Genomic DNA, 230,686 nt, shown 5'->3' on the forward strand with positions numbered 1-230,686 from the left:
GCAGAACCCTCTGAATTCGATCCACAGAGTGTCACGATGAAAATTTCTTGGTGCGCCTTGTCGGTAAGGCGTTTGCCGGATCGTCGGGCCAGGGATGTTTGGGATAGCGCCCTTTCATCTCTTTCTGCACTTCAGGATAGGCTCCGCGCCAGAACGCAGCGAGATCACGGGTGATCTGCAACGGACGCTGCGCCGGTGACAACAACTCCAGCACCAGCGGAATGCGGCCTTCGGCCACCGCGGGATTTTGCGCTTCCCCAAACATCTCCTGCATACGCACTGCCAACGCCGGAGGCTTTTCAGCATCGTAACGAATAGGCAGGCGACTTCCGGTCGGCACAGTGTAATGAGTTGGCAGCACAGTATCCAGCCGCTGACGTTGTGACCATGTCAGCAAATGTAATAATGCGCTGACAAGATTGACGGCCTGCAGGCTCCTGAGATCGCGCACGGAACCCATCTCGGGTAACAGCCAACGCTCCAGCGAGTCGAGCAGGCTCTCATCGTCCAATGGCGGCCACGCCTCTTCCGGCAGCCACTCGGCGGCACAATGCAAACGCAAACGCAGCTGTTCCGCTTCGGGGGTCCAGCCGAGTACCGAGAGCCCTTTTTCGCGGATCCAGCGCAACATCGCCGGATGTAAAATCTCCGGTTCCGGTCGCGCCTGCGGCTGTGCTTTTAGGACCAGCGCACCCACGAGTTCCCGTTTCCAGGCGCGCAATGTCCCTTTCTCTTCATCCCATTCCACATCAATGCGCTGCGACACCAGTTCAGGACATTGCTGGCGTAACGCACTTATCTCTACCGGCAGCGCCAGTAACATGCGGGCTTCGGCGGCACTGGCGCCCTGTAACAGGGTCGGCGCGATTAACCACTCATAGCGGCTCAGGCCATCCTGTTCATCCAGCATGGCGCCAATACCGTTAGCCAGCTGATAGCGTGCGCTTTCGCCTCGCCGCTGCGCCAGACGATCGGCAAAGCCTGTCACCAATAATGCGGGGAAAAGATCGGGATTGACGCGGCCATCGCTGGCATTCAACCGTTGCTGCCACTGACGCGCGCGCCTTTGCCAATGCGGCTGTGGTCGATTAAGGGCGTCGCGCAAATCTGCACTACCGTTGCGCGGTGGATCTTCCAGTATCGCCACCAGCAGAGCGGCACTGGCGATGGCATCCTGACTTTGTGCCGCACACAGAATCGCCGTCAAACGTGGATCGCTGCCAAGCGTCGCCATTTTACGGCCGCGCGCGTTAAGCCTGCCGTTTTCTAATGCGCCTAAGCGCGTTAGCAAAGCCTGTGCCGCTCGCAAGCTGCGTGGCGGTGGCGCGTCCAGCCAGCAGAGCTGTGACGCATCCTGGCAACCCCATTGCAGCAAATCGATCTGCAGCGCAGCCAAATCGCTATTGAGGATTTCGGGTTCACTTTGCGCCGCTGCACGCATCGCCTGCTCCTGCGGCAGCAAATGAAGGCAAATACCGGGTTCAAGACGCCCGGCTCGCCCGGCTCGCTGGGTCATGGAAGCCTGGCTGATGCGTTGCGTTTGCAGGCGCGTTACGCCGCTACGCACATCAAACTGTGCCGAACGCTCCAGCCCGCTATCCACCACTAAGCGGATACCTTCAATAGTAAGACTGGTTTCGGCAATGTTTGTGGCGAGCACCACTTTGCGGCGACCGGCAGGCGCAGGCAGAATCGCTCGGCGCTGCGCATCCAATGACAACGCACCATATAAAGGAGAGAGATCCACGTCTTCATCGACGCGGGATTCCAGCTCGCGCTTCACGCGCTCAATTTCTGCCACGCCCGGCAGGAACAGCAGCAGCGAGCCCGACTCCTCACGCAGCAACTGCGCCACTTCTCGCGCCACCGCTTCGTCAAAACGTTGCTGCGGGTTGAGTGAGGCATAACGGCGTATCACCGGAAAGCTGCGTCCTTCAGAAACAATAAAAGGCGCAGCAGGCAGCAGCTGACGCAACCGATCGTTATCCAGCGTTGCGGACATCAGCAGAATTTTCAGGTCATCGCGTAGCCCTTGTTGCACATCCAGCAGCAGCGCCAGCGCCAAATCAGCCTGTAGGCTGCGCTCATGAAACTCATCGAGGATCACCAGCGACACACCTTCGAGCATCGGATCGCGCTGCAACATGCGCGTCAGAATGCCTTCGGTCACCACTTCCAGTCGCGTATGGGGGCCGCAGCAGTTTTCACCGCGCATGCGATATCCCACGGTGCCACCGGGCTGTTCCCCCAACTGATCCGCCAGGCGCTGCGCCACATTACGCGCCGCCAGACGACGCGGCTCAAGCATAATGATGCGCCCCGGCAGCACCGACTGCTGTAGCAGTTGCAGCGGCAGCCAGGTCGATTTTCCCGCGCCGGTGGGTGCCGCCAGTAAAACTTGTGATGACTGAGACAATGCATCGAGCAATGCAGGCAGCACCTCACTTACCGGTAATTCACTCACACTTAACTCCCACTCTGCCTGTGCTAACATGGCGCGCATTGTAGCACTCAACGGCCACGTCACCATGTCGATACAACGTCTGTTTTTTGCCCTCGAACTGCCCGCGCCACTCCAGCAACAGCTGGTACAGTGGCGCGCAGATCACTTTGCAGAAGGGGCAGGAAAACCGGTGGCCGCCGCCAATCTGCATCTGACGCTGGCGTTTCTGGGGGATGTCAGTGCCGAGACCTCGCAGCAGTTACAGCAGTTAGCTTCGCGCATTGTTCAGCCCGGTTTTAGCCTGGATTTGGATGATGCGGGACACTGGCCGCGCCCCGGTGTCGTGTGGCTTGGCTGCCAACGTGCGCCACGCGGCTTGTTGCAGTTAGCGAGCCTGCTGCGTGCTCAGGCGGCTCGCCATGGCTGCGCCCAGAGTGCGCAGCCTTTTCACCCGCATATCACTTTGTTGCGCCACGCCACGCAAAAAGTGGCCTTACCCCCGCGCGGCTTTCACTGGCAGTACGATGTCAGTGACTTTGCGCTGTTCTCATCGACCTTTAGCCAGGGACGCACCCGCTATCGGCGGCTGGCGCGCTGGCCATTGCCCTCTTCGTCAGGAGCCTGAATGCAGTTTGATCCACCGCTAAAACCCGCTCGTCTTATCGCGCGCTATAAGCGCTTTCTTGCCGATGTCGTGACGCCAGAGGGGGAGACACTGACCATTCACTGCGCCAATACCGGCGCAATGACCGGCTGCGCCACGCCGGGTGATACCGTGTGGTATTCCACTTCAGACAGCACCACGCGCAAGTATCCGCATAGCTGGGAACTGACCGAGACACAACAAGGCCACTGGATCTGCGTGAACACCCTCAGAGCCAATCAACTGGTGCGTGAAGCCTTAACCCTTGACGCCATTCCAGAATTGTCCGCTTACAGCCACTGCCAACCTGAAGTGAAATACGGTACGGAAAAAAGCCGAATTGACTTCCTGCTGCAAGCGGAGGGCAGATCAAACTGCTATATTGAAGTCAAGTCCGTCACCCTTTTACAGCAGGGTAAAGGCTTTTTTCCGGATGCGGTGACGGCTCGAGGACAGAAGCATCTGCGCGAACTCAGTGCTATCGCGGCAGAGGGTCATCGAGCTGTTTTGTTGTTCGCCGTTCTGCATACGGGGATTGAGGACGTCTCCCCGGCGCGCCATATCGACGCACACTACGCAGAACTACTGGGACAGGCTCAACGCTGTGGAGTGGAAGTGTTGGCGTATCAGGCTCAGATTTCACCTGCTCAAATGTTACTCACTCAGCCCGTCGCCGTGACGATTAACGCAGAGTTGTAATATTTATAGCAATTTGCTGTGATAGGAATGTTCTGGGCGGTGCGCTAAATACGCTGTTCCTCACAGGCTTGTCAAGGTGCGAATATGAATAATTGCCAACCTTGACTGCTTCTGCTATTTATAGCGGCCTGTTTTTTCCCTGATGGGAATCGATATACCCCTTAATAATTCGCGTTGCAGGCAGTCGGTGGTCAATTTAGCCAATGCACATGCAACCTGAAGTATGACGGGAAGGGCGTGTTATCCAGGAGAAACAACATGCAAGAAGGGCAAAACCGTAAAACATCGTCCCTGAGTATCCTCGCCATCGCTGGTGTGGAGCCGTATCAGGTGAAACCGGGCGAAGAGTATATGAACGACGCCCAACTGAGCCATTTCCGCAAGATTCTGGAAGCCTGGCGCAACCAACTTCGGGATGAAGTAGACCGCACTGTGTCGCATATGCAGGACGAAGCTGCGAACTTCCCGGATCCGGTAGACCGTGCCGCACAGGAAGAAGAGTTCAGCCTGGAATTACGTAACCGCGATCGTGAGCGTAAACTGATCAAAAAGATCGAAAAAACGCTGAAGAAAGTGGATGACGACGATTTCGGCTACTGTGATTCTTGTGGTGTAGAAATTGGTATTCGTCGCCTTGAAGCGCGTCCGACCGCCGATCTCTGCATCGACTGCAAAACGCTGGCTGAAATCCGCGAGAAGCAGATGGCAGGCTAATGGCCGTGAGCAGAATGTCGCCGCACTGCCGGGAAAACCACTGTTTTCCCGACGTGCGGTGCACCTCAAAATGAACTCTTCAACCTCTTCCTGCGTCGGGCGTTTCGCTCCCTCTCCTTCTGGTGATCTGCATTTTGGTTCGCTGATAGCCGCCTTAGGCAGCTACCTGAGCGCGCGTGCGCAACAAGGCCGCTGGCTGGTGCGTATTGAAGATATCGATCCGCCGCGAGAAGTGGCTGGCGCAGCGACACGCATCCTGAAACAGCTGGAGCATTATGGCCTGCAGTGGGATGGCGACGTGTTGTGGCAGTCGCAGCGTCATGATGCCTACCGGGAAGCGCTGAGCTGGCTGCAACAGCACCGTCAAAGCTACTTTTGTACCTGCACGCGCAGCCGTATTCAGCAGCTTGGGGGGTTCTACGACGGTCACTGTCGGGAATTACATCTCCCTGCAGAGAACGCCGCGCTGCGCCTGCGTCAGCATGCGCCGGTTTATGGCTTTGACGATCGCCTGCGCGGTCATTTAGCGGCCGAGCGCTCGCTGGCAGAAGAAGATTTTATTATCCATCGCCGGGATGGTTTGTTTGCTTACAACCTGGCGGTGGTAGTAGATGACCATTTTCAGGGTGTGACGGAAATCGTACGCGGGGCAGATTTGATTGAACCCACGGTGCGTCAAATCGCGCTCTACCAGCAGTTCGGCTGGCCGGTGCCTGCGTATCTGCACCTGCCGCTGGCCATCAATGACGATGGCAATAAGCTCTCTAAACAGAATCATGCGCCCGCTCTACCTGATGGGGATGCGCGCCCATTGCTGATATGCGCGTTGCACTTGCTGGGGCAATCGGTTTTGGAGAGTTGGCAAGATGCCACAGTGGAGCAACTGCTCGATAACGCGGTGGCACAGTGGAGTATCCAACTGATCCCACAACAGAACGCGCGAATCACGGATGAGGCGACATCGCCATTCCTAAATGGTTCGCAACAGGCTATGATTAGCCGCTGATTTATTAACACCCTTTTATCACTGTCGAGGTGTCCCATTTTTACCCGAGTCGCAAATTTTTGCCGGAGAGTCCTCAAGCGTGACGAGGAGGCGCCTGAAGAGGTGGAAACTGAAAGTCTGATGACCGTCATTCCCCGTGAAAGCCATAACATCTCACGCAAAGATATCAGCGAAAACGCCCTTAAAGTGCTGTATCGCCTGAATAAAGCCGGTTTCGAAGCTTACCTGGTAGGCGGCGGCGTGCGCGATTTGCTGCTGGGTAAGAAGCCAAAAGACTTTGATATCACCACCAACGCCACGCCTGAGCAGATGCGCAAATTGTTCCGCAACTGCCGTCTCGTCGGTCGTCGTTTCCGTCTGGCACATGTGATGTTCGGTCCTGAAGTGATCGAAGTCGCGACTTTCCGTGGCCATCACCAGGAAGAAGCTGAAGACGATCGCAACAACTCCCAGCGCGGCCAGAACGGCATGCTGCTGCGTGATAACATTTTTGGCAGCATCGAAGATGATGCCCAGCGCCGCGATCTCACCATCAACAGCCTGTATTACAGCGTGGCGGATTTCTCCGTACGTGATTACGTCGGCGGTTTGCAGGATCTGGAAGACGGCGTGATCCGTTTGATTGGCGATCCGGAAACACGTTATCGCGAAGATCCGGTACGTATGCTGCGCGTGGTGCGTTTTGCCGCCAAGCTGGAGATGCGCATTGCCGCGGAAACTGCCGAGCCGATTCCGCGCCTGGCCACGCTGCTGAATGACATTCCGCCTGCGCGTCTGTTTGAAGAATCCCTTAAATTGCTGCAAGCCGGTTACGGATTCCGTACCTATCAGATGATGCGTGAGTACCATCTGTTCCAGCCGCTGTTCCCTACCCTGACACGTGGCTTCACCGCCGAAAGCGACAGTCTGATGGAGAAAATGCTGGCTCAGGTGCTGAAGAACACCGACAACCGCATTCAGAACGATATGCGCGTCAATCCGGCCTTCCTGTTTGCCGCGATGTTCTGGTATCCGCAGCTGGAATCGGCCCAACGCATTGCGCAGGAAAGCGGACTGACCTATTACGACGCCTTTGCGCTGTCGATGAACGAAACGCTGGATGAAGCCTGCCGTGCGCTGGCGATTCCTAAGCGTATCACCACCCTGATTCGCGATATCTGGCAGCTGCAGTTGCGCATGTCGCGTCGTCATGGCAAACGCGCATGGAAGCTGATGGAGCATCCTAAATTCCGTGCCGCTTATGATCTGCTGGCGCTGCGAGCCGATGTGGAAAACAACCGCGAACTGCAAAGCCTGACCCATTGGTGGGGCGAGTTCCAGGCTGCGGCGCCGGTCGAGCAGAAAACCATGATGAACACGCTGGGCGATGATCCGGTGGCACCGCGTCGCAAACCGCGTCGTCCGCGCCGTCGTCCAACCGGCCCGCGCCGCGATACCAATAGCGCATCATGATTCGTGTTTACCTCGCCTTAGGCAGTAATCTGGCCGACCCGCTGCATCAGATTGATGCAGCGCTGGCCGCGATTGATGCGATACCGCACACCTCGCGCGTCGCCACCTCTTCACTGTACCGCACGCCACCGTACGGCCCGCCAGACCAGCCTGATTACCTGAATGCGGTGGTCGCGCTGGACACCACGCTGGAAGCTGAAGCGCTGCTCGATCATACGCAACGTATCGAGCTGGAGCATGGGCGTGTGCGCAAAGCGGAGCGCTGGGGACCGCGCACCCTCGATATCGACATCATGCTGTTTGGTCAGCAGACGATTCACACCCCACGTCTCACCGTGCCACACTACGACATGCACAACCGTGCGTTTATGCTGGTACCGCTGCTGGAAATCGCGCCTGGCCTGCGCTTGCCCAACGGTCAGCCACTGACCGGCATCCTCGCCACGCTGGATCGCAGCACCATCCGCTTGTGGTCTGAGTAGGCGGCAATAATCGCACTACGGTCGTATCGCCTTTTCAATCAATCCAGTACACTGCGCGCATCAGAAAACTCTGGAGTGTGCGATGAAACCGACAACCATCTCCCATTTACGCCAGCTCAAAGCCAGTGGCCGCAAATTTGCCACCCTGACGGCCTACGACTTTAGCTTTGCCCGCCTGTTTGCCGATGAAGGCATTCAGGTGATGCTGATTGGCGACTCCCTTGGCATGACCGTGCAAGGCCATGAATCCACATTACCTGTCACCGTGGCGGATATCGCTTATCACACCGCGGCCGTGCGCCGAGGCGCGCCGAATGCGTTGGTGATGGCCGACCTGCCGTTCATGAGTTACGCCACACCGCAGCAAACCTTCGATAACGCCGCTCAACTGATGCGTGCCGGTGCCAACATGGTGAAGCTGGAAGGCGGTGAATGGCTGGCAGACACCGTGCGTATGCTTACCGAGCGCGCCGTGCCGGTCTGTGGTCATCTAGGCCTGACGCCACAGTCAGTGAACATCTTTGGTGGCTACAAGGTGCAGGGCCGTGATGAAGCGGGCGCGGAGCGTTTGCTGGCCGATGCACTGGCGCTGGAAGCCGCCGGAGCACAATTGATGGTGCTGGAGTGTGTGCCGGTGGCGCTGGCAGAGCGTATCACCAAAGCGTTGAGCATTCCGGTCATCGGTATTGGTGCGGGTAACGTCACCGATGGACAGATTCTGGTGATGCACGATGCCTTTGGCATTACCGGCGGTCATATTCCTAAATTTGCCAAAAATTTCCTCGCGGAAACCGGCGACATTCGCGCGGCAATTCGCCAGTATATTGCCGACGTTGAGGCGGGCATCTACCCAGCCGCCGAACACAGTTTCCAGTAAATCAGGAGATTTGCAGTGCTGATTATTGAATCGCTGCCGATGCTGCGACGAGAAATTCGTCGCTGGCGGCAGGAAGGCAAACGTATCGCGCTGGTGCCCACCATGGGCAACCTGCATGACGGCCACCTGACGTTGGTGGATGAAGCGCGCGAGCGGGCCGATATCGTGGTGGTCTCGATCTTCGTCAACCCGATGCAGTTTGAACGCGCCGATGACCTGGCGCGTTATCCCCGCACCTTGCAGGACGATTGCGAGAAGCTCAATCGTCATAGTGTCGATTTGGTGTTTGCCCCTGCGCCAGCGGATGTATATCCCAAAGGGCTGGATAGCCAGACCTTCGTTGAAGTTCCGGGGTTATCGTCTCTGCTGGAAGGTGCCAGTCGTCCCGGTCACTTCCGCGGTGTGTCCACTATTGTGAGCAAACTGTTTAATCTGGTGCAGCCCGATATTGCCTGTTTTGGTGAGAAAGATTTCCAGCAGTTAGCCATTATTCGCAAGATGGTGGCCGACATGGGCTTCGATATCGAGATTGTCGGCGTGCCAACCGTACGCGCGCAAGATGGTTTGGCGTTGAGCTCACGTAACGGTTATCTCACCAGCGAAGAGCGCGCGATCGCTGCGGGTCTGAGCCAGGTGATGAACAGCATGGCCGAGCGTCTGAACAACGGCGAACGCCATGTTGAAGAGATTATCGAAACGGCCGAGGCCGCATTGCGTGAGAAAGGCTTCCGCCCTGATGGCCTGGCCATTTGCGATGCCGACAATTTGCAGCCGCTGACGGTGGATAGCCAGCGCGCCGTGATTCTGATGGCCGCCTGGTTGGGGAATGCGCGCCTGATCGATAATCAGCAAGTGGATCTGACGGAGTAACCTCCGTCGTTTAATCGCAGCTTAATAAGGTTATCCCGTTATGATTCGTACCGTACTTCAGGGCAAACTGCACCGCGTGAAAGTCACGCAGGCAGATTTGCACTACGAAGGTTCCTGCGCCATCGACCAGGATTTTCTTGATGCATCCGGCATTCTGCAATACGAAGCCATCGACATTTATAACGTCACCAACGGTCAGCGTTTCTCCACCTACGCGATTGCCGCTGAGCGTGGCTCGAAGATCATCTCCGTCAATGGTGCCGCCGCCCGTTGTGCCTGTGAAGGTGACATCATGATCATCTGCTCTTATGTGCAGGTGGAAGATGAAGTCGCCCGTAGCTGGCAGCCCAAAGTCGCTTATTTCGAAGGCGACAACGAGATGAAACGCATCGCTAAAGCGTTGCCGGTTCAGGTGGCTTGATTCAACAGGGGCGGCCATTCGGCCGCCCCCGTAAAACTTAAGTCCGCAATCCGCGACCGCGCTGAATCAACGCATACACCAGTACGTAAAACACCACGATAAAGGCAATCAGCACTGACAGGGTAAACACCAGCGGCACATCATTGATGCCGAGGAAACCGTAGCGGAATCCACTGATCATATATACCACTGGGTTCAGTTTCGACACCGCCTGCCAGAACGGCGGCAGTAGCGTCAGCGAATAGAACACGCCCCCCAAATAGGTTAACGGCGTCAGCACGAAGGTGGGGATCAAGCTGATATCGTCAAAGGTACGCGCAAACACCGCATTCAGCAGGCCAGCCAGCGAGAACAGAATCGCAGTCAGCAGCAGCGTCAGGGCCACCATTGACCACGAGTGCACGTGGAACGGCACAAAGAACAGCGAAATCGCCGTCACCAGAATACCGACGCACACGCCACGCGCCACGCCGCCGCCAACATAACCGGCGATGATAATGTGCGTGGGCACCGGCGCCACCAGCAGCTCTTCGATATTGCGCTGGAATTTGGCGCTGAAGAACGAAGAGGCCACGTTGGCGTAAGCATTGGTGATCACCGCCATCATGATCAGGCCCGGCACGATGAACTGCATATAGCTGAAGCCATGCATATCGCCGATGCGTGAACCAATCAGGTTACCGAAGATGATGAAATAGAGCGTCATGGTGATCACCGGTGGCACCAGCGTCTGAATCCAGATGCGGGCAAAACGGTTGATCTCCTTGGCCCAAATACTCTTGAGCGCCACCCAGTATAAATGTGTCATGCTTTCACTCCTTTACCCTGGGTCAGGCTGACGAACAGCTCTTCAAGGCGGTTCGCTTTGTTACGCATACTCAGCACCTGCACGCCCTGCGCACTCAGCTGGCTGAACACGCTGTTGAGCCCCTGCTCACGCATCACTTCCACTTCCAGCGTAGAGGTATCCACCAGGCGATACTGGAAGCCTTCCAGCTGCGGCAGCGGGCTGCGCGGCGCCAGATCGAGGATGAAGGTTTCCGATTGCAGCTTTGACAGCAGGCCTTTCATCGAGGTGTTTTCCACCAGCTCACCGCTCTGAATAATGCCGATATTGCGGCACAGCATTTCTGCTTCTTCCAGGTAGTGCGTAGTGAGAATAATGGTGGTGCCTTTGATGTTGAGATCTTTCAGGAAGGTCCACATTGAACGACGCAGTTCGATATCGACGCCTGCAGTCGGTTCATCCAGAATCAGCAGTTTTGGCTCGTGCATCAGCGCACGCGCGATCATCAAACGGCGTTTCATCCCGCCCGACAGCATGCGTGCACGCTCGTTGCGTTTGCCCCACAGATCGAGTTGGTTAAGGTATTTTTCCGCGCGCTTGTTAGCTTCAGCCCGCTCCACGCCGTAGTAACCCGCCTGATTGACCACAATCTGCATCACGGTTTCAAAAGGGTTAAAGTTGAACTCCTGCGGAACCAGGCCCAGCTGGCGTTTCGCATTGACCACGTCTTTTTCCAGGTCATAGCCAAACACCCGCACGCTGCCGCCGGATTTATTCACCAGCGAACTGATGATGCCGATAGTGGTCGATTTACCCGCGCCGTTTGGCCCGAGCAGTGCGTAAAAATCGCCTGCCTCAACGTTGAGATCAAGCTTCTTCAGCGCCTGAACGCCGCCGGGATAGGTTTTGGTGAGCCCGGAAAGTTCCAGTGCATAAGTCATTGCGAATCCATACCCTGTTGTAGTGACATCAAAGCCCTATGAAATGATAGTGCGCTCACGCCGAGCATGCGGGGTTATTCAGAGATAACGAGTGAAAAATCAAAGATGAAGCGCTGAGCGATAACCCGCGACACTTTACCACTCTGCATGCGGTAGGGGAACGCAAGCGCAGCCCGTCAGTCATTGACTCGCGGGCTGCGCATCTTATCGCAGGCTGGCGGGATTAGCCTTGGAAGATTGTGCGGTTATTCACCGGTCGGGATAACTTTGCCAATATACGGCAGATGACGATAGCGCTGCGCGTAGTCGATACCAAAGCCGACCACGAACTCATCGGGAATGGTGAAGCCAACGTATTCCACGGTGACGTCCACTTCACGTCGCTCTGGCTTATCCAGCAAGGTACAGATGGCCAGTGATTTTGGCTCGCGCAGGCGCAGGATTTCGCGCACTTTGCTCAGCGTGTTGCCAGAATCGATGATGTCTTCCACGATCAGCACGTCTTTGCCGCGAATGTCCTCATCCAGATCTTTCAGGATTTTCACGTCGCGGGTCGATGACATACCGCTGCCGTAGCTGGAGGCGGTCATAAAGTCGACTTCATGCGGGACATCGATGGCACGGCAGAGATCGGCCATAAACATAAAGGAGCCACGCAGCAGACCCACCAACACCATTTCGCTGCCGCTGCTACGGTAGTGTTCGCTAATCTGCTTGCCCAGTTCGGCAATACGGGTTGCAATCTCCTGCTCAGAGATCATCACGTCGACGGTGTGTTTCATTGCATTCGCCTGGTTAAGGTTTTCAGAAAGCCACGAAGTCTATCATAGTCGAACCAACCTCTAACGCCGCGCACAGAACGCAAACGATACCGTGGCAAAATTTATTGCGCTGGCCTTAACTACAGAAAACCCACCCGCACTCTCACCGGTCATCTCTGGAGATCCTATGGCCGCTTCATCCAGTAAAAAAACACAGATTGGCACCCACGATCTGCATCCGGAAACGCAGATGCTTAATTACGGTTACGATCCGCGGCTATCGGAGGGCGCAGTCAAACCTCCTGTATTCCTGACTTCGACCTTTGTGTTCAACAGCGCCGAAGAGGGACAGGACTTTTTTGATTTCGTTGCCGGACGTAAGCAGCCGCCGGAGGGCAAGAGCGGTGGGCTGGTATACTCACGCTTTAACCATCCCAACAGCGAGATTGTGGAAGATCGGCTGGCCATCTATGAACAGGCAGAAAGTGCCGCGCTGTTCTCCTCCGGAATGTCGGCCATTGCCACCACGCTGCTGGCGTTTGCGCGGCCGGGTGAAGTGATTTTGCATTCTCAGCCGCTGTACGGCGGCACTGAAACGTTGCTAAGCAAAACGCTGCACGATTTAGAGATTAAAGCCGTCGGCTTCAGCGATGGCACCGATGAAGACAAAGTGTATGAAGCAGCCAAACTGGCGTGGCAGCGCGGTCGTGTGGCGCTGATTCTGATTGAGACGCCGGCCAACCCGACCAACAGCCTGGTGGATATTCAGCTGATGAAGCAGGTAGCAGATGTCATCACCCAGCAGCAAGGTTCGCGCCCGATTCTCGCCTGCGATAACACCTTGCTCGGCCCGCTGTTTCAACGTCCTTTGCAGCACGGTGCAGACTTGTCGCTCTACTCGCTCACCAAATATGTCGGCGGCCATTCGGATCTGATTGCCGGTGCGGTGCTGGGCAGCAAAGCGCTGGTGAGCAAGGTGCGATCGCTGCGCAGTGCCATCGGCACCCAACTTGATCCGCACTCCAGCTGGATGATTGGACGATCGCTGGAAACGCTGTCGTTGAGGATGGAGAAAGCCGCCAGCAATGCAGAAAAAGTCGCTGCGTTCTTACGCGATAACCCGCAGGTGGAAAAATTGCACTGGCTGCCCTATCTCGATGCGGACACCTCTGCGGGTGAAACCTTCCAGCGACAATGCAGCGGCGCAGGTTCCACGTTCTCTTTTGATATCAAAGGCGGCCAGCCGGCAGCATTTCGTTTTCTCAATGCCCTTGCGTTGTTTAAATTGGCCGTGAGCCTGGGCGGTACCGAATCACTCGCCAGCCATCCGGGCAGCACCACCCATTCCGGCGTGCCGCAGGAAGTACGCCAGCGTATTGGCATTACCGATGCCACGGTACGTTTGTCGATTGGTATCGAACATGCTGATGATTTGATTGAGGATATCCGGCTGGCACTGGAAGCGGCTCAGGCCTAATCACTTGCCTGGCACGCTCAGTGCGTGAAGGGCGGCGTTGACCAGGCATCGAGCAGCTGGATAAGGCTGCCCGATGTCCACGCTCGTGTGCTGCCGTAAACCAGGCCACTTGTGCCCTGCCCCTGTAACAGGAAATCAGGCCATTGGCGCCCTGATACTGCTGCTGAGCAGTAAATGTCCCGCTTATGCCCGGGCATTGCTAAACAACCCGCAGCGAAGACGTTAAGGCTTCGCTGCGGTGTGGCAGTCACTTAGCCGACGGTGAAGCCCAGCATCATGCCCGTATCTTCATGCTCCAGCAGATGGCAATGCGCCATGTAGGCGTTATGGGCATTGGCAACGTAGTTAAAGCGCACCAGCACCTCACTGCGCCAGCCGTTGACGCTGACCATGTCTTTCCAGCCTGCACGATGCGGCGCTGGCGGCTTGCCGTTTTCTGACAGGATGCGGAACTGGGTGCCATGAATGTGGAACGGATGCAGCATGGCATCGCCCTCACCGGAAATAGTCCATTTTTCCACTTTGCCGAGTTCGGCGTTAAACATCGGTTTGGTCATATTAAACGCCTGGCCGTTGATTTTATTACCGTTGTGGAAATCGTAAGCCACTGTTTTTGCGTGATCCATCGGCATACTGCCATGGTCCATCGTCATGGCACCGCTGCTCATGTCCATGTTGCCATGATCCATCTGCATCGCCCCACCCTTCGAGTCCATGTTGCCGTGATCCATCTGCATCGCCCCACCCTTCGAGTCCATGTTGCCGTGGTTCATTTTCATCCCGGCCATGGCTTGATGACCGTAACGATCCATCAGCGCCTGCATGCCTTGTTGATCCAGTTGCGGATCCATCATCAGTTGTAGCCAGCGGCTTTGCACGCCTTCAGTTGTTGGCACGGGCGGCAGATCCACCAGCTTATCCGGCATCGTGCCACTCGCCATCACGCGCAGCGGCAGAATTTGCACCAGCGGCAAGGGTTGATCAAACGGGGCCAGCGTCATGCCCATTTGTGTCACCGGCAATGTCACCATGTCGAAGGTTTTGCCGTCTGAGGTATCGATCATCACTTCGAAACGCTCGCCCGGCAGCAGCGGCAGGCTATCCACTTTCACCGGCTCGGCCAGCAAACCGCCATCGCTGGCAATCACGTACATTGGGCGCTTATCACTGGTGGCGATATCCAGCGAGCGAGCATTGCAGCCGTTCAACAAACGCAAGCGCAGCCAGCCGCGTGGCACCGCCTGCTGCGGATACTGCACGCCGTTGGTTAACATCATGTCACCAAACCAGCCCACCGCCGCGCGCATGATGTCGAGTTGGTAATCGATTTTTGCGCCGTCTTTGGTCAGCTGTTTATCCTGGAAAATCAGCGGCACGTCATCTTCGCCCCACTGCATCGGCAGACGCAATTTACCGGAATCTTCGTCCTCTAACAGCACCAGTCCCGCCAGCCCCTGCGCCACCTGATAGCCGGTTTTGCCATGCTGATGCGGATGGAACCAACAGGTGGAAGCCGGTTGATCGGGCGTAAAGGTCACCTGACGTGAGGCACCGGGCGCAATCAGTGCTTGCGGTCCACCATCAACATCGCCAGGAATTTCCAGCCCGTGCCAGTGCAATGTCGTTGCTTCCGCCAGCCGATTATGAATATTCACCGTAACGGCTTTCTCGCGCGGCAACCGCAGCGCCGGGCCGAGCAGACTGCCGTTATAGCCCCACGTCGGGACGGATTTGCCGTTCCATTGGCTGGTGCCACTCATCGCGGTGAGCGTGTACGCTCCGCGTGCATCGGGCTGCAAAATAGAGGGGATCGGTAACAGCGGGCGCGTCGCCGCCATTAACGAACGGCTCCACAAAGGCAGCGCACCTGCCGCGCTGAGTGCGGCGGTCAACTTTAGAAAATGACGACGTTGCATATTCTTATCCTTGTCGTGAATAAGGGCACAGCGTAAACCTTTACCCTGCGGGAGGGTCAAGCCCCTTAACAGAATGCGCCGATAAAAACCGTGGGAATGCCCCATTTGGGCAAATTTAGCGGAATCCCTGCAATAACTGTGCTAACGTCAATAAATTGTCCCTTGTTGAGAATGATTATGACGAAAAGCATCAAGATCCTGCTGCTGGCGGGACTCCTTGGCTTCTCCTCCACCAGTTTTGCCCTGAGCGAATCCGAAGCTGAAGATCTGGCCGATCTGACCGCGGTGTTTGTTTACCTGAAGAACGATTGTGGCTATCAGGATCTGCCCGATGCGCAAATTCGCAAAGCGCTGGTGTTTTTTGCCCAGCAGAACCGCTGGGATCTGAGCAATTACAGCAACTACAACATGAAGTCGCTCGGCGAAGAGAGTTACAAAGATTTGAGCGGTATCGCCATTACCAATGACAAGAAGTGTAAGTCGCTGGCGCGTGACTCGCTGAGTCTGCTCGCTTACGTCAAATAGCCCGCCATCCCGCTCTGCTGCTGAAGATTTGACCGTGCAACCACGGTCATATTTCGCTATGCTTTTCCCCTAATTTCATGGCGATGACATTCGAGGAGAGCCCCATCATGGCCCAGAATGAAATGTGGTATGAGACGCTTCATGCCGGATTTGGACAGTATTTCACGGTAGATAAACTGCTATATCGCGACAAAACGGCGCATCAGGATCTGGTGATCTTTGAAAATGCCGCCTTTGGTCGTGTCATGGCGCTGGACGGTGTGGTGCAAACTACCGAGCGCGATGAGTTCATCTACCACGAAATGATGACCCACGTGCCAATCCTGGCGCACAGCAAGGCGAAGCGCGTGCTGATCATTGGCGGTGGCGATGGCGCCATGCTGCGCGAGGTCTCACGTCACCAAACGATTGAACAGATCACCATGGTTGAGATCGATGCCGGCGTGGTAAGTTTTTGCAAGACGTATCTGCCCAATCACAGCGCCGGTGCCTATGACGATCCACGGCTGAATTTGGTGATTGATGATGGTGTGAATTTCGTCACCCAGACGCAAGAGAAGTTCGACGTCATTATTTCCGATTGCACCGATCCCATCGGTCCCGGTGAAAGTCTGTTCACCTCTGAATTCTATGCCGGCTGCAAACAGGCGCTAAATCCCGGCGGAATCTTTGTGGCACAGAACGGCGTCTGTTTCCTGCAGCAGGACGAAGCGATCAACAGCCATCGTAAACTTGGCCATTACTTCTCCGACGTCAGCTTTTATCAGGCGGCGATCCCCACCTATTACGGCGGCATTATGACGTTTGCCTGGGCAAGCGACAACGAGACGCTACGCCAGTGGGATGCAGTCACCCTGCAATCACGCTTTGACGACGCGGGCCTACGCTGCCGCTACTACAATCCCGCGATTCATGTCGGTAGCTTTGCCTTACCGCAATATCTGCTGAATGCCTTGTCGTGTGAGGAGTGACGAAATTGCAAAAGCTGAAACTACACGGCTTCAATAATCTGACGAAGAGCCTGAGTTTTTGTATTTACGATATTTGCTACGCCAACAGCGAAGCGGAGCGTGATGGCTACATCGCCTATATTGATGAGCAGTATAATGCGAATCGCCTCACCGAAATCCTGACTGAGACCTGCTCAATCATTGGTGCCAACGTGCTGAACATCGCGCGACAGGATTATGAACCGCAAGGTGCCAGCGTCACGATTCTCGTCAGCGAAGAGCCGATCAATCCGCAGGATATCGACAAATCTGAGCATCCGGGTCCGCTGCCCAATTCGGTGGTGGCGCATCTGGATAAGAGCCATATTTGCGTGCACACCTATCCAGAAAGCCATCCTGAGGGGGGATTGTGCACCTTCCGCGCTGATATCGAAGTCTCCACCTGTGGGGTGATTTCGCCGCTTAAGGCGCTGAATTACTTGATTCACCAACTGGAATCGGACATCGTTACCATTGATTATCGCGTGCGTGGTTTTACCCGCGATGTGAATGGCTTAAAGCACTTTATCGATCACGAGATCAATTCGATTCAGAACTTTATGTCCGAGGATATGAAGTCGATGTACGACATGGTGGATGTGAACGTCTATCAGGAAAATATCTTTCACACCAAGATGTTACTGAAGGAATTTGACCTGAAATACTACCTGTTCAATACCAGGCCTGAAGAACTCAACCCGCAGGAGCACAAGCGCATCACCAATCTGCTGTGGAAAGAGATGCGTGAAATCTACTACGGCCGCAATATTCCGGCGACGGGATTGAAGCTATCGTAGTGGGCTGCGATTAACGGGTGCGCATCAATGGGCACCTACGCAAGCAAATGTCGGTGCAGGGCTAGCATTGGGTTAACCCTGTTGCTGAAGGGTCGCCTTTGATGGCGACCTTGTTACATCAGGCTGTCAGCTGCAAACCAATGCCACGCTCACGCAACGCGCGACAAACTGCGTCGTCGAGACGCGCATCCGTCACCACATCGGTCAAACTATCAATCGGTGCGGCGCAGTATAGCGACCAGGAACCGTACTTACTGCTGTCAGCCAGCAGGATGCGGCGGCGCGCATTCGCCAGCAGATCCATCTTCAGACCGGCTTTATCTTCCGTCGGCGTCGTAATCCCGCGTTCGATACTCCACGAGTTACAGCTAACGAACGCGATATCCGGATTAATGCTGCGCAGCAGGCGTCGGCCATGCTCTCCAATACAAGACTGACTGGAGTCATCAATACGGCCACCAATAATGGTGGTTTCAATCTGCTTGAATTCAGACAGGAACAGCGCGATATGCAGGTCGGCGGTGATCACTCGCAGTTGCAGATGCGTGAGCTGGCGCGCCAGTTCCAGCATGGTGGTACCGGCATCCAGCACCACGGAGTCGCCCGACTGTACATAGCTGGCGGCAAACTGCGCGATGGCCTGCTTCTCTGCCAGATTACGCTGCATTTTTTCCAGCGTGGTTGGCTGCGCAGGAATAAAACGATTGAGCGTCACTCCGCCATGGCTGCGGCTAATGACGCCTTCCTTGTCGAGCTTGATCAGATCGCGGCGGATCGTCGCCGGTGAAGCCGAGATCGCACTCACCAGCTGTTCTACAGTGACCAGATTATGACTTTTCAGATAGTCCATAATCTGGTCGAGACGGCTTTGTCCCTTCATATTTCCCTATGCTAGCTGCATCGCGAGTTTAATGGAGATCGCCATGCTCGCAGAGTTCGCTTTACCTGTCCAGGCGATATCAAACGCCGTGCCGTGGTCCGCGGAAGTACGGATAAACGGCAGGCCAGCGGTGATATTGACGCCATCATAAAAGCCTAACAATTTCAGTGGGATGTGCCCCTGATCGTGATACATCGCCACCACCATATCGTACTGACCTTGCTGGCACTGCAGGAACACGGTATCCGGCGGGCACGGGCCATAAACATCAATGCCCTGCTCTTTCATCACTTTGATTGCCGGTGCTACGGTGGTGATCTCTTCGTCACCAAACAGGCCATTTTCGCCCGCATGCGGGTTCACCCCGGCTACGGCAATGCGTGGCTTGTCGAAACCGACGCGGCGCAGGAAGGTATCCGCCATGCCGATCACCGTCTGGATACGGTCCCCATTCAGGGTGTCGAGGAACTTACGCAGCGCGATATGCGTCGTGACGTGAATCACCTTCAGATGATCGGTGTACAGCACCATGGCGTAGTTTTTGGTGTTAGTCAGTTGCGCCAGCAGTTCGGTGTGTCCCGGATAAATGTGCCCTGCTGAGTGCAGTGCTTCTTTATTGAGTGGAGCTGTCGCGATTGCGTGCACTTCCCCGGCCAGTGCCAGTTCGGTGGCGCGTTTAACACAGCGCCAGGCCAAATCACCGGCTTCTTTCTGCACCACACCCGGTTTTAATGCCTCTGGATTGGCCAGCGGTTCATCGATCACGTTGATGATGCCCGGTGCGAAATGCGCGTCTTTGACGTTATCCAGTACGCGTAATTCTGCCTGCGGCGTAATGTTCAATCCCATCACCCGACGCAGCGTGCTGGCACAGCCGACCACCACTGCCGGGATACCCGCCAGGTCACCTTCCGCTAACGCTTTAATGATGATCTCCGGGCTGATGCCCGCCGGATCGCCCATGGTCACCGCAATAATTTTATTCACTCGACTTCTCCTCAATGAAACGGATGGCTTCTATCAGGGTGTTTTCGTCACCAAAGCCACCCGCTTTGGTCATCACCGGCAGGTGTAATTCGCTATTTAGCAGAACCCCGTGCGGCACACAGCCCGCCACCAGGCCCTGAATCTGAAAACCACTGGCGCCGAGCGCTTGTGCGACGGCAATTGCCACGTCGCCGCCCGAAAGATACAACCCGGCAGGCAAGGCCTGGCGGCAAACGTTGTGGGTCAATTGGGCGAGGAAGTGGCAGATGCGTTCTCCCAGCTCCTGGCGTGACACCTGATGTTGCTGACACAGCTGTTCAATCTCATGGCGTTGCTCTGCATGCTGTGTGGTGCGCACTACGCAGTGTGCGCCGTCGCGTAAAGCCTGTTGCATCGCCTGCTGCCACTCGACAGCCTGCGGCCACGCGGGCTGAGCAAACAGCTGACGAATATCAATATCGATAATGCGAATGTCACGTTGGGTCGCGAGGCGGGCGATTTGCTGCTGCGCGATGGCGCTCATCGAACCCACCACGGCCAGCACCGGCCTGGCCGGACGCGTCGCCAGATATTCGCCCAATGCATCACCTAATCCGGAAGCGCCTGCGAGTAAGGGTCGTGCGGGTAAACTCGCCGCCGCCGCCACAATCAGCGCAATATCAGCATCCTGCTCGGCATCCAGCACCACTAAGCCCTGCCTACTGGCAAGCACCTGTGCCAGCTTGCCACTGCGCACCGTCGCCAGGTCCAGAGTTTCACCGGTCAGATCGCTTTGCATGTGCAGGCGGGTTAACACATGGCTACTGGTCACCGGGGTTTTCGGGTCGCTGGCAAATTCGGTGTCCGTCAGACGCTGCTGGTTGATCCAGACTTCACCTTCACGCGTGGTACGGCCCAATTTCGGCACAGCGGGCACCACCAGCGCTAAGGTTTTTCCGCTGGCGTGCAATGCGGCCTCAATCTCTGCGCCCGGATTGCCGCGCAGCGTGGAATCAATCTTTTTAAACAGCCAGCCATCCTGGGCAATCGCCTGATGCTGCTGTAATGCTAGCGTTGTACGATGCGCTGCTTCTGCTGCACTGACTGCACGGCTGTCGGTGCTGATGACCAGCACATCGGCGCTGCTGGCATCGTGGGCTGTACTGCTATCAAACAGCACATGCACCTTTGCGCCTGCTCGCGCCAGTCCGCTACCGGCGTCGTTGGCACCAGTAAAATCATCCGCGATCACTAAGACGGGTGTTTTCCATGGCTGTGAAGTCATTCTCTTTCCTCTGCCGGCAGTTCGCCGTGTTGAGATTGATTATATTCAATCATGATTGATTATATGTGAGCAAGATCAAATTATTTGAAATCAATTTGTCCTATAAATTTAGGCACTGTAGTGACAGAACCCGCACTGAATGAGCAAAGTTAATCATTTAGTACGAAAAAACCGCGATAAGGGTATGAAATGAATATCAACAGCACCGTGATCAGTGGCTTCCAGGCGCTTAATGACCTCAGCTATTTACTGCAGAGTAAAGACAAAGCGCTTCTGGTCACCGACAAGAATATCGAAGGCATTCCAGCGGTTCAGTCGCTGATCGCGCAGCTGAAACATCAGATCAGCAGTTTGAGCATCGTCAACAGCGTGCCGCCGGAGCCAAGCCAGCACGATGTCGCCGCCATTGTTGCCGCACTACCTTCTACCGACGTCGATCTGGTGATCGGCGTGGGCGGCGGCAGCGTGCTGGATGTCGCCAAACTGCTGTCGATTCTGTGCGTTGATGGCGCGCCGACATTGGATGCCCTGCTGACCGGAGAGAAACCGCTGACCCGCACCACGTCACTGTTGATCCCGACCACCGCCGGTACCGGCTCCGAAGCCACGCCAAACGCAATCCTGGCGATCCCAGAGAAAGAGACCAAAGTTGGCATCATCACTCCGGTGATGCTGCCCGATTATGTCGCACTGGTGCCTGAACTGACCACCAGCATGCCGCCACATATCGCCTCTTCGACCGGTATTGATGCACTCTGTCATCTGATCGAGTGCTTTACCGCCACCGTGTCCAATCCGGTGAGTGATAACTATGCGCTGATCGGCATGAAAAAGCTGTTTGCCAGCCTGGAGACCACCATTGCCGAACCGGGCAATCTGGAAGCGCGCCTGAATATGTTGTGGGCTTCTTATTACGGTGGCGCATCGATTGCCCATGCCGGTACCCATCTGGTGCATGCGATGTCCTATCCGCTGGGCGGCAAATATCATCTGCCGCACGGCGTGGCGAACGCCATTCTGCTGGCACCGTGCATGCGCTTTGTGCGCCCCGCCGCCGTGAGCAAATTCGCGCAGGCCTACGATCTGCTGCCGGACGCCGATGCCTCACTGGATGAAGAAGCCAAATCGCATGCGCTGGTGGAGTACTTTGCCGCGCTGGTGAAACGTCTCAAACTGCCTGCCAGTCTGGAGGAACTGGGTATCGGCCCGGATCACCTGCCATATCTGGTTGAAGCCGCGCTCGACGTGCAGCGACTGATGAAGAATGTACCGATGAAAGTGAGCGCCGATGACGTACGAAACGTCTACCTGACACTCTTTCCGGCTTTGAATCACTAAGGATTAATGAGGGCATCATGAGTAAGAAAATTCAGGGCGTATTAACCGCCATCGTCACCACCTTTGACAGTGAAGGTGCGTTTAATCCCGCGGCTCAGCGTCTGCAGGTGCAACGTCAGCTCAGCGCAGGCAACGGCATCTTCTGCGGTGGCACCAACGGTGAGTTCTTTGTGCTCAACGAGCAGGAGAAATTAGCGGTTACCGAAACCTGCGTCGATGAAGTGAATGGCGCTGCGCCCGTTGTGGCGCACATCGGTGAGATTTCTACCCGTGAAACCATCCGCCTCGGCAAACAAGTCGCCAAACTGGGCGTGGATGCGGTTTCGGTGATCACTCCGTATTTCGTGCCGCTGAAGCAGGAAGAGTTGATTGCCCACTACCGCGCGGTAGCAGATGCGATTGAAGTACCGCTGTATCTGTACAACATCCCTGCACGCACCGGCAACACCTTACAGCCGGAAACCGTGCGTGCGCTAGCTTCACATCCCAACATTATCGGCATCAAAGACAGTGCGGGCAGCTATGAGAGCCTGAGCGGTTTCCTGAAGGCCGCTGAAGGCGTGGAAAACTTCAACGTGCTGACCGGCCCTGACTCGCTGATCCATCGCGGTTTTGTTGAAGGCTGCACCGCCTGTATTTCGGGTCTTGCCAACGTGGCACCGAAAGAGATCAACGCTATCTGGGCACGTTTCCACGCGGGCGATATTGAAGGTTCACGTCAGGCACAAGAGAACATCACCGGCCTGCGTACCGATCTGTATAGCGTCGGTTTCCCACCGGCCACCGTGAAGAAAGCTGTTTCACTGCTGGGTTCAGATGTGGGTAACAGCCGTTATGCGGTGAGCTTCTCTGCCGAAGAAGAGCAGAAGATCCGCCAGATCGTGAATCAGTACCTGCAGTAAAGACCGATTGGGCAGCGGTTGCTGCCCGTTCCAACACCAGGATTGGGAAACGCTATGAAAGTTATCTGTACTTCACCGTCTTTCGCCAAATACGACGCTGCGCCTATTGATGCGCTGGAACAGCAGGGTTTTGAGCTGATCACCCTGCCCGCCGATGCACCGCTTAGCGCGCTGGAGCCGCATCTGGCCGAGACCGTGGCGATGATCGTTGCCTTTACCGATGTGAATGAAGCACTGCTGGCAAAAGCACCTCAGCTGAAGCTCGTGTGTAAGCATGGCGTGGGCGTCGACAACATCAATCTGGATGCCACCCGCGCACGCGGCATTTACGTCACCAATGTGCCGGATGCCAATAAACATGCCGTGGCTGACTTCGCGTTCGCGTTGATTCTGAATAGCGCACGCCAGATTACCCAGGCTGCAATTGAAACCCGTGCCGGTAACTGGCCGCGCATCTTTGCCACCGATGTGTATGGCAAAACGCTGGGCATTATCGGCCTCGGGAATATCGGTAAACAGGTTGCGCTGCGTGCCAAAGGCTTCAACATGCGCGTGATTGCTTTCGACTTTTATCCGGATGAAAAATTTGCCGCCGAGCATGGCATCGAATTCGTCAGCCTCGATCAGCTGACCGAAAGCAGCGATTTCATCACCTTGCACAAGCCGCTCACCGATAAAACCCAGAATCTGTTCGATGCTGCGCGCATCAAGCGCATGAAGAAGAGTGCATTCCTGATCAATGCCTCACGAGGTGGCATCGTCAATGAGCAAGATCTGTATCAGGCACTGCTGGACAACGTCATCGCTGGCGCGGCCGCCGATGTGTTTGAGCAGGAACCGCTGGCGGAACATCCGCTGTTCACCCTCAGCAACTTTATCCCGACTTCGCATATCGCGGGTTACACCGACGGTGCCATCAGTGCCATTGGTGAACGTTGCGTCGCGCAGATTGTGCAGTGCATCAAACAGGGCGAGCGCCCGACAAATGTTATGAACGGGCTGGATTAATTTTCTCGAAACCCTACTTAATCCCAATTTTAATCCCCAGTCATTGGTGCTGACGCCAGCGACAAGGTCATCTGTCCCCCGAATGTGGGGTGGATGATTGCAGTCAACGCCGCGACAGCGCGAAAGACACCGGGAAGGTGAAAAAATATTATGAACAACACCTCTCGCTCTACCCGCATTCGCTGGTGGATTGCTGGCCTGATGTGGCTGGCGATCGCCATTAACTATATTGACCGTACCGTACTCTCTGCGGCTGCCCCGCATTTGATCAAAGAGCTCGACATTAATCCCGAGATGATGGGCTTTATCATGGCAGCGTTCTTCTGGTCATACGCGCTGTTGCAGATCCCGGCAGGCTGGTTTGCCGATCGCTTCGGTCAGAAAAAAGGTCTCGGTATTGCGGTGGCCTGGTGGTCAATTGCTACCATGGCGATGGGCCTGGCAACCGGCTTTAAATCTCTACTGGCGCTGCGTTTAGCGCTGGGTGTCGGTGAGGCCGCAGCCTATCCGAGCAACGCCGGGATAACCGCGCGCTGGTTCCCGGATCGCGAACGTGCCACCGTTTCAGGCCTGTTCGACAGCGCCTCGAAGTTTGGTGGTGCCGTGGCCATGCCGTTGATCGTATTTATGATCGCCATGTTCGACTGGCGCATCACCTTCCTGGTGATTGGTTCACTCGGTGTGTTCTGGGTGATTGCGTGGTACTTCATCTATGCGGAAAACCCGGAAGATCACAAATCGATCAGTCAGGATGAAGTGCGCTTTATCCGTAATGGCCAGGCGCAGAAACACGGCGACAAAAGCGTACGTCCGATGAAGTGGTACAAACTGCTGCGCTACCGCAATATCTGGGCAATGTGCATTGGCTTCTTCACCATCAACTACACCTCTTACTTCTTTATCACCTGGCTACCGACCTACCTGGTAAAAGATAAAGGCATGGATTTCCTTAAGATGGGGATGGTGGCTGCGCTGCCGCTGATTTGCGGCATGGTGATTGAAGTGCTGGCCGGTTGGGCATCGGATCGCATGGTGCACAAAAAAGTGCTGTCACTGACCGCCACGCGCAAGCTGTTCCTGACTATTGGTCTGATGATGGCACTGTGTATCGGCTTCGCCCCGTTCACTGACTCGGTATTTATGACCGTGCTGTTGCTGTGTATCGCCAAATCGGGCACCACCGTTGCGGCTTCTCAGGTGTGGGCACTGCCTGGCGATGTGGCACCGCAGAACAGCGTGTCGATCGTGGCAGGCCTGCAAAACACCGTATCCAACATGGGCGGTGCGGTGGGGCCGATTATTACTGGTGCCATCGTTGGGGCGACAGGCCACTTCACCTGGGCACTGGTGTTCTCTGCTGTATTAGTGGTTATCGGTATTCTTAACTACCTGTTCCTGATGGGCAAAGTCGAACCCATCGTGGATGAGGAACAGGCGCATCATCCACACTCCGTGGTAAGCGGCGCGTAAGTGCCAAACTCGCCGCATCGTCCTGATGCGGCGTTTCCCCTACAGAAAATAAAAAACAATTGGAGGCGACATGTCGCTGAATTCCAATGGATCACCTGCTGCAATTCAGGCAAGTAAAGCGAAAGGGAAATTTCGTTTCGTCATTCTCACGGTGCTGTCAGTCGGCATCGCCATCAACTATATCGATCGCGCCGCCATGAGTGTCGCCATGCCGTTTATGAGCCAGGAGCTGCACTTCTCGCCCACCGACAGCGGCTTATTACTCTCGGCATTTTTCTGGAGCTATGTGCTGTTCCAGCTACCCGGCGGCTGGCTGGTGGATAAACTCGGCCCGCGCATCACTTTTGCTGTCAGCAGCCTGGGCTGGGGTTTAGCCACCGCCGCCTGTGGCCTGGCCAGCTCCATCGCTGCTCTGGTGGGCTTCCGCTTTGTTTTAGGTGCCGTGGAAGCGCCCAGCTATCCCGCCAGTTCGTCGACGGTCACGCGCTGGTTCCCGCGTCAGGAGCGCAGCTTTGCCGCTGCCACCTTCAACAACGGCAGTAAGATCGGTGGCACGCTGGCGATCCCGATCATCTCTTTCCTGATCGCGCTGGTCGGCTGGCGTATGACATTTGTCATCTCCGGCGTGGTGGCGGTGGTGTGGGCACTGGCATGGTACTTGTGGTATCGCGATCCGCGCGATCACAAAAGCGTCTCGCTTGAGGAAGTGGAATTCATCGAGGCCAACCAGGATCCGCAAACCGGCGAGCCGATGAGTGTGCGACAGTTGCTGGGCCAACGTGCCGTACAGGCAATGATGGCCGGCTTCTTCTGCATTAACTTTGTTTCCTACTTTTTCTTTACCTGGTTCCCAACCTATCTGGTGGAAACCTTCCATCTCTCACTGATGAAATTCGGCCTGCTCGGCATGCTGCCAGGGCTGGCAGCGATTGTTGGCGGTTGGTGCGGTGGGTTGCTGTCCGATTCACTGGTGCGTCGCGGCTACTCGCTGAGCGTGGCGCGCAAAATTCCGCTGGTGGGCGGCATGTTGGGTAGTGCCACCATCGGTCTGGCGGCATTTTCCCCAACTGTTGGCCTGGCGTTGGCGGCACTCTGCTTTGCCAACTTCGCCGCCACGTTTGCCTCTGCCGCGCTGTGGGCACTGCCGTCTGATGTCGCACCCAACCGCGCGAACGTCGCCACCATCGGCGGTATCCAGAACATGGCGGCCAATCTGGCCGGGATTATTTCACCTATCCTGATCGGGGTGATCATGCAATACACCCACTCCTTTGTGATCCCACTGGAGATCGCCGGGGTGATCGGTGTCGTCGGAGCGCTGATTTACGCCTTCTGGCTGCCGCGTGTGCAGCCGATGGGCACCGAATCTGCCGCAGCACTGGAAGGCAACTTAAGGAGAGAAGTATGAATACTCGCTGGAAGCAACGCCCGGCGCACGCGACCTGGGGTGATTTTGGTCCCGACGATCAACTCGGTCGATTGAATCTCCTGACCGCGCAAAAGGTGCTGGAAGGCGTAGCCGAAGTGAAAACCGGGCAAACGTTCTGCCTGAGTTTACCGCTCGACTTACCGGGCGGCACGGCGATGAACCCGCGCCGTCCGCCGCCGCAGCTCAATGCCACACGACGCGGCGAGCATGCCAATATGACCTATCCGTTATCGCGCGATAATCCACTGCTCACCGACGTGATTTGCGATGATACCGTGACGCTGGCGCTGCAATACTCAACGCAATGGGACAGCCTGGCGCATATGGGCCAGTGGTTTGATGTCAATGGCAACGGCGAGCCCGAGATGGTGTTCTACAACGGCTACAAAGCCAATGTCGATATCGTTGGGGAAACGGATTATCGCGGCGGCTGTGGCTGCGACCACGGCAGCCATTTGGGCGCGAAGAAACTCGGCATCGAAAATGTGGCGCAGCACGGCATGCAAGGCCGCGCGGTGATGATTGATATTAAACGTCACTTTGGCACCGAGCGGTTTGCCTTTGGTTATCAGCATCTGCAGCAGATTTTACAGGCGGATGGTATCGAGGTGCGCCAGGGCGATATGGTGTGTTTCCGCACCGGCATGGATGAAGCGATTCTGGCGATGCAGGGCGAGCCGGATATGACGTTTTTAAACAGCCACTTTGCGGGTCTGGATGGCAGTGATGAGCAGCTGCGCAACTGGATCGTCGAGAGCGGCGTGGTGGCGCTGATCGCCGATAACCCAGCGGTAGAGATTTTACCGGCACGCCCAATGAACGATGATTTTTATCCGTCGCATCCGCTGCACGATCTCTGTCTGTTCCGGCTGGGAGTGTATCTCGGCGAACTGATGTTACTCAGTCCGCTGGCGGATTGGCTGGCGCAGCAACAGCGCCATGCGTTTCTGCTCACCGCCCCACCACTGCGGCTACCTGGCGCGGTGGGTTCACCGGCGACACCGATTGCCACGGTTTGATGTGCCAACGGTAGCTATGGGCCGTACGAGTTTGAGGCGGCAATGTGGCCGTAGGGAGCGCAATAAATTGTGCCGCTACGGCCCGTGCGTGTTTGAGGCAGCACTATGGCCTTGGGGAGCGCAATACATTGCGCCGCTACGGCCCGTGCGCGGCTGAAGCAGCACTGAGGGTGCAGGAGGCCGAAAAAATTACGCTGTCTGGCGTGCAAGACGATCGCGACAACGCATGCGCATTCGTGCGGGTTATTTCCCCGCCAGAAATTGACGATACGCCGCGATCACTGCGAGGAAATCTTCCACGCCGCAAAATGACAGACTCTCTTCGTCGTAATAGGTCATGCCCTCTTCCATGCCATCATCTTCCAGCGCCAGCTGGTTGGCTCGGATCATCACCTCTTCTTCATCCAGCCAGATGGTGTATTCATGCCCGACACGCTGCCACTGATTGATAGTGCCTTTCACTGCCCGCGCGGCCGCTTCCACTTCATCCAGCAGGGCCAGATTATCGCTGACCTCTTCATTGAACCAATGCCCCACCGCTTCGTGGTCCATCGACATACGTACTTTGACCTGCCCGGTCAAATCACGCAGAAATTCATACTCCATGGGTTTGCCTCGTGTAGCTAATGGCGCGACGTGCAGCACCGGTTAGGTGCATTTTGTGCGTAGCGCGCTGAATAAAGTGGGATCGCGCTCGCATTATGCCTGGACATGCCCTAGGAAAACAGCGCATAAAAAAAGGGACGATTCGCATCGTCCCCTCTTCATCCTTCGCGCCGATTAAACAGCGGTCTGGAAGATGACGCCGTCGGCTTTCTCAGTGTACTGACCCAGCTGGTCAAAGTTGAGGTAGCGGTAAGTATCTGCCGCGGTCTTATCAACCTGAACCATGAACTGCTGGTACTCGTCTGGGGTTGGCAGTTTACCCAACAGTGAGGCGACTGCTGCCAGCTCCGCCGATGCCAGGAACACATTCGCGCCGGTACCCAAGCGGTTCGGGAAGTTACGGGTCGAAGTGGAAACCACCGTCGCACCGTCTTTCACACGTGCCTGGTTACCCATGCAGAGTGAGCAGCCTGGGATCTCGATACGCGCCCCGCTCTTACCGAAGACGCTGTAGTAGCCCTCTTCCGTCAGCTGTGCGGCATCCATCTTAGTAGGCGGTGCCACCCACAGACGGGTTGGCAGCTGGCCTTTGTGCGCATCCAGCAGTTTACCCGCTGCACGGAAGTGACCGATGTTGGTCATACAAGAACCGATGAACACTTCATCGATCTTCTCGCCCTGCACATCAGACAACCAGCGCGCATCGTCCGGATCGTTTGGTGCACACAGGATTGGCTCTTTGATTTCGGCCAGATCGATATCGATCACTGCCGCATATTCTGCATCCGCATCGCCTTCCAGCAGTTGCGGATCCGCCAGCCATTTCTGCATGCCTTCTACACGGCGCTCCAGCGTACGACGATCGCCGTAACCTTCGGAGATCATCCACTTCAGCAGCACGATGTTTGAGTTCAGATACTCAATGATCGGCTCTTTATCCAGCTTGATGGTACAGCCCGCTGCAGAACGCTCAGCTGACGCATCGGTCAGTTCAAATGCCTGCTCCACTTTCAGTTTCGGCAGACCTTCGATTTCCAGCACGCGGCCAGAGAAGATGTTTTTCTTCCCTTTCTTCTCAACAGTCAGCAGACCCGCTTTGATAGCGTACAGTGGGATGGCGTGAACCAGATCGCGCAGGGTGATACCCGGCTGCATTTCGCCTTTAAAACGCACCAGTACCGACTCAGGCATATCCAGTGGCATCACGCCGGTCGCAGCAGCAAATGCCACCAGACCAGAACCCGCCGGGAAGGAGATCCCGATTGGGAAACGGGTGTGTGAATCGCCACCGGTGCCGACGGTATCGGGCAGCAGCATACGGTTCAGCCAGCTGTGGATAACGCCATCGCCCGGACGCAGTGAAACACCGCCACGGTTCATGATGAAGTCAGGCAGCGTGTGGTGGGTGGTTACGTCAACCGGTTTTGGATAGGCTGCGGTATGACAGAACGACTGCATGACTAAATCGGATGAGAAGCCGAGGCACGCCAGGTCTTTCAGTTCATCACGGGTCATTGGACCGGTGGTGTCCTGAGAACCTACAGAGGTCATTTTAGGTTCACAGTAGGCACCCGGACGGATACCTTCAACGCCACAGGCACGGCCAACCATTTTCTGCGCCAGTGAATAACCACGGGTGCTCTCTGCAACGTCTTTGGCTTTCACAAACACATCGCTGTGCGGCAGACCCAGAGACTCACGTGCTTTGGTGGTCAGGCCACGACCAATGATCAGTGGAATACGGCCACCGGCACGCACTTCATCCAGCAGCACTTCGGTTTTCAGCTCGAAGGTCGCCAGCAGTTCGTCGGTTTCATGATTGCGCACTTCACCCTTGTACGGGTAAACGTCAATCACATCGCCCATGTTCAGACGATCAACATCCACTTCGATCGGCAGTGCGCCCGCATCTTCCATGGTGTTGAAGAAGATCGGTGCAATTTTACCGCCGAGGCACAGACCGCCGCCTTTTTTGTTTGGCACGTACGGAATGTCATCGCCCATGAACCACAACACCGAGTTGGTGGCGGATTTACGGGAAGAACCGGTACCGACAACATCACCGACGTAGGTCAGTGGGAAGCCTTTTTTCTGCAATTCTTCGATCTGTTTGATCGGCCCAATGTTACCGGCATCGTCGGGTTCGATACCATCACGTGGGTTTTTCAACATCGCCAGTGCGTGCAGTGGAATATCCGGGCGAGACCATGCATCCGGTGCCGGAGAGAGGTCATCGGTGTTGGTTTCGCCGGTCACTTTGAACACGGTGGTGGTGATTTTTTCTGCCAGCTTAGGACGCTTCAGGAACCATTCCGAATCCGCCCAAGACTGGATAATCTTTTTCGCGTGTGGGTTACCCGCTTTTGCTTTCTCTTCGACATCGTAGAAGTTATCGAACATCAGCAGCGTATGAGACAGGGCTTCAGCGGCGATAGGGGCCAGTGCTTCATCTTCAAGCGCTTCAATCAACGCATGGATGTTATAGCCGCCCTGCATGGTGCCCAGCAGTTCAACTGCTTTTTCGCGAGTAACCAGAGGAGAGAGGGCTTCGCCCTTAGTGACAGCTGCCAGGAAACCAGCTTTTACATAAGCCGCTTCATCAACACCTGGGGGTACACGGTTGACCAATAGATCGGTCAGGAATTCTTCTTCACCCGCTGGCGGGTTTTTTAGCAGTTCAACCAGCGCGGCCATTTGGGAAGCATCTAACGGCTTAGGTACGATTCCCTGGGCAGCACGCTCGGCAACGTGCTTACGGTATTCTTCTAGCACGACGTTCTCCTCGCTCTCATTGTATAGCTTTCCGGTGCACCTCTTGATGCTGTCAAACAGTAGGGCGAGGTGCCCGGTTCCGCGTCGGCCAGCATAGCAGCATTTCGGCTGATTGTTAATCTGTTTACAAAAAAGCAACATCCGCGCGTTATTTAGCAGATTTATCTGGATTTTGAGCGGGGTCACACAAAATGGCAGGCCACCTGAGCCTGCCATTTTGTGATTGAAGGGCTAAAAATTAGCGATCGACCAGGGTGAATTCGCTTTCGTTGTAGCGCTCACCCTGAATATTTTGTGGATTGAATAGCGTATCCAGGGCCTTGATATCGGCTGAATGAAGTGTGAGAGCGGCCGCAGCACAGTTCTGTTCCAGATTGGCGATTTTACTGGCACCAGGGATCGGCACGATATCCTCACCTTTCGCCAGCACCCACGCCAGCGCCAGTTGTGCTGCTGTCGCATCATAACCTGCAGCCATCTCTGAAAGCTGATTCACTAACTTCTGGTTATGCGCCTGTGCGTCCTGTTGGAAACGTGGCAGATAGCGACGAAAATCATCTTCCGCCAGCGTGGTCGCCGCCGGGAATTTACCGGTGAGGAAGCCGCGGCCTAACGGACTGTAAGGGACAAATCCGATATTCAGCTCACGGCAGGTGGCGAGAATTTCTTGCTCCGGATCGCGCGTCCACAGTGAGTATTCGCTCTGCAGGGCCGAAATCGGATGCACCGCCTGCGCGCGGCGTAAAGTGGCCGATGAGACTTCGGATAAACCGAGATACTTCACCTTCCCTTCACGCACCAGATCCGCCATCACGCCTACCACATCCTCAATCGGCACGGCTGGATCGAGACGATGCTGATACAGCAATTCAATGGCTTCGACACCCAAGCGCTGAAGTGAGCCTTCCACGGCGCGGCGGATATGCGCCGGTTCGCTATTGGCACCGGTAATGCGCTCCCAGCCCTCCCCATGATCGGTAATGCGGAAACCAAACTTGGTCGCCACTTTGATATCGCTACGGCCTTTGATCGCTTTCGCCAGTAACATCTCATTGGTGAAAGGACCATACACTTCAGCGGTATCGAGGAAATTGACGCCGAGTTCAAATGCACGCGCCAGCGTATTCAACGCTTGCTTTTCATCATTCTGACCATAGGCAAAGTTCATGCCCATGCAGCCCAATCCTAACGCTGAAACCTGTAATCCCTGACTGCCTAATTGACGCTGTTGCATTGATTTATCCTCTTCGCTTACGGTGTTAATGTTATAAACCTCAGCAATCGCAGCAACAATTGCGCGATTTTCGTTGATTTAGTGAGTGGAATTCAGCAATGAACAACTACCGTGCATCAATGCAGGAACTGGAGATGTTTGCCGCTATCGCGCAGCATCTGAGTTTTCGCAAAGCCGCTGAGGAGCGAAATGTCACGCCCTCGAGCCTGAGCCACGCCATGCGCAACTTTGAGGAGAGGCTGGGAGTGCGTCTGCTGCACCGCACCACGCGTAAAGTGGCGCTGACCGAAGCCGGCGAGCGATTCTTGCTGCGTATCCAGCCTGCGCTGGCCGATCTTTCACAGGCGGTGGATGAACTGAATGACTGGCGTCGCGATCCTCGTGGCGTGTTGCGCATCAGCATGCCGCGTTCGGCGGAGGCGCTGTTTTTCCAATCCGTCATTTTACCGTTCGTGCAACGCTTCCCGGAGATTACGCTGGAGATCGACAGCAATGACGCGTTGGTAGATATCGTTGAGAGTGGTTTTGATGCAGGCGTACGCTATGGCGATGTGCTGGCGCAGGATATGATCGCAGTGCCCTTTGGCAAGCCGATGCGCGCACTGGCGGTGGCCAGCCCGGCTTTTCTTGCTCAACATGGCGTTCCGCAGTTCCCGGCGGAGTTATTGCAGTTTCCCTGTATTGAGCGGCGCTTTCCGAGTGGACGTCGCTATCGTTGGGAATTTTGGCAAGACGGGCGCAAGCAGGAAGTGGCGGTAAAAGGCTCACTGGTGCTGGACAATAATGAGCGCATTCTGCAAGCGGCATGTGCCGGATTAGGTATCGCCTTTTTACATCAGGACGCGGTCAACGCTGCTTTGGCGGAGGGAGAATTAGTTGAAATACTTACTGAGTATACGCAGATTGAAGAAGGATTCTGGCTCTATTACCCCAGCAGGAAATACCTTTCCGCACCGCTCAGGCATTTTATTGATTGGATTAAAGATATCAATAATTAATGACACAAACACTTAACACCTTTAATTAAAGACTAACGATAAAACTGGGAAATTTAATTAAAATTAAAGATAAATTAGACGTGAAATAAGAAACAAAACGCGTAGACTGCCTGCGGGCGCTTGAGGCAATCTGCCTCAAGCATTATCAATTGAGGTGGGTTGTGGAAGGAGAAACTCATGCGGTCAATTTTCATCAACCGCACGAGCAGGCAACTACCCGAAACACCTAAGCAATGTTAGGGTAGTTGCTTGCTCGTGCTAATGCAAGGAGTAAGTGATTATGAAGTTATCATTCAGCAAGCTGATTATCGGCGGGCTCATGCTATTAGTATTGTGCCTGGTGAATCGCAATACACTCTGTGAATTACGATTCAAGGTATTCACTGCTGAATTATCTGCGGTAATGGCTTACGAAGTCAGGCCGTAACGCTTCAATAGCAGGGGTTCGCCCCTGCTATTTCCGGCAGGGCTTATGCGTTAGCTCCAGCGCCTTATTTATCGATTCAATTTAATAGAACCCGTAATAAAAAACGGCTCCATTAAGGAGCCGTTTCTTTATTTAGCACGAAAAATTATTTCTTTTTCGCTTTCGCGTTTGGCAGGTCAGTGATACTACCTTCAAACACTTCTGCCGCCAGACCAACTGACTCATGCAAGGTTGGGTGCGCGTGAATGGTCAGTGCGATGTCTTCTGCATCACAGCCCATTTCGATCGCCAGACCGATTTCACCCAGCAGCTCGCCGCCGTTGGTGCCGACAATCGCGCCACCGATCACACGGTGAGTTTCTTTGTCGAAGATCAGTTTGGTCATACCGTCTGCACAATCAGAAGCGATTGCACGGCCAGAAGCAGCCCACGGGAAGGTGGAGACTTCGTAGCTGATGCCTTTCTCTTTCGCTTCTTTCTCGGTCAGACCTACCCAGGCAACTTCTGGCTCGGTATAGGCGATAGAAGGGATCACTTTCGGGTCGAAGTAGTGTTTCAGACCAGAAATCACTTCTGCCGCGACGTGGCCTTCGTGCACACCTTTGTGCGCCAGCATTGGCTGACCGACGATGTCGCCGATAGCAAAGATGTGTGGCACGTTGGTACGCAGCTGTTTGTCGACGCGGATGAACCCACGATCGTCCACTTCCACGCCCGCTTTACCCGCATCCAGGCCTTTACCGTTTGGCACACGGCCAATCGCCACCAGCACTGCGTCATAACGCTGCGCTTCAGCCGGGGCTTTTTTGCCTTCCATTGACACGTAGATACCATCGTCTTTCGCTTCAACAGCAGTGACTTTGGTTTCCAGCATCAGGTTGAATTTCTTGCTGATACGTTTGGTGAAGACCTTCACCACGTCTTTATCGGCAGCAGGGATAACCTGGTCGAACATCTCAACCACATCGATCTCTGAACCCAGCGCGTTATACACGGTGGCCATTTCCAGACCGATGATGCCGCCGCCCATAACCAGCAGACGCTTAGGCACTTCTTTCAGTTCCAGCGCATCTGTTGAATCCCACACGCGTGGATCGTTGTGTGGGATGAATGGCAGCTCAATCGGGCGCGAGCCTGCAGCGATAATCGCGTTGTCGAAGTTGATGGTGGTTGCGCCACCCTCACCTTCCACCACCAGGGTGTTAGCACCGGTGAATTTACCCAGACCGGTTACCACTTTCACTTTACGGCCTTTCGCCATACCGGCCAGACCGCCAGTCAGTTGGGTGATAACTTTTTCTTTCCAGGTACGGATCTTGTTGATGTCAGTTTGCGGCTGGCCAAACACGATACCGTGCTCTTCCAGTGCTTTGGCTTCTTCGATCACTTTCGCAACATGAAGCAGCGCTTTTGACGGGATACAGCCTACGTTCAGACAAACACCACCGAGGGTGCTGTAACGCTCAACGATTACGGTTTCCAGACCTAAATCAGCGCAACGGAAGGCTGCAGAGTAACCTGCAGGACCTGCCCCAAGTACCACGACTTGAGTTTTAATCTCTGTACTCATCATGACCTCTTATTAGATTGCCGGCGGCCAGACGTAGAGCCTATCCCAGGCTCTGCATGCCCTAAATCCACCGGGACATTTCACCGCAAGAGTTTACAGAATTGTTAATAAACTGCCAACCGCGGCAACTCCGAATGCTTACAACAAGGCCGGCATTTGCCGGCCTTGATTAACTTCACATCACCAGACGGCGAATGTCGGACAGTGTGTTGTTGATGATGGTGATAAAGCGCGCACCATCAGCACCGTCGATCACGCGGTGGTCGAAGGAGAGAGAGATTGGCATCATCAGACGCGGTTCAAACTCTTTGCCGTTCCACACCGGTTCCATCGCAGACTTAGACACACCGAGGATCGCCACTTCTGGCGCATTCACGATAGGTGCGAAGTGCGTGGTGCCCAGGCCACCAAGGCTGGAGATGGTGAAACAACCGCCCTGCATATCGCCAGCGGTCAGCTTGCCATCACGCGCTTTCTTAGAAATCGCCATCAGCTCACGCGACAGTTCAGTGATGCCTTTCTTGTTCACATCTTTGAACACTGGAACCACCAGACCGTTTGGCGTATCAACCGCCACACCGATGTTGATGTATTTCTTCAGCGTCAGGCGTTGTGCATCTTCAGACAGTGAACTGTTGAAACGCGGCATCTGCTCCAGCGCAGCGGCAACGGCTTTCATGATGAACACCACAGGGGTAAACTTCACATCCAGCTTACGTTTTTCCGCTTCGGCGTTCTGCTGTTTACGGAACGCTTCCAGATCGGTGATATCAGTCTTGTCAAAGTGCGTAACGTGCGGGATAACCACCCAGTTACGGCTCAGGTTCGCACCCGAGATCTTCTGGATACGCCCCAGTTCCACTTCTTCCACTTCACCAAACTTGCTGAAGTCCACTTTCGGCCAAGGCAGCAGACCCGGCAGGCTTCCGCCACTTGCCGCGGCAGCCGGAGCCGCTTCTGCGCGTTTCACTGCATCTTTCACGTAAGACTGTACGTCTTCTTTCAGGATGCGACCTTTACGGCCGGTGCCTTTGACTTTCGCCAGATTGACACCGAACTCGCGCGCCAGGCGACGAATCACCGGGGTAGCGTGGACGTAAGCGTCGTTTTCAGCAAACTCACCTTTCACGTCAGCTTTCGCCGCAGGTGCTGCAGCAGGTTTCGCTGCCGCTGGAGCCGGAGCCGCTTCCTGTTTCGCCGCAGGTGCCGCAGCAGCAGGCGCAGCGCCTTCTACTTCGAACACCATGATCAGTGAACCGGTGCTGACTTTATCGCCGGTAGACACTTTCAGCTCTTTAACCGTACCGGCGAATGGCGCAGGCACTTCCATTGACGCTTTGTCGCCTTCAACCACAATCAGTGACTGCTCAGCGGTGACTTTGTCGCCCACTTTGACCAGCACTTCAGTGACTTCAACTTCATCGCCGCCGATGTCTGGCACGTTGACGTCTTTCGCGCCACCCGCAGCAGCAGGGGCTGCAGCCGGAGCCGCTTCTTGTTTCGCCGCTGGGGCCGCAGCCGGTGCAGCACCTTCTGCTTCGAAGATCATGATCAGCGAGCCAGTATTCACTTTATCGCCAGTCGCGATTTTGATCTCTTTCACCACGCCCGCGAACGGTGCTGGCACTTCCATTGAAGCTTTGTCGCCTTCAACAGTAAGCAGAGATTGTTCAGCTTCAACTTTATCGCCCACTTTCACCAGAATCTCAGTGACTTCAACTTCATCACCGCCGATGTCTGGCACGTTGACCTCTTTGCTGACGGCCGCAGCCGCCGGAGCAGGAGCCGCTTCCGCTTTTTTCTCTTCTGCCGCTGGTGCAGCAGCCGCTGCGCCTTCTGCTTCAAAGATCATGATCAGCGAACCGGTATTCACTTTGTCACCGGTAGAGATTTTAATCTCTTTCACTACGCCAGCCTGTGGCGAAGGCACTTCCATCGAGGCTTTATCGCCTTCCACGGTGATCAGCGACTGTTCAACTTCAACGGTGTCGCCAACCTTGACCAAAATCTCGGTGACTTCAACTTCGTCTGACCCGATATCCGGTACGTTAATTTCGATAGCCATTACTCTCTTACCTCTTAAGCCAGACGCGGGTTAACTTTATCGGCATCGATGCTGAATTTGGTGATCGCTTCTGCCACCACTTTCTTATCGATTTCGCCGCGTTTAGCCAGCTCACCCAGCGCTGCAACCACAACATACGATGCATCCACTTCGAAGTGGTGACGCAGGTTTTCGCGGCTGTCTGAACGACCAAAGCCATCGGTACCCAGTACGCGATAATCGCTTGAAGGAACGTAGCTGCGAACCTGTTCTGCGAACAGCTTCATGTAGTCGGTTGAGGCAACAGCTGGCGCTTCGTTCATCACCTGAGCGATGTACGGTACGCGTGGGGCTTCGGTTGGGTGCAGCATGTTCCAGCGCTCACAATCCTGGCCATCACGAGCCAGTTCGGTGAACGAGGTGACGCTGTAAACATCAGAACCGATGCCATAGTCTTTCGCCAGGATCTGTGCCGCTTCACGCACGTGACGCAGGATAGAACCTGAACCCAGCAACTGCACTTTGCCTTTGCTACCGTCTACGGTTTCCAGCTTGTAGATACCCTTACGGATACCCTCTTCCGCACCCTGCGGCATCGCAGGCATGTGGTAGTTTTCGTTCAGCGTGGTGATGTAGTAGTAGATGTTTTCCTGCGCTTCGCCGTACATGCGTACCAGGCCATCTTGCATGATGACCGCCACTTCGTACGCGTAAGACGGATCGTAAGAGATACAGTTCGGAATAGTCAGCGACTGAATGTGGCTGTGACCATCTTCATGCTGCAGACCTTCACCGTTCAGCGTCGTACGACCTGAGGTACCGCCGACCAGGAAGCCGCGCGCCTGTTGGTCGCCCGCCAGCCACATCAGATCGCCGATACGCTGGAAACCGAACATCGAGTAATAGATGTAGAACGGAATCATCGGCAGGTTATTGGTGCTGTAAGAGGTCGCCGCCGCCAGCCAGGATGAACCTGCGCCCAGCTCGTTGATCCCTTCCTGCAGAATCTGGCCTTTCTCGTCTTCTTTATAGTAAGCAACCTGCTCACGGTCCTGCGGGGTGTACTGCTGGCCGTTCGGGCTGTAAATACCGATCTGACGGAACAGACCTTCCATACCGAAGGTACGCGCTTCATCCGCAAGGATTGGCACCAGACGATCTTTGATCGACTTGTTCTTCAGCATCACGTTAAGGGCACGTACAAACGCGATGGTGGTCGAGATCTCTTTGTTCTGCTCTTCCAGCAACGGTTTGAACTCTTCCAGCGTTGGCATCTCCAGCTTCTCGCTGAACTCTGCCTGACGGGTTGGCAGGTAGCCACCCAGCTTCTCACGCTGACCGTGCAGGTAGTTATATTCGTCAGAACCTTTCTCGAAGGTCACGTACGGCAGGCTTTCGATCTGATCGTCAGCCACTGGCACGTTGAAGCGATCACGGATGTAGCGAACGCCATCCATGTTCATCTTCTTCACCTGGTGCGCGATGTTTTTACCTTCCGCCGTGTCACCCATACCATAACCTTTGATGGTATGTGCCAGGATCAGGGTCGGCTGACCTTTGGTGTCCTGCGCTTTTTTCAGTGCTGCGTAGATTTTCTTCGGATCGTGACCACCACGGTTCAGGGCGAAGATCTCTTCGTCTGACCAGTCTTTCACCAGTGCAGCGGTCTCCGGGTATTTACCGAAGAAGTGCTCACGCACGTAGGCGCCATCACGGGATTTGAAGGTCTGGTAGTCACCATCAACGGTTTCGTTCATCAGCTGGATCAGTTTGCCGCTGGTGTCCTGCTTCAGCAGTTCATCCCAACGTGCGCCCCAGATCACTTTAATCACGTTCCAGCCAGCACCGGCAAAGATGCCTTCCAGCTCGTTGATGATTTTGCCATTACCGGTAACCGGGCCATCGAGGCGCTGCAGGTTACAGTTAATGATGAACACCAGGTTGTCCAGCTTCTCACGGGTGGCGATGGTGATCGCACCTTTAGATTCTGGCTCATCCATCTCGCCATCACCGAGGAAGGCGTAAACGGTCTGGTTAGACGTGTCTTTCAGGCCACGGTGTTCCAGATATTTCAGGAACTTCGCCTGATAGATCGCGTTCAATGGACCGAGGCCCATAGAAACGGTTGGGAACTGCCAGAAATCAGGCATCAGTTTCGGGTGCGGGTAAGAAGACAGACCTTTACCGTGCACTTCCTGACGGAAGTTATTCATCTGCTCTTCAGTCAGACGGCCTTCAAGGAAAGCACGTGAGTAGATGCCTGGAGAAATATGACCCTGGAAGTAAACCAGATCGCCGCCGTCTTTATCACTGCGCGCACGGAAGAAGTGGTTGAAGCACACTTCATAAATGGTGGCAGAAGACTGGAAAGATGAGAGGTGACCACCCAGCTCCAGATCTTTCTTCGATGCACGCAGGACCGACATAATGGCGTTCCAGCGAATTGCGGAACGGATACGACGTTCAAGAGAGGTGTTGCCCGGATAGTCCGGTTCATCTTCAACAGCAATAGAGTTGATGTAGTTACTGATAGCCGACGCACCGCCAGCCACTTTCACGCCACCTTTGCGTGCTGCGTTCAATACCTGATCAAGCAGATACTGCGCGCGCTCAACACCTTCTTCACGGATGACCGATTCGATCGCCTGTAGCCAGTCACGAGTTTCGATCGGATCCACGTCATTCTGTAAACGTTCTGACATGGGGTGTGTTCCTTATCTGTGTCTAATACGTTGAATTATCAGGAGCCTGTCTGCTTGTGCTTTGCTTCTGGTTCACAGCACAAGTAAGACAGGCCCGTCGTTTATGTCCGCACGTTCGTTGCCGTGCGTTATTCCTTACGTTGCTGTAAACGACGCAGGGAGCGTTCACGACGGCTCTGCTCCCGACTTCTATCCAGCAAGATTTCCTCAATAAACGCCAGGTGACGATGGGATGCCTCGCGTGCTTGTTCTGGCTCACGAGCCACAATCGCCTCAAAGATACTGGCGCGGTGACCGCTCACTTTCGCCAGCATTTCCCGGCGAGCGTAAAGCAATTCGAAATTCTGACGGACGTTTTGTTCCAGCATAGGGCCCATGGAACGCAGCAAGTGTAAAAGCACCACATTATGGGCGGCTTCTGTGACAGCGATCTGATACTTCATCACTGCATCTGCTTCGGCATCCAGATCGCCGCTGTCCTGCGCCTGTTGGATGTGAACATGGCAGTCGCGAATACGCTGCAAGTCTTCATCCGTGCCACGTAGCGCCGCATAATAGGCAGCAACACCTTCCAGCGCGTGACGGGTTTCCAGCAGGTCAAACTGGGATTCTGGATGTTCGGCAAGCAGGCTGACTAAAGGATCGCTCATGCTTTGCCAGAGATTTGTTTGCACGAAGGTACCACCGCCCTGACGGCGTAGCAGCAGGCCTTTGGCTTCCAGGCTCTGAATCGCTTCGCGCAGGGATGGACGTGAGACATCAAACTGTTTCGCCAGTTCGCGCTCGGGGAGAAGCTTTTCACCTGGCTGGAGCGTCCCTTCCATAATGAGAGACTCCAACTGTTGCTCGATCGCATCGGAGAGCTTGGGTTGGCGAATTTTACTGTAAGCCATCTTCCCTTCTTATTGTGAAAACGTCCGGAGTAAATTGGTAATACCAATTGAAAAATGGTGCCCGTAAAGTAACAAAGTATTCACCTTGTGTCTATATGGCAGGCATCACACTTCCGGGGTATATCGCTGTTACAGCGCGCTAACTTACCGTGATAAAGGCATATATTTGCTCCGTAAGTGAATTGTTAACAGATTTCACTTTTACCAAACCTTACACTGAGTTAGCCCTAAGCCTTACAGGCAACCATAAGGGAAAGCTATTCGTGTTTATTGATTTTTCATGTCAGAAATAGCGCGAGCGACACCCAGTGGATAGTGCTGCTTTTTCAGCCATCTCTCAGCACAAAAAGCAAAAGCAGGTGCAAAGCGGCGCGCTTATCACTATTCTGGTCGCCATGGTAGTTTCAGCATGCACACAGCACGCCAAATACCGTAAAGAAAAGAATACATTGCGTAAAACAGCCTTACAGTGCGCGCACTGCAGGTGCACAATAACAACATCACGAGGTTTGTATGGAACAACAGCATGGCGAATCGCTGCACCGCGGCCTGAAAAATCGCCATATTCAGCTGATTGCGCTGGGCGGTGCCGTGGGTACTGGCCTGTTTCTGGGCAGCGCATCAGTGATTAAATCGGCCGGTCCGGCCGTGATTCTCGGTTATGCGATTGCAGGATTTATTGCCTTTCTGATTATGCGCCAGTTAGGTGAAATGGTCGTGGAAGAGCCGGTTGCCGGCAGCTTCAGCCACTTCGCCTATAAGTACTGGGGCAACTTTGCCGGTTTCGCCTCTGGCTGGAACTACTGGGTGCTGTATGTCCTGGTTGCCATGGCTGAACTGAGTGCCGTCGGTAAATACATCCAATTCTGGTATCCCGAATTCCCGACCTGGGCCAGTGCGGCGATCTTCTTCGTCGTCATCAACGCCATTAACCTGACCAACGTAAAAGTGTTTGGGGAAATGGAATTCTGGTTCGCGATCATCAAAGTCGTCGCGGTTATCGGCATGATCCTGTTCGGCGGCTGGCTGCTGTTCAGCGGCAACGCCGGTCCGCAGGCCAGCGTCACTAACCTGTGGAGCCAGGGTGGATTCCTGCCACACGGTATGACCGGCCTGGTCATGATGATGGCGATCATTATGTTCTCGTTTGGTGGTCTTGAGCTGGTGGGTATCACGGCGGCTGAGGCTGACAATCCGCAAGAGAGCATCCCGAAAGCCACTAACCAGGTACTGTGGCGTATCCTGATTTTCTATATTGGTTCACTGGCAGTGTTACTGTCATTGCTGCCATGGACGCGCGTCACCGAAGAGACCAGCCCGTTTGTGTTGATCTTCCACGAATTGGGTGATGCCTTCGTCGCCAACGCGTTGAATGTGGTGATCCTGACGGCGGCGCTGTCGGTCTACAACAGCTGCGTGTATTGCAACAGCCGTATGCTGTTCGGCTTAGCGCAGCAGGGTAATGCACCTAAAGCGCTGCTCAATGTTGATAAACGCGGCGTGCCAGTGGCAACCATTTTGGTCTCTGCAGTAGCCACAGCGCTGTGCGTCCTGATCAACTACCTGATGCCGGGCGAAGCCTTTGGCCTGCTGATGTCACTGGTGGTCTCTGCGCTGGTGATCAACTGGGCGATGATCAGCCTCGCGCACATGAAATTCCGTAAGAAGAAAGACCAGCAGGGTGTGACCACGCGCTTTAAAGCCGTGCTCTATCCGTTTGGTAACTGGCTCTGCCTCGCGTTCATGGCGGCCGTACTGGTCATCATGGCGATGACGCCGGGTATGGCGATTTCTGTGTGGCTGATTCCTGTCTGGATCATTATCCTGGCAGTGGGTTACACCATCAAAAATAAAGTGCAAAAAGCCTAATGTATGCTCTTGCCCGGCGCGTCAGCGCCGGGCAACATTCCTGATCTGCCTCACACTTTTCTGCGCCCACCTGTTTTGTCCATCTACGTGACCAATTGTTCCCCAGCAGGTTACTGATTTAACGCTGATAATTTCGTCTCACCTTTTCGCGGGAGACGAACAATGAAAGGCGCAGCGCTCTCATTCAGAGAGAAACTGGGATATGGCATGGGCGATGCCGGATGTAATATGATCGGCGGTGCGATCATGCTTTTCCTTAACTATTTCTACACCGATGTGTTTGGCCTCGCACCCGCGCTGGTCGGTACACTGCTATTTTCTGTTCGCGTGCTGGATGCCGTCACCGATCCCATTATGGGCGCCATCGCCGATCGTACCCAAAGCCGCTGGGGGCGTTTTCGCCCGTGGCTACTGTGGGTTTCCGTCCCCTATGTGCTGTTCAGCGTGCTGATGTTCACCACGCCAGACTGGAGCTATGACAACAAAGTTATCTGGGCCTTTGTCACCTACTTCCTGATGTCGCTCACCTACACCGCCATCAATATTCCTTACTGCTCGTTGGGCGGTGTGATCACCAACGATCCCGGTGAACGCGTCTCCTGCCAATCTTACCGCTTTGTGATGGTGGGCGTGGCGACACTGATCCTGTCGCTCTCTCTGCTGCCGATGGCCGAGTGGTTTGGCGGTGACAACAAAGCACGCGGATACCAAATGGCGATGAGCGTGCTGGCACTGATTGGCCTGGCGATGTTCCTGTTCTGTTTTGCCACGGTTCGCGAACGTATCCGTCCAGCCGCGCCCAGTAATGATGATTTGAAGAAAGATCTGCGTGACGTCTGGAAGAACGATCAATGGGTGCGCATTCTCCTGCTCACCTTCTGCAATGTTTGTCCTGGCTTTATCCGCATGGCCGCCACCATGTATTACGTTACCTGGGTAATGGGGCAATCCACGCATTTTGCCACGCTGTTTATTAGCCTGGGTGTGATTGGCATGATGTTCGGCAGTACGCTGGCAAAAATCCTCACCGACCGCTGGTGCAAGCTGAAGGTGTTTTTCTGGACCAATATCGCGCTGGCACTCTTCTCATGCGGTTTCTATTGGATTGATCCTCATGCGACTGTGGCGGTTGTCGTCGCCTACTTCCTGCTGAATATCCTGCATCAAATCCCGTCACCGCTGCATTGGTCGCTGATGGCGGATGTCGATGATTATGGTGAATGGAAAACGGGGAAACGCATCACCGGCATGAGCTTCTCCGGTAACCTGTTCTTCCTCAAAGTGGGTCTGGCGGTGGCCGGTGCGATGGTTGGTTTCCTGCTGTCTATTTATGGCTATGACGCGGGTGCAAAGCAGCAGGCTCCCAACGCCATCAACGGCATCATGCTGCTGTTTACTGTGATTCCCGGTGTTGGCTATCTGATCACCGCCGGTGTAGTGCGCTTGCTGAAGGTGGATCGCAAACTCATGCGCATCATTCAGGATGATCTTGCGCTACGCCGTGCCAATGCACGTGAATTATCCCCTGCCTCCCTGACTGTCACCCCGCAACCTGGAGAGATCAAATGAGCTGGCCAAATCCCTTTATTACCCAACGCGCCGATCCATTTATCCTGCGTCATGGCGAAGGCTACTACTTCGTGGCATCGGTGCCAGAGTATAACCGACTCGAAATTCGTCACGCCGACACGCTGAACGGCCTGATTGAGGCGGAAGCGGTGACGGTGTGGCGTAAACCCGAAACCGGACCATTCAGTGCGTTGATTTGGGCACCTGAACTGCATCACATCAATGGACAATGGGTGATTTACTTTGCTGCTGCCCCAACGCGCGACATCAAAGATGGCCTGTTTCAGCATCGCATGTATGCGCTGGTGTGTGATGACAGCGATCCGCTTTCCGGCCACTGGCAACCTGTTCGCCGAGTGTTTACCCCAATCGACTCTTTCTCGCTTGATGCGACGCATTTCGTGCATCAGGGCAAAAACTGGTATCTGTGGGCACAGAAGGATCCCGCTATTCCGGGTAATTCCAATCTCTATCTCGCGGAATTGCTTAATCCCTGGACGCTGAAAAGCGCACCGGTGATGCTCAGCCGGCCGGAGTATGAGTGGGAGTGCGCAGGCTTTAGCGTCAATGAGGGCCCAGCAGTTATTCATCACGGCGATCGGCTGTTTGTCACCTATTCCGCCAGCGCAACTGATGAGAATTACTGCCTGGGAATGCTCAGCATCGACATAATGGCCGATCCGCTCGACAGCACTGCCTGGCAGAAATCTGCGCGTCCAGTCTTCACCACCAGCTGGGAAAATCAGCAGTATGGGCCGGGGCATAACAGCTTTACGCGGGACGAAAACGGCAGGGACGTGCTGGTGTATCACGCGCGGAATTACACGGAAATTGAAGGCGACCCGTTATGGGATCCGAACCGCCATACACGACTGAAGTACATTGAATGGCGCGAAGACGGCACACCAGATTTCGGTGTACCGCCTGCCGATCACACCAGCGTGCCGTAAATGGTCAGCAACGCGACCACAACCACCAGCACTAACGATATCCGCTTCGCCAGCGCCACGGCCACCCGTGGCGTTTCCACTTTATCCATATGCGGATCGCGCGCCAGCGAGAATTGCGCCAGACTGGTCAGCACCTGATATTGCGAACGATGCCGATCGCTTAGCGAGGCAAACCACGCAGGCAATGCCCGCTCACCGTGGCCTAACAGCGCATAAGCCACACCTGCCAGTCGCACCGGGATCCAGTCCAGCACGTGCAGTATGCTGTCTACACCTGACTGCGCGCGCTCCAGTGGAGAATGGTGTTTTGCCAGCCAACTTTGCCAGGCACGCAAGAAGGCATAACCCACCAGCAGCACCGGTCCGTAAGGGCCACCGACCACAAACCAGAACAGTGGCGCGAGGTAAAAGCGGAAGTTAATCCAAATCAGCGCATTTTGTAGCTCACGTAAAAACTCACGCTCACTGCACTCAACGGGTACACCATGAATCAGTGTCAGTTCCGCTGCCATGGCCTGATGCGCCGCTTCATCATCGTGGCTGGCGGCTTTCAGGTAGCGATGATAGTGCAGACGCACAGAACCTGCGCCGATACACAGCAAGCCCACCACAATCCAGAATGCCAGTTGTGCCACGCCAAACAGAATGCCTTTCAGACTCCACACCAACAGCCAGACGATCAGCATCGCGATGAGGGTCATCACCAACGTGCGCAGCAGTGAAAATCGCTGGCGTCCGCGAAACAGCGGCTCCAGACGATGATCCAGTTGCCAATGCTCACCCAATTTAAACAGGCGTTCCCAACCTAACACTAATAACAAGCTAAACAACGTCATACCTGCTCCTGCTGTTTCAGGGATTCTCCTGCCTGATAGACTCTTTATAGCGTATCCAGTCAAATGCGGGGCCTGGATCGGTTTTGCGCTGTGGCGCGATATCGCTGTGTCCGGTAATGCGTTCCAGCGTCAGCGGATAGTGCTTAAGCAATAAGGCCGTGACCTTTTTTAAGGTCTTATACTGCGCGTCGGTATACGGCAACGTATCTGTGCCTTCCAGCTCAATGCCCATCGAGAAATCATTACAGTTTTCTCGCCCGGCAAATTGCGACACACCGGCATGCCATGCACGCTGATCAAACGAAACATACTGCACCAACTCACCATCACGACGAATCAGGCAGTGCGCCGCCACGCGCAGCTGCGCGATATCGGCAAAATAGGGGTGAGCATCCGGCGGCAAGGTCCCGGTAAACAGTTGATCAATCCATGGGCCACCAAATTCACCCGGCGGCAAACTGATATTATGAATAATCAGCAACGAGGGAATTTCATTTTCCGGTCGTTGGTTAAAGTGCGGCGAGGGCACTTTGCGCGCGCTGGTAATCCAGCCATCTTCCAGTTTCATGTTCTAAATCCCAGGCAAAATCAGGCTGAGAATAACATGTTTCCCCTTTTCGGCTTGTGACTTAATGCGAATGGCGAACAGTGTTAAGGATACTAAACATTTCAGCTATCACGACTGGCAATAGGTTATAAATCAGGCTAAGGTGAGCGCAGTTAAATCCGATTAATGGAGTGGCATAAGCATGGCATCGCGTCGTTACGATCCCGATCATCGTCGTCAGGAACTGATTAAGCGTATTGAGCAGGACATCCCCGAAGCCGTTGCGCGCGCACTTCGGGAGGATTTAGGTGGTGAGGTGGATGCTGACCGTGACATCACCGCCCTGCTCTTACCGGAAGATAAACAGGCCGAAGCACAGATCATCACGCGTGAAGCCGGTGTTTTTTGTGGTAAACGCTGGGTGCAGGAAGTGTTTATCCAGCTTGGCAATAAAGTCACGATTGTCTGGCATGTTGAAGAGGGTCAAAATGTCGCAGCTGACCAGTTGCTATTCGAGTTAAAAGGTCCGGCCCGGCTGCTGTTAACCGCTGAACGAACTGCATTAAATTTCGTCCAAACCCTTTCCGGCGTGGCCACGGAAGTGAGTCGTTATGTCGACTTGCTCTACGGCAGCGAAACGCAATTGCTGGATACGCGCAAAACCTTGCCTGGCCTACGCACAGCGCTGAAATATGCCGTATTGTGTGGCGGCGGCAGTAACCATCGGCTGGGTCTTTCCGATGCCTTCCTGATCAAAGAAAACCATATTATTGCCAGCGGTTCGGTACGCAAAGCCGTTGAGAAAGCGCTGTGGCTGGCTCCCGATGTGCCGGTTGAAGTAGAGGTAGAGAGCATGCAGGAACTGCAGGATGCGATTGATGCCGGTGCCGACATTATCATGCTAGATAACTTTAGCTTCGAGATGATGCATGAAGCCGTCCTTCTCACCGACAAACGTGCCCTGCTGGAAGTCTCTGGTAACGTCACGGAAGCAACACTGCCGCAGATAGCTAAAACGGGCGTCGACTTCGTTTCGGTGGGCGCTTTGACCAAGCATGTGCGCGCCATGGATCTCTCCATGCGTTTTCGCGAACACTAATTTCTCTCCTCTTACCGCCGCATGTCCGCGGCGGTTTGTGAGTTATCTTCCTGTTTACTGATACTTCTTCTGCAAACGCGGCGATTCATTACATTCTGCCTTCCAGCGTTAAACCGTCTCACTATCGCTTTCAAACGCCGTTTTCTACCTTAGCCGCTCCACAACAAGGAGCTGAATAATGGATAGACAACAAGGTTTTACCCTCATCGAATTGATGATAGTGATTGGCATTGTGGCCATTCTTAGTGCTATTGGCCTGCCCAGCTACCAAAATTATCTACAACGCGCCGCGCTGACTGACATGCTGCAAACCATGGTGCCTTATAAAACCGCCGTGGAACTCTGCGCAATTGAACGTGGCGGCCCCACTCAATGCCAGGCGGGTACGGGCGGGATTCCTGCTGCCAAAGGCTCGCGCTATGTGGCCTCGCTCAGCGTCGTGAATGGCGCCATCACCTTAACGGGTCAGGAGAGTCTTACCGGGTTGAGTGTAGAAATGACACCTATCTGGAACACCACGGAAGGCACGCTGGACTGGCAACGCAGTTGCACCAGCACCAATGCCAGTCTGCGCGACAGCTGTCTTGAACAGTTCCGCTTCACCGATAAGGACACTCACTGATGGCAAAGCCCAATACCCCGATCCAGACCTTATGCGCACGTTACCAGGCGGTGATGCTTCAGCATGACGCCACATCACTGCGCGTCGCAGTAGCCGAGACGCCCGATCCGCTGCTGCTGGAAGCCCTGCAATTCGCCAGTCAGTGCAAAGTGGAAGTCGAGTGCTGGCCAGCGGCACGACTGGAGCAACTCCTGCACAACCCTGATGACTCGGCGACGTTGCACGAACCGGCCGCTACCGAAACAGCGATTAATGCCGTTGAACAGATTTTGCGCCAGGCAATCCAACGCCGTGCTTCTGACGTGCATTTTGAACCTCAGCAGCAGGGGTTACGCGTCCGATTACGTATTGATGGCGTCTTGCACAAACTGTCACATTTGCCAGATGCACCTACGGCTGCGGTGCTTGCCAGACTGAAAATCCTCGGCGGGCTGGATATCGCCGAGCGTCGCTTGCCACAAGATGGGCAATTCACACTGAACCTTGACGATCAACAGGCCGCATTTCGCCTTTCTACTTTACCCATTAGTCACGGTGAGAAAGCCGTGGTGAGACTGCTGCAAAGTGAAAACAGCGCGATCGCATTGGATAAACTCGGCATGCCGGTTACCCAACTCCGGTTACTGAAGCACGCGCTGGCTAAACCTCAGGGACTGATACTGGTCACCGGGCCTACCGGCAGCGGTAAAACCTTCACTCTCTACAGCGGATTAAGCGCTCTGAATGTGCCGGATAAAAATGTCTGCAGTGTAGAGGATCCCGTTGAAATTCCATTAGAGGGCATTAACCAGACGCAAATCCAACCGCGTAGCGGGCTCGATTTTAACCGTGTACTGCGGGCTCTGCTGCGACAGGATCCGGATGTGATTATGGTGGGCGAAATCCGCGATGCCGAAACGGCCAGCATTGCCGTTAAAGCGGCGCAGACCGGACATCTGGTGCTATCAACATTGCACACCAATTCGACGGCGGAAACGCTCACGCGTCTGCGACAGATGGATATTCCAGGTTACCTGCTCGGCCCGGCATTACAGTTAGTCATCGCGCAGCGTCTGGTACGACGGCTCTGCGAGCACTGCCGCCAGCCAGCACAAGCCCTGGCACATCTGCCACACAGCATTTGGCCTGGCACCTTACAAACCTGGCGTGCCCCAGGCTGTGACCACTGCTTCTCGGGCTATTACGGACGCCTGGCGTTATTTGAGGTGCTGCCGATGAGTAGCAAGTTACAGAACGCGATTTCAGCCGATATGCCGCTGGAGCACATCATCTCACTGGCCAATGAAGGCGGGATGAAAACCCTGCTCGCCGCCGGGTTGGAGGCGGTGAGTCGCGGTGACACCTCCTTTGAAGAAGTTCAGCGGGTTGTGGGATTGGAGGATGGCTAATCTCTACCATTATCGCTGGCAGGCGTTGGACACGCTGGGCGCGTTACGGCAAGGAACCTCATTAGTTGCCAGTCAGGAAGTGCTCCTGCAGCAACTCTCAGATCGCGGTATGCTGCCGGTTAGCTGGCAGCGTGGGCAATGCTGGCGCACGCGTGACTGGAAGTGGCAGCACAAAATTGACCTTGTTCGCCAGTTGGCGACCTTGCTCAAGGCAGGATTGCCGCTGGCGGAGAGTCTGACGTTGCTGGCTGAGGGGCACCCGCATGCTGGCTGGCGCGAACTGCTTAATGAATTGCAACGTCGGGTAATGGCCGGAGAGGCATTTTCATCTGCACTTCGCGCCTGGCCGCAGATCTTCCCCGCGCTGTTTCCGGCATTAATGGAAGTGGGTGAACTCACCGGTCAGCTTGATGAATGCTGTCGCCAGCTGGCGTTACAGCAAAGCAAGCAACAGCACTTGAGACAGAAAGTGGTTAAAGCTCTGCGCTATCCATTGTTTATCTTGCTGGTGGCGCTGGCGGTGAGTGCGGGCATGTTGCTGTTTGTGCTGCCCGAATTTGTCTCCGTGTATGCCAGTTTTGATGCCCCCCTTCCCGCCTTTACCGCCGCCGTGATGAGTCTGTCAGCATTTTTACAACAGGCAGCGCTCCCCCTGGCGATAACGATAATGTGCTTATTGTTCGGCGCAAGGTGGGTTTACCGTGGTTCTGTGCACTGGCAAATACGTGTTCATCGCTGGCTATTGCGTCTGCCGTTGCTTTCAACACTCTGGCGCGGTGGTCAGCTCAGCCAGATTTACGCCATCCTGCAATTAACGCAGCAGGCTGGACTCACGTTATTACAAAGTCTGCAAGCCGTTGAGGTCACGCTGGGATCGCCACTGTGGCGTGAAGCGATTATCGCGTTACAGCGGCATATCGCTGGCGGCTTACCACTGCATCAGGCGATGCAGCATCATCTGCTTTTCACCGCGCTCTGTGCACAACTAATCCGTGTCGGTGAGGAAGCGGGGGCGCTGGATGTCATGCTGGCACGATTAGCGGAGTGGCATGAAGCACAAACGCTGATGCGGGCTGATGCACTGGCGGCTTCGCTCGAACCCTTGATGATGATCGTGATCGGTGGAATTGTCGGGACGTTAGTGATTGCTATGTATCTGCCGGTATTTGGCTTAGGGGATGCGATTCGTTGACAGATACGCGCGGTGCGCATCTGTCTGCAACCTTCAACCTTCAACCTTCAACCTTCAACCTTCAACCTTCAACCTTCAACCTTCAACCACCGATAATCGACCATCAGCCATCAGCCATCAGCCATCAGCCATCAGCCATCAGCCATCAGCCATCAGCGCGTGAATACCCGATTTTCCTGTTCCGCCACACGAATAAACGTGGTGCGCTTTGTCAGTTCTTTAAGGCGTGCTGCACCCACGTAGGTGCAGGCCGAACGCAGTCCGCCGAGGATATCCTTCACGGTGTCCTCCACCGGGCCACGCAGCGGCAGGCGAACGGTTTTCCCTTCTGCTGCACGATACTGGGCGACCCCACCGACATGGCGTTTCATCGCGGATTCTGAGCTCATACCATAGAACAACATAAACTGCTCGCCCTGCTCTTCGACAACGTTCCCCTCGCACTCATCGTGCGCCGCCAGCATGCCGCCGAGCATGACAAAATCTGCCCCACCACCGAAAGCTTTCGCGATATCCCCCGGCACTGAACAACCGCCATCGCTGACAATCTGGCCGCCAAGGCCGTGCGCCGCATCGGCACACTCAATCACCGCAGACAGTTGCGGGTAACCGACGCCGGTTTTTACACGCGTGGTGCAGACAGAACCGGGGCCAATGCCGACTTTGACGATATCCGCGCCAGAGAGAATCAACTCCTCGACCATCTCACCGGTGACCACATTACCCGCACAGATGGTTTTGCCTGGGAAACTTTCACGCACTCGCTGCAGGAACTCAACAAAGTGCTCGGAGTAACCGTTGGCAACATCAATGCAGATGAAATTGAGCTGTGGCGATAGGGCGAGAATCGCGGTGAGTTTACTGAAATCGGCTTCGGAGGTTCCGGATGACACCATCACATGCCCGAGCACTGCGGCCGGTACGCGCTGGATAAATGCCTGCCAGTCTTCCACGCTGTAGTGTTTATGCACTGCCGTCAGAACATTGAAGCCCGCCAGCGCTTCGGCCATGGTGAATGTGCCCACGGTGTCCATATTGGCGGCAATCACCGGAACGCCGGTCCAGTTCAGACCTGAATGCTTGAAAGTGTAGGTGCGTTCGAGTTCAACCTCAGAACGGCTTTTCAGGGTGGAGCGTTTGGGGCGAATCAAAACATCTTTAAAGCCCAGTTTTAAATCTTCTTCAATACGCATAGCTGAGTGTCCTGGTTAGTGACGACGAACCGCAGTTCGGGTAGCGCTCACGGCTCCAGTGTCGTTATCATACGCGCCATTCGTTCCGCGACAAGACTGCGAATTTCACTTTATTTAAGCTACAATCCCTTAAATTTAGCTGAGAAAATTGATTGTGATCATGCTCTCATCTTATTGCGGCTGATGGTCGCCCAATGAAGACAATTTTGAGAGAACGCTATGCCTTTTACCGTTGCGCTCACCGGAGGAATTGGCAGTGGTAAAAGCACCATTGCCAACGCTTTCACCGCGCTAGGCGTTGATATTATTGATGCTGATGTGATTGCGCGAGAAGTGGTTGAACCTGGTTCACCCGCCCTGCAGGCGATCGTTAAACGCCATGGTGAGTCTATATTGACCGCCGAAGGAGCGTTGTATCGGGCACGGCTGCGCGAGATTATTTTTCAGCAGCCGAAAGAAAAAAACTGGCTAAATCAGCTGCTTCATCCTCTTATTAATGCCCGTACACAGCAGCTAAAATTATTGGCAACGTCACCCTATGTGTTATGGGTGGTGCCGCTATTGGTTGAAAACGGGTTACAGCATCAGGCTGACCGGGTTCTGGTGGTTGATGTGGATGAAGCTACGCAGTTGCGGCGTACTCAGCAGCGTGATGGCATCACACTTAGCCAGGCAAAAAATATTCTTGCCGCACAGGCCAGCCGCGAGCAGCGTCTGGCCTCTGCGGATGACATCATCGATAACAGTGGTACGCCCGAGCAGGCGTTGCCGCGCGTTGCTGAACTTCACCAGCGTTATTTACGCCTGGCAGCAACCGGACAGGATTAACATCATGAGTACAGTCGTTCTGTTTGAACACCCGCTGAATGAGAAGATGCGCACCTGGCTGCGCGTGGAGTCATTACTTAACCAACTGCATGAAACGGTGCCCGTGGTGAATTCCGTCTCTGCATTAGGGGTATTTCGCATCATTGGTGATCTGTTAGATATCTTTGAGCGCGGTGATATGCGTACCGAGTTATTGAAAGAGCTGGAGCGCCAGCAGCAGAAACTTCGCGCCTGGCTTGATGTGCCAGGTGTGGACGAGCACACCGTCAGTAGCCTGCGTGACCGATTGAAACAGCAATCCAGCGAGCTGAATGCGGCACCGCGTATGGGCCAGCAATTGCGCGAAGATCGGTTGATTGGATTGGTACGCCAGCGATTGAGCATTCCTGGTGGCTGCTGCAGTTTTGATTTGCCGAGCCTGCATATCTGGCTGCACCAGCAGCAGTCACAGCGTGATTTGCAGGTTAACGGCTGGCTGGCGTCACTGGTTCCTCTGCGCAATAGTCTGACCATGATCCTTGATCTGGTGCGTCAGTCAGGCGTATTTCGCCATCAAACCAGCCTGAACGGTTTTTATCAGGATAATGCCGAAGGTTCGGATTTGTTGCGCCTCCAGCTCACCCTCGAAGATGCGCTGTACCCGCAGGTTTCAGGCCATAAAAGCCGTTATGCCATTCGATTCCTGCCACTGGACAGCGAGCGTGGTGAAGTGCCAGCCCGATTGAATTTTGAATTAGCGTGTTGTTGAGGTTGTTATGCAGGAAGAGTTGATTACCGTACCTTGTCCCAACTGCGGTAAAGATGTGATGTGGGATGAGCTGAGTCCTTGGCGCCCGTTTTGCAGCAAGCGCTGCCAGCTGATTGATTTGGGCGAATGGGCCGCCGAAGAGAAGCGCATTCCCAGCGATAGCGATCTGACCGACAGCGATGACTGGAGCGAAGAACAGCATTAATAAGAGATAAGGGGCTTACGCCCCTTTGCTTAAATTTCGTCAGCGACCAGGCGAGCGATAAGTTCGTGGTTGGCAGGAGGAAACTCTTCCGCGACTAAATCACGCTGTTCCACCCAACGCTGTGGCTGCCCTTCACGGCCGTACGGCTCACCGTTCCAACCTTCCACCAGGAAGAAGTGCAATGTGACGCGCAGATCGTCATAGCTATGATCGGCCAAACCAATCGCCTTCGCGGCTGTCACCTCAATGCCGGTCTCTTCCATCAATTCGCGTTTTAACGCTTGTTCAGCGGTTTCATCCTGTTCAATTTTTCCGCCAGGAAACTCCCATTTATTCGCCATGTAGGAGCTCGCCGCACGCTGGGCAAGGAAGATCTGACGGCTGGCATTGCGAATGATGCCCACTGCGACTTGCAGGTGTTTCATAAGCTGAATTCCGCTTTTAATTAATGAGCGCTGATAGTAATGCAGTCGCCAGGCAATGTTAACTCTGTGGCGACGGCCAAAAGAAAAAGGAGCCCGAAGGCTCCTCGTTTATCAGGCCAGGCGGCCATGACACTGTTTGTATTTCTTACCGGAACCGCATGGGCACAAATCGTTGCGTCCTACTTTGCGCTCCCCACCCTGCGCAGCCAGCGCGGCGGCCGCAGCGGTTTCGTCATCAACATGGCTCAGCTGTTGTTGCTGTGCCAGACGCTCAGCCTCTTCACGGCGTTGCTGTTCCATCGCTTCGACCTCCTCCGGCATGCGCACCTGTACTTTGCTCAGGGTGCTGATCACCTCATACTTCAGTGACTCCAGCATCGCCGCGAACATTGAGAAGGACTCGCGCTTGTATTCCTGCTTCGGATCTTTCTGTGCATAACCGCGCAGATGGATGCCCTGACGCAGATAATCCATCGCCGCCAGATGCTCTTTCCACAGTGAATCCAGCGTTTGCAGCATCACGCCTTTTTCGAAGTTACGCATCATTTCAGCGCCAACCACTTCTTCTTTCGACGCATAGTTTTCATGCGCACGGCTCATGATACGTTCACGCAGCGTTTCTTCGTGCAGGTCCGGCTCTTTATCCAGCCATTCTGCAATCGGCAGATCCAGATCAAAATCGTTACGCAGGCGTTCTTCCAGACCAGGAACATCCCACATTTCTTCCAGCGACTGCGGCGGAATGTAGGTGTCGATGGTGGCTTTGAACACATCTTCACGGATGCTGTTGATGGTTTCAGACACATCAGACACGTCCAGCAGTTCATTACGCTGGCTGTAGATGGCGCGGCGCTGATCGTTGGCCACATCATCGTATTCCAGCAGCTGCTTACGGATGTCGAAGTTACGGCTTTCCACTTTACGCTGTGCATTGGCAATGGCTTTGGTGACCCATGGATGCTCAATCGCTTCGCCTGGTTTCATGCCCAGTTTACGCATCATGTGAGACACACGATCCGAGGCGAAGATACGCATCAATGCATCTTCCATCGACAGATAGAAGCGGGATGAACCGGCATCACCCTGACGACCCGCACGGCCGCGCAACTGGTTATCGATACGACGCGATTCGTGGCGTTCAGTACCAATGATGTGCAGACCGCCCGAAGCCAGAACTGCATCATGGCGCAGTTTCCAGGCTTCTTTGATGGCCTGAATCTGCGCTTCTGAAGGTTCATCCAGCGCTGCCACTTCGGCCTGCCAGCTGCCACCCAACACGATATCGGTACCACGACCTGCCATGTTGGTTGCGATGGTGACTGCAGCTGGTTGACCCGCCTGTGCCACGATATCCGCTTCGCTGGCGTGGAACTTGGCGTTCAGCACGCTGTGTTTGATACCCGCGCGCGTCAGTTCGTTAGAAACCACCTCTGATTTCTCAATCGAAATGGTACCGACCAGCACCGGCTGGCCTTTCGCAGTGCAAGTACGAATGTCTTCGATGATCGCGTCGATCTTCTCTTTCTCGGTCATATAGACCAGGTCAGCCATATCTTTACGCACCATCGGACGGTTAGTTGGCACCACGATGGTATCGAGTTTATAGATCGAGCTGAATTCAAACGCTTCGGTATCAGCAGTACCGGTCATACCGGCCAGTTTTTCGTAAATACGGAAGTAGTTCTGGAAGGTGATGGAAGCCAGCGTTTGGTTCTCGTTCTGGATTTCCACGCCTTCTTTGGCTTCAACAGCCTGATGCAAGCCATCAGACCAGCGACGACCCTGCATGGTACGGCCAGTGTGCTCATCAACGATGATCACTTCGCCATCTTTTACGATGTAATCGACATCGCGAGTAAACAGCGCATGCGCACGCAGTGCAGCCGTCACGTGGTGCATCAGCATGATGTTGGTTGGCGAGTAAAGTGACTCACCTTCTTCCATAATGCCCTGGCTCACCAGCAGCTCTTCAACTTTTACCAGACCACGCTCGCTCATGTGTGCCTGACGCGCTTTCTCATCGACCCAGAAGTCACCTTCACCCTGGAAGGTTTCTGAGTCTTCCTTCTCCTGGCGCACCAGGTGAGGAATGATTTTATTCACTTTGGTATACAGCTCAGAGCTATCTTCAGCAGGACCGGAGATGATTAACGGCGTACGCGCTTCATCGATCAGGATGGAGTCAACCTCATCCACCAACGCGTAGTGCAGTTTACGCTGTACACGCTCTTCCGGGCTGAATGCCATGTTGTCGCGCAGGTAGTCGAAGCCGTATTCGTTGTTAGTACCGTAGGTGATATCCGCCGCATAGGCAGCGCGTTTCGCCACCGCGGGCATGTTTGGCAGGTTGATACCGATAGACAGACCCAGGAACTCGAACAGTGCACGGTTGTTTTCGGCATCGCGCTGAGCCAGGTAATCGTTCACCGTGACCACGTGCACCCCTTTACCGCTCAATGCGTTCAGGTAAGCCGGCAGTGTTGCCGTCAGGGTTTTACCTTCACCGGTACGCATCTCGGCGATGCAACGCTCATTCAGCACCATGCCGCCAATCAGCTGTACATCGAAGTGGCGCATACCAAACACACGTTTACTGGCTTCACGCACCGTGGCAAAGGCTTCAGGAATCAGGCTTTCAAGGCTTTCACCTTTCTTCAGGCGTTCACGGAACAGGTCGGTCTTGGCTTTCAGTTCGTCATCCGAGAGCTTGACGAAATCCGGCTCCATCTTATTGATGACATCGACGATTTTGCGCATACGACGCAGGGTACGATCGTTACTGCTGCCAAAGACTTTGGTTAACAATTTGATTAACATGATAAATTTTTCTCAATTCAGCCGCATTCATGCGGACTGGAAAATCTAAAACAGGATGTGGAAAATCGTTACTGTTAAGCAATGGCAGGCCCGGCGCGGATGCCATGAATAGCAGCCTGCCAGTCAGCAGAAGTGTGAATTTGAGGTTCGCGATGACGCAGCGTTTCCTGCGGCTCTAATGCAATAGCGGGTTGAGCTGGCGATGTGAGTAGCGCCTGCAGCGAATCGATTAACGCCAGCTTTTGTGCCGCCAGCGGGACTGTATGACTCTCTTCCGCTTCTGCTGGTGGCGTCATGCTAAATGAGAGGTGGCGAATGACCGTGCGAATGGCATGCTGATGCCAGTAATCGACATTGAAATTTGGTCGACGCGCACTTTCCTGCAGACGGATTAAATGATCGAAATGAACAACATTGCCGACAAACAGGCTGCTGATGGGCGAGTCTGTCGCCGTGGACTCCGCACTTTGCGCACAGGCAGGCAAGCCCAAACTGGCCGCCACCATCCCTAACAAGAGATGAGGCCAGAAGTAGCGTCTGCCTAATTGTCGCCAGCGTGAGAAAATCCCGATCACAACCTATCCACAGTTAAATAAAGTAATGAAGCCGTTGCGGTTATCCGCGAACCTGCTCATATGAGCGCCAGATAATAGCACTTATGTGGGGCCAGGACACCAGTGATTAAAGGGCTTACGGGGGATTTCACGTTTATTTGTACAGGCTTTCGCCAGTGATAGCAGAGAATTGAGAGCGGTCTTGCAGGAATAAAAAACAGGCAATAAAAAACGGCAGCTTCCACTGACCGGAGAGGGTGTCAGGAAAACTGCCGTTTTTATGACTGACTTACGCCAGAACTAAATTTGGTGCTTTGAATGCCAGTGGCAGTTCAGCTTCGTCTTTACGCCAGAACTAAATTTGGTGCTTTGAATGCCAGTGGCAGTTCAGCTTCGTCTTCGAAGGTCGCCCATTCCCAGGCTTCCTGCTTCGCCAGCACCGCTTGCAGCAATTTGTTGTTTAACGCATGGCCTGATTTAAACGCAGAGAATGCGCCAATCACGTTGTGGCCACACATAAACAGATCGCCGATCGCGTCCAGCATTTTGTGACGAACGAACTCATCTTCAAAGCGCAGACCGTCTTCGTTGAGTACGCGGAAATCATCAAGACCAATCGCACAATCTAAGCTACCGCCCAGGCACAGGCCTTTAGACTGCAGATATTCGATTTCACGCATAAAACCAAAGGTGCGCGCACGACTGATTTGGCGAACGAACGCCTCAGCCGAGAAGTTTAACTGGTAACGCTGCGAGCTTGAGTCAATTGCCGGATGTTTGAAGTCGATAGTAAAGTCGAGTGAGAAACCGTTGTAAGGTTTGATCTCGGCCCACTTATCGCCATCTTCAACACGCACCGTCTGCTTAACGCGTACGAATTTCTTCGCACTGTTCAGCTCTTCGACGCCTGCATCCATCAGCAAGTAGACAAAAGGCGCGGCACTGCCATCCATAATTGGGATTTCGGGCGCATCGACTTCAACAATAATGTTGTCGATACCCAAGCCTGCCAATGCAGCATTCAGGTGTTCAACCGTCGATATACGCACGCCTTCATCATTCACCAGGCAGGTACTCAGCATGGTGTCGCGCACGTATTTTGCATCAGCCGGGAAATCAACCGGTGGATTCAAGTCAGTGCGACGATAGATGACCCCGGTATTAGCCGACGCAGGGCGTAAGGTCAGCGTGACTTTCTTGCCGGTATGTAAACCGACACCTGTCGCCTGAACAATACGTTTTAATGTCCTTTGTTTGATCATCGCATTATCTCGCAATATTACCCATCCGACCGCCAGTATAAATTACCAGCGGGCGAATACTTTAGCACAAAGAGCGGGGAATCCCAATTCTCAGGATATTCTTAGTCTGCCTGCTTACGCAGGAAGGCTGGAATATCAAGATAATCTGGCTCTTTATTGGACGATGCTGGCTGGTCGTTGACCACTTTCGCTGCCGGCTTCTGCTCCTGCGGCAACGGCGCCATGCCGTGCTGCTGGTAGCGATGATCCATCACTGGCTGCGAAGCCGATTTGTTGGTTACCAGCGTAATTTCTGGACGCTTGTCCATGCCAATACCGGTAGCAACGACGGTCACGCGCAGTTCGTCGTTCATCTCTGGGTCCAGAGAAGTACCGATGACCACGGTCGCGTTGTCAGAAGCGAAGGCGCGGATAGTGTTACCCACGGTTTCGAACTCATCCAGACGCAGGTCAAAGCCCGCCGTGATGTTGACCAGCACGCCGCGCGCACCAGACAGATCGATATCTTCCAGCAGTGGGCTGGAGATCGCCATTTCGGCTGCTTCTTCGGCACGGTCTTCACCGCACGCTACGCCGGAGCCCATCATGGCGTAACCCATTTCTGACATCACGGTACGCACGTCCGCGAAGTCAACGTTCATCAAGCCTGGGCGAGTAATCAGCTCGGCGATACCCTGCACCGCACCTTTCAGTACGTCGTTGGCTGCACCAAAGGCATCCAGCAGAGAGATACCGCGACCCAGCACTTTTAACAGCTTGTCGTTCGGGATGGTGATCAGTGAATCAACATGCTTAGACAGCTCAGCGATACCCTGTTCAGCAAAAGCCATACGCTTTTTGCCTTCGAAGTTGAAGGGCTTGGTCACCACCGCAACAGTCAGGATACCCAAATCTTTTGCTACTTCTGCCACGACTGGCGCTGCACCGGTACCGGTACCGCCGCCCATGCCTGCAGCGATAAACACCATGTCTGCCCCTTCCAGCGCAGAACGCAGTGCTTCACGATCTTCCTCAGCTGAGGTACGACCCACTTCCGGGTTTGCACCCGCACCGAGACCCTTGGTGATACCGGTCCCGATCTGGATCGTCTGGCCAACCGCTGTCTTACGCAACGCTTGCGCGTCGGTGTTTACAGCGAAGAATTCTACACCTTCGATACGCTCGCGTACCATGTGCTCTACGGCGTTGCCACCGCCGCCGCCGACGCCGATGACTTTAATCACCGCGTCATTGGTTAATTCCATAGGTTCAAACATGATTTCTCTCCGTTATGTGCCTGTCGCCTGGAGATCATAAACATTGCCTGCATGATCTCCTTTTTCAAAAATTAAAACTCTTTCTTCAGCCAGCTATTGATACGTTTAAACCAGTTGCCCACTGAAGCACGTTTTTCCGTTTCTGCATCACCGTTCATGTGTGACTCTTTGCCGTAATGCAGCAGACCGACTGCAGTTGAGTAATACGGCTCCTGCGCATAATCCGTCAGGCCGGTGATGTTAAGTGGCTGACCAATACGCACCTGCGTATGAAATACACGCTGGGCGCAAGCGGCCAAACCTTCAATCTGTGCTGCGCCACCGGTCAGCACGATGCCTGCTGCCAGGTGGTGTTTCACGCCCTGCTGGCGCAGTTGCTCCTGCAGTTGCAGAATCTCGTCATTCACCAGATTCAGCAATTCGGTGTAACGCGGCTCAATCACTTCTGCCAGCGTTTGGCGTTGCAGACTGCGCGGTGGACGTCCACCGACGCTCGGCACTTCGACGTTTTCATCTTTGCCAACAATCGAACCCAACGCACAACCATGGCGTACTTTGATCGCTTCCGCATCGGTTGGCGGTGTGCCGAAGGCATAGGCGATATCACTGGTCACCACATTCCCTGCATAAGGGATCACTTTGGTGTGACGCAGTGCGCCGCCGGTGTAAACCGCGATATCCATTGTACCGCCACCGATGTCAACAACACAGACGCCCAGCTCACGTTCATCTTCAGTCAGAACCGAGAAACTGGATGCCAGTCCGGCAAAAATCAGTTGGTCAACTTTCAGGCCGCAACGTTCAACGGCTTTAACAATATTTTTCGCCATATCATTGTGGCAGGTGATCAAGTGCACTTTCGCCTGCATACGCACGCCGGAAAGTCCCACCGGATTCTTGATGCCTTCCTGATAATCAATGGCATATTCCTGAGGAATAACATGCAGGATACGATGTTCATCGCGTACGCGTACGGATTTCGCCGTATGTACCACGTTCTCTACATCATCCTGAGTCACTTCCTCTTCCGAAATCGGAACCATCCCGATTTCGTTCTGACAACTGATATGTTTGCCCGATAAAGCAAGGTAAACCGACGAAATCTGGCAATCAGCCATCAGTTCAGCCTGGTCGATGGCGCGTTGAACGCATTTCACCACCGACTCAAGGTCATTTACGCCGCCTTTATCCATACCACGAGACGGGCAGCTGCCCACCCCAATAATGTTGACCATACCATCAGGCAGAATTTCCCCAACCAGGGCGGCAACCTTTGCGGTGCCGATTTCAAGTCCTACTACCAGTTTTCTGTCCGTTGCCTTGATCATTGTGGTTTAGCCTGTGCCTGGTTTTGTTGCTGATTACTGTCCTGTGGCTCCAGCGGGGCCGCTGCCCAGCCTACTGCGGCACCGGAGTCGTAGCGCAAATCGACATAGGTAATGCGCTTGTTCTGACTCTGGCCCTGCTGCAGCAGCTCCGGATAGAGCTCAATAAAACGGTTCAGACGCTTCATGGTGTCGCTGCGTCCCAGTTCGATGCGCACATCGTCGCTGGTCACTAACTGCCATGAGCGCCGCGCCGTCATCGACGCGACCTTCAGGGTAAACTTGCCGGCTTTGAGCACATCACTCATGGTGTGATAGCCCGCCAACACCTCTGTTTCACTGCCTTCCGGGCCATATAACATCGGCAATGTTTCTTTACCGATATGACTGGCCGGGACGCTGAAGGAGACGCCATCGGCGTCTACCATGTGTGAGTCATTCCAGCGTGCCACCGGAACATACTCCACCAGGTTAATCTTCAGCTCATCAGGCCACTGCTTACGCACACTGACCTGTTTAATCCAGGGTAAACGCTCAATCTGTTGCTGGATGATGTCCACGTTTTGCGACATAAACGTGCCAGGTGCACCGAGCGACAAAATGGCCTGGCGAATGTCATCATGCGTGGTGTAATGCGTTTCCCCGGTCACCACCAGCTTCGACAGCGGTAAACGCGACGCATCATTCATCCACTTCAGCACCACCAGCCCACCGGCAGCCATGATGCCCAACACAATCAGCAGGAATACGACGCCAAACAGTCGGGCACCGTTGCTACGCCCGGTGCGCGCACGCTCCTGGGGTTCGCGATTTCGTACACGTATCGCCGCCTGAGACATATCAGTCAGCCAGTTCCAGAATACGCGCCACCAGCTGCGGGAAACTGTATCCTGCCTGCTTCGCGGCCATCGGCACCAGACTGTGGCTGGTCATGCCCGGTGAGGTATTCACTTCCAGCAACTGGAATTTCCCCTCGCCATCTGTCATTACATCGACGCGTCCCCAGCCGCTGCAACCCAGTGCACGCCAGGCTGCCCATACCAGCGTCTTCAATTCTGCTTCCTGCTCTGCACTCAAACCACTTGGACAGAAGTATTCAGTATCGTCAGAAATGTATTTAGCTTCATAGTCATAGAACACGCTGGCGGTTTTAATTCTGATTGAAGGCAGAATTTCATCACCCAGGATGCCAACGGTATATTCCGCACCACTCAGGAATGCCTCAACTAGCACGTCATTATCGTGGCGAAACGCTTCATCCAGCGCTGTAGGCAAGGCTTCTAACGTGTTCACACGGCTGATGCCGACACTAGAACCCTCACAGCTTGGCTTCACAAACAGCGGCAGCCCGAGCGCATCAATGGCAGCCTGCGTTTGTGCATCTAAACCCTGCTCCTGCTGCTGACGCGTTAACCAGACGAATTTGCCTGAAGGCAGTCCCCTGCCCTGCCACAGCAATTTGCTGCGCAGTTTATCCATGGTGATCGCCGAAGCCATCACGCCGCTGCCGGTATAGGGCAACTGGAGGAACTCCAGCACCGCCTGCAGCGTGCCATCTTCACCGCCGCGACCGTGCAGAGCGATAAAGGTTTTATCAAAGCCCTGCGCTTTGAGGTCCAGCACTGACACATCACGGGTATCCACGCCGTGTGCATCAATGCCCATCTCACGCAGACCAGCTAACACCGCACTGCCCGACATCAGCGACACTTCACGCTCTGCCGAGGTTCCGCCCATCAGGACGGCGACTTTCTCAGCCATGACGCGCCTCCGTTTTCGCAGCTGGCTGCAACGCAAGCTCAGCCAGTTTGCGGGCGATCTTGCCGATATTGCCGGCGCCCTGCACGATGACCAGATCGTCACCTGACAACAACGGGGCCAGCGCTTCCGGCAACGCATCGTGCTCAGAGACCAGAATCGGGTCAACCTTGCCACGATTGCGAATCGCGCGGCACAGTGAACGGCTATCTGCGCCTGGAATCGGCGCTTCACCGGCCGGATAAACATCCAGCATCAGCAATACATCAACCTGTGACAGCACGTTAGCGAAGTCATCGAACAGATCACGAGTTCGCGTGTAACGATGCGGCTGGAATACCATCACCAGTTTTTTCTCTGGCCAGCCGGCACGCGCGGCTTTAATGGTGACATCCACTTCCGTTGGGTGATGACCGTAATCATCCACCAGCATTGCGCTGCCTGGATTGCCATTGACCGCTGCGGTATCAAATTCGCCCAGCACATCAAAGCGGCGCCCGGTGCCCTGGAAGCTCTCCAGTGCCGCCAGAATCGCGTTATCTTCAATGCCTTCTTCCGTCGCCACTGCAACCGCAGCAGCAGCATTTAAGGCATTGTGACGGCCCGGCGCATTCAGGGTCACTTTCAGCACCGGCTTGTCCTGACGAATCAGGGTAAAGTGCCCCTGCGCGCCACGTTGTTCATAGTTTTCGATACGCACATCGGCGTCATCACTGAAGCCGTAAGTGGTGACCTGACGGCCCACGCGTGGGATCAAATCGCGGATCACCACATCATCTACGCACATCACCGCACGTCCGTAGAACGGCAGATTATGCAGGAAATTGATGAACGTCTGCTTCAGGTTCTCGAAATCGCCCTGATAGGTATCCATATGATCCGCTTCGATATTGGTGACAATCGCCACCATCGGCTGCAGATGCAGGAACGACGCGTCACTCTCATCGGCTTCCGCAATCAGGTAACGGCTGGTGCCCAAACGAGCATGTGTGCCCGCTGCTTTCACCAGGCCGCCATTGACGAAAGTCGGGTCTAAGCCACCTTCGGCATAAATACTGGTAACCATCGCTGTGGTGGTGGTTTTGCCGTGCGTACCGGCAACCGCGATGCCATGACGGAAGCGCATCAGCTCAGCCAGCATCTCTGCACGGCGAATCACCGGGATACGCTGCTCGCGTGCCGCGACCAGCTCCGGATTGTCCTGAGCCACCGCAGTCGACACCACCACCACGCTCGCATCCGTCACGTTTTCCGGGCGATGGTTGAAATAAATGGTCGCACCCAATGAGGCCAGATGCTGGGTCACCGGGTTAGGCGCCAGATCCGACCCGCTGATGTGATAACCTTCGTTCGCCAACACCTCGGCAATACCGCCCATGCCAGCACCACCGATGCCGACAAAGTGAATGTGCCGGACGCGACGCATCTCGGGCACAATGGAACGCAGTTTTGCCAATTGTTGTGTATTCATCTGTCTCAATTACCTGTTGATCTCATTCGTACCTGCATTCAGGTACAGCCGGTCAAACCGACCTATTAATTACTTCGCGACGCGTGCCACTTCCTGCGCAACCCGATCGGTTGCATCAGGAATCGCTACCTGACGGGCTTTCTCAGCCATCGCCAGCAGCGTGGCGCGATCCCAATGGCGCAACGTGTCCGCTACTGCAGTCGCGGTAAATTGCGGCTGCTCGAAAATTTTGGCTGCGCCCGCTTGCTCCAGCGGCAACGCATTCCAGTACTGCTGACGGTCTTTGTGCTGAAACGGCACGAAGATCGCCGGTAAACCTGCGGCGGCCACTTCGCTCACCGTCAATGCGCCCGAACGACACACCACTACATCCGCCCAGGCATAGGCTTCCGCCATATCATCGATAAACTCGGTGACCTTGTGCTGCGGCTGTCCGGCATCGCGATACGCCTGTTGCACCGTCTCCAGCGCGCCTTTGCCGCTTTGATGCCAAATCGTGATGGCATCACCCAGTTCTGCGGCCACCTGCGGCACCGTCTGATTCAGAATGCGTGCGCCCTGGCTTCCGCCGACCACCAGCACACGAATCGCACCGCTGCGTCCACTCAGGCGATCAGCAGGCAGCGGCAGGGCCAACACATCGGTACGCACGGGATTGCCAACCACATCGGCTTTCGGGAATGCACCCGGAAACGCCTGCATCACTTTGGTGGCAATTTTCGCCAGCCACTTGTTGGTCAGCCCGGCAATGCCGTTCTGCTCATGCAGCACCACAGGAATACCGCAACTCCACGCGGCTAATCCACCTGGACCGGAAACGTATCCGCCCATGCCGAGCACCACGTCCGGCTGCCAGCGCTTCATGATGCGACGCGCCTGGCGCCATGCATTGAAGATGCGTACCGGTGCCAGTAACTGCGCCTTAACACCTTTGCCGCGCAAACCGCTAATACGGATAAATTCAATTTCGATGCCATGTTTCGGCACCAAATCCGCTTCCATTCGGTCAGCGGTTCCGAGCCAGCGCACCTGCCAGCCCTGTTCGATCAGATGGTGTGCCACCGCCAGACCAGGGAACACATGTCCGCCGGTTCCGCCGGCCATCACCATCAGCCGCTTGCTACTCATCGAGCACCTCGGGTAAACGCCTGCGCTTTTGCCAGACGCGTTTCATAATCAATGCGCAATAAAAACACGATGGCGGTCGACATGATGATCAGACTTGAGCCACCGTAACTGATCAGTGGCAATGTCAGACCTTTGGTCGGCAGCATACCTGCAGCCGCACCGACGTTAACCAGCGCCTGGAAACTAAACCACACGCCAATTGAGCAAGCGAGGAAGCCAGAAAAGCGCTGATCGATCTCCAGAGCACGGCGACCAATCGACATCGCGCGAAAAGCGACGAAGAATACCATTAACAGCGCCAAAACCACACCGACATAACCCAACTCTTCACCAATGATGGAGAAGATAAAGTCGGTGTGTGCCTCCGGCAGATACTCGAGTTTTTGCACCGAGTTGCCGAGGCCCTGGCCCCAGAATTCACCACGACCGAAGGCCATCAGCGACTGGGTCAGCTGGTAGCCGCTGCCAAACGGATCTTCCCATGGGTTCCAGAAAGAGGTCACACGGCGCATACGATAGGGTTCAGCGATAATCAGCAGCACCACGGCAAAAATACCGGAGCCGATGATCGCCAGGAACTGCCACATTTTGGCACCCGCGAGGAACAGCATCGCTAGCGTCGTCACAAACAGCACAACTACAGTTCCGAGATCCGGTTGCGCCAGCAGTAACACGGCCAACACCACCATCACGCCCATCGGCTTACAAAAGCCCCAGAAGTTGTTGCGTACCTCTTCCACTTTGCGCACCAGATAGCTGGCGAGATAGCAAAACAGGGAAAGCTTGGACAATTCGGCCGGCTGAATACGCAGTGGGCCGAGGGCAATCCAGCGCGATGCACCGTTAACCGAACTACCCACCACCAGGACGATCAGCAGCATTGCCACAGACGCCATCAGCATCACGTTGCTGTAGCGCTGCCAGAAATCCATTGGGACGCGCAATGTCACCAGCGCCATGCCTACCGCCAGGGCAATATAGAAAGCGTCGCGTTTAGCGAAGTAGAACGGGTCTTCGTTGAGACGCTGGCCGACCGGCATCGACGCTGAAGTCACCATCACAAAGCCGATAATCGCCAAACCAAAGGTCAGCCACAGCAGCGTACGATCATACAGCACCACTGGCGCATCATCATTTTCACGGCCGCCCATCACCCAATCGCGTAAACGCACGGAGAGGAAGCTGGCAATACCGACACCTGGAATGCGCATCAGCTCAACTCCTTCGCCAGCTGCGCGAAAATATCACCGCGCTGTTCAAAATTACGGAACTGATCGAGGCTGGCGCAGGCCGGTGACAGCAGCACCATATCGCCCGCCTTCGCCTGAGGTGCAATCTGCTCCATGGCCTGCTGCATCGTCTCTGTGCGCGTGGCGACCTCCGGGCGCAACGCCGCGAGCGCATCGCCGTCACGACCAAAGCAGTAGATGCGAACATTGTCGCCCTGCAAAAAGCGCGTCAGTGCACTGAAGTCAGCGGATTTGCCATCGCCGCCCATCAACAGCCACAAGGTGCCTTTCACCTGCAAACCATTGAGTGCCGCTTCAGTACTGCCGACATTGGTGGCTTTGGAGTCATTAATCCAGCGCACGCCATTGGCTTCATGCACCAGTTGGAAACGGTGCGCCAGGCCAGTGAAAGTCGTTAACGCTTTCAGACTGGAAGCGCGCGGGATATTCACCGCATCTGCCAGTGCCAGGGCCGCCAGGGCATTGGTGTAGTTATGCTGCCCCACCAACGTCATTTCGTCTGTGTTTAATACCCTTTCACCCTGCGCCCGCAGCCAGGTGTTGCCCTGCTGCTGGGTCAGGTGGTAATCACCGAGATTAATGCCAAAACTGACACAACGTGCATCAACACCGCGAACCGGCATGGTCATACCATCATCGGCATTGACCACACAGACGCGGGCGTTTTCATAAATGCGCAATTTCGCCGCACGATACTGCTGCATGCCCAACGGATAGCGATCCATATGATCTTCCGTTACGTTGAGAATGGTGGCAGCCGCTGCTTGCAGACTGTAGGTGGTTTCAAGTTGGAAGCTGGAAAGTTCCAGCACATACAACTGTGCCGGAGATTTCAGCAGGGTTAGCGCCGGTAAACCGATGTTGCCACCCACGCCAACCTGCCAACCTGCTGCACGGGCCATTTCACCCACCAGGGTGGTGACAGTGCTTTTACCGTTCGAGCCGGTGATCGCGACAATCGGCGCCTGAGCTTCACGGCAGAACAGTTCGATATCACCGACGATTTCGATACCGGCATCCGCGGCTTCACTTAATGCAGGATGAGCAAGCGCGATGCCTGGGCTGGCAACGATCAAGTCCGACGCCAGCAACCAGTCACTGTTGATACCGCCTACATAGCGTTCAACCGCCTCAGGCAACTTGTCGAGGCCAGGCGGAGACACACGGGTATCCATCACGCGAGGCGTCACGCCCTGCGCGAGGAAGAAATCAACACAGGACAGGCCAGTGATGCCGAGTCCAATGATGACGACTTTTCTGCCCCGATAGTCAGCCATGATTAACGTACCTTCAGCGTTGCCAGGCCAATCAGCACCAGCATCAGTGAAATAATCCAGAAGCGCACGATGACACGCGGCTCCGGCCAGCCCTTCAATTCATAGTGATGGTGAATCGGCGCCATGCGGAAAATGCGTTGGCCGCGCAGCTTGAACGATCCCACCTGCAGAATCACCGACAGCGTTTCAACCACAAACACGCCGCCCATGATCACCAGCAAAAACTCCTGACGCAGCAGCACGGCGATAGTGCCTAACGCACCACCCAGTGCCAGTGAACCCACATCGCCCATAAAGACCTGAGCCGGGTAGGTGTTGAACCACAGGAAGCCAAGACCGGCACCGACAATCGCGGTACAGACAATCACCAACTCACCCGCATGGCGCAGATACGGAATATGCAGATATTCCGCAAACTTCACGTTACCGGTCGCCCATGCCACCAGAGCAAAGCCTGCTGCCACGAAGACGGTTGGCATAATCGCCAGGCCATCCAGACCATCAGTCAGGTTGACCGCATTACCGGTGCCGACAATCACAAAGTAAGCCAGCAGCACATAAAACAATCCCAGCTGCGGCATGATGTCTTTAAAGAACGGCACCACCAACTGAGTGGCCGGTGTGCCTTTGCCCGCAGCGTAAAGCGCAAAAGCCACGCCCAGGGAGATCACCGACATCCAGAAGTATTTCCAGCGGGCAATCAGGCCTTTGGTGTCTTTGCGTACCACTTTGCGATAGTCATCGACGAAACCGATAATGCCGAAACCAATCAGCACCGCCAGCACGCACCACACATAAGGGTTGGATGGATACGCCCACATCAACACCGAGACGGTGATGGAGGTGAGGATCATGATGCCGCCCATGGTTGGCGTACCGCGCTTACTGAAGTGCGATTCCGGACCGTCGTTACGCACCACCTGGCCAATCTGCAGCTTCTGCAGCCAGGCGATCAGGCGCGGGCCCATCCAGAGTGATAGGAACAGAGCGGTCAGCAGGCTGACAATGGCGCGAAACGTCAAATACGAGAAGACGTTAAAGCCGGAATAAAGTGCGACCAAATGTTCGGCCAGCCAGACTAGCATGTTCCTTTCTCCTGTAAGCTCTCGACGACCTGCTCCATGGCGGCGCTACGTGAGCCTTTAACCAAAATAGTGATGTCCTGATGTTGGGACAGCAATGCGCGTAAACGTATAGTCAGCTCGGCTTTGGTGGCGAAATGCTCGCCTTTACCGCTGCTTTCACCGATCAACCGACTCAAAGTGCCGGTACTCAGAACACAATCAATACCTGCTGCCCTGGCGGCATCACCCACCTGCTGATGGCAAGCTTCGGCTTCATCGCCGAGTTCCGCCATATCGCCCACCACCATCACGCGGTAGCCCGGCATATCGCCCAGCACCTGTGCGGCTGCTGTCATCGAACCGACGTTGGCGTTATAGCTGTCATCCAGCAGCAGTTGATTGTCTGCCAGACGAATCGGGAACAGACGCCCCGGTACGGGCTGCAGCGTTTTCAAACCGGTTTGGATGGCGCTCAGCGGGGCATCAACGGACAGTGCCAGCGCAGCAGCAGCAAGCGCGTTCGCGATGTTGTGGCGACCTGGCAGCGGCAGCGCAACAGCAATGTCTCCGCGCGGCGTATGTAAGGTAAACAGCGTGGCGTCGGCGCGCAGCACGATCTCGCTGGCGCGGAATTCTGCATCCGCCATCGGCTGTGGCGAGAAGCGCCACAGGGTCTTATCGACAAACTGCGACTGCCAGTTAGCGAGGTCGTTGCTGTCAGCATTGACGATGGCGGTGCCGTGTACTGGCAATCCACCAAAAATTTCGCCTTTGGCTTTCGCTACACCGGCCAGTGAACCAAAGCCTTCCAGATGCGCTGCAGCGAGATTATTCACCAGCGCCGTTTCAGGACGCACTAAATCGGTGGTGTAAGCAATCTCGCCCTGATGATTGGCACCCAGCTCAATCACCGCGAACTCGTGTTCTGGGGTCAGACGCAGCAACGTCATCGGCACGCCGAAGTCGTTGTTCAGGTTGCCAGCGGTATAGAGGGTTTCACCACACTGGCGCAAAATGGCAGCGGTCATCTCTTTGACGGAGGTTTTACCGGATGAACCGGTCAGGGCTACCACGCGCGCCTTCGATTGCTGACGCACCCAGGCGCCGAGCTGACCAAAGGCGATGCGCGTATCAGCGACCACCACTTGCGGCAAATCTAAAGGCAAGTGCTTACTCACCAGCAGCGCTTTGGCACCCTGGGCAATAGCATCCTGAGCAAAGTCATGCGCATCAAAACGCTCACCGACCAGTGCGACAAACAGGCTGCCATCAGCCACTTTACGCGTGTCGCTGGTCACATCATTCAGCGTCAAATCAGCGCCGTGCAGTTGACCACCACTGATTTCAGCCAGTGTTTTCAAAGAAACCGGGATCATGCCATCACCCCCAGTAAACGGGCGACGGTGTCGCGATCGGAGTAGTCCAAACGACGGTTACCAATGATTTGATAATCTTCATGGCCTTTACCAGCCACCAGCACAATGTCATCGACATTGGCCTGCATCACGGCGTTAGTGACCGCTTGCGCACGTCCCGCGACCACGCGGGCGCGACCGGGATCAAGCAAGCCAGTCAGAATGTCATTCACAATCGCGGCAGGTTCTTCGCTGCGCGGATTGTCATCGGTGATGACCACGATGTCAGAGAACTGTTCGGCAATCGCGCCCATCAACGGACGTTTGCCTTTGTCACGATCGCCGCCGCAGCCAAACACGCACCACAGTTTGCCTTTACAGTGCAGACGGGCAGCTTCCAACGCTTTTTCCAGCGCATCGGGGGTGTGAGCATAATCCACCACCACCGTGGGTTTTTCTGGTGCCGTGAACACTTCCATACGGCCACATACCGGTTGCAGCTGTGCAGCGCTTGATACCAGCGCCTCCAGCGGATAATCGAGCGTCAGCAAGGTGGCCAGTGCCAGCAGCAGATTGCTGACATTGAATGCGCCCATCAGACGGCTATCAAATTCCCCGTCGCCCCAGCTGGAGCTGAACTGGATATGCGCACCGCCATCGTGATAATTCACCGCTGTGGCTTTCAGCCAGCGCCCACGACAGCCAGGCTGCAAGTTGTCAGCCATGGTGACGGCAACGGCATCCGGCAGTTTCTCCAGCCAGCGGCGTCCGACCTCGTCATCAGCGTTGATAATGGCTTCGCCAACCTGATGTTCAGAGAACAGCAGCCATTTGGCGGCTTCGTAACCCTGCATATCACCGTGATAATCCAGATGATCGCGGCTCAGATTCGTGAACACCGCAGCCGCGAAGGGCAATGCCGCCACGCGATGCTGCACCAGACCGTGAGAAGACACTTCCATCGCAGCCAGCGTGGCACCCTGCTCCACCAGATCATTCAATACATGTTGAACATCTACCGCGGAACCGGTGGTGTTTTCGGTGGCCACCAATTGGCCATATAAGCCATTACCCACCGTGCCCATTACGGCACCGGTTTCACCCAGCAGATTGGCCCACTGCGCCATCAACTGCGTGGTGGTGGTTTTTCCGTTGGTGCCGGTGACACCGATTAATTTAAGTTTTTCAGCAGGCTGCTGATAAAAGCGCCCGGCCAGTGCAGAGAGACGCTGCTGCAACTGCGCCAGGTAGATAACCGGGACGCCGTGCATCTCGCGGATATCTCCATCGCTGGCTTCACCCTCGGCTTCGGCAATCACTGCCGCCACGCCTTGAGCAATAGCCTGCGGAATAAAACGACGTCCATCAGCATGATGGCCCGCCACGGCGATAAACAGATCGCCAGCAGCCGCTGAGCGGCTGTCTAGTGTCATGTCACGGAGTGGACGCGCCGGCGCACCCGGCACCCACGGGGCCAGTAAATCGCGCAGGTTACGATCGGTCACTTGATTCCTCACTTCTGTTCTTCACCAACTCGTCTTTATCAATTGTCGGCAGCGCATCCGGTTCAATGTTCATGGTGCGTAATACACCGCCCATGATGGCGCCAAACACCGGTGCAGAAACCGCACCACCATAATATTTACCGGCCTGGGGATCGTTGATCACCACCACCAGCGCAAAACGAGGGCGACTGGCAGGTGCAACACCTGCCGTGTAAGCAATGTATTTATTGACGTAGCGTCCATCCGGTCCCACTTTTTTCGCAGTGCCGGTTTTAATCGCGATGCGATAACCCTTGATGGCGGCTTTAACCCCACCGCCGCCAGGCAGCGCAACGCTCTCCATCATATGCATCACCGTTTTCACCAGGTCTTCCTGGAAAACGCGTTCACCCGCCACTGGCGGGTCAACTTTGGTGATCGACAGCGGGCGGTTGATGCCGTAGCTGCCAATGGTTGCGTAGACTCGCGCTAACTGTAACGGTGTTACCATTAGCCCGTAGCCGAAAGAGAAGGTGGCCCTCTCTATGTCAGACCACCGTTGTTTTTGAGGGTATAAGCCACTACTTTCCCCGACCAGCCCCAAATTGGTCGGTTTACCCAGTCCAAAGCGCGCGTAAGTATCTACGAGTGCTGAGGAGGGCATCGCTAACGCCAAACGTGAAACCCCGACGTTACTCGACTTCTGTAAAACCCCGGTAAGGGTCAATTCGTTGTAGCGTGCCACGTCCTTGATCTCATGACCATTGACGCGGTACGGCACGGTATTCAGTACGCTGTTCTCTTTCACCACGCCACGCTGCAGCGCGGTCATCACCACCATCGGTTTGACGGTGGAGCCTGGCTCGAAGATGTCGGTAATGGCACGGTTGCGCATCACATCTTTCGGCGTGTTGGAGAGATTGTTTGGGTTGTAAGCCGGGCTGTTGGCCATTGCCAGCACTTCACCGGTGTTCACATCCACCAGCACGGCAGTGCCCGACTCCGCTTTGTTGAAGGCCACGGCATTGTTCAACTCGCGGTACACCAGCGCCTGCAAGCGTTCGTCGATGCTGAGCGTCAGGTTGTGCGCCGCGCGGCTGTCTACAGAGGAGATATCTTCAATCACGCGACCGTAGCGGTCTTTACGCACCGTACGCTCGCCTGGCGCGCCGGTCAGCCACTTGTCGAAGCTCTTTTCGATGCCCTCAATGCCCTGACCGTCAATGTTGGTAAAGCCGATCAGATGTGCAGTGACCTGACCGGCTGGATAGTAACGACGCGACTCTTCACGCAGGTAAATGCCGGGCAGCTTGAGTTTTTTGACGTATTCGCCAATCGCTGGATTCACCTGACGCGCCAGATAGATAAAGCGCCCTTTGGGATTGGCATTCACGCGCGCGGCGAGTTGATCGAGTGGGATGGACAGCGCATCTGAAAGGGCTTTCCAGCGGCTGTCGAGTGACACACCGCCATGTTCCATCAGCTCTTTAGGATCGGCCCAGATGGCATTCACCGGCACGCTAACGGCCAATGGACGGCCAGCACGATCGCTGATCATGCCACGTGCAGTGGGAACAGATTGAACACGCAGCGAACGCAAATCCCCTTCTTTGACCAGCTTATCCGGGCTAATGACCTGTAACCACGCCACGCGTGACAGCAATCCGCCCAAAGCCAGTAAAATACAGCCGCACAGCAACGCAAAACGCCAGCTTATAAAGCTGGCCTTATCTTCCTGTTTTTTTAACTTCAGCGTTTTGCCTGCGCCGCTCATTGAGGTCTGCGATTCCTTATTTATCTCTGCACCACGATATTTTCCTGTGAAGGATCAACATGCTGCATTTGCAGCTTATCGGTTGCTATTCGCTCAACCCGGCTATGATCGCCGAGCGCATTCTCTTCCAAAATCAGGTTACGCCACTCGATATCGAGCGCATCACGTTCTAAAACCAACTGTTCGCGCTGCGCCGTTAACAGGCGCGTTTTGTGCGTGGTGGTCACCACCAACACCGAGGACACAAGTACTGCAATCAGCAGCAACACCGGGATCTTGCCGAATCGCAGCAGGTCACCGCCGATGACGCCGGGCAGGCTGTGTCGCTCGTTGCCAATCATGTCGCGGTCCTCTCAGCAATACGCAGTACCGAACTGCGCGCGCGTGGGTTCTCGTTGACTTCCGCTTCACCCGGAATCAGCTTGCCTAAGGTTTTCAATTCACGTCCACCTAGCGCTTTAAGCTGGCTTTCGGTCATTGGGATACCCGCTGGAACTTGCGGGCCTCGGCTCTGATCGCGCATAAAACGCTTCACCAAACGGTCTTCCAGCGAATGGAAGCTGATAACCGATAACCGCCCGCCAGGTGCCAGCACCGACATTGCCCCTTTCAGTGCAGTATCGATCTCTTCCAGTTCGCTGTTGATCCAGATACGAATCGCCTGGAAGGTGCGCGTGGCCGGATGTTTAAACTTGTCCTTCACCGGCATCGCAGCAGCGATCACGGTGGCTAACTCTTTGGTGCGCGTCATTGGCTGTTCACGATTACGCTCGACGATGGCGCGTGCGATACGTTTGCCAAATTTCTCTTCACCGTAGGTCTTGATGACGAAGGCGATATCGGCTTCCTCGGCGTTCATCAGCCACTCTGCTGCAGACTGGCCCCGTGTCGGGTCCATACGCATATCCAGTGGCCCATCACGCATAAACGAGAAACCGCGCTCTGCGTCATCCAACTGCGGTGATGACACGCCAAGATCGAGCAATACGCCATCGATCTTGCCGGTGAGACCACGCGCTTCGACATACTCTGCCAGCGCCGAAAAAGGTCCGTGCACGATCGAAAAACGTGGATCCTGAATTTCAGCTGCAGCGGCTATGGCTTGCGGATCGCGATCGATCGCCAGTAACTGCCCCTTCTCGCCCAGTTGCGAAAGGATCAGACGTGAGTGACCGCCGCGCCCAAAAGTGCCGTCAATGTAAATGCCGTCTTCCCTGATATTGAGGCCGTTAACCGCCTCATCCAGTAGCACTGTGGTGTGTTTAAAATTTTCCTGCATAGCTATAGCGACAAGTCCTGCAACCGCTCAGATAAAGGCTCCTGAGCCGACTGTTCTGCGTCAATATCGTCCTTGACTTGTTGATACCAGGTCTGTTCATCCCACAGCTCAAACTTGTTGAACTGTCCGACCAGCATCACTTCTTTAGTGAGGCTCGCATGTTGGCGTAACGTATTCGCCAGCAACAAGCGACCTGCATTATCCATCTGGCATTCACTGGCATGTCCTAACAGCAGTCGCTGCACGCGACGCTCAATCGGATTCATGCTGGATAAGCGCGCCAGTTTTTTCTCGATGATTTCCCATTCGGGCAGGGTATAAAGCAACAGACATGGCTGGTGGAGGTCAATGGTGCACACCATTTGCCCCTGAGACTCCGCGACAAGCAATTCACGATAGCGCGTTGGTACCGCCAATCGGCCTTTGCCGTCGAGATTGACTAACGTTGCTCCTCGGAACATGTCAGTCCTACCCCCCAATCACCCGTTTTCACCACTTTATCCCACTTTTTACCACGAAACGAGTTTACGGAGCCTATGAAATCCTTGTCAAGCCGCAACGACAAGTGAATATCACTCTTTACAAGGGTGAGAATTATTTAGTGGAGGGGAATTTAGGGGAATGAATGGCAAAATAAAAAATTAACCTGATGAATAATGGAATAAAAATTTTCACGATTTGAAAAATGGCGAAAAATAAAGCGTTTTAATCGCAAAAGATAATTATCCCGGGATATGCGACAGCGGCTGCATTTTAGGGGATTTCTGAAAGGAAGCCCAGCACCATCGCGCCAGCTCTGCTACGCGTCACTGCTGAAGATGTAAACAAATAAGAAAATTCAGCGCAGTTAATTCGTTAGGGAAAGTGGTGACTATTTACGCTTTTTTACCCCAGTCCTATGGCAGAAAAATATCTGAATGATTAATAAGTGCGGGCAGCCATCTGCCCGCGATTTCATTTCGTACGTCGGCTTAATTGACCACGGCGGAATAAATTGCGGCGAATACGGGTTAATCCCGGCTTCGGTTTGCGCGGTTCATCCAGCGAGGCCAAAACTAATTCCAGCACGCGCTCGGCCACATCACGATGACGCTGCCCCACCGCCAGTACCGGGCACTCTAAAAAGTCCAGTAATTCGTGGTCGCCAAAGGTGGCGATAGCCAGGTCAGTGGGCAGGCGACCATCCCGCTTAAGGGTAATGTCCATCACGCCCTGAAGCAGACCGAATGAGGTGGTAAACAACGCATCTGGCATCGGATGATCTTCGAGGTATTTCTCGAACAGTGTGGCAGCCGCAGTGCGATCAAAGCTGTTGCAGTAGAGGTAATCCACCGTGCGTTCATCGTCTTTCCACGCATCGCGGAAGCCCATTTCACGCAGGAAACTGACTGAAAGCTCAGGCAAGGCCCCAAGGAACAGCACGTTTTTCACCGGAAGCTGACGCAATTCAGCCGCCAGAGCATGCGCATCGTCCTGATCGGCACCGACCACACTGGTGAAGTGTTCACGATCCAGCGCACGATCCAGCGCGATAATCGGCAGCGGATCGTTGATCCAGCGCTGATAAAACGGGTGTTCTGGCGGCAACGAGGTCGAAACAATGATCGCATCCACCTGGCGCTGCAGCAGATGTTCAATACAGCGCATTTCATTGTCAGGCTGATCTTCCGAGCAGGCAATCAGCAGCTGATAGCCACGTTGACGTGCCTGGCGCTCCAGATAATTGGCAATGCGCGTGTAACTGGTGTTCTCAAGATCCGGGATCACCAGACCAATTGAACGCGTACGTCCGGCGCGCAGGCCTGCCGCAACAGCATTGGGGTGATAATTATGTTCACGCACCACCGCCATCACTTTTTCGACGGTTTTGTCGCTGACACGATACTGCCGCGCTTTGCCATTGATAACGTAGCTGGCCGTGGTGCGCGACACGCCCGCCAGGCGCGCAATTTCATCCAGTTTCACGATGACACCTTAATTCTGATAAGCCAGGGCTGGGTAAATGTCCGCAGAGTAGCTATGGGTAAAACATTTGTAACATCTAACCGCAGAACACTACGCTGAGCAACCGCTTTTATCGGGCAGCACTCACAAGCGCATTAAATAAAAAAAACCCGGCATTACGCCGGGTTAGCTTGGAAGCAGGATGATAACCCTGCGGAATTAACGCATCACACGATCGCCACGTGACACGCCCACAATCCCTGATCGCGCCACTTCAACGATCTCAGCAACATCGCGTACCGTGTTGAGGAAGGCGTCGAGTTTATCGCTGGTGCCTGCCAGCTGAACCGTGTACAGCGTTGGCGTCACATCGATAATCTGGCCACGGAAAATTTCCGCGCTGCGCTTCACTTCTTCACGGCCATACCCGCTTGCCTGAATCTTCACCAGCATGATTTCACGTTCAACGTAAGCACCCTGCCCTAGCTCGCTGACACGTAACACGTCCACCAGCTTGTGCAATTGCTTCTCAATCTGCTCCAGCACTTTTTCATCGCCGACCGTCTGAATGGTCATGCGCGACAGTGTTGGATCGTCGGTTGGCGCAACGGTCAGGCTTTCGATGTTGTAGCCGCGCTGTGAGAACAAACCCACTACGCGAGACAATGCGCCGGATTCATTTTCCAGCAGTACCGATAACACACGACGCATAATTAAGTCCTCTCCGTTTTGCTCAGCCACATCTCATCCATCGAACCGCCGCGAATCTGCATCGGGTAAACGTGCTCGCTGCCGTCGATATTCACATCAACAAACACCAGACGCCCTTTCGCCAGGGTATCCAATGCCAGCTGCAGCTTCTCTTCCAGCTCAGCGGGGTGCGCGATGGAAATACCCACGTGTCCGTAGGCTTCGGCTAAACGCACAAAGTCAGGCAGCGATTGCATGTAGGATTGCGAGTGGCGGCCGGAATAAATCATATCCTGCCACTGTTTCACCATACCGAGGAAACCGTTGTTGAGGTTCAGCACCAGCACCGGTAAATCGTACTGCAGTGCCGTCGACAGTTCCTGGATGTTCATCTGAATACTGCCATCACCGGTCACGCAGATGACGGTTTCATCCGGCAGCGCCATTTTCACCCCCAGCGCAGCCGGTAAGCCGAAGCCCATGGTGCCAAGGCCACCGGAGTTGATCCAGCGACGCGGCTTATCAAACTGATAATAGAGCGCAGCGAACATCTGATGCTGGCCGACATCAGAGGTAACGTACGCATCCCCCTTAGTCAGACGCCAGATGGTTTCGATCACCGCCTGCGGTTTGATCTTGTCGCTGGTGCGATCGAACTCGAGGCACTTACGGCTACGCCAGCCATCAATGGTCTGCCACCAGTCGCGCAGGCTATCCAGCTCTTGCTTCGCATCGCTTTGCGCCAGCAACTCCAGCATCTGCGACAGCGTCTGCTTCGCATCACCCACAATCGGAATATCCGCGCTGACGGTTTTGGAAATCGAGGTCGGATCGACGTCGATATGCATGATGGTGGCGTTCGGGCAATATTTCGCCAGGTTGTTGGTGGTACGATCATCGAAGCGCACACCAATGCCGAAAATCAAATCGGCATTGTGCATGGTCATATTGGCTTCGTAAGTCCCGTGCATACCCAGCATGCCTACACTCTGGCGATGCGTGCCAGGGAACACGCCGAGGCCCATCAGTGACATGGTGACCGGAATATTCAGCTGTTCAGCTAACTGCAGCAGCTCCGCCTCACAGCCGGACATAATCGCACCGCCACCGGCATAAATCACCGGCTTATGCGCGGCCAGTAGCGTTTGCAGTGCACGCTTAATCTGTCCTTTATGCCCCTGAATCGTCGGATTATAAGAGCGCATGCTGACCGACTCAGGATAGACGTACGGCAGTTTGTTCGCTGGGTTAAGAATATCTTTTGGCAGGTCGATCACCACCGGGCCTGGGCGGCCGCTTGCTGCCAGCCAGAAGGCTTTTTTCAGCACGGTTGGGATCTCTTCGGCGTTTTTCACCAGGAAGCTGTGTTTGACCACCGGACGGGAAATCCCGACCATGTCGCACTCCTGGAACGCATCGTAGCCGATCAGTGAAGACGGCACCTGACCCGACAGAATCACCATCGGAATCGAATCCATATAGGCCGTCGCAATACCGGTAATGGCATTGGTGGCGCCTGGACCTGAGGTGACCAGCACCACGCCGACTTCGCCGGTCGCGCGTGCCAGACCATCTGCCATATGCACAGCGCCTTGCTCGTGACGCACTAATACGTGGTCAATTCCACCGACCGTTTGCAGCGCATCGTAAATGTCGAGCACTGCTCCGCCCGGATAGCCGAATACCTGCTTAACGCCCTGATCGATTAACGAACGGACGACCATTTCGGCTCCTGACAACATCTCCATTTTCTGCCTCCAGGCTTGAGGAACCGGATCTCGTGACGCGCATTGCCCCTGCGCCACTGACACCCAGCCCCGTATTCGCCAGTTAAGATCAAAACCTTATGTTTATGCTCAGATGACAGAATTCATTTCTGCCTTCCAGGTACAGGGAATCTACTTGAGTTGATTCTTTTAAGAGTAGGTCGATTACCATAACCGCAGAAAACCCGGCCTGCAAACGACAGGAGGCTGCGACAGGCTTATTTCGGCACAAAAGGCACTGACACGTGATAATCGCTCGCGAGGATTAAACTAATGCGATCCCACAACCACAGATGAAAATGCTGGTTTCATGATTATTTGCAGCGTGTTCTAAGAAATATGATTTTCATATTGCCTGGCCGGTTAGCCCACAATTTTTCCTGAATATTACTTTCTGGCGTGATTAACTTCAAAATCCGCTTCTTGCATGACATTGTGCTAAGCAACCCGCCAAATCTTGTTTTTATGATTGTACCAAAACCCCGATTAAACATATTAAATTCAATAACTTAAAATTAATTCGTTTTTATAAAAAATTTTTTAGGCTGTTTAAGCCATTATGCATGCAGCTAATTAATGCCAAAGCTCTGTGTAGCGGGATATTCGCAGCAGATCGCCCTTAACCGACAAAAGAAATACCCTTTCACTTAGGGTTGACTTCCCACAGCAATCCCAGTATCAATATGTGCAGCACAAAATTTACGAGGTTTGATTCATGTTCCATTCTTTCCGCCTACTCGGTCTACTACTAAACGCATTCAGTTTGCGCGGTAGACTTGTGGGTGGAATCAATCACTGATTCGAACCTGAAGAAGTTTAAAGAACCCGCGCCGATGCGCGGGTTTTTTTATGCTCGTTACACCGGCGAAGTTGAGTTAAAGCAAAAGGAAGATGACCATGAGCCAGCAAGTTATTATTTTCGATACCACTCTGCGCGACGGCGAGCAGGCATTACAGGCCAGCCTGAGTGTTAAAGAAAAACTGCAGATCGCCCTGGCGCTGGAGCGTATGGGCGTGGATGTAATGGAAGTCGGTTTCCCTATCTCTTCGCCTGGCGATTTCGAATCGGTGCAAACCATCGCGCGCTCGGTGAAAAACAGCCGCGTTGCTGCCCTGGCTCGCTGCGTGGATAAGGATATTGATGCCGCCTACGAGGCTTTGCGTGTGGCTGAAGCATTCCGCATTCATACTTTCCTCGCCACTTCGCCAATGCATATCGCCACCAAATTGCGCAGTACCTTGCCAGATGTGATTGACCGCGCGGTAGCCTCCATTAAACGTGCCCGCAACTATACCGATGACGTTGAGTTTTCTTGCGAAGACGGTGGCCGTACGCCTATCGACGATCTGTGCCGCGTAGTGGAAGCCGCGATCAACGCCGGCGCGACCACCATCAACATCCCGGATACGGTTGGTTACACCTTGCCGCACGAGTACGCCAACATCTTCAGCCAGTTGCGCGAACGCGTACCGAACATCGATAAAGCTATCTTGTCTGTTCACACCCATGATGATTTGGGCATGGCAACCGGCAATGCCGTAGCAGCGGTGTTAGCAGGTGCGCGTCAGGTTGAAGGCACCATCAATGGCCTGGGCGAACGTGCCGGTAACTGTGCGTTGGAAGAAGTGATTATGGCGATTAAAACCCGTCAGCAGATCATGAACCTGCACACCAATATCCATCATCAGGAAATCTACCGCACCAGCCAGTTAATCAGCCAAATCTGCAACATGCCGATTCCAGCCAACAAAGCGATTGTGGGTACGGGTGCGTTTGCTCACTCCTCTGGTATTCACCAGGATGGCGTGTTGAAGAACCGCGAAAACTACGAAATCCTGACGCCAGAATCGATCGGCTTACACAAAATTCAGTTGAACCTGACTTCACGCTCTGGCCGTGCTGCGGTGAAACATCGCATGGAAGAGATGGGCTACAAAGATTCCGACTACAACGTCGATGCTCTGTACGATGCCTTCCTGAAGCTGGCCGACAAGAAAGGCCAGGTATTTGATTACGATTTGGAAGCGCTGGCGTTCATCAACAAACAGAACGAAGAGCCAGAGTATTTCCAGCTGAACGAATTTAATGTGCAGACCGGTTCCAGCGTCACTGCCACCGCGTCAGTGCAGTTGGGCTGTGGCGAAGAGACCAAAGCCGATGCTGCGACCGGTAACGGTCCGGTTGACGCCGTGTATCAGGCCATCAACCGCATCACCGGCTTTGAAGCAGAATTGGTGAACTACAAGTTGACCGCGAAAGGCCACGGCGAGAACGCGCTGGGCCAGGTTGATATCGTGGTGAACTACAACGGTCGTAAATTCCATGGCGTTGGCCTGGCGACTGATATCGTCGAATCTTCTGCTAAAGCGATGGTGAACGCCCTGAACAACATCTGGCGCGCCAAACAGGTAGAAAAAGAATTGCAGCGTAAATTTAAAGATCAGAAGGAAACGGTGTAACTATGACTCAGTCTTATCATATTGCGGTAATGCCAGGCGACGGAATCGGCCCGGAAGTGATGGCGCAGGCTATCAAGGTTCTCGACGCAATTCGCGCGCGCTTCGACATGCGTATCACCACCAGCGAATATGATGTTGGCGGTATCGCCATCGATCGTCACGGTGAACCGCTGCCGCCTGCCACCGTTGCCGGTGCAGAGCAAGCGAATGCGATTCTGTTCGGCTCTGTCGGTGGTCCAAAATGGGAACACCTGCCGCCAGCGGGCCAGCCTGAGCGTGGTGCACTGTTGCCACTGCGTAAGCACTTCAAGTTGTTCAGCAACCTGCGCCCCGCTTCCTTATATAAAGGCCTGGAAGCGTTTTGCCCACTGCGCAGCGACATCGCCGCACGCGGTTTCGACATCCTCTGCGTGCGTGAATTAACCGGCGGCATCTACTTTGGTCAGCCGAAAGGGCGCGAAGGTAGCGGTCCACATGAGCGTGCATTTGATACCGAGGTGTATCACCGTTTCGAGATCGAGCGTATCGCACGTAACGCCTTTGAAGCCGCACGCAAGCGTCGTAACAAAGTGACGTCAGTGGATAAAGCCAACGTGCTGCAGACCTCAGTGATGTGGCGTGAAATCGTTAATGAAGTGGCAAAAGATTACCCGGATGTGCAGTTGAGCCACATGTACATCGATAATGCCACCATGCAGTTGATTAAAGATCCATCACAGTTTGACGTGCTGCTCTGTTCTAACCTGTTCGGTGACATCCTGTCAGACGAATGCGCGATGATCACCGGTTCCATGGGCATGCTGCCTTCTGCCAGCATGAATGAAGAAGGTTTCGGTCTGTATGAGCCTGCGGGCGGTTCTGCGCCCGATATCGCCGGTCAGAACATTGCCAACCCAATTGCTCAGATTCTCTCGTTGTCTCTGCTGTTGCGCTTCAGCCTGAATGCCGCTGAAGCTGCAGACAGTATCGAGCGTGCGGTCAGCCGTGCGCTGGAAGCGGGCCATCGTACCCGCGATTTAGCCGGTAACGGCCCAGCTGTGAGCACAGATGAAATGGGCAGCATCATTGCCGGTTTCATCGCTGAGGAAAAATAATAAAATGAAAAGCTTATACCAGAAGTTATTTGATGCACATGTCGTCCACGAAGCACCAAACGAAACCCCGTTACTGTACATCGATCGCCATCTGATCCATGAAGTGACGTCACCGCAGGCCTTCGATGGCCTGCGCGCTCACGGCCGCAAAGTGCGCCAGCCGTCGAAGACGTTCGCCACCATGGACCACAACGTTTCTACCCAGACCAAAGACATTAACGCGTCGGGTGAGATGGCGCGTATTCAGATGCAAGAGCTGATCAAGAACTGTGCTGAGTTCGGCATTCAGCTGTATGACCTGAATCACCCGTTCCAGGGTATCGTGCACGTGATCGGGCCTGAACAAGGGATGACGCTGCCAGGCATGACCATCGTCTGCGGCGATTCCCACACCGCGACCCACGGCGCATTCGGTTCGCTGGCATTCGGTATCGGCACCTCCGAAGTTGAGCATGTGTTTGCCACGCAGACCCTGAAACAGGGCCGTGCCAAAACCATGAAGATTGAAGTGCTGGGCGAAGCGGCGCCGGGCATTACGGCGAAAGATATCGTGTTGGCGATTATTGGTAAAACCGGCAGCGCCGGCGGTACTGGTCACGTGGTGGAATTCTGTGGCCCGGCGATTGAAGCGCTGAGCATGGAAGGCCGTATGACGTTGTGCAACATGGCGATTGAGATGGGTGCCAAAGCGGGCCTGGTCGCGCCGGATGAAACCACTTTCGCTTATCTGAAAGACAAGCAGTTCGCACCGAAGGGCGAGCAGTGGGATGAAGCCGTCGCTTACTGGCGTACGATGAAGTCCGACAGCGATGCCAAATTCGACACCATTGTCACCCTGAACGCGGCCGATATCGCGCCGCAGGTCACCTGGGGCACCAACCCAGGCCAGGTGATGGCGGTGGATCAGGCGATCCCTAACCCGCAATCCTTTGCCGATCCGGTTGAGCGTGCTTCTGCCGAGAAAGCTTTGGCTTACATGGATTTGCAGCCGGGTATTAAACTGACTGAAGTCGCTATCGACAAAGTCTTTATCGGCTCCTGCACCAACTCACGAATTGAAGATTTGCGCGCTGCGGCAGCCATCGCTAAAGGCCGCAAAGTCGCACCAGGCGTTGTTGCCATGGTCGTCCCTGGCTCAGGCCCAGTGAAGGCACAAGCCGAAGCCGAAGGTCTGGACAAAATCTTCCTGGAAGCGGGTTTTGAATGGCGTCTGCCGGGTTGCTCCATGTGTCTGGCGATGAACAATGACCGTCTGAACCCAGGCGAGCGTTGTGCCTCCACCAGTAACCGTAACTTTGAAGGTCGTCAGGGCCGTGGCGGTCGCACTCACTTAGTGAGCCCGGCGATGGCTGCAGCGGCGGCAGTAACCGGTCGTTTTGCCGACATTCGTGAATTGACTCAGGGAGCTTAAGCCATGGCGAACAAATTTACCCAACACACCGGAATTGTGGCGCCACTGGATGCGGCGAACGTCGATACCGATGCCATCATTCCAAAACAGTTCCTGCAGAAAGTGACGCGCACCGGTTTTGGCGCGCACCTGTTCCACGACTGGCGCTTCGAAGATGATGCGGGCACCGTGCCAACCCCAGGTTTCGTGCTGAACAAGCCGGAATTTAAAGGCACCAGCATCTTGCTGGCGCGTGAAAACTTTGGCTGCGGCTCATCACGTGAGCACGCCCCATGGGCCCTGACCGATTTCGGTTTCCACGTGGTGATTGCACCCAGCTTCGCGGATATTTTCTATGGCAACAGCTTTAACAACCAGCTGCTGCCGGTGAAGTTGAGCGATGAAGAAGTGGATGAGATGTTCAAACTGGTGGCCGCGCAGCCAGGCGTGACCTTTACCGTGGATCTGGAAGCGCAGACCGTCACGGCGGGTGATAAGTCTTACAGCTTTGAAATCGACAGCTTCCGCCGTCACTGCATGATTAACGGTCTCGACAGCATTGGTTTGACGCTGCAACACGAAGCGTCCATCTCCAACTACGAGACCACTCAGCCAGCATTCCTGCGTTAATGCCCTATTCGGTGCGTATGAATGCGCCCCGAATAGAGACGCACTGGATGTTTATAAAGTCGCCTTTGCGGGCGACTTTTTATTTATTGGGCATCACGCACGCGCGACGCCAGCCCCAACGCCACAAGCGCCATCGCTAATGCCAGCCAGTACACCGACTCATGGCCAAAGCGCTCGCTCAGCGTGCCCTGTATCAATCCTGCAATAATCAAACCGGTCGATATCGAGGTGGTAAACATCGTGGTCGCTGCGCCCGCGCGTCCCGGCATCAAATCCTGGAACCACAGCATGCCAATTCCCGCGACGATGCCGATAAACGCCGCGTTGAACAGCTGAAGCACCATCAATGCCGTGCGCGACTGGAACAACACCAGTCCGAGATAGAACAGAATCGCCGCCACCAGCGCTAACAGCACCAACTTGCGCTTACCAAAGCGCTTCGCGTAGTGTCCGGCCAGCAGCATGATAGGAATCTCCAACCCTGCCGCCGTCCCCATCAATAATCCCGCCAGTTTTTCTGGCAACCCCAATGTGGAGCTGATATACAGCGGCATATCGATGATATACATGGTGTTGCACGCCCACATCACTACCGAGGCGATAAACAGCATTCGCACCTGGCTATCTTTCCACGGACTGAGCTGGGTCAGCACCTGCTCTGGCGTCGCGGCCACGCGCGGCACTGAAGGCAGAGTGCGCCAAATCAGCAGCATACTGAGCAGGAAAATCGCCGCCGCCACGCAGAACAGCGTCACGAAGCCATAGTTAAGCGCTAAGGCGAACGACAGCGGCGGGCCAATCACCCATGCCAGCGACAGTTGCGCACGCATTACCGAGCTGAACATCACCACTTCACGCGCCGACTGATCCGCATACTCGCGTGCCAGCGCAAAGATCTGCGGAATCGCCACGCTGGCCAGCGCTGACAGCAACACGCCCACACTGATCAACGTCAGGTAATGACGATTAAAGGCGAATAGCAGCGCATTCAGTACCGCCATCAGGCAGCAAAACAGAATCAGATTGCGACGATCGCCGCGATTGTCCGAACGTTTCGCCATCAGCAGGCTAATCACAATCCCGGCAATCGCGTTGATGGTAAAAAATAACCCGACCCAAAACGGTCGCACCTGCACTTCGCGCGTCAAAAACAGACTCAGCGTGGGTGCCTGCAACGCACCGGCGACACCGGTCATAAACGACACCGCCATAAAAGAGAGATAAACCGGATTGATACGACGCTGGCGCGTTAACAGCGATTTCATGCAGAAATCCCTTTGCGGAGAAATGAGGCTAAGACAAAGAGGGTAGAAGATTTCACAGCAAAACGAAAAAAGCCAGCAGAGAAAACGCTGCTGGCGGTGAAATGCACCCTACTCAGAAAAGGCTCCACGTCGGTGGAACCGCTGGCAGAGCGCCATTCATTGCTGAATGCCTCCCGCTCTTCCATTGCCTGGCAGTATGCCTCTAATATGGGGCAGGAAAAACTGAGCGATTCTGAGAAGGAGTTCCCCTTTTATGTCCTCTGCGCGACTGCAACAGCAGTTCATCCGCCTGTGGCAAAGCTGCCAGGGGCTGGATCAGGAAACCACCTTAAGCGCTCTGGCTGAACGACTGCACTGCTCGCGGCGCCATATGCGTAACCTGCTGAATGCCATGCAGGATGCGGGCTGGCTGATTTGGCAGGCAGAAGCCGGGCGCGGTAAGCGTTCGACTTTGAGCTTCAATTACACTGGCCTGGCACTCCAGCAGCAGCGCGCCGAAGATCTACTGGAGCAGGACCGCATAGAGCAGTTGGTGCAACTGGTGGGCGATAAGAATCAGGTGCGGCAGATGATTGCGGCGCATCTCGGGCGCAGTTTCCGCCAGGGCAAGCACATCCTGCGCGTGCTCTATTACCGTCCGCTGCCCAATCTGCTGCCGGGCTCGCCGCTGCGTCGTTCGGAAACCCATCTGGCGCGACAAATCTTTAACGGCCTGACGCGGATAAATGAGGAAAAGGGGGAAATCGAAGCGGATATCGCCCATCACTGGCAACAAACCTCCCCACTCCATTGGCGTTTCTTTTTACGACCCGCGATTCGCTTCCACCACGGCCGCGAACTGGAGATGGAAGACATCATCGCTTCACTGGAACGTGTACGCAGTCAGCCGCTGTTCTCACATATCGACAAACTGCACTCTCCCGCCCCCTGGACGCTGGATATTCATCTGACACAGCCCGATAGCTGGCTGCCATGGCTATTGGCCAGCGTCAGCGCGATGATCCTGCCGCGCGAATGGCCGACGTTGCGCTATTTCGCCCGTCAACCCATCGGCACCGGTCCGTACAGCGTGGTACGCAACCAGCAGACGCAGCTGAAAATTGCCGCCTTTGATGACTATTTTGGCTATCGCGCGCTGATTGATGACGTGTCGATTTGGGTGCTGCCGGAAATCAGCGACGAGCTGGTGTATGCCGGCGTGAAGCTGCAGGGGGAAACCGCCGATGAGAAATCCGAAGAGAGCCGTCTGGAAGAAGGTTGCTATTTCCTGCTGTTCGACCAGCGCTCAGAGCGTGGTAAGGATGCCCATTTTCGACGCTGGGTGAGCTATCTGCTTAACCCGATTGCCCTGCTCAACCATGCGGGTGTGGGCTATCAGCGCTACTGGTTCCCGGCATACGGTTTCTTACCGCGCTGGCATCATCGCCGCGATCTCACCCCAGCCGAAAAGCCCGATGGACTCACGCAACTGACCATCAGCTGGTACAGCCATCATGTCGAGCATGAAGGGATTGCTAACGCCCTGCGCCCGCTGCTGGCTGAACAGGGCGTTGAGCTGATCACGCGCGAGCTGAGCTACGAAGAGTGGTTCGAAGGTGAAGGAGAGAGTGACATCTGGCTCGGCAGCGTCAACTTCACTCTGCCGCTCGACTACGCACTGTTTGCGCAGCTCTACGAATTGCCGCTCATGCATCACTGCGTTCCGATTGACTGGCACGCAGATGCACAACAGTGGCGACAGAAAGCCTTGCCTCTGGCCGAGTGGAGCAAACAGTTGGTGAACAGCGACTTTGTTCATCCGCTCTTCCATCACTGGTTACTGTTGGAAGGCCAGCGCAGTATGCGCGGTGTGCGGCTCAACACGCTCGGCTGGTTTGACTTTAAATCGGCCTGGTTTGCACCACCGGAGCTGTGACACTTTCGTGCTGTCACAGAAGTGTCTAAAATAAGCCGTTCTCAACGGGGTGCCCTGGTATTGGGCTGAGAGAAACCCGTCGAACCTGATCCGGCTCATACCGGCGTAGGGATTTGAGATGAGCGATAACTCAGATCCTTTGCGACTCAACTTTATCTTCTCCTCAAGGAGCGCAAAGTGTTAAACAAAGTCTTGCCCGTGTTGCTGTTGATCTCTGCCCCGGCGTTGGCTGTCAAGCCTGTTCTTACCGTTTACACCTACGACTCGTTCTCTGCAGATTGGGGCCCCGGCCCTGCCGTCAAAAAAGCCTTTGAAGCCGAGTGCGGCTGTGAACTGAACTATGTGGCGCTGGAAGATGGCGTGTCGCTGCTCAACCGCGTGCGGATGGAAGGCAAAAACAGCAAAGCCGATGTGGTGCTGGGCCTCGATAACAACCTCGTGCAAGCCGCCGAAAAAACCGGCCTGTTCGCGAAAAGCACCGTCGACACCAGTAAATTGCAACTGCCTGATAGCTGGCATAACGACACCTTCGTTCCGTTCGATTACGGCTACTTCGCCTTCATCTACGATAAAAACAAGCTGAAGAACCCACCGAAAAGCCTGAAAGAACTGGTTGAAAGCCCAGAAAAGTGGCGTGTGATCTATGAAGATCCACGGACCAGCACACCGGGATTAGGCCTGCTGCTGTGGATGCAAAAAGTGTATGGCGATAAAGCACCTGACGCCTGGCAGAAGCTGGCACAGAAAACGGTCACCGTCACTAAGGGCTGGAGCGAAGCCTATGGCCTGTTCCTGAAAGGCGAAGGCGATCTGGTGCTGAGTTACACCACCTCTCCGGCATATCACATCATCGAAGAGAAGAAAGATAACTACGCCGCTGCGCCGTTTAGCGAAGGCCATTATCTGCAAGTGGAAGTGGCTGCACAGCTCGCTAGCAGCAAACAGCCCAAACTGGCGCAGCAGTTTATGCAATTTATGGTGTCGCCAGCCTTCCAGAAGACCATTCCGACTGGCAACTGGATGTATCCGGTGATCAAAAGCGATCTGCCTGCCGGTTATCAGTCGCTGACCGTGCCGGCGAATGCGCTGCAATATAGCTCAGCCGAAGTGGCCGATCATCGCGCGGACTGGATTCGCACCTGGCAACAAGCCGTTAGCCGTTAATGCCAGCCTGGTTAATTCCTGGAAGTGCCGTTGCGCTGCTATTGTGCGCAGTGGCACTGCTGGCGTTTGGCGCCTTAGTGATGGCGGCGCCGGTCACTGACTGGCGCGCCCTGCTGTCAGACAGTTATCTGCACCACGTCCTGGCCTTCTCGTTTGAGCAGGCGCTTTTATCTGCCCTGCTCTCGGTGCTGCCGTCGATTCTGCTGGCACGTGCGTTGTATCGTCGCCGCTTTCTGGGACGTAATCTGCTGCTGCGCCTGTGTGCCATGACGCTGGTATTGCCGGTTTTAGTGGCCGTATTTGGCTTGCTCAGTGTTTACGGTCGCAGCGGCTGGCTGGCACAACTCTGTGGCCTTTTAGGCCTCAACTACAGCTTCTCGCCCTATGGCTTGCAGGGCATTCTGCTGGCACATGTGTTCTTCAATCTGCCGCTTGCCACCCGAATGCTGCTACAGGCGCTGGAAAGTATTCCCGGCGAACAGCGTCAGTTAGCCGCCCAGCTTGGCCTGCGTGGCTGGAACCTGTTTTGTTTGGTCGAGTGGCCATGGCTGCGACGTCAGATCCTGCCCACCGCAGCCCTGATTTTTATGCTGTGCTTCGCCAGCTTTGCCACGGTACTGGCATTGGGCGGTGGACCGCGCGCCACCACGTTAGAGCTAGCGATTTATCAGGCGCTGAGTTTTGATTACGATCCCAGCCGTGCGGCGCTACTGGCACTGTTACAACTCGGATGCTGTTTGCTGCTGGTGCTGCTCAGCCAACGCTTCAGTAAGGCCATCCCTACCGGCAGCCAAAATATTCGCGGCTGGCGTGATCCACAGGATTGCTGGCATGCCCGGATCGGCGACACGCTACTGATTGTCTGTGCGCTACTGCTGTTGCTGCCGCCGCTCGCTGCGGTGATCGTTGATGGCTTGCGCGGTGGTGTTGCAGGTGCGCTGCAACAGCCCGCGTTATGGCAAGCGACCTTCACCTCACTGCGCATCGCCATCGGCGCCGGATTGCTGTGCGTGGTGCTGACCATCATGTTGCTATGGAGCAGTCGCGAGCTGCGTCAGCGTCAGCGCAACGTTGCGGCACAGGCAATGGAGCTAAGCGGTATGCTGATCCTGGCGATGCCCGGCATCGTGCTGGCCAGCGGCTTTTTCCTGCTGTTCAACGCGACCATCGGCCTGCCGCAGCGCGCCGATGGCTTAGTGATTTTCACCAATGCGCTGATTGCCATCCCTTATGCGATGAAGGTACTGGAGAACCCGATGCGCGATATCAGCGCTCGCTACACCCCGCTCTGCGCATCACTGGGCATTGCTGGTATTAATCGCCTGAAACTGATTGAACTGCGCGCGCTGAAGCGGCCCATTGCACAAGCGCTGGCGTTTGCCTGCGTGCTGTCGATTGGTGATTTCGGCGTGGTGGCCCTGTTTGGCAGCGCCGATTTCCGTACGCTGCCGTTCTATCTGTTCCAGCAAATTGGCGCTTACCGCGGCGCAGACGGTGCCGTTACGGCACTGCTGCTGTTATCGCTGTGCCTGTTACTCTTTACCCTGATGGAAAAACTGCCGGGTCGCCATGCTGACACTGAATAATCTCACTTATCTTTACCAGCATCTGCCAATGCGCTTCCGTTTTGAAGCCCAGGTGGGTGAACGTCTGGCAATCCTTGGTCCCAGCGGCGCAGGCAAAAGCACCTTGCTCAGTCTGATCGGCGGTTTTTTGCCAGTGAGCCAGGGAACCCTGATGATGAATGGCGTCGATCACACGCGCAGCGTGCCGTCGGCGCGACCAGTGTCGATGCTGTTCCAGGAGAACAATCTCTTCCCGCACCTGACGGTGCAGCAAAATATGGGGTTAGGTTTGCATCCGGGCTTGAAACTGACGCGGGAACAGCAACAACAGTTGGCCACCATCGCTGAGCAGACCGGGTTAGCGGAGATGCTGAACCGCTTGCCCGTCGAGCTTTCCGGCGGTCAACGTCAGCGCGTGGCCTTAGCGCGCTGCCTGTTGCGCGATCGGCCGATCCTGCTGCTCGATGAGCCCTTCTCTGCGCTCGATCCGGCGCTTCGCGGTGAGATGCTGCAACTGGTGCGTAAGGTGTGTGAAAGCCGCAATATCACGCTGCTGATGGTGTCGCACAGCCTGGAAGATGCCCAGCAAATTGCGCCGCGCAGTCTGGTGGTGGTCGATGGTCGGATTTACTGGGATGGCCGCACCGCGAGCTTGATCAGTGGAGAGAGTGAAGCGGCGGCCATCCTTGGCGTGAAAAAGCCTTAAGCGAAGAACACTTTCCACAACAGATGACGGAAGATGGGCATCATCGGGTGATACTGAATGGCGATAAATGCCGCCACGCCGATAGCCGCTGCCAGCGGTGCCAGCCAGCGTAAGCGCGCCTGCGGCAGATATTTCGTCGCCCAATCAGTGGTTTTGCCACTGCGCCACCAGCGCCACATCAGCCAGAATCCCATCCACACCAGCAACGCCACCAGCAACAGCAGCCACTTAAAATGGCCGCCTTGCGCGGCCTGCGGCACATCAATCGCCACACCGGCGAGGATACCCGGCATCAGATAAGCCGGCGGCCAGAGAATACAGCCAATCAGGTTGGGCGGCAGGAACTTGCGCACCGGTAGCTCCAGCATGCCCGCCGCCAGTGGAATTAACGGACGCGTTGGGCCGACGAAGCGCCCCACCAGAATGGTAAACATGCTGTGTTCATGCAGCGCGTGCTCAGTTTTATCCAGCAGGCCCTGATACTTTTTCAGATATTTCCAGCGGTGTAATGGCCCCTGAAACTTCCAGCCGATGCCATACGAGACCCAATCACCAATCAGGCAACCGGCAAAACCCGCCGCCCAGGCAGGATAAAGACCAATCTGTCCGCTGCCCACCAGCGCCCCAAGGCTGGCCATCAATACGGTACCTGGCAACAGCAATCCCACGAACGCCAGCGACTCAAGGAAGGTCACCAGCGCCACGGCCATCAGCGCGTACTCCAGCGATTGCGAAAACAGATGTTGAATCCAGGCTTCCATAACTATCCTCTGCGGAATATAGAGGCTGGATTGTCCGGAGCCAGCGCCAAACCGTCAAGGCAAGAATTGTAGGACGATGTTGACAGAGTACTGACAATGTCGCCACACACAGGCACTGTATAAACATCCATGATATACTTCAGGCAATTCATTTCCCGGAGTTCACGTGACCGAACCACGCGCAGGTTTTTTGCTTACCCGCCACTGGCGAGATACCCCAACCGGCAGCGAAGTGGTGCTGTGGCTGGCGACTGATCAGGGTCCACAGCGGCTGGTGCTACCGGCACAAGAGTCCGTGGCTTTCATTCCAGAAGAGTTCCGCCAGCAAACCGAAGCGTTGATCCGTGACGAGCGGCATATTCGTGTGCAATCGCTCGAACTGAAAGATTTCCGCCGTCGTCCGGTGTTTGGCCTTTATTGTCGCAGCCATCGCCAGCTGCAAAACCTGGAAAAGCGCCTGCGAGAAAATGGCATCACGCTGTATGAGGCCGATATCCGCCCGCCAGAGCGCTATTTGATGGAGCGTTTTATCACTGCGCCGGTGTGGTTCAGCGGCGAGGTGCGCGGCGATAGCGTGGTCAATGCTCGCCTGAAACCGCACCCTGATTACCGCCCGCAGCTAAGATGGGTTTCGCTGGATATCGAAACCACGGAACACGGTGAGCTGTATTGCATCGGGCTGGAGGGCTGCGGTCAGCGCCAGGTGTATATGCTGGGTCCACCCAATGGCGATGCCAGCACGCTCGATTTCGATCTCATCTATGTGGATAGCCGCCCGCAGCTGCTGGAACAGCTCAATGCCTGGTTCGCCCGCCACGATCCTGATGTGATCATCGGCTGGAGCGTGGTGCAGTTCGATTTACGCGTCCTGCAGAAACACGCCGACCGCTACGGCATCCCGCTGCGTTTAGGTCGTCACAATCAGGCGCTGGAGTGGCGCGAGCACGGCTTTAAGCCTGGCGTCTTCTTCGCACAAGCCACAGGACGGTTGGTGATTGATGGTATTGAAGCGCTGAAGTCCGCTTTCTGGGATTTCCCCTCCTTTAGTCTCGAAGCTGTATCCCGTCAGTTGCTTGGCGAAGGCAAAGCCATTGATAACCCGTGGCAGCGTATGGAAGAGATCAACTGGCGCTTTGCCCATGACAAACCGGCGCTGGCGAAGTACAACCTGAAAGATTGCGAGTTGGTGACGCGTATTTTCCAGCACACTGCCATCATGCCGTTTCTGCTGGAACGCGCCACGGTCAATGGCCTGGCGGTCGATCGTCACGGCGGTTCGGTGGCGGCGTTTGGTCATCTTTATATTCCGCGTATGCATCGCGCAGGATTCGTGGCACCTAACCTTGGTGAAGTGGCACCCGAAGCCAGCCCGGGTGGTTATGTGATGGACTCACGGCCCGGCCTGTACGACTCGGTGCTGGTGCTGGATTACAAAAGCCTTTATCCCTCCATTATTCGCACCTTTTTGATCGATCCCGTCGGTTTGGTGGAGGGGCTGGCGCATCCAGACGATGCCGATTCCGTGCCCGGGTTTCGCCATGCGCGCTTCTCACGCCAAACCCATTGCCTGCCAGCGATTGTGGAGCAGATTTGGCAAGGGCGTGAAGCGGCTAAACGCAACGGCAATCAGCCTTTGTCACAGGCGCTGAAAATTATCATGAATGCCTTTTACGGCGTGCTTGGCACCAGCGCCTGTCGCTTCTTTGATCCACGTCTTGCGTCTTCAATTACCCTGCGTGGCCACGCCATCATGCAGCAAACACGCGAGCTGATTGAGGCCGAAGGGTTTGATGTGATTTATGGCGACACCGACTCCACCTTTGTCTGGTTGAAAGGCGCACACAGCGAGGCGGAGGCCGCTGCCATTGGTCATCGTCTGGCTAAACAGGTCAATGCGTGGTGGCAGCAACATCTGCAGCAGACTTACGGGCTGGAGAGCGCACTGGAATTAGAGTACGAAACCCATTTCAGTCGCTTCCTGATGCCCACCATTCGCGGTGCTGAACAAGGCAGTAAAAAGCGCTACGCCGGCATGATTCGCAGCGACGGAACAGAACGGCTGGTGTTTAAAGGGCTGGAGTCAGTGCGCACCGACTGGACACCGCTGGCGCAGCAGTTCCAGCAAAATCTGTATGGCCGAATTTTCCGTGGTGAGCCATGGCAGGATTATATCCGTGAGACCGTGGCGCAGCTGCTGGCGGGCGAACTGGATGAATTACTGGTCTACAAAAAGCGCCTGCGCCGCCCGTTAAAAGATTATGAAAAAAACGTGCCACCCCATGTACGCGCTGCTCGCCTCGCCGATGAGCAAAATCGGAAATTACAGCGTCCATTACAGCATCAAAATGGCGGGTCCATTCGCTATGTGATGGCGACCGCTGGCCCGGAACCGCTGGAAGCGCGCACCACGCCGCTCGACTATGATCACTATGTCACCAAACAGTTACAACCGGTGGCAGATGGCATTTTACCCTTCGTCGGCGATGACTTTGCTACACTTATCACCGGGCAGCTGGGGCTTTTTTGACAGGTGACGAATGCCCTGCCATCCAGTACCATAGCGCCCTTCCTGTTTCTCACCGCATAGACACTCTGACCAAACTCTCGTTTGGCGGTGATGTATTGCCTGAGAGCAGGTGAACTTCTTTATGGCATGTCAGAGAGTCGAGCTAAAAATATATGGTTTTTACACTGGGTCAGCGCTGGATTAGTGATACGGAAAGTGAACTGGGATTAGGAACGGTGGTGGCGATCGATACGCGCATGATCACCATGATGTTCCCGGCAACCGGCGAAAACCGCCTGTATGCCCGTAATGATGCTCCCGTCACCCGTGTGATATTCAATCCGGGCGACACCATCACCAACCACGAAGGTTGGCAGATGAGCGTCGATGAAGTCCGCAACGATAACGAATTAATGACTTACATCGGCACGCGTCTCGACACAGAAGAAAGCGGCGTGGTGATGCGCGAAGTGATGCTGGACAGCAAGCTGGTGTTCAGCAAACCTCAGGATCGTCTGTTCGCCGGTCAGCTCGACCGTATGGACCGTTTTTCCCTGCGCTTCCGTGCGCGTAAATACCAGAGTGAGCAGTATCGCCTGCCGATCAGCGGCCTGCGCGGCATGCGCACCAACCTGATTCCGCATCAGCTGCATATCGCCCATGATGTTGGCCGTCGTCATGCGCCACGCGTGTTGCTGGCGGATGAAGTGGGCCTGGGTAAAACCATTGAAGCCGGGATGATTATTCAGCAACAGCTGCTGGCCGGTCGTGCCGATCGCGTACTGATCGTGGTGCCGGAAACGCTGCAGCACCAGTGGCTGGTAGAGATGTTGCGCCGCTTCAACCTGCGCTTTGCCCTGTTTGATGACGACCGCTACACCGAAGCCCAGCACGACAGCGATAACGCTTTTGAAACCGAGCAATTAATTATCTGCTCGCTAGACTTCGTGCGTCGCAATAAGCAGCGTTTGGAATTACTGGCTGATGCCGACTGGGATTTACTGGTGGTCGATGAAGCTCACCATCTGGCCTGGAGCGAAGAGGCGCCGAGCCGTGAATATCAGGTGATTGAACAGCTGGCGGAAAAAACGCCAGGCGTATTGCTGCTGACGGCCACGCCGGAACAGCTGGGTCTGGAAAGTCACTTTGCCCGTTTACGTCTGCTCGATCCAAATCGCTTCCACGACTTCAGCCAGTTCGTGGCTGAGCAGCAGAATTATCGCCCGGTGGCCGATGCGGTGAGTTCGCTGCTGGCCGATCAGGCGATCACCAAAGAAGAGATGAACCTGATCAATGACCTGATCGGTGAACAGGACATCGAGCCGCTGCTGCAGGTGGCGAACAGCGATCGTGAAGGCAAAGAAGAAGCACGCAAAGAGCTGGTCTCGATGTTGATGGACCGCCACGGCACCAGCCGCGTGCTGTTCCGTAACACCCGTAACGGCGTGAAGGGCTTCCCGAAACGCGAACTGCACCAGATTCGTTTGCCACTGCCTGCGCAATATCAAACCGCGATTAAAGTTTCCGGCATTATGGGCACGCGCAAGAGCGCAGAAGAACGCGCGCGTGACATGCTGTATCCGGAAAAGATTTATCAGGAATTTGAAGGTGATAGCGGTACCTGGTGGAACTTCGACCCACGCGTTGAGTGGCTGATGGGCTACCTGACCAGCAACCGTAAAGAGAAAGTGCTGGTGATTTGCGCTCAGGCTGCCACTGCGCTGCAACTGGAGCAGGTGCTGCGCGAGCGCGAAGGTATTCGTGCTGCAGTGTTCCACGAAGGATTATCCATTCTGGAACGCGACCGCGCTGCGGCGTTCTTCGCCTCAGAAGAAGAAGGCGCACAGGTACTGCTGTGCTCGGAGATCGGTTCTGAAGGCCGTAATTTCCAGTTCGCCAGCCGTCTGGTAATGTTCGACCTGCCGTTTAACCCGGATCTGCTGGAACAGCGTATTGGCCGTCTCGACCGTATCGGCCAAATGCACGACATTCAGATCCTGGTGCCATGGCTGGAAAAAACCGCCCAGGCGGTGCTGCTGCGCTGGTACCACGAAGGCCTGGATGCGTTTGAGCATACCTGTCCAACTGGACGCGCCATTTATGACAGCGAATACAGCAAGTTAATCGAATACCTCGCCGCACCTGAGAATCCACAGGGGCTGGATGAATTTATTGCAGAGAGCCGCAAACAGCACGACACGCTGAAAGCGCAGCTGGAGCAGGGTCGTGACCGCTTACTGGAGCTGAACTCCAACGGCGGCGAAGCAGCGCAGGCGCTGGCGAATGCTATCGGCGAACAGGATAACGACACCGACCTGGTTAACTTCGCGCTGAACCTGTTCGATATCGTCGGCATCAACCAGGAAGACCGCAGTGACAGCCTGATCGTGCTGACGCCATCCGATCATATGCTGGTGCCGGATTTTCCAGGTTTACCGGAAGATGGCTGCACCGTGACCTTCAACCGTAACCAGGCGCTGTCGCGTGAAGACACCCAGTTCATCACCTGGGAACATCCGCTGATCCGTAATGGTCTCGATTTGATCCTGTCCGGCGATACCGGTAGCTGTGCATTGTCACTGCTGAAGAACAAAGCGCTGCCGGTTGGGACGCTGCTGGTTGAGATGGTGTACGTGGTTGAAGCGCAGGCTCCGAAAAGCCTGCAACTCACCCGCTTCCTGCCGCCAACGCCGGTGCGTCTGCTGATGGATCGTGCGGGCAACAACCTGGCAGGCAAAGTGGAGTTTGAAAGCTTTAACCGCCAGTTAAACGCCGTGAATCGTCATACCGGTAGCAAACTGGTTAACGCAGTGCAGCAGGAAGTGCACGAGATTCTGACCCAGGCCGAAAAAGTGGTGATTCCGGAAGCACAGGCGATCATCGCAGCGGCGAAAGTCGAGGCGGATGAGAAGCTGAGTGCCGAGCTATCACGTCTTGAAGCGCTGCGAGCGGTCAACCCCAACATCCGTGATGATGAGGTTGAAGCGCTGGAAAGCAATCGCGAGCAGGTGCTGGCGAGCCTCGGTGATGCGGGCTGGCGTCTGGACGCGCTGCGTCTGATCGTTGTCACGCACCAATAATTGCTGAAGGCCATTACGACATGTTGATGGAAGCCTACAATCCGCCGCTCGAACCCTGGCTACATATTCTGTATCAGGACGAGCACATTATGGTGGTCAATAAGCCAAGCGGATTGTTGTCGGTGCCAGGCCGGCTGGAGGAGCACAAAGATAGCGTGATGACGCGCATTCAACGTGATTTCCCCCAGGCGGAATCGGTGCATCGACTGGATATGGCCACCAGCGGGGTGATCGTGGTGGCACTGAATAAAGCCGCAGAGCGCGAGTTGAAGCGACAGTTCCGCGAGCGTGAGCCGTCAAAGTACTATGTGGCGCGCGTTTGGGGTCATCCAGTCGCGGAAGAAGGATTGATCGATCTGCCGCTGATTTGCGACTGGCCCAATCGCCCTAAGCAAATGGTGTGCTTCGAGAACGGCAAAGCGGCGCAGACGGAATATCAGGTGCTGGAGTACGAAGCCAACCACAGTGCCCGCGTGCGGCTTAAACCGATTACCGGGCGCTCGCACCAGCTGCGCGTGCATCTACTGGCGCTGGGTCACCCGATTTTGGGCGACCGCTTTTATGCCCATGAAGAAGCACTGAGCATGGCGCCGCGTCTGCAACTGCACGCGGAGTCATTAACCATTACCCATCCGGCGTTTGGCAACAGCATGACGTTTAAGCAGCCAGCAGATTTTTAATCTGCAGGTCATAAAAAAGGGCCGTCAGTCATGACGGCCCTTTCAAATTCAATCTTAATGTTCCAGGCTATTTAAATCCTTTCTCCTTACGAATCAAATGGTAAGCCGCCTGAATCTCCTGCGCTTTCTGCTTCGCCATCTCCATCATTTCTGGCGGTAACCCTTTCGCCACCAGTTTGTCCGGATGATGCTCACTCATCAGCTTACGGTAAGCGCGTTTAATGGTGGTGCTGTCATCGCTGCTTTTTACCCCCAGCACACTACAGGCATCATCCAGCGTCGGTCCGCGTTTCGCCTGTTGATAAGCACCACCATAAGAGGAGCCACCGCCACCAAATTGTTGCCCACCTTCCATCATGCGAAGGAACTGATCGAACTGTGCCCGCGAAATGCCCAGCTCTTCCGCGATTACATACAGCACCTGGCGTTCATTGGGATGCAGTGAACCGTCAGCAAATGCTGCCTGAATCTGAATTTCCAGAAACATCCGAATCAGATCAAAACGACCAAAACAGGCGCTGCGCAGTTCACGCAATTTATTCCGCAGCGGATAGTCACTTTGCTTGCCTTCGCGGAAAGCACGCTGCGCAGCCATGCGGGCATCGCCATGCAGTTGCATACGATCCATAAATAAGGAAGCAATCTGGATATCTGCCTCGGTGACGCGCCCTTTTGACTTGGTCAAATGACCCATCACCTGAAAAGTGGTACTGAAAAACAGCGTCTGTCGCGCCTGATTATTGGCGAAATAGCCCTGTCCTTTTACGCTGCGCACTTTGTCAAACATATGACCAATGATCAGACCCAGTACAATGCCCCAGAAGCCTGCTCCGGAAAGTAAGCCGAGAGCCAGACCAATAACTTTTCCCCAGTAGCGCATAAACTCCTCAATTCGCCATGCTTGCGGCTGAAAATTGCATTATCATACCTTTCATTTACTTCAGTGCCTAACAGCAACGCGATCAGACAAGGATTAACACTGGCACAACGCCGGGCAGTAAGTTAGTCTCTGAGCCGATTGTCGGCATGATGCCCGTTCTCATGGAAATCCCGAACCGCGTATGAAAAAACAGATACCTACCCTGCTGGCAACCATGATTGGTGCAGCGCTCTACAGTCAGCAGTCATTCGCCGACGATCTTATGTCGCAATGTATGCTGGGCGTGCCGAGCTACAACCGTCCGCTGGTCAGCGGCGACACCAATTCCCTGCCTGTCACCATCAACTCTGACTCGGCCAAGGGTAACTACCCGAATGACGCGGTATTCACGGGCAATGTTGATGTGCAGCAGGGCAACAGCCGCTTACGTGCCGATGAGATGCAACTGCATCAGCGTCAGCAGGATGGACAGACCACGCCAGTGCGTACCGTGGATGCGCTGGGTAATGTGCACTATGACGACAACCAGGTCATCCTGAAAGGTCCGAAAGCGTGGTCCAATCTGAACACCAAAGACACCAACGTGTGGAACGGTGATTACCAGATGGTGGGCCGTCAGGGCCGTGGTGTTGCCGACCAGATGAAACTACGTGGCGACAACCGTTATACCATTCTGGAAAACGGCAGCTTCACCTCTTGCCTGCCCGGCTCTAATAGCTGGAGCGTGGTCGGTTCTGAAGTGATCCAGGACCGTCAGGAAGAAGTGGCGGAGATTTGGAACGCCCGCTTTAAACTCGGCAATGTGCCGGTGTTTTACAGCCCATATTTGCAGTTACCGATTGGCGATCGCCGTCGCTCCGGTTTCCTGATCCCGAATGCGAAGTACGGTAGTAACAACGGCTTCGAATTTATGCTGCCGTATTACTGGAACATCGCGCCACAGGCCGATGCCACCATTACGCCGCATTACATGAGCAAACGTGGTCTGCAATTGCAGAACGAATTCCGCTATCTGACCGTGTTTGGTGCCGGTTTGATGGAACTGGATTATCTGCCGTCCGATAAGCAGTACGACAACGACAAAGCGGTGCGTGGCATCGCCGAAAATGATAACTCAGATCGCTGGCTGTTCTACTGGCAGCATGCTGGTGTCTATGAGCAGCACTGGCGCTTCAATGCCAATTACACCAAGGTAAGTGACCCGTATTACTTCAACGATCTCGACTCGAAGTATTACAACTCTACTGACGGTTATGCGACGCAGAAATTCAGCTTTGGCTACGCGGACACCAACTGGGACGCCACGTTGTCGACCAAAGATTTCCAGGTGTTTGGCAGTACCAGCACGCGTAATATTTATCGTGCGATGCCTCAGCTTGACCTAAATTTCTATCAGAATGACATTGGTCCTTTTGACGGTCGTATTTTTGCTCAGGCGGTTAAATTTACCAACGTAAACAGCGAAATGCCTGAAGCCACGCGCCTTCATATCGAACCGACGTTGAATCTGCCACTATCCAATGGCTGGGCCAGTCTCGATACCGAAGCAAAATTCCTCGCTACCCACTATCAGCAGGATGGTATCGACAATTACAACAGCACTGTGGATGAAAATAGTGCTAGCGGTCAGCTGAAAAACTCCGTTAATCGTACCTTGCCGCAGTTCAAAGTGGATGGTCGCCTGGTGTTTGACCGTGATATGGATTGGGAACCTGGCTACACGCAAACGCTGGAACCGCGTGTGCAGTACCTCTATATCCCGTATCGCAACCAGAGCAGCATCTATCCGTACGACTCTACCCTGCTGCAAACCGACTATACCGGTCTGTTCCGCGATCGTACCTATAGCGGCCTGGATCGTATCGCGTCGGCTAACGAAGTCTCAACCGGTGTGACCACACGAATTTATGATAACGATCTGGTTGAACGTTTTAACGTTTCTGTGGGTCAAATCTACTCGTTTACCCCGTCTCGTACCGGCGTAAACCAGACGAGTGATGAAGATGATACCGGCAGCCTGGTGTGGGCGGGTGACACCTACTGGAAAATCAGCGATCGCTGGGGCGCACGCGGCGGGCTGCAGTATGACACCCGTCTCGATAACGTTGCACAAGGCAACGCCATCCTGGAATACCGTCAGGATGCCGATCGTATGGTGCAGTTGAGCTATCGCTACAGCAGCCCGGAATACGTGGCGCAGGCGTTGAACAACTCCAGCTTGCTGACGAACCCGATCTACAAAAACGGGATTTCACAAGTTGGCGCAACCGCGAGTTGGCCAATTGCCGATGCCTGGTCACTGGTGGGCGGATATTACTACGATACCCGCAACAGTCGCCCTGCTGAGCAGTTAGTTGGCCTGCAGTACAGCTCGTGCTGCTACGCCATTCGTCTGGGTTACGAGCGCAAGATCAACGGTTGGGAAAACAACGACAGTAAGTACGACAACCAAATCTCATTCAACATTGAGCTACGTGGTCTGAGTTCTAACTATGGCTTAGGCACCAATGAAATGCTGCGTCAGGGCATCATCCCTTACCAGCGCGCTTTCTGATGTTGTGATGTTTGACAGGCTATCCCGCAGTGCGGAAACAACAATGGATAAAGTATGAAGAACTGGAGAATGCTGATTCTTGGTGTAGCGATCACCGCTAACACTGCGTTCGCAGCCCCACAAGAGGTTGATAAAGTTGCTGCCGTCGTGAATAACGGCGTGGTACTGGAAAGTGACGTTGATAACATGATGCGCACCGTGAAATCACAGGCGCAGCAGGCTCATCAACAGTTGCCTGATGACAAAACCTTGCGTCATCAGATCCTTGAGCGTCAGGTCATGGATGCCATCATTCTTCAGATGGGCGAGAAAGCCGGCCTGCAGGTCAGCGATCAGCAGTTGGATCAGGCAATCCAGAATATTGCCGCACAAAATAAGATGAGCATGGATCAGTTGCGCAGCCGCCTGGCCTATGACGGAATGAACTACAACGCCTACCGTGCGCAGATCCGTCAGGAAATGCTGATCTCTGAAGTGCGTAATAACGAAGTGCGCCGCCGTGTGACGATCCTGCCGCAGGAAGTCGATACGCTGGCAACGCAGATTGGTTCACAGAATACTCAGGGCACTGAACTGAACGTGAGCCAGATCTTGCTGCCACTGTCAGAAAACCCTACGCAGCAGCAGGTTGACGATCAGGAAGCGCTGGCGCGTCAATTGGTCGGTCAACTGAAAAGCGGTGCCGATTTCGGCAAAATGGCAGTGACTTACTCTGCCGATCCGCAAGCGCTGAAAGGCGGCAACATGGGTTGGGCGAAAATTGAAGAGTTGCCGACCCTGTTCTCGCAAGCGTTAAGCACCGCGAAGAAAGGCGACATCGTCGGCCCCATCCGTTCTGGCGTCGGCTTCCACATTCTGAAAGTGAACGATCTGCGCGGTGAGAGCAAAAACATCTCTGTCACCGAAGTGCATGCGCGTCACATTCTGCTGAAGCCTTCTCCGATTCTCACTGACGCGCAGGCGCAAGCGAAGATCGAGCAGATTGCTGCAGATATCAAGAGTGGTAAAACCACCTTTGCCGCCGCTGCAAAACAGTTCTCTGACGATCCGGGTTCAGCCAATCAGGGCGGTGATCTCGGCTGGGCAACCCCGGAAATCTACGATCCGGCCTTCCGTGATGCACTGTTGAAGCTGCAAAAAGGCCAGGTCAGTGAGCCGGTACACTCATCCTTCGGCTGGCATCTGATTCAGTTACTGGATACCCGTCAGGTTGATAAAACCGATGCGGCGCAGAAAGAGCGTGCTTATCGTCTGCTGTTTAACCGTAAATTTGCCGAAGAAGCACAAACCTGGATGCAGGAACAACGCGCCAGTGCTTACGTGAAGATTCTGGACAACAATGGTCAGTAATTATCGTGTCGTGATCACCCCCGGCGAACCCGCCGGGATTGGTCCTGATCTCACCGTTCAACTGGCTCAGCTCGACTGGCCAGTTGAACTGGTGGTCTGTGCCGATGGCCATGTGCTGCGTCAGCGAGCCCAGCAACTGGGCTTACCGCTTACGCTGCGCGATTACCAACCGGGTGTTGCGGCACAAGCACAGCAGGCCGGTACGTTAACGCTGCTGCAGGTTGATACCGCGCAGCCGGTCACGCCTGGTGAATTAACCGTAGCGAATGGGCATTACGTATTGGAAACGCTGGCGCGTGCCTGCGACGGTTGCCTAAACGGTGAATTTGCTGCGTTGATTACCGGACCCGTGCACAAAGGCGTCATCAATGACGCCGGCATTCCGTTTACCGGTCATACCGAATTCTTCGCCGAGCGTGCCGGTGGCGATCGCGTGGTGATGATGCTGGCCACCGAAGAGTTACGCGTCGCGCTCGCCACTACGCATTTGCCGTTAAAAGATGTCGCTGATGCGATTACTCGCGACAGCCTGCATGAGGTGATTACGATTCTGCATCAGGATTTACAGCAGAAGTTCGGTTTACCCCATCCGCATATCTTTGTCTGCGGCCTGAATCCGCACGCGGGCGAAAGCGGCCATATGGGCCGTGAAGAAATTGATACTATCATTCCGGCGCTCGACGAACTGCGTCAGCAAGGTATACAGCTTACCGGCCCATTACCGGCTGATACGCTGTTCCAGCCGAAGTACCTACAGCATGCCGATGCGGTCCTGGCGATGTATCACGATCAGGGCTTACCGGTGCTAAAATTTCAGGGGTTTGGTCGCGCGGTGAATATCACCCTTGGCCTGCCCTTTATCCGGACTTCTGTCGACCATGGTACCGCGCTGGAATTAGCCGGCCAGGGCAAGGCGGAACCGGGCAGCTTTATCACGGCGCTTAATCTCGCCATCACTATGATCAAGAGCAGTAATGAATAATCGCGTCCATCTGGGGCATTTTGCCCGTAAACGTTTCGGGCAGAACTTCCTGAACGATCAGTACATTATCGACAGCATTGTCTCCGCTATTCACCCGCAGAAGGGAGAAGCGATTGTGGAGATTGGTCCCGGCCTGGGTGCCTTAACTGAACCGGTGGGCGAACGCCTCGATGAACTGACCGTTGTAGAGCTGGACCGCGATCTGGCTGCACGTTTGCAGACCCATCCGTTCCTCGGACCTAAGCTGACCATTTACCAGCAAGATGCCATGACCTTCGATTTCTCGGCGCTGGCGCAAGAGAAAGGTCAGCCACTGCGCGTCTTTGGCAACCTGCCGTACAATATTTCGACCCCGCTGATGTTCCACCTTTTCAGCTATACTGGTTCGATTAAAGACATGCACTTTATGCTGCAAAAAGAAGTGGTCAACCGTCTGGTTGCCGGGCCAGGCAGCAAAGCCTATGGCCGTCTTAGCGTGATGGCACAGTACTATTGCCAGGTGATTCCGGTGCTGGAAGTTCCACCCGAATCCTTCACGCCTGCGCCAAAAGTTGATTCCGCCGTGGTGCGTTTGATGCCTTACCCAGAGCCACCTTATCCGGTGAGCGATATTCGCCTGCTGAGCCGCATCACCACTGAAGCCTTTGGTCAACGCCGTAAAACCCTGCGTAACAGCCTTGCACATATGTTTACTGCGGGTGCGTTGGATGAACTGAACATTGATGCCTCGCTGCGTGCTGAGAATGTCACCGTGGCGCAGTATTGCCAATTGGCGAACTGGCTGGGCAATCATCAGGCTGAAACCCCGGAGAAATAAGTGTATGAGTGAACTGGCCCGCGTCTGTATTCATGTATTGAGTCAATATGTGGAATCACAATCCTTGCCCGACGAGGATCGTTACGTGTTTGCCTACACCATCACCATACGTAATCTGGGACGAAATAGCGTTCAACTGCATAGTCGCTACTGGCTTATCACCAATGGCAACGGTCGTGAGACTGAAGTTCAGGGGGAAGGTGTGGTTGGCGAGCAACCGCACATTGCCGCTGGCGGTGAGTATCAGTACACCAGCGGTGCGATTCTGGAAACCCCTATGGGCACCATGCAAGGTCATTATGTGATGATCGACGATGAAGGTGAAGAATTTCACGTCGACATTCCGGTGTTCCGACTCGCCGTGCAAACCCACATACATTAATCCCCCTCCGCCCGGCCAGTCCGGGCGGCGCGTTTTGATCGGACTGACGTAATGAGTACATACCTGATTGGCGATATTCACGGCTGTTATGACGAGCTACGTGCGCTGCTGGCGCAGGTTGATTTCGATCCGCAGCAAGACGAGCTTTGGCTAACCGGCGACTTAGTGGCGCGTGGCCCGGGTTCGCTGGATGTGCTGCGTTACGTGAAATCGCTGGGGGATTGCGTGCGGCTGGTGCTCGGCAATCACGACCTCCATCTGCTGGCGGTTTATGCGGGTATCAGTCGTAACAAACCTAAGGATCGTCTGACGCCATTGTTAGAGGCGCAGGACGCGGATGAGCTGATCAACTGGTTACGTCGCCAGCCGCTGCTACAAGTGGATGAAGAGAAAAAGCTGTTGATGGCTCACGCGGGTATCACGCCGCAGTGGGATCTCGACACGGCAAAACTCTGTGCGCGTGAAGTTGAAGCCGTGCTGGCCAGCGACACCTACCCGCTGTTCCTGGATGCGATGTACGGCGACATGCCGAACAACTGGACGCCTGAATTGAGCGGCTTGGCGCGTCTGCGCTTCAGTACCAATGCCCTGACGCGTATGCGCTTCTGCTTCCCCAACGGTCAGTTAGATATGATCTGCAAAGAAGCCCCCAACTCTGCTCCACCGCCTCTGAAACCCTGGTTCCTGGTTCCCGGCAAGATCGGCAGTGACTACACGCAGGTGTTTGGTCACTGGGCTTCACTGGAAGGCAAAGGGACGCCTGAGCACATTATCGGCCTGGATACCGGTTGCTGCTGGGGCGGCACGCTGACGCTGCTGCATTGGGAATCGCAACGCTATTATGTGCAGGCTTCTAACCGTGAAAAGGCGATGGCAGAGAGTGCCGCCAGCGTACATCCCCCATTGAGCGACATGTCATAAACAAAAAGCCCCGCAACGTGAGCGGGGCTTTTTGTTGATCGCTATAAAGGGTGGTTCTGAGATTTCCCGGTCGCCCTGTAGGGCAACACCACGACGAAATGAGACGATTTTCTCAGGGGCACATTGATGGGTGCCGGGATAAACATCAACGGCGATCTAAAATCTCAAAGCAGTAGCTGTGCGAGTTTTGCGCATCGGCGTCATGAAACTCGCTAAAGGTCGATTGCCACTCATCCGGCTCGTAATCCGGGAATTGGGTGTCACCTTCGACTTCGGCATCAATGTGTGTGAGATACAAACGATCGGCGCGCGCCAGCATCTGTTCGTAAATGCGACCGCCACCGATCACCATGACCTCTTCCACGTCTCCCGCCGCTTTCACTGCTTCGTCCAGCGAAGTCACCCAGGTCACGCCTTCATGGGTGCCCGGCTGGCTGCTCACCACGATATTCAAACGTCCCGGTAGAGGGCGGCCGATTGATTCAAAGGTCAGACGCCCCATAATCACCGGCTTATTCAGCGTATTACGTTTAAACCACGCCAAATCAGCGGGCAGGTTCCATGGCATGGCATTTTCCATACCAATAATGCGATCGGCTGCCAGTGCTGCGATCAGACTAATCATGTTAAAAGACCTACAGGAAAAAATTGGCGCCATCATACGTAAAGGCGAAAGTTTCGTCGATAGGCCGCCCCCGCTATTTGCGTAAAGCTCCTATGCGACCGCATTTTTGTTATTGGACAGAGTTTTACACCGACTTTCTCACCATACATGGAAATAGACGCCAGATTAGTCCAGCGGAACGCTACAACTCAGGGTGAAATGAGGCTTTGACGTGATGGAGTGTAAAGAAAACCGCACTGTCTGCTACAAAGAAAAACGGCTCCCGCAGGAGCCGTTGATACTTCGATTAGAAATCGTAGCGCAGACGCACCAGGTTCATGTTACCCAGTGATTTGTCGGTGCTTGAGGTGATCACGTATTCGTAGTCCACCTGGAAGCCGTAATCCAGTTTAGTGCTGATACCGACGCCATTGTCGATACGTTTGTAGTTACGTCCATTGACGAACTCCAGACGGTCGCCCATGAAGTAAGGCTGGATAGACTTGACCGCGTACTGATCGATAGCGAATTTGTAGCCCGCGAAGTATTCCACGCCCCACGCATCATCGGCGAAGTAGTTGTTAACCGTGTTCTTCTTGGTCGGTGAGAAGTTTTGATACCAGCCTGCACCTGCAGACAGCGTCCAGTTATCCGGGGTCCAGCTCAGCGCGGTACCGTAGATGTTCTGGTCGTAGTCTTTGCTTTCACCGGTGCCTGGGTTATGAATATCCGCACGGGTGTAGTTCCACGCGGTACCCCATGCCAGATCTTTGGTGATGTGATAGTTCACACCCAATGAGCCGCCACCTTTACGCTTGTAACGCAGGCCGTTGCCCGGCAGGTAGTTGTTATCTTCAAACAGGTATGAAGCGTAAACATCAACGTCGCCGAAGGTATTTTTATACTTCAGCATCTTACGTGAACGGTATGAACCGTCGTAATCACCGTTGATACCGTTACCCGGTGCCTGGGCCAGCATATCGTAGTCCCAGATATCGGTCTTCGCGCCGACCACATCATAATAAACGCTGTTCTGCTGGCCAAAGGTCAGCTGACCCCAGGTTTTGCTTTTCAGACCGGTGTAAAGCTGACGACGCGTAGTGTTGTTCTGGCCATCGGCATAGTGGTTATCCCAACCCCACCAGGCCGGGAAGTTCACGCCCAGCTCGTAGTAGCTGACCCAGCTGATGTCATCAAACAGATAGTAATCAGCGGAGAAACGGAAACGTGAACCGCCATCGTAGCCGTTACGTTTGTACGATTGGTCACTCACACCAGCCTGATGCTGGAACTGAGGACGAATACTGCCGCCGACTTTGAAATCAAGACGGCTAAGTGGATCGCCTGCCTGTGGATCCTGCTTCAGCAGGGTAATTTCCGCCTGGCTGGCGAGAGGCGCAGCAACTAATAACGCAGCCACTGCGCTGAGGGTGAAAGCACGCATTTTCATTTTTTATATCCCAGTTAAGGTGAGCGCTCTATTGATGAGCGCTCAAGATAGTACGGTGCGCTTACCGGGATCGTATTTATAATTTTGTGCGGATAATCCGAGGTGTAACCGTTATCGCATCAACTGATAAAAACTATGTCAAATCAATATATTTTTCACACATAACCTTATTCAACCAATGATAAACAGGCGAAAAAAAACGGCTCCCAAAGGAGCCGTTTTCAGTCGGTCAACTTATTGATTAACCTTTGATTTGCGCATGCATTTCCTGCACTGAAATCACTTTCTCTGTCGGATCTGCATTTAACGCCATCGCGGTAGCAAATCCACCATTCAGCGTGGTGTCATAATGCACTTTATATTGCAGTGCACTGCGGCGAATCAGTTTGGAATCTTCAATCGCCTGACGACCTGCGGTGGTATTGACGATGTAGGTGTATTCGCCATTCTTCAGACGGTCCTGAATGTGTGGACGACCTTCATGCACCTTGTTAACCAGACGTGGGTTGATACCGGCCTCACCCAGCACCACAGCGGTGCCGTGTGTGGCGTCCAACTCGAAGCCAAACTTCTGCAGCTTCGCCGCCAGGTCAACGATACGTTTCTTATCGCCTTCGCGCACAGACAGTAACGCACGACCGGTTTTCTTCATGTTGCTCTGCGCACCTAGCATCGCTTTGGCGAACGCTTCCGCAAAGGTACGGCCGACACCCATCACTTCGCCGGTAGAACGCATCTCTGGACCAAGAATCGGGTCAACACCCGGGAACTTGTTGAACGGTAGCACCACTTCTTTCACCGAATAATACGGTGGAATGATTTCTTTCGTGACGCCCTGCTCAGCCAGGGTTTTACCTGCCATCACGCGCGCAGCCACTTTCGCTAAAGGTACGCCGGTCGCTTTAGACACGAATGGCACGGTACGCGCCGCACGTGGGTTCACCTCAATCAGGTAAACCTCGTTGTCCTTCACTGCAAACTGCACGTTCATCAAACCGCGTACGTTCAGCTCGAAAGCCAGTTTCTCGACCTGTTGACGCATCACGTTCTGGATTTCAGTGCTCAGCGTATAAGCCGGCAGTGAACAAGCGGAGTCACCTGAGTGAACGCCGGCTTGTTCGATGTGCTCCATGATGCCGCCAATCAGCACACGTTCACCGTCGCAAATCGCATCCACGTCGACTTCCACTGCATCATCCAGGAAGCGGTCCAGCAGAACCGGTGCATCATTGGAAACCGAAACCGCGGTCTGGAAGTAACGCTTCAGGTCGATTTCATCATAAACGATTTCCATCGCACGACCGCCCAGCACATAGGAAGGACGTACCACCAACGGATAACCGATACCTGCCGCTTTCTCAACAGCTTGCTCCAGCGTAGCCACGGTGGCGTTAGCCGGTTGCTTCAGGCTCAGGCGATCAACCGCCTGCTGGAAACGTTCACGGTCTTCAGCACGGTCAATCGCATCTGGGCTAGTGCCTATCACGGGCACACCTGCTGCTTCCAGCGCACGAGCCAGCTTCAGCGGGGTCTGGCCGCCGTACTGCACGATGACGCCTTTAGGCTTCTCGATGCGCACGATTTCCAGCACGTCTTCCAGCGTCACCGGTTCGAAGTACAAACGGTCGGAGGTGTCGTAGTCAGTCGATACGGTTTCCGGGTTACAGTTCACCATAATGGTTTCGTAACCGTCGTCGCGCAGCGCCAGTGCCGCATGTACGCAGCAGTAATCGAACTCGATACCCTGACCGATACGGTTTGGACCGCCGCCCAAAATCATGATTTTGTCACGATCCTGGTTTGGATTGGCCTCGCACTCTTCTTCATAAGTGGAGTACATATAAGCGGTATCGGTGGAGAATTCTGCCGCACAGGTGTCTACGCGTTTGTAGACTGGGTGCAGGTTGAACTGCTGACGCAGTTTGCGAATTTCGCTCTCTGCCACGCCCGCCAGGTTTGCCAGACGCACGTCAGCAAAGCCTTTGCGCTTCAGTGCACGCAGGAAATCAGCATTCAGTGAGTTGACACCTTCACGCGCAACCTGCTCTTCCAGACGTACCAGCTCTTCGATTTGCACCAGGAACCAGCGGTCAATGTTAGTCAGGTTGAACACGCCATCCACCGACATACCGGCACGGAACGCATCCGCGATGTACCAGATACGGTCAGAACCGGCATCTTTCAGCTCACGGCGGATGCGGGTCAGGGCTTCGGCATCATCCAGATCCACTTTCGGGTCGAAGCCGTTTGCCCCCACTTCCAGACCGCGCAGCGCTTTCTGCATTGATTCCTGGAAGGTGCGGCCAATCGCCATCACTTCACCCACAGATTTCATCTGCGTGGTCAGGCGGTCATTGGCACCAGCGAACTTCTCGAAGTTGAAGCGAGGAATCTTGGTCACAACGTAGTCGATTGAAGGCTCAAACGACGCCGGCGTACGACCGCCGGTGATGTCATTCATTAGCTCATCGAGAGTGAAGCCCACCGCCAGTTTCGCGGCGACTTTTGCAATCGGGAAACCGGTCGCTTTGGAAGCCAGCGCCGAGGAGCGCGACACGCGCGGGTTCATTTCGATAACCACAATACGGCCGTCTTTTGGGTTAACCGAGAACTGCACGTTAGAACCGCCGGTTTCCACGCCGATTTCACGCAGTACCGCCAGCGAGGCGTTACGCATGATTTGGTATTCTTTATCGGTCAGGGTCTGAGCTGGCGCAACGGTGATAGAGTCACCGGTGTGGATACCCATCGCATCGAAGTTTTCGATCGAGCAGACGATGATGCAGTTGTCGTTTTTATCACGCACCACTTCCATCTCGTACTCTTTCCAGCCAATCAGCGACTCATCAATCAGCAGCTCATTGGTAGGGGAAAGATCCAGGCCACGCTCGCAAATCTCTTCGAACTCTTCGCGATTGTAAGCGATACCGCCACCGGTGCCGCCCATGGTAAAGGAAGGACGAATGATGCACGGGAAGCCTACATCTTCGGCCACGGCCAGTGCTTCTTCCATGGTATGCGCGATACCAGAGCGAGCAGTACCCAGACCGATACTTTTCATCGCCACATCAAAGCGGCGGCGGTCTTCGGCTTTATCGATAGCGTCTGCGGTCGCACCAATCATGGTGACACCGAACTCTGCCAATACCCCCTGACGTTCGAGTTCCAGCGCGCAGTTCAGTGCAGTCTGGCCACCCATGGTCGGCAGCACCGCATCCGGACGCTCTTTTTCGATGATCTTGCGCACCACTTCCCAGTGAATCGGCTCGATGTAAGTCGCATCGGCCATTTCCGGGTCAGTCATGATGGTCGCCGGGTTGGAGTTCACCAGAATGACGCGGTAACCCTCTTCACGCAGCGCTTTACACGCCTGCGCACCGGAGTAGTCAAATTCACATGCCTGGCCGATAACGATCGGGCCAGCGCCAAGGATCAGGATGGATTTTATGTCTGTACGTTTTGGCATCGTGGGCTCCTGATTACTTCGCGTTAGAACGGTAAGCTTCGATCAGTTCGATAAAGTGATCGAACAGCGGCGCCGCATCATGCGGGCCTGGGCTCGCTTCAGGGTGCCCCTGGAAGCTAAAGGCCGGTTTGTCTGTGCGGTGAATACCCTGCACCGTCTGGTCGAACAGCGAGACATGCGTAACGCGCAGATTCTCTGGCAGCTGGCTGTCATCAACCGCAAAACCGTGGTTCTGCGCAGTAATCATCACCACATTGTTGTCGAGATCTTTAACCGGATGGTTGCCGCCGTGGTGACCGAGTTTCATCTTCAAGGTTTTTGCACCGCTTGCCAGCGCCAGCAGCTGATGGCCGAGGCAAATACCAAACACCGGAATATCAGTTTTCAGGAAGGCCTGAATGGCGTTGATGGCGTAATCGCAAGGCTCCGGGTCACCAGGACCGTTCGACAGGAAAATGCCGTCTGGATTGAGTGCCAGCACCTCTTCTGCGCTGGTCTTTGCCGGGACAACCGTCAAACGGCAACCGCGATCCACCAGCATTCGCAGGATGTTGCGCTTAGCGCCGAAGTCATAGGCGACAACGTGGAATGGCAGCTCTGCAGCCGTTTTCTGCTCAGGCAAATCCCCTTCCAGTGTCCAGCTACCCTGCTGCCACGCGTAAGTTTCCGCCGTGGTCACTTCTTTCGCCAGGTCCATGCCTTTCAAGCCCGGGAAGGCCTGCGCTTTTTGCAGCGCCAGTGCCGCATCCGGATTATCACCCGCGATAATGCAGCCGCTCTGAGCGCCCTTCTCGCGCAGCAAACGGGTCAGTTTGCGCGTGTCGATATCGGCGATGCCGACAATGTTATTGCGCTGCAAGTAAGCTGACAGGCTTTCTTCACTACGGAAGTTGCTGGTGATCAGCGGCAGGTCGCGAATAACGAGGCCTTGAGCATGGATTTGGCTGGATTCTTCATCGGCGGCGTTAACGCCAACATTGCCGATATGGGGATAAGTGAGGGTAACGATTTGGCGGGAATAGGAAGGATCAGTGAGGATTTCTTGATAACCAGTCATTGACGTGTTGAAAACGACTTCCCCCACTGCCGACCCCGTTGCCCCGATGGCCCGACCGTGGAATTGGGTTCCGTCTTCCAGAACCAAGAGCGCTGACTTAATCAAAACATCCTCCAGGGAATAAACAGTCACAATATTTGCATATTAATTCAAAATACATGCCCGAATCAATGCAAAATCCGCCTGAATGCTCGAATTTTGGCAAATTGCGCGCATTCTAATGATCGACCTTCAGCTTGTCTACCCTGAGTGGCTATTTTTTTGTATTTTTAAGGCTGTTGAATGTTAAAAAGCGAGAAAGGCGATAAAAGAGTGAGATAAGTGAGGAAAATAAACGGTTGCTAAGCGGCAATAATCGCAAACACGTGCTACCGCGCATAAATTTTTGACCAAATGGTCAAAAATCGCATCTTACTGACCTCCCGATAGAACTAAACATTGAAAAATAGACACCAAAAGACAAAAATACAATTAAGCCATCATTTTAATAAGTAAAATTAAGGGCAATGATCACATTGCCCTATTCAATCATCATCTTACCGATTGAAATAACCACATCACGATGGTTCACAACACTCACAACATCGATAAATCCAGCACATCCCGCATATCATAGAGGCCAGATTTCTTGTTCTTCAACCAACTTGCCGCCTTAACTGCGCCATTAGCAAAGGTCATGCGGCTGGAAGCCTTATGGGTAATCTCTACACGCTCGCCAATATCAGCAAACATCGCGGTATGTTCACCAACAATATCGCCTGCGCGTACGGTAGCAAAGCCGATGGTCTGTGCTTGACGCTCGCCGGTATGGCCTTCGCGTGCGTAAACCGCGTGCTCGTCCAATTTCCAGTTCATCGCATCGGCAATCGCTTCGCCCATCGCTAACGCTGTACCTGATGGTGCATCAACTTTATGACGGTGGTGCGCTTCCACGATTTCAATATCAGCATAGTCACCCATCACTTTGGCTGCTTGCTGCAGCAGATTCAGCACCAGGTTCACACCAACACTAAAGTTAGCGGCAAACACAATGCCAATTTCTTCGGCAGCGGCGCGAATCGCTTCTTTACCTGCCTCATCAAAGCCGGTGGTGCCAATCACCATCGCCTTTTTATGCTTGCGGCAGAATGCCAGGTATTCCAGCGTACCTTCCGGCCGAGTAAAGTCGATCAGCACATCAAAATCATTGACCACTTTCAGCAAATCATCGGTAACGGTAATACCGGTTTTACCGATACCAGCCAGTTCACCTGCGTCAGCGCCCAGCAGTGAAGAACCGCTACGTGCCAGTGCTGCGCCTAACGCGACACCTTCCGCTTGCTGCACAGCCTGAATTAAATTGCGTCCCATGCGGCCTGGCGCACCAACGATAGCAATGCGGATATCACTCATAATTATTCATTCCTGATACAAATCTATGCATGCAAAGCGTAAACAGGTTAACGGTCAGATAACAGTCACGCCACAATAAAAAAGGGATAATAAGAATTTTATGCCAGCCGCCAAACATTATCAGTAAAAGCAATCCCACCTGCTGGAAGTGGTCTATTTGGCGACGACAGATAAAGAAAAGGCCGAACGATGTCGGCCTGATTCTGTTTCGATAGCAAACGCTTACTGGACGTTGCGCACTTCGACACGCAACTCTTTCGGCACTTCAAACACAATGTTCTCTTCACGGCCAATCAGCTCAATCGCGGCTTCGCCGCCATACTCTTTCAAGCGCTGAATCACCTGCTGCACCAGAATATCCGGTGCCGAGGCACCCGCCGTCACACCGATGATCTGCTTGCCTTTAACCCACTCTTCCTGAATGTCATCCGCTGAATCGATCAGCTTCGCCAGTTTCCCCGCACGCTGTGCCAGTTCGGCCAGACGGTTGGAGTTAGAGGAGTTTTTCGAGCCCACCACCAGCACCACTTCCGCATCACGCGCCAGAACACGCACGGCTTCCTGACGGTTAGTCGTGGCGTAACAGATATCATCTTTGCGTGGGCCAATAATTGCCGGGAAGCGCTGACGCAGTGCATCAATCACATCTGAAGTATCATCAACCGATAAAGTTGTCTGCGTCATGAAGCACAGATTGCCTTCGTCCTTAACGCTCAGCTTGAACACATCTTCCGGTGACTCCACCAAATACATGCCACCGTTGGGGTTGTTGTACTGCCCCATGGTGCCTTCTACTTCAGGGTGTCCGGCATGACCAATCAGAATGGCCTCCACACCTTTACGGCTGGCGCGCGCCACTTCCATATGTACCTTGGTCACCAGCGGACAAGTGGCGTCAAACAGCATGGTGAGATTGCGCGCTTTCGCTTCCGCCCGCACCGCCTGAGAAACGCCGTGAGCAGAGAAGATCAGGATGGCATCGTCCGGCACTTCGCTGATCTCTTCAATGAAGATCGCTCCCCGATCGCGCAAGCTGCTCACCACGTAGCGGTTATGTACCACTTCGTGACGCACGTAGATCGGTGCACCGTACATCTCCAGCGCGCGCTCCACGATGCTGATGGCGCGATCCACGCCTGCACAGAAACCGCGAGGGTTAGCTAACAGGATTTGCATCGCTGGCCTCCAGCACCGGATCAATCTCCAGCACTTCAATTTCAAACTGAATGCGCTGGCCAGCCAACGGATGGTTAAAATCAACGGTGATCGAGTCACCGGAAATTTCACGGATCACACCCGGCATCTCGCTACCACCTCTGCCGCTGAACAGCATGATGGAACCGACTTCCGGTTCGCCAGCATCTTTAAAGTCACGGCGCGAAAAGTACTGAACCAGGTCCGGACTGGTGCCACCAAAGGCATCTTCCGGTGCCAGCGTAAAGGCATGCTTATCGCCGACTTTACGTCCTAACAGTTCCTGTTCCAATGCACCAGACAAGCTGCCATCTCCCAGACGGAACAGCGCTGGTTTGCCGTTGGCGCGTGTTGATTCCGCTGTTGAGCCATCTTCCAGCTTCAGCGTGAAATGCACCAGCAACGCGCTATCGCGCTGTACGAAGTCGGTCATCTGTTACCCTTTCTCTTTTACCTGTTTGTCTTTCGGGGTGAGAAAACCTTCTAACACCACCAACGCCGCGCCGATGCAGATTCCGCAGTCAGCGATATTAAAGGTGGCGAAGTGCCAGTCTCCAACATAGAAGTCGATGAAATCGACCACGAAGCCGTGATAAGCACGATCAAACAGGTTACCCAATGCCCCGCCGATAATCAGCGCATAAGCAATATTGGTTAATTTATTACTGGCGCGGTTGCGATACATCATCACCACCAGCGCCACAACGATAGCAATCGCAATGCCGGCAAAGAACCAGCGCTGCCAACCGCCTTTGTCCGCCAGGAAGCTGAACGCCGCGCCATAGTTATGCGCGTAGAACAGATTCAGATACGGAATCAGCGGTTTGGTTTCATGCAGCATCATGTTGTTCATGATCCACTGCTTGCTGGCGAAATCGATCACGATCACCACCAGCACCAACCACAGCCAACGCAATCCGGTAGAGCAGATTTTCATCAGGCAAATTTCCGCACTTCACCGTTGCCGGCTACGTTGGTGTAACAACGTCCACAGACCGCAGCATGCTCTGCATTCTGGCCGACGTCAGTAGTGTAATGCCAGCAGCGCGGACATTTCTCGCCTTCTGCTTTGTGCAGTGCGATTTTCAGACCTTTCAGTACTTCGCTCTGCTGCGCTTCATCGCTGGCAGTGGCGTAATCCGCCACCGTCGCGCCGGAAGTCAGCAGGACAAAACGCAACTCATCGCCCAGCGCCTGCAGTTTAGCGGCCAGTTCAGCATCCGCGTAAAGCGTTACTGTGGCTTCCAGTGCGCCACCGATACGTTTATCGCTGCGCGCCTGCTCGATCACTTTGTTGACTTCACCGCGCACTTTAAGTAGCTCATCCCAATAAGCGTCGTTCAGTGCTTCGTTATCCGCCAGACCAAACAGGCCTTCATACCACTCTTCGGTGAATACGTATTTAGCACGTTCACCCGGCAGGTAGCCCCAGATTTCATCAGCAGTGAAGGACATGATTGGCGCCATCCAGCGCACCAGCGCTTCAACAATGTGCCACAGCGCGGTCTGGCAACTGCGACGCGCCAGGCTGTCACCTTTCGCGGTGTACTGACGATCTTTAATCACATCAAGATAGAACGAGCCCATTTCGATGGAGCAGAAGTGCATCAGACGCTGCACCACTTCATGGAAATCGTAGTTCTCGTAAGACTGGACGATGTCCTGCTGTGCAGCCAGCGCACGGCCAACCGCCCAGCGATCTACCACCACCATCTCTTCGGGTTTCACGCAATCGGTCGCCGGGTTGAAGCCCGCGAGGTTAGCCAGCAGGAAACGCGCGGTGTTACGGATACGACGATAGCTGTCCGCTGCACGCTTCAGGATTTCGTCGGACACCGCCATTTCACCGGAGTAATCCGTTGAGGCGACCCACAGACGCAGAATGTCCGCGCCCAGTTTGTCCATTACGTCCTGCGGTGCCACGGTGTTGCCGATGGATTTCGACATTTTGCGGCCCTGACCGTCCACGGTGAAACCGTGCGTCAGTACCTGACGGTAAGGCGCTTTGCCTTTCATCGCCGTCGAGATCATCAGCGAAGACATGAACCAGCCACGATGCTGATCTGAACCTTCCAGATACATATCCGGCGCATGGCCGCCAAATTCTGGGCGCGCATCGACCACAGAGTAGCTGGTTGATCCTGAATCGAACCACACATCCAGGGTATCCGGCACTTTGACATAGTGATCAGCGTCATCGCCCATCAGATCGCGCGGATCGAGATCCCACCATGCCTGAATGCCATCCTGCTCTACGCACTTCGCGACTTTTTCCATCAGCTCCAGTGTATCCGGGTGCAGCTGCTCGGTCTCTTTATGTACGAATAGCGCCATTGGCACGCCCCACGTACGCTGACGCGAGATACACCAATCTGGACGGTTCGCCACCATCGCTTCGATACGCGCCTGGCCCCAGTCTGGGATCCACTGCACGCCTTTGATCTCTTTCAGCGACTGCGCACGCAGGCCCTTCTGATCCATGCTGATGAACCACTGCGGGGTGGCACGGAAGATGATCGGGGTTTTGTGACGCCAGCAGTGTGGATAGCTGTGCAGCAGTTTCTCTACGTGCAGCAGCGCGCCTTTCTCTTTCAACAGCTCAACGATCATGTCGTTGGCTTTAAACACGTTTACGCCATCCAGCGTGGGATAGGTGCCTGGCAGGTACGCGCCATCCGGGCCGACCGGGTTAGCGGTTTCCAGACCGTATTTCTGGCCGATCACATAGTCATCTGGGCCGTGGCCAGGTGCGGTATGCACTGCACCGGTACCCGCTTCCAGCGTAACGTGCTCGCCCAATACGACTTTGGATTGGATCTGCTCAAGGAACGGGTGCTGGAACAGCTGCAGCTCAAGTGCCGCACCGTTGCATTCGCCCAGTACTTTCCACTCAGTGATGCCCGCGCGCTTCATCACACCCTCAACCATCTCTTTGGCGAGGATCAAGCTGCGGCCTTCGATTTGCAGCAACTGGTACTCGAACTCAGGATGCAGTGAGATACCGCGGTTGGCCGGCATGGTCCACGGGGTAGTGGTCCAGATCACCAGCGAAACTGGGCCTTCAGAGGCGGCAACGCCAAACTTAGCGCGCACCGCATCAGCATCGACGGCGTTAAACATCACGTCGATAGATGGGGAGGTTTTGTCGTAATACTCAACTTCCGCCTCAGCCAGCGCTGAACGACAATCGATGCACCAGTGCACTGGCTTCGCGCCTTTGTGCAGGTGACCATTGCCGATGATTTTACCCAGCGCACGGATGATATTGGCTTCGGTTTTGAAATTCATGGTCAGGTAGGGACGATCCCAGTCGCCCAGCACGCCGAGACGGATGAAATCTTTCTTCTGGCCTTCAACCTGCTCAGCAGCATAGTTACGGCAAGCTTCACGGAACTCCGCCGCGCTGACTTTTTCGCCCGGCTTACCGATCATCTGCTCAACTTTATGCTCAATCGGCAGGCCGTGGCAGTCCCAACCCGGCACATACGGCGAGTCATATCCCGCCATGCCTTTCGACTTAACGATAATGTCTTTCAGAATCTTGTTAACGGAGTGACCAATATGAATGCTGCCGTTCGCGTAAGGAGGGCCATCATGCAAAATAAAGGTTTTTTTCCCTTTTTTGGCTTCGCGGATGATGCCGTACAGGTTGTCATCAGTCCAACGTTGCAGCATTCCCGGTTCGCGTTTGGCCAGATCGCCACGCATCGGGAACCCCGTTTCCGGCAAATTCAGGGTAGATTTATAGTCACTCATCAGATTCTCGGTTCCGTATTTCGGTCATTAAGCCGGTGCGTTAAGCCCAAAAAATTGGCGGGCCGTCACCACATCTTTCGCAATTTGTTCTTTCAACGCGTCCAGCGAAGCGAAACGCTGTTCGTCGCGAATCTTCTGTTTCAGCACCACCTCAATGTGGTGGCCATAAAGATTCATATGTGTGTCAAGCAGGTGAACTTCAAGCTGCTGACGCAGACCTTTTACCGTCGGACGTGTGCCAATGTTGGCCACGCCAGCGATGGGCTTGTCGCCCAGGCCTAACACTTCTACCGCAAACACCCCTTTCACCGGCGTTACTGTGCGGCGTAATGGAATGTTAGCGGTGGGGAAACCAATGGTGCGCCCCAGTGCATCACCGTGCACCACGCGCCCTGAAATGCTGAATGGATGGCCCAGCAGCGCTTCCGCCTGCGCAAAATCATCCTGTGCCAGTGCCTGACGTACCGCCGTGCTACTGATACGCGCACCGCCATCACAATAGGTCTGGGTGCTGATGACGTCGAAGCCATACTCGACACCGGCTTTCTGTAATAACAGGAAATCTCCCTGGCGACCAGCGCCAAAGCGGAAATCATCACCCACTGCGAGAAACTTCACGTTGAGTTTATCGACCAGCAGTTCAGCGATAAAACTTTGTGCGGAGTGCGCCGCAAAACGGCGATCAAAGCGGACGCAGAGCACCGCATCAACACCCGCCAGCTCGAGATACTTCAGCTTCTCGCGCAAACGCGTCAGGCGTGCCGGGGCTTTGTCACCGGCAAACAATTCAAGTGGTTGCGGTTCAAACAGCATCACCACCACCGGCAGATTGCGTTGACGTCCTTCAGCAATCAACTCCGCCATCAATGCCTGGTGGCCGCGATGTACGCCGTCAAAATTGCCAATGGTCAGGACGCAGCCGCGATGCTGCTTTTTCAGATTATAAATACCGCGGATAAACTTCATGGCTGACTCAAACCGGTGGAAATCGGCGGATTATACCCTTGAATGGCCTTCAGGTTAACCCGTCTGCGTGCCTTTCCTGCGTATGGTGCGGCTTAATGCGCACGCAACCCATTGCTCAGGCAGGTAATGAAGATTTTTAATGCGAAATACTGTATTCAGCGACGTGTTGCTGGTAGAATCCTGCGCCATCAATTACGTAATCAAGCGCCGTTGCTAAAACGACGCTTATTTGCACAAATCCATTGACAAAAGAAGGCGCAAAAGGCATAGTCCTCGGCCTTTGATTTGTCCATATAGATCACATTTGGGAGTTGGACCTTGGCTAATATCAAATCAGCTAAGAAACGCGCCGTAACATCTGAGAAACGTCGCAAGCATAACGCAAGCAACCGTTCAATGATGCGTACTTTCATCAAGAAAGTATACGCGGCTATCGCAACAGGCGACAAAGCTGCTGCGCAGAACGCATTCAACGAAATGCAACCAATCGTGGACCGTCAGGCTGCTAAAGGTCTGATCCACAAAAACAAAGCTGCACGCCATAAAGCAAACCTGGCTGCACAGATCACCAAACTGGCTTAATCGCCTGTTAGGTTATCGCTTTGTCGAAAGAACCGGCGCTTAGCCGGTTTTTTTATGCCTGCGATTTAGCATTAAAGAGTGCGCTGAAATCACGATTGCAGATGCGCTGCACCGCCGGATGTTGAATCATACGCTCGGCAAAAATCACGTGATACTCCTCCATCACCGCCTCCAGACGCCCTATTTCACGGATCGTATCATCGCGATAGATCTCAGCGCCATAGAGTGTCGGCGCGACAAAAATCGCATTGTTCTGCGCACCAAAGGCCTTCATCAAAGCCGCATCATCAAACTCGCCCAGAATATCCACCTGCAACCCCTGGCTGTGAATCCAGTTCAGCAACTTGCGGCCGAGCATCGAGCGACGCCCGGGAATGAGCAGGCGACGCTGCTCTAAACATGCCGGGAAAGGACGATCCGGCAGCGGTGCATTGCACCAGAAACTGACTGGGCATTCGCCGAGTTTCACTGAGAACAAACCTTCCTGCTGAGTGGAGTCGATTGGGCAATCCGAGACAATCATGTCGAGCTTGTGCTGGCTCAGTTGCTCCAGCAACATCTCGTGCGTTGACTCGAAACAGCGCAGATGAATTTTCTCCTCCGACACCACGGCCGCTTCTAGCACTTTGCTCACCAGTGGCTTCGATAATGCATCCGCCACACCCACGTCGAACAACAGATGCGACTCTTTGCGATAGTTAACGATATCCAGCATCTCCTGGCTGAGCATGAACATGCGATCGGCGTAGCGAAACACCAGTTGTCCGAGTTCATTAGGCACTAAACCACGCCCCTGGCGACGAAACAGCACGCCACCCAATTGCTCTTCCAGTGCTTTAATCTGCCCCGTCACCGTTTGAGGCGTCAGGCACAGGACATCAGCGGCGCGCACCACGGAACCGGTTTTGCACACCTGCCAGAAATAATAGAGATGATTGAAATTGAGCTGATTCATTATAAAAAAAGGAGGCTTACGCCTCCTTCCCTGTTTATCGCAGTTTGATACGCAACAGCGTGTAACCGATCACTGCCGACAGCAGCGAGCCACTGAGGATACCGAGTTTCGAGAAGGTCACCAGTTGCTCATGTGCGGCGTCAAAGGCCAGCGAACTAATAAAAATCGACATGGTAAAGCCAATACCGCATAGCACACCGATCGCCATGATATCGCGTATTGTGGTGCCATTCGGCAACACCGCTAACCGCCACTTCACTGCCAGCCAGCAGAACAACGTAATGCCCAGCGGTTTACCGATCAGCAGGCCGAGGATAATGCCCAACGGCTCCGGTGACAGCACATCGCCAAAGGTGATGCCGCTTAATGAGATACCGGCATTAGCGAAGGCGAACAGCGGCAGAATCAGCCAGTTCACCCAGGGCATCAAACCGTGTGCCAGATGTTCTGCAGGCGAATGGCCATCCTTCTCTTCCAGCGGCACAAAGAAGCCCACGATCACCCCTGCCAGGGTGGCATGCACGCCGGATTTCAGCACCGCCGTCCACAGCACCACGCCCACCAGCATATAAATCGCAATATTACGCACACCGCAGCGGTTCAATAGTGCCAGCAATACGATAGCGCCAGCTGCAACGCTCAGCGACAGCACCGAGAGATCGCTGGTATAGAACAGCGCGATGATCACGATAGCGCCGAGGTCATCGATGATCGCCAGTGCCATCAGGAAAACTTTCAACGCGGCGGGCACGCGGCTGCCGAGCAGCGCCAGGACGCCTAAAGCAAAGGCAATGTCTGTGGCGGTTGGGATTGCCCAGCCGTTACGAGCGATTTCATCAGCATGATTGAAACCGAAGAAAATCAGGCCGGGAACCACCATACCACCGAGGGCGGCAATCACCGGGAAGACGGCACGGTCGCGACTGGCTAATTCACCAATCATCAGCTCACGCTTCACTTCAAGGCCGATTAACAAGAAGAACAACGCCATCAGCGCATCGTTGATCCACAGCAACAGGTTTTTGCTGATATCCAATGCGCCAAAACGAATTTGCACCGGCTCAGCGAGGAACGATTGATAACCTTGCGCGGTTTCTGCACTGTTGGCGAGGATCATTGCCGCAACAGCGGCAAGAATAAGCACGATGCCGTTACTGGCATCACTCGCGATAAAGCTCTTCAGTAAGCTTCGAATACTACGGGGTTTGTTCACAACTCCTCCTGAGCAGGACAATTTTTAGCGGCTAGTTTAGCGGCGTAAATACCTCGTTAAAAGCAGCTTATGTCTCGTTTATAGATCGGTAATAACGATCTATTAAATCACAGTCATAAAAAAAGCGGAGAGTCGCCTCTCCGCTTCATTGTGAACCACTTACCCGATTAGCGGGTCAGATCGTCAAAGAACTTTTTCACACCATCGAAGAAGCTTTTAGAGCGCGGGCTGTTTTTCTCACCCGTTGGGCCGCCAAAGCTCTCTTCCAGCTCACGCAACAACGCTTTCTGTTTGTCGTTGAGGCTAACTGGCGTTTCCACTACCACACGGCACAGCAAATCGCCAACGGCTCCGCCACGCACCGACTTCACACCTTTACCGCGCATGCGGAACAGCTTGCCGGTTTGCGTTTCAGACGGCACTTTCAGCTTCACGCGACCATCAAGAGTAGGCACTTCGATCTCGCCACCCAATGCCGCCATCGCGAAGTTGATCGGCACTTCACAGTACAGATTGTTATCTTCACGCTCGAAGATCGGGTGTTTCTTCACCGAGACCTGAACGTACAGATCGCCTGCTGGTGCACCATGCTCACCCGCTTCACCTTCGCCACTCAGACGAATGCGATCGCCGGTATCCACGCCTGCCGGGATTTTCACCGACAAGGTTTTCTGGCGTTCAACGCGACCATGTCCATGACAGGCGTTGCACGGATCTTTGATTACCGAACCACGACCGTGACAGGTCGGACACGCCTGCTGTACGGTGAAGAAGCCCTGGCGCATCTGCACCTGACCCGCACCATGACAGGTTGAACAGGTCTGTGGCTGCGTACCCGCTTTAGCCCCGCTGCCGTGGCAGACATCACACTCTTCCAGGGTAGGAATGCGGATCTCTTTGGTCACGCCGCGTACCGCTTCTTCCAGCGACAGCTCCATGTTGTAGCGTAAATCGGCGCCACGGGCAGCACGCTGACGGCGTCCACCACCAAAAATATCGCCAAATACGTCGCCAAAGATATCGCTGAAGTCAGCACCGCCGCCGCCAAAGCCGCCGCCACCGAATCCACCACCGCCCATGCCACCCTGTTCAAAGGCTGCATGGCCGTACTGGTCATAGGCCGCACGCTTCTGCGCATCGGTCAGGACTTCGTAGGCTTCTTTAATCTCTTTAAACTTAGCTTCGGCTTCTTTATTGTCCGGGTTACGGTCCGGATGGTATTTCATCGCCAGGCGCTTATAGGCCTTTTTGATTTCACGCTCATCTGCGGATTTAGAGACGCCTAAGATCTCGTAAAAATCACTCTTAGCCATTTTGTTCTGCCCTTAACATGATCGCACGGGCGTGGAGAGATCTCCTACGCCCGTGCTGGTTTCAACGGCTGTCAGGCCAGCCGTCGCGCCCGGTCAGGGGCAATTATTTTTTATCTTTAACTTCTTCGAATTCAGCGTCGACAACATCGTCATCTTTCTTCGCTGAAGCGTCGCCAGCATCCGCTGCGCCCGCCTGGCCTTGCTGCTGCGCCAGTTCCATCAGTTTGCTTGAGACTTCCATCAATGCCTGCATTTTGGCTTCGATTTCAGCTTTATCTTCGCCTTTCAGCGCGGTGTTCAGCTCGGTCAGCGCAGACTCGATCGGTGCTTTGTCTTCAGCAGACAGTTTGTCACCGGCTTCATCCAGTTGCTTACGGGTGCTATGCGCAATCTGGTCACCCTGGTTGCGCGTCTGCACCAGCTCTTCGAACTTACGGTCAGACTCGGCATTCGCTTCTGCGTCACGCACCATTTTTTCGATCTCTTCTTCGTTCAGACCTGAAGAAGCTTTGATGGTGATCTTCTGCTCTTTACCGCTGTTTTTGTCTTTCGCAGACACGTGCAGGATACCATCGGCATCGATATCGAAGGTCACTTCGATCTGCGGCATACCGCGCGGTGCAGCCTGGATACCGTCGAGGTTGAACTGGCCCAGTGACTTGTTATCACCTGAACGCTTACGCTCACCCTGCAGCACGTGAATGGTCACGGCAGACTGGTTATCTTCAGCCGTCGAGAACACCTGGCTGTGCTTAGTTGGGATGGTGGTGTTCTTGCTGATCAGCGAAGTCATCACGCCACCCATGGTTTCGATACCCAGCGACAGCGGGGTTACGTCCAGCAGCAGAACGTCTTTCACTTCACCGGCCAACACACCACCCTGAACCGCAGCACCCACAGCAACGGCTTCATCCGGGTTCACGTCTTTACGTGGCTCTTTACCAAAGAACTCAGTGACTTTGGCCTGAACCATTGGCATACGCGTCTGGCCACCAACGAGGATAACGTCGTTGATATCAGAAACAGACAGACCTGCGTCCTGCAGAGCAACTTTCAGTGGCTCGATAGAACGGGTCACCAGATCTTCAACCAGTGATTCCAGCTTCGCACGGGTCACTTTGATGTTCAGGTGCTTAGGACCAGTCGCATCCGCCGTGATGTACGGCAGGTTAACGTCGGTCTGCTGCGCTGAAGACAGTTCAATCTTCGCTTTTTCAGCCGCTTCTTTCAGACGTTGCATCGCCAGCGGATCGTTATGCAGATCGATACCCTGATCTTTCTTGAATTCTGCGACTAAGTAGTTGATCAGACGGCTGTCGAAGTCTTCACCACCGAGGTGAGTATCACCATTGGTTGCCAGCACTTCGAAGGTTTTCTCGCCATCAACTTCATCGATTTCGATGATAGAGATATCGAAAGTACCACCACCCAGGTCATATACCGCGATAGTACGGTTGCCCTGACCTTTATCCAGACCGTAAGCCAGTGCGGCTGCGGTAGGTTCGTTGATGATACGTTTTACGTCCAGACCCGCGATGCGGCCGGCATCTTTAGTTGCCTGACGCTGTGCATCGTTGAAGTAAGCTGGAACAGTGATAACCGCTTCGGTTACCGCTTCACCGAGGAAATCTTCCGCGGTTTTCTTCATCTTTTTCAGCACTTCAGCAGAGATCTGCGGTGGTGCCATTTTCTGGTCTTTCACGTTCAACCATGCGTCACCGTTATCAGAACCGATAATTTTGTACGGCATGATTTTGATATCACGCTGCACTTCTTCGTCCTGGAAACGACGGCCAATCAGGCGCTTGATCGCGAACAGGGTGTTCTGCGGGTTAGTCACCGCCTGACGTTTAGCCGGCTGACCGACCAGAGTTTCGCCATCTTGTGTATATGCAATGATTGACGGTGTGGTGCGATCGCCTTCGGCGTTTTCAAGCACACGTGCTTTACCACCATCCATAACCGCAACACATGAGTTGGTTGTACCCAAGTCAATACCAATAATCTTACCCATCTAAACGTCTCCCACTTAAATTCTTTGTCAATTAGCGTTGTTAGCAGATGTGCGGTCAAACTGACCCTTTTCAACTGCTGTGACAGGCTTTTTTTGCTGCCTGACATCACTCGATGACAAGTAAATGGGGCCGCTTCAGAGCGCATCAAGGGTTAAAACTAAAATAATTTTAAAAAAATGCGGAAAAGAAAAAGGCGCTTACGCGCCTTGGGTTAGACATTCACCTGATTGAGCAGCGTCGATCGCTGTTTTTCGCTCTGCAGCCACAGGCCAACCAGCAAGCCAATCAGCGCCAACGCCAGCACATACCAGGCCGGCGCCATCGGCGTGAGTTGCATCATCAGCGTCACGCTAATCGGTGTCAGACCGCCAAAAATCGCATAGGCCACATTGTATGAGAAGGAGATGCCGGTGAATCGCACCGCCGCCGGGAACGCTTTAACCATTACAAAGGGCACCACACCCACCACGCCCACGCTCAATCCCGCCAGGCCGTACCAGACAAACAGCATCTCAGGCGAGCCACCCAGTTGATGGAAGAAGTTCCAGCTGAAGATGGCCAACAGCAACGAACCGCCCATCAGCGTTAATGCCGCGCCGAAGCGATCCACCAGCCAGCCAGCGACGACGCAGCCAATCAGCAACATGATGGTAGCAACGCTATTCGCCTGCAGACTTAACGCTGCGGGAATCGCATGCTGCTTCTGCATTAACGTGGGTGCCATCAGGATCACCACCACAATGCAGGCCGAAAGCAGCCAGGTGACCAACATCGACACCACAATCCCGCGCTTATGGCTGGTCAGAATGGTCTGCAGCGGAAGCTTTTCGGATAATGCTTTGCGCTCCTGCATCTGTTTAAACACCGGCGTTTCATGTAACCAACGGCGCAGATACATTGCCAGCAAACCAAACAGGCCACCGAGGAAGAACGGAATGCGCCAGCCGTGATCGCGAATCGCAGCCGGTGAAAGCGTGGTGTTCAGCACCGTCGCCACCAGCGAACCCAGCAAAATGCCCGCCGTTAAACCTGCTGTCAGCGTGCCACAGGCAAAACCGATGCGTTTTTCCGGCACATGTTCAGCCACGAAGACCCACGCACCCGGCACCTCGCCACCAATCGCGGCGCCCTGCAGCACGCGCATCAGCAGCATCAAAATCGGCGCTGCGATGCCAATACTGGCATAAGTCGGCAGTGCGCCCATTGCCAGCGTGGGTAACGCCATTAACAGAATGCTCAGACTAAACATCTTCTTGCGCCCAACTTTGTCACCAAAGTGCGCCATGATGATGCCGCCCAGAGGGCGCGCCAGATAACCTGCGGCGAAAATCGCGAAGGTCTGCACCTGACGCAACCACTCTGGGATATCCGGCGGGAAAAATAGCTCGCCAATTACGGCGGCGAAGAAAACGAAGATGATGAAGTCGTAGAATTCCAGCGCCCCGCCGAGGGCGGCCAGCGATAGGGTTTTATAATCCTGGCCGTTGAGACGGCGCGTTGTGTGTGCATCCATAGTCGTGCGGTATCCAGAAGCAAAGTCAGTGTGGTTGTAAAGCTGGAGTTACTATACCGTCAATATTTCGCCACACCAGCATCGCTGGATTTTATGCCTGAAAACGGCGATTTTCAGACGTTTGTCTCACGCCTTGCACTTTTAGGGCGAAATGCTGCTACCACCTCGGGATCAGTTTCCACATAGGGTCCTTCCAGTAACTGTAAACAATAAGGTACGGCGGCAAAAATGCCTGGCACTTTCACTGCACCATCTTCTGCTTTCAGCCCTTCCAGCGTCTCTTTGATGGATTTCGGCTGGCCCGGCAGATTGAGGATCAGCGACTGTTTGCGTATCACCCCCACCTGACGCGAAAGGATTGCAGTCGGTACAAACTGCAGGCTGATTTGGCGCATCTGTTCGCCAAAACCCGGCATCTCACGATCGGCGACTGCCAGAGTGGCATCGGGCGTCACATCGCGGCGCGCAGGACCGGTTCCGCCGGTGGTCAACACCAGATTGCAGAACAGTTCATCGACCAGTTCGCAGATCGCCTGTTCAATCATCGGCTGCTCATCGGGCACTAAACGGGTTTCGATTTCAAACGGGGTAGTCAGCGCGGCGGCGAGCCAGCTTTCCAGCGCCGGAATGCCTTGATCCTGATAAATGCCATTAGCAGCACGATCGGAAACGGAAATTAATCCAATACGTAAAGTATCCATTAAGTTATCGCTGTGGTTGACCGCAATGCGGCAATTGAAGGGGAATGCAAAAAGGATAATACAAAGCGGAAGCGAGGGGAAAGCGTAAAACCGTGGCGACGGGTGCCGCCACGGCAAATCACCTTACAGCAGTTCGGCGATCATCTTCTCAAGTTTGCCCTGATCGATGGCAAAGTTGCGGATACCTTCAGCCAGTTTGGTCACGGCCATTGGATCCTGGTTGTGCTGCCAGAAGAACTCAGCTTCGGTCATTTTCGCAGGGCGCGCTTTGACTTCACCGGTATAGCTCAGCTTGCGCTCAACCGCGCCTTCGCTCTCTGCCAGCTCTTTCAGCAAGCCCGGAGAGATGGTCAGACGGTCACAGCCGGCCAGTTCGATGATTTCACCGATGTTACGGAAGCTGGCACCCATTACCACAGTTTCATAACCGTGCTGTTTGTAATAGTTGTAGATTTCCGCCACCGACACCACGCCTGGATCTTCATGCGCAGCGTACTCTTTCTTATCGGTGTTCTGCTTGTACCAGTCGAGGATACGGCCTACGAATGGCGAGATCAGGAACACGCCTGCTTCAGCACAAGCACGCGCCTGCGCGAAGGAGAACAGCAGAGTCAGGTTACAGTTGATGCCTTCTTTTTCCAGCTGCTCAGCAGCACGGATGCCCTGCCAGGTTGAGGCCAGTTTGATCAGGATACGGTCGTTGCTGATGCCCGCATCGTTGTACAGCTTGATCAGGCTACGTGCCTTCGCGATGCTCGCTTCGGTGTCGTAGGAGAGACGTGCGTCAACTTCGGTAGAGATACGGCCTGGGATCAGTTTCAGAATTTCCAGACCAATGTTGACGGCCAGCTTGTCAGAAACCAGTGCCAGCTGCTCTTCTTTGTTGCTGCTCTGCTGACGTGCCCAGGTAATGGCTTCGTCAATCAGTTTGCGGTATTCAGGGATTTGAGCGGCGTTGAGGATCAAAGAAGGGTTGGTGGTCGCATCTTGCGGCTGATAAAGCTTCATCGCCGCGATATCACCGGTGTCGGCGACCACAGTAGTCAGCTGACGCAAGGAAGTAAGTTTGTCCGTCATGGTTCTCTTTCTCTTAGGTTGACTGTCAGGGTGTAAAAGGCTGTTGGGATAATATCACGCACAATTCACTGCGCAACATCACGAAGTGCCTCATTACGATAGCGCTAACAAATGGGAGCGATTTGCCGATCCGTGCAGCTTTTTTGCTACACTCGTCGCAACTTAATTCCCACCAATCCCCTGTAAACAGGCGGGTCAACAAGGACAAACACGATGCTGATGGTTATCTCGCCAGCGAAGACACTGGATTTTGAAAGCCCGCTGGCGACACAGCGCTTTACGCAGTCAACACTGTTAGAAAAATCACAACAGCTGATCGATGTTGCGCGCGATCTTTCACCGGCGCAGATCAGTTCACTAATGAGCATCAGCGACAAACTGGCACATCTGAATGCCGATCGCTTCAACCAGTGGCAGCCGCCCTTCACGCTCGACAATGCGCGTCAGGCAATTCTGGCGTTTAAAGGCGACGTGTACACCGGTTTGCAGGCTGAAACGTTCAGTGATGCAGATTTCGATTTTGCCCAGCAGCACCTGCGCATGCTGTCCGGTTTATACGGCGTGCTGCGCCCACTGGATTTGATGCAGCCTTATCGTCTGGAAATGGGCATCAAGCTGGCCAACCCGGCGGCGAAAGATCTCTACGGTTTCTGGGGTGATTTACTGACGCAGAAGCTCAATGAAGCGATGGCCGAGCAAGGCGATGAGGTGCTGATCAACCTGGCATCTGATGAGTACTTCAAAGCGGTGAAGCCGAAGCAACTGAACGGTGAGTTGATCAAGCCGGTGTTCCTTGATGAGAAGAACGGCAAGTTTAAAGTGATCAGTTTTTACGCCAAGAAAGCGCGTGGCCTGATGAGCCGCTATGTGATTCAGAACCGCCTGAGCAAGCCCGAGCAGCTGAAACAGTTTGATGTTGATGGCTACTTCTTTGCGGCTGATGAGAGCAAAGGTAACGAGCTGGTGTTTAAGCGCCACGAACAGAAATAAAAAAAGGTCGCCATCATGGCGACCTTACTCTTCAAAACGCGCATGGTCGCGCGCCTGTTTGCATTACTTCATCAAGAACTTACGCAGTTCAGCAAAGTCCGCCGTCATATTATGCGACAGCAGTGGCAGCTCAGCGCGCTCTGCCAGCTCTTTTGGCAGCGGCAATTCCTGACCCAGAATCTCGTCCACGCTCTCTTTGAACTTGGCCGGATGCGCGGTGCCGAGGAACAGGCCGAACTCGCCTTCCTGCAGGTTGTCACGCAGCATACGATAGGCAATCGCCGCGTGCGGCTCAGAGATGTAGCCAATTTCTGCCAGCTCACGCATGGTGGCTTTGGTGGTCTCATCCGATACCGCACCAGATACCAGATCGGTCAGGCGCCAGGTTTTACGACGGAACAGCTCTTCCACGCGCGGCCAGTTGTTCGGCTGGCTGACGTCCATGGCGTTCGACAGGGTTGCCACTGTCGCATTTGGCAGCCATTCGCCCTTATCAAGGAAGCGTGGCACGGTGTCGTTGGCGTTGGTTGCAGCGATAAAGCGCTTGATCGGCAAGCCGAGGGATTTCGCCAGCAGGCCAGCGGTCAGGTCGCCAAAATTACCGCTTGGCACCGACACCACCAGCTGATTACGCTGCTCTTGTGGCAACTGCGCCACCGCTTCGAAGTAGTAGCAGATCTGTGCCAGCAGACGGCTGATGTTGATTGAGTTCGCTGAGTTCAGGCCAATCGCCTTCTTCAGCTCTTCATCATCAAACGCCTGCTTCACCAGCGCCTGGCAGGCATCGAAATCGCCTTCCACCGCGATGGTTTCAATGTTGCCGCCCAGCGTACAGAACAGCTTTTCCTGCAGCGGGCTGATTTTGCCCTGCGGATAGAGGATAACGACGCGCACGTTTTCCATGCCGTAGAAGGCATGTGCCACGGCGGCGCCGGTGTCACCTGAAGTCGCGGTCAGAATGGTGATCTGCTCATCAGCGCCTGACACATAAGAGAGCATCTGCGCCATGAAACGGCCACCGAAGTCTTTGAATGCCAGCGTGGGGCCGTGGAACAGTTCGAGGCACGCCACATCTGCACTGACTTTCGCCACCGGCGCGGGGAAGGCAAAGGCGTTTTTCACGCGCTCAGCCAGCTGGTGCGCGGCAATCTCATCGCCAATATAAGCTGAGAGAATTTTGCTGCTGCGGCTGACGAAATCCATCTCCAGCATCGCATCGATGTCGGTCAGTTCGAATTCCGGCAGTTCGAGCGGGAAGAACAGCCCTTGCTGCGAGCCGAGGCCCTGTTTAACGGCCTGAGCAAAACTAACCTGCTCGTTGTGATCCTTAAGGTTGTAGAGTTTCATGCGTTATCCCAAGTTACGTGCGCCAGCCGTATCAAGACGGCAGATATGGACGAAGCCTTCATCGTTCTGCAGATAGTGCTGGTTTAGCCAGTCTGCCATCCGCTGTGCCGTTGCCATCTCGTTGCAAACGGCGAAAAGTGTCGGGCCGGAGCCCGAAATACCACAGGCCAACGCACCGATGTCGGCAGCCGCCTGGCGCGCCTCAGCGAAGCCCGGCAGCAGTTTGGTGCGGTAAGGTTCTGCAATCACATCCTGCATCAGTTTAGCCGCCAGCAGCGGCTGGCGGGTATGACAGGCGTGAATAAAGCCCGCTAACAGACGTCCATGCTTGATGGCATCTTCTTTGCGGTACTGCGCAGGCAGAATCGCGCGTGCTTCAGCGGTTGAGACTTTAATGCCTGGATAGGCCATCACCCACAGCCAGTCATCAAAGCACGGCACATCCTGTGAGATGATACCGTTTTCTTCAATCATCAGCTGTACACCGCCGAGGAAGCAAGGCGCGACGTTATCAAAGTGCACGCTGCCGGAAATACGCCCTTCCAGCTCGCCCATCAAGGCCAGCAGCTCGGTATCGTTCAATGGCTTGCCGCAGAACTCGTTCATCGCCATTAAACCCGCGACCACCGAGCAGGCGCTGGAACCCAGGCCTGAACCGATCGGCATATTCTTTTCCAGTGTCATCGCGACAGGCACTTCTTTACCAATCGCCTGGCAGAAACGTTCCCAGCACTGATAAACGATGTTCTCTTGCGGATTGGTTGGCAGCTTGCTGACAAAGCGCCCGGTGTTCACCAGGCTGAAGCTGTCGGCCGCTTCTACCGATACGCAGTCACCCAACAGAGTGCCATCCACCGGCGAAACCGCCGCGCCCAGCACATCAAAGCCGACGCTGACGTTACCTATTGAGGCCGGTGCATAAATTTTTACCATCATCAAACTCCCAACTTCCACGACAGTGTACGCAGCAAGTCGGCAAACACGCCGGCCGCTGTGACATCATTCCCCGCGCCGTATCCACGCAGAACCAGCGGGATCGGCTGATAATAGCGGCTGTAAAACGCCAGCGCGTTCTCGCCGTTCTTCACTTTGTACAGCGGATCGTTACCGTCCACCGCATCGATTTTCACTTTGCAGACGCCGCCTTCTTCAATGGCGCCGACGAAGCGTAACACTTTACCTTCATCACGCGCTTTGGCAACGCGGGCGGCAAAAGCATCATCCAGTTCCGGCAGGCGGGCCATAAATTGCTCGACGTCAGCGATGTCGGTGAGTTCAGCTGGCAGCAGCGGCTCAATCTCGATATCGCTCAGCTCCAGTTGATGACCCGCTTCACGCGCCAGAATCAGCAGTTTACGCGCCACATCGGTACCGGAGAGGTCGTCACGCGGATCCGGTTCGGTAAAGCCCATCTCACGGGCTGTTTTGGTGGCTTCTGATAACGATACGCCTTCATCCAGTTTACCGAAGATAAAGGAGAGCGAACCGGAGAGGATACCGGAGAATTTGATCAGCTCGTCACCGGCATTCAGCAGATTTTGCAGGTTTTCGATCACCGGCAGACCAGCACCGACGTTGGTGTCGTACAGGAACTTACGACGCGATTTCGCCGCGGCCGCACGCATCTGCTGATAGTAATTCCACGACGAGGTATTAGCCTTTTTGTTCGGCGTCACCACATGGAAACCTTCAGCAAGGAAGTCAGCATATTGATCGGCCACCGCCTGGCTGGAAGTACAGTCCACAATCACCGGGTTCAGCAGGTGATACTCCTTTACCAGACGCATCAGACGACCGAGATTGAACGGCTCTTTGGCTTCGCTCAGCGCGCCTTTCCAGTCGCTGAGATCGATGCCGTGCACATTGGTTAACAGCGCGCGAGAATTGGCGATACCGCACACGCGCAGGTCGATGTGCTTCTCTTTCAGCCACGCCTGCTGACGATGCAGCTGCTCCAGCAACGCCGCGCCGACACCGCCGACACCGACAACGAACACTTCGATCACCTGATCGGTGGCGAACAGCATCTGATGCACCACGCGCACGCCAGTGGTCACTTCATCATTGCTCACCACCACCGAGATGGAACGCTCAGAGGAACCCTGCGCAATCGCCACGATATTGATGTTGGCACGCGCCAGCGCCGAGAAGAATTTGGCGGAGATGCCGCGCAAGGTGCGCATGCCATCGCCGACCACGGAAATCACCGCCAACTGCTCCAGCACATCGAGTGGATCCAGCAGGCCATCTTTCAGCTCCAGATAGAACTCTTCTTCCAATACACGGCGCGCACGCGCCTGCTCGCTCTGCGGTACGCAGAAACTGATGCTGTATTCAGAAGAGGATTGGGTGATCAGCACCACGGAGATACCGGTGCGCGACATCGCGGCAAACACGCGTGCTGCCATGCCGACCATGCCTTTCATACCAGGACCGGAGACGTTAAACATCGCCATATTATTCAGGTTGGTGATGCCTTTCACCGGGTTCTCATCCAGCTCGCCTTCGCCACCGATCAAAGTGCCGGGCGCTTGCGGGTTGGCGGTATTTTTGATCAGACAAGGAATCTGGAATTGGGCAATTGGAGCAATGGTACGCGGATGAAGGACTTTCGCGCCGAAGTAAGACAGCTCCATCGCTTCCTGATAGGACATCGACTTCAGCAGTCGCGCATCCGGCACCTGGCGTGGATCGCAAGTGTAAACACCGTCTACGTCAGTCCAGATCTCGCAGCAGTCCGCACGCAAGCAGGCAGCCAGCACCGCCGCCGAGTAGTCAGAGCCATTACGGCCCAGCACCACCAGTTCGCCCTTCTCGTTACCGGCGGTAAAACCGGCCATCAGTATCATGTGATCGGCTGGGATCTGGCTGGCCGCGATGCGACGGGTTGACTCGGCGATATCCACGGTGGATTCGAGGTAGTGACCAACGGCCAGCAGTTTCTCCACCGGATCGATCACCGTGACTTTATGGCCGCGCGCCTGCAGCAGCGCTTCCATGATGGCGATAGAGAGCTTCTCACCACGACAGATAATGCCGGCATTCACCGCATCCGGGCACTGGCCCAGCAGGCTGATGCCATGCAGCACCTGTTTCAGCTGGGCAAATTCCAGCTCAATGCGGGTTTTCAGGCCATCGTAATCGAAGCCCGGCTGAGCCTCCGCCAGGCCCTGCAGCAGATCGGCAAAAATCCGTTCGGCATCGCTGATATTCGTCAGTGCGTCCTGGCCGCTAATGGTTTTCTCAATCATCGCCACCAGATGATTGGTGATTTTCGCTGGCGCAGAGAGCACGGTGGCAACCTGTCCCTGTTGCGCGTTGCTTTCCAGAATATCTGCCACGCGGAGAAAACGTTCCGCATTGGCTACTGAGGTTCCGCCGAATTTCAGCACTCGCATGATTGAAGCTCTCCTGAATTTTTGCCGAAAAAAAAGCCCGCACTGTTTAGGTGCGGGCTTTTTTCTTTGTTTTTCCTGTATGCGTCAGCCCGCACCGTTACCTGTGGTAATGGTGGTGGTAATAATAATTGTGGTGTTCAGGCTGTGATTACGCATTGAGATTTTTTCTGTCTGTCTTTGTCTTGTCCGTCTGCCTTCCAGAAGTAAAGCAAAGCGCACGTTAAGTCAACGAATTTGTCTTAGCCGCCATTTTAAGGCGACTGCGCAGAGTTCGGTGTCTGCGCGTAAATCATATTGGGATCGTTCGACTGATCGCCCTGTTTCCCGATCAATCACTATTAAAAACGATATTCACCGATTATTTATCTATAAGTTTTTTTTCTACATCATGTAGCAGGCGATGCAGCATGGCGCTATCGCGTTGTTCCAGTAGGCCAATGCGCTGATCGATCCAGTCCGCCATTTTGGCATCGTCGCTCACCTCCAGTTTCACCAGCAGCTGGTGGAAGCGCTCGCGCAGCGCCTGCAGCTGGTGTTCGTTCGCCACTTCTTTCACTTCTGCCGCGACCTGATTCAGCGCCGACAGCTGATAGCAGTACACCATCACCGCCTGTCCGAGGTTGAGTGAAGGATAATCATTGGCCATTGGAATGCCGGTCAGCAGATCGACCTGATCCAGCTCTTCATTGGTTAAGCCGCTGTCCTCACGTCCAAACACCAGCGCGATACGACTCAGCCACTGACGTTTCTCCTGCAGGATGGTTTCTACCTGTGCGGGGGTGGCGTAATAGCGAAACTTCGCACGACTGCGTGCCGTGGTGGCGACCGAGAAATCGACATCGGCCAACGCCTCACTCAGCGTGGCGTAGGTTTTGACGTTATCAAGAATCTCCCCGGCACCGTGTGCAACGCGACGCGCAGCCGGGTCTTGCCAGGCGTCACTGGCGACAATGCGCAGTTCACTAAAACCCATGGTTTTCATGGCACGAGCGGCCGCACCGATATTTTCCGGACGGGCGGGTGAGACAAGGATCAGGGGGAAATGCATGATTTTTCCATCGAACTGTTAACAACTCGCCCTATGTTGGCATGCAGTGGCAAAAATACCAACCACAGGGGCAAGAGAAAATAAGATGTTAAGGATGTTAAAAGAGGATAAAAGCGATGGGGAGAAGATATTGTGGGATATAACTAAAATTTCCACGCTTAATTAATATAAATCTATTGTTTTTCATATTATTAAAATATTATTTCCTGCAGGTTTTAGTTTTACCGTTATGCAGCCAAAATGTAGCAAAAATGCTGCTTTTTGTGAGCTAAGCTGGCATTCCTGGAGAAGTTTTTCATAAAAGTGTTAACGTGCTACACTTGCATTTGATATAAGTCAACGAAGCGTTGTTTTTATGCTTATCGGTTGTTGTTGGTGCTGTTAGGTTGCTGTTAATACGGTTAGGATAAGCGCCAGTCCGATACCCACGGGGCACGCAAATATTCATCCTGACTGGCTGAGCTAACACTGAAGTTGACATAGATGGATGGTGTATTCCGAAGATTATTTCGTACACCGGTTGCGTAAGGCACGCTGTTTTGATGAACAGTAAACGCAGCCATCGTACGCCCTGTTTTCGATTTGTTGGCAAATTTTAGGTAGCGAAACATGCAGACCCCGCACATTCTTATCGTTGAAGACGAACTGGTCACGCGTAACACCCTCAAAAGTATTTTTGAGGCGGAAGGTTACGTGGTCTATGAAGCCACCGACGGCGCCGAGATGCATCAGGTTTTGACGGAAAATGACGTCAATCTGGTGATCATGGATATCAACCTGCCAGGCAAAAACGGTTTGCTGCTGGCACGCGAATTGCGTGAACAAGCAAACGTTGCGCTGATGTTCCTGACAGGTCGTGATAACGAAGTAGATAAAATCCTCGGCCTGGAGATTGGCGCCGATGATTACATCACTAAACCGTTTAACCCACGTGAGCTGACGATTCGTGCACGCAACCTGTTATCGCGCACCATGAATCTGGCGATGCCAAGTGAAGAACGTCGCGCGGTTGAAAGCTATCGCTTTAACGGCTGGGAGCTGGATATTAACAGCCGCTCACTGATCAGCCCGAACGGTGAACAGTATAAGCTGCCACGCAGTGAGTTCCGCGCGATGCTGCACTTCTGCGAAAACCCGGGCAAGATTCAAACCCGTGGCGATCTGCTGAAGAAGATGACAGGTCGTGAGCTGAAGCCGCATGACCGCACCGTGGATGTCACCATCCGCCGCATTCGTAAGCATTTCGAATCCACCCCGGATACGCCAGAAATCATCGCCACCATTCATGGCGAAGGGTATCGCTTCTGTGGTGAATTGCAGGATTAAGTTTGCTGCAGTAAAAGAAAAACGCCCATCAGGGCGTTTTTTTATGCCTCAATGCCACGGCATGATTGGCACAGCGCTCAGCGCATTCTTCGGCGAACCGTCCACCACTTTATCTGAGTAGCTCAGGTAAACCAGCGCATGACGTTTTTGATCATAGAAGCGCACCACCTGCAGCTTCTTAAATACCAATGAAGTGCGCTTTTGGAAGACCACTTCTCCTTGCGCCTTGCCTTGTGCGATTTTATCGCTAAGCTCTACAGGCCCAACCTGCTGGCAGGAGATGGCTGCGTCGGAAGTATCTTCCGCCAGACCTAATCCGCCCTTGATCCCACCGGTTTTCGCCCGGCTGATATAACAGGTTACATTTTTTACGTCGGGGTCGTCGAAGGCTTCCACCACGATCTTATGGTCGGGGCCAAACATCTTGAAAACCGTGTCTACCGAGCCGATTTCCTCGGCCTGAACGCCCGCGCTGAAGAGACAAGTTGCAAGCGTGATTATAAGAAAGCGAGTTATTGTCATTGAGTTACCATTGCCAATCGAATAGATGAGACTGTAATGTACTGTCAATCGAACCCGGAACCAAACCTAAACGGGTTGTAACCCGCATTGATTTAGCACAGCCGATTGACAAACCGCCCCCACGCTTTTGTGCATTTCGTGCTATTATTCGACGACTTCATAGTTGCGCCACCAGAGAGTTATGAGGATGTTTTATGGACCAAGCCGGTATCATTCGCGATTTGCTTGTCTGGCTGGAGAGCCATCTGGATCAACCCCTTTCATTAGATAATGTTGCGTTGAAAGCGGGCTATTCCAAGTGGCACCTGCAGCGTATGTTCAAGGAAGTGACGAGCCACGCCATCGGCGCTTACATCCGCGCGCGTCGCCTGTCGAAAGCCGCTGTGGCCTTGCGCCTGACCAGCCGCCCGATCCTCGACATCGCTTTACAATACCGCTTCGATTCACAGCAGACTTTTACCCGTGCGTTTAAAAAGCAGTTTAATCAAACGCCCGCCTGGTATCGTCGCTCATCGGAATGGAACTCCTTCGGCATTCGCCCGCCGATTCGTCTGGACGATCACCACATGCCTGAGGCCACGTTTGTCACGCTGCCGGAAACGGTGCTGGTCGGGCAAACGCAGAGTTACACCTGTACGCTGGAGCAAATTTCCAGCTACCGTGACGAAATGCGCATCCATTTCTGGAAACAGTTCCTGCTGGAAACTGATACCGTGCCACCGGTGTTATACGGTCTGCATCAGGTACGTGCCAGCCATGAAAAGGATGATGAGCAGGAGATTCTCTACACCACGGCAGTGCCTGCCGATCAACAGGCATTGAGCATGCAGTCGAATCAAAATGTGATTCTCGAAGCCGGGGATTACGTGCAGTTCACCTATAACGGTGCGCGCAGCGCACTGGGTGAGTTCATTCTGCTGCTATACGGCACCTGTATGCCAACGTTGGGTCTGGTGCGTCGTCAGGGCCAGGATATTGAGCGTTTCTTCACGCATGGCGGTAAGAAACGCAGCGAACCGCCAACGGAAATCCGTTGCGAATACCTGATTCCCATTCGCCCGCAGCAGAATCGCTGATATCAAAATGCCGTCATGATGACGGCATTTTTTTGGCTTCAATAACGGCAGATCGCCATAAATGGCGAGCTGACCCTTTTGCTGGGCAGGCAATCATTACCCCCACCCTTTACAGGCTGCGCATTGATGCGCACCGAAACCGAATGACGCTTAACGCTGCAATTCGTCCAGCGCAGGCGCATCCAGATGCGACACATCGCCTGCCGTCTCGACCACCCAACCTGCAGCCAGCCACGCGCTCTGTTGATGATCCACGCGTGAAATCGAGCAGTTGCGCAGGCGCAAACGGCGCTCAGCGTGCGCCGGCAATCCCAATAGCGTACTCACTAACACGCCTAACGCCATACCGTGACTGACAATCAACGGACGGCTGCCCGCTGGCAGTTCGAGCAACGCGTTCAGCGCTTCGTGCATGCGCGTCGCCATCTCCAGCATCGATTCACCGCCTGGGATGCGGCCGTCTTGGGTGCCATCCACCAGCGTTTTACGCCAGCTCTCCTCTTCCGGCGTTAAGCCATCAAGGGGGCGCTGTTCGAGACAGCCCATATTCAGCTCACGCAAACGTGCATCAACCGTGACCGTACAACCGCAGGCATCCGCGATGATCTCGGCGGTGCGGCGCGTGCGGCCTAAATCGCTGGCAATCACATGGGTGATGCCCTGCGATTTCATCCGTTCACCCACTTGCTGGGCCTGTTGCTCACCTTTTTCCGTCAGCGGACTGTCGGATTGACCTTGAATGCGTCGGGCCGCATTCCATACCGTTTCGCCGTGACGAACAAGATAGACCTGTAGCATGCTTAATTTCCGTTATACTGCGACAAATTTGCCTTGAGGGTTCAAACAATTATGTACCACGTTGTCGCAGCCACCATCAACCCGGCAAAAATTCGCGCGATTGCTCAGGCGTTCAACGACGTCTTTGGTGAAGGATCCTGCCATATTGAAGGGGTCGAGGTCGAGAGCGGCGTTGCTGCTCAACCGTTAAGCGATGTCGAAACGCGAACTGGCGCACGTACCCGCGTGGCAAATGCGCGTTTGCAGCGTCCTGAATCTGACTACTGGGTCGCGATTGAGGCCGGTATCGAAGGCGATTGTGCCTTTGCATGGATGGTGATTGAAAACGCCCAGCAGCGCGGCGAATCGCGCTCTGCCAGCTTCACCTTGCCGCCGATTGTCATGGAGGGCTTAGCCGCCGGACACGAACTCGGTCACGAAATGGCACGCTTAACCGGCGTTGATAATATCAAGCAGAAAGGCGGCGCTATCGGCGCGTTTACCAACGGTCTGTTGAGCCGCTCAAGCGTTTACCACCAGGCGCTGATACTGGCACTCTGCCCGTTCACCCATCCGCTGTATCAGCAGTAATTAATGGCGGCCTAAGCGCGCTTCCAGCCAGCGTTTCAGCTCGGGAGGCGCTTCTTTCAGACTGTTAGATCCACGCGTGATGGTGGCGATACCGACGCCCAGCTCATTCTTCAGCTCGCGCTGGCTCATGTCGCCGTTCATCAGCTCTTCAATAATGCGCAGGCGCGTGCCAAACGCTTCACGTTCATCGGGCGTCATCATCAGTTGCAGCAAAGGCAACGACACACCGTCCGCGAAAGCTTTCTGCATCAAATCGATAAAACGCAGCCAGTTATCTTCAACAGGCTGAGCCGCATCCGGCTGGGAAGAAAGAGGTTGGCTCATGAAGGGCTTCCGTACTCATTAGCGAGTACGGAAGCATAGCACAGCTAGTAACGGCGATTCCACTCGCCATCGGCGAGAATCTTATCCGGCTTGCCCATGAAGTAACGGTAGTAGGCGTCATACGCCAGCACGTTTTTCACGTAGCCGCGTGTTTCTGAGAACGGAATGGTTTCGATAAACGCCACCGCATCCAGTTTTCCGCCGCTGTTATTCAACCAGCTGCGTACCCTGCCCGGCCCGGCATTATAGGCCGCCGAGGAGAAGATGCGGTTCTGATCGAACTGCTGATAGACGTATTCCAGATACTGCGTACCAATCTGAATATTGGTCTGTGGGTCGAGCAACTGGCTGCTGTTCACATAGCCGGGGATGTTGTACATCTTCACGGTATGGCTGGCCGTGGCTGGCATCACCTGCATTAAACCACTGGCACCGACCGGCGAACGCGCTTTCGGATTCCACGCACTCTCCTGGCGGGAGATCGCCATGGCATAGCTCTGCGGAATACCTTTATCGCTGGTGTATTGCTGATACAGATTGCGCCATGCCAGCGGGAAGCGCTCTTTCAGGCTATCCCACATTTTGGCGGTAATGGTCGCCTGCACGCTGAGATCCCACCAGTCCTGCTCGTTGGCGTAACGCGCCAGCATCTGTTGCTGCGAATGGGTCTTGCTGGAGATCAGATTGGCCCACTCACTGCGCGCCAGGTTATCCAGCCCCCAATACATCAGCTCACGCACGCGCGCCAGTTCAGGCCCCTGCACCACCGAGCTGTCTGCCGCCGGGGCCTGATCGATCTGCAACGGATATTCCACGCCGAGACGTTGCGCCGCCACCATCGGGTAGAAACCACGAGCCTGCATCAGCTTACGCAGAATCTCATCGGCTTCTTCTTTGCGCCCCTGAGAAATCAGCAGATCGGCTTGCCAGTATTGCCACTCATCTTTCTCTTTGGCTTCAACCGGTAAACGCGCGATCCAGGTGTTCAGTCCACGACGATCGTTCTGACTGAGCGCCAGACGCACGCGACGCTCCACCAGCGCGGTGGATTCACTGTTCATCACCACTGCATCACGCCAGCGCGCCTGCTCGGAGGTCAGATCGGCGCCCATCATGCGCCACACGACAGTTTCCTTCAGATCCTGCTCTTCCGCCGGGCTCATTTTCTGCGCCTGCACCAGTTGCGGGATCATCATGCGCGCATTATCCATGTCTTCACGCGCGACGCGGGCAAAGGCATAACTGGTGGCCATACGAGTGAAATCGGTCGGACCGAGGCTGCTGGCAAAAGTGGTGACGGTCTGCGGATTTTGCTGCAGCGCAATCAGCGCGCTGGAAGTGGTTTGATAATCCGCTGGCAGCATTTTCGCCAGATAATTCACCAGACTGTCGTTGCCGGCTTTCATCGCCAGGCGAATACGTTCGAGAATGGTAATCGGCGACATCTGTCCGGACGCTTGCCACACCGAGAACAGCTGATCGCAGTCATTCGGCAACGCGGAACCGCGCAGCCAGATCGATTTCGCGCCATCAAACGCCACCTGCTGCTGGCCGGTAGCCCACTTGGCGTAATACCAGTTACAGCGCGCCTGCACCGGTTTGGGTTCATCCGGGCTAAAGCTCAGCACGCCCTGCCAGTCCTGACGATGTGCCAACACGTTGACGAAGCGTGTCGAGAGTGAACGCGCCGGTGGCAGCGTTGGATATTGCTGAATGAAATTCTTCACCGCCAGCGGCGTCTCTTGATCGAGATCCTGCGCCAGCAAACGGTATTGCAGATACGGATAGAGCGGATAATCCTGCAGCGTTGGCATCAGCTGCGAGACCTGGTCCATTTGATTGTTATCCCAGGCTTGTTTGATTTGCGCATAGCGCTGTCTTTGTTGATCCAGCGAGTCGGCCCACACGCTGCTGGCCGTGCTGACCAGACAGATCCCTATCATCCAGTTACGCCACTTCTCCACTCTACTCTCCTCTCTGCTGCGATCCAGCTCATGCCAGACTTAACTCATGCTAACCAGGCCAACGGTCTCTTGCCATGTTCTTCACAAAATTTACGCAGGCGCACCGTGATTGCACACCGTCTGCGCTGTGACTGTGCAAATTATCATCACAAAATCTTATGTCATATCAATTAGCTACAGCTATTCATTTACTTACAAAAATGGCACGCGCTTTGCTTTGTTGAATTCCATCTTGTATACCAGTTGGAATTCACTCATGGCAGCAACCTTCGGATACACGCTTCAGGATTGGCAACACCGCTATCAGCAGGACCCACAGTGCATCAGCACCTTGTTGGCAGCACACCTCGACGCCATCGACCAGCAGGATAACGCCTGGCTGTATGTCGCTTCGCCCGCACAACTGCAGGCGCAAATTGAACCCTTGCTGGCCAGTTACTTGCGCAATCCCGCTGCACTGCCGCTGTTTGGCGTGCCGTTTGCGGTGAAAGACAATATCGATGTGGCAGGCTGGCCGACCAGTGCCGCCTGTCCGGCCTTAACCTATACGGCTGAAACTGATGCCTTTGTGGTCGCACAGCTTAAAGCGGCCGGTGCGGTGGTGATCGGCAAAACCAACCTCGACCAATACGCCACTGGGTTAGTCGGCACGCGTTCTCCGTTCGGTGCGGTAAGCAACACCTTTAACCCCGAGTATGTTAGCGGTGGTTCCAGCTCCGGTTCTGCTTCGGTGCTGGCGCGCGGCCTGGTGGGCTTCTCGCTGGGCACCGATACCGCCGGTTCCGGTCGCGTCCCGGCAGGTTTTAACAACATCGTCGGCCTGAAACCCACCAAAGGCTGGTTCTCGGCCAGCGGCGTAGTGCCTGCTTGCCGTTTGAATGACACCATCTCCGTCTTCGCTCTCACGGTGGAAGATGCCTTCACCGTTGCCACCGCCGCAGGTGGTAACGATGCGGGAGACGCCTACTCACGCAACAATCCGCACACCGCGCCTGCCAGCTTTAAGGCTCGACCTGATTTCGCCATTCCTGCCACGCCTGAATTCTTTGGTGATAAGCAGGCCGAAGCAGCCTGGTTACGTGCACTGGAGCAACTGCAAGCGGGCGGCGCGACGCTGCACCCTATCGACTTCACCGCATTCCACCAACTGGCGGAACAGCTTTATTACGGCCCGTGGGTTGCCGAGCGCACTGTCGCTGTCGGTGAGATGATCAATCGCCCGGAAGAGATGGACCCGGTGGTGTACGGTATTGTCAGCAGTGGCCTGAAATACACCGCCGTCGAGGCTTATCAGGCGGAATACCTGCGCGCTGAGCTGACGCGTCAAATCCAACAAACCCTGGCGCAGTTTGATGCGCTCGTGGTGCCGACCTCGCCAACCATTCACACGCTAGAAGAGATGAAGCAGGAGCCGGTGCATTACAACTCGCAGTTTGGCACCTACACCAACTTCACTAACCTTGCTGACCTTAGCGCACTGGCGCTGCCTGGTCCGTTCCGCGCCGATGGCCTGCCTGCGGGCATCACGCTGATTGCGTCTGCCTGGCAGGATCGCGCGCTGGCAGTCTTCGGCATTCAGTGGCAACAGCAGATGGCGCTGACGTTAGGCGCGACCGGCAAAGCTCAGCCCGCTCAATACACCGCATTCCCGGTGTCTGCCGATCACGTACGCGTGGCAGTGGTCGGTGCGCACCTCACCGGCATGCCGCTGAATTTCCAGCTCACCACCCGCGATGCGGTGTGGGTGGAAGAGACGCAAACCGCCAGCAACTACCGTCTGTTTGCCCTGCTCGATGGCCCGATCAAGAAGCCCGGTCTGCTGCGTGGCGACATCGGTGCGGCGATCACGGTGGAACTGTGGGATATCCCGCTGGCGCGCTTTGGCGAATTCGTGGCGGAAATCCCGGCACCGCTCGGCATTGGATCTCTGACGCTGGCTGATGGTCGCGTGGTGAAAGGCTTTATCTGTGAACCGGCGGTGCTGTCGCAGGCGCTGGAAATTACCGAATTTGGCGGCTGGCGCAACTGGCTGGCCTCTCAGGGGAGTAAATAACCATGTTCAGCACCGTCCTGATCGCTAACCGTGGCGAAATCGCCTGCCGTGCGATTCGCACCCTGAAGCGCCTCGGCGTGAAAAGCGTCGCCGTATACTCCGATGCCGACCGTAACGCGCGCCATGTCAAAGAAGCCGATGTGGCGATCGCGCTGGGTGGCGATAAAGCCACCGACAGCTATCTGCGCATCGATAAGATTCTTGCCGCCGCCAAAGAGACCGGCGCGGAAGCCATCTGGCCGGGCTACGGCTTTCTCTCCGAAAGCCTGCCGTTTGCCGCCGCCTGTGAAGAGGCGGGGATTGCATTTGTTGGTCCGACGGCGCAGCAGATTGGCGAGTTTGGCCTGAAGCACCGCGCGCGTGAACTGGCGGCTAGCGCAGGTGTGCCGATGACGCCTGGCACACCGCTGCTCAACTCGCTGGAAGAGGCGCTCAGCGCGGCAGAAAACATCGGTTATCCGGTGATGCTAAAAAGCACGGCGGGCGGCGGCGGTATTGGCTTAACCCGCTGTGACGACGCCGATGCGCTGCGCAATGCATGGGAGAGCGTACGTCGTCTCGGCGAACAGTTTTTCAGTGATGCAGGCGTGTTCCTGGAGCGCTTTATCGACCGCGCGCGCCACGTTGAAGTGCAGATTTTTGGTGACGGCAGCGGCAAAGTGATTGCCCTCGGTGAGCGTGACTGCTCATTACAGCGTCGCAACCAGAAAGTGGTGGAAGAGACCCCGGCACCGAACCTGCCGCAGGCGACGCGTGAGGCGCTGCTCTCATCGGCCGTGCGTCTGGGCGAGTTAGTGAGCTATCGCAGCGCCGGTACCGTGGAATACATCTACGACGCCGCACAGGATGCGTTCTATTTCCTCGAAGTGAACACCCGCTTGCAGGTTGAGCATCCGGTGACGGAGTGTGTGACCGGGCTCGATCTGGTGGAGTGCATGCTGCAAGTCGCCGCCGGTGATACCATCGACTGGGCGCGACTGCAGCAGGCCCCCAAAGGCGCATCGATTGAAGTGCGTATCTACGCTGAAGATCCACTGAAAAACTTCCAGCCAAGTCCCGGCACCCTGACCGGTGTCAGTTTCCCGGATGGCGTGCGCGTCGATGGCTGGATCGATACCGGCACCGAAGTCTCAGCATTTTACGATCCGATGATTGCCAAACTGATTGTTCACGCCGACACGCGTGAAGCGGCGCTGGCAAAAATGCAGCAGGCGCTGGATGCCACGCAGCTGCACGGCATCGCCACCAACCTCGATTATCTGCGCCAGATTGTGGCCACCGAAGCGTTCAGCAGCGGCAAAGTCTGGACGCGTTTCCTCGACAGCTTTACGCCGTCCGCCAGCGTGATTGAAGTGCTGCAACCCGGCACCTTCAGCAGCATTCAGGATTTCCCTGGCCGCCTCGGCTATTGGGATATTGGCGTGCCACCTTCAGGCCCGATGGATGACTTCGCTTTCCGCCTCGCAAACCGCATTGTCGGCAACCACGACAGCGCCGCCGGGCTGGAGTTTACTTTGCAAGGCCCGACACTGCGTTTCCACAGCGACGCAGTCATTGCCCTGACCGGCGCAGATTGCCCGGCAGAACTGGATGGCGCAAGCCTCGATTACTGGCAACCAATAAGTGTAAAAGCAGGCCAGACGCTGACGTTAGGCCGTGCGCAAAGCGGTTGCCGCACCTATTTAGCGGTGCGCAACGGCTTCGATGTGCCGGAATATCTGGGCAGCCGTTCTACCTTCTCACTCGGCCAGTTTGGCGGTCATGCCGGACGCACCCTGCGCATCGCCGATATGTTGCCGATCTCTCAACCGCTGCTGGCCGCCTGCACCACGCCCGCGCCAGTCAGCGAGCCGCAAGCGCTCGATCACGCGCTGGTGCCGCACTATGGCAACGAATGGCGCATCGGCGTGCTGTACGGCCCGCACGGCGCGCCGGATTTCTTCACTCAGGCGGCTATCGACGAGTTCTTCGCCAGCGACTGGCAGGTGCACTACAACTCCAACCGCCTCGGTGTGCGTTTAGTCGGACCAAAACCGACCTGGACGCGCGCCAACGGCGGCGAAGCCGGGCTGCACCCTTCCAACGTACACGACTGCGAATACGCGATCGGTGCAGTGAACTTCACCGGCGACTTCCCGGTGATCCTGACCCATGACGGCCCGAGCCTCGGTGGCTTCGTCTGTCCGGTGACGATTGCCAAAGCGGAGCTGTGGAAAGTCGGTCAGGTGAAACCGGGCGACCGCATTCGCTTCCATCCGATCAGCGCCGACGAAGCGGTGGCGCTGGAAAAAGCCCAGGCGCACAGCGTGGAAACCTTGCGCAGTACCCATGCGCCAGCCTTCGAGGTGCCTTCGCTGGCGGCCAGTGACATCGGCTCAGCCACCTTGCTGGCGGCCTTGCCTGCGACATCGACTACGCCAGCGGCGGTTTACCGCCAAGCCGGTGATAAATATGTGCTGATTGAGTACGGCGACAACGTGCTGGATCTGGCGCTGCGTCTGCGTGTGCACCTGCTGATGAATGCGCTGCGTGAACGTGCGGTGCCCGGCGTGGAAGAGTTATCGCCTGGCGTGCGTTCGCTGCAGGTGCGCTATGACAGCCTGATCCTCAGCCAGAAACAGCTGATGAATCTGCTGCTGGAACTGGAAGCCGGACTCGGCGATGTCAGCCAGCTGAAAGTGCCTTCGCGCATCGTCTGGATGCCAATGGCATTTGAAGACAGCGCCACGCTCGGTGCGGTCGAGCGTTATCAGGAAACCGTGCGCGCTACTGCGCCATGGCTGCCGAACAACGTTGATTTTATTCAGCGCATCAACGGGCTGGAGAGTCGTGAAGCGGTACGCGACACCATTTTCGATGCCAGCTATCTGATCCTCGGCCTGGGCGATGTCTATCTGGGCGCGCCGTGTGCAGTACCGATCGATCCACGCCATCGCCTGCTCAGTTCCAAATACAGCCCGGCACGTACCTTTACCGCCGAAGGCACGGTCGGTATTGGCGGCATGTACATGTGCATCTACGGCATGGATTCACCCGGTGGCTATCAGCTGGTGGGCCGCACGCTGCCAATCTGGAACAAATTCCTCAAGAACGACCAGTTCGCGGCGGATGAGCCATGGTTGCTGCACTTCTTCGATCAGGTGCGCTTCTATCCGGTGACCGAAGATGAACTCACGCAACTGCGCGATGACTTCCGCGAAGGCCGCGCCACGGTACGTATCGAAGAGACGCTGTTTGATTTCGCTGCCCACCAGCAATTCCTCGCTGAACACGCCGACTCAATTGCCGAATTCCGTCAGCGCCAGTCAGCCGCTTTCGAACAGGAAGTGACGCTGTGGGCACAGGAAGAGCAGAACGCGCCGCTGACCAGTGAAGAGACGCTGATGGCCCCGGAAGCCGACGAAGATGCGCTAGCGGTCTGTGCCGATATGAACGGCAACATCTGGAAAGTGCTGGTGCAGCCGGGGGACGCGGTGGAAGCCGGTCAGACGCTGATCATCGTCGAAGCCATGAAAATGGAACTGGCGATTGTCGCGCCACAGGCCGGCACGGTGAAACGCATTGCCTGCCAGGCAGGACGTCCGGTCAGTCCGGGCGACACCCTGCTATGGCTGGAATAAGGAGATCGCATGCATCAAAGCCCACGCAGCAAAGGCCGTCCGGAGGCGCTGGCGGAGAAGGTTTATCAGGCATTGAAACAGGACATTTTTGAGTTTCGTTTGATGCCCGGTGACCGCTTTAGCGAAAACGAAATCGCCGATCGGCTCGACGTGAGCCGCACGCCGGTACGTCAGGCGCTGTTTTGGCTGGAGCGCGAGGGCTATGTCGAAGTGTGGTTCCGCAGCGGCTGGCAGGTGAAGCCGTTCGACTTCGAATACTTCGAAGAGCTGTACGACTTCCGCACCGTGCTGGAGCGCGAAGCAGTGCGCCGCCTGTGCGCGCTGCCGCCGCTGGCCTGTGCGGAAATCCTGAACGAACTGAAAGGTTTCTGGATCGATGCGCCACGCCTGGAGGATGGCAAAGCGGTGTCGGCGCACGACGAAGCCTTTCATATGGCGCTGGTAGCCGCCGCGGGCAATCAGGAGATGGCACGCATCCACGCCGAACTGACCGAAAAGATCCGCATCATCCGTCGTCTCGACTTTACCCGTGACGACCGGGTAGATGCGACATACCGCGAACACGCTCAGATTTTACGGGCGATTTTCCAGCAACAAACCGAGGAGGCACAACGCATTTTAACCGACCACATTGCCGTCAGTAAGGCAGAGGTCAGAAAGATCACATTGCATATGTTACAGCAGGCCCGGCTTCAACCCATTGAATAAAAACACTAACACATTTAGAGGGTTAACAATGAAAAGACGTTCGTTGCTAAAAGCTTTTGCGCTCTCCGCCACCGTGGCCAGTTTGGGCTTTACCTTTGGTGCCCAGGCCGCTGATACCATCAAAGTCGGCATCATGTCGTCGCTTTCCGGCACCATGGCGATCTCCGAGACGCCGCTGAAAGACGTGGCCCTGATGACCATTGATGAAATCAACGCCAAAGGCGGCGTGCTGGGCAAAAAGCTGGAACCGGTGGTGGTCGATCCGGCGTCTAACTGGCCGCTGTTCGCGGAGAAAGCGCGCCAGCTGTTAACACAGGATAAAGTCGCGGCGGTGTTCGGCTGCTGGACTTCGGTCTCACGTAAGTCAGTGCTGCCGGTGTTTGAAGAGCTGAACGGACTGTTGTTCTATCCGGTGCAGTATGAAGGCGAAGAGATGTCGCCAAACGTGTTCTACACCGGTGCGGCACCCAACCAGCAGGCGATTCCGGCGGTGGAATACCTGATGAGCGAAGACGGCGGCAGCGCCAAACGCTTCTTCCTGCTGGGTACCGATTACGTCTACCCGCGTACCACTAACAAGATTCTGCGCGCCTTCCTGCACACCAAAGGCATTCAGGATAAAGACATCGAAGAGGTCTATACGCCGTTTGGCTACAGCGACTATCAGACCATCGTTTCTAACATCAAGAAGTTCTCTGCCAGTGGCAAAACGGCCGTGATCTCCACCATCAACGGTGACTCCAACGTGCCGTTCTACAAAGAGCTGGCTAACCAGGGCATTAAAGCCACGGATATTCCGGTGATCGCCTTCTCTGTCGGGGAGGAAGAGTTGCGCGGCATTGATACCAAACCGCTGGTCGGTCAGTTAGCCGCGTGGAACTACTTCGAATCGGTGGATAACCCAACTAACGCGAAATTCGTGGCGGATTACCGTGCTTATGCCAAAGCGCACAACCTGCCGAACGCAGGCACCGTGGTCACCAATGACCCGATGGAAGCGACTTATGTCGGCATCCATATGTGGGCGCAGGCGGTAGAAAAAGCGGGTACCACCGATGTGGACAAAGTGCGTGCGGCGATGGCCGGACAGACCTTTAAAGCGCCGGACGGCTTCACGCTGACCATGGATAAAACCAACCACCATCTGCACAAGCCCGTGATGATCGGCGAAGTGGAAGAGAACGGTCAGTTCAACGTGGTGTGGCAGACCGATAAGCCAATCCGCGCTCAGCCCTGGAGCCCGTACATCGCCGGTAATGATAAGAAGCCGGATTATCCGGTGAAATCGACGAAGTAATACGCAAAATGCGCGCTGATGCCCGATCTGGCTCTGTAATGGAGCCAGGGCAAAGGCATCAGCCGCCTGCGGATCTTCTCTGGCAAAGTATGGGAGAGGATGCCGAATGTGATTAACAGCGTTCTTTGCTGGATCGGTCCCCTCACTCGCTTACGAGAGAGGGTTAGGGTGAGGTCATCAACCGCCCCAAGCCCAACGACATACAGGATCATCATCATGACAATCCGCCGTTATCTTTGCTGTCTGCTGCTGCTCCTGCCGTGGCTCGCCCGGGCGGGCGATGGCGCTGATTTCGCCGCTGCCAGCCGCACTGATCAGGCCAACCTGCTGCAACAGTGGGCGGCCGCACCGCAGGCCAGCCGCTTGCCGCTGCTACAGGCACTGCGCAACGAAAGCATGGTCATCGACCAAAATAAACAGCCGTTCAGCAAGCAGGATGACAAACTCATCCCGCTGGATAGCGCACAACAGCCGACGGGTGACACCAAAAAGCTGTTTATGAACAACCGGCTGCGCGTGTTAATCGCCAGCGCCCTCGCCGCCCACCAGCTGGTGAGCGAGGATCCCGCGATTCGCCTGCGTGCCGCCCAACAGTTGCAAAACGACGGTGCCGCCGATCAGTTGCCGCTGATCGAACAGCGTCTCGCCGTGGAAAAAGACACTCAGGTTCACGCCGTGCTCGTCATGGCCGCCGCCAATCTGCAACTTACCAGCCCGGATGCCCGCGTGCGCCTCAAAGCCGTCACGCTGCTCGGTGAGTCCAGCGACCCGAATATGCAGGCCAGCCTCAATCGCTTAACGCAGGCCAGCAACGAACCCGATGCGCAGGTGCGCGCCGCGGCCACGGAGAGCCTGCAACAAATCAAACATCGCCTGATGTGGGGCGATCTCTTCGGTCAGGCGTTTACCGGCCTGTCACTCGGCTCGATCCTGCTGCTAGCCGCGCTGGGTCTGGCGATCACTTACGGCCTGCTTGGCGTGATCAACATGGCGCACGGTGAGATGTTGATGCTCGGTGCGTACGCCACCTGGTTTGTACAAAACTTGTTCCAGCAGTTCGCACCGCAGTGGCTGGCGTGGTATCCGCTGCTGGCGCTGCCTGTGGCATTCCTGATCACCGCGAGCATTGGCATGCTGCTGGAGCGCATCATCATTCGTCATTTATACGGCCGCCCGCTGGAAACCCTGCTCGCCACCTGGGGCATCAGTCTGATGCTGATCCAACTGGTGCGTATGCTGTTTGGCGCACAGAACCTGGAAGTGGCTAACCCAGGCTGGCTGTCTGGCGGCTGGCAAGTGTTGCCTAACCTGGTGCTGCCGTACAACCGTATTGCGGTGATCCTGTTTGTGTTTGCCGTGCTGGGTCTGACCTGGCTGCTGCTCAACAAAACGCGTCTGGGCCTGAGCGTGCGCGCCGTGACGCAAAACCGCGCCATGGCCGATTGCTGCGGCGTGCCGACCGGGCGCATCGATATGCTGGCGTTCGGTCTGGGTTCTGGCATTGCCGGACTGGGCGGTGTAGCGCTGTCGCAACTGGGCAACGTCGGGCCGGAACTCGGCCAGGGTTACATCATCGACTCCTTCCTGGTGGTGGTGCTTGGCGGCGTGGGACAGCTGGCGGGCACAGTGGTGGCGGCCTTTGGCCTAGGCATCCTCAACAAAGTGCTGGAACCGCAGATTGGTGCGGTACTGGGTAAAATCCTCATCCTCGTGCTGATCGTGCTGTTCATTCAGAAACGTCCACAGGGCCTGTTTGCCTTCAAAGGGAGGGTAATAGACTGATGAGCCAACCCCTGACGTTAACGCTGACGCGCAAAGCGCCGCGCCTCAGCATCAGCCTCGGCATCGTGATCTCCTTGCTGCTGCTGGTGCTGCCGTTCTGCGCCCTATTACCCGCCACGCATCCGCTGGCGATCTCTACTTACACGCTGACCTTGATCGGCAAAATCCTCTGCTACGCCATCGTCGCGGTAGCGCTGGATCTGGTATGGGGCTATGCCGGATTGCTGTCTCTTGGACACGGTCTGTTCTTCGCATTAGGCGGCTATGCGATGGGCATGTACCTGATGCGACAGGCTTCCGGCGAGGGCTTACCGGCGTTTATGTCGTTCCTGTCATGGAACGAGCTGCCGTGGTTCTGGGCGGGTACGCAACATTTTGCCTGGGCACTGTGTCTGATCATGCTGGTGCCGGGTTTGCTGGCGCTGGTGTTCGGCTACTTCGCCTTCCGCTCAAAAATCAAAGGCGTTTACTTCTCGATCATGACGCAGGCGCTGACCTACGCGGGCATGCTGCTGTTCTTCCGCAATGAAACCGGCTTTGGCGGTAACAACGGCTTTACCGGTTTCACCACCCTGCTCGGCTTTAACGTCACCGCCACCGGCACGCGCATTGGATTATTCGTCGCCACCGTGCTGCTATTGTTAATCAGCCTTGGCATTGGCTTCGCACTGGCGCGCAGTAAGTTTGGGCGGGTGTTGACGGCGGTGCGCGATGCAGAAAACCGCCTGATGTTCGTCGGTTACGACCCTAAAGGCTTCAAGCTGTTTGTCTGGACGCTGTCGGCGGTACTGTGCGGCCTGGCGGGCGCGCTGTACGTGCCGCAGGTCGGCATTATCAATCCCAGTGAAATGTCGCCGACCAACTCGATTGAGGCGGCTATCTGGGTGGCACTCGGCGGGCGCGGCACCTTAATTGGCCCGCTTTTAGGGGCCGCGATTGTGAACGGGGCCAAAAGCTGGTTCACCGTCGCCTTCCCGGAATACTGGCTGTTCTTCCTCGGCCTGATGTTTATCCTCGTCACGCTGTTCCTGCCGCGTGGTGTGATTGGCCTGCTGCGCCGGAGGCGTGATGACTGAGCAACTGTTTACCCATCCCCATCCCGCCGATCGCCATCGCGATCAGAGCGATCCGGTGCTGCAACTGGAGAAGATCAACGTCTCATTTGATGGCTTCCGCGCGCTCACCGATCTGTCGCTGAAGATCGGCGTCGGTGAACTGCGCTGTGTGATCGGCCCCAACGGCGCGGGCAAAACCACGCTGATGGACGTGATCACCGGCAAAACCCGTCCCGATAACGGGCAGGTGATCTATGACCAGGATACCGATCTCACCCGCATGTCGTCGGTGGAGATCGCCCGGGCCGGCATTGGCCGCAAGTTCCAGAAACCCACGGTTTTTGAAGCGCTCACAGTATTCGAAAATCTGGAAATCGCGCTGAAAAACGATAAGTCGGTGTGGGCTAGTTTGCGTGCACGGCTTAACGGCGAACAGCAGGATCGCATCGATGAGGTGCTAAAACTGCTGCGGCTGAACGGTGAGCGCCAGCGCAAAGCGGGCTTGTTGTCGCACGGTCAGAAGCAGTTTCTCGAAATCGGCATGTTGTTAGTGCAGGACCCGCATCTGCTACTGCTCGACGAACCCGCGGCAGGTATGACCGACGCGGAAACCGAGTACACCGCCGAGCTGTTCCGCAGTCTGGCAGGCAAGCATTCGCTGATGGTGGTGGAACACGACATGGGTTTTGTCGAGACGATTGCCGATCACGTCACGGTACTGCATCAGGGCCAGGTGCTGGCAGAGGGATCGTTACGCGAAGTGCAGGCGAATGATCGGGTCATCGACGTTTATCTGGGGCGCTAACATGTTGCAGGTTTCTGAACTGAATCAATATTACGGCGGCAGCCATATTTTGCGCGGCCTCTCTTTTGAAACCAAACCGGGCGAAATTACCTGCCTGCTGGGGCGCAACGGCGTGGGTAAAACCACACTGCTGAAATGTCTGATGGGGCTGATTCCGGCGAAATCCGGTGAGATTCGCTGGCAGGATAAGGTGATCAACAGCCGTAAGCCGCATCAGCGTGTGCAAGCGGGTATTGCTTATGTGCCGCAGGGCCGCGAAATTTTCCCGCGCCTGACGGTGGAGGAGAATCTGCTGATGGGGCTGGCACGCTTCTCGGGATCGCAGTCCAAATCCGTGCCCGAGGAGATTTACCAGCTGTTCCCGGTGCTACGCGAGATGAAAGCCCGACGCGGCGGCGATCTGTCCGGTGGGCAACAGCAGCAGCTGGCGATCGGTCGGGCGCTGGCATGCAAGCCGCAGCTGTTGATCCTGGATGAGCCCACCGAAGGGATCCAGCCGTCGGTGATCAAGGAGATTGGCGCAGTGATCCGTCAGTTGGCCCAGCGTGGTGATATGGCGATCCTGCTGGTGGAGCAGTTTTACGATTTCGCCGCCGAGCTGGCCGATCAGTATCTGGTGATGTCACGCGGTGAGATCGTGCAACGCGGCGCGGGACCCAATATGGAAGCAGAAGGCGTACGCGGATTAGTGGCGATTTAACTTTTAACTGTAGAGTGCACGAAAAGGGCGCCATTGATGGCGCCCTACGACTCAATACCTATCGGTGTAACGGCGTAGTTTGTTGCGAGACGTTACTGAGCCGGCTTCGACTCCAACTGGAATACGCTGATATTCTCCACCAGCGAGCCGACCTGCTGATTCAGCGCGCGTGCCGATTGGGCGGACTGCTGCGACAGCGTGGCGTTCTGCTGGGTGGCGGCATCCATATGCGTCACCGCCAGGTTCACCTGCTCAATACCCACGCTCTGCTCCGCGCTAGCGGATGAGATGTTCTCCATCAGCTCGCACAGCTGCTTCACGCTCTCGACAATCTCCTGCATCGACGATCCCGCGCCTTTCACCAGCGTGTTGCCCTGCGCAATCAAACTCACTGAACGATCGGTCAGACCACGAATATCACGCGCTGCGGAAGCGGAGCGCTGTGCCAGCGCACGCACTTCCGACGCTACCACCGCAAAGCCACGCCCATCATTCCCAGCGCGTGCCGCTTCGACTGCGGCATTGAGTGCCAGAATATTGGTCTGGAACGCGATGCCATCAATCACCGTCACGATCTCGTTGATCTCACGCGAGAACTGGTGGATCTCGCCCATTGCTACCACCACTTTTTCCACCACCTCGCCGCCCTCGCCGGCGCGCTGGCGGGTATCACGCGCGATATCGCTGGCATGGCGTGCGTTCTCGGCATTGTTTTTCACCACGGAAGTCAGCTGCTCCATTGAAGCTGCGGTCTCTTCCAACGCACTGGCCTGCGCTTCATTGCGCGCCGACAACTCGCGGCTGCCGTGTGCGACCTGATCGGTGGTATCGGCTATTGCCTCAGTCCCCGAACGCACGCCGGTCACAATACGCGTCAGGTTATGGTTCATATCACGCAGCGCCGCCATCAGCTGTGCGGTTTCATCACGTCCTGAGACCGCAATCCGGGCTCGCAGATCACCTGCCGCCACGGTCTTCGCGACGTTAATTGCCTGCTTCAGCGGACGCGTGATGCTCTGCACCAGCCAGGCCGTAATGCACACACCAACCAGCAAGATACAGCCCATCGCGATCAGCAGCAGCATGCGGGTTTTCTGGTAATGCGCGAGGTTATTCGCTTCGATCTCCTGATGCATCTGCTGCGCGCGTTTCAGCGTGGCAGCCACCAGATCGTCGATTTGCTGTGTCGGTGCGCGGTCGATACCGGTGACCAGATGGTCAACGCGTGCCGCACTGTTAATATCGCTGATACTGTAGTTTTCCAGCGCCGCCAGATATTTGCTCTCCAGCCCGGCATGCACCGCGCGCGCCTGTTCCACGGGAGCGTCAGGTAACCCCAGCGACGTCTGAATCTGGCTCAGCTTACTCAGCAGCGCCTGCGTTTGCTGGCTCTCTTTCAAAAACGCCTTTTTGTACTTATCGAAGGTCTCCTGCCCTTGGGTGCCGCGCAACAGGGTATTTTTCCACTCCTGTACCTGTATCTTGAACTGCACCTGCGCACTGCGCGCGGTGTCGATGCTGTCGGCAATCAGGACTTCACGTGCCATCACGTCCTGATTGTTTTCCAGCGCCTGCATATTGACTTGCAGTCCGTGCAGTCCCATCAACAATGTGGCGAGCAACAGCAGCGTGGCGAGAAAACCCAGCCGCTGGCCAATTTTAAACTGATTGAGCTTCATAAATCTGAACCCTGGTAAAGAGAGAGGAGAACCAATGTGACGAATGTCGCAGGGGTTATCGTCCAACCGGGCAGTTGGCTTTATAGGATTGGCAAGGATATTGCGTGACAGTTTCGTGAATAGCGAAGCGGTAAAAATTGAGGCGGCACAAGGGCCGCCAGTGATTACAGAATGCCGGTCTCGACGCTGAAATGTCGCTTCTCGCCGGGAGCCAGCTCAATCAGCGTGCCAGCGCACTGCGCCGCGTTAAATCCCTCCGGCCGACAGGTGGAAGGCAGCACGTAAGCCGCCACCTGCTGATCGTGATTGTGCAGCAGCCAGCGTGTGGCGTGTGGGAACTGTCGGCTATCGAAGCGCGTCATCAAGGCATAACCTTCCGGGGCATGCAGTTCGAACTGCACCTCATGGCCGTACTGCGGCAGATCGTCGGCAAAGAACACGATCTCCGGATCGCACATCTCCGGCTGATCCAACTGCTGCAATGCCTGCGGATCGCGCGCCAGCTGATCGGTATAGGCGGTCCACTGCGGCGTCGGTTTCACGTGCGCCGGGATCGAGGTGCGCAGCTTGAAAGCATCCTGAGGGATCGACTGCTTAAAGCGACCATTGGCCAGCCAGGCACTATTCAGATGGCACATGTACTGCAGCGGCATCGGCGCGCCCGCCAGATTGGTGACGTTCATTTCGATGTGCAGACGCGGCGTGTTAGCGTGCAACCGCACCGCTGGAGAGGCCAGATAGTGATGGCCAAAGCCTTTCACATATTCGGTCTCCCCTTCCAGCGACACGCGATCCTGCTCCAGCACCATCCATGCGTTGTCCATGCGCGCACAGGCCATCTCACCGTGCAGTGGATGGTCATCATCCGGAGCCGGACAGCCGTTCGCCAGCAGGCCGGAATGGAAGGCAAAACAGCCGTAAGTATCGATAATCGAACTGCCTGGCAGCGGCTGTTTAAAGCTGTGCCCCATGGTGAGGGAATGGCCATCGAAGGTCGCATCCCACACCATTTGACCGTAAAACGGCAGCACGATCACCGTGCCACGCTGGTTGCTGATACGCACCGCTTCGACACCCGCCGGATAGCGAAACAACTCGACGTGGAAATAGTCATTGTGCAACAGCGTGCTGGGCGTTTCATGAAACTGTTCACGTTTCAGCGGTAATCGGGTTTTCATGGCATCTCCTCAACCAGACGACCTGCCTGCATCGCCTGATTTTTATGGCGCAGTTCGCCCCAGAAATAGAAACCCACCCACGCAAAGCACAACAGAGACACGCCAAACGCCAGTTGCATCGATCCGAGATGATCAGAGGCGAATCCCTGTATAGCCGGGATAAACGCCGCGCCGACAATCGACATCACAATAAACGCGCCTGCCACTTCGGTGTACTTGTTATCCACCGTGGCCAGCGTGCCCGCGTAAATCGTCGCCCAGCAGGGTCCAAACAGCACGCTGACAAACACTGCCGCGTACACGGCGGTAAAGTTTGGCACAAACATCACCCACGCGAGGGTGATCACGCCGAGCACCGAGTAGGCAATCAGCACTTTTTCCGCACGGAAGCGTGTCATCAGGAAGTTGGCGACAAACTTGCCGATGAAGAAGCAGATAAAGCTATAAATCATAAAGTTAGATGCGTGACGTTCGTTTGTCGCACCCAACGTCAGCGCCAGACGGATGGTGAAGGACCACACCGCCACCTGCATGCCGACATACAGGAACTGCGCCACGATGCCGCGTTTGAAGTGGCGATTACCGGCCAGATAGCGGAAGGTTTCACCCAGCGACGGCAGTGACTTTTCACTCGACGCCGGTTTGCAACGCGGATAACGGGTAAACAGGAACAGCATCATCACCACCACTAACACCATCACCAGATATTTGTAGGGTTCCAGCGTGTGTTCCAGCATGCTCAGGCGGAAAGCGTGGGCCTGCCCGGCGTTCATGCCCGCCATCTGCGCATGCAGGCTTTCACCATCCTGAAACACCAGATATTTACCCAGCACGATGCCCATCAGCGCACCAATCGGATAGAACGTCTGGCTGATGTTAAGACGGAGCGTGGCGTGATCGCGGTGACCAATCATCGAGCTATAGGTGTTGGCGGCCGTTTCGAGGAAGCTGAGGCCAATGGCGATGGCGAAGATCGCCGCGAGGAACATGGTGTAAGTCGCCATATGTGACGCCGGATAGAACAGCACGCAACCGACGATATACAGCACCAATCCCATCAATATCGCCAGCTTGTAAGTGGCTTTGCGTATCACCAGCGAGGCGGGAATCGCGATCAGGAAGTAGCCACCGTAAAAGGCACTCTGCACCAGCGCACTGGCAAAATCGCTCAGCGCAAATACGCTTTTGAATTGCGTAATCAGGATATCGTTTAAGCTCGCGGCACAACCCCACAATGGGAACAGGCACGAGAGCAAAATGAACTGAAACAGTGGCGTCTTATTCAGATAGCCGTCAGATTGCTGAACAATGTTCTGTTGCATGACTCGACCTCAGTTTAGGTTGAGAAAACGCTGGAAGGTTTCCGCGTCCGGGTAGGAACGTTGCGTGCCGCGTCCAGTGACGCTGCAGGCGGCATAGGCCGAGGCTTGCGCCATCGCCGTGGGAATATCGCCGGTCTTCACCAGCGTGTGCGCAAAGCAGCCGATAAAGGCATCACCGGCACCGCTGGTGTCCACCGCCTTCACTGACGTTGGCGCGACCTGATGCAGCGTGTCGCCCGCCATCCACAGTGAACCGCGTGCGCCCAGGGTGATAATCAGGTTTTTGAGGCCGCGCTTGAGCAGCGTCTGGCCTGCACGGATCACCTCATCATCGGTTCCGACCGGCATGCCGGTGAGGATCTCCAGTTCGGTTTCGTTAGGCATAAAAAAGTCGCACTTGCAGGCGTAATCGATATCGAGATTCGCCACTGCCGGCGCCGGGTTGAGGATCACTTTGATGTCGTGCTGACGGGCAAAATCAATCGCGTAATAAACGGTTTCCAGCGGGATTTCGAGTTGCAGGATAATCAGTTGGCACGCTTTCAGCCCCTCGGCCGCCGCATCAATATCGGCCGGTTTGAGCTGCTGGTTGGCGCCTTTGATGATCAGAATGCGGTTCTGCGATTGATCATCAACAAAGATCGGCGCCACGCCGCTGGAAGTGCCCGGCGCGGTGGTGACAAATTGGGTATCGACGCCCTGTTGTTTCAGGTTCGCCACGGTGTTCGGCGCAAACAGATCGTCACCCACTTTGCTCACCATCATCACGCTGCCGCCCATTTTCGCCGCGGCCACCGCCTGATTTGCGCCTTTGCCACCACAGCCGATGGCGAAATCAGGCGCTTCCAGCGTTTCGCCCGCTTTCGGCATCTGATTGGTGTAGGTAATGAGGTCCACCATATTTGACCCAATAACCGCGATATCCATTGTTTGCTCCCCGGTGAATTTTTAGCATTTAAATGTTATTTAAATCACACTAGCAGGTATGAAAAGTGATCTGTGTGACAAAATTCACATCCTGAGCAGTGTGTGAAAACGATTTTTCTGACAGAAAGGCCCGCACCGATGTTATTATTTTAACAAAACAACATCAGCGCCGTTGACGCTTTCAGCGCGATGTGGGAAGTTTGCGGGGCGATTTCATTACAGGTAAGATTGAAAAACTGCCGGCTAGATAAGTCGCAAATCATTAAAATATGAGAGATTTACCTTGGTTTGTCGGTGGCGCTTCTCTCGCGCCGACGGGTAAAACTTTTCCCCTCAGGATAGCCATAACACAGAGATGCTCATGGAAACCCGGCGCGAAGAACGTATTCACAAGCTGGCGCAAGCACTGAAGCGCACCGATAAGCTGCACCTGAAAGATGCGGCGCAACTGTTGGGCGTCTCAGAGATGACTATTCGTCGCGATCTGACTGAGCCAGCTTCGACGGTGGTCCTGCTCGGGGGCTACATTGTCAGCGATCCGAAAAGCCATGCCGGGCACTATTTCGTCTCCGACCAGCACGGGCAAAATGCCGCACGCAAACAGCGCCTGGCGCAGGCCGCAGCCAGTTTGATCAGCGAAAATGACACGGTGTTTTTCGACTGTGGCACCACCCTGCCTTATATCGTGGATGCAATTCCGGACACGCTGGCGTTCACCGCGATTTGCTGCGCCATGAACACCTTCCTCGCGCTGAAAGAGAAACCCGCCTGTAATGTGATATTGAGTGGCGGCGAGTTTCATGCCGATAATGCGCTGTTTACGCCGATTGGCGCGCACTCGATCCTCGACGATCTCTGCCCGACGCTGGCCTTTATCTCAGCCGCGGGGATCGATCCGGAACAGGGCGCAACCTGCTATAACATCAATGAGCTAGCGATGAAACATTACGCCATGCTGCGTTCACGCACGCGCGTGTTAGTGGCGGACAGCAGCAAATTTGGCAAAGTGCTGCCCGCGCGCATTGGCGAGCTACGCCGTTTTGATTTACTGGTGAGTGACAGCGCGCCAGAACCGGCGCTGAAGAGCTGGCTGGCGCAACATAACATCCCGCTGCGCCTGCCTTAAACTATGCCTTGCGATCGATCACCGCGTCGCCGTCGCGCAGACGACGCAAGTTATCGCAGATCCCTTTGATAATTCCCTTCATTGAGACATCGGTGACGCCGCCAATGTGTGGCGTCGCGATCACGTTATAGCGGAACACCGGATCTTGTGGATCGGGTGGTTCCTGCCAGAACACATCCAGCCCGGCTCCAGCCAATTTTTTTGTCTCCAGCGCTGCCAGAAAGGCCTGTTTCTCGATCAGTCCACCGCGTCCCAGGTTGATCAGGAAGCTGTCTGGTTTCATCTGCGCCAGCGCATTGGCATTAATGATGTTATGCGTCGCCACATTGTCAGGCAGACTGAGCACGACAAAATCGGCTTGCTGCAACAGTTCCGGCAGCTGCGCCATATTGCCGACCCAGTCGAGTTGATGTTGACGCGCAAAAGCTTCATCCGCTTCACGTTTTACCCCGATCATGCGCATACCAAACGGAGCAAGTCGCTTCGCCAAAGCTTTGCCAATGCCGCCCAGCCCCACCAGTCCCACGGTTTTTCCCATCAGGCCTAAGCCAATGGGTTGACCCAGTCTCTGCTGCGCCAGGCAATCGGCGATCTCATGCTGGCGACGTGCCAGGCCAATCATCATCCAGATCCCCAATTCCGCCACCGAATCGGCATTACCGGAATGGTCGGAGGGAACATTCGCCACCATAATGCCGGCCTTTTTGGCCGCTTCAAGATCGACACCTTCCAGCCCGACACCCGCCTGCTGCACCAGCTTCAGGCGATCGGCCGTGGCGATCAGTCGGGCATCCACCCGGCACATACCAGGAATTAGCGCATCAAAACCGGCCAGACTCTCCGCCGCATGGCCCGCCGAGGCAATAAACTCCATATCCGGTAACGTCTGACGAATGGCCGGAATTAATCCGCCCCAGGCATGTTCATCTGCAGCAATTAGCACTTTCATCGAACCCCCTCCGTTTTCCAGGCAAAAAAGCAGCATAGCGACTGTTGAGTGAGAATCAATCAGTTATCCCCTGTTCAACCCCACTCCAGAAGATTCAACGCCATGCGGCTGTGATTGCCAGGTGAAAACGGCTAAACTTCAGCATCTGAGGTTCCACCATTCACAGACCAGAGGCTCATTACAACGTGGCTCAATTCGTCTATAGCATGCATCGCGTCGGCAAAGTGGTTCCGCCGAAGCGTCACATTCTGAAGAACATCTCTCTTAGCTTCTTCCCTGGCGCCAAAATCGGTGTACTCGGCCTGAACGGCGCGGGTAAATCCACCCTGCTGCGCATCATGGCCGGTATTGATACCGATATCGAAGGGGAAGCACGCCCACAACCGGGCATTAAAGTCGGCTATCTGCCGCAGGAACCCAAACTCAATCCAGAGCACACCGTGCGTGAATCTGTGGAAGAGGCGGTTTCTGAAGTGGTTGGTGCGCTGAAGCGTCTCGACGAAGTGTACGCACTGTATGCCGATCCTGATGCCGATTTCGACAAACTGGCTGCCGAACAAGGTCGTCTGGAAGAAGTGATTCAGGCGCACGATGGCCATAACCTCGACACCCAGCTGAACCGTGCTGCTGATGCGATGCGTCTGCCAGACTGGGATGCCAAAATTGGCAACCTGTCCGGTGGTGAGCGCCGCCGCGTCGCGCTGTGCCGCCTGCTGCTGGAAAAGCCAGACATGCTGCTGCTCGACGAACCGACCAACCACCTGGATGCAGAATCCGTGGCCTGGCTGGAACGTTTCCTGCACGACTTTGAAGGCACCGTGGTGGCGATCACGCACGACCGTTACTTCCTCGATAACGTTGCAGGCTGGATTCTGGAGCTGGACCGCGGTGAAGGTATTCCGTGGGAAGGTAACTACTCTTCCTGGCTGGAGCAGAAAGATCAGCGTCTGGCGCAGGAAGCTTCTTCTGAAGCGGCGCGTCGTAAGTCGATTGAAAAAGAGCTGGAGTGGGTACGTCAGGGCGCGAAAGGCCGTCAGTCTAAGGGCAAAGCCCGTCTGGCGCGTTTCGAAGAGCTGAACAATACCGAATACCAGAAACGTAACGAAACCAACGAATTGTTCATTCCACCAGGTGCGCGCCTCGGCGACAAAGTGCTGGAAGTGACCAACCTGAGCAAATCGTATGGCGACCGCGTACTGATCGACGATCTGACCTTCTCGGTGCCGAAAGGCGCGATTGTCGGCATCATCGGCCCGAACGGTGCCGGTAAATCGACCCTGTTCCGCATGATGTCCGGTCAGGAACAGCCCGATTCTGGCACCATCGAGCTGGGCGAAACCGTCAAGCTGGCGTCTGTGGACCAGTTCCGTGACGCGATGGACAATTCGAAAACCGTGTTTGAAGAAGTGTCAGGTGGTCAGGATATTATGCGCGTCGGCAACGTTGAGATGCCAAGCCGTGCCTATGTCGGCCGCTTCAACTTCAAAGGCACCGATCAGGGCAAACGCGTTGGCGAACTGTCCGGTGGTGAGCGTGGTCGTCTGCACCTCGCGAAACTGCTGCAGGTTGGCGGCAACCTGTTGCTGCTCGATGAACCGACCAACGACCTGGACATCGAAACCCTGCGCGCGCTGGAAAACGCCCTGCTGGAGTTCCCAGGCTGTGCCATGGTGATCTCGCATGACCGTTGGTTCCTCGACCGTATCGCCACCCACATCATCGATTATCAGGATGAAGGTAAGGTGGAGTTCTTCGAAGGTAACTTTACCGAGTACGAAGAGTACAAGAAACGCACCCTCGGCGCTGACGCGCTGGAGCCGAAGCGTATCAAGTACAAGCGTATGGCGAAGTAATTGTTATGATGTGAAAAAGGCGCCGATTGGCGCCTTTTTTATTGCTGGAGGGTTAGGCCCCCAGCATCTGCTTCACCAGTTCAACGCAGCGCAGGAAGCGCGTGTCGTAGTCATCCTCTTTGACATGGACGAAGTCGATATTGTTTTCACGCAACATGGTCACCAGCATCGACTGAAACTCGCGGCGATCCATTGAGCTGCCCAGGCTGCGCAAACCGTCAGCCACCCACGGCACATTGTTCTCCAGCAAGATCACCAGATCGAAACGGTACTCATCGATCAGCGCCTGCACAAACGGATGCTCGCGCCCTTCATACTTGAGGCAAAACGCCTGCGTGGTGACAAAATCGGTGTCGATAAACGCCACTTTGCTGGCGTATTTCACCGCGAAATCAATGTACTGCGCCTGCCCTAAGGCAATCTTGTCGTAGTCTGAATACTGCAGCGCCATCTCATCGCCACCGAGGTGCGAGAAGACATAATCGCGGCCATATTCCCACGCGCTGGTGGTGTTGAAGATATTTGCCAGCTTGTTGACCAGCGTTGATTTTCCGCTGGATTCCCCGCCAAGGATCGCCACGGTGCGCACAAAGAACGGCTTCACTTCAGTGGGAATATATTCCCAGTAGCGGAACGGATCCTGGCGAATCTGCCCGCCGCTAATGTTCATAAAGGATCGATTGGGATCGATCACCACCGTCGAGATGCCGAGATGCTGTTGATACATCGCCGCATCCGGCTCTTCACTGGTGTAAATGCAATCCGGCTCAATGCCCTGCTCGGAGAGGAATTTCTTCACCCCTTCGCTCCACACATCCCAGCCGTGTGGATAAGGTTCGATCCCCTCTTCATCAAACGAGTGGATGCGGATGTTCTTCTGGTACTTGAAGGTCTGTAACAACCAGCGCAGGCGATCGCTGACGGTCGGCTGCTGCGACATGGCGCTGTTTTCAAACAGCTCGCGATCGCGCGGATCGTCATGGCCCATGATGATGTGCAGCTCATCCACCTGGCTGCAGGCGCGCTGGATCAGATAGATGTGGCCGGTGTGCAGCGGGTAGAACTTACCGAACACCACGCCAACGGTTTTGTCACGACGGGGAAATTCCAGCCCAAGAAATCGATGCAGTGCTTCCAGCTTTTGCGCGCTGGGGCTTTTGATTTTGGCATTCAGCAGCTGGCTTAAATAGCCTTTGGTCATCCCGCTGGCATCTGCAACCTGCTGCAGCGTGTGACCCTGCTGGCGTATGGCGGTTTTCAGGTAGTCGAACGATGACATTTGGTGCCTCCTGCATGGGAAAGAATGGGATGGGGCATGCGCTGGCCCTCACCCCGGCCCTCTCCAGTTTACGTGAGAGGGAAAAGTCTGTGCGGTACGTTTATCAAGATGCGCATGAATGCGCACGCTACAGTGACGGTGAAAGGCAGGGGCGGCAGGTATGCCACCCGGCGAAATTACAGCTCGTCTAATATCGCCAGCGCATCCGCCAGCTTCTTCGCGCTATACACCTTCATGCCTTCAATCGCTTTCTTCGGTGCATTGCCCGCCGGCACAATCGCACGTTTGAAACCGTGCTTGGCCGCTTCGGATATGCGCTCCTGACCACTTGGCACCGGACGTATCTCGCCCGCCAGCCCCACTTCGCCGAAGATCACCAGATCCTGCGGCAGCGGACGATCGCGCAAGCTTGATACCATTGCCAGCAGCAGCGCAAGGTCAGCACTGGTTTCGGTAACTTTCACACCGCCGACCACGTTGACGAACACATCCTGATCCGCCATCTGCAAACCACCGTGTCGATGCAGCACTGCCAGCAAAATCGCCAGACGGTTTTGCTCCAGGCCAACAGCGACGCGACGCGGGTTGCCCATCATCGAGTGATCCACCAGCGCCTGAATCTCCACCAGCAGCGGACGCGAACCTTCCCACACCACCATCACCGAACTGCCAGAGGTGACTTCATCTCCACGTGACAGGAAAATGGCTGATGGATTGCTGATTTCACGCATGCCCTGCTCGGTCATGGCGAACACGCCCAATTCGTTCACCGCACCGAAGCGGTTTTTATGACTGCGCAGCGTGCGGAAACGGGAATCGGCATCGCCATCCAGCATCACTGAACAGTCGATGCAGTGCTCCAGCACTTTTGGCCCGGCCAGCGAGCCATCTTTGGTCACGTGGCCGACCATCACAATCGCCACGCCGCGTGTTTTAGCGAAGCGCGTCAGGTAAGCGGCAGTTTCACGCACCTGCGCTACGCTCCCGGGCGAAGACTGGATATCCGCCATGTGCATCACCTGGATGGAGTCGATAACCATCAGTTTCGGCTGCTCCTGCTCGGCGATCAGACAGATCTGCTCGATGCTGGTTTCCGACAACATATTCAGGTTTTCAGTGGGCAATCCCAGACGATGGGCGCGCATCGCGACCTGTTGCAGTGACTCTTCGCCAGTGACGTACAGGGTTTTCATCCCTTCGGACAGCTTGCACATCACCTGCAACAGCAGCGTCGATTTACCGGCTCCCGGATTACCCCCGATCAAAATCGCACTGCCTGGCACTACGCCGCCCCCCAACACGCGATCAAACTCTTTGAAGCTGGTGGAGAAACGCGGCACGGCTTCGAGGCTGATCTCGGACAGCTTCTGCACCCGGCCGGGTCCCGCGCTGCCGGCATAGCCACTCAGGCGCTCATTACGCGCTGCCGCAGGCGAGGCGGCAATACGCACCTCGGTGATGGTGTTCCACGCGTTGCAGGCGCTGCATTGCCCCTGCCAGCGTGGATAATCTGCGCCACACTCGTTACAAACGAAGGCGCGTTTTGCCGCTTTGGCCAAATCAAATCCTCAGTTAACGCTCTTCGTGAATCAGGCTGCCGGTCAGGATGCAGAACACCCCCATCAGATCGGCATGACGGATAATGATCGACGCCTGCTCATTCACTTTTGGTTTAGCATGGTAAGCGATACCCAATCCCGCCGCCTTGATCATCGGCAGATCGTTGGCGCCATCGCCAATCGCAACCGTTTGTTCTGGCGCGATTTCATGACGTTCAGCGAGATTCTTCAGGGTATCGGCTTTAAATTGGGCATCCACAATCTGCCCCAGCACTTCGCCCGTCAGCTTACCATCGCGCATTTCCAGCTCGTTGGCGACGGCCGCAGCCAGATGCAATGTCTGACGCAAATGGTCGGCGTAGTAAGTGAAGCCGCCGGAGGCAATCGCCACCTGCCAGCCCAGCGCCTGCAGTTTATGTACCAGCGTGGTCAGGCCCGGCATCAGAGGCAGCGTATCGCGTACCTGCTTAAGGATGTTGGCATCAGCGCCCGCCAGTTTTGCCACGCGCTCACGCAGGCTGGCTTTGAAGTCCAGCTCACCGCGCATCGCGCGTTCGGTGACTTCTGACACCTGCTCGCCGCAGCCCGCCAGTTTGGCGATCTCATCGATGCATTCGATCTGAATCGCGGTGGAATCCATATCCATCACCAGCAATCCTGGGGTTTTCAGATGCGGGATCTTGCCAAGCGGCGCCACATCAAATCCCACATCGTGCGCCAGTTTGGTCGCACGGGGCGTCAGCGAACCGGCCAGACGAACCACCTGATACTCATCGACATTCCAGGCACTGACGATCACCATCGCCGCACCCAGCAGATGCTGATAATCGGTCAGTTTTTGTTTATCGAGTCCGCGCCCATACAGCAACCAGCCAGTCCGACCGGCACGGTAATCCAGCGGCATCACTTCATCACCGCTGAGAGAAAGGGGTAGACCCGGCCAGAGTGAAACATCGGCGGGCAGATCGCACCAGGTAAGACGATTTGGCATTACAGCTCCTGTAGGGACAACAAAACCACGCAAGAGGCTACCTTGTCTGCGCGGGTTCTGGCAACATAATTGCCAGCCTTTCTGCTGTTACGTCACACGGGTTTCTGATGGTTAAAACCGCACTGAAATTTCGCCTGCATCGCACGGTGATTGTTCTTATCTCGCTGGCCCTGTTAGTGGTGCTGATGCAAGGGGCATCCTGGTTCAGTCTCGGCCACCAAATGGCACGCTCTGAGCAGGTGGAAGAACTCGCGCATACGCTGACGCGCCAGGTGGCATTTAGCCTCAAACCGCTGATGGACAACAGCGACGACAACCGTACGCAAATCGAAGCCATCCTTAATCAGATGACCGATAACAGCCGCATTCTGGATGCCTCGGTGTATGCCGACGACGGCAGCCTGGTGGCGCACAGCGGCGAAAGCATTAACGTGCGCGATCGTCTGGCGCTGGATGGTAAACGTGCCGGCAGCTACTTCAACCATCAAATCGTGCAGCCGCTGGAAGGCAAAGAGGGGCCACAGGGATTCCTGCGCGTGACGCTGGATACCCACGTGCTGGTCACCGAATCACGCCAGGTGGACAACACCACCAACATCTTGCGCTTGATGATGCTGCTGGCGCTGGCGATTGGCATCATCCTGACACGCACCCTGCTGCGCGACCGCCGCACCCGCTGGCAGCAATCACCATTCCTGCTTACCGCCAGTCGCGCAGTGAAAGAGGATAAGGAACGTGAGGAAGAAGAAGCGGCCACCAACTCAGAGAATGAAAAAAGCCGTTAAGCCATTTTGCGGATGGTCTCATCCAGCGTATCCAACTGCTGCCATGCTTGCGTGGCGATACGCTGGAAGTTGGCGCTGAACGTTTCGTCATCCGCAATCGCCTGCCAGTAGGTTTTCGCCATAGTGCTGGCAGCACGCCACACCTCACCTGGTAATGAAAAATCCAGCGTTAATGACAGTTCATCACGCATATGCCCCTGCGCGTTCGGTGCCAGTGCCATAGACAGCATGTCGTAGGCTGGCGTCAGACTGAATTTTTCCTGGTCGGTGAAGAAAGACAAATTCCCTGCGTGCATATCACTGTTACCAATCAGGCGACCAAATGCCCATTGCAAGGTGCCACGCTGTAGGGTGACATCATCAATGCGCTGCTGATGGTGCAGTTCACGCAGCGCGGCAGGCCAGTGTTGTTGATGACCAACAAACTCTGCGCTGACGGCCTCAAGTGAACTCATCTCACGTCGACCACGCTCACCGATGCGATCAAAACGCTGCACTTCGAGAAATAACTGCTCTGCACCTTCAATCAACTGGCTCTGCGCCGCGGCCACGCCTGTAGCATGCAAATGCTTTAATGCCAGATGTTCCGCACGTAGCAAATCGCGCCAGCGCTGCGCATTATCACTGTGGCGCGCCACAGTGAATTTCACCAGACAGTGACGATCGCCATTGTCTGTCGCGGCATAACAGAGGAATTTAGGTTGCTCGCCCCCCGCTGATGACCCGGGCTCATCCCCACTCAGCGCATGATGTGCTCGCTGCGGATACGTTAACGTTTTCTCTTTTTCGCTGATGGCGTGCGGTGCTTCCTGCTCTAACCAACGCTGATAGGTGTGTTCACCGATGATGAACGCGCCCGGCATATCGACACCACCGCTTGCCAACGCCATTAAGCACTGATCATCACTCCACAGGCGAATGTCATCATTCAATCCTAATGGGTGGGCATTCTCTCTACCCCACTGACGACCGATAAAGCCCTGCGGGCGCATATCCTGTAAAAACCACGGCAACCCTTCGAAAAAGTGGCCTCGGCCCTGCTCATCCTGATGCAGGCAACTGCCCTGCGGCCAGGTGGGTAACAAAGCACCCGCGGGCTGCGCCTGTCCTTGTGCAGAAATGCGATACAGTGGGAAGCGGCTTTCGCCGCGAATCGGACGGAGCAAGGCATAACGCGTCGCGCGGGCTTTGCCCCATTTCACGATTTGGGGCTGTTGTCGTAATTGCCGCGACAACGTCGCCTGACTAATGCCAGAGCGTTGCAGTAAATCGGCTGCACTGAGCGGTCCCGCTAGCAGCAAACTCTGCAGATCGGCCATTGTCGTTCACCCTATCAGCGTCTGATGAATAGATTCGTGAATAGATTTATGCATAGATTTTATCATAAAAAAAGCCCGCACAGCGGGCTTCTTCGAATCATCACAACGTTAACGGTGAATAGATACTTTTAGCGTTGTGTCATTAACGCCTGCAGCTCAGCCAGGGTCTTCACCTGCCAGGTCGGTTTGATATGTTCCGGCAACGGACGCGTGCCGTGATCGATCCAGCAGGTTTTTAGCCCGGCATTCATCCCACCCAGAATGTCAGACTCAGGTGTATCACCGACCATCAACACCCGGCTGCGATCCGGATTACCGAGCAGTGCCAGCGTGTGGTCGAAAATTGCCACATCCGGCTTCGGTACGCCGACCTGCTCAGAAATCACCAGCTCATCAAAGAACTCGCGGAATCCGGTACGTTCCAGACGTGCCTGCTGCAAAGCGGTGAAGCCGTTGGTAATGATGGCGATCTTCACCTTTCCCTTCAGCGCATTGAGCAACTCAGCAGCACCGTCGAGAGGCAGGCAAATATCTGCCATGGCACTGAGGAAATCGCTGTTCAGCACTTCAGGCGCGACGCTGAGTTTCTCACCCCACAAGGTGAAACGACGTGTTTGCAGCTGCAAGGCTGAAATGGTGCCGTTTTGATAATCGACCCACAGCGGTTTGTTGATCACCTGATAATCGGCGTAATCTTGATCGCTGAAGTGCACGTCATAGCTGGCAAACATGCGCTGTAAACCGGCGTAAGCGTCAAAATGAAAAAGTGTGTCATCCGCATCAAACAGGATGCAGTCCCAGTCGTTTAACATAATGTCCCTTTTTAGAGAGTGAGCGCCATGATAATGGCATCTTCACGGCCGTTGGCGGTGGGATAGTAGTTGGGGCGTACGCTGACCTGATGGAAATCCAGTTGCTCATACAGCGCAATCGCCGGGTGATTCGAGGCTCGCACCTCTAGCCACAGCGTCATGACATCGCGCTTTTCCAGCTCAGCAATCAAATGTTGCAGCAGCTGGCGCGCATAGCCACGGCGCTGAAAATCGGGATCGACCGCAATGTTGAACAGCGAGGCTTCATCCAGCACCACTTGCGTAATGGCGAACCCTGCCAGTTTACCTTCGGCTTCCAGACGATAATTCACAAAACGTTCGCCCTGATTGCTGGCAAACGTCTGCTCGCTCCACGGAAAGGCGTGGCTGCGACGTTCAATGGCCAGCAGCTGCGGCTGGTCTTCAGGGGTGACTAAAGAGATGGCTGTCATGGTTACACATCTGTTGCCACAGGGCGCGTTTTGCCGCACCACTGCTGATTAATTCGTTGAAAACGGCGGTGGAAAAGGTGATGCCGTTAAAGGTGTATTCGCTCTCGACGCCCAGCAACCAACCGGCACAATCCACCTGCTCAGGCAGCATCGGCAGCTGTTCCGGCGTCAGCGTCATCACCTGCGAAGGCTGAATATTCAGGGCATGCAGGACATCGCGAATTAAGGGTTCCTGCAGCGCGGGGGCATGCTCAGCCACCAACACCAGGCGGGTGTCCGGGGCCAGCGTCACGGCAATTTCGCCCTGCAGCACGCGCGGACGCCGCAATTGATACTGCGTAATCCCCATTTGCTGTAGAAGCCAGTCGCGCCTTGTGCTCATGCTATTACCCGTTATGCTGCCAGAATGCGACGCTATGCTAGCAAACCCATCGAACATGCGCCAACAAAGCACTATAATCCCCGCTCTGATTTAACAGGAGCGTTCCATGTCTGCTTTTACCCCGGCCAGCGAAGTCATTCTGCGCCACAGTGATGAATTTACCGCCCGCCATGTTTTGTTTGCTGGCGACCTGCAGGATGACCTGCCCGCCCAGCTGGAAACCGCATCATCGCGCGTGCACACCCAGCAGTACCATCACTGGCAGAACCTGAGCCGTCGCCTCGGTGAACGTGCGGTTTACAGCATGGTGGCCACTGCCGCCGATGTTGAAGGCTGCGATACGCTGGTTTATTTCTGGACGAAGAACAAGCCAGAAGCGCAGTTCCAGCTGCAAAACCTGCTGTCGCTGATGCCGGTCGGCTGCGATATCTTTGTGGTCGGTGAAAACCGCAGCGGCGTGCGCAGTGCAGAAGGCATGCTGGAAGACTGGACGAAACTGGAAAAAGTCGACAGTGCACGTCGTTGCGGTCTCTATCATGGTCGTCTGGATACACAGCCAACCTTTGATGCCAGCAGCTACGGCAATAGTTACATGATCGAGCACCTCACCATCCACACGCTGCCGGGTGTATTCAGCCGCGATGGTCTGGATATCGGTAGCGATCTGCTGCTCTCCACGCTGGAGCCGCACTTCCGTGGCAAAGTGCTGGATATCGGCTGCGGCAGCGGCGTGCTGGCCACCGTGATGGCACAAATCTCCCCGCGCGTGCGGTTGTGGCTGTGTGATGTGCATGCCGCAGCGATTGAAGCCAGTAAGCTGACGCTGGCCGCCAACGAACTGGAAGGGGAAGTGTTCGCCAGTAACGTCTTCTCGGATGTCTCCGGCCGTTTCGATATGATCATCTCTAATCCACCGTTCCATGACGGCCTGCAAACCAGCCTCGATGCGGCCAACACGCTGATTCGTGGTGCCTTGAAGCATCTGAACAGCGGCGGTGAACTGCGTATTGTGGCTAACGCCTTCCTACCCTATCCGCAGATTCTGGATGAGACCTTCGGTAACCACGAAGTGCTGGCGCAGACCGGACGCTTTAAGGTCTACCGTGCCGTCTACGGACGCGGCGCCAAAGCGCGTAAATAACCCATTTTGCGCTTCCCGACGGTGAAAATGTTGTTTTTTGCAGCAATCGTTTCATCGTCGTGAAATATGTATTGACGCAAAGAGTAAAATCTCTAGAATGCGCCTCCGTGGTTAGCAATACTTTAGAGTGTTGCAGGGTACGCGACGGTGGCGGAATTGGTAGACGCGCTAGCTTCAGGTGTTAGTGTCCTTACGGACGTGAGGGTTCAAGTCCCTCCCCTCGCACCAATAATCACAAAGTTTATATCATAGCACTGAGCGATGGTGGCGGAATTGGTAGACGCGCTAGCTTCAGGTGTTAGTGTTCTTACGGACGTGAGGGTTCAAGTCCCTCCCTTCGCACCAATGCGATGGTATAAACAAGACAAGTAAAGACAACACAATGCGATGGTGGCGGAATTGGTAGACGCGCTAGCTTCAGGTGTTAGTGTTCTTACGGACGTGAGGGTTCAAGTCCCTCCCTTCGCACCACGTTGTCTGAATTGCCTGCCCCTTCTGGTAGTAAAATCCCCATTTGAATCAAAAGAAAATATCACGCACTGAGCGTGATGTTGTCGTTTCTGTCATCCTGAAAGCAGGATCAGATGATATGGAAATTCACGGTGACCGCCGCCGCCCCGCCCGCCAATGCCAGGCAAGAAGGCAGCAGCAGATAGTGACGCAGACGATGATGGAACAACATCACTACTGTCATCAACAGCGCAACAATCATCACCACGCGCCACTGGCTGAAACTCGGCTCCCACAGCGCAAAAATCGGTAAAGCCGCACAGGGCAACAAGACTCCCCAACCGCTGTCTAGCCGCTTACCCATCATCCAGCTCACGCCCCATAAGCCGCAGGCAGCCATCATCGCCATGATCATCGCGCAACCCTCAAATGATAAATATTCGTATTATCATATGACAATATTTCTCATCTTGCAGCGCATTTTTTATCGAGGGATGCGTTGGATGACAGATTTACTGGAAAATGCTAAATTGCCGCCGATAACTATTTCGATAACACGTCAATAACGTGCTCACTATCCGATTTGCGGGAGTATTTCCCACGGGTAGCGCTTTGATATTTCAGGGCTGTGAAGAGTAATAATAATGAAATTACAATCTTATGATGAGTTGAAACACAGCAAATATCGGCTTTCGCTGATGCTCTTTTTGTTTTTAAATGTCGCCGTTTCGCTTTTTTGCCTGTTACCTTTTTTAGGCACAGATAGCCCGGTAAGCTCGCTGCCAGTAGGCATTGTCGCGGCTTTCAGCCTGACATTACTGACCGTTTGTCTGATGATGCCAAAACGGAAATTACCGCTATTAAATCCTGTTGCCATGATATTAGGTGCGCTCTGGGCATGGCACATTAACCACAGGTATCATCAGGTTTTTTATTTTGATGGCAGCTTTTTAATAATCAGCTTGTTAAGCGTATTTTTTGTCAGTGCCATTGCGCTCAGTGATTATTTGATCGCATTTTGTTTACACATTACGCCCCCCGTATTAACCGTATTGTTATTAGATGATGGTCAGCATTTAATGATGATCATTTTTACGATCACGCTGCCGTTGATTGGTTTCTCGCTGCATCATTTAATGCGCCGCCGCTTTGATACTTTTACCCGACGACTGGTTAGCCAGCTATATGAGGAAAAAGAGAGTTTTAGCGATTTGAGTATGCTGGATCCGCTCACTGGTTTGTATAACCGCCGTGGCCTGAAAAATCGCCTCGACACCATCCTGGAAAACCACGCGGGCAGTCATTACGTACTGCTGCTGGATATTGACCACTTCAAAGCCTACAACGACAACTACGGTCATGCGATGGGCGATCAGGCGCTGGCGCGGGTATCGGTTGCCATTCGTGATGCCGTGCGTTCACGCGATGTGGTAACACGGTATGGCGGTGAAGAGTTTCTGGTGCTGATGACCAACGTTAACGCATCGATTGCGATGAAGCTGGCGGAGCGCATTCGTCAGTACGTAGTGGACCTCGAAATCCCGCATCGCTTTAATGAAAAGGTCTCCACCCATGTCACCATCAGTGCCGGGATCGCGCCTATTTTTGGCGATGAGTTTGACCAGGCGGTGGCAAATGCTGACCGCGCATTATACGTCGCGAAAAATCAGGGGCGTAACACCATACTCGCCTGGGAAGATTTGCCGAGGCTGACGCAAGTCAGTAATGACCTGATGTAACCGGTAGATGAGCGAAGCCATTTATCACGGAGCGGCATCGGATCCTGATAAGTGGCGCCATCCCCCTTCTTCGCTTGATGACATCTTGTTCGCATTGACAGTAACGATTATCATTTGTCTCACGATTCCCGTTATCACTCAGGACCGGCATGACCATCATCACGCGTCAGGATCATCGCTTTAGCGACCATCCTCTGATCTTTATGCAGAGCGACCGCAGCTTAGCGAGCGCACTGGAAGATCTGATGCGTGATCAACGAAGCTACATGCTGGATAACGTCAAACTCGGCCAGGCCGCTCCCGCAGGGACCTTGACGCTGGCCGAGTGGTCCACTCCGCTTCACTATCGTCGTCTGACACAGCGCTATAGCGATTATCTCTATCGCAATCACCCTGATGTGCAACAGGAAGCCAAACCGCTGCAGTCACTTTGGGCACAATGGTATTTTGGCTTGCTGTTGGCCCCGCTGATGCTGATGTTGCTGCAGGAGCCGCGGGCATTGAAGTGCGCACCCCATCTGATTCATGTGGAATTTCATGAAAACGGCCATCCCTGTGCTTTCTGGATTGATGTGCAGGAAGATGAAGAGGCGCGTTACCTGAGTGCACAGCAGCGCATTGACCGCCTGATTCAGCAATGCCTGATCCCGGCTGTCAACGGCATGACGCAGCACGGTGATATCAACGCCAAACTCATCTGGAACAACATGGGTTATTCGTTTTACTGGTTCCTCGGTGAACTGAAAGGCCAGTTATCCGCGCCCGTCATCACTCAGCTGGAACAGGCATTGTTCTTCACCCAGACGCTGCTGGATGGCAGCGACAATCCGCTTTATCGCACCATGATCCCGCGTCATGGCGAGATGGAACGTCGCAGTTGCTGCCAGCGCTATCGCATTCCGGACGTGGAACGCTGTGGTAACTGCACGTTAAAAGTGGTTTAACCTGCGCGCATTCTGTTACAGATTCTCTTTTTATCCCGTTTACACTTTTCCCCCCTTATGGCAGCTTTTAGGCTCTGTTTTTACCGGAGAAAAAAATGAGCCTGGAGTCGGTACGGCACTTCTTTGCCGAACATGCACCGGATATCGACATCATCGAGATGCCGGAAAGCACCGCCACGGTAGAACTGGCCGCACGCGTCCATGGCGTGATGCCGGGGCAAATCGCCAAAACCCTGTCGTTGAAAGTGAAGGATGCCATTGTGCTGATCGTCACGCGCGGTGATGCCCGCCTCGACAACCGCAAGCTGAAAGCCGCACTCGGCGCTAAGGCCCGCATGTTGAGTGTGGATGAGGTGGTGAACTGGACCGGACATCCGGTAGGCGGCGTCTGCCCCTTTGGACTGGAAAATCCGCTGACCGTTTATTGTGATGTGACCCTGCGCGGTTTTGATGAAGTGCTGCCCGCGGCAGGTTCGATTCACAGTGCAGTGCGCATTTCGCCGCAGCGCATGGCTGAGCTGACTGCGGCGAAATGGGTCGACGTCTGCGAGGCGCTTTAACGCTGTTCGCGCGCCACGGCACCGGATATTTCAATACCCCGCGTCTCTCGCCCGAAGGCGACAAACACGCAAATCAGCACCGCCACCGTACCGGCAACGATTGCCATCCCCAGGCCGTAGTTGCCGCCGTGAGCCTCGGCAATGCGTGACTGCAAGGTCGCATTGACCGAGGCAATCAGATTACCCAACTGATAAACAAAGCCCGGCAGTACCGCACGTGCATTCGCAGGCACCAGTTCGGTAAGATAGGTCGGCACCACGCCCCACGCGCCCTGCACCATAAACTGCATCAGGAACGCGCCGATGCCAATCATCCAGGATCCGCTGGAGAACGCCCACAGCGGCAACACCGGCAGCGCAAGGAAGGAGGCAAGGATAATCGCTTTCTTACGGCCAATGCGTTCTGACAACGCACCAAAGGTAATCCCGCCCAGCATCGCCGCAATGTTGTAGCTGATGGCGATTATGCTCACGGTGTGCGGATCAAACTGATGCTGCACTTTCAGGAAAGTCGGATAGAGATCCTGGGTGCCATGGCTAAAGAAGTTAAAGCACGCCATCAGCAGCACCATGTAGATGCAGATTTTCCAGTGCTGACGAATAATCGGCAGCAGCGCCGTGCTCTCTTTACGCTCGCGTGCAGCCAGCCAGACCGGGGATTCCGGCACTTTAAAATAGATAAACGGCAGCAGCAGAATCGGCAATGCGCCAATCAGGAACATGCCGCGCCAGCCTACCGACTCGAAAAACAGGCCAAAAATGATCGAGGCCAGCAAGTAGCCACAAGGGTAGCCCGCCTGGAAGATGCCGGACATCAGCCCACGCGAGCGATCCGGAATGGTTTCCATTGCCAGTGAGGATGCCACGCCCCAGATGCCGCCCATCGCCACGCCGTAAATCACGCGGAAGGCGAGGAAGGCGGTGAAGTTCGGTGACCATGCAGAGAGCAGCTCAAACAGTGAGAACATCACGATATTGAGCATCAGAATCGGGCGGCGGCCATACTTCTCAGCCAGACGGCCAAAAATCAGCGCGCCAATTGGTCGAACCGCCAGCGTGAGCATAATGGCAACAGAAACATCGGAGACGCTGGTGTTGAAATACTGGGCAAGATCGCTGAGTACAAACACCAGGATAAAGAAGTCGAACGCATCCAGCGTCCAGCTGGCGAAACTGGCAAACGCCACGTTTCGCTGGGTCGCAGTCCAGTTGAACATAGGGGTATCCTGTCTGATTAGCTTCCGGTTCATTGACCAGAATTTATTGGAACGTTATCCGGCGAATGATTTCGCTGGTTATTATTGTGTTAACTATTTGTATATAGCATGTCAGAAAGGGGGGCTGCGGCGGGGAATTGTCAGGGAGTGATTCGCGGTGTAAGGAAGCGTGTCATCGAGTGAAACATTGCACCGCCGTACAGCAGTGCCATCTGAAAGGGCAAATTCCTGGCGGTATGGCAGGAAGACGGGGGCGCCTCAGTGTGCCGCCCCCATCTATGGGCATTCAGCGCTGCAGTTGATTAAACGCCTTTTCAATCATCTCCAGCAGCAACGGATTGTTGACGTTCTGCATCACGTGCACCAATGCCCCGGTCTGCTCCGGCACGCCAATGTCCAGGCGCAGTGGCGACCGATACCGCCAGCTCTTGCCGCGCGTTGCGCCAGCGCGTAACTCAATATCGACAAAGTAATCCACCCCATCCGCCACGCGCTGATTCAATAGCCAGGCAATCACCAGCGCATCGTGGATCCAGCAGCCTGGCAGATGGCGGGTGCGAATCGAGTAATCAATCCACGGGCGCAACGTTTCACGGACAAATTGCGGTAACGGATGATCGTTGGTCGTCAGACGATTAAGATCCTGATGGGTCATCAATGTTTGTGTCGTGGCGTCCATCGGCACCAGCGTGATGGCTGCACCGCTATGCAGCACCTGATGCGCCGCTTCGGGATCCAGACCAAAGTTGGTGTCTTTAATGTAATCATCTAAAGCGAACACACCGCCCATAATCACAATTTCTGCCACGGATTCAGCCATCTGTGGATAACGCTGCAACGCCTGCGCCACGTTAGTCAGAGGACCGATCGCCACCAGAGTAAATTCGCCGGGATTATCGCAAATCAGCTGGCCCATTACGCCTGCGGCATCATTGCCATCTGCCGCGAGCAACTGCGGCTTACGCACGCCCCGCCACAGTTCAGCGAGGTTCGCATCCTTGACGCCATCGAGGCGTGCGCGCCAGGGGGCGGGGTCTTCGCGGAGTGCCTGTAACGCGCCCTGCACCACGGGAACATTGAGTCCTAATCGCTGGAGTAAATCTTTGGCAACCTGCGCCCCTAACGCACTCGGCGTGTTGCCGGTGACGGTAGTGATCAGTTCAACCGACAGCGAAGGTGATGCCAACGCCAGTGCCAGCGCCAGGCCGTCATCGGTGTTCGCCCCTGCAATTCCATTTCCCGGATCACAATCAATAATCAGTCTTTTCATGATGTTATAGGTTTATTTTTGTTGAGTAAGCAGGCAGCCACAGGACTCACCGATTTCAAGATAGTGAGGGAACTCTGCCAGTTGGGCTTCGCCATCCCCATTTTTCAGCATGGCGATAGCGCTGCGTGCCATTTCCCGCAGCGGTTGACGTACGGTCGTCAATGTCGGGACATGGAACGCGGATTGATCGGTGCCGTTAAAGCACACCAGGGCGACATCCTGCGGCACGCGCAAACCGTGTTCAGAGAGCGCACGGATACAGCCAATCGCCTGGCCCTCATTGCTGGTAAACAGCGCGCGCGGCACCTGTCCGCTGGCAATCATACGTTTTGTAGCGTCATAACCGCCTTGTCGCGAGTAGCTGGCAGGGAAAATCAGGGCTTCATCTGCCTGCAGGCCTTTCTCTGCCATGGCATCGCGCCAGCCCTGAATACGATCCTGGGCATTCAACATCTCCAGCGGACCGCTGATCATGCCAACTTGTTGATAACCGTGGCTGAGCAGATGTTCAGTCACCTGACGCGAGGCCTCGCGCTCATTGACCCGCAACATGCTCACGCCAGGACGGGGGGCAACGCGATCCAGCATCACCAGCGGTGTACCACTGGCCTGAATCACATCAATGTATGGGTGGCGATCGACACTGGTATAAAACAGGCCATCCACCTGACGATTCAGCAAGCCCTGAATCAGTTCCAGCTCACGCTTGCGATCATCTCCGGCATCCCCCAGCAGCATCACGTGGCCGTGATCCAGCGACTCCTGCAGCAGCATATGCGCCATCGAAGCCACGAAGGGGTTGCTGATATTCGGCACCACCAGGCCAAAGGTTTTGGTGCTGCCGGATGCCAATGCTCGCGCCACCGCATTCGGTCGATAGCCCGTCTGTTTAATTGCTTCCAGCACGCGCAGCCGCGTGGCTTCCGCCACCGGGCGCGGTCCGTTGTTAATCACATAGCTCACTACCGCCACTGAGGTGCCGGCGGCTTTCGCCACATCGCTACGTGTTACATTTCCGCCTGGGGATTTCGCCAATGCTCTTGCCTCTGCATGAATGCCATTGGCCGGAATAACCGGCCAATGGGACTGTTTCACTTACAGCGTGTTGCGCGTCAGATCGCATCTTCCGGTAGATTCAGATCGCGCCCACGCGTTTCCGGTGCCACAAACGTGGTCAGAAAACCGATGGTCGCCATCGCCGAGAAGTACACGGCAATCGCCCACCAGTGTCCGGTGAACGATAACAGCGCCGCAGCCACCAAAGGTGCTGTCCCTCCAGAAAGGATAGACCCCAGCTCTTTTGCCACCGCCATCTTGGTGTAACGGTGTTTGACACCAAACATTTCCACACCCCACGCGGCCTGCACCCCAAAAATACCGAGCGAGGCCAGCGCCATGCCTACGACCATCACCGGGATCACAATCGCCGGGTCACGGCTGTCCATCAGGCTGAATGCCGGCCAGGCGTAAATCATCAGCAGCAGACAGAAACCACGATAGGTGATACGGCGGCCAAAGCGGTCAGACATCCAACCGGCAAACGGAATAATCAGGAAACCCAGCAGCGAGGCAATAAACACCGCCGTCGTTGGCACCGACTTATCGACCATTAGCACTTTCGCGACATAACCGACGATAAAGCCCTGCGCCAGATAGGAAGGACCGTTTTCGCCGATACGTAAGCCGACCATCGTCCAGAACGCACGGCTGCGCTGCCAGAAACTGCGGGTATCAACCTCGGCGGCGGCATGCTGCAATGTGGCGCTACGCTGTGCCTGCAGTTGCGCCTGCTGGCGCTCAAACACCGGGGTTTCACGCAGATGGCGACGCAGCCATAACGCGACCACGGCAATCAGCACGCTACTGAGGAACGGAATACGCCATCCCCAATCCAGCAAGGTTTGTTTATCCATCTGAATCACGGCAAGCCACACCAGCGAAGCGATCAGCGTGCCACTATTCGAGCCGAGGGCAATCACGGAAGAGACCAGACCGCGACGCGCAACCGGGGCATATTCGCCCAGCATCACGGTGCCACCTGACAGTTCCGCACCGGCGCCCAACCCTTGGGTAAAGCGCAACAGCACCAGACAAGCGGGTGCCCAGACGCCGATCGTGGCGTAAGAAGGGATGAGACCAATCAAGGTTGTCGATGCGCCCATCAGGATGATGGTGGCGATCATCACGGTCTTGCGACCTTTGCGGTCACCGATCCAGCCAAACAGCAGCGCACCAATTGGACGTGCAATAAACCCGACGGACCAGGTGGCAAAACTGGAGAGCAGCGCCATAGCGGGTGTGGCATTGGGGAAAAACACATCGCCAAAGATGATGCCTGCTGCCAGGCCATAGAGTGCGAAATCCGCATACTCCATTGCCGTGCCGAGCCAGCAAGAGAAGGTGGCGCGCCAGAAATCTTTGCGGCCAGAAGAGGTTTCCAGCCGCATGTCAGCAGCTGAAGAGGTGCTCAGTGAAGTTTGTTGCGAAACGGACTGATGTACCGTCATGACCTTTTCCCTGAAATAGGTGAAAACAGCAAACGCCCTTCCGTGGGACGGTTCCCTTGCAACAAGCGGAACTCCCCGGTGAAGACGTTCAGTAGGCAAACCTGGATGAAAGTCAAAAGAACTCCCTGGTGTTGGAATTCACTCATTCGCCTGTTCTCGTCGATGTTTTTTTCATCGATCGCATTAGTCAGGCAAATGTAACCACGTCATCTCAAGGCCAACTTTGTCTCTGGCACCGTGAGTTATCACTGTGGACACAGTCTATCTACGCGCGTAGATAAATCAAGTGATAAAAGTGAAAATAATTAATTTATCTTCACTTTAGCTCGGGATTGGAAAGCAAAAATGGCGTTAATTCATAACATTACAGCTCATTCAAACCAACAGCAGCGCATTAACCTCAATGTAATTAACGAGCGTTGCTTATCATTAGCTGAGTTGTGGCTGATCCTTCATCGCGCTTTTTTTCGCACAAATCAGTTAAGCTTTAATGACAATTGCGAATTAATCTTAAAACCCTTTCGCCAGTGCGGTTCAGCTATCACCTGCATTACACTGGATAAAAATTACACAGGGCGCCTATGACCATCATCCTCATGCGACACGGTAAACCTGACCATCCGGTCAGCGGGCGCTTTACTGCGCGAGCGCTGGCCGACTGGTGTGAAGGCTATGACCTGGCTGACATTTGCGACTCGCCGCCGCCACGCAGTATGGCCATCGCTCGAATGGCCCGCGTGATCGCCTCCAGCCCGCTACCCCGCGCGCGTTCATCGCTCACGCGTCTCGGCTTGCAACCGCATGAGGTGGATGAGGTTTTCAGTGAAGTGGCCATTCCGCTGCTGCCGTTCGAACGCCTGCACTTGCCGCTGACCGTTTGGCTCGCTCTTTTGCGACTGTTATGGTTATGCGGTTACGCCGGGCATGTGGAATCGTTGACTCATGCCCGAGCACGGGCGCGTCAGGCGGCAGATAAGTTGGTCACGTTATCAAAACAGGGAACGGTGTTACTGGTGGGGCACGGCATCATGAACAAAATGATCGCCCGGGAATTGCGTAAACGCGGCTGGCAGGCGGAAAAACATGCCAGCAGCCGCCACTGGAGCAGCGCGATTTACCACCGCCCGTTTATTTAACCCTGTTACGTCCAATCAAACGTCGCGATCATGTGCCTGACGAACGTTGCCACAAGGAGATGCCCCGCCGTCAGTTCAACTGGAAGTAACTCAGCACCTCACAGCCTTTTCCGGCGTTCGGGGTCGCTATCACTTTCATTTGCAGCAAATCAATCACGCTCAATGTTCCATCGCCTTCATTGGCAATCAGCAGTGTTCGATTATCAGCACTAAAACAGCCATCCATCGGTTTGTTGCCGACCGGAACATCCCCCAACGGATTGAGTAAATCATCAAACAGTGTGATGAGCGGCTCCTGATCGCCAATTGCTACCAATCGCTCACCGTTGGCGCTAAAACGTACCACCTGGCAGGGCTGTTGATGGGCCGTGAGTTTAATGCGCTGGCGAATACGATGGCTTTGGCGATCGACCACATACAGTAACGGCGCGTCGGCCGCGCTAGCGACCAGATAAGGATGCTTCGGCGAGGCCGCGATACCGGAGATCGGCCCCGGCAGCAGAATGTTGTCAATGATGCGCCCTTCTGCCTCGCACAGATCCACCACCGTGATGCTGGCGTCTTCTTCGTTCTCTGTGAACAATTTACGCCCGCTGGGTGAGAGCGTCAGACGATGCGCATTGTGCGATGGCAGCTTAATCGTTTTTTCCACCCTATCGGTAACGGGATCGATGACTGCCACGGCCGCACTGTTTTCACAGCAGAGGTAGACTTTGCCATCGCGGCCCAATTGGCCACTGTGGGGCGACTGCAACGGAGATAAGTCGATAAAACCGCTGATCTGGCGTTTGCGTAGATCGATCACCGCCACTTTGTGACCGGGGTGGGGATTGTCTCCATGAATGCCATCACCATAGATCGGCACATAGGCTTTCTCTTGCTCAGGCAACATCAGTAGCTCATGCGGACGCGGCGGAAACGCATTCAGCTCCTGTTGCACGGCAAAGGTGTCGGGATCGAGAAACAGAACCCGATTCCCCTGCTTATCGACCGCCAGTAACCCACGGTTGTGTGGCTGCATAGTGCCTCCTTTGTGTTAACCACCTCGTCTAAGCGTAGTTAACCTGCATCAGGAAGGGGCAAATCCCTGCCAGGCCAGCGAAAAATGTAGCCGCTTTAAACCATTTGAATGCGGGGATTTTTTATCTAAGCCGCAGCCAGCGCCAAGGCCAAGTTATTTTATTAGGAATAGTCCTAATGATGATTAATTATAAAATCAGTCGGCCATTCAATTATTTCCGGGAAATTTTACCCTTAACGGATCCTTCATTTTCCGTTTTATCTGAAAGAAAAAAAAAGTCATAGCCTCTAAGGCCAGAATGCTTTATTAAGCTGATGTGAGTACTTTTTACACACAGCCGTGAGGAAACATAAGAGCGCATAAGCTGCCAGCATCAGGGAATCCTTGCCACCATAATCACAATAATCAGGTGCACCATGAATAAAAAACGTCTCCAGCCAGCGCTCGCGCTCTGGCAGAACTGGAAAAGAATCGCTTTTACCAGCCAGACATTACTGCAGAAAAAACAGCATACTGCGCTCTGCGCGCCGGAGTACGATCCTAGCGAAGAGGACAATATCGTGTTGTTTTCTGGCGAAAAGTCGCTGCCAGAAATACCGAAAAAAGTGTGGATGTATTGGGATAATGAATATTTACCGAAATCCATGATGTTAAATATTCAAAAGCTGCGCAAAGATAATCCTGATCACGATATCTATTTGCTCAATCGATTAACGGTAAAAGAAGTTTTACCTGATTTTATTTTCACCTCAACATTATTAAGCGAACAGCAAAAAAGCGAAGTCATTCGTCTGGAACTGCTGTTGCGCTACGGCGGTATTGCCATTGATTGCAGCACGCTGTTATTTGAAGATCTCTCATGGGTACATCGTGCTCATCAAGAGCGCTGCATGGATGTGATTGGTTATTATCGTGAAAACTCCACCGTCAATTATCTGGCGCCAGTGATTGAAAACTGGTTTCTGGCGGCGGCTCCGAATAACCCGTTTATTCGTGAATGGCAGAAGCAGTACGCCCCCATCAAACATCTGGGTGAGCAGAATTATTTCAACGAGCTCAACAAGCGCGATGACTTTTCACTCCTGACCCAGAAAATTGATCAACCTCAGCAGCAGTTGGGTTCACTGGCACAACAGGCGGCGATGCGGGAATATCGTCGGGTGAATCTCTATCTGCGCAAGTGTGAAGCCAACGCTTACTATTATCAGCGTTTGAGCGACTGGAAAAGCGAGGCGTTTGCACATGCCATCCTGTTCAACCAGCGTCCTATGACACCACCACCGGTGATTAAGCTCAGCGGTAACGAACAGATGCACCTCGACTTCAACCTGCGTTTAGGCAATTACAACCGCAGCAGCCTGCTGGGTGAGATGATGCAGCCGCATGCGGCGATGGCGTTGGCTTCACCCATCAACAAAGCGCGCGCGTAGCCAGTGGATAAAGGTGGTCACCGCCCGTGGCACCTGTGCCGCATACGGGCGCACCACCCACAGCCGATCGGCAAAAGCATCCACGGTTTGCCACTGCGGCAGAACCTGTTGCAACGTGCCTGCTGCCAGCGCCGCCGCGGCGCTGAAATCGGGCAGCATGGCAATGCCCAGCCCTTGCAACGCGGCATCGCGGATTGATTCGCTGTTATTGGTGGCAAAATTACCCTGAATTTTCACCTGCACGGATTCACTGCCGCCACTCACCGGGCGGAAACGCCATTGTGGCGATTCCAGACCACGCGGGTAGTAGAGGCAGTTATGTTGCTGCAACGATTCTGGCACCTGAGGCACACCGTTTTGCGCCAGATAGGCCGGCGAGGCCACTAACAGCGCACGCGTCTCACACAGCGGCAACGCCACATGGGTTTCGGGCAATGTCTGGCTATGGCGGATGGCGAGATCAAATCCTTCACTGCCTAACGACACTAAGCGATCGGTAACATCCAGCTGCAGCCGCACCTGCGGATACTCTCGCAAAAAATCACCGATAATCGGCACCAGCTGCTGACGTGCAAACGCCACCGGCGCGCTGACACGCACCAGGCCGCGAACTGGCCCGGCCTCATCACGCACGCTGAAAAAGCTTTGGGCGATGCGCGCGAAAGGATCGCGCAACTCATCCACCAGCTTCTCGCCCGCCGAGGTCAGACGCACGCTGCGCGTGGTGCGCTGCACCAGTGACACCCCCGCCATCTCTTCCAACTCTTTAATCTTTTGGCTCATGGCCGCTTTGCTGACATCTAATCGTTCAGCTGCACGAGTAAAACTGCCCAGTTCAGCCAGTACCGTTAGCCAGTGCAAATGCACCCAGAGCGCATCAGTTTTGATTTCTTTCATATGGATTGTTCAAAATAATAAATAATCATTTCAACCAGCGCGCTTTTTCTTTCCTGCAGCAAGCGGCAGCATAAAGCCACATCCTACTCTTATCTTGTGAGCAAAAACGAGGGTTTATTTATGCCGTTACTGACTTTTGATGTGATTCAGGGCCGTTCTGAATCAGAAATTCGTACCTTGCTGGACGCCGCGCACCGCGCGGTATTAACCGCGTTCAAAGTACCCGCGCGGGATCGCTATCAGATTGTTCATGAGAATAAACGCTATCTAATGGTGTTTCAGGATACCGGGCTGGGTTTCGAGCGGACCGATAACCTGGTGATGGTGCGCGTGTACACCAGCCCAAGAAGCGAAGAACAGAAAACGCTCTTCATGGCAGAGCTAGCGCGCGAGTTGCAGGAAAATTGTGGCGTGCAGGGCAACGATCTGATGATCAGTTTTATCACTAACAGCAAAGGCGACTGGAGCTTTGCCGACGGCGAAGCGCAGTATCTGACTGGCAAGCTCTAATCCCTCCTCGCCCCTCGCTGGCAGCGACGCGTGCGTTGCTGCCAGGTCAAACCATAGTCAATCTAAACCTGCCTTAAACGGATCGGAACCCGCCGCACAATTCTGTGTGGTTATGTTGCAGCACTGTGACAGCCCATATAAATTGACGCATAACCCCCAAATAGGGCCGAGGGCGCAGGGATGGCGTCACTAATTTATGTGAGGATCAAACCTTGTCCGAGTTGGTTTCGGTTGTACTCTTTTTAGCGGCAATCGCCGTTTACTCCTGTAAAGCCGGGCGAAATAAATTCTGGTTTATCCTAATCTTAGTGCTGCTCACGCTGTTTATCGTGCTCAATGCCACGCTGTTTGCCAGCAACTATTTTACCGGCGATGGCATCACCGATGCGGTGCTGTATACCCTGACCAACAGCCTGACAGGTGCCGGCGTCAGTAAATATGTGGTGCCCGCCATTGGATTAATCATTGGCCTGTTTTTGCTGTTTTGCCTGCTTTCCTGGCTGCTACGCCGCCGTAGACGGCCGCATCATTTAGGCTGGAGTTTACTGGCTATCGCCTGCGCTGCAGGTTCGGTGCAAACCACACCTGCTTTTCGTCAGGTGAAAGATCTTATTGCCTCGCACTCACGTCTGGCCGACTCTGATTTCGATAACTATTATAAGACGCCCAATAAAACCATTCCCGAACCCAAACTTAACCTGGTGTACATCTACGGGGAGAGCCTTGAACGCACCTATTTTGATCAAGATGCTTTCCCCGGACTCGCGCCGGAACTGAGTCGCGAAAAAGACCAGAGCATCGATTTCAGTGAAACCGAACAGTTGCCAGGCACCGATTACACCATCGCGGGGATGGTGGCTTCGCAATGCGGTATTCCCCTGTTTGCGCCTTTTGATGGAAACGCCTCGGCCTCGCTTTCCAGCTTCTACCCACAGAATATTTGCCTCGGCGATATCCTGAAGAACTCCGGTTATGAAAACTGGTTTATTCAGGGCGCGGATTTACGCTTTGCGGGCAAGGACACCTTCCTGCTGTCACACGGCTTTTCGCCCGCACATATGTATGGTTCAGAAGAGTTAAAGAGCCGGGTTGCCGATCCTGGCTACCGCAACAACTGGGGTTTTTACGATGACACGGTGATGGACGAAGTGTTTGAGAAGTATGAAGAACTTTCACGTCAGCAAAAGCGTTTTGCCTTATTTACCCTGACGGTGGACACCCATCATCCTGACGGCTTTATCTCGCGCAGCTGTCAGCGTAAAAGTTACAGCTACGATGGAAAACCCAATCAATCCTTCAGCGCTGTGGCCTGCTCACAAGAGCATGTCGCGCGTTTGATTGCGCGTATCAAAGCGTCGCCCTGGTTTAAAAACACCATCATCGTGGTCAGTTCGGATCATCTGGCTATGAATAACACTGCGCATCAGTATCTGATTAAGCAGCCGCGCCGCGATCTGTTTATGGTGATTCGTGGTGACGAGCCACAGGCGGAAGTGCTGGATGGCAAACGCAGCACCCTGGATAACGGTGCCACGGTGCTGGATATTCTGGGTGGTGATAAGGCAATTGGACTCGGCCGCAGCAGCCTCTCTTCAACATCTTTATCGGCTCAGTTTGAAGACATGGCGCAGAAGGTGACGGCATGGAAAGCCGATATCATTCAGCTGTGGAAATTCCCCAGTAAGATGGATGTCTTCACCATCGATCAGCCCAAAAACACCTTCAGCTTCTCGGGATCAACCTTCAAATTGCCGATTCTGTTCCGCGTCGGGCAGGATCGCGTCGAGCCACTGCCAGAAGGCGAATATTCTGCTCCACTGCGCTACCAGCTCGCGGACTTTACCGCCTCGGATAAATTCGTCTGGGTTGATCGCTGCTTCAAGATGGGCCGCTTATGGCAGCCTGATTTGGCCCTCTCTACCGATCTCTGTGTCGCCATGGGCCAGATGGGCGCAAAACCGACGGTAACGCGCATCGATAAACCGCAGTGGAAGGGCAAAGCGCAATTCCCGAAAGTCGAGGTGAGTGCCGCGACTTATCAACTCAATGAGCAGCAGATTCGCGTTGAAGATAATGCGATTCGCTATAACGCCGACAGCTTCCTGCTGACCGTGCCTGGCGCCCCCACTGGCGTGAAAGGTTTCACCGGGATTTCACGGCCCGAGAGCTGGGGAAGATGGTCGAATGCCAATCTGGCACCGGAAGTGAACATCGAATATGTCGATCCGTTGCCCGCCCGTTTTGATCTGGTGATCACCGCACGCGCCTATGGCCCTAATGCGCATCGGCCCATCCCGGTGCGCGTCGGTGATGAGGAGCAGAGACTGAATCTCGGTGATGAATTCTCTACCACCACGCTGCACTTCAGTAACCCCAACGGCAGCCACAATTTGGTTATCGCACCGCCGGAGCCCCAGCCCTCCAACGATGGCAACATCACGGGCCAGGACCCGCGTAAATTGGGTATCGGTATGGTAGAGATAAAAATAATTCCACAGCCGTAACGCGAACTATTTCTTTCACAAACCAAGGCCTGCCTGTGCGCAGGCCTTTTTATTAGCCATTCACGTTACTCATTGTAAGCATTGATTTTTTCCGAGGTAGCGCGCAAAATCCATATTGTCACATTGAGAAACTATCACCCTCTGGATACGCTTGCTTCTTCATGGAACGACACCAGAGGAAATAAGGATGATATTGACAATGCTTAACACTCATAAAGCCTATAAAGCCTTGCAGGACGCGGGCGTTGCGGACAAGCAGGCCGAAGTCATGGTGGATATTTTTGCTGACATGCAGCAAGAAAATGCCTTAACCAAATTCGACTTGTCGCAAGCAACGGAAATCTTAGTACGAGAACAAAGAGCGACTAATCAGCGCATTGATTCTCTTGAAGGGCGTGTTGACAAGTTCGAAACGGAGGTCAATCAGCGATTTGACAAAATCGATGCAAGGTTTGACAAAATCGATGTGAAATTTGAAAAGATCGATGAAAGATTCGACAAAATCGATGTGAAATTTGAAAAGATCGATGAAAGATTCGACAAAATCGATGTGAAATTTCAAAAGATCGATGAAAGATTCGACAAAATCGATATGAAATTTGAAAAGATCGATGAAAGATTTGCAAAGATCGATGAAAGATTTGAAAAAATCGATGCAAAATTTGAAAAAATCGATGCAAAATTTGAAAAAATAGATGAAAAGTTTGAAAAGATCGACCAGCGGTTTGAGAAAATCGATGAAAAACTCAGCCAGCACGATGCTAAATTTAACGAATTAGATCAACGCATGCAGATTGGTTTTACCGAGCTAAAACAAGACAATGTCTGGATGAGACGCATAATGTTCACTATCGCCACCACAATGATCGCGTTTACCACCAAATATCTGTTAAGCAACTGAGCCGGGTATCCCGCCCGGCTGTCAACATGCTATTAACGCTGCGCCTGCAACTTTGCGCGCTGCGTTCCATCCTCATTGAAATTGTCTGCTGCCAGCCAGCGCTCAAAGGCCTGTTTCAACTGCGGCCACTCTCCATCAATAATGGAGAACCAGCAGGTGTCACGGCTGCGGCCTTTGTACACGATTGCCTGACGAAAAGTGCCTTCAAATTGGAAACCTAACCGCAATGCTGCCTGGCGTGAGGGCTGGTTGCAGCTATCGCACTTCCATTCGTAGCGACGATAACCCAATTGCTCCAGTGCGTAGCGCATCAACAAATAGTGCGCTTCCGTTGCCATACGGGTTTGCTTGAGCAGCGGCGAAAAAGCCACATGCCCGATTTCGATTGAACCGTGCGTGGTATCGATGCGCATCAGCGCCAACGTTCCGACGGCACGCTGAGTCTGCAGGTCAATCACCGCGAAATGCATCGGATCGCGACCCTGCTCGATCTTGCTGGCATAGGCCAGATAAGCATCCTCATCGGTGAAAGGCTCAGCAAACATATAGGTCCAGTCACGCCCGTCGCTGGCCTGCGCATAGGCAGCATAGAGTTCGCGCCCATGGCGTTCAGCACTGAGTGGTTCCAGTCGGCAGTAGTGGCCGGTAAAGGTCTCATAAGCGGGCCAACTGCGCGATTGCCACTCTGGCAAAGGTGCGCCTACCGGTTGTCCGTACTGGTTAGTGTGTTGCGTCATCGCTCAATTCCTTTGTCAGAGAATACCTGTTGCACAGCGTGCCAGTTCGCTGGCATGTTAAAAAGCACCACATTCAGTGAAATTTATGGATCCACGAAGAATCATAATGAATGAGAGTGAATTGCACAGCCTGCTACTGGCACCGTTACTTCCCGAGGGCGCACTTACGCTACAGCAGCAGCTGTTACAACGCATTAAACAAGCCATTCTGACAGGCGCACTCTCCGCAGGAACGCCTTTGCCCTCAACACGTCAACTGGCTGCCGACCTTAAGGTGTCACGCAATACCGTAACCGGCGTCTGGGCACAGCTTCAGGCCGAAGGCTTTCTGGTTAGCGATCGTCAGGGCAGCCGCATCAGTCCTTTCGCGCAACCGCCATCCTCCCCTAATCACGACGTCAGCGCCAGTGACCTTCTGTTACCGCCAAGAGTGGCGCAGCTTCGCTCCAACCACCGCCCCCTAAGCCAGGAGATGGCGCTGCGGCCCGGTGTTCCCGCGCTGGCACACTTCCCGCTGGCCCAGTGGCGACGAACGCTTAATCGCGTGATGCAGCATCAGCCACAGCAGCTCCTCGGCTACGGTGATCCGCTCGGCGAGCCTGCTCTGCGTGCCGCACTGGCCCAACATCTGGCACTGGCGCGCGGCGTCCGCTGCACACCGGAGCAAATCGTCATTACCGAAGGCGCGCAGCAGGCGCTGACGTTGTGCGTGTCTCTTCTAAGCCAGCGCGGCGACATAGGTTGGGTGGAAGAGCCGGGCTATCGCGGAGCAAAAGCCGCCATGCGCCTTGGGGATATGCGCGTTGAGCCTATTCAGGTGGATGCACAAGGCCTGGCTCCGCAAACCCGTGACTGGCAACAGCGCCCGCCGCGGCTGATCTACAACACCCCAACTCATCAATATCCTACAGGCGTGGTGATGAGCGCGCCTCGTCGTATGGCTCTTCTCGCCACAGCGCGCCAACATCAGTCATGGATTATAGAAGACGACTACGACAGTGATTTCCGTTACAGCGGCGAACCGATCGCTGCGATGCAAGGCATGCTGCAGCCATCACCGGTGATTTATGTGGGATCGTTCAGTAAAACGCTGTTTCCGGCACTTCGCATTGGATTTATGGTGCTGCCGCCCCAGCTATTGGCCCTGTTACGTCCGGCCTTGCATGAGTTACTGCGCGGGGGAAATCGCCCCGAACAGCAAGCGCTGGCCCAGTTTATTCACAGCGGGGACTACAGCCGTCATCTGAGCAAAATGCGTCGCCTCTATCGGCAGCGTCAAACCAGCTTGCGCGAAGCACTGTTGCTAACCCTGGGGACGCAGACGTCGTTGCTGGGCGGCGAGTGCGGCATGCATCTGGTGTTGCGCCTGGCTGATACACAACAAGATGCAGAAGTGGTGGAGAGGCTGATGGCCAGCGGCTATGCACCCGGTGCACTGTCGGGGTTTTATCTGGGAGAGGAAAAGCAACAAGGGTTGGTGCTCGGGTATGGCAACAGCAGTACCAGTCAAATCATTGCCGGCGTCGCGCGCATCGCGCAATGCCTGGACGTGAAGTAGCGGCGGCCTGATAGCCGCCGCGACAAAGGATTAACCTTTGAAGAAGATATCGCCTGATTTACCCATCACAATCTTGCCGCTGTCGTCGGTGATCAGGATGTAGTTGGCATTGATATAAGCCCAGTGTGTACCAGGCTGCGGTGCTGGCAGGTGGCGTGGCTGCCACTCCACAATGGTGTACTGCTTTTTACGATACTCATCGGGTACCACATCACCGACTTTGTACTCTTTGTAGTCGATAATGATGGTATTCAGATCGTAATTATTTTGCCCGGCAGGGGCATCTTGCATCCCGTTCTGCGATGGGCGAATCGGTGCCACATCACCGCTGGATTCGGCTGGTTCATTGCTGGCCGGGGCATCCACTGCCGGAGCCTGAGTTTGTGCGTCGGGTGCGGTCTGCTGCACCTGAGGTGGCGGTGGTACGTTATCCGTTTGCTCGCCTTCAGCCAGTGCGGCTGGAGTCAGGCTCAAAGCGCCCAGAAAAATTCCTGCAGAAAGAAGGGTGACGTGTGTCCTGCGCATTGGTGATTTCCACTCTGGTTAATTATTAACTGTCCAATTTACTGACAAGTGCAGCACGCACAAGGTTCCCCCGGCGCGTTTTGCGCGTCAAATTTCGCTGCACAGCATACCTCAGCAAAAGCGACTTTTGGCGCAGTAAAATTGCAAGCAACCATGTTCGTTACTCTGCCTGATTCTTCTGTGCCAGGTCCATCAACAGAGCAATGCCCAGATAGTTGCTCCAGTTAAAGGCATTTTGCAGTACCACAATCGCATTGCCATTTTGCTTATCAAATCCGATAAAGCTGGAGTAACCGCCAATGTAACCCACCTGGTAAGTGATTTTCTGATCACCATAGGTGTCTGTTACCCAGGCAATATTCTGCGACTGATTGCCATGTTGCTCGTAACCGTGATTGACCTGCGCAAAAGCGGCGTTGATGGGTGCGCTGGCGTCATTGTGCAGATGCGCATCCAGATAGCGGATTAAATCACGTGCGTTGCTATACAAACTGGCGGCGGCCACCATGTTATTGCTGAATACCCAATCTGGCGTCAACTCACCACGCGGAATCAGCTTTGGCTGGTCGCCCGCATGGCCCAGCGCACGCATCGGATAGCCACGCAGGCTTTGTGGTTTGAAGCTGCTGCTGGTCATGCCCAGGGGTTGGAACAGATTGTGTTGCGCCAGGCTTTCGATGCCCTGATGCAGACGATGCTTCAGCATATAGCCGAGCAGCGCATATCCCAGATTGGAATACTGCGCCGCGGGTTTTGCTGGTGCGTCAAAATCAGCCAGATAGCTCAGCACTGCATCGCTATCGAGGTTGCCGTAAAAATTCTCACCGCTGCGCAGATACGCCATGAATTTCATAAACATCGGTAAATCCATATCCTGACGCGGCAGGCCAGAGGTGTGCGTGACCAGTTGCAGCAGCGTAATGCGTTTTGCATCTTCACTGAGCGGCACTTCCGGCGGCAGCAGCGTAGCAAGCGTATCGTTCCAGCGCAGCTCGCCGCGATCTACCAGCTCAATGATCACCTCCGCCGTTATACCTTTGCTGAGCGATCCAAGCGCAAACAACGTATCGGGTGTGATCGGATAACGCTGTACCGCATCAGTTACGCCAAAACTATAAAACTGCGCAGGCTGGCGCTGATGGATAATCGCAATGCTGATGCCCGACACCTGCTTCTGCTGCATGTAGTGCCGCACGATGTCATCGACGTTTTCATTGAAGGTCGCATGGGAGAGGTAGACTTTATCGCCGACCGGCGCAGAGGTTTGTGACAGCGTGCCACAGGCGCTTAATAGCAAACTGAAGCACAACAGCAGCGATCGCGGAATGATGCAGCGCATCACCGATTATTCCTGGTAAAAGTTTTCATAGCAATTGATTTATAAGATATTTTTTATTTTTAGCAAAACGTGCGATGGGTGTTTGTGGCGAAATATAACACAGAAGATGAGAATCGCCACCTGCCAGAAACAGGTGGCGAGAGGGGATTATGGGTTGACCGGAATCACCGAACCTTGATAGTGCTGGTTGATAAATTCAGCAGTTTGCTTTGACTCCAGATCTTTGGCTAATTCGAGAATCCGCGGATCATGGGCCAGTTTTGGCGTCGTCACCAGCACGTTCGCATACGGATTATCTTTTGCCTGCTCCAGCGCCAGCGCATCTTTCGATGGCACTAACCCCGCCTGCAACGCGTAGTTACCGTTAATGATCGCCAGTTGCGCATCATCCAGTGCACGCGGCAGCTGTGGCGCTTCGATTTCAATGATCTTGAGGTGATGCGGATTGTCACTGATGTCTGCCGTCGTCACCAGTGAACTGGCGTTGCTGCCCTTGAGCTTAATCAGACCGCTATCCTGCAGCAGATACAGCGCACGGCTGAGGTTCGTGACATTATTGGGCACCGCGACCTGCGCGCCATCAGGCAGATCTTTCAGGGATTTAACTTTATGCGAGTAAATACCCAACGGCTCAATATGCACCGTCGCCACCACTGCAAATTTCTCACCCAACGCTTTTTCCTGATCGCGCAAATAAGGCACATGCTGGAAGTAGTTTGCATCCACATCGCCGCGCGCTAACAGTTCATTGGCGTTGAGATTGCCGTTGAGCTCAATCACCTTCAGATCGAGCTTTTTATCGGTTTGTTTGATGTGGTTGAGGATTTCGCTATGCGGCACCGGATCGGCCGCCACACGCAAGGCAGCTGCCGAAGCATAAGTGCTGAATACCGAGAGCAGTGCCAGGGTTGCTATCACCTTTTTAGTCATGTGCTTTCCTTACTTTTATTATGATTGAACGGTGTTCTGGGCGTCGGCGTAGTAACGCGCTGCCACGTCGCGATGCGATCGCAAACGCCCTTTGAGATAGTTCCAGCCCACTTCACGCAGCAAGGGATTGGTGGGATCGCTGGTCGGCCCGTGCGCTTCTGCCGCCAGCTGTGGCGGTAATTGATAAATCGGCACTTCGGCATCCAGCTGTGCACCGAGGAAAAAGGCGATGGAAACACGCTCTTTGCGTGCAGGTGGCGATACCACACGGTGAACCGTGGCTCGCAGATAACCATTGGTCGCAATCTCCAGCAATTCGCCGATATTCACCACAAATGCGCCCGGTTTCGGCAATGCATCCACCCAGTGACCCGGCGTCACTTCAACCTGTAAGCCGGGCTGCTCATCCTGTAGCAGAAACGTCAGGAACCCTGAATCTTTGTGCGCGCCGACGCCCTGCTGGCTGGCATCGCTGGCCTGGCCGGGATAACGAATCAGTTTCACATGCTCGTTGGGATGCGTGCCGTACAGTGCATCAAATGCATCTGGCGGCAGCGACAACGATTTGGCAAACGCACGCAACAGGCGCAGTGCAATCCCGGTCATCGCCTGCTGCCAGGCGTGGATCACTGGCCTGAGTTGCGGCAGCGCCTCTGGCCATAGATTTGGCCCCTGCAGACGCTTCCAGGCGGGATCGCCCGCTTGTAACGCTAACGCCACACGTTCCGCGCCAATATCAAACTGCTCACGCTGGTCGCGTTGCTCACGGGTATATTCCACGCCAGCCCGGTTGTAGCCGCGGAAATGCGGTGAGTGGATCATCGAGACACGCTGCTTCTCCTCATCCGGCAGGGCAAAAAACGCCTGGGTGATGCTTTGCACGTTCTGCAGCAACTGTGGATTGATGCCATGATTGATCAGGTAGAAAAAACCGACATCGCGCGCCGTGGTGCGCAGTTCGGCGAGATAAGGCGACTGGTCAGCAACCGGGAGTTCCAGCAGTGCCAAATCCAGCACCGGCAATGTTTCTGCCATAAAATTCGGTCCTTAACGCAGTAAAGTTCTGCGTTTACGCTGCCACTGGCGTTCCATTCCAGCCAATACTGTTGCGCAATATGTTATGGCGAATGATTTTTAGGAAAGCTTCAGCAATCGATATGCAAAAAGCGGTAAATACGTGCCGCTTACCGCTATAATCGCGCCGTCAAAATTTTGCCTACCCGCACCGCACAGGAGATGCCGTATGAACCAAGGCCCGTTAACCGAGAAAGAACTGAACTGGCTGGAAGATATGCTGGAGAAATACGGCAATGAACAGTCGGTGGTGGATACTTCCGAGCTGGATGGCATGCTGACGGCTCTGCTCTCCGGCCCGAACGATATCGAACCGAGCGAGTGGCTGGTGGCGATGTGGGGTGACAAGAAGCACATTCCAAAATGGTCCAACGAGCGTGAAATGGATCGCTTTATGGCGCTGATTTTCCAGCACTTTAACGACATTGCCGAACGTCTGGCGGAGTTCCCGGATCAGTTTGACCCGCTGTTTGGCATGCAGGAGATGGAAGGTCAGGAGTTCACCGTAGTGGAAGACTGGTGTTATGGCTATCTGCGCGGCGTAGCGTTAGATCAAGATTGGGATCAACTGCCAGAGAGCCTGCACCCGGCGATGGCCGCCATCACGCTGCACGGCAGTGAAGCGCAATTGGCAAAGCGTGAAGCGTTCTCGCCAGAGGAGTTTGAGGCCAGCATTGACGCCATTCGCCCGGCGGCGCTGGAGTTGCATGAATACTGGCAGGAACAGCGCATGGCACAGCCCGATCCGGAACCCCAATTGCCACACTTCGCGGGCGAGAAAACCGGCCGTAACGATCCCTGCCCGTGCGGCAGCGGCAAAAAGTACAAACAGTGTTGCGGTAAATAACGCCACATCAACGTAAGAGGGCGCCAGGTCGCGCCCCTCTCCTCAATCTACTTTCAATGCTGCAACTTCACTGAACCCAACTTAGGTCGTGTACGGCCATGAGGCCCACGTGCTGGCTTTTCGCAAAATCTCCCAACGCATTAAGAGGCGGGCTTCACCGCAGTGACCAGGGTCGGCAATTGCCATGCACCGCCAGCGCGAATCGCACGACACATGCCGGTGGTAGCATCACTGCTCTGCACGAAATCCTTGCCATCCCATACCCAGGCCGCTGTACTCCAGCAGTCGCCAATGCCGCGCCCTTTCTGTGCCTCGGAAATCATGCCTTCGCTGTAATCTGAACCGGAATCGGTGATCAGTTGAGGTTTACCCTGCAACGCACGATCCATTAGCCAATAGCCATAGCCTTCGTTATAGGCACCGCGCCAGCACAGCGCGGCAATCAGCACATGCGTATCATCCACTGGCGTTAACGTGAGCGGCTCAGCGCCCTCTTCAGGTTGATCATCCGTAGGGTCCAGATTATCGCAGCTGTCGTCATCGGTCAGCGAAGCAATCAGCTTCGGCTTGAGCAACGCCAGTTCATCCGCACTCAACGGACGAGGCGCGGCTTTCTCAACTTTGACCTGCTGAATCACCGGCATTGCGACCGCCGCTGGAACACTGTTTTCAGGCTTATTGCCCTTGCGCACCAGCGCGCCAGGCGTACTCAGACGACCCTGTGCATCGTCCATCTTCAGCAGCGTGGCAAAGGCACCATTGCTGGAAAGCTCGAACGGCTCTTCGCCGCCGCGAAACTCCACTTTGCTACTGCCTTTGATGGCATTAATCAGCGCCAGCGTTTGCGCATCGGTCAGCGTCCACTCATCGTTCTCGGCTTTGGTGACCTCGCCCTGCGCGTGATCATCAATCCACAGCGCCAGTGCATCCACTTGCCTGGAGTCATCATCGCCAGTATCGGCCAGCACCACGCGTCCATGGGTCGGTGCATTGGGCCCGCCCTCACGTGTGAGCAGGACTGAACCACCCGCGCCCTCTTCAGCGCTGTAACCCGCAGCGCGGCAGGTTAAGGTATTGTCGCAGGCGAGTTCCCAGTCTTTATGGCTGAAGGAGACGCCATCTTCATCTGCCAGTAAGGGCGCGCTCAAACTGGTGAGCAGCGCGAACGCCAGCAGCAATCGGGTTTTCATGCCATCACTCCATAACGGTAAAGGTGGCTAGTGTGATGATTTTTAGTGCGCGGGAGAAGTGAATTTTTTGCGCTGATAGGTTTTCCATGATCCTGCGTGATAATGACGCCACACCAGTGAATCGGATGCCCCGCAAGAAAATAAAACTCACTATTTCCTCTTTTTTTAATAGATTTTTTTAATAAGTGAACGGCAACTGGCGCGCTGATATTAGAGCAGAAAAGGAGTCTGAAGTGGCATGACCGCTGGGTTGTTGGAAACATCGGCGTTAACGTTTCACGTAATGAGCCACATTGGCTTGAGTGGAACGCGTTATTTGGTCAGGTATTGAACGACTCAAAGCTTGCGCACATACTCTCATCACATTCATTGAACGCCCGATGCCTTATGACAATTGCCAATATTAATCCTGCCATGCTCAGTTGGTCCCGCGAACGGGCAGGTTTTACCCTGGATAAATTGGCACAAAAGTGCGGCATCAGCCTGGAACGTCTACAGGAATGGGAAAGTGGCCAGCAACCCTTAACATTCAATCAGGCAATGGCGTTTGCTGGCAAAGTACATGTTCCCTTTGGCTACCTTTTCCTGCCCCATCCTCCCGAAGAACAACTGCCCATCCCAGACTTGCGCACAATTGGCAGCAAAGGGCCACTGCGCCCAAGTGCTGAATTGATCGACCTGCTGAAAGTTATGCTGATGCGCCAGGAATGGTACAGAGAGTACTTACAGCAACAGTTAATTGCGGCACCCAATATTAGTGGGCGTTTTACCGTCGGCAGTTCAGCTAACGCGATAGTTGAGGATATGCGCCACAAGCTTAATCTACCGGCGCACCCAACACGCGGTACCTGGGAGAGCTATTACAATGAATTGATAAAGCGTATCGAAGATCTCGGTATTCTGGTAATGCGAGCGCCTTATCTCAATCATCATACGCGTCCTTTCAACGTGGATGAGTTTAGAGGATTCGCCATTGCGGATGATTTTGCTCCCATTATTTTCATAAATCATGCAGATACACCCGGCGCTCGACTATTTACGTTAATTCATGAGCTTGGTCATATCTGGATTGGACAATCCGGTGTTTCTGATGGAGGCACATCAACTCACAGACAGGAAGAAATCCTGTGCAATGCCGTTGCTGCCGAATTCCTGGTTCCGGCGAGTGAATTCCTCTCTTTATGGAATACCTATAAGGAAAACTGGCGCGAAAATCTTGCCCCGCTGGAAGGGCATTTTCATGTCAGTTGTTGGGTCATCGCCCGCAGAGCTTTGACACTTCAGTTGATTTCCCATGAGGATTATCAGCAATTTATCCAAGAGCAGAAACTTGCCCATCAACAGCGCAGTAAAAATGATAGCGGCGGTCCCAGTTATTTCAGAACGAAGAAGGCACAAATAAGCCCCTCTTTTTCTCGTGCTGTCTTAAGCCAGGCACTGAGTGGTCAAATGTTATTACGTGAAGCCAGCGATTTGCTGGATGGTATGCAGCCTTCCAGGCTATCAAAATTTGCAGAGGAGATGGGGCTTTGAAATATTTGCTGGATGCAAGCACTTATATCATGGCGAAAAACTTTTATTACGGAATGGATATTTGCCCCGGCTATTGGGAATGGCTGGATAGACAGTTTGCATTCAACATTGTCGGCAGCGTAGACATGATCGCCCGCGAATTACGAGACGGAAATGATGAGCTATCAGACTGGGTAAAAGCGAGGCCTGCAAATTTCATTGCTAATGATGATCATGATACCCAGCTGATTTTTCAGCAAATAGTGGAAGGTGTAATGAAAGCCGATTTCAATCCAGGGTCACGCGATTTATTTCTGGCAAAAGCTGACCCATGGATCATCGCAAAAAGTAAAAGCATCGGGGCTACCGTTATCACGCATGAACTTCCTCTGCCTGCCAACGCACGCAAAGTGAAAGTGCCCAATATCTGCCGCCAATTTGGTGTTCCTTGCATGACCACATTTGAGTTTTTAAGAAAGCTCAACGCGCGTTTCGTGCTGGAACGGCACGATTAATAACCGCAACTGCACGTGAAGTGATCGCGCGGCGTTGGTATTACTCATACAGCCAACGCCCTGCTTTGGCGGATTCAATCAGCATACCCAGGGTAAAGTCCGGCACCACCGGGACTTCTCGCTTATTGAAGGGATTCAGGATCTGCGCCAGTGACGGTTCGTCCGGATAGTAGGTATCAATCATAAATCCGCCGCGATCCACCGCGAATTCGCTGAAGAACTCGTCCATTAATGCCTGCGCTTCTTCGCGCTCGAAGTTAAGATCGGTATCGATATCGATCTGTGGCGTCAGCGTTTTTTGTTTAAACAGATAGACGCCGTCGTAGCGACGCACTAATTCGTAGATACGCTGGTCGATTTCGTCGGTCATGATCCACCTCCTGTTTAACGAGCGGCTATTCTGCCATGCAATCTCATCCGCCTGGTAGCGTAAAAGATAGCGCGGTGCCGCTACGCAAACGCATCGGTCACAGCATCCATGGCATCCAACTCTTCACGGCTTAGCAGTTTCTCAATATTCACCAAAATCATCATACGATTATCCACCACACCCAGACCCAACAAATAACGACTGGAAAGCGCTGCCGAGACATCTGGCGTGGGTTTGATCTGCTCGTGATCCAGTGACAGCACGTCCACCACGCCATCCACGACAATACCGACAATGCGGTCGCTGAGATTCAGCACAATCACGACGGTGTTCTCATTCTGGTGAACCACCTGGAGGCTGAACCGCACGCGCAAATCTACAATCGGCACGATGACACCGCGCAGGTTGGTCACACCGGTGAGAAAGTCCGGCGCATTGGGCACGCGCGTCGCCCGGTCGCAGCCACGGATCTCCTGCACTTTGAGAATATCGATGCCGTACTCTTCATCGCCGAGACGAAAAATCAGATACTCCTGCGCTGCCGTATCACTCTGAAGCGCTTTCGATAATGTCATGCTGCTACCTCCTGTTGGCTGACACGCAGACGGTCAGCGTTTTCCTGTGGATGCGCTAAGGTTGCCAGCTCAACCACATCCAGAATCAGCGCCACGCTGCCATCACCGAGAATGGTGGCAGCAGATACGCCGGTCACTTTGCGATAGTTTTGTTCGAGGTTTTTCACTACCACCTGCTGCTGGCCAATCAGCTGATCGACCCACAGCGCGTAGCGACAGCCGGCGCTCTGCACAATCACCACGATGCCGTTATCACTCGGGGCTTGCCCGCTTACCGAAAAACGCTGACGCAGCATCACCAGCGGTAAATACTCGCCACGCACCTGCAGCAAACGTTCGTCACCCACATAGCGGTACAGCATCTCCTCCTGCGGCATCAGCGATTCCATCACCGCACCCAGCGGCAACACATAAATCTCCTCGGCTACCCTGACCAACATGCCGTCGAGGATCGCCAGCGTCAGCGGCAACAGGATGCGCACTGTGGTGCCCTTTCCCTGCCGCGATTGCACCTCCACATGGCCGCCCATCGCCAGAATATTTCGCCGCACCACATCCATACCCACGCCGCGCCCGGAGACATCGGTGACACTTTCTGCGGTGGAGAATCCGGCGGCGAAGATGAGCATCCACACTTCGTCATCGCTGAGCGTGTCGCTAATGCTCATGCCCTGCGAGCGCGCTTTGGCGAGAATTTTTTCCCTGTTCAAGCCCGCGCCATCATCCGTTACTTCGATCACGATATTGCCGCCGTGATGTTCAGCGGAGAGCGTCAGATTGCCGGTGCCCGGTTTGCCCTGGGCAATGCGCTGTGCTTTGGCTTCAATGCCGTGGTCGAGACTATTGCGCACCAGGTGAGTCAGCGGATCGATAATGCGTTCAATCAGGCTTTTATCCAGCTCGGCGGAACCGCCTTTCAGCGTCAGCTCAATCTCTTTGTCGAGACGCGAACCGAGATCGTGCACCAGACGAGGAAAACGGCTAAAAACGTAGTCCATCGGCATCATACGAATCGACATCACCGACTCTTGCAGTTCACGCGTGTTGCGCTCCATTTGCGCCACGCAGTTGAGCAACGCGTCATGATTGGCGTTATCCAATGTTTGGGTGAGCTGAGACAGCATTGCCTGGGTGATGATCAGCTCGCCGACCTGATTAATGATTTGATCGACTTTGCTAACGGCAACACGAATGCTGCTGGATTCCTGGCTGGCCGCACGCGGCGCGGTGGAAGGCGTGGGTGCCGGGGGTATAGACGTGGCCGTAGAAGTGGCTGGCACCGGAGCTGTAGAAGTGCCCGGGGACGCGGTTGGCGGCGGAGCAGTAAGCGGCACCGTAGATGTCGGCGCAGAAGGTGCAGCCAATTCGGAAGCCGTGGGCTCGGGTTCCGCAGTCAATGTGGGGGCAGCAGGTACGGCGACCACCGGTTCAATAGCGATCTGCGTGTCATTCAGCACAAAACCAAGCACCGCACGAATATCGTCGGCTGGCGTAGCGGTGGCGAGCACCACTTTCAGGCTTTTCGACGTCTGCTCCTGGTGGCGCAGCGACCCGAGGTTTTCCAGCTCTTGTCTGAGCAGCGTTTGTTCGCCTTCTTCGATATCACTCAGCGTAATGCATAATTCAGCTTCAGCGGCATCACCTGCTATCGCAGCTGGCTCGGCAGCCTCAAGCGCAATCTGCCGCAGGGCTTCGCAGATGTATTGAAAGCGCGCCTCATCGGGCGGCTGAGACGCGCGGTACGCGGCAAGCTGGTTTTGCATGATGTCTTTGCTCTCCAGCAACAGCTGAACCGTTGCCCGGTTAAGCCTGCGTTCACCGCTGCGCGCCTCATCCAGCAGGTTTTCCAGCAGATGGGTGGTTTTCTGCAGCGCATCAAAACCAAAGGTACCCGCCCCGCCCTTCAGCGAGTGCGCGGCGCGAAAGATGGCATTGAGCTGCTCAATATCGGGCGCGGCAATATCCAGCTGCAACAGGTGCAGTTCCATCTCTGCCAGCAACTCTTCAGCTTCACTGAAAAATATCTGCGAAAAATCATTCAATTCCATCGGAGTGTCCTTCAACAGGCTGAATGGAAGCATCCTGCAATAGGGCATCAGGGTGCTGCGCGAGGGTATTTTCCATCTGGATCTCCTGCTCTTTCATGTGGCTGAGGACAAGTATGCTGATGCGGCGATTACGCGGATCCTCTGGTCTACTTTCTTCCAGCGGCATACGGCTGGCAGTGCCAATCACCCGCAGAAAACGTGCATCCGCCAATCCGCTATGGGTCAGCACGCGTCGCGTGGCGTTGGAACGTCCCGCTGACAGTTCCCAGTTGCTGTATCCACTGACACCGCCCGCGTAGGGCAGCGAATCGGTGTGGCCGGTCAAACTGATCGCATTCGGCAACTCGTTGAGCAGCGGCACCAACGCCTCCAGAATGCCCAACATGTAGGGTTCGGGCTGCTCGCTGCCCAGCTTAAACATCGGGCGCTGTTGCGAATCGGTAATCTGAATCAGCAGACCATCTTGCGTGAGCGTCAGCAGCAGATTTGACTGGAAATTATTCAGTCGGGGATCGGTGGCAATCATCTGCTGCAGTTTCTGTTTTGCCCGCTTCAGGCTCTCCATCTGGCGCTTCAACGCATCCAGGCTGCTTTTATAGACTTCGCCCTGCTGTTTAATCAGATCGTCCCCGCCGCCGGGAATGACGCTGTCGCTGAGGCTGGCTTTGTTGCCCTGCGCCAGCGTGGTTTTTAACGGGGTGCGAAAGTAATCGGCAATCATTTCGCGTTGCTGCGCGGTGGACTGCGACAGTAGCCACATCACTAAAAAGAACGCCATCATCGCGGTGATGAAATCGGCATAAGCGATTTTCCACGTCCCCCCATGATGCGCATGTTTATGCTTTTTACGGCGGCGAACGATGATGACCGGGCTGCCGTCCTTCATGCGCTGGCGTCCGACGGCTTCATTTTGCTGGCGTTCGATTTCACGCTACGCACGTGCTCTTCCAGCTCTTCAAAGGAGGGGCGTTCGCTGGTGAAGATGGTTTTGCGACCAAATTCCACCGCAATCTGCGGCGCATAGCCATTTAGGCTGGAGAGCAGCGTGACTTTGATGCACTGCAAAATTTTGACCTGATCGCTGCTCTTCTGTCGTAGTAGCGTGGCGAGCGGCAATACAAAACCGTACGCCAGCAGGATGCCAAGGAAGGTGCCGACCATGGCGTGGGCGATCAGCACGCCCAGCTCGGAGGCCGGTCGATCGGCGGCGGCCAGCGCATTCACCACCCCCATCACCGCCGCTACGATTCCGAAAGCGGGAAAGCCATCTCCCAGCGTGTTCATGCTGTTGGCCGGCACTTCCAGTTCCTCTTCGCAGGTTTCAATTTCCTCATCCATCAGCGCTTCGATTTCATGCGCATTCATGCTGCCGGCGATCATCAGGCGAAAATAATCCAGCACGAAATTTTTTAGCATGGGGTCGTGTAGCAGGCGCGGATAGGCGCTGAAGATCTCACTGCTTTCCGGCTCTTCAATGTCCTTCTCCAGTGACATCAACCCTTGCATGCGGCTCTTCGACAGCAAGAGGAACAGCAAAGCCATCAAATCCATGTAAATCGCTTTGCTGTAGCTGCGGCCAACAAACAGCTTTACCAACGCTTTGCCCGTGGCCTTCAGCGACTTAATATTGTTGCCCACCAGAAAGGCACCCATACCCGCGCCACCAATGATCAGCAGTTCGATAGGTTGAAACAGCGCGGCCATTTGACCGCCAGCCAGCATAAATCCGCCAAATACTGTTGATATAACAACAAGATAGCCAAAAATAACTAACACGATTGCTCCTTGTATTATTGATAGCCCGCGCCAGACTGGCCACGGGCGTATGACTTTCTTGTCACTGAAATAGGGCTAGCGCCTCAGGCAATGACCGGCATAAAAGCGGCGGCGGCCTGAATGTGCCGTTGATTAACGTGGTCAACCTGAGATTTTTTACTGGCGCGTGAGGGTGGGCTGCACAAACTGCAGGTAAAGGGTTTCTTGATGTTCTCGGTGATCACCACATATCCCCCCTGACAGATCCGGCACGCTTTACGGGAAATAATGCCGCACTCAATAAAGCGAACTAACGTCCAGGCGCGCGTCAGACCTAATATGGGCTCTTCATGACTCTGACCGTAACACTGTTCCAGATAGAGCCGATACGTTTTCATCAACACGTTAATCGGCGGACCTTTTTCCGTCACTTTCAAATACAGGTAGATGTTATAAAACATCGACGAGTGAATATTCTGTTCCCACGACATAAACCAGTCTTCGGAGAAAGGCAACATGCCTTTCGGTGGTGGGCATCCACGTAACTCCTTATACAAGCGTAATAGTCGTCGTCGACTTAGAGATGTCTCAGATTCTAAAACCTGCATACGTGCTCCGAGAGAGATCAACTCCATGGCGATTTGAACGTCATGCACTTCCTGCAATAAATTTCTTTCACTCATTCTCGCCCCCTTAATCCACAGCCATAGGTTCTTTATTAAGTGAATTAAGCAAATCCGTCGACAAGATAATGCCGGTGTGAATTTTCTGCAGAGCCTCAATCCGCGATTCTTTCGTGAGATTCTCAATCAAGACTTCATCATCAATGCGTAAGCGGCAAATTAATTGATTGGTCGAGGCCAGCTTCATCAATTGGGGTAACGTCAGCGCCTTCAAATTATCAGTGGTAGACTCCGATAATCCAAGGCGAAAACCTGCCGCAAATTTATCCTGTCGAATTAATTGTTGCGCCAGTAGAAGGTAAGATAAATTCATATCGTGGATATGCTGAAGATACTCATCAAAGTCAGACATTGATAACACCTTATATTTATCGTGCAAAGCAGAGGTCATTAAGAGAGGAATATCCATTCCCCATGTGATGCTGATAATCGTGTGGTCGTAGGGTGAACATTTTTGTGACTATCGATCATCCCAACAGCCGACGATTGAGCCGCATCCAGCAATGAAAAAATGATAGCCATCAGAAATTTCCGTAACAACACGTCAGAAAACCCTCACATAAAAAACCCAACTAACCACATGATTAATAAAGATAATAACATTATTAATTGTTATTAATTATCGATGATGTCCTTTTACAACTTTGCAGGTGCTGCATCACTTTAGATTGCTCCATCATAATCCATTCGACTACGCAAACGTTTTATTGCCAGACTGTGAAGTTGACTCACTCGTGTTTCCGTAATGTCGAGAAGTAAAGCAATCTCGCGCATATTGAGATCATAGTGATAATAAAACTGTAAGATGCGCTGCTCCCGCTCAGGAATATAACGTACGTAGTCAGCAATACGCTCAATCAAATCCTCCTGAATAGAGTGATGCAGGGGGTTCAGCAAGGCATGTTCTTCATCAGCTTGTTCCCAAAGATCGGCATAATGCTCTTGCAATTCATCCATGGAAAAAAGTTGGCTGTTGTTATTATCTGCCAGCATCTGTTGAAAATCCCGCAGCGATACGCCCATTCGTTCGGCAATATCTCTTTCACTGGCACTGGCGCCCTGCTCCTGTTCAATTATCTGGATAACCGCAGATATCTCACGCGAATGGGTTCTGACCCGACGCGGCACCCAATCACGTTCTCGCAATTCATCGATTAAAGCCCAGCGCACGCGTTGTGTAATCCAGGCGCTGAGCGTGACACCTTTCTTCGCGTCATAACTGTCAACCGCAGCAATAAATCCTATCGCACCGGCCTGAATGAGATCATCGAACTCGACGCTAGCCGGTAATCTTTTTTGCAGGCGTAACACTTCCTGCCGCACCAGATAATGGTAGGTTAGCCACAGTTCGTTTTTATCATTCAGACCGGATGCGTTATATAACCTATCCATATTGCCACCCATCTGATAGTCTTGTTATTAATTATCAGCTGAGCGTTATTATTTATATAGCGCAATAAGCTCTTAGTACCTGGGCTATTTAATCTCTTTATTTCACTAATGGGTAATACGTTAGAACGATTCCCACTGCGTATTCTCTTTTTCCGATATCAGATCCTGATGGCGGTTATTCACTTTATTGACCAAACGAGCCGGTTGTGCGGAGCCTTCATAAGTTAACACAAACTGTGCCACCAGCTTCTCCAGCGCGTCGGACTGCGCTTCTAATCCACCAGCCGCCATCGCGGCTTCTTCCACCATCGCCGCGTTCTGTTGAGTCACCAGATCCATTTCGTTTACCGCCTGCGAAATCTGGTTGATACCGGTGCTCTGCTCATCTGACGCTGAGGTAATTTCCCCCATAATCTGCGTCACCTGCGCCACCGAGCTGACGATATCCTGCATCACGACGCTGGCCTGGTTCACCTGGCGCGATCCCGTATCCATATTGCTGACGCAGGTGTGGATCAGCTGATTGATCTCTTTGGCTGCATCAGCGCTGCGCCTGGCGAGGTTACGCACCTCTTCAGCCACCACCGCGAAACCACGTCCCTGTTCACCGGCGCGTGCCGCTTCGACTGCGGCATTCAGCGCCAGGATATTGGTTTGATTAGCAATGCTGTCAATCACGCCGTTGATATCGGCGATTTGGCGCGAGCTGACGGTGATCTGCGCCATGATCTGCTCCAGACTTTGCATCACATTGCCGCCCTGCTGCGCATTGTCGCTGGCACTAACCGCCAGCTGGCGCGCGGTGTGGGCGTTGTCGGCATTCTGCCGCACCGTGGTTTTGATCTCCTCCATACTGGCGGCGGTCTGCTGCAACGAGGCTGCCTGCTCCTCGGTACGCGCAGATAGATCGCTGTTGCCCTGGGCAATTTCCTGCGCATTGGTATGAATGTGCTGCACACTCTCACGAATACTGAGAATGGTGCCGGTCAGCGACACGCGCATTTGTTCCAATTCGCTCAGCATAGTGCCGATTTCATTGGCGCTGCCGATCTCGACGCGGCGGCTCAAATCACCTGCCGCCACGCGTTTCAGCACCTCAACCGTGCCTTCCATACGACGCACCAGCGTCTTGCGCAGCCAGATACGCACACTAATCAGTAAGAGTGCCGCCAGAACGGTAACACTGATCCCAATCACCAGCATGGTGCGGTAATTGCTCGCCGCATGGCTGACATACTCCTGATTCTGCTTGAAGTTAATCTGGTTATAGCCCTCAATGCGTTGATTCAATGTGGTGCGCAACCCCAGTTCACTTTCCAGTGAACCGCGATAACTCTCCTGGCGCTGGAGCTGATCCAGTTTAATCTGCACCACGTCATACACCGCTTTAAAAGCGGTGTTCACCTCTTCGGCGACTTTGGTTTCCTCTTCGCTGTTGAACGGTGAGCTCATAAACTGCTGCATATCTTCTTCAGCGCTTTTCAGGATCAGCGCCGTGGTTTGCAGCAGCGTTGGCGAGGCCGTTTCTCCCTGCGCCTGCAGCAGCATAATGCCGTTGGTGTTAGCCAGTGCTGCACTGATGTTATAGGCAGCATCGCGCATCTGATTATTGCTGTACGAAGCGATCTGTATTTTATTAAAGTTCTCGTTATTGGAATAAGCGTTAAATAACGAAAAGGTGACGGTAGAAAAGAGGACGACAGCAAACAACACGACAATCAAGCTGACCGCAGTATAGATTCTTATTTTATTAAACATAGGGTTCACTCTCGCGCTACACGATGATGTTAAAAACAGAAGGGTAAATTTAGAGTTTATTGAACAAGTTCATTTTTTGCATCGACTGAAATACCATCATCGACGCATTTAACGCATATTCAGACATCTTCGAATCCATAATTAGCGATGTCATGGTGCCGTAATCTGCGCCAATCGCATTTTGTACTTTGACGATGGTGTCATTGATCAAACTCTCACCGCTTAAATCGAGGCTATCAAGTTGCTGCAGATGGGTGCCCAGTTCAGCCTGCGCTTTGCCCAATCGATCCATGCCTTTGTCGACCGCCTGGCTGGCGGCGCTCAGGGCTTTCTCCAGTTCGTCTCTGTCGATAGGATCACGGCTCAACTCCGCCACCGCCTTATCCAGATCGGCAAAGATGTCACCAAATACCGCATCGCCCAGTCGGCTAACCGACATGCCAGTGCCATCTGCTACGGTTTGCTGGCGCGCTTCGCTACCGCCCTGATAGTTGCCTGCCGCATCAAAGGGTGCAGTATCACTATGATAACCTGAGAAAATATAGCGTCCCTGACTGTCGCGCGTATTAGCAAGATCAAATAAGGTGCCGCGAATGCCGGATAACTCTTTTCCCAGCGCAGCGCGGTCTTCTGCGGAATAGGTATCGCTTTTCGCCGCGATGATTTTCTCCGTCAGGCTGGTAGTGATGATACTGCCTACGCTGCTGAGAATACTCTCCTCGTGCTCCATGGCACTGCGCGCGCCGGATCGCACGCTGCGGTACAACTCCAGTTTTGCCAGCGCGTCCTGGTTTTTTACCGCATCGGTGGCACCTTGCGGATCGTCTGATGCGCGTAACAGTGATTTACCTGCCGAGAGGCGCAAGTAAATATTGTTATTCTCACTCACACGCTGCGACATACTTTCCGCATTCTGTTTGAACATATATAAAGTGCTTAATCGCATCGCTGACTCCTTTATTTAATCGATAGCAGCGTGTCAAATAACGTGGTGGCGGTTTGCAATATTTGACTGTTGGCCTGGTAGTACTGCATAAACATCTGCATATTCACCATCTCTTCATTCATATCCACGCCGCTCAGCGACTGTTTGGTGTTGAATTTGTCATCGAGATCTATTTTGGCCGATTCCAGTCCGGAATTAACCGCGCGCGCATTGGAGCCGATGGTGCCAACCAGTTGGGTATAGGCATCGGTGAGCGTATTTTTGCCGATCAGTTTTTCATCCTGAATTTTCAGCATCAGTTCCAGATTTTTGTTATTGGAACTGCCGCCAGCAGGATCATCAGAGGCGGCAAATTTGCTGGCGCTGTCCAGGGCACGGCCAATCCCTTCAGCAGCACTGGCCATCGGATTGAGGCTGAAGCTGTCGCCCGCATTCACGCCAGCAGGCAGATCGATTTCCACGCCGTCAAATGACAGCACGCCGCCCGTCACCGTCGCCGGAACTGTGCGACCATCCGCACCGGTGACATGCCAGTCTGTGCCATCAAAGCTGACGTTATAATCTTCGGCATTCACCGCTTTGTAGTCGGTAACGCGGATGGAATCGAGCCGGCCACTGCCGGTGTTTTGGCTATTAGCGAGGGCTTTGATCTCCGGCAGCGAGAACAGATCCTGACCGGGATTGCCGTCCGCATCAAAGCCCGCATGGTGCTGCTCGTTTAAGCGGCTCGCCATCATAAAAGCGATCTGATTCAGCTCATTGCGTGCCACCGCCAGATCTTCATTACGGAATTTAAATAATCCGGCGAGACGGCCTTTGGTGACGCTTGTTTCATTCAGGGGCTCAGGCTTGCCATTGTGACCCACATAGGAGACCACGGTTTTATTGGGATCGTTGGCGGACGGCGAGGTTTGTAACTTATAGGCGCGGTCGCCGGCGATAAGGGGGCGCCCATCAGGCAGAGTCACATCCACGCGCCCCGAGGCTTTGTCTTCAGTGACCTCTACACCCAGCTGTTCGCTGAGCTTTTCCAGCAAGCCATCGCGTTGGTCCAGCAGATCAGCGGGGGGATTACCGCCCTGCGCCTGCACTCGCTCCAGCTGTTTATTGATATTGGCTAACTGGTCGCTGGAGCTGTTGATGTCCTTCACGCTCTGCTCAATATGCGTGTTGGTGCTTTTCTCCAGCCCAGTGAGTTTTTTACCGCTGTCGTTAAAGCGCTGCGTTAATACACCCAGCGCACTAAATAGTGCGGAACGCGCTGGCCCATCAGAAGCATCACCGCTCAGCGTGGCCATGGCCTTGAACAGATTGTTAAGTGAAACCGAGACGTTGTCGGATTCGTCGCCGAGCATGTTGTCGATTTCAGACAGTTGCTCCTGTCGCCCTTTCAGCCCGGCCCAGTTGCTGATAGAGCCGCGCAGTTGTGAATTGGCAAATGCGTCATAAGCGCGATCGACGCCATTCACCTGGGCACCGTAACCAAAAAAGCCCAGCGAGGTGTTCATGCCGCCTGATTCACCAATCAAAATATTGCGGCGGCTGTAGTTGTCGGACATGCCGTTAGTCAGATTACTGCCCACCACACTCAGGGCCGCCTGAGGCCGCTAAGACCTTGTGAAAAGCTCATAATGATTTCCCAGAGAGTATGTGAGGTACTATTTTTGGATCACCACCACATCGCCGATACGGATGGGATCGTGGTCGAGCAGGTGCAGTACCGCGCCGTCCGGCGTAATGGTGACGCCTTGAACCTGTTCCTGAATCAACCCGGAGATTTTTGGCGGCTCGCCGTCAGGGTTTTTCGCGTCAAAGCTCAGGGTGTATTCCCGATCCTGCGGCGGGCCGGGTTCCGGCTGGAAGTTTTGTAAATCGTCGAGGGTGAAGGTCTTCACGCCCGCCTTCACGTTCTTCAGCTGTGCGGTGTAGCTGTTGCCTTCGGCATCGGTGAGCGTGACGGTGACCGTTTCGGCTTCGCCACCCAGCAGGAAGCTAAAGGTGTCGTTCGCCCCTGTGCCCTTCTCTTCGCTACCGCCAAATGTTACTTTCGGGTCGCCCTCAATCAGAATGCTGCGGCCGACCCATGCGGCGGTCCCCATGCCGCCCAGTTGCGCCATCAACGCCTGCACATCCGCCACTGAGCTATTGAGTTTTTCGACGCCCGCCGCCGTAGAGAACTGCGCCAGCTGCGAGGTGAGCTGATTGTTGTCCATCGGATTGGTGGGATCCTGGTTTTGCATCTGCGCCACCAGCAGTTTCAGAAAGCTGGCGCTGAGATCGCCTGCACTGCTGCCCGATCCGTCGCCGCTGCCATTGTTGTTATTGACCTGAGGTATCACGGTTGCACTTCCTTATTGGCCGAGAGTGAGCGTTTTCTGCATCAGCGCTTTGGCGGAGTTCATCACTTCGACGTTGGCTTGATAGCTGCGTGAGGCCGAGAGCGTGTTGACCATCTCGTGCACCACATTGACGTTGGGCATGCGCACATAGCCCTGCGGATCTGCAAGCGGATGGCCCGGCTGATACTCCAGACGTTCGGGTGCACTGCTCTCCACCACCTCACTGACCCTGACGCCGCCGATCTCACTGCCCGGCGCGGCATCAACACGAAACAACACCTGGCGGGCGCGATAAGGCTGCTGATCGGGACCCGCCACACTGTCGGCATTGGCCATATTGCTGGCGCTAACGTTGAGCCGCTGCGATTGCGCCGCCATCGCCGAACCGGCAATATCAAATACGCTAAATAACGCCATTTATTTACCCCTGACTCAGCACGGTCATCATTTTCTTTATATCCGCCCCAAGAAAAGTGAGGCTGGATTGGTATTTCAGGGCGTTATCTGCAAAATTAACGCGCTCGCGATCCATATCGACGCTATTACCATCGGCACTGGGCTGATCGGGAATGCGATATAACAGGCTATCGTCATTGAAATTTGTCGATTGCGCCGCGATATGACGGTCTGCGGTTAATGACAAAGACACCGCTGATTTACCAGCAGCAGGAGATGCCATGGCACTTTTTAACTGTTGAGAGAAATCGATATCCCGTGCCAGGTAGCCCGGCGTATCCGCATTGGCAATATTGGCCGCCAGCACGTCCTGACGGCGAGAGAGTATATTGAGCGCATGCTGTTGAAAGCGAAACGCCTCATCGAGTTTAGTGTTCATAATAAGGGAGATCCTGCCTCACGTTATCCAAACATCAGCAGTCTAATCAGGAATAATGAAATATCACACTGTGAAGAGTGCACAGAAATAGAGGCTATTACTCTGTTAAATACATACCCGGTTAATTACCTTCATAAACGAGATTATTTAGCTCGTTTGAATATTCATTATTCCATTTATCATAACGGGGATGACGATATAAAAGGCATCCTGATGAGACATGATGTTTTACGCCCGATCATTTTATTTCTCGTAGCCCTTTCCGCGTCGGCGCAAGCCAGCATCCCGGCTGAGCAGCGCTTGCAGCCTAAGCTGGATGCGTTATTAAAACTCCCCGATAACCAGGGTGAGATTGTACGCAGCGCAACGCTGCTTGCGACATCAGAACAGCTGGCAGCCCTGTGCGATGCGCCCGTATTGAGTCTGGCGGGTAAAGATTCGCGTCTGGCGGGCAGGCGCACGCTGGTCGCACGCTGTGGTGCGCGTAAGCACTTTTTAGCCATCCGTATTCACGCTCAGGGACGCTGGTGGGCAGCACGAACGTCTTTGCCTGCCGGACATGTGCTGCAAGCGGGCGATATCGTGGCGCAGCGTGGCGATCTGGCCGGGCAACCTGCGGGTTTGATCTTTCAGCAGCGCGATATCCTCGGCCAGCGCCTGATACGTGACGTTGAAGCGGGCAAGCCGCTGTTATCTCAGCGATTGCGCCAGCCGAGGTTATTGCGTGCCGGTCAGACGGTGGAGGTAATCACACTCGGCGAGGGATTTCGTGTGCGCAGTCAGGGCAAGGCGCTGCATCATGCGGCGGAAAACGACACGTTGCGAGTGCAGATGCGCAATGGACAGACGCTAAGCGGGCTTGTCAGCGCCGGCGGTTTAGTCATTATCCCGCTAACACAATAATTTTAGATTTTTCAGCGATCCCCGATGTAAAGGCAATACAACCTATTACTTTCGAGGATCCCATGATTGACCGAACCCAACCTGTTTCACCCATTGCGGGCACGCATGAGCTACCTGCCCGCTCCACACCACAATCACTCCGCGCCCGCCCGGATGCGGAGCGTCAAAGCACCGTGAGCCTGAGCAGTGTGATGAAGCAACTCCAGACGGATGATAGTCGCGATGTGAATGTCGCACGCGTTGTCGAATTGCGCACCACACTGGAAGCCGGTGATTTGCCGATTGCCGTAGAAGAGATCGCGCGCGGCATGGTGCACTCCCTTATCTCGCCACAACAGTGAGGTGTTTAAGTGATGGAGACACTGCATACAACACTGCTTCAGATGAAAAGCACGCTGGAGGAGCTGGATGCCATTATGGTGGCCGAGGCGAACCAGCTTGATCGCCCCCAGATTAACCCTGTGGCGCTGCAGGTGCTCACCGACAGCAAGAGTCAGTTACTTGCGACCTTGCAGCATCACGATGAGATGCGGATCCAGCAGGAGACACGCTTAGCCATTGCCGCGCCCTATCCGCATCGCGTGCAGTTGTTTGTGTGCTGGCAGCAAATCACCGAACGCGTCCGTCGCAGTAAGGCTTTGAATAGTGAAGTTGAGTCACGTTTACAACATCATCTGGAGAAAACCCAGCGGGTGCAGAAGGTGGTGGATCAGCTGGGGCATCATCATACGCTATACGGGTCTGGCGGGGAGTCTGGCCCAGCTGTGGTGGGTAGGAAATACGATATCAGTGTTTAGGGGGCTGGGTGCGGGCTCGCGCCAGCACCCATGTCCTACGACACCGCATAAGCACGAGCAGAGTGTCGGGATTTACGCAGCGCGGCGATCTCACTTTGCAGCATTGCCAGACGAGCCGGAATGCACTGCATCAACTGCGCAGCCTCCGCCAGTAACTGCGCTAAACACGCTGCATCCGCCTGACTGAAATCACACGCACACAGCGCTTTCATCCGCTGTGTATACTCCACAATCTCCTCGCTAAACGCCTCCCACCCGTCCTGATGCGCTAGTGCAATCAGCCGCTGGTTCAGTACCAACAAGGCTTGAATCTGCTCCTTCACGTCACTGGGCATATTTCACCTGCGGATCGATGGCTTTCCAGGTGTCGGACATCTCCACCATCAACGTAATCAGTTGCGGCAACGACTCAGCCGATTGATTGACGCTCGCCAACAGCAAATTGCGCGACACATACTCATACAACCGCTCCAGATCGGCGGCGATCTGCCCGCCCACCTGATGATCAAGCCCGGCACGCAAACCGTTATCAATGATGTTAATCGCACGTGAGATCATCTCGCCTCGCCGGGCAACATTGCCGGTTTGAAAATAGATCTCAGCGCGGCGCATGGCATTGATCGCGCCTTCGAACAACAGCGCGATCAGCTGGTGCGGTGTTGCGCCGCTTACCTGGCTCTCTAATGAAACCGCAGAATAGGCGCGGTTACCGGTTTGACCGTACATCGCCCGTTCCTCAGCCTAATCCTGCCAGCGCACCCTGCAACTGATTGCTCATTGCCTGCATATCCGTCATCGCTTTATCCAGACGCATAAACTCTTTCTGCTGGCGCTTCAGGCTCTCTTCGATGCGCTGTTCCATGCGCTCGATCTGCTTCGCAACCCGCGCTTCTTGATCTTTAAGCCCTTTAACAGTCGAAGCGATGGTGCCTTCCGTTTTGGGGATCGACTCGTTATCGCCCAGATAACTTTTGAACACCTCGCCCATCTGGTCCTTGATGCCCTGCGCACCGTCTTTACCAAGGAACAGCGCTTCCACCTCTTTCGGGTGCTCTTTCAACGCGGCATCCAGCTTTTTACTGTCGATACTCAGCGTGCCCAGCGTCGCGGTGCGATCTTCGCCGGGCTTTAACTCCTCGAACTTCACGGTGATACCGATACTGGCTAGCGAGTGATACAACTCGCTCGACTCACCATAGTTGCCGCCGGCAGCCGATTTCATCTGGCTGTTCAGACGGCGTAAGGTGCCATCGCTGAACAGTGGGCCATTTTGCTTGTTCTGCTCATCGGAATTTTTTTCCGGTGGCTTATAGGTGCTGGCGCTGGCGGAAGTACTGAGGAAACTGTTGTAATTATTGATGAACTCCTCAATCAGGCTTTTCACCTTTGAAGTATCCGCCGTCACTGACAGCGTTTCAGGCTTAAACTGACCGGGATCGTCCGGATCTTTTTCCGAGACTTCACGCAGCTCAAAAGTAATGCCTTCAATCGCATCGCTGATGGTGTTTGAACTGCGCTCCACCGTGATGCCATCGATTTTCATCAGTGCATTTTGCGCAGCGCTGATCTGCTTCATGCGCGTTGGATCGTAACCCGGATCTCCCGGCACATTGGCGGCTTTGGGATCGTAGTTGAGTACACCGGCCAGCTGGCTATCTCCGCTGACTTCCATCTTGATTTGGCCGTCACTGCCGGTTTTTTTCGAGGTCACCACCAGCTGAAACTTGCCGCCTTCGGCAGGCATCACTGAGGCGCTGACATCGCCATTCTGCGCATTGATCTTCTTCGCCACTTGCGCCAGCGAGGTTTCATCATCTTTCAGCTCCACCAACAGCGGTTTACCGTTGCCCAGCGTGATGGTCAGAGTGCGCGTTGCCGAGCCATCCCCCAGCTGTGCGCTGTTACTGTCCTGCTCCGGCGAGCCAATTTTGTGTGCTTTTGCCAATTTTTCGACAATCACTGAATAGCTGTCGGGAATCGCGCCTTTTCCGGCTGTGGCTTTAAAAGCTTTATTATCGCCAATGCTGACACCGTTAAAACCTTCATTCTGCAGCTTATCCAGATTCGATTTTAACGAGGCCAGTGAATTGGATATTTTTCCCCATGACGATACCTGGCCGTTAAATTTACTCTGCTTATTTAAATAGGGATTCAGCTTCTTGCTCTCCCCATTTTTTATCTGCTCCATCAGTGCGGGGATATCTAAACCGGATCCGCCCAATCCTGAAATAGGTGTCGTCATTTTTAAATTCCTTAATTCATCGAGGGTATCAACTCTTCCCATCGGTGCCGGCAGGATTTCGCTTAATAATTTACACAATGATTTTCATCCATCGTCTTAAGTCTCGATATAGCGACAAACCTGTCGTGATTTTTTGCCTTTGCATGAAAAAACAAAAAATTATTTCAGCACCTGATGGCTGCCCCGATGAATAAGGTATGCGTCACCTCTCACGCATATTCCCGCTGCCACGCTTAAGCAGCATTCACTGGAAAAAGGATATCGATTATGGCCCAGGTCATTAATACCAACGCACTGAGTCTGATGGCTCAAAACAACCTGAACAAATCACAGAACTCACTGGGAACAGCGATTGAGCGCCTCTCTTCGGGACTGCGTATTAACAGCGCCAAAGATGATGCCGCCGGTATGGCCATCTCTAACCGCTTCACCTCATCGGTGCGCGGTTTAACGCAGGCAACGCGCAATGCCAATGACGGCATTTCACTGGCGCAAACCACTGAAGGCGCGCTGGAAGAAGTGAATGAAAACCTGCAACGTATTCGTGAACTGACGGTGCAGGCGAAGAACGGCACCAACTCCAAAGAAGACCGCGAGTCGATCAAAAAAGAAATCACCGCACGTCTGGATGAAATCGGCCGTATCGCGGAATCCACCAACTTCAACGGCGTGAAAATGCTGGATGGATCGCAGGAAAAATTGTCGATTCAGATCGGTGATAAAGACGGTCAAACCATTGATATTAAGCTGCCAAAAATGGCGCTGGGTTCGCTGGGTCTGGATACCTTTGCTAAAGACTTTGAGAAAATCATCGACAGCCTGCCGATGGATTCGAAGTTTACTGCTGCGGGAAGTCTGCGCGGTGTGGATGAGCAGTTTGCCGTTCCGGGTATGGCTGAACCCTTCGAACTGAACGATGTTGAACGCGCGAAGATTACCGCACTGGTCGGCGGTGCAGTGGCCGATACCGAAGTGGTGACCATGGAAGACAGCAAAGGTAATCTGCGCTTCTTCGCTGCTGACAGTGCTAATCCAGGCAGCGCAGTTGAGTTGGATATCACTTTCCAGGCGAACGCCACGCCTGGCGATCCTTCTGAAATTGACACTATTGCGGTGAAAGAAAAAATCACCACGCTCGACTTCGACATTCTTAAGAATGGCCCAAGCGATCTGAAGAACCTGAAAAGTCAGGGCATCGGCGCGCAAATCGGTAGCAAACTGATTGATGAAGCCACGCTGAATCAGATGTCCAATGACATCTTCGGTGCCGACATGGCGGATACCGAGATGCAGATCTTCAAAGCCGACAACGGCAATTACTTCGCCATCAACAAAGACGGTGAAGTGAAATCCTTTACCTGGGATGATGCCGCAGGCGGCGCTACCGCGGTAGCTGATGCCAGTGCGCGTGATACTCATGAAGTGCAGAAGGTCGCTAACCATCTGCTGGATCGTCTCGATAGCGCCATGACCGACGTCAACAGCTTCCGCTCGGATCTGGGTGCGATTCAAAACCGCTTTGGCTCGATCATTGCCAACCTCAACTCTACCGTCATCAACACCAGCGAAGCGCGTTCGCGTATTCAGGATGCGGACTTCTCGGTAGAAGTCTCCGCCATGAGCCGCGCCAACATCCTGCAGCAAGCGGGTGTTTCAGTGCTGTCGCAGGCAAATCAGGTGCCTCAGAACGTGCTGAGCCTGCTGCGTTAATTAGTGCCTCTCCTTAATTGCATTCAGCGTGCAATTTTCGCCCTCCCCGTGGAGGGCTTTTTTGCTTCTGCCCGCAATTTTCTGATGAAAAATACTAATCATTTTTACCCGAACAACTAACGTGAAACGGCCATTAGCCTTGTTAATAATCGATAAAAAATAACTCTATAAATCTTACGGGTTAGATCAAATAAATAACCTTAATGATTAAGAGGGTTTTGGGTGGCTTTCGGGAAAATAAACGCGGGAGAGCGCTGAAAATCTGGCACTCTTTAGCCGCAAAAAATGGGTTCGGTTAGCACAAAAATAACATTAACAACCGACTCGCTCTTTACCCTAATTGATAGACGACTTCTCTATGCCTAACACAATCTTGCTTGGTCAGGCGGCCAGATTAGATCGACGTACGCGCATCCTGAGCCGGACGCTGGATGATATGTCCGTGACGCTGCCCGCCAGCGCCGCGCGCTGCCTGTATGCACTCGCGGAGGCGCAAGGCGAAGTGCTGACGCATGAACAGCTGATGGAGATTGGCTGGCGTCGTGCCGGTTATGCCGCCACCGATAACAGCGTGCGCGTGATGATCAATAAACTGCGCCGTGCATTGATGTCGCTGGAACTTGAGCAGCAGATTAGCCTGCTGGCCGTCACGCGCAGCGGTTACCGCTTGATCATCAATACGCCGCCAGCCGTCGAGCAACCCGCCGCACTGACAATGCCCCTTTCGCTACCGGCACGGAGCCCGCTGAATGGGCGGCGAGTAGCAGGCGTCACCGTCGCTGGCATCACTGCCGGGTGTCTGGTGGCTTTACTGGTACAACACTTTTTTCTGCTTACGCCAAAACCGATTGATTTTGTCAGCTGGCAGGGACCGTCCATCCCTGCTGGCAGCAGCGTCTGGGTGCCGAAAGGACATCACACGCAGCACGCCTTAATTGAAACCACGCTGCGTACCTATCGCCGTTATGTGCTGGAGGCGAACCCGGATAAACCCGCCGCCAGGGTGCTATACGTCACCCTCAGTTCAGCCAACAATCCGCAACATCAGGGTGTGATTGCGTGCCAGCAACCCTTAGAGGAAGCGAATAATGTGTGTGAATCGTTCTATTTTCGCGTCAATTAAATCCCCGCTGCTCTGGCTGTTTATCGGGGGCTTTGTACTGGCTTTTAGCGCGGTCATCGGACGCTGGCTAATCACCACCACACAGCAGTCCCAATGCCTGTTTCCGCTGGCGTTTTATGACATCAAAAGTGAGCGTGAATGGGTGCTGACGCAGGGGATTTACCGCAGCTATCGCGATGGCTTCAGCCAGGGCCATCTCAGCTATCTCGGCACGCTTTCTCGTTTCAAGGATGGGCAACTGACGGCACCGATCACTCCGATTCACCGTGCAGTGTGGTTTAACGGTGAGTTCAACCACAACCTGCTTAAAATCACCGTCACACAACACAGTCGTGGACTGGGTGACAAAAGCCGCGATGAGGACGTGCAAAAGTATGTCTTCCCGCATTGGCAGGCAGGCGATGTCAGCGTGATTGCCCTCTATCTGTTCAATGGCCGCGTGCTGGCCTCCGGTACAGAAAGCGTGGCGCGTAATGTCTGCATCAGGTAGCCAGAAATAGCTAGCGTAGCGCGGCTAACAGCTGTTCAAGATGAGTAAACATGCGCGCGGTGAGGTGGGCAAAAAAGGGGGGCAAGGTATCGCCCATCAGGAACAGCGCCAGCATGCCCGCCCCTAACGTCAGGGGAAAACCCACCACGAAGATCGAGAGCTGCGGGGTTAAACGGTTCAACAACCCTAGCGTCATATTGATACAGAGCAACAGCGTGATAATCGGCAATCCCAGCATCAATCCCTGACTGAAGATCAACCCGCCCTGCATCACCAGATAACGTAGGCCACCCGCGTGCAGCGGTTCATCATTCACTGGCAGGCTGGTAAAGCTCTCTGCCAGCAGCGCCAGTAGCCACAAATGACCATTGATACTGAGAAACAGCAGCATCACCAGCAGGTTGAGCAAACGCGAAATCACCGGGGTATTGCCGCTATTAGGGTCAAAAAAGGTGGCGAACGAAAGTCCCATCTGCATGCCAATGATCTCGCCGCACAAACGCACCGCAGCGAAAAGCAGCTGCAGCATCAGACCGAGCGCAGCACCGATCACAACTTGCTTCACCACCAGCCAGGCACCGTGCCACGACATCAACGCCACCTGAGCATCTTCCACGCTGCTGGCAATCAGCAAGGCGATAAGCAGCGCCAGTGCGGCACGCAGCCGTTTACTGATTGCCTTCTCACTGAAAATCGGCGCGACAAACAGTAGCGCAGCCACGCGCACCATAATAAAAAACACGTGAGCAATCTGCGCGGTCAGCAGCTCAAACGGGATGCCAAACGCCATTAGCCGATCGCGAATGAGATGCTGGTGAACACCGTGCGCATGTATTCAATAAAGATTTTCAGCATCCACGGACCCAGTAACACGGCAACACCGACAATCATCAGAATCTTCGGGATAAAGGTCATGGTCATTTCATTGATTTGAGTGGCGGCCTGCATGATGCTGATCGCCAGCCCGGTGACCAGTGCGGCCAGCAGCAGCGGCCCGGCAATCATCAACCCTACCTTTATCGCCTGCATGCCCAGCACCATCACACTTTCGGGTGTCATTCGCGGCTCCTTAGCTGTAGAAACTTTGTGCCAGTGAACCCAGCAGCAGCTGCCAGCCGTCTACCAACACAAACAGCATCAACTTAAACGGCAGCGCGATGGTGGTGGGCGGTACCATCATCATCCCCAGCGCCATCAGAATACTGGCGACCACTAAATCGATGATGAGAAACGGGATGAATATCGTGAAGCCAATCTGGAAAGCAGTTTTCAGTTCGCTGGTGACAAAGGCAGGCACCAGAATACTGAGCGGCACTGCATCCGGCCCGCTCATCGGCGGCGCTTTGGCGATACGTGCAAATAGCGCGAGATCCGCTTCACGCGTTTGATCCAGCATAAACGCGCGCAGCGGTTTCACCCCTTCCGCCAACGCTACTTCCATGGTGATGCTGTTGTTTTGCAGCGGCTGCCACGCTTTTTCGTAGATTTGGTTCAGCACCGGCGACATCACGTAGAAAGTGAGAAACAGTGCCAGCCCGACCAGCACCTGATTTGGTGGTGCGGTCGGCGTCCCAAGCGCATTGCGCAGTAACCCCAGCACGATCACAATGCGGGTGAAACCCGTCATCATTAGCAAAATGCCGGGAATGAAGGTAAAACCACTGAGCAACACCAGCGTCTGCAGCGGCAGCGTCCAGCCCTCTTCGCTGTTGGGTCGGGCGATGACAATGTCGCTGTTGGCGGCCCCGGCGCTGGCGGCGGTGAAAAGCAGCAGCAACGCTATGACTGCGCGCCCTTTCATCGTCCGTCCTTAGCGTCAGGTTGCTGTGATTGGTTCAGGCAGGTGATTTGATGCGCGGTGACGCCGAGCAACAGCCGCTGCTCACCGATATCCACCAGCACCAGCCGCTCGCGTGCGCCGAGCGAGAGACGCGCCACCACGTTAATGGCCGGATGACTGCGTTGATAACGCTGCAGCCAGCCGCTGCGTTTCGCACTCCATGCCAGCAACAGCATCAGTAATATCACCAATCCCAGCGCACCGAGCAGCGTCATAAGCAGCGAATCATCAGCAGAGTGTGTGATCATTAGCGACTTAGCCGGTGCATACGCTCAGACGGCGTGATGATTTCGGTGATGCGAATACCAAATTTATCCGACACCACCACCACTTCGCCCTGGGCAATCAGATAGCCATTGATCAGGATATCCAGCGGTTCTCCCGCCAGACCATCCAGCGTCACCACTGAACCCTGGCTGAGACGCAGCAGCTCTTTGATAGTCATTTTGGTGCGGCCCAATTCCACAGTCATTTTCACCGGGATATCCATTATCAGGCTCAAATCGTCAGTGCTTTGCGACGCGCTGCTGGCAGCCTGCTGCTCGCTCATGGCGTCTCCCCAAAGATTGTCGATAGAGGGATCTTCAGCGCCCGTCGAGGTTGGGTTATCGCTCATGGGGATGTGGCTCCTTGCTTATTGATGACAATGCAGGCTGAATTTTTTGTTCAACCTTGAGGGCATATTGGTTATTCACGGCCCCGTAGTGCGCAGTGAATATCGGCACACCGCCGGCGCTGGCGGTGATGCGATCCTGTTTGTCGAAGGTCAGTACATCGCCCTGCTGCATGCGCAGCACCGATGAGAGCCGGGTTTCCATTTGCGCAAAGGTCGCCACCAGCTCCAGCTCGGTTTCGCGCATCTCGCCCGCCAGCATGCCGCGCCAGTGAGCATCTTCACTGCGGGAGTGGCTGAGCGGCGGATTGCTTAACAGTTCGCGTAGCGGTTCGAGGGTGCTAAACGGGATACAGATATTAAATTCGCCACGATGCGAGCCAATCTCGACCGCAAATGGGGTGGTGACCACCACGTCATTGGGTGATGAGGTGATGTTGGTGAATTTCACCTGTATTTCCGAACGAATGTACTCGGTTTTGATGCTGAAAATGGTGCTCCAGGCGAACTCATAGGCTTCGCGCGCCATGCTCACCATGCGGTTAATTACACGCTGCTCGGTGGGGGTGAATTCGCGCCCGTCGGCTTTGGTGGGAAAACGCCCATCGCCGCCAAACAGGTTATCCACTGCCATAAACACCAGCCCCGGTGAGAAGGCCATCAGCGAAGTGCCACGCAACGGATGCAGGTGCAGCAGATTCAGGTTGGTGGGCACCGGCAAATTGCGCGCGAACTCGTGGTAGGACTGGATTTGAATATTGCCAGCGGTCACATCCGGGCCACGTCGCAGCAGATTAAACAGCCCGATGCGGAACTGGCGGGCGAAGCGCTCATTAATGATCTCCAGCGAGTGCAGACGCTCGCGAATCACCCGACGCTGCGTATGCGGATCGTAAGGCCGGATATCACTGGCTTCTGCACTGCCTGAGACCGGTGCGCTGCTATCACTGTCGGCATTCAGCAGGCGATCAATTTCATCCTGAGACAAAAAGCTATCGGACATAGTATTTACCGCAGAATAAATTCATTAATTAACACTTCAGCGGGCGTGATCGCCTGTTGATGTGGCAATGGCTGGCTGAGTGCCGTTTGAATATCGGCAATCAACTGATGCTTTCCTTCATCCGTTGATAACGTTTCATAAGTTTGCTGGGTGAATAACATAAATAGCCGACTGCGATATTCCGGCATAAATTTCGCTAACGTTGCCGATGACTGTGAATCAATAAAACTCACCGTAATGCCTAAATACAGCACGCGGTCGGCTTCTTCCTCGGTGGGTTTAAGGCTGACGGTGAAAGTATTCAGCGGCACATAGACCGGCTCCACTTTTTCTATTACCGGTGCTTTCGGCTCGTCAGTCGAGGCGTTCTGTTTTTCCAGCCAAAACCAATAGGCTACACCTCCACCCAGGGTTATCAGGCTGAGCGTGAGAAATATAATAAGGCGTGTTCGCAGGCGGCTACGTTTTGGTTTATCGGTCTTTTCTTCTTCCATAATGAATACACTCAGCGTGAGAATTAATAGACTCAACAATAATGATGAAGAGCATGATTATAATATTTTTTGATGTGGTGGAATGAGCCAATGTCATTTCACACCTGAGGCTAATTCACCCTTTTATACGAAGGTATTTATTCCATAACTATTTCCCGGTGCTGACGCTATTAACTCTGTGGTGGATTCGTCTTCTCCCGCTCGATGGTCATCTGCATCGTCAGGCGATGGTGGCTGTGAGGATCCGCGCTGGCCATCTGCATTGGCATGTGGGTTTTCACTGCCCACGCTGGCTTGCCCCAGCTGCACGCCGGACTCGGCCATCGCCGCTCGCAGTTGCGGCAATGCCTGCTCAATGGCCTGACGTACGCCAGCATGTTCGCTGACGATATGTATCTGCGCCTGTTCTTGCTGCATGCGCAGGGAAATCTGCAACGCACCTAAGCTCTCCGGATGCAGGCGGATCTCCGCGCTGTGCACGCCCTGACGGCTCAGTAATGCAATCTGCTGGCTGAATTCCTGCTTCCACGCGGGAGATTCAGGTGGATGTTGCAGGGCCACCGTGACCGTTGCCGGCGCGGGCAGCGCTCGCTGTAACGGCATCGGAGCAGGATGATTGGTGGAGAGTCCCAGCTCGGCGATCGCGGTGGTGTCAGTGTGCGATGCCAGAATCGGTGTCATTTGTCGCTCGGCGAGCAGCCCGCTGGCTGCCGTGACAGAGACTTCGGGCTGCTGCACAGGTGACTGGCTGCCTGAACCTGGCTGACTAAACCGATCGGCGGGCGCGCCGCGCATTTCGCCGAAAAGCGGACTGCGCGTCTTCACGACAGGCTGGCTACTCGCGTTGGCGAGAAGCGCATGGCGCGTGTCCACGGCAGGCAGACTATCTGCATTAGCAACAAGTGCATGGCGCGTATTCGTGACAGACAGGCGATCCGTGTCTGTGAAAAGCATATTGCGCGTGCCAGAGCTAAAAGCTCTGGCGGTAGCATCAGACCCGGCGTCGTCTAATCCGATCGGGTCGGCTGGGACCGATCCGTGAAGGTTGGCCGTCTGTTGGCTTATCAACTGCTGCAACTGCCAGCGGGGATTGTCGCTGCCAGTGAGTGCAGACGCTGGCGCACGCCCGGAATTCGACGATGCAGAACTCCGCATGGAAATGGCAGTGGCCAATACCGATAGCAAAGGTTCCTCCATCGCCAGCATGCCATCCTGCTTCTCCAGTAGCAGTTCGCTAAAATCCTCGTCAGTCGGCTCGCGGGTTTTCAACACATCGCTGAGTTTGCCGTTAAGCAGTGCCGTGATATCCATCGTCATAACCGTCCTCGTTGATGATTGATTCGCTGCGCACACTCATCCATCAGCTTCTGCTCACGACGGCTGGCAACCTGTGCCTCAGCACTCTGCCGCCGCGCCAGCAGGGTTTCAAACGCATTCAAACGCTGCTTGTCATCGATCCAGCATTTTTTCGCGCCATCGATGGCACGTTCGCACTGATCGACCTGGTGCTCATGCTGCCTGACCACCTGATTGAGCGACACGATAAACGCCTGATGATTGACCAGATGCGCCACGGACATGCCGTTGCCCGTCATGCCCAGCCGCAGTGACTGCTGATACTCATCTGCATAGGTTTGCAGCTGCTGATGCTGCGCCACGGCGTGTTGCAATGTCTGCTGCACCTGCCCCAGCGTTTGCGTGGAGGCGGTCAGTGTCTCTTCGGCTCTGTCACGTAACATAACCATGGGATTGCGCATGTGCATTGTCACTCCGGGATGTCAGGGAATAATTGAGCCAGCGCCGCCATTGCAGTCGGGTAGTCGCTGCGTTGGTGGATCGCCTGCTGGAGAAAGGCTTCAAGAGCGGGAAAACGATCGATGGCCTGATCGAGTAGCGCATCGCTGCCTGACGCATAGGCACCGACACTGACCAGATCGCGGTTACGCTGGTAGCAGGCCAGCAGCTGCTTAAAGCGCTGCACCTTGCGATATTGCGCTTGCGGGATCAGCTCGGTCATAGCGCGGCTGATTGAGGCTTCAATATCAATCGCCGGATAATGCCCCGCTTCCGCCAGCCGACGTGACAACACAATGTGGCCGTCGAGAATCGCGCGTGCCGCATCGGCAATCGGATCCTGGGGATCGTCGCCTTCGGTCAATACGGTATAAAACGCGGTGATCGATCCGCCGCCTGCCATGCCATTGCCCGCGCGCTCCACCAGCGCGGGCAGCCGGGCAAATACCGAAGGTGGATAGCCTTTGGTGGCGGGCGGCTCGCCGATGGCTAACGCCACTTCACGCTGCGCCATGGCATAGCGCGTCAGGGAATCCATGATCAGCAGGACATTCATGCCGCGATCGCGAAAGTCTTCTGCAATGCGCGTGGCATACACCGCACCCTGCATGCGCAGCAGCGGGGATACATCGGCAGGCGCGGCAATTACCACCGCGCGCGAACGTCCGGCTTCACCAAGAATATTTTCAATGAAATCTTTAACTTCGCGGCCGCGTTCGCCAATCAATCCCACCACAATCACCTCGGCGGTGGTAAAACGCGCCATCATGCCGAGCAGAACACTTTTGCCCACACCGGAACCGGCAAACAGGCCCATGCGCTGACCACGCCCCGCCGTCAGCAGGCCATTGATCGCTTGCACGCCAACGTCCAGCACGCTTTTGATCGGATCGCGATGCAGCGGATTGAGTGATGCGGTGAACAGGCTCGCCAGCGGTTTGCCCAATGCAGCACCGCCATCCAGCGGATGGCCCTGCGCATCTAGCACCCGACCCAACAGCTGGGGCCCAACGGGCAACTGTTTGCCCCCGCTGCTGTCGTGCGCGGGCGCATAAACTCGCGCGCCAGGCACAATGCCCTCCACCTGCGCCAGCGGCATCAGATACAGCGTATGGCCGTTGAAACCCACCACTTCCGTGTCGACTACGGTTGTGCCTTGCGCAGTCTGCCGCTCGACGAGGCACAGCGCGCCTATCGGCAATATCAGCCCCACGGCTTCCATCACCAGCCCAGTGGCGCGCGTCAGTTTGCCGTATTGGCGAAACCCCGGCACCGCCGCCATGTTGTGCTCAAGTGTGTCGAGTGCATCGAGCCACTGCCTGAGTTGCTGGCTCATGGCACATTCTCCTGGCGCGCCAGCTGGCACAGCGCCTGCCAGCGCGTTTCCAGGCTGGCATCGAACTCGCTTTCAGCCGAGGTAATGCGACAGCCGCCGGGCGCCAGCTGTGCATCGCTGTGCAGCTGCCAGCCCGTCTCGGTTAACGCCTGCGCCAGCGCCTGTTCAATCATCGCACGATCGTCGGGATGCACGTAGAGCTGGATACTGCCGTGCAGCAGTGCGTCATGCTGTAGCAACTGGCGAATCTGTTGCAGCAGCGCGGGGTGATCGATCTGTGCCTGGCGGCCATACAACTGCTGCACGGCGGTGAGCGCCAACTGCACCAGACGACCGGGGATCACACTGTCGAGGTTCTCGCGTGCCAGCCTGAAGTTTTGCAGCCAGCACTCGGCCTGACGTAGCAGCGCCTGCTGCTGTGCTGCGGCCTGTTCGATGCCCTGCGCCAGACCCGCTTCATGCCCTTCGCGCCATCCGGCTTCATAGCCCTGCTGCTGGCCCGCCTCTTCACCCTGTTTCATGCCCTGACTGAAACCTTGCTGTTCCGCCTGTTTACGCAGGCGCGCCAGGTCCGCCTGGCGCTGGGCCTCCGAGGCCGTGCTATCGATTTCAACCGTGATTTCCGGCTCTTGCTGCAGCAGGTTGTCCGGCTGCCAGCGGCGCCACTGTGCGTGATCAGACGTAGGCATCGTCGCTGCCTCCAATCACAATTTCACCGGATTCCGCCAGCTTACGCACAATATTCAGGATGGTTTTCTGCTCGGCCTCAACCTGCGACAAGCGCACCGGGCCACGCGAAGCCAGATCGTCGAGGATCAGTTCTGCCTGGCGGCGCGACATGTTGGCAAGGAACTTGGTGCGCAGCGCCTCGTTGGCCCCTTTTAGCGCAATCAACAGGGTTTCATTTTCAATCTCTTGCAGCAGTCGTTGAATATGTCGATCTTCCACTTCGATCAGTTTCTCAAACAGGAACATCTCATCGATCAGTTTCTGTGCCAGCTCCTGATCAAAATCACGCACCGCTTCAATCGCAGAAGCCTCCTGCTGAGTTTTCATCAGGTTAAGGATCTCGGCGGCCGGTCGCACACCGCCCATTTTGCTGCGCTTGAGATTTTGACCATCCAGCAAGGTGTTCAGCACTTCGGTCAACTCTTGCAGCGCGGCAGGCTGGACGCCGCCAAAGGTGGCGATACGCAGCATGATGTCGTTGCGCTCGCGGTCTTCAAACTTGCCCAGCACATCAGCGGCCTGATTGCGCTTGAGGTGCACCAGAATGGTGGCGATGATCTGCGGATGCTCTTCGCAAATCAGATCGTACACCGCCTGCGGCTCCATAAAGTTGAGCGTTTCCATGCCGTTGCTGCCCTGCTGGGTGTCCAGCAGATCTTCCAGCAGCGAACTGGCACGATCTTCGCCCAGTGCCTTCACCAGCACGCTGCGCAGATAATCATTGGTGTTCAGGCTGAGCGCGGCATATTCACTGGAATCCTGTTCAAACTGCTGCAATACCGCCGCCATTTGCTGATGGCTAAATCCGGCCATGTTGACCATCGCACCGCCGATCTGCTTCACCTCATGCGCATTGAGATGCTTAAACACCTCTGCCGCCAGCTCGTCGCCCAGCGTCAGCATCACCACCGCACTCTTATCTGCCGCATTCATGGCCTGCCCTCCTGGTTCATCCACTGGCGCAGCACCAGCGCAATCACGCGAGGCTCCTGCTCTGCCAGCTCACGCAGTTGCTGAGTGCTAATTTCGGTATGCGCACGCTGCTGAGCACGCTGGCGCACATCGTTCTCTGCCGCATGTTTTTGCGCTGCAGCGGCCTCGTCGCGCGCCTCTTTCTCCAGCTCCATCTGGCGCAGCGTGGTCTGCTGATGGCGTTCCCAGCTCGGTTGCACCAGTTTGCGCCACATGATCCAGGCGATGATCGCCACCACCAGATAGCGAAACAGATTCATTAACAGCGTGTGGAAACTCGCCTGCTGCCACAGCGGCAGCGGAGGCTCATCGACCAGGCCGTTAAACGGCGCATGCATGATATTGATGCTGTCTCCCCGCGTGGCTTGATAGCCAATCGCTTCCTGCACCAGGGTATTCAGGCGGGCCAGCTGCTCATCACTCATCGCACTCACGCTGCCCTCTTCGCCCTGCGGCAGATGGTTTATCACCACCGCCACCGAAAGACGTTCAATGCGGCCTATGCTGGATTTGCTGTGGGTCAGCGTGCGGTCCAGCTCAAAATTGGTGGTCTCGTCGTTACGATTATTGAAAGGCTGGCCAGCGGGACGCTTGCTGTCGCTGACACCTAATGGCTGGGTAATCGGTGCCGTGGCGGGCGTGGGCGGCTGATGGCTGAGTGCGCCAGGAACACCGCCAGTGCCACTGTTGTTGCCCTGCTCTGCCTGGCTGGCCTGTCGGCTGCGAATCGCCATTTTTTGCGGATCGCTATTCGGCTGATATTGCTCCTGGGTCTGCTCCAGCTGGGTGAAATCGATCTGCGCCGTGACCTGCGCGCGCACGTTGTTTTCACCCACCAGCGGCGCCAGCATGCGTTGAATACGCT

General features: G+C 54.8%; 209 protein-coding genes, 3 tRNA genes, 1 riboswitch and 1 other annotated feature (1 of these 214 running past the window's edge). Of the genes, 87 read left to right on the forward strand and 125 right to left on the reverse strand.

Annotated features, from left to right (window positions below; all coding sequences use genetic code 11):
- Positions 1-31 precede the first annotated feature (31 nt).
- Complete coding sequence (gene hrpB, locus WFP70_RS06890) at positions 32-2,503, reverse strand: ATP-dependent helicase HrpB (protein ID WP_337023061.1); 2,472 nt, start codon at positions 2,501-2,503, stop codon at positions 32-34.
- 25 nt (positions 2,504-2,528) lie between these two features.
- Between hrpB and thpR the strand changes: the two genes are divergently transcribed.
- The 9 genes from thpR (at position 2,529) to panD (ending at position 9,607) form a co-directional block, all read left to right on the forward strand.
- On the forward strand, positions 2,529-3,068 hold the full coding sequence (gene thpR, locus WFP70_RS06895; protein ID WP_097118377.1) for an RNA 2',3'-cyclic phosphodiesterase: 540 nt from the start codon (positions 2,529-2,531) through the stop codon (positions 3,066-3,068).
- A complete protein-coding gene (gene sfsA, locus WFP70_RS06900) occupies positions 3,069-3,785 on the forward strand; it encodes a DNA/RNA nuclease SfsA (protein ID WP_166934101.1) in 717 nt (238 codons plus the stop codon). It begins immediately after the preceding gene.
- Between the two features lie 258 nt (positions 3,786-4,043).
- The gene (gene dksA / locus WFP70_RS06905; protein ID WP_034829547.1) at positions 4,044-4,499 is read left to right on the forward strand and encodes an RNA polymerase-binding protein DksA; all 456 of its coding nucleotides are present in this window, start codon (positions 4,044-4,046) and stop codon (positions 4,497-4,499) included.
- 70 nt (positions 4,500-4,569) lie between these two features.
- The gene (gene gluQRS, locus WFP70_RS06910) at positions 4,570-5,505 is read left to right on the forward strand and encodes a tRNA glutamyl-Q(34) synthetase GluQRS (protein ID WP_182057201.1); all 936 of its coding nucleotides are present in this window, start codon (positions 4,570-4,572) and stop codon (positions 5,503-5,505) included.
- A gap of 36 nt (positions 5,506-5,541) precedes the next feature.
- Positions 5,542-6,957 carry a polynucleotide adenylyltransferase PcnB gene (pcnB, locus tag WFP70_RS06915; protein ID WP_205625007.1) on the forward strand — a complete coding sequence of 472 codons (1,416 nt, stop codon included), beginning with the start codon at positions 5,542-5,544 and terminating at the stop codon, positions 6,955-6,957.
- Complete coding sequence (folK, locus tag WFP70_RS06920) at positions 6,954-7,439, forward strand: 2-amino-4-hydroxy-6-hydroxymethyldihydropteridine diphosphokinase (RefSeq protein WP_160868769.1); 486 nt, start codon at positions 6,954-6,956, stop codon at positions 7,437-7,439. Before pcnB ends, folK begins: the two co-directional genes overlap by 4 nt.
- A gap of 82 nt (positions 7,440-7,521) precedes the next feature.
- Positions 7,522-8,316, forward strand: coding sequence for a 3-methyl-2-oxobutanoate hydroxymethyltransferase (gene panB, locus WFP70_RS06925; protein ID WP_058960869.1), 795 nt, complete (start codon positions 7,522-7,524; stop codon positions 8,314-8,316).
- Between the two features lie 15 nt (positions 8,317-8,331).
- Complete coding sequence (gene panC, locus WFP70_RS06930) at positions 8,332-9,186, forward strand: pantoate--beta-alanine ligase (RefSeq protein ID WP_038648994.1); 855 nt, start codon at positions 8,332-8,334, stop codon at positions 9,184-9,186.
- Between the two features lie 40 nt (positions 9,187-9,226).
- Positions 9,227-9,607 (forward strand): aspartate 1-decarboxylase, encoded by a 381-nt coding sequence (panD, locus tag WFP70_RS06935; protein WP_034829560.1) that lies wholly within the window; start codon positions 9,227-9,229, stop codon positions 9,605-9,607.
- Between the two features lie 37 nt (positions 9,608-9,644).
- Here the strand turns inward: panD and WFP70_RS06940 are convergent, their stop codons facing one another.
- From WFP70_RS06940 to hpt, 3 genes are all read right to left on the reverse strand, one after another.
- Complete coding sequence (locus WFP70_RS06940; RefSeq protein WP_034829563.1) at positions 9,645-10,415, reverse strand: ABC transporter permease; 771 nt, start codon at positions 10,413-10,415, stop codon at positions 9,645-9,647.
- Positions 10,412-11,335 carry an ABC transporter ATP-binding protein gene (locus WFP70_RS06945; protein ID WP_034829565.1) on the reverse strand — a complete coding sequence of 308 codons (924 nt, stop codon included), beginning with the start codon at positions 11,333-11,335 and terminating at the stop codon, positions 10,412-10,414. Before WFP70_RS06945 ends, WFP70_RS06940 begins: the two co-directional genes overlap by 4 nt.
- Positions 11,336-11,580: 245 nt before the next feature.
- On the reverse strand, positions 11,581-12,117 hold the full coding sequence (gene hpt / locus WFP70_RS06950; protein ID WP_034829567.1) for a hypoxanthine phosphoribosyltransferase: 537 nt from the start codon (positions 12,115-12,117) through the stop codon (positions 11,581-11,583).
- Between the two features lie 166 nt (positions 12,118-12,283).
- On the opposite strand from hpt, the gene WFP70_RS06955 reads away from it, so the two are divergent.
- Positions 12,284-13,573, forward strand: coding sequence for a cystathionine gamma-synthase family protein (locus tag WFP70_RS06955; RefSeq protein WP_034829570.1), 1,290 nt, complete (start codon positions 12,284-12,286; stop codon positions 13,571-13,573).
- Positions 13,574-13,824: 251 nt separating this feature from the next.
- Here WFP70_RS06955 and cueO read toward each other — a convergent pair whose 3' ends face one another.
- The gene (gene cueO, locus WFP70_RS06960) at positions 13,825-15,489 is read right to left on the reverse strand and encodes a multicopper oxidase CueO (protein WP_337023062.1); all 1,665 of its coding nucleotides are present in this window, start codon (positions 15,487-15,489) and stop codon (positions 13,825-13,827) included.
- Positions 15,490-15,666: 177 nt separating this feature from the next.
- Here cueO and WFP70_RS06965 point away from each other — a divergent pair, with 177 nt between their 5' ends.
- The 3 genes from WFP70_RS06965 to speD all read left to right on the forward strand — a co-directional run bounded on the left by WFP70_RS06965 (position 15,667) and on the right by speD (position 17,800).
- A complete protein-coding gene (locus WFP70_RS06965) occupies positions 15,667-16,014 on the forward strand; it encodes a YacC family pilotin-like protein (RefSeq protein ID WP_007888732.1) in 348 nt (115 codons plus the stop codon).
- Positions 16,015-16,121: 107 nt separating this feature from the next.
- Complete coding sequence (speE, locus tag WFP70_RS06970) at positions 16,122-16,985, forward strand: polyamine aminopropyltransferase (protein ID WP_337023063.1); 864 nt, start codon at positions 16,122-16,124, stop codon at positions 16,983-16,985.
- A gap of 5 nt (positions 16,986-16,990) precedes the next feature.
- Entirely contained in the window at positions 16,991-17,800 is an 810-nt protein-coding gene (gene speD / locus WFP70_RS06975; RefSeq protein ID WP_097118365.1) for an adenosylmethionine decarboxylase, read from the forward strand.
- Positions 17,801-17,918: 118 nt separating this feature from the next.
- On the opposite strand, the gene WFP70_RS06980 is transcribed toward speD, so the two are convergent.
- From WFP70_RS06980 to dtnK, 3 genes are read right to left on the reverse strand one after another with little or no spacing between them, the layout of a single operon-like run.
- Positions 17,919-18,680 carry a DeoR/GlpR family DNA-binding transcription regulator gene (locus tag WFP70_RS06980; RefSeq protein WP_034829581.1) on the reverse strand — a complete coding sequence of 254 codons (762 nt, stop codon included), beginning with the start codon at positions 18,678-18,680 and terminating at the stop codon, positions 17,919-17,921.
- Between the two features lie 6 nt (positions 18,681-18,686).
- Positions 18,687-19,667, reverse strand: a complete 981-nt coding sequence (locus tag WFP70_RS06985) for a D-threonate 4-phosphate dehydrogenase (RefSeq protein ID WP_034829583.1) — start codon at positions 19,665-19,667, stop codon at positions 18,687-18,689.
- Complete coding sequence (gene dtnK / locus WFP70_RS06990) at positions 19,660-20,931, reverse strand: D-threonate kinase (RefSeq protein WP_058960875.1); 1,272 nt, start codon at positions 20,929-20,931, stop codon at positions 19,660-19,662. The genes WFP70_RS06985 and dtnK overlap by 8 nt, the downstream gene beginning before the upstream one ends.
- Positions 20,932-21,120: 189 nt before the next feature.
- Between dtnK and WFP70_RS06995 the strand changes: the two genes are divergently transcribed.
- From WFP70_RS06995 to WFP70_RS07020, 6 genes are all read left to right on the forward strand, one after another.
- Positions 21,121-22,269: an iron-containing alcohol dehydrogenase gene (locus WFP70_RS06995; protein WP_337023064.1), complete on the forward strand. Its 1,149-nt coding sequence runs from the start codon at positions 21,121-21,123 to the stop codon at positions 22,267-22,269.
- Between the two features lie 17 nt (positions 22,270-22,286).
- The gene (locus WFP70_RS07000; protein ID WP_034829589.1) at positions 22,287-23,171 is read left to right on the forward strand and encodes a dihydrodipicolinate synthase family protein; all 885 of its coding nucleotides are present in this window, start codon (positions 22,287-22,289) and stop codon (positions 23,169-23,171) included.
- Positions 23,172-23,225: 54 nt separating this feature from the next.
- Positions 23,226-24,179 carry a phosphoglycerate dehydrogenase gene (locus WFP70_RS07005; protein ID WP_337023065.1) on the forward strand — a complete coding sequence of 318 codons (954 nt, stop codon included), beginning with the start codon at positions 23,226-23,228 and terminating at the stop codon, positions 24,177-24,179.
- A 150-nt stretch (positions 24,180-24,329) separates the two neighbouring features.
- Positions 24,330-25,649 carry an MFS transporter gene (locus tag WFP70_RS07010; protein WP_034829595.1) on the forward strand — a complete coding sequence of 440 codons (1,320 nt, stop codon included), beginning with the start codon at positions 24,330-24,332 and terminating at the stop codon, positions 25,647-25,649.
- A 70-nt stretch (positions 25,650-25,719) separates the two neighbouring features.
- On the forward strand, positions 25,720-27,057 hold the full coding sequence (locus WFP70_RS07015) for an MFS transporter (RefSeq protein WP_058960879.1): 1,338 nt from the start codon (positions 25,720-25,722) through the stop codon (positions 27,055-27,057).
- Positions 27,054-28,097 (forward strand): cyclase family protein, encoded by a 1,044-nt coding sequence (locus tag WFP70_RS07020; protein WP_058960880.1) that lies wholly within the window; start codon positions 27,054-27,056, stop codon positions 28,095-28,097. The genes WFP70_RS07015 and WFP70_RS07020 overlap by 4 nt, the downstream gene beginning before the upstream one ends.
- Before the next feature lie 243 nt (positions 28,098-28,340).
- Here the strand turns inward: WFP70_RS07020 and yacL are convergent, their stop codons facing one another.
- From yacL to WFP70_RS07035, 3 genes are all read right to left on the reverse strand, one after another.
- Positions 28,341-28,703, reverse strand: a complete 363-nt coding sequence (yacL, locus tag WFP70_RS07025) for a protein YacL (protein WP_337023066.1) — start codon at positions 28,701-28,703, stop codon at positions 28,341-28,343.
- A gap of 174 nt (positions 28,704-28,877) precedes the next feature.
- On the reverse strand, positions 28,878-31,475 hold the full coding sequence (gene acnB / locus WFP70_RS07030) for a bifunctional aconitate hydratase 2/2-methylisocitrate dehydratase (RefSeq protein WP_337023067.1): 2,598 nt from the start codon (positions 31,473-31,475) through the stop codon (positions 28,878-28,880).
- A 238-nt stretch (positions 31,476-31,713) separates the two neighbouring features.
- Positions 31,714-32,709, reverse strand: coding sequence for an aldo/keto reductase (locus WFP70_RS07035; protein WP_313377558.1), 996 nt, complete (start codon positions 32,707-32,709; stop codon positions 31,714-31,716).
- Positions 32,710-32,807: 98 nt separating this feature from the next.
- Between WFP70_RS07035 and WFP70_RS07040 the strand changes: the two genes are divergently transcribed.
- The gene (locus WFP70_RS07040) at positions 32,808-33,707 is read left to right on the forward strand and encodes a LysR family transcriptional regulator (protein ID WP_337023068.1); all 900 of its coding nucleotides are present in this window, start codon (positions 32,808-32,810) and stop codon (positions 33,705-33,707) included.
- A 280-nt stretch (positions 33,708-33,987) separates the two neighbouring features.
- Positions 33,988-34,134: a Hok/Gef family protein gene (locus WFP70_RS07045; protein WP_097118356.1), complete on the forward strand. Its 147-nt coding sequence runs from the start codon at positions 33,988-33,990 to the stop codon at positions 34,132-34,134.
- A gap of 145 nt (positions 34,135-34,279) precedes the next feature.
- Here the strand turns inward: WFP70_RS07045 and lpdA are convergent, their stop codons facing one another.
- From lpdA to pdhR, 4 genes are all read right to left on the reverse strand, one after another.
- Positions 34,280-35,704 carry a dihydrolipoyl dehydrogenase gene (gene lpdA, locus WFP70_RS07050; protein WP_034829692.1) on the reverse strand — a complete coding sequence of 475 codons (1,425 nt, stop codon included), beginning with the start codon at positions 35,702-35,704 and terminating at the stop codon, positions 34,280-34,282.
- Positions 35,705-35,879: 175 nt separating this feature from the next.
- Positions 35,880-37,769: a pyruvate dehydrogenase complex dihydrolipoyllysine-residue acetyltransferase gene (gene aceF, locus WFP70_RS07055; protein ID WP_337023069.1), complete on the reverse strand. Its 1,890-nt coding sequence runs from the start codon at positions 37,767-37,769 to the stop codon at positions 35,880-35,882.
- Between the two features lie 14 nt (positions 37,770-37,783).
- Positions 37,784-40,450: a pyruvate dehydrogenase (acetyl-transferring), homodimeric type gene (gene aceE, locus WFP70_RS07060; protein WP_034829620.1), complete on the reverse strand. Its 2,667-nt coding sequence runs from the start codon at positions 40,448-40,450 to the stop codon at positions 37,784-37,786.
- Positions 40,451-40,578: 128 nt separating this feature from the next.
- Complete coding sequence (gene pdhR / locus WFP70_RS07065; RefSeq protein ID WP_034829622.1) at positions 40,579-41,343, reverse strand: pyruvate dehydrogenase complex transcriptional repressor PdhR; 765 nt, start codon at positions 41,341-41,343, stop codon at positions 40,579-40,581.
- 513 nt (positions 41,344-41,856) lie between these two features.
- Here pdhR and aroP point away from each other — a divergent pair.
- The 3 genes from aroP to WFP70_RS07080 all read left to right on the forward strand — a co-directional run bounded on the left by aroP (position 41,857) and on the right by WFP70_RS07080 (position 45,731).
- The gene (gene aroP / locus WFP70_RS07070) at positions 41,857-43,212 is read left to right on the forward strand and encodes an aromatic amino acid transporter AroP (protein WP_034829625.1); all 1,356 of its coding nucleotides are present in this window, start codon (positions 41,857-41,859) and stop codon (positions 43,210-43,212) included.
- A gap of 162 nt (positions 43,213-43,374) precedes the next feature.
- A complete protein-coding gene (locus WFP70_RS07075; protein ID WP_337023070.1) occupies positions 43,375-44,781 on the forward strand; it encodes an MFS transporter in 1,407 nt (468 codons plus the stop codon).
- Positions 44,778-45,731 carry a glycoside hydrolase family 43 protein gene (locus WFP70_RS07080; RefSeq protein ID WP_337023071.1) on the forward strand — a complete coding sequence of 318 codons (954 nt, stop codon included), beginning with the start codon at positions 44,778-44,780 and terminating at the stop codon, positions 45,729-45,731. The genes WFP70_RS07075 and WFP70_RS07080 overlap by 4 nt, the downstream gene beginning before the upstream one ends.
- On the opposite strand, the gene ampE is transcribed toward WFP70_RS07080, so the two are convergent.
- Both ampE and ampD read right to left on the reverse strand, forming a co-directional pair.
- Positions 45,713-46,567 carry a beta-lactamase regulator AmpE gene (ampE, locus tag WFP70_RS07085; RefSeq protein WP_034829634.1) on the reverse strand — a complete coding sequence of 285 codons (855 nt, stop codon included), beginning with the start codon at positions 46,565-46,567 and terminating at the stop codon, positions 45,713-45,715. The genes WFP70_RS07080 and ampE overlap by 19 nt on opposite strands.
- 16 nt (positions 46,568-46,583) lie before the next feature.
- On the reverse strand, positions 46,584-47,135 hold the full coding sequence (ampD, locus tag WFP70_RS07090) for a 1,6-anhydro-N-acetylmuramyl-L-alanine amidase AmpD (protein WP_045816802.1): 552 nt from the start codon (positions 47,133-47,135) through the stop codon (positions 46,584-46,586).
- A 181-nt stretch (positions 47,136-47,316) separates the two neighbouring features.
- On the opposite strand from ampD, the gene nadC reads away from it, so the two are divergent.
- The 4 genes from nadC to hofC all read left to right on the forward strand — a co-directional run bounded on the left by nadC (position 47,317) and on the right by hofC (position 51,415).
- Entirely contained in the window at positions 47,317-48,213 is an 897-nt protein-coding gene (gene nadC / locus WFP70_RS07095) for a carboxylating nicotinate-nucleotide diphosphorylase (RefSeq protein ID WP_337023072.1), read from the forward strand.
- A 178-nt stretch (positions 48,214-48,391) separates the two neighbouring features.
- Positions 48,392-48,835, forward strand: coding sequence for a prepilin peptidase-dependent pilin (ppdD, locus tag WFP70_RS07100; RefSeq protein ID WP_337023073.1), 444 nt, complete (start codon positions 48,392-48,394; stop codon positions 48,833-48,835).
- Positions 48,835-50,223 carry a type II secretion system protein GspE gene (gspE, locus tag WFP70_RS07105; RefSeq protein WP_337023074.1) on the forward strand — a complete coding sequence of 463 codons (1,389 nt, stop codon included), beginning with the start codon at positions 48,835-48,837 and terminating at the stop codon, positions 50,221-50,223. Before ppdD ends, gspE begins: the two co-directional genes overlap by 1 nt.
- Positions 50,216-51,415, forward strand: a complete 1,200-nt coding sequence (hofC, locus tag WFP70_RS07110) for a protein transport protein HofC (RefSeq protein ID WP_166934057.1) — start codon at positions 50,216-50,218, stop codon at positions 51,413-51,415. Before gspE ends, hofC begins: the two co-directional genes overlap by 8 nt.
- A gap of 152 nt (positions 51,416-51,567) precedes the next feature.
- On the opposite strand, the gene WFP70_RS07115 is transcribed toward hofC, so the two are convergent.
- The gene (locus WFP70_RS07115; protein ID WP_337023075.1) at positions 51,568-52,608 is read right to left on the reverse strand and encodes a GMP reductase; all 1,041 of its coding nucleotides are present in this window, start codon (positions 52,606-52,608) and stop codon (positions 51,568-51,570) included.
- A gap of 219 nt (positions 52,609-52,827) precedes the next feature.
- Here WFP70_RS07115 and coaE point away from each other — a divergent pair, with 219 nt between their 5' ends.
- Genes coaE through yacG form a run of 3 tightly spaced genes read left to right on the forward strand, consistent with a single transcriptional unit; the run spans position 52,828 to position 54,389 of the window.
- Positions 52,828-53,436, forward strand: coding sequence for a dephospho-CoA kinase (gene coaE, locus WFP70_RS07120; protein ID WP_337023076.1), 609 nt, complete (start codon positions 52,828-52,830; stop codon positions 53,434-53,436).
- A 4-nt stretch (positions 53,437-53,440) separates the two neighbouring features.
- A complete protein-coding gene (gene zapD, locus WFP70_RS07125; RefSeq protein WP_097118345.1) occupies positions 53,441-54,184 on the forward strand; it encodes a cell division protein ZapD in 744 nt (247 codons plus the stop codon).
- A 7-nt stretch (positions 54,185-54,191) separates the two neighbouring features.
- Positions 54,192-54,389 carry a DNA gyrase inhibitor YacG gene (gene yacG / locus WFP70_RS07130; RefSeq protein ID WP_097118344.1) on the forward strand — a complete coding sequence of 66 codons (198 nt, stop codon included), beginning with the start codon at positions 54,192-54,194 and terminating at the stop codon, positions 54,387-54,389.
- Positions 54,390-54,418: 29 nt separating this feature from the next.
- Here the strand turns inward: yacG and mutT are convergent, their stop codons facing one another.
- From mutT to ilvI, 22 genes are all read right to left on the reverse strand, one after another.
- Positions 54,419-54,814, reverse strand: a complete 396-nt coding sequence (mutT, locus tag WFP70_RS07135; RefSeq protein WP_034829661.1) for an 8-oxo-dGTP diphosphatase MutT — start codon at positions 54,812-54,814, stop codon at positions 54,419-54,421.
- 111 nt (positions 54,815-54,925) lie between these two features.
- Positions 54,926-57,631: a preprotein translocase subunit SecA gene (secA, locus tag WFP70_RS07140; protein WP_337023077.1), complete on the reverse strand. Its 2,706-nt coding sequence runs from the start codon at positions 57,629-57,631 to the stop codon at positions 54,926-54,928.
- Positions 57,632-57,705: 74 nt separating this feature from the next.
- Positions 57,706-58,206 (reverse strand): secA translation cis-regulator SecM, encoded by a 501-nt coding sequence (secM, locus tag WFP70_RS07145; RefSeq protein ID WP_197080208.1) that lies wholly within the window; start codon positions 58,204-58,206, stop codon positions 57,706-57,708.
- A 323-nt stretch (positions 58,207-58,529) separates the two neighbouring features.
- Positions 58,530-59,447: a UDP-3-O-acyl-N-acetylglucosamine deacetylase gene (gene lpxC, locus WFP70_RS07150; protein WP_034829665.1), complete on the reverse strand. Its 918-nt coding sequence runs from the start codon at positions 59,445-59,447 to the stop codon at positions 58,530-58,532.
- A gap of 101 nt (positions 59,448-59,548) precedes the next feature.
- Positions 59,549-60,703 carry a cell division protein FtsZ gene (ftsZ, locus tag WFP70_RS07155; RefSeq protein ID WP_337023078.1) on the reverse strand — a complete coding sequence of 385 codons (1,155 nt, stop codon included), beginning with the start codon at positions 60,701-60,703 and terminating at the stop codon, positions 59,549-59,551.
- 71 nt (positions 60,704-60,774) lie between these two features.
- Positions 60,775-62,031, reverse strand: coding sequence for a cell division protein FtsA (gene ftsA / locus WFP70_RS07160; protein ID WP_013507861.1), 1,257 nt, complete (start codon positions 62,029-62,031; stop codon positions 60,775-60,777).
- On the reverse strand, positions 62,028-62,867 hold the full coding sequence (ftsQ, locus tag WFP70_RS07165; protein WP_045816937.1) for a cell division protein FtsQ: 840 nt from the start codon (positions 62,865-62,867) through the stop codon (positions 62,028-62,030). The genes ftsA and ftsQ overlap by 4 nt, the downstream gene beginning before the upstream one ends.
- A gap of 1 nt (position 62,868) precedes the next feature.
- Positions 62,869-63,789, reverse strand: a complete 921-nt coding sequence (locus WFP70_RS07170) for a D-alanine--D-alanine ligase (protein WP_337023079.1) — start codon at positions 63,787-63,789, stop codon at positions 62,869-62,871.
- Positions 63,782-65,257, reverse strand: a complete 1,476-nt coding sequence (gene murC, locus WFP70_RS07175; RefSeq protein WP_337023080.1) for a UDP-N-acetylmuramate--L-alanine ligase — start codon at positions 65,255-65,257, stop codon at positions 63,782-63,784. Before murC ends, WFP70_RS07170 begins: the two co-directional genes overlap by 8 nt.
- 69 nt (positions 65,258-65,326) lie before the next feature.
- On the reverse strand, positions 65,327-66,385 hold the full coding sequence (gene murG, locus WFP70_RS07180; RefSeq protein ID WP_034829676.1) for an undecaprenyldiphospho-muramoylpentapeptide beta-N-acetylglucosaminyltransferase: 1,059 nt from the start codon (positions 66,383-66,385) through the stop codon (positions 65,327-65,329).
- On the reverse strand, positions 66,382-67,596 hold the full coding sequence (gene ftsW, locus WFP70_RS07185; protein WP_283216228.1) for a cell division protein FtsW: 1,215 nt from the start codon (positions 67,594-67,596) through the stop codon (positions 66,382-66,384). The genes murG and ftsW overlap by 4 nt, the downstream gene beginning before the upstream one ends.
- Positions 67,596-68,912, reverse strand: coding sequence for a UDP-N-acetylmuramoyl-L-alanine--D-glutamate ligase (gene murD, locus WFP70_RS07190; protein ID WP_337023081.1), 1,317 nt, complete (start codon positions 68,910-68,912; stop codon positions 67,596-67,598). The genes ftsW and murD overlap by 1 nt, the downstream gene beginning before the upstream one ends.
- A gap of 2 nt (positions 68,913-68,914) precedes the next feature.
- Positions 68,915-69,997: a phospho-N-acetylmuramoyl-pentapeptide-transferase gene (mraY, locus tag WFP70_RS07195; RefSeq protein ID WP_034829683.1), complete on the reverse strand. Its 1,083-nt coding sequence runs from the start codon at positions 69,995-69,997 to the stop codon at positions 68,915-68,917.
- On the reverse strand, positions 69,991-71,352 hold the full coding sequence (gene murF / locus WFP70_RS07200; RefSeq protein WP_337023082.1) for a UDP-N-acetylmuramoyl-tripeptide--D-alanyl-D-alanine ligase: 1,362 nt from the start codon (positions 71,350-71,352) through the stop codon (positions 69,991-69,993). Before murF ends, mraY begins: the two co-directional genes overlap by 7 nt.
- Positions 71,349-72,836 carry a UDP-N-acetylmuramoyl-L-alanyl-D-glutamate--2,6-diaminopimelate ligase gene (murE, locus tag WFP70_RS07205; RefSeq protein WP_337023083.1) on the reverse strand — a complete coding sequence of 496 codons (1,488 nt, stop codon included), beginning with the start codon at positions 72,834-72,836 and terminating at the stop codon, positions 71,349-71,351. The genes murF and murE overlap by 4 nt, the downstream gene beginning before the upstream one ends.
- A complete protein-coding gene (locus tag WFP70_RS07210; protein ID WP_058960906.1) occupies positions 72,823-74,589 on the reverse strand; it encodes a peptidoglycan glycosyltransferase FtsI in 1,767 nt (588 codons plus the stop codon). The genes murE and WFP70_RS07210 overlap by 14 nt, the downstream gene beginning before the upstream one ends.
- A gap of 20 nt (positions 74,590-74,609) precedes the next feature.
- Positions 74,610-74,930 carry a cell division protein FtsL gene (gene ftsL, locus WFP70_RS07215; protein WP_034825986.1) on the reverse strand — a complete coding sequence of 107 codons (321 nt, stop codon included), beginning with the start codon at positions 74,928-74,930 and terminating at the stop codon, positions 74,610-74,612.
- Positions 74,927-75,868: a 16S rRNA (cytosine(1402)-N(4))-methyltransferase RsmH gene (gene rsmH / locus WFP70_RS07220; RefSeq protein ID WP_337023084.1), complete on the reverse strand. Its 942-nt coding sequence runs from the start codon at positions 75,866-75,868 to the stop codon at positions 74,927-74,929. Before rsmH ends, ftsL begins: the two co-directional genes overlap by 4 nt.
- A 2-nt stretch (positions 75,869-75,870) precedes the next feature.
- Entirely contained in the window at positions 75,871-76,329 is a 459-nt protein-coding gene (gene mraZ, locus WFP70_RS07225) for a division/cell wall cluster transcriptional repressor MraZ (protein WP_034825993.1), read from the reverse strand.
- A 493-nt stretch (positions 76,330-76,822) separates the two neighbouring features.
- Entirely contained in the window at positions 76,823-77,833 is a 1,011-nt protein-coding gene (cra, locus tag WFP70_RS07230; RefSeq protein WP_097118335.1) for a catabolite repressor/activator, read from the reverse strand.
- A 198-nt stretch (positions 77,834-78,031) separates the two neighbouring features.
- A complete protein-coding gene (ilvN, locus tag WFP70_RS07235) occupies positions 78,032-78,523 on the reverse strand; it encodes an acetolactate synthase small subunit (RefSeq protein ID WP_034825997.1) in 492 nt (163 codons plus the stop codon).
- A 2-nt stretch (positions 78,524-78,525) separates the two neighbouring features.
- Positions 78,526-80,250: an acetolactate synthase 3 large subunit gene (gene ilvI / locus WFP70_RS07240; RefSeq protein ID WP_034825999.1), complete on the reverse strand. Its 1,725-nt coding sequence runs from the start codon at positions 80,248-80,250 to the stop codon at positions 78,526-78,528.
- Positions 80,251-80,983: 733 nt separating this feature from the next.
- Here ilvI and leuL point away from each other — a divergent pair.
- From leuL to leuD, 5 genes are all read left to right on the forward strand, one after another.
- Complete coding sequence (gene leuL, locus WFP70_RS26770) at positions 80,984-81,067, forward strand: leu operon leader peptide (protein ID WP_101749442.1); 84 nt, start codon at positions 80,984-80,986, stop codon at positions 81,065-81,067.
- A 98-nt stretch (positions 81,068-81,165) separates the two neighbouring features.
- Positions 81,166-82,728, forward strand: a complete 1,563-nt coding sequence (gene leuA, locus WFP70_RS07245; protein WP_034826001.1) for a 2-isopropylmalate synthase — start codon at positions 81,166-81,168, stop codon at positions 82,726-82,728.
- Positions 82,729-82,730: 2 nt separating this feature from the next.
- Positions 82,731-83,822 (forward strand): 3-isopropylmalate dehydrogenase, encoded by a 1,092-nt coding sequence (leuB, locus tag WFP70_RS07250; protein ID WP_058960908.1) that lies wholly within the window; start codon positions 82,731-82,733, stop codon positions 83,820-83,822.
- A gap of 4 nt (positions 83,823-83,826) precedes the next feature.
- Positions 83,827-85,233 carry a 3-isopropylmalate dehydratase large subunit gene (leuC, locus tag WFP70_RS07255; RefSeq protein ID WP_058960909.1) on the forward strand — a complete coding sequence of 469 codons (1,407 nt, stop codon included), beginning with the start codon at positions 83,827-83,829 and terminating at the stop codon, positions 85,231-85,233.
- A gap of 3 nt (positions 85,234-85,236) precedes the next feature.
- Positions 85,237-85,842: a 3-isopropylmalate dehydratase small subunit gene (gene leuD, locus WFP70_RS07260; RefSeq protein ID WP_038649091.1), complete on the forward strand. Its 606-nt coding sequence runs from the start codon at positions 85,237-85,239 to the stop codon at positions 85,840-85,842.
- 83 nt (positions 85,843-85,925) lie between these two features.
- On the opposite strand, the gene WFP70_RS07265 is transcribed toward leuD, so the two are convergent.
- Positions 85,926-87,107 carry an MFS transporter gene (locus WFP70_RS07265; RefSeq protein WP_160868735.1) on the reverse strand — a complete coding sequence of 394 codons (1,182 nt, stop codon included), beginning with the start codon at positions 87,105-87,107 and terminating at the stop codon, positions 85,926-85,928.
- A 253-nt stretch (positions 87,108-87,360) separates the two neighbouring features.
- Between WFP70_RS07265 and sgrR the strand changes: the two genes are divergently transcribed.
- The 4 genes from sgrR (at position 87,361) to thiQ (ending at position 92,457) form a co-directional block, all read left to right on the forward strand.
- Entirely contained in the window at positions 87,361-89,022 is a 1,662-nt protein-coding gene (gene sgrR, locus WFP70_RS07270) for an HTH-type transcriptional regulator SgrR (RefSeq protein ID WP_337023085.1), read from the forward strand.
- A gap of 35 nt (positions 89,023-89,057) precedes the next feature.
- A riboswitch (TPP riboswitch) is annotated at positions 89,058-89,152 on the forward strand.
- Positions 89,153-89,199: 47 nt separating this feature from the next.
- Entirely contained in the window at positions 89,200-90,186 is a 987-nt protein-coding gene (gene thiB / locus WFP70_RS07275) for a thiamine ABC transporter substrate binding subunit (RefSeq protein ID WP_337023086.1), read from the forward strand.
- Positions 90,186-91,772, forward strand: coding sequence for a thiamine/thiamine pyrophosphate ABC transporter permease ThiP (thiP, locus tag WFP70_RS07280; RefSeq protein WP_337023087.1), 1,587 nt, complete (start codon positions 90,186-90,188; stop codon positions 91,770-91,772). Before thiB ends, thiP begins: the two co-directional genes overlap by 1 nt.
- Positions 91,756-92,457, forward strand: a complete 702-nt coding sequence (thiQ, locus tag WFP70_RS07285; RefSeq protein ID WP_337023088.1) for a thiamine ABC transporter ATP-binding protein ThiQ — start codon at positions 91,756-91,758, stop codon at positions 92,455-92,457. The genes thiP and thiQ overlap by 17 nt, the downstream gene beginning before the upstream one ends.
- Here thiQ and WFP70_RS07290 read toward each other — a convergent pair.
- The gene (locus WFP70_RS07290; RefSeq protein WP_337023089.1) at positions 92,454-93,218 is read right to left on the reverse strand and encodes a DedA family protein; all 765 of its coding nucleotides are present in this window, start codon (positions 93,216-93,218) and stop codon (positions 92,454-92,456) included. The two genes, thiQ and WFP70_RS07290, sit on opposite strands and share 4 nt — an antisense overlap.
- 166 nt (positions 93,219-93,384) lie before the next feature.
- Between WFP70_RS07290 and polB the strand changes: the two genes are divergently transcribed.
- The 3 genes from polB (at position 93,385) to rluA (ending at position 99,484) form a co-directional block, all read left to right on the forward strand.
- Complete coding sequence (gene polB / locus WFP70_RS07295; protein WP_337023090.1) at positions 93,385-95,745, forward strand: DNA polymerase II; 2,361 nt, start codon at positions 93,385-93,387, stop codon at positions 95,743-95,745.
- 152 nt (positions 95,746-95,897) lie between these two features.
- The gene (gene rapA, locus WFP70_RS07300; RefSeq protein WP_337023091.1) at positions 95,898-98,804 is read left to right on the forward strand and encodes an RNA polymerase-associated protein RapA; all 2,907 of its coding nucleotides are present in this window, start codon (positions 95,898-95,900) and stop codon (positions 98,802-98,804) included.
- A 20-nt stretch (positions 98,805-98,824) separates the two neighbouring features.
- Positions 98,825-99,484 (forward strand): bifunctional tRNA pseudouridine(32) synthase/23S rRNA pseudouridine(746) synthase RluA, encoded by a 660-nt coding sequence (gene rluA, locus WFP70_RS07305; protein WP_337023092.1) that lies wholly within the window; start codon positions 98,825-98,827, stop codon positions 99,482-99,484.
- Between the two features lie 67 nt (positions 99,485-99,551).
- Here the strand turns inward: rluA and djlA are convergent, their stop codons facing one another.
- Positions 99,552-100,364 (reverse strand): co-chaperone DjlA, encoded by an 813-nt coding sequence (gene djlA / locus WFP70_RS07310; protein ID WP_337023093.1) that lies wholly within the window; start codon positions 100,362-100,364, stop codon positions 99,552-99,554.
- 181 nt (positions 100,365-100,545) lie between these two features.
- On the opposite strand from djlA, the gene lptD reads away from it, so the two are divergent.
- Genes lptD through apaH form a run of 6 tightly spaced genes read left to right on the forward strand, consistent with a single transcriptional unit; the run spans position 100,546 to position 107,370 of the window.
- On the forward strand, positions 100,546-102,918 hold the full coding sequence (lptD, locus tag WFP70_RS07315; RefSeq protein ID WP_160833560.1) for an LPS assembly protein LptD: 2,373 nt from the start codon (positions 100,546-100,548) through the stop codon (positions 102,916-102,918).
- 54 nt (positions 102,919-102,972) lie between these two features.
- A complete protein-coding gene (surA, locus tag WFP70_RS07320) occupies positions 102,973-104,268 on the forward strand; it encodes a peptidylprolyl isomerase SurA (RefSeq protein WP_200574524.1) in 1,296 nt (431 codons plus the stop codon).
- Complete coding sequence (gene pdxA / locus WFP70_RS07325) at positions 104,258-105,250, forward strand: 4-hydroxythreonine-4-phosphate dehydrogenase PdxA (protein ID WP_182057106.1); 993 nt, start codon at positions 104,258-104,260, stop codon at positions 105,248-105,250. Before surA ends, pdxA begins: the two co-directional genes overlap by 11 nt.
- Positions 105,243-106,067: a 16S rRNA (adenine(1518)-N(6)/adenine(1519)-N(6))-dimethyltransferase RsmA gene (gene rsmA, locus WFP70_RS07330; protein WP_337023094.1), complete on the forward strand. Its 825-nt coding sequence runs from the start codon at positions 105,243-105,245 to the stop codon at positions 106,065-106,067. Before pdxA ends, rsmA begins: the two co-directional genes overlap by 8 nt.
- A 4-nt stretch (positions 106,068-106,071) precedes the next feature.
- Positions 106,072-106,449 (forward strand): Co2+/Mg2+ efflux protein ApaG, encoded by a 378-nt coding sequence (gene apaG / locus WFP70_RS07335; protein WP_034826077.1) that lies wholly within the window; start codon positions 106,072-106,074, stop codon positions 106,447-106,449.
- A 51-nt stretch (positions 106,450-106,500) separates the two neighbouring features.
- The gene (gene apaH / locus WFP70_RS07340) at positions 106,501-107,370 is read left to right on the forward strand and encodes a bis(5'-nucleosyl)-tetraphosphatase (symmetrical) ApaH (RefSeq protein ID WP_337023095.1); all 870 of its coding nucleotides are present in this window, start codon (positions 106,501-106,503) and stop codon (positions 107,368-107,370) included.
- 145 nt (positions 107,371-107,515) lie between these two features.
- Here apaH and folA read toward each other — a convergent pair whose 3' ends face one another.
- The 10 genes from folA to ribF form a co-directional block, all read right to left on the reverse strand.
- Complete coding sequence (folA, locus tag WFP70_RS07345; RefSeq protein WP_034826087.1) at positions 107,516-107,995, reverse strand: type 3 dihydrofolate reductase; 480 nt, start codon at positions 107,993-107,995, stop codon at positions 107,516-107,518.
- A 286-nt stretch (positions 107,996-108,281) separates the two neighbouring features.
- Positions 108,282-109,424, reverse strand: a complete 1,143-nt coding sequence (locus tag WFP70_RS07350; RefSeq protein ID WP_224932460.1) for a porin — start codon at positions 109,422-109,424, stop codon at positions 108,282-108,284.
- A gap of 241 nt (positions 109,425-109,665) precedes the next feature.
- Complete coding sequence (gene carB / locus WFP70_RS07355; protein ID WP_337023096.1) at positions 109,666-112,890, reverse strand: carbamoyl-phosphate synthase large subunit; 3,225 nt, start codon at positions 112,888-112,890, stop codon at positions 109,666-109,668.
- Positions 112,891-112,903: 13 nt separating this feature from the next.
- On the reverse strand, positions 112,904-114,052 hold the full coding sequence (gene carA / locus WFP70_RS07360; RefSeq protein ID WP_337023097.1) for a glutamine-hydrolyzing carbamoyl-phosphate synthase small subunit: 1,149 nt from the start codon (positions 114,050-114,052) through the stop codon (positions 112,904-112,906).
- A gap of 471 nt (positions 114,053-114,523) precedes the next feature.
- Complete coding sequence (dapB, locus tag WFP70_RS07365) at positions 114,524-115,339, reverse strand: 4-hydroxy-tetrahydrodipicolinate reductase (RefSeq protein WP_160833563.1); 816 nt, start codon at positions 115,337-115,339, stop codon at positions 114,524-114,526.
- Positions 115,340-115,561: 222 nt separating this feature from the next.
- On the reverse strand, positions 115,562-116,515 hold the full coding sequence (ispH, locus tag WFP70_RS07370; protein WP_034826097.1) for a 4-hydroxy-3-methylbut-2-enyl diphosphate reductase: 954 nt from the start codon (positions 116,513-116,515) through the stop codon (positions 115,562-115,564).
- Positions 116,496-116,966 (reverse strand): FKBP-type peptidyl-prolyl cis-trans isomerase, encoded by a 471-nt coding sequence (gene fkpB / locus WFP70_RS07375; RefSeq protein WP_160869768.1) that lies wholly within the window; start codon positions 116,964-116,966, stop codon positions 116,496-116,498. Before fkpB ends, ispH begins: the two co-directional genes overlap by 20 nt.
- Positions 116,967-116,969: 3 nt before the next feature.
- On the reverse strand, positions 116,970-117,470 hold the full coding sequence (lspA, locus tag WFP70_RS07380) for a signal peptidase II (protein ID WP_167139120.1): 501 nt from the start codon (positions 117,468-117,470) through the stop codon (positions 116,970-116,972).
- A complete protein-coding gene (gene ileS / locus WFP70_RS07385) occupies positions 117,470-120,289 on the reverse strand; it encodes an isoleucine--tRNA ligase (RefSeq protein ID WP_337023098.1) in 2,820 nt (939 codons plus the stop codon). Before ileS ends, lspA begins: the two co-directional genes overlap by 1 nt.
- A 27-nt stretch (positions 120,290-120,316) precedes the next feature.
- Complete coding sequence (gene ribF / locus WFP70_RS07390) at positions 120,317-121,255, reverse strand: bifunctional riboflavin kinase/FAD synthetase (RefSeq protein ID WP_337023099.1); 939 nt, start codon at positions 121,253-121,255, stop codon at positions 120,317-120,319.
- 318 nt (positions 121,256-121,573) lie between these two features.
- Between ribF and rpsT the strand changes: the two genes are divergently transcribed.
- The gene (rpsT, locus tag WFP70_RS07395) at positions 121,574-121,837 is read left to right on the forward strand and encodes a 30S ribosomal protein S20 (RefSeq protein ID WP_034826107.1); all 264 of its coding nucleotides are present in this window, start codon (positions 121,574-121,576) and stop codon (positions 121,835-121,837) included.
- Between the two features lie 52 nt (positions 121,838-121,889).
- On the opposite strand, the gene nhaR is transcribed toward rpsT, so the two are convergent.
- The 7 genes from nhaR to tal form a co-directional block, all read right to left on the reverse strand.
- Entirely contained in the window at positions 121,890-122,792 is a 903-nt protein-coding gene (nhaR, locus tag WFP70_RS07400) for a transcriptional activator NhaR (RefSeq protein ID WP_337023100.1), read from the reverse strand.
- 34 nt (positions 122,793-122,826) lie between these two features.
- Positions 122,827-124,005, reverse strand: a complete 1,179-nt coding sequence (nhaA, locus tag WFP70_RS07405) for a Na+/H+ antiporter NhaA (protein ID WP_167139127.1) — start codon at positions 124,003-124,005, stop codon at positions 122,827-122,829.
- A 167-nt stretch (positions 124,006-124,172) separates the two neighbouring features.
- The gene (dnaJ, locus tag WFP70_RS07410; RefSeq protein ID WP_034826114.1) at positions 124,173-125,318 is read right to left on the reverse strand and encodes a molecular chaperone DnaJ; all 1,146 of its coding nucleotides are present in this window, start codon (positions 125,316-125,318) and stop codon (positions 124,173-124,175) included.
- A 103-nt stretch (positions 125,319-125,421) separates the two neighbouring features.
- A complete protein-coding gene (gene dnaK / locus WFP70_RS07415) occupies positions 125,422-127,332 on the reverse strand; it encodes a molecular chaperone DnaK (protein WP_097118312.1) in 1,911 nt (636 codons plus the stop codon).
- Positions 127,333-127,544: 212 nt separating this feature from the next.
- Positions 127,545-128,846 carry an MFS transporter gene (locus tag WFP70_RS07420; protein ID WP_182058621.1) on the reverse strand — a complete coding sequence of 434 codons (1,302 nt, stop codon included), beginning with the start codon at positions 128,844-128,846 and terminating at the stop codon, positions 127,545-127,547.
- Between the two features lie 113 nt (positions 128,847-128,959).
- A complete protein-coding gene (mog, locus tag WFP70_RS07425; RefSeq protein ID WP_038649159.1) occupies positions 128,960-129,547 on the reverse strand; it encodes a molybdopterin adenylyltransferase in 588 nt (195 codons plus the stop codon).
- 123 nt (positions 129,548-129,670) lie between these two features.
- Positions 129,671-130,624, reverse strand: a complete 954-nt coding sequence (gene tal, locus WFP70_RS07430; protein WP_034826122.1) for a transaldolase — start codon at positions 130,622-130,624, stop codon at positions 129,671-129,673.
- 213 nt (positions 130,625-130,837) lie between these two features.
- On the opposite strand from tal, the gene yaaA reads away from it, so the two are divergent.
- The gene (yaaA, locus tag WFP70_RS07435; RefSeq protein WP_160869758.1) at positions 130,838-131,614 is read left to right on the forward strand and encodes a peroxide stress protein YaaA; all 777 of its coding nucleotides are present in this window, start codon (positions 130,838-130,840) and stop codon (positions 131,612-131,614) included.
- A gap of 63 nt (positions 131,615-131,677) precedes the next feature.
- Here yaaA and thrC read toward each other — a convergent pair whose 3' ends face one another.
- The 5 genes from thrC to WFP70_RS07460 all read right to left on the reverse strand — a co-directional run bounded on the left by thrC (position 131,678) and on the right by WFP70_RS07460 (position 137,407).
- Positions 131,678-132,961, reverse strand: a complete 1,284-nt coding sequence (gene thrC / locus WFP70_RS07440; RefSeq protein ID WP_337023101.1) for a threonine synthase — start codon at positions 132,959-132,961, stop codon at positions 131,678-131,680.
- Between the two features lie 3 nt (positions 132,962-132,964).
- Positions 132,965-133,894 carry a homoserine kinase gene (gene thrB / locus WFP70_RS07445; RefSeq protein WP_337023173.1) on the reverse strand — a complete coding sequence of 310 codons (930 nt, stop codon included), beginning with the start codon at positions 133,892-133,894 and terminating at the stop codon, positions 132,965-132,967.
- A gap of 2 nt (positions 133,895-133,896) precedes the next feature.
- Positions 133,897-136,359 carry a bifunctional aspartate kinase/homoserine dehydrogenase I gene (thrA, locus tag WFP70_RS07450; protein ID WP_160869754.1) on the reverse strand — a complete coding sequence of 821 codons (2,463 nt, stop codon included), beginning with the start codon at positions 136,357-136,359 and terminating at the stop codon, positions 133,897-133,899.
- A gap of 26 nt (positions 136,360-136,385) precedes the next feature.
- Positions 136,386-136,508: a sequence feature (Thr leader region), on the reverse strand.
- The gene (gene thrL / locus WFP70_RS07455) at positions 136,444-136,515 is read right to left on the reverse strand and encodes a thr operon leader peptide (protein ID WP_128601299.1); all 72 of its coding nucleotides are present in this window, start codon (positions 136,513-136,515) and stop codon (positions 136,444-136,446) included. It overlaps the preceding feature by 65 nt.
- A 202-nt stretch (positions 136,516-136,717) precedes the next feature.
- A complete protein-coding gene (locus WFP70_RS07460) occupies positions 136,718-137,407 on the reverse strand; it encodes a tRNA/rRNA methyltransferase (RefSeq protein WP_038649173.1) in 690 nt (229 codons plus the stop codon).
- A 609-nt stretch (positions 137,408-138,016) separates the two neighbouring features.
- On the opposite strand from WFP70_RS07460, the gene arcA reads away from it, so the two are divergent.
- On the forward strand, positions 138,017-138,733 hold the full coding sequence (gene arcA, locus WFP70_RS07465; protein WP_034826183.1) for a two-component system response regulator ArcA: 717 nt from the start codon (positions 138,017-138,019) through the stop codon (positions 138,731-138,733).
- A 48-nt stretch (positions 138,734-138,781) separates the two neighbouring features.
- On the opposite strand, the gene creA is transcribed toward arcA, so the two are convergent.
- Entirely contained in the window at positions 138,782-139,255 is a 474-nt protein-coding gene (creA, locus tag WFP70_RS07470; RefSeq protein WP_034826184.1) for a protein CreA, read from the reverse strand.
- Positions 139,256-139,449: 194 nt separating this feature from the next.
- On the opposite strand from creA, the gene robA reads away from it, so the two are divergent.
- Positions 139,450-140,331, forward strand: coding sequence for an MDR efflux pump AcrAB transcriptional activator RobA (robA, locus tag WFP70_RS07475; protein WP_034826193.1), 882 nt, complete (start codon positions 139,450-139,452; stop codon positions 140,329-140,331).
- Positions 140,332-140,481: 150 nt separating this feature from the next.
- Here the strand turns inward: robA and gpmB are convergent, their stop codons facing one another.
- Positions 140,482-141,129: a 2,3-diphosphoglycerate-dependent phosphoglycerate mutase GpmB gene (gene gpmB / locus WFP70_RS07480; RefSeq protein ID WP_038649182.1), complete on the reverse strand. Its 648-nt coding sequence runs from the start codon at positions 141,127-141,129 to the stop codon at positions 140,482-140,484.
- Between the two features lie 51 nt (positions 141,130-141,180).
- Between gpmB and yjjX the strand changes: the two genes are divergently transcribed.
- On the forward strand, positions 141,181-141,699 hold the full coding sequence (gene yjjX / locus WFP70_RS07485; RefSeq protein WP_038649184.1) for an inosine/xanthosine triphosphatase: 519 nt from the start codon (positions 141,181-141,183) through the stop codon (positions 141,697-141,699).
- Here the strand turns inward: yjjX and trpR are convergent, their stop codons facing one another.
- The gene (trpR, locus tag WFP70_RS07490) at positions 141,700-142,023 is read right to left on the reverse strand and encodes a trp operon repressor (RefSeq protein WP_337023102.1); all 324 of its coding nucleotides are present in this window, start codon (positions 142,021-142,023) and stop codon (positions 141,700-141,702) included.
- 44 nt (positions 142,024-142,067) lie between these two features.
- Positions 142,068-143,987 (reverse strand): murein transglycosylase, encoded by a 1,920-nt coding sequence (sltY, locus tag WFP70_RS07495; RefSeq protein WP_058959378.1) that lies wholly within the window; start codon positions 143,985-143,987, stop codon positions 142,068-142,070.
- Positions 143,988-144,243: 256 nt separating this feature from the next.
- On the opposite strand from sltY, the gene atzF reads away from it, so the two are divergent.
- Genes atzF through urtA form a run of 4 tightly spaced genes read left to right on the forward strand, consistent with a single transcriptional unit; the run spans position 144,244 to position 151,665 of the window.
- Complete coding sequence (gene atzF / locus WFP70_RS07500; RefSeq protein WP_337023103.1) at positions 144,244-146,040, forward strand: allophanate hydrolase; 1,797 nt, start codon at positions 144,244-144,246, stop codon at positions 146,038-146,040.
- Between the two features lie 2 nt (positions 146,041-146,042).
- Entirely contained in the window at positions 146,043-149,660 is a 3,618-nt protein-coding gene (gene uca, locus WFP70_RS07505) for an urea carboxylase (protein WP_337023104.1), read from the forward strand.
- A 9-nt stretch (positions 149,661-149,669) separates the two neighbouring features.
- Positions 149,670-150,368 carry a GntR family transcriptional regulator gene (locus WFP70_RS07510; RefSeq protein WP_034826206.1) on the forward strand — a complete coding sequence of 233 codons (699 nt, stop codon included), beginning with the start codon at positions 149,670-149,672 and terminating at the stop codon, positions 150,366-150,368.
- A gap of 28 nt (positions 150,369-150,396) precedes the next feature.
- A complete protein-coding gene (gene urtA / locus WFP70_RS07515; protein WP_337023105.1) occupies positions 150,397-151,665 on the forward strand; it encodes an urea ABC transporter substrate-binding protein in 1,269 nt (422 codons plus the stop codon).
- Here urtA and WFP70_RS07520 read toward each other — a convergent pair.
- A complete protein-coding gene (locus WFP70_RS07520) occupies positions 151,641-151,883 on the reverse strand; it encodes a hypothetical protein (protein ID WP_337023106.1) in 243 nt (80 codons plus the stop codon). The genes urtA and WFP70_RS07520 overlap by 25 nt on opposite strands.
- On the opposite strand from WFP70_RS07520, the gene urtB reads away from it, so the two are divergent.
- Genes urtB through urtE form a run of 4 tightly spaced genes read left to right on the forward strand, consistent with a single transcriptional unit; the run spans position 151,882 to position 156,007 of the window.
- Positions 151,882-153,447, forward strand: coding sequence for an urea ABC transporter permease subunit UrtB (gene urtB, locus WFP70_RS07525; RefSeq protein WP_337023107.1), 1,566 nt, complete (start codon positions 151,882-151,884; stop codon positions 153,445-153,447). The two genes, WFP70_RS07520 and urtB, sit on opposite strands and share 2 nt — an antisense overlap.
- Positions 153,447-154,523 (forward strand): urea ABC transporter permease subunit UrtC, encoded by a 1,077-nt coding sequence (urtC, locus tag WFP70_RS07530; RefSeq protein WP_160868556.1) that lies wholly within the window; start codon positions 153,447-153,449, stop codon positions 154,521-154,523. Before urtB ends, urtC begins: the two co-directional genes overlap by 1 nt.
- Positions 154,516-155,307 (forward strand): urea ABC transporter ATP-binding protein UrtD, encoded by a 792-nt coding sequence (gene urtD / locus WFP70_RS07535; RefSeq protein WP_337023108.1) that lies wholly within the window; start codon positions 154,516-154,518, stop codon positions 155,305-155,307. Before urtC ends, urtD begins: the two co-directional genes overlap by 8 nt.
- A 1-nt stretch (position 155,308) precedes the next feature.
- Positions 155,309-156,007 (forward strand): urea ABC transporter ATP-binding subunit UrtE, encoded by a 699-nt coding sequence (gene urtE / locus WFP70_RS07540; RefSeq protein ID WP_337023109.1) that lies wholly within the window; start codon positions 155,309-155,311, stop codon positions 156,005-156,007.
- Positions 156,008-156,099: 92 nt separating this feature from the next.
- On the opposite strand, the gene WFP70_RS07545 is transcribed toward urtE, so the two are convergent.
- From WFP70_RS07545 to rbsK, 4 genes are all read right to left on the reverse strand, one after another.
- Entirely contained in the window at positions 156,100-157,686 is a 1,587-nt protein-coding gene (locus tag WFP70_RS07545) for a methyl-accepting chemotaxis protein (protein ID WP_166935893.1), read from the reverse strand.
- Between the two features lie 164 nt (positions 157,687-157,850).
- A complete protein-coding gene (locus WFP70_RS07550; RefSeq protein WP_337023110.1) occupies positions 157,851-158,864 on the reverse strand; it encodes an aldose 1-epimerase family protein in 1,014 nt (337 codons plus the stop codon).
- Positions 158,861-160,186, reverse strand: coding sequence for an L-fucose:H+ symporter permease (gene fucP / locus WFP70_RS07555; protein WP_337023111.1), 1,326 nt, complete (start codon positions 160,184-160,186; stop codon positions 158,861-158,863). The genes WFP70_RS07550 and fucP overlap by 4 nt, the downstream gene beginning before the upstream one ends.
- 9 nt (positions 160,187-160,195) lie before the next feature.
- The gene (rbsK, locus tag WFP70_RS07560) at positions 160,196-161,113 is read right to left on the reverse strand and encodes a ribokinase (protein WP_182057214.1); all 918 of its coding nucleotides are present in this window, start codon (positions 161,111-161,113) and stop codon (positions 160,196-160,198) included.
- Positions 161,114-161,474: 361 nt separating this feature from the next.
- Between rbsK and deoR the strand changes: the two genes are divergently transcribed.
- Positions 161,475-162,239 carry a DNA-binding transcriptional repressor DeoR gene (gene deoR / locus WFP70_RS07565; RefSeq protein ID WP_337023112.1) on the forward strand — a complete coding sequence of 255 codons (765 nt, stop codon included), beginning with the start codon at positions 161,475-161,477 and terminating at the stop codon, positions 162,237-162,239.
- A gap of 1 nt (position 162,240) precedes the next feature.
- On the opposite strand, the gene WFP70_RS07570 is transcribed toward deoR, so the two are convergent.
- Complete coding sequence (locus tag WFP70_RS07570; protein ID WP_337023113.1) at positions 162,241-163,188, reverse strand: 2-hydroxyacid dehydrogenase; 948 nt, start codon at positions 163,186-163,188, stop codon at positions 162,241-162,243.
- Positions 163,189-163,373: 185 nt separating this feature from the next.
- Between WFP70_RS07570 and ettA the strand changes: the two genes are divergently transcribed.
- Positions 163,374-165,041 carry an energy-dependent translational throttle protein EttA gene (gene ettA / locus WFP70_RS07575; RefSeq protein ID WP_072017012.1) on the forward strand — a complete coding sequence of 556 codons (1,668 nt, stop codon included), beginning with the start codon at positions 163,374-163,376 and terminating at the stop codon, positions 165,039-165,041.
- Between the two features lie 52 nt (positions 165,042-165,093).
- Here ettA and nadR read toward each other — a convergent pair whose 3' ends face one another.
- The 3 genes from nadR to serB form a co-directional block, all read right to left on the reverse strand.
- Positions 165,094-166,320, reverse strand: a complete 1,227-nt coding sequence (nadR, locus tag WFP70_RS07580; protein ID WP_034826244.1) for a multifunctional transcriptional regulator/nicotinamide-nucleotide adenylyltransferase/ribosylnicotinamide kinase NadR — start codon at positions 166,318-166,320, stop codon at positions 165,094-165,096.
- A 176-nt stretch (positions 166,321-166,496) separates the two neighbouring features.
- Positions 166,497-167,879 carry a DNA repair protein RadA gene (gene radA / locus WFP70_RS07585; protein WP_034826249.1) on the reverse strand — a complete coding sequence of 461 codons (1,383 nt, stop codon included), beginning with the start codon at positions 167,877-167,879 and terminating at the stop codon, positions 166,497-166,499.
- Between the two features lie 13 nt (positions 167,880-167,892).
- The gene (serB, locus tag WFP70_RS07590) at positions 167,893-168,870 is read right to left on the reverse strand and encodes a phosphoserine phosphatase (protein WP_034826251.1); all 978 of its coding nucleotides are present in this window, start codon (positions 168,868-168,870) and stop codon (positions 167,893-167,895) included.
- A gap of 107 nt (positions 168,871-168,977) precedes the next feature.
- On the opposite strand from serB, the gene WFP70_RS07595 reads away from it, so the two are divergent.
- Positions 168,978-169,655 carry a YtjB family periplasmic protein gene (locus WFP70_RS07595; protein ID WP_337023114.1) on the forward strand — a complete coding sequence of 226 codons (678 nt, stop codon included), beginning with the start codon at positions 168,978-168,980 and terminating at the stop codon, positions 169,653-169,655.
- Here the strand turns inward: WFP70_RS07595 and yjjJ are convergent.
- The 4 genes from yjjJ to WFP70_RS07615 form a co-directional block, all read right to left on the reverse strand.
- Positions 169,652-170,974, reverse strand: a complete 1,323-nt coding sequence (gene yjjJ, locus WFP70_RS07600) for a type II toxin-antitoxin system HipA family toxin YjjJ (protein WP_337023115.1) — start codon at positions 170,972-170,974, stop codon at positions 169,652-169,654. The two genes, WFP70_RS07595 and yjjJ, sit on opposite strands and share 4 nt — an antisense overlap.
- Before the next feature lie 128 nt (positions 170,975-171,102).
- Complete coding sequence (gene yjjG, locus WFP70_RS07605) at positions 171,103-171,786, reverse strand: pyrimidine 5'-nucleotidase (RefSeq protein ID WP_337023116.1); 684 nt, start codon at positions 171,784-171,786, stop codon at positions 171,103-171,105.
- A gap of 11 nt (positions 171,787-171,797) precedes the next feature.
- On the reverse strand, positions 171,798-172,238 hold the full coding sequence (gene rimI / locus WFP70_RS07610) for a ribosomal protein S18-alanine N-acetyltransferase (RefSeq protein ID WP_097118293.1): 441 nt from the start codon (positions 172,236-172,238) through the stop codon (positions 171,798-171,800).
- Complete coding sequence (locus tag WFP70_RS07615; RefSeq protein ID WP_166935911.1) at positions 172,210-172,620, reverse strand: DNA polymerase III subunit psi; 411 nt, start codon at positions 172,618-172,620, stop codon at positions 172,210-172,212. Before WFP70_RS07615 ends, rimI begins: the two co-directional genes overlap by 29 nt.
- A 106-nt stretch (positions 172,621-172,726) precedes the next feature.
- Here WFP70_RS07615 and rsmC point away from each other — a divergent pair, with 106 nt between their 5' ends.
- The 4 genes from rsmC (at position 172,727) to WFP70_RS07635 (ending at position 174,232) form a co-directional block, all read left to right on the forward strand.
- Positions 172,727-173,761 (forward strand): 16S rRNA (guanine(1207)-N(2))-methyltransferase RsmC, encoded by a 1,035-nt coding sequence (rsmC, locus tag WFP70_RS07620; RefSeq protein WP_337023117.1) that lies wholly within the window; start codon positions 172,727-172,729, stop codon positions 173,759-173,761.
- A gap of 141 nt (positions 173,762-173,902) precedes the next feature.
- Positions 173,903-173,989: transfer RNA gene (locus tag WFP70_RS07625), tRNA-Leu, on the forward strand.
- Positions 173,990-174,019: 30 nt separating this feature from the next.
- Positions 174,020-174,106, forward strand: a tRNA-Leu gene (locus WFP70_RS07630).
- Between the two features lie 39 nt (positions 174,107-174,145).
- Positions 174,146-174,232 (forward strand) — tRNA-Leu (locus WFP70_RS07635).
- 109 nt (positions 174,233-174,341) lie between these two features.
- On the opposite strand, the gene WFP70_RS07640 is transcribed toward WFP70_RS07635, so the two are convergent.
- Positions 174,342-174,626 (reverse strand): DUF1435 domain-containing protein, encoded by a 285-nt coding sequence (locus tag WFP70_RS07640; RefSeq protein WP_097118291.1) that lies wholly within the window; start codon positions 174,624-174,626, stop codon positions 174,342-174,344.
- Positions 174,627-174,855: 229 nt separating this feature from the next.
- Here WFP70_RS07640 and WFP70_RS07645 point away from each other — a divergent pair, with 229 nt between their 5' ends.
- The 3 genes from WFP70_RS07645 (at position 174,856) to WFP70_RS07655 (ending at position 177,454) form a co-directional block, all read left to right on the forward strand.
- Positions 174,856-175,950, forward strand: coding sequence for a GGDEF domain-containing protein (locus WFP70_RS07645; protein WP_034826268.1), 1,095 nt, complete (start codon positions 174,856-174,858; stop codon positions 175,948-175,950).
- A gap of 149 nt (positions 175,951-176,099) precedes the next feature.
- Positions 176,100-176,894, forward strand: coding sequence for a siderophore-iron reductase FhuF (gene fhuF / locus WFP70_RS07650; RefSeq protein ID WP_160868543.1), 795 nt, complete (start codon positions 176,100-176,102; stop codon positions 176,892-176,894).
- Between the two features lie 95 nt (positions 176,895-176,989).
- Complete coding sequence (locus WFP70_RS07655) at positions 176,990-177,454, forward strand: YbaK/EbsC family protein (protein ID WP_034826269.1); 465 nt, start codon at positions 176,990-176,992, stop codon at positions 177,452-177,454.
- On the opposite strand, the gene WFP70_RS07660 is transcribed toward WFP70_RS07655, so the two are convergent.
- From WFP70_RS07660 to WFP70_RS07675, 4 genes are all read right to left on the reverse strand, one after another.
- On the reverse strand, positions 177,451-178,704 hold the full coding sequence (locus WFP70_RS07660; protein WP_182057222.1) for an MFS transporter: 1,254 nt from the start codon (positions 178,702-178,704) through the stop codon (positions 177,451-177,453). The genes WFP70_RS07655 and WFP70_RS07660 overlap by 4 nt on opposite strands.
- A gap of 253 nt (positions 178,705-178,957) precedes the next feature.
- A complete protein-coding gene (locus WFP70_RS07665; protein ID WP_038649259.1) occupies positions 178,958-179,941 on the reverse strand; it encodes a nucleoside hydrolase in 984 nt (327 codons plus the stop codon).
- 12 nt (positions 179,942-179,953) lie between these two features.
- Entirely contained in the window at positions 179,954-180,976 is a 1,023-nt protein-coding gene (locus WFP70_RS07670; RefSeq protein WP_058959396.1) for a LacI family DNA-binding transcriptional regulator, read from the reverse strand.
- A gap of 77 nt (positions 180,977-181,053) precedes the next feature.
- On the reverse strand, positions 181,054-182,448 hold the full coding sequence (locus WFP70_RS07675) for an MFS transporter (RefSeq protein ID WP_337023118.1): 1,395 nt from the start codon (positions 182,446-182,448) through the stop codon (positions 181,054-181,056).
- 581 nt (positions 182,449-183,029) lie between these two features.
- Here WFP70_RS07675 and WFP70_RS07680 point away from each other — a divergent pair.
- Positions 183,030-183,584, forward strand: coding sequence for a histidine phosphatase family protein (locus WFP70_RS07680; protein WP_058959398.1), 555 nt, complete (start codon positions 183,030-183,032; stop codon positions 183,582-183,584).
- A gap of 70 nt (positions 183,585-183,654) precedes the next feature.
- On the opposite strand, the gene WFP70_RS07685 is transcribed toward WFP70_RS07680, so the two are convergent.
- Positions 183,655-184,605, reverse strand: coding sequence for a YncE family protein (locus WFP70_RS07685; RefSeq protein ID WP_337023119.1), 951 nt, complete (start codon positions 184,603-184,605; stop codon positions 183,655-183,657).
- Between the two features lie 416 nt (positions 184,606-185,021).
- Between WFP70_RS07685 and WFP70_RS07690 the strand changes: the two genes are divergently transcribed.
- The gene (locus tag WFP70_RS07690; protein WP_337023120.1) at positions 185,022-186,035 is read left to right on the forward strand and encodes a glycosyltransferase family 32 protein; all 1,014 of its coding nucleotides are present in this window, start codon (positions 185,022-185,024) and stop codon (positions 186,033-186,035) included.
- Here the strand turns inward: WFP70_RS07690 and WFP70_RS07695 are convergent.
- The gene (locus WFP70_RS07695; protein WP_045832974.1) at positions 186,009-186,932 is read right to left on the reverse strand and encodes a LysR family transcriptional regulator; all 924 of its coding nucleotides are present in this window, start codon (positions 186,930-186,932) and stop codon (positions 186,009-186,011) included. The two genes, WFP70_RS07690 and WFP70_RS07695, sit on opposite strands and share 27 nt — an antisense overlap.
- Positions 186,933-187,052: 120 nt before the next feature.
- Here WFP70_RS07695 and WFP70_RS07700 point away from each other — a divergent pair, with 120 nt between their 5' ends.
- From WFP70_RS07700 to WFP70_RS07710, 3 genes are all read left to right on the forward strand, one after another.
- On the forward strand, positions 187,053-187,442 hold the full coding sequence (locus WFP70_RS07700) for a tautomerase family protein (RefSeq protein WP_337023121.1): 390 nt from the start codon (positions 187,053-187,055) through the stop codon (positions 187,440-187,442).
- 212 nt (positions 187,443-187,654) lie between these two features.
- Positions 187,655-189,946 (forward strand): phosphatidylglycerol--membrane-oligosaccharide glycerophosphotransferase, encoded by a 2,292-nt coding sequence (gene opgB, locus WFP70_RS07705; protein WP_337023122.1) that lies wholly within the window; start codon positions 187,655-187,657, stop codon positions 189,944-189,946.
- Positions 189,947-190,145: 199 nt separating this feature from the next.
- Positions 190,146-190,847 carry a hypothetical protein gene (locus WFP70_RS07710; protein WP_337023123.1) on the forward strand — a complete coding sequence of 234 codons (702 nt, stop codon included), beginning with the start codon at positions 190,146-190,148 and terminating at the stop codon, positions 190,845-190,847.
- 32 nt (positions 190,848-190,879) lie between these two features.
- Here the strand turns inward: WFP70_RS07710 and WFP70_RS07715 are convergent, their stop codons facing one another.
- Complete coding sequence (locus WFP70_RS07715) at positions 190,880-191,584, reverse strand: GNAT family N-acetyltransferase (RefSeq protein WP_160833963.1); 705 nt, start codon at positions 191,582-191,584, stop codon at positions 190,880-190,882.
- A gap of 106 nt (positions 191,585-191,690) precedes the next feature.
- Here WFP70_RS07715 and pdxR point away from each other — a divergent pair, with 106 nt between their 5' ends.
- The gene (gene pdxR, locus WFP70_RS07720; protein WP_337023124.1) at positions 191,691-193,142 is read left to right on the forward strand and encodes a MocR-like pyridoxine biosynthesis transcription factor PdxR; all 1,452 of its coding nucleotides are present in this window, start codon (positions 191,691-191,693) and stop codon (positions 193,140-193,142) included.
- A 30-nt stretch (positions 193,143-193,172) separates the two neighbouring features.
- Here the strand turns inward: pdxR and WFP70_RS07725 are convergent, their stop codons facing one another.
- From WFP70_RS07725 to WFP70_RS07740, 4 genes are all read right to left on the reverse strand, one after another.
- Positions 193,173-193,667, reverse strand: coding sequence for an RcnB family protein (locus tag WFP70_RS07725; protein WP_034826295.1), 495 nt, complete (start codon positions 193,665-193,667; stop codon positions 193,173-193,175).
- A 160-nt stretch (positions 193,668-193,827) separates the two neighbouring features.
- A complete protein-coding gene (locus WFP70_RS07730) occupies positions 193,828-195,006 on the reverse strand; it encodes a serine hydrolase domain-containing protein (RefSeq protein ID WP_337023174.1) in 1,179 nt (392 codons plus the stop codon).
- A gap of 147 nt (positions 195,007-195,153) precedes the next feature.
- Positions 195,154-195,936: a MetQ/NlpA family ABC transporter substrate-binding protein gene (locus tag WFP70_RS07735; protein ID WP_058959406.1), complete on the reverse strand. Its 783-nt coding sequence runs from the start codon at positions 195,934-195,936 to the stop codon at positions 195,154-195,156.
- An 18-nt stretch (positions 195,937-195,954) separates the two neighbouring features.
- A complete protein-coding gene (locus WFP70_RS07740; RefSeq protein WP_337023125.1) occupies positions 195,955-196,971 on the reverse strand; it encodes an isopenicillin N synthase family dioxygenase in 1,017 nt (338 codons plus the stop codon).
- A 208-nt stretch (positions 196,972-197,179) separates the two neighbouring features.
- Here WFP70_RS07740 and WFP70_RS07745 point away from each other — a divergent pair, with 208 nt between their 5' ends.
- On the forward strand, positions 197,180-197,857 hold the full coding sequence (locus tag WFP70_RS07745) for a YecA/YgfB family protein (protein WP_058959408.1): 678 nt from the start codon (positions 197,180-197,182) through the stop codon (positions 197,855-197,857).
- Positions 197,858-197,997: 140 nt separating this feature from the next.
- On the opposite strand, the gene WFP70_RS07750 is transcribed toward WFP70_RS07745, so the two are convergent.
- On the reverse strand, positions 197,998-199,047 hold the full coding sequence (locus WFP70_RS07750; protein ID WP_337023126.1) for a DUF1176 domain-containing protein: 1,050 nt from the start codon (positions 199,045-199,047) through the stop codon (positions 197,998-198,000).
- A gap of 387 nt (positions 199,048-199,434) precedes the next feature.
- Between WFP70_RS07750 and WFP70_RS07755 the strand changes: the two genes are divergently transcribed.
- Complete coding sequence (locus tag WFP70_RS07755) at positions 199,435-200,580, forward strand: helix-turn-helix domain-containing protein (protein ID WP_160833957.1); 1,146 nt, start codon at positions 199,435-199,437, stop codon at positions 200,578-200,580.
- Positions 200,577-201,074: a DUF4411 family protein gene (locus WFP70_RS07760; RefSeq protein WP_337023127.1), complete on the forward strand. Its 498-nt coding sequence runs from the start codon at positions 200,577-200,579 to the stop codon at positions 201,072-201,074. Before WFP70_RS07755 ends, WFP70_RS07760 begins: the two co-directional genes overlap by 4 nt.
- A 40-nt stretch (positions 201,075-201,114) precedes the next feature.
- Here WFP70_RS07760 and WFP70_RS07765 read toward each other — a convergent pair whose 3' ends face one another.
- From WFP70_RS07765 to flgB, 14 genes are all read right to left on the reverse strand, one after another.
- On the reverse strand, positions 201,115-201,444 hold the full coding sequence (locus WFP70_RS07765) for a DUF1493 family protein (protein WP_442956335.1): 330 nt from the start codon (positions 201,442-201,444) through the stop codon (positions 201,115-201,117).
- Positions 201,445-201,524: 80 nt separating this feature from the next.
- Entirely contained in the window at positions 201,525-202,019 is a 495-nt protein-coding gene (locus WFP70_RS07770) for a chemotaxis protein CheW (RefSeq protein WP_160868530.1), read from the reverse strand.
- Positions 202,016-204,067 (reverse strand): chemotaxis protein CheA, encoded by a 2,052-nt coding sequence (gene cheA / locus WFP70_RS07775; protein WP_337023128.1) that lies wholly within the window; start codon positions 204,065-204,067, stop codon positions 202,016-202,018. Before cheA ends, WFP70_RS07770 begins: the two co-directional genes overlap by 4 nt.
- On the reverse strand, positions 204,054-204,953 hold the full coding sequence (gene motB / locus WFP70_RS07780; protein WP_337023129.1) for a flagellar motor protein MotB: 900 nt from the start codon (positions 204,951-204,953) through the stop codon (positions 204,054-204,056). The genes cheA and motB overlap by 14 nt, the downstream gene beginning before the upstream one ends.
- Positions 204,950-205,843 carry a flagellar motor stator protein MotA gene (gene motA, locus WFP70_RS07785; RefSeq protein WP_337023130.1) on the reverse strand — a complete coding sequence of 298 codons (894 nt, stop codon included), beginning with the start codon at positions 205,841-205,843 and terminating at the stop codon, positions 204,950-204,952. The genes motB and motA overlap by 4 nt, the downstream gene beginning before the upstream one ends.
- An 83-nt stretch (positions 205,844-205,926) precedes the next feature.
- The gene (gene flhC, locus WFP70_RS07790) at positions 205,927-206,505 is read right to left on the reverse strand and encodes a flagellar transcriptional regulator FlhC (protein ID WP_097118268.1); all 579 of its coding nucleotides are present in this window, start codon (positions 206,503-206,505) and stop codon (positions 205,927-205,929) included.
- A gap of 10 nt (positions 206,506-206,515) precedes the next feature.
- The gene (gene flhD / locus WFP70_RS07795; RefSeq protein ID WP_337023131.1) at positions 206,516-206,857 is read right to left on the reverse strand and encodes a flagellar transcriptional regulator FlhD; all 342 of its coding nucleotides are present in this window, start codon (positions 206,855-206,857) and stop codon (positions 206,516-206,518) included.
- A 311-nt stretch (positions 206,858-207,168) separates the two neighbouring features.
- Positions 207,169-207,897 carry an RNA polymerase sigma factor FliA gene (gene fliA / locus WFP70_RS07800; RefSeq protein ID WP_097118404.1) on the reverse strand — a complete coding sequence of 243 codons (729 nt, stop codon included), beginning with the start codon at positions 207,895-207,897 and terminating at the stop codon, positions 207,169-207,171.
- 120 nt (positions 207,898-208,017) lie between these two features.
- The gene (locus WFP70_RS07805; protein WP_337023132.1) at positions 208,018-209,655 is read right to left on the reverse strand and encodes a methyl-accepting chemotaxis protein; all 1,638 of its coding nucleotides are present in this window, start codon (positions 209,653-209,655) and stop codon (positions 208,018-208,020) included.
- A gap of 49 nt (positions 209,656-209,704) precedes the next feature.
- Entirely contained in the window at positions 209,705-210,601 is an 897-nt protein-coding gene (gene flgL, locus WFP70_RS07810; RefSeq protein WP_160833950.1) for a flagellar hook-associated protein FlgL, read from the reverse strand.
- An 11-nt stretch (positions 210,602-210,612) separates the two neighbouring features.
- Positions 210,613-212,193: a flagellar hook-associated protein FlgK gene (flgK, locus tag WFP70_RS07815; RefSeq protein WP_337023176.1), complete on the reverse strand. Its 1,581-nt coding sequence runs from the start codon at positions 212,191-212,193 to the stop codon at positions 210,613-210,615.
- A gap of 66 nt (positions 212,194-212,259) precedes the next feature.
- Complete coding sequence (locus WFP70_RS07820) at positions 212,260-212,940, reverse strand: flagellar hook assembly protein FlgD (RefSeq protein ID WP_337023133.1); 681 nt, start codon at positions 212,938-212,940, stop codon at positions 212,260-212,262.
- Positions 212,941-212,952: 12 nt separating this feature from the next.
- Positions 212,953-213,357 (reverse strand): flagellar basal body rod protein FlgC, encoded by a 405-nt coding sequence (flgC, locus tag WFP70_RS07825; protein WP_097118258.1) that lies wholly within the window; start codon positions 213,355-213,357, stop codon positions 212,953-212,955.
- 4 nt (positions 213,358-213,361) lie between these two features.
- Positions 213,362-213,775, reverse strand: a complete 414-nt coding sequence (flgB, locus tag WFP70_RS07830; protein ID WP_283216445.1) for a flagellar basal body rod protein FlgB — start codon at positions 213,773-213,775, stop codon at positions 213,362-213,364.
- A 213-nt stretch (positions 213,776-213,988) separates the two neighbouring features.
- Between flgB and flgA the strand changes: the two genes are divergently transcribed.
- The 3 genes from flgA (at position 213,989) to WFP70_RS07845 (ending at position 215,475) form a co-directional block, all read left to right on the forward strand.
- Positions 213,989-214,678 carry a flagellar basal body P-ring formation chaperone FlgA gene (gene flgA / locus WFP70_RS07835; RefSeq protein WP_337023134.1) on the forward strand — a complete coding sequence of 230 codons (690 nt, stop codon included), beginning with the start codon at positions 213,989-213,991 and terminating at the stop codon, positions 214,676-214,678.
- A 62-nt stretch (positions 214,679-214,740) separates the two neighbouring features.
- Complete coding sequence (locus WFP70_RS07840) at positions 214,741-215,019, forward strand: flagellar biosynthesis anti-sigma factor FlgM (protein ID WP_337023135.1); 279 nt, start codon at positions 214,741-214,743, stop codon at positions 215,017-215,019.
- A 12-nt stretch (positions 215,020-215,031) separates the two neighbouring features.
- Positions 215,032-215,475, forward strand: coding sequence for a flagella synthesis protein FlgN (locus WFP70_RS07845; RefSeq protein ID WP_337023136.1), 444 nt, complete (start codon positions 215,032-215,034; stop codon positions 215,473-215,475).
- Positions 215,476-215,510: 35 nt separating this feature from the next.
- Here the strand turns inward: WFP70_RS07845 and WFP70_RS07850 are convergent, their stop codons facing one another.
- From WFP70_RS07850 to fliD, 3 genes are read right to left on the reverse strand one after another with little or no spacing between them, the layout of a single operon-like run.
- Positions 215,511-215,810: a flagellar protein FliT gene (locus WFP70_RS07850; protein ID WP_337023137.1), complete on the reverse strand. Its 300-nt coding sequence runs from the start codon at positions 215,808-215,810 to the stop codon at positions 215,511-215,513.
- Positions 215,800-216,201: a flagellar export chaperone FliS gene (gene fliS / locus WFP70_RS07855; RefSeq protein ID WP_034826350.1), complete on the reverse strand. Its 402-nt coding sequence runs from the start codon at positions 216,199-216,201 to the stop codon at positions 215,800-215,802. Before fliS ends, WFP70_RS07850 begins: the two co-directional genes overlap by 11 nt.
- Before the next feature lie 10 nt (positions 216,202-216,211).
- Entirely contained in the window at positions 216,212-217,717 is a 1,506-nt protein-coding gene (fliD, locus tag WFP70_RS07860) for a flagellar filament capping protein FliD (RefSeq protein WP_337023138.1), read from the reverse strand.
- Positions 217,718-217,984: 267 nt separating this feature from the next.
- Here fliD and WFP70_RS07865 point away from each other — a divergent pair, with 267 nt between their 5' ends.
- The 3 genes from WFP70_RS07865 (at position 217,985) to WFP70_RS07875 (ending at position 221,040) form a co-directional block, all read left to right on the forward strand.
- Entirely contained in the window at positions 217,985-219,427 is a 1,443-nt protein-coding gene (locus WFP70_RS07865; protein ID WP_337023139.1) for a flagellin N-terminal helical domain-containing protein, read from the forward strand.
- Positions 219,428-219,785: 358 nt separating this feature from the next.
- On the forward strand, positions 219,786-220,550 hold the full coding sequence (locus tag WFP70_RS07870) for a winged helix-turn-helix domain-containing protein (protein ID WP_337023140.1): 765 nt from the start codon (positions 219,786-219,788) through the stop codon (positions 220,548-220,550).
- Positions 220,522-221,040, forward strand: coding sequence for a hypothetical protein (locus WFP70_RS07875; protein WP_337023141.1), 519 nt, complete (start codon positions 220,522-220,524; stop codon positions 221,038-221,040). Before WFP70_RS07870 ends, WFP70_RS07875 begins: the two co-directional genes overlap by 29 nt.
- A 10-nt stretch (positions 221,041-221,050) precedes the next feature.
- Here WFP70_RS07875 and fliR read toward each other — a convergent pair whose 3' ends face one another.
- From fliR to fliF, 13 genes are all read right to left on the reverse strand, one after another.
- A complete protein-coding gene (fliR, locus tag WFP70_RS07880; protein ID WP_337023142.1) occupies positions 221,051-221,830 on the reverse strand; it encodes a flagellar biosynthetic protein FliR in 780 nt (259 codons plus the stop codon).
- Entirely contained in the window at positions 221,830-222,099 is a 270-nt protein-coding gene (gene fliQ, locus WFP70_RS07885) for a flagellar biosynthesis protein FliQ (RefSeq protein ID WP_097118247.1), read from the reverse strand. Before fliQ ends, fliR begins: the two co-directional genes overlap by 1 nt.
- A 10-nt stretch (positions 222,100-222,109) precedes the next feature.
- Positions 222,110-222,841 carry a flagellar type III secretion system pore protein FliP gene (gene fliP, locus WFP70_RS07890; protein WP_337023143.1) on the reverse strand — a complete coding sequence of 244 codons (732 nt, stop codon included), beginning with the start codon at positions 222,839-222,841 and terminating at the stop codon, positions 222,110-222,112.
- Positions 222,838-223,128, reverse strand: a complete 291-nt coding sequence (gene fliO / locus WFP70_RS07895) for a flagellar biosynthetic protein FliO (protein WP_337023144.1) — start codon at positions 223,126-223,128, stop codon at positions 222,838-222,840. Before fliO ends, fliP begins: the two co-directional genes overlap by 4 nt.
- Entirely contained in the window at positions 223,128-223,496 is a 369-nt protein-coding gene (gene fliN, locus WFP70_RS07900; protein WP_097118244.1) for a flagellar motor switch protein FliN, read from the reverse strand. The genes fliO and fliN overlap by 1 nt, the downstream gene beginning before the upstream one ends.
- A complete protein-coding gene (fliM, locus tag WFP70_RS07905) occupies positions 223,486-224,496 on the reverse strand; it encodes a flagellar motor switch protein FliM (RefSeq protein WP_337023145.1) in 1,011 nt (336 codons plus the stop codon). The genes fliN and fliM overlap by 11 nt, the downstream gene beginning before the upstream one ends.
- 5 nt (positions 224,497-224,501) lie before the next feature.
- Positions 224,502-224,990 (reverse strand): flagellar basal body-associated FliL family protein, encoded by a 489-nt coding sequence (locus WFP70_RS07910; protein ID WP_337023146.1) that lies wholly within the window; start codon positions 224,988-224,990, stop codon positions 224,502-224,504.
- 123 nt (positions 224,991-225,113) lie between these two features.
- Positions 225,114-226,307: a flagellar hook-length control protein FliK gene (locus WFP70_RS07915; protein ID WP_337023147.1), complete on the reverse strand. Its 1,194-nt coding sequence runs from the start codon at positions 226,305-226,307 to the stop codon at positions 225,114-225,116.
- A complete protein-coding gene (fliJ, locus tag WFP70_RS07920; protein WP_337023148.1) occupies positions 226,304-226,753 on the reverse strand; it encodes a flagellar export protein FliJ in 450 nt (149 codons plus the stop codon). Before fliJ ends, WFP70_RS07915 begins: the two co-directional genes overlap by 4 nt.
- 2 nt (positions 226,754-226,755) lie before the next feature.
- Positions 226,756-228,120, reverse strand: coding sequence for a flagellar protein export ATPase FliI (fliI, locus tag WFP70_RS07925; RefSeq protein WP_337023149.1), 1,365 nt, complete (start codon positions 228,118-228,120; stop codon positions 226,756-226,758).
- A complete protein-coding gene (locus tag WFP70_RS07930) occupies positions 228,117-228,809 on the reverse strand; it encodes a flagellar assembly protein FliH (protein ID WP_337023150.1) in 693 nt (230 codons plus the stop codon). The genes fliI and WFP70_RS07930 overlap by 4 nt, the downstream gene beginning before the upstream one ends.
- Positions 228,796-229,782 (reverse strand): flagellar motor switch protein FliG, encoded by a 987-nt coding sequence (gene fliG / locus WFP70_RS07935; RefSeq protein ID WP_337023151.1) that lies wholly within the window; start codon positions 229,780-229,782, stop codon positions 228,796-228,798. Before fliG ends, WFP70_RS07930 begins: the two co-directional genes overlap by 14 nt.
- Positions 229,779-230,686: the 3' portion of a flagellar basal-body MS-ring/collar protein FliF gene (gene fliF / locus WFP70_RS07940; RefSeq protein ID WP_337023152.1), read on the reverse strand. The gene runs 742 nt beyond the window's last position; only the last 908 of its 1,650 coding nucleotides appear in the window; its start codon lies off the right edge, out of view — the gene reads right to left on this strand; the stop codon is at positions 229,779-229,781. Before fliF ends, fliG begins: the two co-directional genes overlap by 4 nt.

The organism is Pantoea sp. USMM079 (genome assembly GCF_037153115.1).
GTDB classification, from domain to species: Bacteria; Pseudomonadota; Gammaproteobacteria; order Enterobacterales; family Enterobacteriaceae; genus Pantoea; species Pantoea communis.

Excerpts from the sequence above, each read along its gene's own strand:
- hrpB (WP_337023061.1), bottom strand. The coding sequence starts at position 2,503 with ATGCGCGCCATGTTAGCACAGGCAGAGTGGGAGTTAAGTGTGAGTGAA.
- thpR (WP_097118377.1), top strand. The coding sequence starts at position 2,529 with ATGTCGATACAACGTCTGTTTTTTGCCCTCGAACTGCCCGCGCCACTC.
- sfsA (WP_166934101.1), top strand. The coding sequence starts at position 3,069 with ATGCAGTTTGATCCACCGCTAAAACCCGCTCGTCTTATCGCGCGCTAT.
- dksA (WP_034829547.1), top strand. The coding sequence starts at position 4,044 with ATGCAAGAAGGGCAAAACCGTAAAACATCGTCCCTGAGTATCCTCGCC.
- gluQRS (WP_182057201.1), top strand. The coding sequence starts at position 4,570 with ATGAACTCTTCAACCTCTTCCTGCGTCGGGCGTTTCGCTCCCTCTCCT.
- folK (WP_160868769.1), top strand. The coding sequence starts at position 6,954 with ATGATTCGTGTTTACCTCGCCTTAGGCAGTAATCTGGCCGACCCGCTG.
- panB (WP_058960869.1), top strand. The coding sequence starts at position 7,522 with ATGAAACCGACAACCATCTCCCATTTACGCCAGCTCAAAGCCAGTGGC.
- panD (WP_034829560.1), top strand. The coding sequence starts at position 9,227 with ATGATTCGTACCGTACTTCAGGGCAAACTGCACCGCGTGAAAGTCACG.
- WFP70_RS06940 (WP_034829563.1), bottom strand. The coding sequence starts at position 10,415 with ATGACACATTTATACTGGGTGGCGCTCAAGAGTATTTGGGCCAAGGAG.
- WFP70_RS06945 (WP_034829565.1), bottom strand. The coding sequence starts at position 11,335 with ATGACTTATGCACTGGAACTTTCCGGGCTCACCAAAACCTATCCCGGC.
- hpt (WP_034829567.1), bottom strand. The coding sequence starts at position 12,117 with ATGAAACACACCGTCGACGTGATGATCTCTGAGCAGGAGATTGCAACC.
- WFP70_RS06955 (WP_034829570.1), top strand. The coding sequence starts at position 12,284 with ATGGCCGCTTCATCCAGTAAAAAAACACAGATTGGCACCCACGATCTG.
- cueO (WP_337023062.1), bottom strand. The coding sequence starts at position 15,489 with ATGCAACGTCGTCATTTTCTAAAGTTGACCGCCGCACTCAGCGCGGCA.
- WFP70_RS06965 (WP_007888732.1), top strand. The coding sequence starts at position 15,667 with ATGACGAAAAGCATCAAGATCCTGCTGCTGGCGGGACTCCTTGGCTTC.
- speE (WP_337023063.1), top strand. The coding sequence starts at position 16,122 with ATGGCCCAGAATGAAATGTGGTATGAGACGCTTCATGCCGGATTTGGA.
- WFP70_RS06980 (WP_034829581.1), bottom strand. The coding sequence starts at position 18,680 with ATGAAGGGACAAAGCCGTCTCGACCAGATTATGGACTATCTGAAAAGT.
- dtnK (WP_058960875.1), bottom strand. The coding sequence starts at position 20,931 with ATGACTTCACAGCCATGGAAAACACCCGTCTTAGTGATCGCGGATGAT.
- WFP70_RS06995 (WP_337023064.1), top strand. The coding sequence starts at position 21,121 with ATGAATATCAACAGCACCGTGATCAGTGGCTTCCAGGCGCTTAATGAC.
- WFP70_RS07000 (WP_034829589.1), top strand. The coding sequence starts at position 22,287 with ATGAGTAAGAAAATTCAGGGCGTATTAACCGCCATCGTCACCACCTTT.
- WFP70_RS07005 (WP_337023065.1), top strand. The coding sequence starts at position 23,226 with ATGAAAGTTATCTGTACTTCACCGTCTTTCGCCAAATACGACGCTGCG.
- WFP70_RS07010 (WP_034829595.1), top strand. The coding sequence starts at position 24,330 with ATGAACAACACCTCTCGCTCTACCCGCATTCGCTGGTGGATTGCTGGC.
- WFP70_RS07015 (WP_058960879.1), top strand. The coding sequence starts at position 25,720 with ATGTCGCTGAATTCCAATGGATCACCTGCTGCAATTCAGGCAAGTAAA.
- WFP70_RS07020 (WP_058960880.1), top strand. The coding sequence starts at position 27,054 with ATGAATACTCGCTGGAAGCAACGCCCGGCGCACGCGACCTGGGGTGAT.
- yacL (WP_337023066.1), bottom strand. The coding sequence starts at position 28,703 with ATGGAGTATGAATTTCTGCGTGATTTGACCGGGCAGGTCAAAGTACGT.
- WFP70_RS07035 (WP_313377558.1), bottom strand. The coding sequence starts at position 32,709 with ATGCAACAGCGTCAATTAGGCAGTCAGGGATTACAGGTTTCAGCGTTA.
- WFP70_RS07040 (WP_337023068.1), top strand. The coding sequence starts at position 32,808 with ATGAACAACTACCGTGCATCAATGCAGGAACTGGAGATGTTTGCCGCT.
- WFP70_RS07045 (WP_097118356.1), top strand. The coding sequence starts at position 33,988 with ATGAAGTTATCATTCAGCAAGCTGATTATCGGCGGGCTCATGCTATTA.
- lpdA (WP_034829692.1), bottom strand. The coding sequence starts at position 35,704 with ATGAGTACAGAGATTAAAACTCAAGTCGTGGTACTTGGGGCAGGTCCT.
- aceF (WP_337023069.1), bottom strand. The coding sequence starts at position 37,769 with ATGGCTATCGAAATTAACGTACCGGATATCGGGTCAGACGAAGTTGAA.
- aceE (WP_034829620.1), bottom strand. The coding sequence starts at position 40,450 with ATGTCAGAACGTTTACAGAATGACGTGGATCCGATCGAAACTCGTGAC.
- pdhR (WP_034829622.1), bottom strand. The coding sequence starts at position 41,343 with ATGGCTTACAGTAAAATTCGCCAACCCAAGCTCTCCGATGCGATCGAG.
- aroP (WP_034829625.1), top strand. The coding sequence starts at position 41,857 with ATGGAACAACAGCATGGCGAATCGCTGCACCGCGGCCTGAAAAATCGC.
- WFP70_RS07075 (WP_337023070.1), top strand. The coding sequence starts at position 43,375 with ATGAAAGGCGCAGCGCTCTCATTCAGAGAGAAACTGGGATATGGCATG.
- WFP70_RS07080 (WP_337023071.1), top strand. The coding sequence starts at position 44,778 with ATGAGCTGGCCAAATCCCTTTATTACCCAACGCGCCGATCCATTTATC.
- ampE (WP_034829634.1), bottom strand. The coding sequence starts at position 46,567 with ATGACGTTGTTTAGCTTGTTATTAGTGTTAGGTTGGGAACGCCTGTTT.
- ampD (WP_045816802.1), bottom strand. The coding sequence starts at position 47,135 with ATGAAACTGGAAGATGGCTGGATTACCAGCGCGCGCAAAGTGCCCTCG.
- nadC (WP_337023072.1), top strand. The coding sequence starts at position 47,317 with ATGGCATCGCGTCGTTACGATCCCGATCATCGTCGTCAGGAACTGATT.
- ppdD (WP_337023073.1), top strand. The coding sequence starts at position 48,392 with ATGGATAGACAACAAGGTTTTACCCTCATCGAATTGATGATAGTGATT.
- gspE (WP_337023074.1), top strand. The coding sequence starts at position 48,835 with ATGGCAAAGCCCAATACCCCGATCCAGACCTTATGCGCACGTTACCAG.
- hofC (WP_166934057.1), top strand. The coding sequence starts at position 50,216 with ATGGCTAATCTCTACCATTATCGCTGGCAGGCGTTGGACACGCTGGGC.
- WFP70_RS07115 (WP_337023075.1), bottom strand. The coding sequence starts at position 52,608 with ATGCGTATTGAAGAAGATTTAAAACTGGGCTTTAAAGATGTTTTGATT.
- coaE (WP_337023076.1), top strand. The coding sequence starts at position 52,828 with ATGCCTTTTACCGTTGCGCTCACCGGAGGAATTGGCAGTGGTAAAAGC.
- zapD (WP_097118345.1), top strand. The coding sequence starts at position 53,441 with ATGAGTACAGTCGTTCTGTTTGAACACCCGCTGAATGAGAAGATGCGC.
- yacG (WP_097118344.1), top strand. The coding sequence starts at position 54,192 with ATGCAGGAAGAGTTGATTACCGTACCTTGTCCCAACTGCGGTAAAGAT.
- mutT (WP_034829661.1), bottom strand. The coding sequence starts at position 54,814 with ATGAAACACCTGCAAGTCGCAGTGGGCATCATTCGCAATGCCAGCCGT.
- secA (WP_337023077.1), bottom strand. The coding sequence starts at position 57,631 with ATGTTAATCAAATTGTTAACCAAAGTCTTTGGCAGCAGTAACGATCGT.
- lpxC (WP_034829665.1), bottom strand. The coding sequence starts at position 59,447 with ATGATCAAACAAAGGACATTAAAACGTATTGTTCAGGCGACAGGTGTC.
- ftsZ (WP_337023078.1), bottom strand. The coding sequence starts at position 60,703 with ATGTTTGAACCTATGGAATTAACCAATGACGCGGTGATTAAAGTCATC.
- ftsA (WP_013507861.1), bottom strand. The coding sequence starts at position 62,031 with ATGATCAAGGCAACGGACAGAAAACTGGTAGTAGGACTTGAAATCGGC.
- ftsQ (WP_045816937.1), bottom strand. The coding sequence starts at position 62,867 with ATGTCTCAGGCGGCGATACGTGTACGAAATCGCGAACCCCAGGAGCGT.
- WFP70_RS07170 (WP_337023079.1), bottom strand. The coding sequence starts at position 63,789 with ATGGCTGAGAAAGTCGCCGTCCTGATGGGCGGAACCTCGGCAGAGCGT.
- murC (WP_337023080.1), bottom strand. The coding sequence starts at position 65,257 with ATGAATACACAACAATTGGCAAAACTGCGTTCCATTGTGCCCGAGATG.
- murG (WP_034829676.1), bottom strand. The coding sequence starts at position 66,385 with ATGAGTAGCAAGCGGCTGATGGTGATGGCCGGCGGAACCGGCGGACAT.
- ftsW (WP_283216228.1), bottom strand. The coding sequence starts at position 67,596 with ATGCGCATTCCAGGTGTCGGTATTGCCAGCTTCCTCTCCGTGCGTTTA.
- murD (WP_337023081.1), bottom strand. The coding sequence starts at position 68,912 with ATGGCTGACTATCGGGGCAGAAAAGTCGTCATCATTGGACTCGGCATC.
- mraY (WP_034829683.1), bottom strand. The coding sequence starts at position 69,997 with ATGCTAGTCTGGCTGGCCGAACATTTGGTCGCACTTTATTCCGGCTTT.
- murF (WP_337023082.1), bottom strand. The coding sequence starts at position 71,352 with ATGATCCCGGTTTCTTTGAAAACACTGGCTGAAATCAGTGGTGGTCAA.
- WFP70_RS07210 (WP_058960906.1), bottom strand. The coding sequence starts at position 74,589 with ATGAGCGGCGCAGGCAAAACGCTGAAGTTAAAAAAACAGGAAGATAAG.
- ftsL (WP_034825986.1), bottom strand. The coding sequence starts at position 74,930 with ATGATTGGCAACGAGCGACACAGCCTGCCCGGCGTCATCGGCGGTGAC.
- rsmH (WP_337023084.1), bottom strand. The coding sequence starts at position 75,868 with ATGCAGGAAAATTTTAAACACACCACAGTGCTACTGGATGAGGCGGTT.
- mraZ (WP_034825993.1), bottom strand. The coding sequence starts at position 76,329 with ATGTTCCGAGGAGCAACGTTAGTCAATCTCGACGGCAAAGGCCGATTG.
- ilvN (WP_034825997.1), bottom strand. The coding sequence starts at position 78,523 with ATGCGTCGTGTGTTATCGGTACTGCTGGAAAATGAATCCGGCGCATTG.
- ilvI (WP_034825999.1), bottom strand. The coding sequence starts at position 80,250 with ATGGAGATGTTGTCAGGAGCCGAAATGGTCGTCCGTTCGTTAATCGAT.
- leuL (WP_101749442.1), top strand. The coding sequence starts at position 80,984 with ATGTTCCATTCTTTCCGCCTACTCGGTCTACTACTAAACGCATTCAGT.
- leuA (WP_034826001.1), top strand. The coding sequence starts at position 81,166 with ATGAGCCAGCAAGTTATTATTTTCGATACCACTCTGCGCGACGGCGAG.
- leuB (WP_058960908.1), top strand. The coding sequence starts at position 82,731 with ATGACTCAGTCTTATCATATTGCGGTAATGCCAGGCGACGGAATCGGC.
- leuC (WP_058960909.1), top strand. The coding sequence starts at position 83,827 with ATGAAAAGCTTATACCAGAAGTTATTTGATGCACATGTCGTCCACGAA.
- leuD (WP_038649091.1), top strand. The coding sequence starts at position 85,237 with ATGGCGAACAAATTTACCCAACACACCGGAATTGTGGCGCCACTGGAT.
- WFP70_RS07265 (WP_160868735.1), bottom strand. The coding sequence starts at position 87,107 with ATGAAATCGCTGTTAACGCGCCAGCGTCGTATCAATCCGGTTTATCTC.
- sgrR (WP_337023085.1), top strand. The coding sequence starts at position 87,361 with ATGTCCTCTGCGCGACTGCAACAGCAGTTCATCCGCCTGTGGCAAAGC.
- thiP (WP_337023087.1), top strand. The coding sequence starts at position 90,186 with ATGCCAGCCTGGTTAATTCCTGGAAGTGCCGTTGCGCTGCTATTGTGC.
- thiQ (WP_337023088.1), top strand. The coding sequence starts at position 91,756 with ATGCTGACACTGAATAATCTCACTTATCTTTACCAGCATCTGCCAATG.
- WFP70_RS07290 (WP_337023089.1), bottom strand. The coding sequence starts at position 93,218 with ATGGAAGCCTGGATTCAACATCTGTTTTCGCAATCGCTGGAGTACGCG.
- rapA (WP_337023091.1), top strand. The coding sequence starts at position 95,898 with ATGGTTTTTACACTGGGTCAGCGCTGGATTAGTGATACGGAAAGTGAA.
- rluA (WP_337023092.1), top strand. The coding sequence starts at position 98,825 with ATGTTGATGGAAGCCTACAATCCGCCGCTCGAACCCTGGCTACATATT.
- djlA (WP_337023093.1), bottom strand. The coding sequence starts at position 100,364 with ATGCGCTACTGGGGAAAAGTTATTGGTCTGGCTCTCGGCTTACTTTCC.
- lptD (WP_160833560.1), top strand. The coding sequence starts at position 100,546 with ATGAAAAAACAGATACCTACCCTGCTGGCAACCATGATTGGTGCAGCG.
- surA (WP_200574524.1), top strand. The coding sequence starts at position 102,973 with ATGAAGAACTGGAGAATGCTGATTCTTGGTGTAGCGATCACCGCTAAC.
- pdxA (WP_182057106.1), top strand. The coding sequence starts at position 104,258 with ATGGTCAGTAATTATCGTGTCGTGATCACCCCCGGCGAACCCGCCGGG.
- rsmA (WP_337023094.1), top strand. The coding sequence starts at position 105,243 with ATGAATAATCGCGTCCATCTGGGGCATTTTGCCCGTAAACGTTTCGGG.
- apaG (WP_034826077.1), top strand. The coding sequence starts at position 106,072 with ATGAGTGAACTGGCCCGCGTCTGTATTCATGTATTGAGTCAATATGTG.
- apaH (WP_337023095.1), top strand. The coding sequence starts at position 106,501 with ATGAGTACATACCTGATTGGCGATATTCACGGCTGTTATGACGAGCTA.
- folA (WP_034826087.1), bottom strand. The coding sequence starts at position 107,995 with ATGATTAGTCTGATCGCAGCACTGGCAGCCGATCGCATTATTGGTATG.
- WFP70_RS07350 (WP_224932460.1), bottom strand. The coding sequence starts at position 109,424 with ATGAAAATGCGTGCTTTCACCCTCAGCGCAGTGGCTGCGTTATTAGTT.
- carB (WP_337023096.1), bottom strand. The coding sequence starts at position 112,890 with ATGCCAAAACGTACAGACATAAAATCCATCCTGATCCTTGGCGCTGGC.
- dapB (WP_160833563.1), bottom strand. The coding sequence starts at position 115,339 with ATGAGTGATATCCGCATTGCTATCGTTGGTGCGCCAGGCCGCATGGGA.
- ispH (WP_034826097.1), bottom strand. The coding sequence starts at position 116,515 with ATGCAAATCCTGTTAGCTAACCCTCGCGGTTTCTGTGCAGGCGTGGAT.
- fkpB (WP_160869768.1), bottom strand. The coding sequence starts at position 116,966 with ATGACCGACTTCGTACAGCGCGATAGCGCGTTGCTGGTGCATTTCACG.
- lspA (WP_167139120.1), bottom strand. The coding sequence starts at position 117,470 with ATGAAAATCTGCTCTACCGGATTGCGTTGGCTGTGGTTGGTGCTGGTG.
- ileS (WP_337023098.1), bottom strand. The coding sequence starts at position 120,289 with ATGAGTGACTATAAATCTACCCTGAATTTGCCGGAAACGGGGTTCCCG.
- ribF (WP_337023099.1), bottom strand. The coding sequence starts at position 121,255 with ATGAAGTTTATCCGCGGTATTTATAATCTGAAAAAGCAGCATCGCGGC.
- nhaR (WP_337023100.1), bottom strand. The coding sequence starts at position 122,792 with ATGAATCAGCTCAATTTCAATCATCTCTATTATTTCTGGCAGGTGTGC.
- dnaJ (WP_034826114.1), bottom strand. The coding sequence starts at position 125,318 with ATGGCTAAGAGTGATTTTTACGAGATCTTAGGCGTCTCTAAATCCGCA.
- dnaK (WP_097118312.1), bottom strand. The coding sequence starts at position 127,332 with ATGGGTAAGATTATTGGTATTGACTTGGGTACAACCAACTCATGTGTT.
- WFP70_RS07420 (WP_182058621.1), bottom strand. The coding sequence starts at position 128,846 with ATGGATGCACACACAACGCGCCGTCTCAACGGCCAGGATTATAAAACC.
- mog (WP_038649159.1), bottom strand. The coding sequence starts at position 129,547 with ATGGATACTTTACGTATTGGATTAATTTCCGTTTCCGATCGTGCTGCT.
- tal (WP_034826122.1), bottom strand. The coding sequence starts at position 130,624 with ATGACGGACAAACTTACTTCCTTGCGTCAGCTGACTACTGTGGTCGCC.
- yaaA (WP_160869758.1), top strand. The coding sequence starts at position 130,838 with ATGCTGATGGTTATCTCGCCAGCGAAGACACTGGATTTTGAAAGCCCG.
- thrC (WP_337023101.1), bottom strand. The coding sequence starts at position 132,961 with ATGAAACTCTACAACCTTAAGGATCACAACGAGCAGGTTAGTTTTGCT.
- thrB (WP_337023173.1), bottom strand. The coding sequence starts at position 133,894 with ATGGTAAAAATTTATGCACCGGCCTCAATAGGTAACGTCAGCGTCGGC.
- thrA (WP_160869754.1), bottom strand. The coding sequence starts at position 136,359 with ATGCGAGTGCTGAAATTCGGCGGAACCTCAGTAGCCAATGCGGAACGT.
- WFP70_RS07460 (WP_038649173.1), bottom strand. The coding sequence starts at position 137,407 with ATGCATTTCCCCCTGATCCTTGTCTCACCCGCCCGTCCGGAAAATATC.
- arcA (WP_034826183.1), top strand. The coding sequence starts at position 138,017 with ATGCAGACCCCGCACATTCTTATCGTTGAAGACGAACTGGTCACGCGT.
- creA (WP_034826184.1), bottom strand. The coding sequence starts at position 139,255 with ATGACAATAACTCGCTTTCTTATAATCACGCTTGCAACTTGTCTCTTC.
- robA (WP_034826193.1), top strand. The coding sequence starts at position 139,450 with ATGGACCAAGCCGGTATCATTCGCGATTTGCTTGTCTGGCTGGAGAGC.
- gpmB (WP_038649182.1), bottom strand. The coding sequence starts at position 141,129 with ATGCTACAGGTCTATCTTGTTCGTCACGGCGAAACGGTATGGAATGCG.
- yjjX (WP_038649184.1), top strand. The coding sequence starts at position 141,181 with ATGTACCACGTTGTCGCAGCCACCATCAACCCGGCAAAAATTCGCGCG.
- trpR (WP_337023102.1), bottom strand. The coding sequence starts at position 142,023 with ATGAGCCAACCTCTTTCTTCCCAGCCGGATGCGGCTCAGCCTGTTGAA.
- atzF (WP_337023103.1), top strand. The coding sequence starts at position 144,244 with ATGGCAGCAACCTTCGGATACACGCTTCAGGATTGGCAACACCGCTAT.
- uca (WP_337023104.1), top strand. The coding sequence starts at position 146,043 with ATGTTCAGCACCGTCCTGATCGCTAACCGTGGCGAAATCGCCTGCCGT.
- WFP70_RS07510 (WP_034826206.1), top strand. The coding sequence starts at position 149,670 with ATGCATCAAAGCCCACGCAGCAAAGGCCGTCCGGAGGCGCTGGCGGAG.
- urtA (WP_337023105.1), top strand. The coding sequence starts at position 150,397 with ATGAAAAGACGTTCGTTGCTAAAAGCTTTTGCGCTCTCCGCCACCGTG.
- urtB (WP_337023107.1), top strand. The coding sequence starts at position 151,882 with ATGACAATCCGCCGTTATCTTTGCTGTCTGCTGCTGCTCCTGCCGTGG.
- WFP70_RS07520 (WP_337023106.1), bottom strand. The coding sequence starts at position 151,883 with ATGATGATGATCCTGTATGTCGTTGGGCTTGGGGCGGTTGATGACCTC.
- urtC (WP_160868556.1), top strand. The coding sequence starts at position 153,447 with ATGAGCCAACCCCTGACGTTAACGCTGACGCGCAAAGCGCCGCGCCTC.
- urtD (WP_337023108.1), top strand. The coding sequence starts at position 154,516 with ATGACTGAGCAACTGTTTACCCATCCCCATCCCGCCGATCGCCATCGC.
- urtE (WP_337023109.1), top strand. The coding sequence starts at position 155,309 with ATGTTGCAGGTTTCTGAACTGAATCAATATTACGGCGGCAGCCATATT.
- WFP70_RS07545 (WP_166935893.1), bottom strand. The coding sequence starts at position 157,686 with ATGAAGCTCAATCAGTTTAAAATTGGCCAGCGGCTGGGTTTTCTCGCC.
- WFP70_RS07550 (WP_337023110.1), bottom strand. The coding sequence starts at position 158,864 with ATGAAAACCCGATTACCGCTGAAACGTGAACAGTTTCATGAAACGCCC.
- fucP (WP_337023111.1), bottom strand. The coding sequence starts at position 160,186 with ATGCAACAGAACATTGTTCAGCAATCTGACGGCTATCTGAATAAGACG.
- rbsK (WP_182057214.1), bottom strand. The coding sequence starts at position 161,113 with ATGGATATCGCGGTTATTGGGTCAAATATGGTGGACCTCATTACCTAC.
- deoR (WP_337023112.1), top strand. The coding sequence starts at position 161,475 with ATGGAAACCCGGCGCGAAGAACGTATTCACAAGCTGGCGCAAGCACTG.
- WFP70_RS07570 (WP_337023113.1), bottom strand. The coding sequence starts at position 163,188 with ATGAAAGTGCTAATTGCTGCAGATGAACATGCCTGGGGCGGATTAATT.
- nadR (WP_034826244.1), bottom strand. The coding sequence starts at position 166,320 with ATGTCATCGTTCGACTACCTGAAAACCGCCATACGCCAGCAGGGTCAC.
- serB (WP_034826251.1), bottom strand. The coding sequence starts at position 168,870 with ATGCCAAATCGTCTTACCTGGTGCGATCTGCCCGCCGATGTTTCACTC.
- WFP70_RS07595 (WP_337023114.1), top strand. The coding sequence starts at position 168,978 with ATGGTTAAAACCGCACTGAAATTTCGCCTGCATCGCACGGTGATTGTT.
- yjjJ (WP_337023115.1), bottom strand. The coding sequence starts at position 170,974 with ATGGCCGATCTGCAGAGTTTGCTGCTAGCGGGACCGCTCAGTGCAGCC.
- yjjG (WP_337023116.1), bottom strand. The coding sequence starts at position 171,786 with ATGTTAAACGACTGGGACTGCATCCTGTTTGATGCGGATGACACACTT.
- rimI (WP_097118293.1), bottom strand. The coding sequence starts at position 172,238 with ATGACAGCCATCTCTTTAGTCACCCCTGAAGACCAGCCGCAGCTGCTG.
- WFP70_RS07615 (WP_166935911.1), bottom strand. The coding sequence starts at position 172,620 with ATGAGCACAAGGCGCGACTGGCTTCTACAGCAAATGGGGATTACGCAG.
- rsmC (WP_337023117.1), top strand. The coding sequence starts at position 172,727 with ATGTCTGCTTTTACCCCGGCCAGCGAAGTCATTCTGCGCCACAGTGAT.
- WFP70_RS07640 (WP_097118291.1), bottom strand. The coding sequence starts at position 174,626 with ATGATCATGGCGATGATGGCTGCCTGCGGCTTATGGGGCGTGAGCTGG.
- WFP70_RS07645 (WP_034826268.1), top strand. The coding sequence starts at position 174,856 with ATGAAATTACAATCTTATGATGAGTTGAAACACAGCAAATATCGGCTT.
- fhuF (WP_160868543.1), top strand. The coding sequence starts at position 176,100 with ATGACCATCATCACGCGTCAGGATCATCGCTTTAGCGACCATCCTCTG.
- WFP70_RS07655 (WP_034826269.1), top strand. The coding sequence starts at position 176,990 with ATGAGCCTGGAGTCGGTACGGCACTTCTTTGCCGAACATGCACCGGAT.
- WFP70_RS07660 (WP_182057222.1), bottom strand. The coding sequence starts at position 178,704 with ATGAACCGGAAGCTAATCAGACAGGATACCCCTATGTTCAACTGGACT.
- WFP70_RS07665 (WP_038649259.1), bottom strand. The coding sequence starts at position 179,941 with ATGAAAAGACTGATTATTGATTGTGATCCGGGAAATGGAATTGCAGGG.
- WFP70_RS07675 (WP_337023118.1), bottom strand. The coding sequence starts at position 182,448 with ATGACGGTACATCAGTCCGTTTCGCAACAAACTTCACTGAGCACCTCT.
- WFP70_RS07680 (WP_058959398.1), top strand. The coding sequence starts at position 183,030 with ATGACCATCATCCTCATGCGACACGGTAAACCTGACCATCCGGTCAGC.
- WFP70_RS07685 (WP_337023119.1), bottom strand. The coding sequence starts at position 184,605 with ATGCAGCCACACAACCGTGGGTTACTGGCGGTCGATAAGCAGGGGAAT.
- WFP70_RS07690 (WP_337023120.1), top strand. The coding sequence starts at position 185,022 with ATGAATAAAAAACGTCTCCAGCCAGCGCTCGCGCTCTGGCAGAACTGG.
- WFP70_RS07695 (WP_045832974.1), bottom strand. The coding sequence starts at position 186,932 with ATGAAAGAAATCAAAACTGATGCGCTCTGGGTGCATTTGCACTGGCTA.
- WFP70_RS07700 (WP_337023121.1), top strand. The coding sequence starts at position 187,053 with ATGCCGTTACTGACTTTTGATGTGATTCAGGGCCGTTCTGAATCAGAA.
- WFP70_RS07710 (WP_337023123.1), top strand. The coding sequence starts at position 190,146 with ATGCTTAACACTCATAAAGCCTATAAAGCCTTGCAGGACGCGGGCGTT.
- WFP70_RS07715 (WP_160833963.1), bottom strand. The coding sequence starts at position 191,584 with ATGACGCAACACACTAACCAGTACGGACAACCGGTAGGCGCACCTTTG.
- pdxR (WP_337023124.1), top strand. The coding sequence starts at position 191,691 with ATGAATGAGAGTGAATTGCACAGCCTGCTACTGGCACCGTTACTTCCC.
- WFP70_RS07725 (WP_034826295.1), bottom strand. The coding sequence starts at position 193,667 with ATGCGCAGGACACACGTCACCCTTCTTTCTGCAGGAATTTTTCTGGGC.
- WFP70_RS07730 (WP_337023174.1), bottom strand. The coding sequence starts at position 195,006 with ATGCGCTGCATCATTCCGCGATCGCTGCTGTTGTGCTTCAGTTTGCTA.
- WFP70_RS07735 (WP_058959406.1), bottom strand. The coding sequence starts at position 195,936 with ATGACTAAAAAGGTGATAGCAACCCTGGCACTGCTCTCGGTATTCAGC.
- WFP70_RS07740 (WP_337023125.1), bottom strand. The coding sequence starts at position 196,971 with ATGGCAGAAACATTGCCGGTGCTGGATTTGGCACTGCTGGAACTCCCG.
- WFP70_RS07745 (WP_058959408.1), top strand. The coding sequence starts at position 197,180 with ATGAACCAAGGCCCGTTAACCGAGAAAGAACTGAACTGGCTGGAAGAT.
- WFP70_RS07750 (WP_337023126.1), bottom strand. The coding sequence starts at position 199,047 with ATGAAAACCCGATTGCTGCTGGCGTTCGCGCTGCTCACCAGTTTGAGC.
- WFP70_RS07755 (WP_160833957.1), top strand. The coding sequence starts at position 199,435 with ATGACAATTGCCAATATTAATCCTGCCATGCTCAGTTGGTCCCGCGAA.
- WFP70_RS07765 (WP_442956335.1), bottom strand. The coding sequence starts at position 201,444 with ATGACCGACGAAATCGACCAGCGTATCTACGAATTAGTGCGTCGCTAC.
- WFP70_RS07770 (WP_160868530.1), bottom strand. The coding sequence starts at position 202,019 with ATGACATTATCGAAAGCGCTTCAGAGTGATACGGCAGCGCAGGAGTAT.
- cheA (WP_337023128.1), bottom strand. The coding sequence starts at position 204,067 with ATGGAATTGAATGATTTTTCGCAGATATTTTTCAGTGAAGCTGAAGAG.
- motB (WP_337023129.1), bottom strand. The coding sequence starts at position 204,953 with ATGAAGGACGGCAGCCCGGTCATCATCGTTCGCCGCCGTAAAAAGCAT.
- flhC (WP_097118268.1), bottom strand. The coding sequence starts at position 206,505 with ATGAGTGAAAGAAATTTATTGCAGGAAGTGCATGACGTTCAAATCGCC.
- flhD (WP_337023131.1), bottom strand. The coding sequence starts at position 206,857 with ATGTCTGACTTTGATGAGTATCTTCAGCATATCCACGATATGAATTTA.
- fliA (WP_097118404.1), bottom strand. The coding sequence starts at position 207,897 with ATGGATAGGTTATATAACGCATCCGGTCTGAATGATAAAAACGAACTG.
- WFP70_RS07805 (WP_337023132.1), bottom strand. The coding sequence starts at position 209,655 with ATGTTTAATAAAATAAGAATCTATACTGCGGTCAGCTTGATTGTCGTG.
- flgL (WP_160833950.1), bottom strand. The coding sequence starts at position 210,601 with ATGCGATTAAGCACTTTATATATGTTCAAACAGAATGCGGAAAGTATG.
- flgC (WP_097118258.1), bottom strand. The coding sequence starts at position 213,357 with ATGGCGTTATTTAGCGTATTTGATATTGCCGGTTCGGCGATGGCGGCG.
- flgB (WP_283216445.1), bottom strand. The coding sequence starts at position 213,775 with ATGAACACTAAACTCGATGAGGCGTTTCGCTTTCAACAGCATGCGCTC.
- flgA (WP_337023134.1), top strand. The coding sequence starts at position 213,989 with ATGAGACATGATGTTTTACGCCCGATCATTTTATTTCTCGTAGCCCTT.
- WFP70_RS07840 (WP_337023135.1), top strand. The coding sequence starts at position 214,741 with ATGATTGACCGAACCCAACCTGTTTCACCCATTGCGGGCACGCATGAG.
- WFP70_RS07845 (WP_337023136.1), top strand. The coding sequence starts at position 215,032 with ATGGAGACACTGCATACAACACTGCTTCAGATGAAAAGCACGCTGGAG.
- WFP70_RS07850 (WP_337023137.1), bottom strand. The coding sequence starts at position 215,810 with ATGCCCAGTGACGTGAAGGAGCAGATTCAAGCCTTGTTGGTACTGAAC.
- fliS (WP_034826350.1), bottom strand. The coding sequence starts at position 216,201 with ATGTACGGTCAAACCGGTAACCGCGCCTATTCTGCGGTTTCATTAGAG.
- fliD (WP_337023138.1), bottom strand. The coding sequence starts at position 217,717 with ATGACGACACCTATTTCAGGATTGGGCGGATCCGGTTTAGATATCCCC.
- WFP70_RS07865 (WP_337023139.1), top strand. The coding sequence starts at position 217,985 with ATGGCCCAGGTCATTAATACCAACGCACTGAGTCTGATGGCTCAAAAC.
- WFP70_RS07870 (WP_337023140.1), top strand. The coding sequence starts at position 219,786 with ATGCCTAACACAATCTTGCTTGGTCAGGCGGCCAGATTAGATCGACGT.
- fliR (WP_337023142.1), bottom strand. The coding sequence starts at position 221,830 with ATGGCGTTTGGCATCCCGTTTGAGCTGCTGACCGCGCAGATTGCTCAC.
- fliQ (WP_097118247.1), bottom strand. The coding sequence starts at position 222,099 with ATGACACCCGAAAGTGTGATGGTGCTGGGCATGCAGGCGATAAAGGTA.
- fliP (WP_337023143.1), bottom strand. The coding sequence starts at position 222,841 with ATGAAAGGGCGCGCAGTCATAGCGTTGCTGCTGCTTTTCACCGCCGCC.
- fliO (WP_337023144.1), bottom strand. The coding sequence starts at position 223,128 with ATGATCACACACTCTGCTGATGATTCGCTGCTTATGACGCTGCTCGGT.
- fliN (WP_097118244.1), bottom strand. The coding sequence starts at position 223,496 with ATGAGCGATAACCCAACCTCGACGGGCGCTGAAGATCCCTCTATCGAC.
- fliM (WP_337023145.1), bottom strand. The coding sequence starts at position 224,496 with ATGTCCGATAGCTTTTTGTCTCAGGATGAAATTGATCGCCTGCTGAAT.
- WFP70_RS07910 (WP_337023146.1), bottom strand. The coding sequence starts at position 224,990 with ATGGAAGAAGAAAAGACCGATAAACCAAAACGTAGCCGCCTGCGAACA.
- WFP70_RS07915 (WP_337023147.1), bottom strand. The coding sequence starts at position 226,307 with ATGACGATGGATATCACGGCACTGCTTAACGGCAAACTCAGCGATGTG.
- fliJ (WP_337023148.1), bottom strand. The coding sequence starts at position 226,753 with ATGCACATGCGCAATCCCATGGTTATGTTACGTGACAGAGCCGAAGAG.
- fliI (WP_337023149.1), bottom strand. The coding sequence starts at position 228,120 with ATGAGCCAGCAACTCAGGCAGTGGCTCGATGCACTCGACACACTTGAG.
- WFP70_RS07930 (WP_337023150.1), bottom strand. The coding sequence starts at position 228,809 with ATGCCTACGTCTGATCACGCACAGTGGCGCCGCTGGCAGCCGGACAAC.
- fliG (WP_337023151.1), bottom strand. The coding sequence starts at position 229,782 with ATGAATGCGGCAGATAAGAGTGCGGTGGTGATGCTGACGCTGGGCGAC.